The organism is Billgrantia desiderata (assembly GCF_900108215.1).
In the GTDB taxonomy this organism is placed as follows: Bacteria; Pseudomonadota; Gammaproteobacteria; order Pseudomonadales; family Halomonadaceae; genus Halomonas; species Halomonas desiderata.
The window spans coordinates 169,468-396,843 of record NZ_FNVC01000001.1 but is presented as its reverse complement, the minus strand read 5'-3'; the positions used below and the strand labels follow the sequence as shown (position 1 = coordinate 396,843).

At 65.7% G+C, this 227,376-nt stretch carries 214 protein-coding genes, 5 tRNA genes and 1 pseudogene (2 of these 220 cut by a window edge); 123 read left to right on the top strand and 97 right to left on the bottom strand.

The window, feature by feature from the left end:
- Positions 1–143 carry the final stretch of a 3-hydroxybutyrate dehydrogenase gene (locus C4S71_RS01865; RefSeq protein WP_086511368.1) on the top strand. 631 nt of this gene lie to the left of the window's left edge, so only the last 143 of its 774 coding nucleotides appear in the window; its start codon lies beyond the left edge, outside the window; its stop codon occupies positions 141–143.
- Positions 144–307: 164 nt separating this feature from the next.
- Here C4S71_RS01865 and C4S71_RS01860 read toward each other — a convergent pair whose 3' ends face one another.
- The gene (locus tag C4S71_RS01860; RefSeq protein ID WP_086511367.1) at positions 308–847 is read right to left on the bottom strand and encodes a response regulator transcription factor; all 540 of its coding nucleotides are present in this window, start codon (positions 845–847) and stop codon (positions 308–310) included.
- A gap of 14 nt (positions 848–861) precedes the next feature.
- The gene (locus C4S71_RS01855) at positions 862–2,127 is read right to left on the bottom strand and encodes an ATP-binding protein (protein WP_086511366.1); all 1,266 of its coding nucleotides are present in this window, start codon (positions 2,125–2,127) and stop codon (positions 862–864) included.
- Between the two features lie 181 nt (positions 2,128–2,308).
- Here C4S71_RS01855 and prfC point away from each other — a divergent pair, with 181 nt between their 5' ends.
- The 3 genes from prfC to C4S71_RS01840 are packed head-to-tail and all read left to right on the top strand — an operon-like array spanning position 2,309 to position 5,260.
- Positions 2,309–3,898 (top strand): peptide chain release factor 3, encoded by a 1,590-nt coding sequence (gene prfC, locus C4S71_RS01850; protein ID WP_103968004.1) that lies wholly within the window; start codon positions 2,309–2,311, stop codon positions 3,896–3,898.
- A gap of 47 nt (positions 3,899–3,945) precedes the next feature.
- A complete protein-coding gene (mscL, locus tag C4S71_RS01845; RefSeq protein WP_200825208.1) occupies positions 3,946–4,434 on the top strand; it encodes a large conductance mechanosensitive channel protein MscL in 489 nt (162 codons plus the stop codon).
- A 46-nt stretch (positions 4,435–4,480) separates the two neighbouring features.
- Positions 4,481–5,260, top strand: a complete 780-nt coding sequence (locus tag C4S71_RS01840; RefSeq protein WP_103968002.1) for a TatD family hydrolase — start codon at positions 4,481–4,483, stop codon at positions 5,258–5,260.
- On the opposite strand, the gene ygfZ is transcribed toward C4S71_RS01840, so the two are convergent.
- Entirely contained in the window at positions 5,257–6,297 is a 1,041-nt protein-coding gene (ygfZ, locus tag C4S71_RS01835; protein WP_103968001.1) for a CAF17-like 4Fe-4S cluster assembly/insertion protein YgfZ, read from the bottom strand. The genes C4S71_RS01840 and ygfZ overlap by 4 nt on opposite strands.
- Positions 6,298–6,434: 137 nt before the next feature.
- On the opposite strand from ygfZ, the gene C4S71_RS01830 reads away from it, so the two are divergent.
- From C4S71_RS01830 to nei, 4 genes are all read left to right on the top strand, one after another.
- Positions 6,435–6,632, top strand: coding sequence for a hypothetical protein (locus tag C4S71_RS01830; protein ID WP_103968000.1), 198 nt, complete (start codon positions 6,435–6,437; stop codon positions 6,630–6,632).
- A gap of 30 nt (positions 6,633–6,662) precedes the next feature.
- Positions 6,663–7,082, top strand: coding sequence for an OsmC family protein (locus C4S71_RS01825; protein ID WP_010628638.1), 420 nt, complete (start codon positions 6,663–6,665; stop codon positions 7,080–7,082).
- Between the two features lie 187 nt (positions 7,083–7,269).
- A complete protein-coding gene (uvrB, locus tag C4S71_RS01820) occupies positions 7,270–9,291 on the top strand; it encodes an excinuclease ABC subunit UvrB (protein ID WP_086511359.1) in 2,022 nt (673 codons plus the stop codon).
- A gap of 97 nt (positions 9,292–9,388) precedes the next feature.
- Positions 9,389–10,210: an endonuclease VIII gene (nei, locus tag C4S71_RS01815; RefSeq protein WP_103967999.1), complete on the top strand. Its 822-nt coding sequence runs from the start codon at positions 9,389–9,391 to the stop codon at positions 10,208–10,210.
- A gap of 139 nt (positions 10,211–10,349) precedes the next feature.
- Here nei and C4S71_RS01810 read toward each other — a convergent pair whose 3' ends face one another.
- Positions 10,350–12,137, bottom strand: coding sequence for a thiamine pyrophosphate-requiring protein (locus C4S71_RS01810; RefSeq protein ID WP_103967998.1), 1,788 nt, complete (start codon positions 12,135–12,137; stop codon positions 10,350–10,352).
- A 264-nt stretch (positions 12,138–12,401) separates the two neighbouring features.
- Between C4S71_RS01810 and C4S71_RS01805 the strand changes: the two genes are divergently transcribed.
- From C4S71_RS01805 to C4S71_RS01795, 3 genes are all read left to right on the top strand, one after another.
- Positions 12,402–13,907 (top strand): fumarate hydratase, encoded by a 1,506-nt coding sequence (locus tag C4S71_RS01805; protein WP_086511356.1) that lies wholly within the window; start codon positions 12,402–12,404, stop codon positions 13,905–13,907.
- A 105-nt stretch (positions 13,908–14,012) separates the two neighbouring features.
- On the top strand, positions 14,013–15,431 hold the full coding sequence (gene cls, locus C4S71_RS01800; RefSeq protein WP_103967997.1) for a cardiolipin synthase: 1,419 nt from the start codon (positions 14,013–14,015) through the stop codon (positions 15,429–15,431).
- A 146-nt stretch (positions 15,432–15,577) separates the two neighbouring features.
- On the top strand, positions 15,578–16,495 hold the full coding sequence (locus tag C4S71_RS01795; protein WP_103967996.1) for a LysR substrate-binding domain-containing protein: 918 nt from the start codon (positions 15,578–15,580) through the stop codon (positions 16,493–16,495).
- Here C4S71_RS01795 and C4S71_RS01790 read toward each other — a convergent pair.
- The gene (locus C4S71_RS01790) at positions 16,492–17,568 is read right to left on the bottom strand and encodes a bifunctional nicotinamide-nucleotide adenylyltransferase/Nudix hydroxylase (RefSeq protein WP_086511353.1); all 1,077 of its coding nucleotides are present in this window, start codon (positions 17,566–17,568) and stop codon (positions 16,492–16,494) included. The genes C4S71_RS01795 and C4S71_RS01790 overlap by 4 nt on opposite strands.
- A 106-nt stretch (positions 17,569–17,674) precedes the next feature.
- Between C4S71_RS01790 and C4S71_RS01785 the strand changes: the two genes are divergently transcribed.
- Positions 17,675–18,607 (top strand): YihY/virulence factor BrkB family protein, encoded by a 933-nt coding sequence (locus C4S71_RS01785; protein ID WP_086511352.1) that lies wholly within the window; start codon positions 17,675–17,677, stop codon positions 18,605–18,607.
- Between the two features lie 64 nt (positions 18,608–18,671).
- Here the strand turns inward: C4S71_RS01785 and C4S71_RS01780 are convergent, their stop codons facing one another.
- Complete coding sequence (locus C4S71_RS01780; protein ID WP_086511351.1) at positions 18,672–19,709, bottom strand: Glu/Leu/Phe/Val family dehydrogenase; 1,038 nt, start codon at positions 19,707–19,709, stop codon at positions 18,672–18,674.
- Positions 19,710–19,865: 156 nt separating this feature from the next.
- Here C4S71_RS01780 and yccX point away from each other — a divergent pair, with 156 nt between their 5' ends.
- Positions 19,866–20,138: an acylphosphatase gene (gene yccX / locus C4S71_RS01775; protein WP_010628628.1), complete on the top strand. Its 273-nt coding sequence runs from the start codon at positions 19,866–19,868 to the stop codon at positions 20,136–20,138.
- Between the two features lie 4 nt (positions 20,139–20,142).
- Here the strand turns inward: yccX and C4S71_RS01770 are convergent, their stop codons facing one another.
- Genes C4S71_RS01770 through C4S71_RS01760 form a run of 3 tightly spaced genes read right to left on the bottom strand, consistent with a single transcriptional unit; the run spans position 20,143 to position 23,006 of the window.
- The gene (locus C4S71_RS01770; protein WP_086511350.1) at positions 20,143–21,087 is read right to left on the bottom strand and encodes a nucleoside hydrolase; all 945 of its coding nucleotides are present in this window, start codon (positions 21,085–21,087) and stop codon (positions 20,143–20,145) included.
- An 18-nt stretch (positions 21,088–21,105) separates the two neighbouring features.
- Entirely contained in the window at positions 21,106–22,056 is a 951-nt protein-coding gene (locus tag C4S71_RS01765; RefSeq protein WP_235014126.1) for a ribokinase, read from the bottom strand.
- 2 nt (positions 22,057–22,058) lie between these two features.
- Positions 22,059–23,006, bottom strand: coding sequence for a D-2-hydroxyacid dehydrogenase (locus C4S71_RS01760; protein WP_103967995.1), 948 nt, complete (start codon positions 23,004–23,006; stop codon positions 22,059–22,061).
- Positions 23,007–23,161: 155 nt separating this feature from the next.
- On the opposite strand from C4S71_RS01760, the gene C4S71_RS01755 reads away from it, so the two are divergent.
- The 13 genes from C4S71_RS01755 (at position 23,162) to C4S71_RS01695 (ending at position 34,049) form a co-directional block, all read left to right on the top strand.
- Positions 23,162–23,434: an FmdB family zinc ribbon protein gene (locus C4S71_RS01755; protein WP_010628624.1), complete on the top strand. Its 273-nt coding sequence runs from the start codon at positions 23,162–23,164 to the stop codon at positions 23,432–23,434.
- 46 nt (positions 23,435–23,480) lie between these two features.
- Positions 23,481–25,259, top strand: coding sequence for an aspartate--tRNA ligase (aspS, locus tag C4S71_RS01750; RefSeq protein ID WP_103967994.1), 1,779 nt, complete (start codon positions 23,481–23,483; stop codon positions 25,257–25,259).
- A 118-nt stretch (positions 25,260–25,377) separates the two neighbouring features.
- A complete protein-coding gene (gene ruvC / locus C4S71_RS01745; protein ID WP_086511347.1) occupies positions 25,378–25,917 on the top strand; it encodes a crossover junction endodeoxyribonuclease RuvC in 540 nt (179 codons plus the stop codon).
- Positions 25,918–26,053: 136 nt separating this feature from the next.
- Complete coding sequence (gene ruvA / locus C4S71_RS01740; protein WP_086511346.1) at positions 26,054–26,668, top strand: Holliday junction branch migration protein RuvA; 615 nt, start codon at positions 26,054–26,056, stop codon at positions 26,666–26,668.
- Between the two features lie 101 nt (positions 26,669–26,769).
- Entirely contained in the window at positions 26,770–27,807 is a 1,038-nt protein-coding gene (gene ruvB, locus C4S71_RS01735) for a Holliday junction branch migration DNA helicase RuvB (protein ID WP_086511375.1), read from the top strand.
- Positions 27,804–28,199, top strand: a complete 396-nt coding sequence (gene ybgC, locus C4S71_RS01730) for a tol-pal system-associated acyl-CoA thioesterase (protein WP_191223125.1) — start codon at positions 27,804–27,806, stop codon at positions 28,197–28,199. Before ruvB ends, ybgC begins: the two co-directional genes overlap by 4 nt.
- A gap of 35 nt (positions 28,200–28,234) precedes the next feature.
- The gene (gene tolQ / locus C4S71_RS01725) at positions 28,235–28,912 is read left to right on the top strand and encodes a protein TolQ (protein ID WP_234238905.1); all 678 of its coding nucleotides are present in this window, start codon (positions 28,235–28,237) and stop codon (positions 28,910–28,912) included.
- Between the two features lie 12 nt (positions 28,913–28,924).
- The gene (gene tolR, locus C4S71_RS01720) at positions 28,925–29,362 is read left to right on the top strand and encodes a protein TolR (RefSeq protein ID WP_086511345.1); all 438 of its coding nucleotides are present in this window, start codon (positions 28,925–28,927) and stop codon (positions 29,360–29,362) included.
- Positions 29,363–29,393: 31 nt separating this feature from the next.
- Positions 29,394–30,596 (top strand): cell envelope integrity protein TolA, encoded by a 1,203-nt coding sequence (gene tolA / locus C4S71_RS01715; protein ID WP_103967993.1) that lies wholly within the window; start codon positions 29,394–29,396, stop codon positions 30,594–30,596.
- Positions 30,596–31,885, top strand: a complete 1,290-nt coding sequence (tolB, locus tag C4S71_RS01710) for a Tol-Pal system beta propeller repeat protein TolB (protein ID WP_103967992.1) — start codon at positions 30,596–30,598, stop codon at positions 31,883–31,885. The genes tolA and tolB overlap by 1 nt, the downstream gene beginning before the upstream one ends.
- 37 nt (positions 31,886–31,922) lie before the next feature.
- Entirely contained in the window at positions 31,923–32,456 is a 534-nt protein-coding gene (gene pal, locus C4S71_RS01705; protein ID WP_103967991.1) for a peptidoglycan-associated lipoprotein Pal, read from the top strand.
- Positions 32,457–32,492: 36 nt separating this feature from the next.
- Positions 32,493–33,263, top strand: a complete 771-nt coding sequence (gene ybgF / locus C4S71_RS01700; protein ID WP_103967990.1) for a tol-pal system protein YbgF — start codon at positions 32,493–32,495, stop codon at positions 33,261–33,263.
- Between the two features lie 27 nt (positions 33,264–33,290).
- Positions 33,291–34,049 carry a YciK family oxidoreductase gene (locus C4S71_RS01695; protein WP_103967989.1) on the top strand — a complete coding sequence of 253 codons (759 nt, stop codon included), beginning with the start codon at positions 33,291–33,293 and terminating at the stop codon, positions 34,047–34,049.
- A 27-nt stretch (positions 34,050–34,076) separates the two neighbouring features.
- Here C4S71_RS01695 and C4S71_RS01690 read toward each other — a convergent pair whose 3' ends face one another.
- Together C4S71_RS01690 and ubiG are read right to left on the bottom strand one after the other, a co-directional pair.
- Complete coding sequence (locus tag C4S71_RS01690) at positions 34,077–34,742, bottom strand: HAD-IA family hydrolase (RefSeq protein WP_103967988.1); 666 nt, start codon at positions 34,740–34,742, stop codon at positions 34,077–34,079.
- Complete coding sequence (ubiG, locus tag C4S71_RS01685; RefSeq protein ID WP_086511337.1) at positions 34,739–35,458, bottom strand: bifunctional 2-polyprenyl-6-hydroxyphenol methylase/3-demethylubiquinol 3-O-methyltransferase UbiG; 720 nt, start codon at positions 35,456–35,458, stop codon at positions 34,739–34,741. The genes C4S71_RS01690 and ubiG overlap by 4 nt, the downstream gene beginning before the upstream one ends.
- A 155-nt stretch (positions 35,459–35,613) precedes the next feature.
- Here ubiG and galU point away from each other — a divergent pair, with 155 nt between their 5' ends.
- The 6 genes from galU (at position 35,614) to msrA (ending at position 45,674) form a co-directional block, all read left to right on the top strand.
- A complete protein-coding gene (gene galU / locus C4S71_RS01680; protein ID WP_086511336.1) occupies positions 35,614–36,504 on the top strand; it encodes a UTP--glucose-1-phosphate uridylyltransferase GalU in 891 nt (296 codons plus the stop codon).
- Between the two features lie 5 nt (positions 36,505–36,509).
- Positions 36,510–37,802: a UDP binding domain-containing protein gene (locus C4S71_RS01675; RefSeq protein WP_103967987.1), complete on the top strand. Its 1,293-nt coding sequence runs from the start codon at positions 36,510–36,512 to the stop codon at positions 37,800–37,802.
- A 96-nt stretch (positions 37,803–37,898) separates the two neighbouring features.
- Positions 37,899–38,837, top strand: a complete 939-nt coding sequence (locus C4S71_RS01670; protein ID WP_103967986.1) for a coiled-coil domain-containing protein — start codon at positions 37,899–37,901, stop codon at positions 38,835–38,837.
- A 64-nt stretch (positions 38,838–38,901) separates the two neighbouring features.
- Complete coding sequence (tamA, locus tag C4S71_RS01665) at positions 38,902–40,773, top strand: autotransporter assembly complex protein TamA (RefSeq protein ID WP_304481820.1); 1,872 nt, start codon at positions 38,902–38,904, stop codon at positions 40,771–40,773.
- Positions 40,774–40,775: 2 nt separating this feature from the next.
- Entirely contained in the window at positions 40,776–45,026 is a 4,251-nt protein-coding gene (gene tamB / locus C4S71_RS01660) for an autotransporter assembly complex protein TamB (protein WP_103967984.1), read from the top strand.
- Positions 45,027–45,059: 33 nt separating this feature from the next.
- Positions 45,060–45,674, top strand: coding sequence for a peptide-methionine (S)-S-oxide reductase MsrA (gene msrA, locus C4S71_RS01655; RefSeq protein WP_086511331.1), 615 nt, complete (start codon positions 45,060–45,062; stop codon positions 45,672–45,674).
- Here msrA and C4S71_RS01650 read toward each other — a convergent pair.
- The 3 genes from C4S71_RS01650 to can form a co-directional block, all read right to left on the bottom strand.
- Positions 45,655–46,695, bottom strand: coding sequence for a hydrolase (locus tag C4S71_RS01650; RefSeq protein ID WP_103967983.1), 1,041 nt, complete (start codon positions 46,693–46,695; stop codon positions 45,655–45,657). The genes msrA and C4S71_RS01650 overlap by 20 nt on opposite strands.
- Before the next feature lie 5 nt (positions 46,696–46,700).
- On the bottom strand, positions 46,701–48,008 hold the full coding sequence (gene pepQ / locus C4S71_RS01645; protein ID WP_103967982.1) for a Xaa-Pro dipeptidase: 1,308 nt from the start codon (positions 48,006–48,008) through the stop codon (positions 46,701–46,703).
- 165 nt (positions 48,009–48,173) lie between these two features.
- Complete coding sequence (can, locus tag C4S71_RS01640) at positions 48,174–48,830, bottom strand: carbonate dehydratase (protein WP_103967981.1); 657 nt, start codon at positions 48,828–48,830, stop codon at positions 48,174–48,176.
- Between the two features lie 192 nt (positions 48,831–49,022).
- On the opposite strand from can, the gene gorA reads away from it, so the two are divergent.
- The 12 genes from gorA (at position 49,023) to C4S71_RS01580 (ending at position 59,376) form a co-directional block, all read left to right on the top strand.
- Entirely contained in the window at positions 49,023–50,384 is a 1,362-nt protein-coding gene (gorA, locus tag C4S71_RS01635; protein WP_103967980.1) for a glutathione-disulfide reductase, read from the top strand.
- A gap of 252 nt (positions 50,385–50,636) precedes the next feature.
- On the top strand, positions 50,637–51,215 hold the full coding sequence (gene ectA, locus C4S71_RS01630; RefSeq protein ID WP_086511326.1) for a diaminobutyrate acetyltransferase: 579 nt from the start codon (positions 50,637–50,639) through the stop codon (positions 51,213–51,215).
- Between the two features lie 79 nt (positions 51,216–51,294).
- On the top strand, positions 51,295–52,560 hold the full coding sequence (gene ectB, locus C4S71_RS01625) for a diaminobutyrate--2-oxoglutarate transaminase (protein WP_086511325.1): 1,266 nt from the start codon (positions 51,295–51,297) through the stop codon (positions 52,558–52,560).
- Positions 52,561–52,646: 86 nt separating this feature from the next.
- Entirely contained in the window at positions 52,647–53,042 is a 396-nt protein-coding gene (locus C4S71_RS01620) for an ectoine synthase (protein ID WP_086511324.1), read from the top strand.
- 341 nt (positions 53,043–53,383) lie between these two features.
- The gene (locus tag C4S71_RS01615) at positions 53,384–54,241 is read left to right on the top strand and encodes an ATP-dependent zinc protease family protein (protein WP_200825207.1); all 858 of its coding nucleotides are present in this window, start codon (positions 53,384–53,386) and stop codon (positions 54,239–54,241) included.
- A 35-nt stretch (positions 54,242–54,276) separates the two neighbouring features.
- The gene (locus C4S71_RS01610; RefSeq protein ID WP_103967979.1) at positions 54,277–55,782 is read left to right on the top strand and encodes an inactive transglutaminase family protein; all 1,506 of its coding nucleotides are present in this window, start codon (positions 54,277–54,279) and stop codon (positions 55,780–55,782) included.
- A gap of 5 nt (positions 55,783–55,787) precedes the next feature.
- Positions 55,788–56,783: an alpha-L-glutamate ligase-like protein gene (locus tag C4S71_RS01605; RefSeq protein ID WP_103967978.1), complete on the top strand. Its 996-nt coding sequence runs from the start codon at positions 55,788–55,790 to the stop codon at positions 56,781–56,783.
- Positions 56,784–56,816: 33 nt separating this feature from the next.
- Complete coding sequence (locus C4S71_RS01600) at positions 56,817–57,293, top strand: transcriptional repressor (RefSeq protein ID WP_086511321.1); 477 nt, start codon at positions 56,817–56,819, stop codon at positions 57,291–57,293.
- Positions 57,290–57,742, top strand: a complete 453-nt coding sequence (gene hisI, locus C4S71_RS01595; protein WP_086511320.1) for a phosphoribosyl-AMP cyclohydrolase — start codon at positions 57,290–57,292, stop codon at positions 57,740–57,742. Before C4S71_RS01600 ends, hisI begins: the two co-directional genes overlap by 4 nt.
- A gap of 2 nt (positions 57,743–57,744) precedes the next feature.
- Positions 57,745–58,092, top strand: a complete 348-nt coding sequence (gene yidD, locus C4S71_RS01590; RefSeq protein WP_086511319.1) for a membrane protein insertion efficiency factor YidD — start codon at positions 57,745–57,747, stop codon at positions 58,090–58,092.
- 185 nt (positions 58,093–58,277) lie between these two features.
- On the top strand, positions 58,278–58,859 hold the full coding sequence (locus C4S71_RS01585; RefSeq protein ID WP_103967977.1) for a DJ-1/PfpI family protein: 582 nt from the start codon (positions 58,278–58,280) through the stop codon (positions 58,857–58,859).
- A gap of 115 nt (positions 58,860–58,974) precedes the next feature.
- Positions 58,975–59,376 (top strand): ribbon-helix-helix domain-containing protein, encoded by a 402-nt coding sequence (locus tag C4S71_RS01580; RefSeq protein WP_086511317.1) that lies wholly within the window; start codon positions 58,975–58,977, stop codon positions 59,374–59,376.
- Here the strand turns inward: C4S71_RS01580 and C4S71_RS01575 are convergent.
- Positions 59,346–59,771 carry a SufE family protein gene (locus C4S71_RS01575; RefSeq protein WP_103967976.1) on the bottom strand — a complete coding sequence of 142 codons (426 nt, stop codon included), beginning with the start codon at positions 59,769–59,771 and terminating at the stop codon, positions 59,346–59,348. The two genes, C4S71_RS01580 and C4S71_RS01575, sit on opposite strands and share 31 nt — an antisense overlap.
- 28 nt (positions 59,772–59,799) lie before the next feature.
- On the bottom strand, positions 59,800–60,909 hold the full coding sequence (locus tag C4S71_RS01570; protein ID WP_103967975.1) for a tyrosine-type recombinase/integrase: 1,110 nt from the start codon (positions 60,907–60,909) through the stop codon (positions 59,800–59,802).
- A gap of 336 nt (positions 60,910–61,245) precedes the next feature.
- Here C4S71_RS01570 and C4S71_RS01565 point away from each other — a divergent pair, with 336 nt between their 5' ends.
- Entirely contained in the window at positions 61,246–62,289 is a 1,044-nt protein-coding gene (locus tag C4S71_RS01565; RefSeq protein ID WP_103967974.1) for a DNA-binding protein, read from the top strand.
- 78 nt (positions 62,290–62,367) lie between these two features.
- Here the strand turns inward: C4S71_RS01565 and nfuA are convergent, their stop codons facing one another.
- On the bottom strand, positions 62,368–62,958 hold the full coding sequence (gene nfuA / locus C4S71_RS01560) for a Fe-S biogenesis protein NfuA (RefSeq protein WP_086511313.1): 591 nt from the start codon (positions 62,956–62,958) through the stop codon (positions 62,368–62,370).
- A gap of 239 nt (positions 62,959–63,197) precedes the next feature.
- Between nfuA and metH the strand changes: the two genes are divergently transcribed.
- The 4 genes from metH to C4S71_RS01540 all read left to right on the top strand — a co-directional run bounded on the left by metH (position 63,198) and on the right by C4S71_RS01540 (position 70,621).
- The gene (gene metH / locus C4S71_RS01555) at positions 63,198–66,917 is read left to right on the top strand and encodes a methionine synthase (RefSeq protein ID WP_103967973.1); all 3,720 of its coding nucleotides are present in this window, start codon (positions 63,198–63,200) and stop codon (positions 66,915–66,917) included.
- Positions 66,918–66,978: 61 nt separating this feature from the next.
- The gene (locus tag C4S71_RS01550) at positions 66,979–68,307 is read left to right on the top strand and encodes an MATE family efflux transporter (RefSeq protein ID WP_103967972.1); all 1,329 of its coding nucleotides are present in this window, start codon (positions 66,979–66,981) and stop codon (positions 68,305–68,307) included.
- A gap of 132 nt (positions 68,308–68,439) precedes the next feature.
- On the top strand, positions 68,440–70,092 hold the full coding sequence (locus tag C4S71_RS01545; protein WP_103967971.1) for a nitrite/sulfite reductase: 1,653 nt from the start codon (positions 68,440–68,442) through the stop codon (positions 70,090–70,092).
- Positions 70,085–70,621, top strand: coding sequence for a DUF934 domain-containing protein (locus C4S71_RS01540; RefSeq protein WP_103967970.1), 537 nt, complete (start codon positions 70,085–70,087; stop codon positions 70,619–70,621). Before C4S71_RS01545 ends, C4S71_RS01540 begins: the two co-directional genes overlap by 8 nt.
- 90 nt (positions 70,622–70,711) lie before the next feature.
- Here C4S71_RS01540 and smrA read toward each other — a convergent pair whose 3' ends face one another.
- Positions 70,712–71,305 (bottom strand): DNA endonuclease SmrA, encoded by a 594-nt coding sequence (gene smrA, locus C4S71_RS01535; protein WP_103967969.1) that lies wholly within the window; start codon positions 71,303–71,305, stop codon positions 70,712–70,714.
- Positions 71,306–71,410: 105 nt separating this feature from the next.
- Here smrA and C4S71_RS01530 point away from each other — a divergent pair, with 105 nt between their 5' ends.
- The 5 genes from C4S71_RS01530 (at position 71,411) to pdxH (ending at position 74,104) form a co-directional block, all read left to right on the top strand.
- Positions 71,411–71,878, top strand: a complete 468-nt coding sequence (locus C4S71_RS01530; RefSeq protein ID WP_307718936.1) for a gamma-glutamylcyclotransferase family protein — start codon at positions 71,411–71,413, stop codon at positions 71,876–71,878.
- Positions 71,879–71,969: 91 nt separating this feature from the next.
- The gene (arsC, locus tag C4S71_RS01525; protein ID WP_086511306.1) at positions 71,970–72,326 is read left to right on the top strand and encodes an arsenate reductase (glutaredoxin); all 357 of its coding nucleotides are present in this window, start codon (positions 71,970–71,972) and stop codon (positions 72,324–72,326) included.
- A 27-nt stretch (positions 72,327–72,353) separates the two neighbouring features.
- Positions 72,354–72,974 carry an NAD(P)H:quinone oxidoreductase gene (gene wrbA / locus C4S71_RS01520; RefSeq protein ID WP_103967967.1) on the top strand — a complete coding sequence of 207 codons (621 nt, stop codon included), beginning with the start codon at positions 72,354–72,356 and terminating at the stop codon, positions 72,972–72,974.
- Positions 72,971–73,372, top strand: a complete 402-nt coding sequence (locus C4S71_RS01515; RefSeq protein WP_086511304.1) for a DUF2069 domain-containing protein — start codon at positions 72,971–72,973, stop codon at positions 73,370–73,372. The genes wrbA and C4S71_RS01515 overlap by 4 nt, the downstream gene beginning before the upstream one ends.
- 90 nt (positions 73,373–73,462) lie before the next feature.
- Positions 73,463–74,104 carry a pyridoxamine 5'-phosphate oxidase gene (pdxH, locus tag C4S71_RS01510; RefSeq protein ID WP_103967966.1) on the top strand — a complete coding sequence of 214 codons (642 nt, stop codon included), beginning with the start codon at positions 73,463–73,465 and terminating at the stop codon, positions 74,102–74,104.
- Positions 74,105–74,177: 73 nt separating this feature from the next.
- Here pdxH and C4S71_RS01505 read toward each other — a convergent pair whose 3' ends face one another.
- Positions 74,178–76,925, bottom strand: coding sequence for a bifunctional acetate--CoA ligase family protein/GNAT family N-acetyltransferase (locus C4S71_RS01505; RefSeq protein ID WP_103967965.1), 2,748 nt, complete (start codon positions 76,923–76,925; stop codon positions 74,178–74,180).
- Between the two features lie 109 nt (positions 76,926–77,034).
- Here C4S71_RS01505 and C4S71_RS01500 point away from each other — a divergent pair, with 109 nt between their 5' ends.
- From C4S71_RS01500 to C4S71_RS01480, 5 genes are all read left to right on the top strand, one after another.
- On the top strand, positions 77,035–77,970 hold the full coding sequence (locus C4S71_RS01500) for a histone deacetylase family protein (RefSeq protein ID WP_086511301.1): 936 nt from the start codon (positions 77,035–77,037) through the stop codon (positions 77,968–77,970).
- Positions 77,971–78,070: 100 nt separating this feature from the next.
- Complete coding sequence (locus C4S71_RS01495; RefSeq protein ID WP_086511300.1) at positions 78,071–78,703, top strand: helix-turn-helix domain-containing protein; 633 nt, start codon at positions 78,071–78,073, stop codon at positions 78,701–78,703.
- 55 nt (positions 78,704–78,758) lie between these two features.
- On the top strand, positions 78,759–79,079 hold the full coding sequence (locus C4S71_RS01490; protein WP_086511299.1) for a DUF1244 domain-containing protein: 321 nt from the start codon (positions 78,759–78,761) through the stop codon (positions 79,077–79,079).
- A complete protein-coding gene (gene moaB, locus C4S71_RS01485; protein WP_086511298.1) occupies positions 79,076–79,597 on the top strand; it encodes a molybdenum cofactor biosynthesis protein B in 522 nt (173 codons plus the stop codon). The genes C4S71_RS01490 and moaB overlap by 4 nt, the downstream gene beginning before the upstream one ends.
- The gene (locus tag C4S71_RS01480; protein WP_103967964.1) at positions 79,590–80,798 is read left to right on the top strand and encodes a molybdopterin molybdotransferase MoeA; all 1,209 of its coding nucleotides are present in this window, start codon (positions 79,590–79,592) and stop codon (positions 80,796–80,798) included. Before moaB ends, C4S71_RS01480 begins: the two co-directional genes overlap by 8 nt.
- Here C4S71_RS01480 and C4S71_RS01475 read toward each other — a convergent pair.
- From C4S71_RS01475 to C4S71_RS01445, 7 genes are all read right to left on the bottom strand, one after another.
- Positions 80,778–81,371 carry an acyl carrier protein phosphodiesterase gene (locus C4S71_RS01475; RefSeq protein WP_103967963.1) on the bottom strand — a complete coding sequence of 198 codons (594 nt, stop codon included), beginning with the start codon at positions 81,369–81,371 and terminating at the stop codon, positions 80,778–80,780. The genes C4S71_RS01480 and C4S71_RS01475 overlap by 21 nt on opposite strands.
- A gap of 9 nt (positions 81,372–81,380) precedes the next feature.
- Positions 81,381–81,734 carry a TusE/DsrC/DsvC family sulfur relay protein gene (locus C4S71_RS01470; RefSeq protein WP_103967962.1) on the bottom strand — a complete coding sequence of 118 codons (354 nt, stop codon included), beginning with the start codon at positions 81,732–81,734 and terminating at the stop codon, positions 81,381–81,383.
- Complete coding sequence (gene tusB, locus C4S71_RS01465) at positions 81,734–82,024, bottom strand: sulfurtransferase complex subunit TusB (protein WP_086511294.1); 291 nt, start codon at positions 82,022–82,024, stop codon at positions 81,734–81,736. Before tusB ends, C4S71_RS01470 begins: the two co-directional genes overlap by 1 nt.
- Positions 82,025–82,051: 27 nt before the next feature.
- Complete coding sequence (tusC, locus tag C4S71_RS01460) at positions 82,052–82,429, bottom strand: sulfurtransferase complex subunit TusC (protein ID WP_103967961.1); 378 nt, start codon at positions 82,427–82,429, stop codon at positions 82,052–82,054.
- Positions 82,430–82,442: 13 nt separating this feature from the next.
- On the bottom strand, positions 82,443–82,835 hold the full coding sequence (gene tusD, locus C4S71_RS01455; protein WP_086511292.1) for a sulfurtransferase complex subunit TusD: 393 nt from the start codon (positions 82,833–82,835) through the stop codon (positions 82,443–82,445).
- Positions 82,836–82,906: 71 nt separating this feature from the next.
- On the bottom strand, positions 82,907–83,575 hold the full coding sequence (locus C4S71_RS01450; RefSeq protein ID WP_086511291.1) for a Bax inhibitor-1/YccA family protein: 669 nt from the start codon (positions 83,573–83,575) through the stop codon (positions 82,907–82,909).
- A gap of 109 nt (positions 83,576–83,684) precedes the next feature.
- Complete coding sequence (locus C4S71_RS01445; RefSeq protein WP_103967960.1) at positions 83,685–84,128, bottom strand: NUDIX hydrolase; 444 nt, start codon at positions 84,126–84,128, stop codon at positions 83,685–83,687.
- A gap of 287 nt (positions 84,129–84,415) precedes the next feature.
- On the opposite strand from C4S71_RS01445, the gene C4S71_RS01440 reads away from it, so the two are divergent.
- Positions 84,416–84,505 (top strand) — tRNA-Ser (locus C4S71_RS01440).
- 119 nt (positions 84,506–84,624) lie between these two features.
- On the opposite strand, the gene C4S71_RS01435 is transcribed toward C4S71_RS01440, so the two are convergent.
- Together C4S71_RS01435 and C4S71_RS01430 are read right to left on the bottom strand one after the other, a co-directional pair.
- Complete coding sequence (locus C4S71_RS01435; protein WP_103967959.1) at positions 84,625–84,969, bottom strand: helix-turn-helix domain-containing protein; 345 nt, start codon at positions 84,967–84,969, stop codon at positions 84,625–84,627.
- Positions 84,953–85,195, bottom strand: coding sequence for a type II toxin-antitoxin system RelE family toxin (locus C4S71_RS01430; RefSeq protein ID WP_200825216.1), 243 nt, complete (start codon positions 85,193–85,195; stop codon positions 84,953–84,955). Before C4S71_RS01430 ends, C4S71_RS01435 begins: the two co-directional genes overlap by 17 nt.
- Before the next feature lie 280 nt (positions 85,196–85,475).
- Here C4S71_RS01430 and nhaD point away from each other — a divergent pair, with 280 nt between their 5' ends.
- On the top strand, positions 85,476–86,957 hold the full coding sequence (nhaD, locus tag C4S71_RS01425) for a sodium:proton antiporter NhaD (RefSeq protein ID WP_234244692.1): 1,482 nt from the start codon (positions 85,476–85,478) through the stop codon (positions 86,955–86,957).
- A 78-nt stretch (positions 86,958–87,035) separates the two neighbouring features.
- On the opposite strand, the gene C4S71_RS23065 is transcribed toward nhaD, so the two are convergent.
- Positions 87,036–87,122 (bottom strand): small membrane protein YohP, encoded by an 87-nt coding sequence (locus tag C4S71_RS23065; protein WP_442861953.1) that lies wholly within the window; start codon positions 87,120–87,122, stop codon positions 87,036–87,038.
- 89 nt (positions 87,123–87,211) lie between these two features.
- Positions 87,212–88,918, bottom strand: coding sequence for a potassium/proton antiporter (locus C4S71_RS01420; RefSeq protein ID WP_086509794.1), 1,707 nt, complete (start codon positions 88,916–88,918; stop codon positions 87,212–87,214).
- 134 nt (positions 88,919–89,052) lie between these two features.
- Here C4S71_RS01420 and C4S71_RS01415 point away from each other — a divergent pair, with 134 nt between their 5' ends.
- The gene (locus C4S71_RS01415; protein WP_160113342.1) at positions 89,053–90,330 is read left to right on the top strand and encodes an ABC transporter substrate-binding protein; all 1,278 of its coding nucleotides are present in this window, start codon (positions 89,053–89,055) and stop codon (positions 90,328–90,330) included.
- Between the two features lie 19 nt (positions 90,331–90,349).
- Here the strand turns inward: C4S71_RS01415 and C4S71_RS01410 are convergent, their stop codons facing one another.
- From C4S71_RS01410 to C4S71_RS01400, 3 genes are all read right to left on the bottom strand, one after another.
- The gene (locus tag C4S71_RS01410; RefSeq protein WP_103967955.1) at positions 90,350–91,132 is read right to left on the bottom strand and encodes an alpha/beta fold hydrolase; all 783 of its coding nucleotides are present in this window, start codon (positions 91,130–91,132) and stop codon (positions 90,350–90,352) included.
- A gap of 48 nt (positions 91,133–91,180) precedes the next feature.
- The gene (locus C4S71_RS01405; RefSeq protein ID WP_103967954.1) at positions 91,181–91,852 is read right to left on the bottom strand and encodes a 7-cyano-7-deazaguanine/7-aminomethyl-7-deazaguanine transporter; all 672 of its coding nucleotides are present in this window, start codon (positions 91,850–91,852) and stop codon (positions 91,181–91,183) included.
- Between the two features lie 210 nt (positions 91,853–92,062).
- Complete coding sequence (locus C4S71_RS01400; protein ID WP_103968085.1) at positions 92,063–93,973, bottom strand: propionyl-CoA synthetase; 1,911 nt, start codon at positions 93,971–93,973, stop codon at positions 92,063–92,065.
- 382 nt (positions 93,974–94,355) lie between these two features.
- On the opposite strand from C4S71_RS01400, the gene C4S71_RS01395 reads away from it, so the two are divergent.
- Positions 94,356–94,676, top strand: coding sequence for an ArsR/SmtB family transcription factor (locus C4S71_RS01395; protein ID WP_010628546.1), 321 nt, complete (start codon positions 94,356–94,358; stop codon positions 94,674–94,676).
- A gap of 18 nt (positions 94,677–94,694) precedes the next feature.
- Here C4S71_RS01395 and sohB read toward each other — a convergent pair whose 3' ends face one another.
- Positions 94,695–95,732: a protease SohB gene (sohB, locus tag C4S71_RS01390; protein ID WP_086509790.1), complete on the bottom strand. Its 1,038-nt coding sequence runs from the start codon at positions 95,730–95,732 to the stop codon at positions 94,695–94,697.
- Between the two features lie 144 nt (positions 95,733–95,876).
- Between sohB and C4S71_RS01385 the strand changes: the two genes are divergently transcribed.
- Positions 95,877–96,188: an SCP2 sterol-binding domain-containing protein gene (locus C4S71_RS01385; RefSeq protein ID WP_010628544.1), complete on the top strand. Its 312-nt coding sequence runs from the start codon at positions 95,877–95,879 to the stop codon at positions 96,186–96,188.
- A gap of 72 nt (positions 96,189–96,260) precedes the next feature.
- Here C4S71_RS01385 and nudC read toward each other — a convergent pair whose 3' ends face one another.
- From nudC to C4S71_RS01365, 4 genes are read right to left on the bottom strand one after another with little or no spacing between them, the layout of a single operon-like run.
- Positions 96,261–97,043: an NAD(+) diphosphatase gene (gene nudC / locus C4S71_RS01380; protein WP_086509789.1), complete on the bottom strand. Its 783-nt coding sequence runs from the start codon at positions 97,041–97,043 to the stop codon at positions 96,261–96,263.
- Positions 97,030–97,794, bottom strand: coding sequence for a DNA polymerase III subunit epsilon (gene dnaQ / locus C4S71_RS01375; protein WP_103967953.1), 765 nt, complete (start codon positions 97,792–97,794; stop codon positions 97,030–97,032). The genes nudC and dnaQ overlap by 14 nt, the downstream gene beginning before the upstream one ends.
- A 2-nt stretch (positions 97,795–97,796) precedes the next feature.
- Positions 97,797–98,294, bottom strand: a complete 498-nt coding sequence (gene rnhA / locus C4S71_RS01370; RefSeq protein WP_103967952.1) for a ribonuclease HI — start codon at positions 98,292–98,294, stop codon at positions 97,797–97,799.
- Complete coding sequence (locus C4S71_RS01365; RefSeq protein WP_086509786.1) at positions 98,287–99,072, bottom strand: class I SAM-dependent methyltransferase; 786 nt, start codon at positions 99,070–99,072, stop codon at positions 98,287–98,289. Before C4S71_RS01365 ends, rnhA begins: the two co-directional genes overlap by 8 nt.
- Positions 99,073–99,255: 183 nt before the next feature.
- On the opposite strand from C4S71_RS01365, the gene gloB reads away from it, so the two are divergent.
- The 7 genes from gloB to C4S71_RS01330 all read left to right on the top strand — a co-directional run bounded on the left by gloB (position 99,256) and on the right by C4S71_RS01330 (position 108,896).
- Positions 99,256–100,023 carry a hydroxyacylglutathione hydrolase gene (gene gloB, locus C4S71_RS01360; RefSeq protein ID WP_103967951.1) on the top strand — a complete coding sequence of 256 codons (768 nt, stop codon included), beginning with the start codon at positions 99,256–99,258 and terminating at the stop codon, positions 100,021–100,023.
- Between the two features lie 82 nt (positions 100,024–100,105).
- Entirely contained in the window at positions 100,106–101,263 is a 1,158-nt protein-coding gene (locus tag C4S71_RS01355) for a transglycosylase SLT domain-containing protein (protein WP_103967950.1), read from the top strand.
- 109 nt (positions 101,264–101,372) lie between these two features.
- Positions 101,373–103,211: an extracellular solute-binding protein gene (locus tag C4S71_RS01350; RefSeq protein WP_086509783.1), complete on the top strand. Its 1,839-nt coding sequence runs from the start codon at positions 101,373–101,375 to the stop codon at positions 103,209–103,211.
- Between the two features lie 44 nt (positions 103,212–103,255).
- Positions 103,256–104,329: a microcin C ABC transporter permease YejB gene (locus C4S71_RS01345; protein WP_086509782.1), complete on the top strand. Its 1,074-nt coding sequence runs from the start codon at positions 103,256–103,258 to the stop codon at positions 104,327–104,329.
- Between the two features lie 4 nt (positions 104,330–104,333).
- Complete coding sequence (locus C4S71_RS01340; protein WP_086509781.1) at positions 104,334–105,419, top strand: ABC transporter permease; 1,086 nt, start codon at positions 104,334–104,336, stop codon at positions 105,417–105,419.
- Positions 105,412–107,004: an ABC transporter ATP-binding protein gene (locus tag C4S71_RS01335; protein WP_103967949.1), complete on the top strand. Its 1,593-nt coding sequence runs from the start codon at positions 105,412–105,414 to the stop codon at positions 107,002–107,004. The genes C4S71_RS01340 and C4S71_RS01335 overlap by 8 nt, the downstream gene beginning before the upstream one ends.
- A 131-nt stretch (positions 107,005–107,135) precedes the next feature.
- Positions 107,136–108,896, top strand: coding sequence for a sensor domain-containing diguanylate cyclase (locus C4S71_RS01330; RefSeq protein WP_103967948.1), 1,761 nt, complete (start codon positions 107,136–107,138; stop codon positions 108,894–108,896).
- On the opposite strand, the gene C4S71_RS01325 is transcribed toward C4S71_RS01330, so the two are convergent.
- Both C4S71_RS01325 and C4S71_RS01320 read right to left on the bottom strand, forming a co-directional pair.
- Positions 108,897–109,598, bottom strand: a complete 702-nt coding sequence (locus C4S71_RS01325; protein ID WP_103967947.1) for a pseudouridine synthase — start codon at positions 109,596–109,598, stop codon at positions 108,897–108,899.
- On the bottom strand, positions 109,598–110,413 hold the full coding sequence (locus tag C4S71_RS01320; protein ID WP_103967946.1) for an amidohydrolase: 816 nt from the start codon (positions 110,411–110,413) through the stop codon (positions 109,598–109,600). Before C4S71_RS01320 ends, C4S71_RS01325 begins: the two co-directional genes overlap by 1 nt.
- A 164-nt stretch (positions 110,414–110,577) precedes the next feature.
- Here C4S71_RS01320 and rarD point away from each other — a divergent pair, with 164 nt between their 5' ends.
- Both rarD and C4S71_RS01310 read left to right on the top strand, forming a co-directional pair.
- The gene (rarD, locus tag C4S71_RS01315) at positions 110,578–111,516 is read left to right on the top strand and encodes an EamA family transporter RarD (RefSeq protein WP_086509776.1); all 939 of its coding nucleotides are present in this window, start codon (positions 110,578–110,580) and stop codon (positions 111,514–111,516) included.
- A 4-nt stretch (positions 111,517–111,520) separates the two neighbouring features.
- A complete protein-coding gene (locus C4S71_RS01310) occupies positions 111,521–112,669 on the top strand; it encodes an NAD(P)/FAD-dependent oxidoreductase (RefSeq protein WP_103967945.1) in 1,149 nt (382 codons plus the stop codon).
- 25 nt (positions 112,670–112,694) lie between these two features.
- On the opposite strand, the gene C4S71_RS01305 is transcribed toward C4S71_RS01310, so the two are convergent.
- The gene (locus tag C4S71_RS01305) at positions 112,695–114,281 is read right to left on the bottom strand and encodes a methyl-accepting chemotaxis protein (protein WP_234277128.1); all 1,587 of its coding nucleotides are present in this window, start codon (positions 114,279–114,281) and stop codon (positions 112,695–112,697) included.
- A gap of 189 nt (positions 114,282–114,470) precedes the next feature.
- The gene (locus tag C4S71_RS01300; RefSeq protein ID WP_103967944.1) at positions 114,471–115,745 is read right to left on the bottom strand and encodes an O-acetylhomoserine aminocarboxypropyltransferase/cysteine synthase family protein; all 1,275 of its coding nucleotides are present in this window, start codon (positions 115,743–115,745) and stop codon (positions 114,471–114,473) included.
- A 277-nt stretch (positions 115,746–116,022) separates the two neighbouring features.
- Between C4S71_RS01300 and C4S71_RS01295 the strand changes: the two genes are divergently transcribed.
- The 6 genes from C4S71_RS01295 (at position 116,023) to C4S71_RS01270 (ending at position 125,037) form a co-directional block, all read left to right on the top strand.
- Positions 116,023–117,735 carry a SulP family inorganic anion transporter gene (locus C4S71_RS01295; protein WP_086509773.1) on the top strand — a complete coding sequence of 571 codons (1,713 nt, stop codon included), beginning with the start codon at positions 116,023–116,025 and terminating at the stop codon, positions 117,733–117,735.
- Between the two features lie 266 nt (positions 117,736–118,001).
- Positions 118,002–119,162 (top strand): TAXI family TRAP transporter solute-binding subunit, encoded by a 1,161-nt coding sequence (locus C4S71_RS01290; protein ID WP_103967943.1) that lies wholly within the window; start codon positions 118,002–118,004, stop codon positions 119,160–119,162.
- A gap of 67 nt (positions 119,163–119,229) precedes the next feature.
- Entirely contained in the window at positions 119,230–121,254 is a 2,025-nt protein-coding gene (locus C4S71_RS01285; RefSeq protein WP_103967942.1) for a TRAP transporter permease, read from the top strand.
- A 55-nt stretch (positions 121,255–121,309) separates the two neighbouring features.
- Positions 121,310–122,731 carry an enoyl-CoA hydratase/isomerase family protein gene (locus tag C4S71_RS01280; RefSeq protein ID WP_103967941.1) on the top strand — a complete coding sequence of 474 codons (1,422 nt, stop codon included), beginning with the start codon at positions 121,310–121,312 and terminating at the stop codon, positions 122,729–122,731.
- Positions 122,728–123,921 carry an acyl-CoA dehydrogenase family protein gene (locus C4S71_RS01275; RefSeq protein ID WP_103967940.1) on the top strand — a complete coding sequence of 398 codons (1,194 nt, stop codon included), beginning with the start codon at positions 122,728–122,730 and terminating at the stop codon, positions 123,919–123,921. Before C4S71_RS01280 ends, C4S71_RS01275 begins: the two co-directional genes overlap by 4 nt.
- 24 nt (positions 123,922–123,945) lie before the next feature.
- Positions 123,946–125,037, top strand: coding sequence for an acyl-CoA dehydrogenase family protein (locus C4S71_RS01270; protein ID WP_103967939.1), 1,092 nt, complete (start codon positions 123,946–123,948; stop codon positions 125,035–125,037).
- Positions 125,038–125,145: 108 nt separating this feature from the next.
- Here C4S71_RS01270 and C4S71_RS01265 read toward each other — a convergent pair whose 3' ends face one another.
- Genes C4S71_RS01265 through C4S71_RS01250 form a run of 4 tightly spaced genes read right to left on the bottom strand, consistent with a single transcriptional unit; the run spans position 125,146 to position 129,705 of the window.
- Positions 125,146–126,528, bottom strand: a complete 1,383-nt coding sequence (locus C4S71_RS01265) for a hypothetical protein (protein WP_235014124.1) — start codon at positions 126,526–126,528, stop codon at positions 125,146–125,148.
- A 2-nt stretch (positions 126,529–126,530) separates the two neighbouring features.
- Positions 126,531–126,956, bottom strand: a complete 426-nt coding sequence (locus C4S71_RS01260; protein WP_103967937.1) for a PaaI family thioesterase — start codon at positions 126,954–126,956, stop codon at positions 126,531–126,533.
- Positions 126,953–128,554, bottom strand: coding sequence for a class I adenylate-forming enzyme family protein (locus C4S71_RS01255; protein ID WP_103967936.1), 1,602 nt, complete (start codon positions 128,552–128,554; stop codon positions 126,953–126,955). The genes C4S71_RS01260 and C4S71_RS01255 overlap by 4 nt, the downstream gene beginning before the upstream one ends.
- Positions 128,554–129,705 carry an acyl-CoA dehydrogenase family protein gene (locus tag C4S71_RS01250; protein ID WP_103967935.1) on the bottom strand — a complete coding sequence of 384 codons (1,152 nt, stop codon included), beginning with the start codon at positions 129,703–129,705 and terminating at the stop codon, positions 128,554–128,556. Before C4S71_RS01250 ends, C4S71_RS01255 begins: the two co-directional genes overlap by 1 nt.
- Positions 129,706–129,916: 211 nt before the next feature.
- Here C4S71_RS01250 and C4S71_RS01245 point away from each other — a divergent pair, with 211 nt between their 5' ends.
- The 9 genes from C4S71_RS01245 (at position 129,917) to C4S71_RS01205 (ending at position 138,362) form a co-directional block, all read left to right on the top strand.
- Positions 129,917–131,452, top strand: a complete 1,536-nt coding sequence (locus C4S71_RS01245; RefSeq protein ID WP_103967934.1) for a 3-hydroxyacyl-CoA dehydrogenase — start codon at positions 129,917–129,919, stop codon at positions 131,450–131,452.
- A 32-nt stretch (positions 131,453–131,484) separates the two neighbouring features.
- Entirely contained in the window at positions 131,485–132,693 is a 1,209-nt protein-coding gene (locus C4S71_RS01240; protein ID WP_103967933.1) for a 3-oxoadipyl-CoA thiolase, read from the top strand.
- Positions 132,694–132,784: 91 nt separating this feature from the next.
- Entirely contained in the window at positions 132,785–133,594 is an 810-nt protein-coding gene (locus C4S71_RS01235; protein WP_086509761.1) for an IclR family transcriptional regulator, read from the top strand.
- A 120-nt stretch (positions 133,595–133,714) separates the two neighbouring features.
- Positions 133,715–134,836, top strand: coding sequence for an MlaE family ABC transporter permease (locus tag C4S71_RS01230; RefSeq protein ID WP_086509759.1), 1,122 nt, complete (start codon positions 133,715–133,717; stop codon positions 134,834–134,836).
- The gene (locus C4S71_RS01225; protein WP_086509758.1) at positions 134,836–135,639 is read left to right on the top strand and encodes an ABC transporter ATP-binding protein; all 804 of its coding nucleotides are present in this window, start codon (positions 134,836–134,838) and stop codon (positions 135,637–135,639) included. Before C4S71_RS01230 ends, C4S71_RS01225 begins: the two co-directional genes overlap by 1 nt.
- Positions 135,639–136,577: an MlaD family protein gene (locus C4S71_RS01220; protein WP_086509757.1), complete on the top strand. Its 939-nt coding sequence runs from the start codon at positions 135,639–135,641 to the stop codon at positions 136,575–136,577. The genes C4S71_RS01225 and C4S71_RS01220 overlap by 1 nt, the downstream gene beginning before the upstream one ends.
- Positions 136,574–137,194: an ABC-type transport auxiliary lipoprotein family protein gene (locus C4S71_RS01215; RefSeq protein ID WP_103967932.1), complete on the top strand. Its 621-nt coding sequence runs from the start codon at positions 136,574–136,576 to the stop codon at positions 137,192–137,194. Before C4S71_RS01220 ends, C4S71_RS01215 begins: the two co-directional genes overlap by 4 nt.
- Positions 137,195–137,313: 119 nt before the next feature.
- Positions 137,314–138,000 carry a DNA-binding transcriptional regulator CsiR gene (csiR, locus tag C4S71_RS01210; RefSeq protein WP_422666832.1) on the top strand — a complete coding sequence of 229 codons (687 nt, stop codon included), beginning with the start codon at positions 137,314–137,316 and terminating at the stop codon, positions 137,998–138,000.
- Between the two features lie 140 nt (positions 138,001–138,140).
- Positions 138,141–138,362, top strand: a complete 222-nt coding sequence (locus C4S71_RS01205) for a hypothetical protein (RefSeq protein WP_086509760.1) — start codon at positions 138,141–138,143, stop codon at positions 138,360–138,362.
- Between the two features lie 21 nt (positions 138,363–138,383).
- On the opposite strand, the gene C4S71_RS01200 is transcribed toward C4S71_RS01205, so the two are convergent.
- Genes C4S71_RS01200 through C4S71_RS01190 form a run of 3 tightly spaced genes read right to left on the bottom strand, consistent with a single transcriptional unit; the run spans position 138,384 to position 140,778 of the window.
- Positions 138,384–139,322 carry a 5-oxoprolinase subunit C family protein gene (locus tag C4S71_RS01200; protein ID WP_103967930.1) on the bottom strand — a complete coding sequence of 313 codons (939 nt, stop codon included), beginning with the start codon at positions 139,320–139,322 and terminating at the stop codon, positions 138,384–138,386.
- Positions 139,319–140,023 carry a 5-oxoprolinase subunit PxpB gene (pxpB, locus tag C4S71_RS01195; RefSeq protein ID WP_103967929.1) on the bottom strand — a complete coding sequence of 235 codons (705 nt, stop codon included), beginning with the start codon at positions 140,021–140,023 and terminating at the stop codon, positions 139,319–139,321. Before pxpB ends, C4S71_RS01200 begins: the two co-directional genes overlap by 4 nt.
- A 2-nt stretch (positions 140,024–140,025) precedes the next feature.
- A complete protein-coding gene (locus tag C4S71_RS01190; RefSeq protein WP_103967928.1) occupies positions 140,026–140,778 on the bottom strand; it encodes a 5-oxoprolinase subunit PxpA in 753 nt (250 codons plus the stop codon).
- 215 nt (positions 140,779–140,993) lie between these two features.
- Here C4S71_RS01190 and C4S71_RS01185 point away from each other — a divergent pair, with 215 nt between their 5' ends.
- The 5 genes from C4S71_RS01185 to C4S71_RS01165 all read left to right on the top strand — a co-directional run bounded on the left by C4S71_RS01185 (position 140,994) and on the right by C4S71_RS01165 (position 145,403).
- A complete protein-coding gene (locus tag C4S71_RS01185; protein WP_103967927.1) occupies positions 140,994–141,431 on the top strand; it encodes a VOC family protein in 438 nt (145 codons plus the stop codon).
- 13 nt (positions 141,432–141,444) lie between these two features.
- Positions 141,445–142,413 carry a LysR family transcriptional regulator gene (locus C4S71_RS01180; RefSeq protein ID WP_103967926.1) on the top strand — a complete coding sequence of 323 codons (969 nt, stop codon included), beginning with the start codon at positions 141,445–141,447 and terminating at the stop codon, positions 142,411–142,413.
- Between the two features lie 43 nt (positions 142,414–142,456).
- On the top strand, positions 142,457–143,440 hold the full coding sequence (locus tag C4S71_RS01175; RefSeq protein WP_086509745.1) for a TRAP transporter substrate-binding protein: 984 nt from the start codon (positions 142,457–142,459) through the stop codon (positions 143,438–143,440).
- Positions 143,441–143,504: 64 nt separating this feature from the next.
- Complete coding sequence (locus C4S71_RS01170; protein WP_086509744.1) at positions 143,505–144,068, top strand: TRAP transporter small permease; 564 nt, start codon at positions 143,505–143,507, stop codon at positions 144,066–144,068.
- A 30-nt stretch (positions 144,069–144,098) separates the two neighbouring features.
- On the top strand, positions 144,099–145,403 hold the full coding sequence (locus tag C4S71_RS01165) for a TRAP transporter large permease (RefSeq protein WP_103967925.1): 1,305 nt from the start codon (positions 144,099–144,101) through the stop codon (positions 145,401–145,403).
- A 16-nt stretch (positions 145,404–145,419) separates the two neighbouring features.
- Here the strand turns inward: C4S71_RS01165 and C4S71_RS01160 are convergent, their stop codons facing one another.
- From C4S71_RS01160 to osmF, 8 genes are all read right to left on the bottom strand, one after another.
- Positions 145,420–147,252, bottom strand: coding sequence for a protein kinase domain-containing protein (locus tag C4S71_RS01160; protein ID WP_103967924.1), 1,833 nt, complete (start codon positions 147,250–147,252; stop codon positions 145,420–145,422).
- 63 nt (positions 147,253–147,315) lie between these two features.
- Positions 147,316–148,968 carry a dihydrolipoyllysine-residue acetyltransferase gene (locus tag C4S71_RS01155; protein WP_103967923.1) on the bottom strand — a complete coding sequence of 551 codons (1,653 nt, stop codon included), beginning with the start codon at positions 148,966–148,968 and terminating at the stop codon, positions 147,316–147,318.
- Between the two features lie 27 nt (positions 148,969–148,995).
- Positions 148,996–149,973, bottom strand: a complete 978-nt coding sequence (locus tag C4S71_RS01150) for an alpha-ketoacid dehydrogenase subunit beta (protein WP_086509736.1) — start codon at positions 149,971–149,973, stop codon at positions 148,996–148,998.
- Position 149,974: 1 nt separating this feature from the next.
- The gene (locus tag C4S71_RS01145; RefSeq protein ID WP_103967922.1) at positions 149,975–151,198 is read right to left on the bottom strand and encodes a thiamine pyrophosphate-dependent dehydrogenase E1 component subunit alpha; all 1,224 of its coding nucleotides are present in this window, start codon (positions 151,196–151,198) and stop codon (positions 149,975–149,977) included.
- Positions 151,199–151,487: 289 nt separating this feature from the next.
- Complete coding sequence (locus C4S71_RS01140; RefSeq protein WP_103967921.1) at positions 151,488–152,240, bottom strand: ABC transporter permease; 753 nt, start codon at positions 152,238–152,240, stop codon at positions 151,488–151,490.
- The gene (locus C4S71_RS01135) at positions 152,237–153,178 is read right to left on the bottom strand and encodes an ABC transporter ATP-binding protein (RefSeq protein WP_086509734.1); all 942 of its coding nucleotides are present in this window, start codon (positions 153,176–153,178) and stop codon (positions 152,237–152,239) included. The genes C4S71_RS01140 and C4S71_RS01135 overlap by 4 nt, the downstream gene beginning before the upstream one ends.
- Positions 153,175–154,341 (bottom strand): ABC transporter permease, encoded by a 1,167-nt coding sequence (locus tag C4S71_RS01130; protein ID WP_103967920.1) that lies wholly within the window; start codon positions 154,339–154,341, stop codon positions 153,175–153,177. The genes C4S71_RS01135 and C4S71_RS01130 overlap by 4 nt, the downstream gene beginning before the upstream one ends.
- A gap of 3 nt (positions 154,342–154,344) precedes the next feature.
- Complete coding sequence (gene osmF, locus C4S71_RS01125) at positions 154,345–155,259, bottom strand: glycine betaine ABC transporter substrate-binding protein OsmF (protein WP_103967919.1); 915 nt, start codon at positions 155,257–155,259, stop codon at positions 154,345–154,347.
- A gap of 80 nt (positions 155,260–155,339) precedes the next feature.
- Between osmF and C4S71_RS01120 the strand changes: the two genes are divergently transcribed.
- Positions 155,340–156,332: a DUF1853 family protein gene (locus tag C4S71_RS01120; protein WP_103967918.1), complete on the top strand. Its 993-nt coding sequence runs from the start codon at positions 155,340–155,342 to the stop codon at positions 156,330–156,332.
- A 52-nt stretch (positions 156,333–156,384) separates the two neighbouring features.
- Here the strand turns inward: C4S71_RS01120 and cysS are convergent, their stop codons facing one another.
- Complete coding sequence (gene cysS, locus C4S71_RS01115) at positions 156,385–157,791, bottom strand: cysteine--tRNA ligase (protein WP_103967917.1); 1,407 nt, start codon at positions 157,789–157,791, stop codon at positions 156,385–156,387.
- Between the two features lies 1 nt (position 157,792).
- Positions 157,793–159,472, bottom strand: coding sequence for a glutamine--tRNA ligase/YqeY domain fusion protein (locus tag C4S71_RS01110; protein ID WP_103967916.1), 1,680 nt, complete (start codon positions 159,470–159,472; stop codon positions 157,793–157,795).
- 155 nt (positions 159,473–159,627) lie between these two features.
- Here C4S71_RS01110 and C4S71_RS01105 point away from each other — a divergent pair, with 155 nt between their 5' ends.
- Positions 159,628–160,137: a peptidylprolyl isomerase gene (locus C4S71_RS01105; protein WP_103967915.1), complete on the top strand. Its 510-nt coding sequence runs from the start codon at positions 159,628–159,630 to the stop codon at positions 160,135–160,137.
- 25 nt (positions 160,138–160,162) lie between these two features.
- The gene (locus C4S71_RS01100; protein ID WP_103967914.1) at positions 160,163–160,924 is read left to right on the top strand and encodes a UDP-2,3-diacylglucosamine diphosphatase; all 762 of its coding nucleotides are present in this window, start codon (positions 160,163–160,165) and stop codon (positions 160,922–160,924) included.
- A 9-nt stretch (positions 160,925–160,933) separates the two neighbouring features.
- On the opposite strand, the gene C4S71_RS01095 is transcribed toward C4S71_RS01100, so the two are convergent.
- The 11 genes from C4S71_RS01095 to C4S71_RS01045 all read right to left on the bottom strand — a co-directional run bounded on the left by C4S71_RS01095 (position 160,934) and on the right by C4S71_RS01045 (position 171,527).
- Entirely contained in the window at positions 160,934–161,989 is a 1,056-nt protein-coding gene (locus C4S71_RS01095; protein ID WP_086509726.1) for a CobW family GTP-binding protein, read from the bottom strand.
- A 148-nt stretch (positions 161,990–162,137) separates the two neighbouring features.
- A complete protein-coding gene (locus tag C4S71_RS01090) occupies positions 162,138–163,955 on the bottom strand; it encodes a SurA N-terminal domain-containing protein (RefSeq protein WP_103967913.1) in 1,818 nt (605 codons plus the stop codon).
- A 229-nt stretch (positions 163,956–164,184) separates the two neighbouring features.
- Positions 164,185–164,457: an HU family DNA-binding protein gene (locus tag C4S71_RS01085; RefSeq protein WP_086509724.1), complete on the bottom strand. Its 273-nt coding sequence runs from the start codon at positions 164,455–164,457 to the stop codon at positions 164,185–164,187.
- Between the two features lie 176 nt (positions 164,458–164,633).
- On the bottom strand, positions 164,634–167,039 hold the full coding sequence (lon, locus tag C4S71_RS01080; RefSeq protein WP_086509723.1) for an endopeptidase La: 2,406 nt from the start codon (positions 167,037–167,039) through the stop codon (positions 164,634–164,636).
- A 150-nt stretch (positions 167,040–167,189) separates the two neighbouring features.
- Positions 167,190–168,467 (bottom strand): ATP-dependent Clp protease ATP-binding subunit ClpX, encoded by a 1,278-nt coding sequence (gene clpX, locus C4S71_RS01075; protein WP_010628479.1) that lies wholly within the window; start codon positions 168,465–168,467, stop codon positions 167,190–167,192.
- 77 nt (positions 168,468–168,544) lie between these two features.
- Complete coding sequence (clpP, locus tag C4S71_RS01070; RefSeq protein WP_086509722.1) at positions 168,545–169,165, bottom strand: ATP-dependent Clp endopeptidase proteolytic subunit ClpP; 621 nt, start codon at positions 169,163–169,165, stop codon at positions 168,545–168,547.
- Positions 169,166–169,256: 91 nt separating this feature from the next.
- Positions 169,257–170,615 carry a trigger factor gene (tig, locus tag C4S71_RS01065; protein WP_086509721.1) on the bottom strand — a complete coding sequence of 453 codons (1,359 nt, stop codon included), beginning with the start codon at positions 170,613–170,615 and terminating at the stop codon, positions 169,257–169,259.
- 399 nt (positions 170,616–171,014) lie between these two features.
- Positions 171,015–171,089 (bottom strand) — tRNA-His (locus C4S71_RS01060).
- Positions 171,090–171,120: 31 nt separating this feature from the next.
- Positions 171,121–171,195 (bottom strand) — tRNA-His (locus C4S71_RS01055).
- A 111-nt stretch (positions 171,196–171,306) separates the two neighbouring features.
- Positions 171,307–171,383 (bottom strand) — tRNA-Arg (locus C4S71_RS01050).
- 67 nt (positions 171,384–171,450) lie between these two features.
- Positions 171,451–171,527, bottom strand: a tRNA-Pro gene (locus tag C4S71_RS01045).
- A gap of 210 nt (positions 171,528–171,737) precedes the next feature.
- On the opposite strand from C4S71_RS01045, the gene folD reads away from it, so the two are divergent.
- Both folD and mtnN read left to right on the top strand, forming a co-directional pair.
- A complete protein-coding gene (gene folD / locus C4S71_RS01040) occupies positions 171,738–172,616 on the top strand; it encodes a bifunctional methylenetetrahydrofolate dehydrogenase/methenyltetrahydrofolate cyclohydrolase FolD (protein WP_160113341.1) in 879 nt (292 codons plus the stop codon).
- A 120-nt stretch (positions 172,617–172,736) separates the two neighbouring features.
- On the top strand, positions 172,737–173,477 hold the full coding sequence (gene mtnN / locus C4S71_RS01035; RefSeq protein ID WP_086509719.1) for a 5'-methylthioadenosine/S-adenosylhomocysteine nucleosidase: 741 nt from the start codon (positions 172,737–172,739) through the stop codon (positions 173,475–173,477).
- Between the two features lie 80 nt (positions 173,478–173,557).
- On the opposite strand, the gene C4S71_RS01030 is transcribed toward mtnN, so the two are convergent.
- From C4S71_RS01030 to pyrC, 3 genes are all read right to left on the bottom strand, one after another.
- The gene (locus tag C4S71_RS01030) at positions 173,558–174,535 is read right to left on the bottom strand and encodes a glycosyltransferase family 2 protein (protein ID WP_235014122.1); all 978 of its coding nucleotides are present in this window, start codon (positions 174,533–174,535) and stop codon (positions 173,558–173,560) included.
- 5 nt (positions 174,536–174,540) lie between these two features.
- Positions 174,541–175,407: a polysaccharide pyruvyl transferase family protein gene (locus tag C4S71_RS01025; protein WP_103967910.1), complete on the bottom strand. Its 867-nt coding sequence runs from the start codon at positions 175,405–175,407 to the stop codon at positions 174,541–174,543.
- 225 nt (positions 175,408–175,632) lie between these two features.
- Positions 175,633–176,670, bottom strand: a complete 1,038-nt coding sequence (gene pyrC / locus C4S71_RS01020; RefSeq protein ID WP_103967909.1) for a dihydroorotase — start codon at positions 176,668–176,670, stop codon at positions 175,633–175,635.
- Positions 176,671–176,842: 172 nt separating this feature from the next.
- Between pyrC and C4S71_RS01015 the strand changes: the two genes are divergently transcribed.
- Entirely contained in the window at positions 176,843–177,271 is a 429-nt protein-coding gene (locus C4S71_RS01015; RefSeq protein WP_086509717.1) for a hypothetical protein, read from the top strand.
- Positions 177,272–177,292: 21 nt separating this feature from the next.
- Here C4S71_RS01015 and C4S71_RS01010 read toward each other — a convergent pair whose 3' ends face one another.
- The 5 genes from C4S71_RS01010 to C4S71_RS00990 all read right to left on the bottom strand — a co-directional run bounded on the left by C4S71_RS01010 (position 177,293) and on the right by C4S71_RS00990 (position 182,114).
- Positions 177,293–178,537, bottom strand: a complete 1,245-nt coding sequence (locus tag C4S71_RS01010; protein ID WP_103967908.1) for an NAD(P)/FAD-dependent oxidoreductase — start codon at positions 178,535–178,537, stop codon at positions 177,293–177,295.
- 153 nt (positions 178,538–178,690) lie between these two features.
- Positions 178,691–179,146: a tellurite resistance TerB family protein gene (locus tag C4S71_RS01005; RefSeq protein WP_086509715.1), complete on the bottom strand. Its 456-nt coding sequence runs from the start codon at positions 179,144–179,146 to the stop codon at positions 178,691–178,693.
- A gap of 75 nt (positions 179,147–179,221) precedes the next feature.
- Positions 179,222–180,517 carry a TRAP transporter large permease gene (locus C4S71_RS01000; protein ID WP_086509714.1) on the bottom strand — a complete coding sequence of 432 codons (1,296 nt, stop codon included), beginning with the start codon at positions 180,515–180,517 and terminating at the stop codon, positions 179,222–179,224.
- The gene (locus tag C4S71_RS00995; protein WP_103967907.1) at positions 180,517–181,059 is read right to left on the bottom strand and encodes a TRAP transporter small permease; all 543 of its coding nucleotides are present in this window, start codon (positions 181,057–181,059) and stop codon (positions 180,517–180,519) included. The genes C4S71_RS01000 and C4S71_RS00995 overlap by 1 nt, the downstream gene beginning before the upstream one ends.
- 77 nt (positions 181,060–181,136) lie before the next feature.
- Complete coding sequence (locus C4S71_RS00990) at positions 181,137–182,114, bottom strand: TRAP transporter substrate-binding protein (RefSeq protein WP_086509712.1); 978 nt, start codon at positions 182,112–182,114, stop codon at positions 181,137–181,139.
- 244 nt (positions 182,115–182,358) lie between these two features.
- Between C4S71_RS00990 and C4S71_RS00985 the strand changes: the two genes are divergently transcribed.
- Positions 182,359–183,123: an SDR family NAD(P)-dependent oxidoreductase gene (locus C4S71_RS00985; protein WP_103967906.1), complete on the top strand. Its 765-nt coding sequence runs from the start codon at positions 182,359–182,361 to the stop codon at positions 183,121–183,123.
- Between the two features lies 1 nt (position 183,124).
- Here the strand turns inward: C4S71_RS00985 and C4S71_RS00980 are convergent, their stop codons facing one another.
- Entirely contained in the window at positions 183,125–183,808 is a 684-nt protein-coding gene (locus tag C4S71_RS00980) for a GntR family transcriptional regulator (protein ID WP_086509710.1), read from the bottom strand.
- A 173-nt stretch (positions 183,809–183,981) separates the two neighbouring features.
- On the opposite strand from C4S71_RS00980, the gene C4S71_RS00975 reads away from it, so the two are divergent.
- From C4S71_RS00975 to C4S71_RS00950, 6 genes are all read left to right on the top strand, one after another.
- Positions 183,982–185,538 (top strand): ABC transporter substrate-binding protein, encoded by a 1,557-nt coding sequence (locus tag C4S71_RS00975; RefSeq protein WP_103967905.1) that lies wholly within the window; start codon positions 183,982–183,984, stop codon positions 185,536–185,538.
- 214 nt (positions 185,539–185,752) lie between these two features.
- Positions 185,753–186,730 carry an ABC transporter permease gene (locus C4S71_RS00970; protein ID WP_010628462.1) on the top strand — a complete coding sequence of 326 codons (978 nt, stop codon included), beginning with the start codon at positions 185,753–185,755 and terminating at the stop codon, positions 186,728–186,730.
- Complete coding sequence (locus C4S71_RS00965) at positions 186,727–187,563, top strand: ABC transporter permease (protein ID WP_086509708.1); 837 nt, start codon at positions 186,727–186,729, stop codon at positions 187,561–187,563. The genes C4S71_RS00970 and C4S71_RS00965 overlap by 4 nt, the downstream gene beginning before the upstream one ends.
- A 9-nt stretch (positions 187,564–187,572) precedes the next feature.
- Entirely contained in the window at positions 187,573–189,195 is a 1,623-nt protein-coding gene (locus C4S71_RS00960; RefSeq protein WP_086509707.1) for an ABC transporter ATP-binding protein, read from the top strand.
- A 31-nt stretch (positions 189,196–189,226) separates the two neighbouring features.
- A complete protein-coding gene (locus C4S71_RS00955; RefSeq protein WP_103968083.1) occupies positions 189,227–190,618 on the top strand; it encodes an FAD-binding oxidoreductase in 1,392 nt (463 codons plus the stop codon).
- 74 nt (positions 190,619–190,692) lie between these two features.
- Positions 190,693–191,802, top strand: a complete 1,110-nt coding sequence (locus C4S71_RS00950) for a pyridoxal phosphate-dependent aminotransferase (RefSeq protein WP_103967904.1) — start codon at positions 190,693–190,695, stop codon at positions 191,800–191,802.
- Positions 191,803–191,820: 18 nt separating this feature from the next.
- Here C4S71_RS00950 and C4S71_RS00945 read toward each other — a convergent pair whose 3' ends face one another.
- From C4S71_RS00945 to C4S71_RS00930, 4 genes are all read right to left on the bottom strand, one after another.
- The gene (locus C4S71_RS00945; RefSeq protein WP_103967903.1) at positions 191,821–192,303 is read right to left on the bottom strand and encodes a tripartite tricarboxylate transporter TctB family protein; all 483 of its coding nucleotides are present in this window, start codon (positions 192,301–192,303) and stop codon (positions 191,821–191,823) included.
- Positions 192,300–193,817: a tripartite tricarboxylate transporter permease gene (locus tag C4S71_RS00940; protein ID WP_103967902.1), complete on the bottom strand. Its 1,518-nt coding sequence runs from the start codon at positions 193,815–193,817 to the stop codon at positions 192,300–192,302. The genes C4S71_RS00945 and C4S71_RS00940 overlap by 4 nt, the downstream gene beginning before the upstream one ends.
- 72 nt (positions 193,818–193,889) lie before the next feature.
- Positions 193,890–194,981 (bottom strand): Bug family tripartite tricarboxylate transporter substrate binding protein, encoded by a 1,092-nt coding sequence (locus tag C4S71_RS00935; RefSeq protein WP_103967901.1) that lies wholly within the window; start codon positions 194,979–194,981, stop codon positions 193,890–193,892.
- Between the two features lie 91 nt (positions 194,982–195,072).
- A complete protein-coding gene (locus tag C4S71_RS00930; RefSeq protein WP_103967900.1) occupies positions 195,073–196,494 on the bottom strand; it encodes a sigma-54 interaction domain-containing protein in 1,422 nt (473 codons plus the stop codon).
- Positions 196,495–196,676: 182 nt separating this feature from the next.
- On the opposite strand from C4S71_RS00930, the gene speB reads away from it, so the two are divergent.
- The 9 genes from speB to C4S71_RS00885 all read left to right on the top strand — a co-directional run bounded on the left by speB (position 196,677) and on the right by C4S71_RS00885 (position 206,131).
- The gene (gene speB, locus C4S71_RS00925; RefSeq protein ID WP_103967899.1) at positions 196,677–197,627 is read left to right on the top strand and encodes an agmatinase; all 951 of its coding nucleotides are present in this window, start codon (positions 196,677–196,679) and stop codon (positions 197,625–197,627) included.
- Between the two features lie 66 nt (positions 197,628–197,693).
- Positions 197,694–199,076, top strand: a complete 1,383-nt coding sequence (locus tag C4S71_RS00920) for a YjiH family protein (RefSeq protein ID WP_103967898.1) — start codon at positions 197,694–197,696, stop codon at positions 199,074–199,076.
- An 8-nt stretch (positions 199,077–199,084) separates the two neighbouring features.
- Positions 199,085–200,713, top strand: a complete 1,629-nt coding sequence (locus tag C4S71_RS00915) for a 5-guanidino-2-oxopentanoate decarboxylase (RefSeq protein WP_235014120.1) — start codon at positions 199,085–199,087, stop codon at positions 200,711–200,713.
- 40 nt (positions 200,714–200,753) lie between these two features.
- The gene (locus C4S71_RS00910; RefSeq protein ID WP_103967897.1) at positions 200,754–202,199 is read left to right on the top strand and encodes an aldehyde dehydrogenase family protein; all 1,446 of its coding nucleotides are present in this window, start codon (positions 200,754–200,756) and stop codon (positions 202,197–202,199) included.
- A 72-nt stretch (positions 202,200–202,271) separates the two neighbouring features.
- On the top strand, positions 202,272–202,760 hold the full coding sequence (locus C4S71_RS00905; protein ID WP_103967896.1) for a GNAT family N-acetyltransferase: 489 nt from the start codon (positions 202,272–202,274) through the stop codon (positions 202,758–202,760).
- Between the two features lie 289 nt (positions 202,761–203,049).
- Positions 203,050–204,045: a TRAP transporter substrate-binding protein gene (locus C4S71_RS00900; protein ID WP_086509696.1), complete on the top strand. Its 996-nt coding sequence runs from the start codon at positions 203,050–203,052 to the stop codon at positions 204,043–204,045.
- The gene (locus tag C4S71_RS00895; protein WP_234245865.1) at positions 204,046–204,588 is read left to right on the top strand and encodes a TRAP transporter small permease; all 543 of its coding nucleotides are present in this window, start codon (positions 204,046–204,048) and stop codon (positions 204,586–204,588) included. It begins immediately after the preceding gene.
- Positions 204,585–205,844 (top strand): TRAP transporter large permease, encoded by a 1,260-nt coding sequence (locus C4S71_RS00890; protein ID WP_103967895.1) that lies wholly within the window; start codon positions 204,585–204,587, stop codon positions 205,842–205,844. Before C4S71_RS00895 ends, C4S71_RS00890 begins: the two co-directional genes overlap by 4 nt.
- A gap of 80 nt (positions 205,845–205,924) precedes the next feature.
- A complete protein-coding gene (locus C4S71_RS00885) occupies positions 205,925–206,131 on the top strand; it encodes a hypothetical protein (RefSeq protein ID WP_103967894.1) in 207 nt (68 codons plus the stop codon).
- Between the two features lie 24 nt (positions 206,132–206,155).
- On the opposite strand, the gene C4S71_RS00880 is transcribed toward C4S71_RS00885, so the two are convergent.
- Both C4S71_RS00880 and C4S71_RS22445 read right to left on the bottom strand, forming a co-directional pair.
- Entirely contained in the window at positions 206,156–206,743 is a 588-nt protein-coding gene (locus C4S71_RS00880) for a DUF938 domain-containing protein (protein ID WP_235014118.1), read from the bottom strand.
- Positions 206,744–206,833: 90 nt separating this feature from the next.
- Positions 206,834–206,983 (bottom strand): hypothetical protein, encoded by a 150-nt coding sequence (locus tag C4S71_RS22445; protein ID WP_160113340.1) that lies wholly within the window; start codon positions 206,981–206,983, stop codon positions 206,834–206,836.
- 154 nt (positions 206,984–207,137) lie between these two features.
- On the opposite strand from C4S71_RS22445, the gene C4S71_RS00875 reads away from it, so the two are divergent.
- The gene (locus C4S71_RS00875) at positions 207,138–207,389 is read left to right on the top strand and encodes a hypothetical protein (RefSeq protein WP_176342829.1); all 252 of its coding nucleotides are present in this window, start codon (positions 207,138–207,140) and stop codon (positions 207,387–207,389) included.
- 4 nt (positions 207,390–207,393) lie between these two features.
- Here the strand turns inward: C4S71_RS00875 and C4S71_RS00870 are convergent, their stop codons facing one another.
- The 10 genes from C4S71_RS00870 to C4S71_RS00825 form a co-directional block, all read right to left on the bottom strand.
- Positions 207,394–208,626 (bottom strand): DUF418 domain-containing protein, encoded by a 1,233-nt coding sequence (locus C4S71_RS00870; protein ID WP_146064577.1) that lies wholly within the window; start codon positions 208,624–208,626, stop codon positions 207,394–207,396.
- Between the two features lie 102 nt (positions 208,627–208,728).
- Complete coding sequence (locus C4S71_RS00865) at positions 208,729–209,361, bottom strand: glutathione S-transferase family protein (protein ID WP_103967892.1); 633 nt, start codon at positions 209,359–209,361, stop codon at positions 208,729–208,731.
- A 46-nt stretch (positions 209,362–209,407) separates the two neighbouring features.
- Positions 209,408–209,578, bottom strand: coding sequence for an HTH domain-containing protein (locus C4S71_RS22555; RefSeq protein WP_200825206.1), 171 nt, complete (start codon positions 209,576–209,578; stop codon positions 209,408–209,410).
- Positions 209,579–209,600: 22 nt separating this feature from the next.
- On the bottom strand, positions 209,601–210,254 hold the full coding sequence (locus C4S71_RS00855) for a glutathione S-transferase family protein (protein ID WP_103967891.1): 654 nt from the start codon (positions 210,252–210,254) through the stop codon (positions 209,601–209,603).
- A 137-nt stretch (positions 210,255–210,391) separates the two neighbouring features.
- The gene (locus C4S71_RS00850) at positions 210,392–210,709 is read right to left on the bottom strand and encodes a cytochrome C oxidase subunit IV family protein (protein WP_103967890.1); all 318 of its coding nucleotides are present in this window, start codon (positions 210,707–210,709) and stop codon (positions 210,392–210,394) included.
- 11 nt (positions 210,710–210,720) lie between these two features.
- Positions 210,721–211,455, bottom strand: a complete 735-nt coding sequence (locus C4S71_RS00845) for a cytochrome c oxidase subunit 3 (protein ID WP_234238973.1) — start codon at positions 211,453–211,455, stop codon at positions 210,721–210,723.
- 10 nt (positions 211,456–211,465) lie between these two features.
- On the bottom strand, positions 211,466–212,131 hold the full coding sequence (locus tag C4S71_RS00840) for a cytochrome c oxidase subunit 3 (protein WP_103967889.1): 666 nt from the start codon (positions 212,129–212,131) through the stop codon (positions 211,466–211,468).
- The gene (locus C4S71_RS00835; protein ID WP_086509686.1) at positions 212,128–213,933 is read right to left on the bottom strand and encodes a cytochrome c oxidase subunit I; all 1,806 of its coding nucleotides are present in this window, start codon (positions 213,931–213,933) and stop codon (positions 212,128–212,130) included. Before C4S71_RS00835 ends, C4S71_RS00840 begins: the two co-directional genes overlap by 4 nt.
- A gap of 3 nt (positions 213,934–213,936) precedes the next feature.
- On the bottom strand, positions 213,937–215,340 hold the full coding sequence (locus C4S71_RS00830) for a c-type cytochrome (RefSeq protein WP_086509685.1): 1,404 nt from the start codon (positions 215,338–215,340) through the stop codon (positions 213,937–213,939).
- 75 nt (positions 215,341–215,415) lie between these two features.
- Entirely contained in the window at positions 215,416–215,952 is a 537-nt protein-coding gene (locus tag C4S71_RS00825; protein WP_103967888.1) for a DUF1269 domain-containing protein, read from the bottom strand.
- 341 nt (positions 215,953–216,293) lie between these two features.
- On the opposite strand from C4S71_RS00825, the gene hutC reads away from it, so the two are divergent.
- Positions 216,294–217,010, top strand: a complete 717-nt coding sequence (gene hutC / locus C4S71_RS00820) for a histidine utilization repressor (protein WP_086509683.1) — start codon at positions 216,294–216,296, stop codon at positions 217,008–217,010.
- A gap of 87 nt (positions 217,011–217,097) precedes the next feature.
- Here the strand turns inward: hutC and C4S71_RS00815 are convergent, their stop codons facing one another.
- The gene (locus C4S71_RS00815) at positions 217,098–218,429 is read right to left on the bottom strand and encodes a YjiH family protein (protein ID WP_103967887.1); all 1,332 of its coding nucleotides are present in this window, start codon (positions 218,427–218,429) and stop codon (positions 217,098–217,100) included.
- Positions 218,430–218,728: 299 nt separating this feature from the next.
- On the opposite strand from C4S71_RS00815, the gene hutI reads away from it, so the two are divergent.
- The 5 genes and pseudogenes from hutI to C4S71_RS00790 all read left to right on the top strand — a co-directional run bounded on the left by hutI (position 218,729) and on the right by C4S71_RS00790 (position 225,866).
- Positions 218,729–219,949, top strand: coding sequence for an imidazolonepropionase (gene hutI, locus C4S71_RS00810; RefSeq protein WP_103967886.1), 1,221 nt, complete (start codon positions 218,729–218,731; stop codon positions 219,947–219,949).
- Positions 219,950–220,161: 212 nt separating this feature from the next.
- The gene (gene hutG / locus C4S71_RS00805; protein ID WP_103967885.1) at positions 220,162–221,121 is read left to right on the top strand and encodes a formimidoylglutamase; all 960 of its coding nucleotides are present in this window, start codon (positions 220,162–220,164) and stop codon (positions 221,119–221,121) included.
- Positions 221,122–221,162: 41 nt separating this feature from the next.
- The gene (hutU, locus tag C4S71_RS00800; protein WP_103967884.1) at positions 221,163–222,854 is read left to right on the top strand and encodes a urocanate hydratase; all 1,692 of its coding nucleotides are present in this window, start codon (positions 221,163–221,165) and stop codon (positions 222,852–222,854) included.
- An 11-nt stretch (positions 222,855–222,865) separates the two neighbouring features.
- Positions 222,866–224,412: pseudogene (gene hutH / locus C4S71_RS00795) on the top strand (histidine ammonia-lyase).
- Between the two features lie 107 nt (positions 224,413–224,519).
- Positions 224,520–225,866, top strand: a complete 1,347-nt coding sequence (locus tag C4S71_RS00790; RefSeq protein WP_086509675.1) for a Na+/H+ antiporter family protein — start codon at positions 224,520–224,522, stop codon at positions 225,864–225,866.
- 18 nt (positions 225,867–225,884) lie between these two features.
- On the opposite strand, the gene C4S71_RS00785 is transcribed toward C4S71_RS00790, so the two are convergent.
- Positions 225,885–226,343, bottom strand: coding sequence for a YchJ family protein (locus tag C4S71_RS00785; protein WP_103967883.1), 459 nt, complete (start codon positions 226,341–226,343; stop codon positions 225,885–225,887).
- Between the two features lie 327 nt (positions 226,344–226,670).
- Between C4S71_RS00785 and C4S71_RS00780 the strand changes: the two genes are divergently transcribed.
- Positions 226,671–227,376, top strand: partial view of a cation-translocating P-type ATPase gene (locus C4S71_RS00780; protein ID WP_103967882.1) — the 5' portion only. The gene runs 2,066 nt beyond the window's last position; 706 of the gene's 2,772 nt are visible here — the first part of the coding sequence; the start codon lies at positions 226,671–226,673; its stop codon lies beyond the right edge, outside the window.

The following is a 227,376-nucleotide window of genomic DNA, read 5'->3' as shown; positions in this document are numbered from 1 at the left end:
AGATCATGCTCAAGAATGCCGCGGTGAAGCGCCTGATCGATCCCGAGGAAGTGTCGGCGCTGGTGGCCTACCTGGCCTCGGATGCGGCAGGCGCGGTAACGGGCTCGAGCTGGAATATTGATCTGGGTTGGACGGCCCAGTGACATACGCTCGCGGCCTTTCCGGCGACAGGTCTCGCGGAGGCGCTGTGAACCCATCCCTGGGCGCTATATTTGCCTTCCCTGGCAAATAACCTCCGCTACGACCTGTCCCCGGCGCCGCTTGCCTGGGTGGCGCTAAGCCGGGGCAGGGCCTTACTGGACTAGAACTACCGCCGCACCGGGCGTTTCTGCAGCTTGCGTTGCAGGGTGCGGCGGTGCATGCCCAGGGCGCGGGCGGTGGCGGAGATGTTGCCGTCGTGCTCCTGCAACACCTTCTGGATGTGCTCCCAGGCGATGCGGTTGATCGAGGGCGGCGATTCCGCCACCTCGGCATCCGGATCGCCCTGCTGCTGGTCGAGGGCAGCGAGGATCTCGTCGGCATCGGCCGGTTTGCACAGATAGTTGACGGCGCCGAGCTTGATCGCTTCCACGGCGGTGGCGATGCTCGAGTAGCCCGTCAGCACCACGATGCGGCAGTTGGGTACGGCATCGAGCAGCTCGGGCAGCAGCTTCAGGCCCGAGCTGTGCTCCAGCTTGAGGTCCAGGGTGGCCAGCTCGGGGCGGTGGCGGCGGGCCAGGCTCAGCGCCTGCTCCGCGTCGTGGGCCACCAGCACCTCGTATCCGCGCCTGCCCAGGGCGCGTGACAGCACGTGACAGAACATTTCGTCGTCATCGACGATCAGCAGGCGTGTTTCGGCGTCTTGCATGGCGTCCTCGTCGCTCAGGGCTCGCTGTGCGGCAGGATCACTTCGGTCAGCGTTCCCCCGTCAGGATGATTATACAGACTTACGCCGCCGCCGAAGCGGTTGATGGTGGCGTGGGTCAGGAACAGGCCGATGCCCAGCCCCTTGCTCTTGGTCGAAACGAAAGTCTCGCCCAACTGGTCGGCGATCTCCAGGCTGACGCCGGGCCCATGGTCGCGAATGTCGATGATCGCCTCGTCGTCGTTCCAGTCGAGGCGAATGCTGACGTCGTCGGGGTTGGCGTCGGCAGCGTTGTTGAGCAGATTGGTGATGGCCTGATCCAGCGTGGTGTCGACCTTGAGCCAGGGCGTGCCGCGCTGCTCGGCGATCTCCAGACGGTGGCTGACGTCAGGGCGCAGCACCAGCCAGCGCTGCACGACGCCCTTAAGCCACTCCCGAGCATCGCACACCTCGGGTTCGGCCATGCGCCTGCGGTCGGTGCTTTCCACCAGGTGGCGCAGGCGCGACTTGCACACGTCGACCTGGCGGCGCAGCAGCTCGATGTCCTCGGTCAGTTCGGGATCGTCCTTGGCACTTTCACGCATCTCGCTGAGCAGCACCGCCATGGTCGACAGCGGTGTGCCCAGCTCATGGGCGGTGCCGGCGGCCTGAGTGGCCACCGCCACGATCTGCTCGTTGCGCAACGCCGCTTCCCGGGTCTGGGAGAGGGCCTGCTCACGGCTGCGCAGGGCGTGGGCCATCTTGTAGATGAAGAAGGTCACCAGGCCCGCGGAGAGACCGAAGTTGATCCACATGCCGAGGATGTGGAGATTGACCCCGACGGCGTCGTAGTAGTGGGCGAACTGGGGCACCGGGTGATAGACCCACATCAGCAGCGTGTACGACCCCATGGCGGCGCTGGCGATGATCCAGGCGTAGCGCCAGGGCAGGGTGGCGGCGGCGATGGTGACCGGCACCAGGTAGTAGTTGATGAAGGGGTTGCTGGAGCCGCCGGTGAGGTAGAACAGCAGGGTCAGGCCGATGGTGTCGGCCAGCAGATGCAGCACGTACTCGGTGTGGCTGACCGCCCACTGGCGGCCCAGGCGCCACCAGGTGAAGAGGTTGACCAGCCCCATGCAGACGATCACCCCGATCACCGCCGCCACTTCGATCTCGAAATGCAGCAGCTCGACGCCGACGATGGCGGCGATCAGAAAGCCGGTCCAGGTGATGCCGCGCACCAGGGTCAGACGCACCAGGTTGCGGCTGGGGGTGGATAGCGGCAGGGGCGGGGCGGTTGGCATGGGGGCTCCAGCGATGAATCCGCCCACATGATACCTCGTCGTGCCGTGCGGCGGGCAGGGTGGGCGGCCTTCGCCTCAGCTTTCGGCGCCGCTGCCCTACAACTGGGCGGGGCAAAGCCGTAGAATGCGCTCCACTGCTCATTCACGCACCGCTGGGTGCCTCAAGACGAATTCGAGACTGATGTCAGACGCCGATCTGGCCCGCGAAGTCGGGCTGCGTAGAACCTTTGCGATCATCTCGCACCCCGACGCGGGCAAGACCACCATCACCGAGAAGATGCTGCTGTTCGGAAACGCCATCCAGCTCGCCGGCTCGGTGAAGAGCAAGCGCAACGACCGCCACGCCACCTCCGACTGGATGAAGATGGAGCAGGAGCGGGGCATCTCCGTGACCACCTCGGTGATGCAGTTCCCCTACGGCGGGCGCATGGTCAATCTGCTCGACACCCCGGGTCACGAGGACTTCTCCGAGGATACCTACCGCACGCTGACGGCAGTGGACTCGGCGCTGATGGTCATCGACGGCGCCAAGGGCGTCGAGGAGCGCACCATCAAGCTGATGGAGGTGTGCCGTCTGCGTACCACGCCGATCCTCACCTTCGTCAACAAGATGGACCGCGACATCCGCGATCCCATCGAGGTGATGGACGAGGTGGAGACGGTGCTCGACATCCAGTGTGCGCCGATGACCTGGCCGATCGGCATGGGGCGTCACTTCAAGGGGGTCTATCACCTCTACAACGACGTGATTCATCTCTACACCCAGGGGCAGGGCAGCCGCATTCCCGACGACAAGCGCATCGAGGGGCTCGACAACCCCGAGGTCGACGCGGTGCTCGGCGCGGAAGCGGCCGAGGAGCTGCGCATGGAGGTGGAGCTGGTGCGCGGCGCCTCTCATGAGTTCGATCTCGAGGCCTATCGCCGCGGCGAGCTCACGCCGGTCTATTTCGGTACCGCCATGGGCAACTTCGGCGTACGCGAGATGCTCGACGGCTTCGTCGAGTATGCGCCGCCGCCGCAGCCCCGCGAGACCGATACGCGCACCGTCGAGGCCAACGACAGCCGCTTCACCGGCTTCGTTTTCAAGATCCAGGCCAACATGGACCCCAAGCACCGTGACCGCATCGCCTTCCTGCGGGTCTGCTCGGGCAAGTACGAGAAGAACATGAAGATGCGCCACGTGCGCATCGGCAAGGACGTCAAGATCGCCGACGCCCTGACTTTCATGGCCTCCGACCGCGCCCACGTCGAGGAGGCCTGGCCCGGCGACATCATCGGCCTGCACAACCACGGCACCATCCAGATCGGCGATACCTTCACCATGGGCGAGGACATGCGCTTCACCGGCATTCCGCACTTCGCCCCGGAGCTGTTCAAGCGCGTGCAACTGAAGGATCCGCTCAAGCTCAAGGCGCTGCAGAAGGGCCTGCAGCAGCTCTCCGAGGAGGGCGCGACCCAGCTGTTCCAGCCGCTGGACAACAACGACTTGATCCTCGGCGCCGTCGGCACCCTGCAGTTCGACGTGGTCGCTCACCGGCTCAAGGAGGAGTACAAGGTCGACTGCGTCTACGAGCCGGTCAACGTGCAGACCGCGCGCTGGATCTACTGCGACGACGCCAAGAAGCTCGAGGAGTTCAAGCGCAAGGCGAGCGCCAACCTGGCGCTGGATGGCGGTGGCTACCTGACCTACATTGCACCAACGAGGGTCAACCTGCAGATGACCCAGGAACGCTGGCCGGAGATCCGTTTCGCGGCTACCCGGGAGCACTGAGTCAACGCTGTTCGGGCGGCGTTTCCCCGCCGCATAGGGGGGGTACCATGGCGTCGAAGATGTTGAAGGAGTTCCGCGAGTTCGCGGTCAAGGGCAATGTGGTCGACATGGCGGTGGGTATCATCATCGGCGCCGCCTTCACCTCCATCGTCAACAGTCTGGTGAGTGATGTCTTCACCCCGCTGATCGGCCTGGTGACCGGCGGGATGAATTTCGCCAACCAGTTCCTGGTGCTGCGTGACGGGCCGGATGGCGGGATCTACCATACTCTCGAGCAGGCTCAGGCGGCGGGGGCGGTAACCCTGAACTACGGCCTGTTCTTCAATGCGATGCTCTCTTTTCTGATCGTCGCCTTTGCCACCTTCCTGTTGATCCGCAACATCAACCGGCTCAAGAATCTGGCCTATCCGCAGGAGACGGCGGCGGCGCCGACGGTTAAGGAGTGTCCTTACTGCCTGAGCAAGATCCCGCTGCCGGCCACGCGCTGCCCGGCCTGTACATCGCAGCTGCCTGCCACCCAGCCCGCGCCGGAGTGACTCGGGCGCCGGCGTGGCCTCTGCCGCGCAAGGGAGTACGACACGGATGTTGATAGATGCCCACTGCCACCTCGACTTCGAGGCCTTCGACGACGACCGCGAGGCGATGTTCGAACGTGCCAGGGCGGCCGGTGTCGGCCATTTCCTGGTGCCGGGCACGACCCGTGAGAGGTGGCCCGCCGTGCTGGCGCTGGGCGAGCGTGACGACGTGCACGTCAGCCTGGGCTTGCACCCTTATTTCATGCACGAACACGGCGCAGACGACGTCGAGGCGCTGGCTCGCTTGCTGGATGAGCACCCCGAGGTGCGGGCGCTGGGCGAGTGCGGCATCGATGCGCGCTTCGAGGAGACCCTCGACGACCAGTGGCAGCTGTTCGATGCCCAGCTGCGTCTGGCCAAGGCGCGCCGGCTGCCGGTGGTGATCCACTGCGTGCATGCCAACGACAAGGTCTCCAAGCGCCTGCGCCAGCTCGATCTGCCGGCGGGTGGTTTGATTCACGCCTTCGCCGGCTCGCCGGACCAGGCCTGGAAGTTCCTCGATCTCGGCTTCGTGGTGGGGCTGGGCGGTGCAGTCACCTACGAGCGCGCCCAGCGCCTGTGGCGGGCGGTGAAGAGCCTGCCCGAGGACGGCTTCGTGCTGGAGACCGACAGCCCCGACATGCCGCTGTGCGGCTACCAGGGGCAGCGCAACGAGCCTGCCCGAATCGTTCAGGTGTGCGAGATGGTGGCCAAGCTCCGCGGCGAGACGTCCGAGTTGGTCGCCGCACAGAGCACGGCGACCGCCGGGCGAGTCTTCGGCTTGGACCTGGGCGAGGGTGTGGCTTAGGCGCCGGCCTGGGCCAGACTCTCCGGATCGAGCCTTTCAATCGGGTAGGGCAGAGGCAGCAGGGTCACGCTCCTGCCCTCTATGCTGAGCGGGCCCATCTCCTCTCGGGTGGTGAGCACGGCGAGCAGCTCGACGCCACCCTCGTTGTCTCGCTCCGCAGCGATCACCTCGCCAGCGTTCTTGCCATTCTCGTCGACGATGGTGCTGCCCAGTTCCGGCAACGGCTCACCCTCGAGCCGACAGTGGGCCAGACGCTTCTTCACCTGGCCGCGGAAGTGCGCACGAGCCACCACTTCCTGACCGGTATAGCAGCCCTTCTTGAAGCTGATGCCACCCAGCGCCTCCCAGTTGATCATCTGCGGTAGCAGGGCGTCCTGGTGGGCGGCGGTGAGCCAGGCGAGCCCGGCCCGTATGTCCTGCAGGCACCACTCGGCGTTGCCGACCAGGGGCGCTTCTTCGGCCAAGGCGCTGGCCGTTGCGGCGGCCTGCTCCCGGGGCAGGCAGATCAGCACGCGTGGCTGCGGTCCGGGATGAGCCAGCAGCTGGCGCTCCGCGTCGCCGGCCTGGTGCCAGAGGCTGGGGGCTGCAATGTCGAGATGCCTGGCCGCGACGGCCGCTGCGTCGGCGCCGATCAAGCCCAGCAGGGCCAGGTCGTCGCGAACGCTGAGCTCGCTCTTGTAGAACGGGGCGAATTTCTTCAGGTGATCGCGCAGCGGCTCCACCAGGTCACGGTGCAGGATCAGACGGTAGCGCTCGGGGCTGACGCGCAGCAGCTGGGCGTTGGCCAGCATGCGCCCCTTGGCGTTGCAGAAGCAGGTCAAGGGCGCGAAGCCGCCCTTGGCCAGCTCGACCTGAGCGCTGGTCTGTCCCTGCAGCAACTTGTCGGCACCCGTGCCGACCACGTCGAGTACGGCGAGGTGGACGAGCGGCGTCACCTTGGCCTTCGCCGCGGCCCGATGGTCCGGCTCGCCGACCTCGAACTCGACCCGTGAATCGCTCGTACGGCGCCCCTCCAGGGCAGTTGTCCAATCACTCATTATGCCTGTGGCTCCAGGTCGTCATGTCGGGGATATATCGTCGGTATGCGGGCGGCGAGGGCAGATTGCAAGCGGTGTCGCACCGCAACGCTCATGTTAGACTGCTTATTACCTTATTCCACGGTAGGGAGTCATGCATGCCGCATCAGTCGCTCGATTTCACCGGTGTGGAAAACGCCGAGCAGGTGAATCGCATCACCACCGCCCTGATGATGGTGGATGGGGTGGAGAGCGCCGAGGTGGGGCGCCACGGTGCCGAGGTGGAAGGTCGCGTCAGTCGCGAGGCGCTGATCCGTGCCGTCGAGGCGCTCAAGCTGCCCATCCAGGTCAAGTAGCCCCCATTCAGCTTCAGAGCGGAGCGTATAATGAAAGAGACCATCGAAATCGTCAGCGAGCGGAATCGTATCTTGCGCCAGCGGGTGCGGATAGCGGGCTTCGAGGATCTTTATGTCGACGTGCCCAAGGCCTTCGGCGGCGAGGAGAGCGCCCCTGACCCCCACGACTACTTCGATCTCTCGCTCGGGGCCTGCAAGGCGATCACGGCGCAGATGTACGCCCAGCGCAAGCAGTGGCCGCTGGAGGGCGTCAGCGTCAGGGTCAATCGCGACGTCAGCGAGGAACGCAAGGGCATTTACCGACTCGAAGTGGTGATGACCTTTCACGGCATCGAGGACGAGGCGCAGCGCCTGCGGCTGGAGGAGATCAGCCACAAGTGCCCCATCCACCGCCTCATGACCAGTGCCACCGTGGAAGTCACCACGCGCAGTACCGTCGACGCGGCATGATGGCCGCCGCGCTCCTATACTCACGGAGCTGCAGTACCGAGACGTGCTACTGATGCACGGTCTTGATGCACGGTCTTGATGCACGGTCTTGATGCACGGTCTTGATGCATGGACCTGATGCACGGACCAAGACGAACCACTGAGACAGCAGGCGCCCCAGGGCGCCTGCTGCATGCCTGGAGTCGCGATGAGCAAGCCGTTTCGCCTCAATTCGAAGTTCAAGCCCGCCGGCGATCAGCCAACCGCCATCGAGAGCCTGGTGAAGGGACTGGAAGCGGGCCTGGCCCATCAGACCCTGCTCGGCGTGACCGGCTCGGGCAAGACCTTCACCATGGCCAACGTGGTGGAGCGGCTGCAGCGCCCCACCATCGTCATGGCGCCCAACAAGACCCTGGCCGCCCAGCTCTATGGCGAGTTCAAGTCGTTCTTCCCCGACAACGCCATCGAGTATTTCGTCTCCTATTACGACTACTACCAGCCGGAGGCGTACGTCCCCTCGTCGGACACCTTCATCGAGAAGGACGCCTCGATCAACGAGCACATCGAGCAGATGCGGCTCTCGGCGACCAAGGCACTGCTCGAGCGGCGCGATGCGCTGATCGTGGTCTCGGTATCGGCGATCTACGGCCTGGGCGATCCTGACCAGTACCTGAAGATGCGCCTGCACTTCACCCGCGGCGAGCTGATCGATCAGCGCAGCTTCCTGCGGCGGCTGGCGGAGCTGCAGTACACCCGCAACGACATGGACTTCAAACGCGCTACCTACCGGGTGCGCGGCGACGTGATCGACATCTATCCGGCCGATTCCGACGAGGAGGCGGTACGGGTGGAGCTGTTCGGCGACGAGATCGATTCGATTCGCCTGTTCGATCCGCTCACCGGCGAAACCCGCGGCGAGGTGCCGCGCATGACGATCTATCCCAAGAGCCACTACGTGACGCCGCGGGAGACGATCATCTCGGCCGCCGAGGCGATCAAGGTCGAGCTGGTCGAGCGCCTCGAATGGCTGCGCAAGAACGACCGTCTGGTGGAGGCGCAGCGGCTCGAGCAGCGTACCCTCTACGACCTGGAGATGATGAACGAGCTGGGCTACTGCAACGGCATCGAGAACTACTCGCGCTACCTCTCCGGCCGCAATCCCGGCGAGCCGCCGCCCACCTTCTTCGACTACCTGCCCGACGACGCGCTGCTGTTCATCGACGAATCCCACGTCAGCGTTCCTCAGGTGGGCGGCATGTACAAGGGCGACCGCTCGCGCAAGGAGACGCTGGTGGAGTACGGCTTCCGCCTGCCCTCGGCGCTGGACAACCGTCCGATGACCTTCGAGGAGTGGGAGAGCATCTGCCCGCAGACGATCTTCGTCTCGGCCACGCCGGGCCCCTACGAGGCCGAACATGCCGGCCAGGTGGTGGAGCAGGTGGTGCGCCCCACCGGGCTGGTCGACCCGGAGATCGAGGTACGCCCGGCCTCGACCCAGGTCGACGATCTGCTCTCCGAGATCCGCCTGCGTACCGAAGTGGGCGAGCGGGTGCTGGTCACCACCCTGACCAAGCGCATGGCGGAGGATCTCACCGAGTATCTCGACGAGCACGACGTGAGGGTGCGCTACCTGCACTCCGACATCGACACCGTGGAGCGGGTCGAGATCATCCGCGACCTGCGCCTGGGCAACTTCGACGTGCTGGTGGGCATCAACCTGCTGCGCGAGGGGCTCGACATTCCCGAGGTCTCGCTGGTGGCGATCCTCGATGCGGACAAGGAGGGCTTCCTGCGCAACGAGCGCTCGCTGATCCAGACCATCGGCCGGGCAGCGCGCAACGCCCACGGCAAGGCGATCCTCTATGCCGACCGAACGACCGACTCCATGCGCCGCGCCATCGACGAGACCGAGCGGCGCCGGGCCAAGCAGATCGCCCACAACGAGAAGCACGGCATCACGCCCACCACCGTGACCCGCTCGGTAGCCGACATCATGGAGGCGGCGCAGGCGCCGGGACGCAAGGGCAAGGGGCGGCGCAGCGAGCGCAAGGTGGCCGAGGGTGCGGCGATCTACGACCTCAACGAGCTCTCGCCGACCGATCTGGCCAAGGAGGTCTCCCGGGTCGAGGACGCCATGTTCGAGGCGGCCCAGAACCTGGAGTTCGAGGAGGCGGCCAGGCTGCGTGACCGGCTGCATGAACTCAAGGAGCGGCAGCTGGCGCTTGGGTAGTCCGCCCGCTCGAGGCTTTCCGTCGACAGGGCTATGAGGGGGCGCTGTCCCCGGCGCCTCTCGCTGCGTTCCCGCATTATTCTGAATCGGAGCAACGATGCCCGAAGGCCCTGAGATTCGCCGTGCCGCCGACCGTCTGCACGAGCAGCTAGCCGGCAGGCGGCTGGAGTCCGTGTGGTTCGCCTTCCCCGAACTGGCCGCCGAGGCCGACTCGCTGGTGGGGCGAGAGGTCACGGCGGTGGACAGCTGGGGCAAGGCATTGCTGACCCGCTTCGACGACGGTCGCGTGCTCTACAGCCACAACCAGCTCTATGGCGTATGGAAGCTCCACGACGCTGAACGCGAGCCCGATACCGAGCGCTCGCTGCGCGTACGGCTGACGGCGGAAGGGCGCTCGGCCAGCCTCTACAGCGCCTCGGACGTCTCGCTGTGGCCGGCCGAGCGGCTCGCCGAGCATCCGTTTCTCTCCCGTCTCGGCCCCGACCTGCTGACCCACGGGGTCACGCCGGAGCAGGCCGTGGCGCGTTTGAGCGAGCCGCGCTTCGTGCGCCGTCGGCTAGGCGGGTTGCTGCTCGATCAGGCACCTTTCGCCGGCATCGGCAACTACCTGCGCTCCGAGATTCTTTTCTTCGCCGGGCTGCCACCCACGGCCCGGGTCGCCGACCTGAGCGCCGTGCGACTGCAAGAGCTGGCGCGTACCATCCTTGCCGTGACCCGACAGGCCTACGAACAGGCCGGCGTGACCAACCGCGCCGAGTGGGCGGTCGCCGCCAGGCGGCACGGCGAGAGCCGTCGGCTCAGTCGCTTTGCCGTGTTCGAGCGCGACGGCAGGCCGTGTCACGCCTGCGGCACGCCGATCGAGCGACGGATGGTCGCCTCGCGTCGGCTCTATCTCTGCCCGAGCTGCCAGCCCGATTGAACGATTTATAGCGCTAGTGTTTATACCGTTATCATCGTGTCCGACGTCGGCGCAAGCGGCGAGTGCCGTGGCCCGGCCATGCCGCCTTGTCAGACGGCCATGAGCGGGGGCCGGATCGGGTGTGTCCGCTGGCTGGGTGTCACTTCTTGCGTCTGAACAGCGAGCGGCCCATCTGCTTGGCCGAGAGCTTGGCACTGTGCAGCCCGCTGGAATCGCCCTTGAGCATCGAGGCCAGGTAGTTCTTGGCCTGCTCGAACTCGATGTGCGGGGGCAGGGGAGCGATGTCGCCGTCGGTATAGGCGTTGATCACCACCGGGCGGTCGGCGGCGAGGGCCTCGTCCCATACCCGGTCGACGTCGTCGGGCTCGCGCATGACCAGGCCCTTGAAGCCGAGCAGCTCGGCGTACTGGTCGTAGCGGAACTCGGGCAGCTCCTGAGAGGTATCGAACTTGGGGTCGCCCTCCATCACCCGTTGCTCCCAGGTCACCTGGCTAAGGTCGTGGTTGTTGAGCACCAGCACGATGCAGCGCGGGTCTTCCCACTCCTGCCAGTACTTGGCCAGGGTGATCAGGGCATTGTTGCCCAGCATCTGCATGGCGCCGTCGCCGACCAGCGCGATGGCAGGGCGGCTAGGGTGGCAGAACTTGGCGGCGACCAGGTAGGGCACGCCGTTGCCCATCGAGGCCAGTCCGCCGGAAACGGAGCCCAGCATGCCGCGACGGATCTTCAGGTTGCGCGCATACCAGTTGGTGGCGCTGCCCACGTCGCAGGTGAGCATGACGTCGTCCGGCAGGCGTGGCGAAAGGCGCTGGAACACGAGCTGCGGGTTGATCGGCGTGGCCTCGGTGGCGGCACGCGCCTCGGTCTTCTCCCACCAGTCGTCGATCCAGCCCTGCACCTGCTTGCGCCACTTGCTGTTGCGCTTGCGCTTGAGGCGTTCGGCCAGCGCTGCCAAGGTGGCGCCGGCGTCGCCATGCAGGTTGACCTCGGTGGGGTAGCGCACGCCCAGGGCTTCCGGTACCACGTCGATCTGAATGGCCCGGGCCTGACCCGGTTCGGGCAGGAATTCCACATAGGGGAAGCGCGTGCCCACCATCAGCAGGGTGTCGCACTCCCTCATCATGCGGTCGCTGGCTTCGGTACCGAGCAGGCCGATGGAACCGGTCACGCCGGGCAGGTCGTCGGGCACCATGGTCTTGGCCAGTATCGCCTTGGCGATGCCGGCACCGGTCAGGTCGGCCACGCGGATCAGCTCGTCCACCGCATGCTTGACCCCGGCGCCGGCCAGGATGGCGACCTTCTTGCCGGACTTCAGAATCTCCGCGGCGGCGTCCAGGTCGGCGGGCTCGGGCAACTGCTGGGGAAACTGGTAGCCGACGCCGGAGAATACCGCGCCATGTTCCCTGGGCGGATCTTCCATGGGCAGGTCCTGCACGTCGTTGGGCAGGATCACGCAGGTCACGGTGCGTCGGGCGATGGCGATACGCATGGCCTGGTCGATGACGTGACGGGCCTGAGCCGGCTCGGTGACCATCTGCACGTACTCGCTGGCGACGTCCTTGAACAGCGCCATCAGGTCGAGTTCCTGCTGATAGTCGGTGCCCAGGCTCTTGCGCGCCTGCTGACCGACGATGGCCACGGTGGGCATGTGGTCCTTGCGCGCATCGTAGAGGCCGTTGAGCAGGTGCACCGCGCCAGGGCCGGAGGTGGCCACGCAGACGCCGACCTCATCGCTGAACTTGGCATGCGCACAGGCCATGAAGGCCGCCACTTCCTCGTGGCGGGGCTGGATGAGGCGGGGATTGCCGTCGGCGCGGCGCAGGGCGGACATCACGCCGTTGATGCCGTCGCCTGAGTAGCCGTACAGCCGCTCCACACCCCATTCGCGCAGGCGGGAGACGAGGAAATCGGACACGGTGGGTTGCATGATCGGCTCCTTGATCGTGACGCTACGTTCCATGAGTCCATGACTGACTAACAGCTAGCGTAGAGGTGGTGGTTCAGGGCGACAAATCGATCTGGCATTTATACCGTTATCTTCTCGAGCCATTACCAACAGGGTTCGACCTTGGCGGCATGAACCTGTCTAGCAGGCCGCGATACGGTATAATTCGCCCCCGTTCGAACCCGCCGCTTCGCGCTTGCGAATCCAGAAGCGGGCATGCCGACACTGCCGAGGAGTTCCTTGCACATGACCGTGATCCGCCAGGACGATTTGATCCAGAGCGTCGCCGACGCCCTGCAGTACATCTCCTACTACCATCCCAAGGATTTCATCGACGCCATGGCGGCGGCGTACGAGCGGGAGGAGAACCCGGCGGCCAAGGACGCCATCGCCCAGATTCTGATCAATTCGCGCATGTGCGCCATGGGCCACCGTCCGATCTGTCAGGACACCGGCATCGTCACCGTGTTCGTGCATGTGGGCATGAACGTGCGCTGGGACGCCGAGATGAGCCTCGACGACATGATCAACGAGGGCGTGCGTCGTGCCTACCAGCTGCCCGACAACGTGCTGCGCGCCTCGGTGCTGGCCGATCCGGACGGCGCCCGCAAGAACACCGGCGACAACACGCCGGCGATCATCCATCACAAGATCGTGCCCGGCGACAAGGTCGAGGTCCACGTGGCGGCCAAGGGCGGCGGCAGCGAGGCGAAGTCCAAGTTCGCCATGCTCAACCCGTCGGACAGCGTGGTCGACTGGGTGCTCGAGCAGCTGCCCAAGATGGGCGCCGGCTGGTGTCCGCCCGGCATGCTCGGCATCGGCATCGGCGGTACCGCCGAGAAGGCCATGGAGATCGCCAAGGAGGCGCTGCTCGATCCCATCGACATCCAGGAGCTGCAGGCGCGCGGCGCGTCCAACCGTGCCGAGGAGCTGCGCCTGGAGCTGTTCGACAAGGTCAACAAGAGCGGTATCGGCGCCCAGGGCCTGGGCGGCCTGACCACGGTGCTCGACATCAAGGTCAAGGACTACCCGACCCACGCCGCCAACAAGCCGGTGGCGATCATCCCCAACTGCGCCGCCACCCGTCATGCGCACTTCACCCTGGACGGTTCCGGCCCGGCGGCACTGCCGGTGCCCAAGCTGGAAGACTGGCCGGAGATCACCCGCGAGGCGGGTGACAACGTCAAGCGCGTGAACCTGGACACGGTCACCCCGGAAGAGGTGCAGACCTGGCAGCCGGGCGATACCCTGCTGCTCAACGGCAAGCTGCTCACCGGCCGCGATGCCGCCCACAAGCGCATGGTCGACATGATCGCCAAGGGCGAGGCGCTGCCGGTCGACCTCAAGGGCCGCTTCATCTACTACGTCGGTCCGGTGGATCCGGTGCGCGACGAGGTGGTCGGCCCGGCCGGTCCGACCACTGCCACGCGGATGGACAAGTTCACCCGCACCATGCTGGAAGAGACCGGCCTGTTGGGCATGGTGGGCAAGGCCGAGCGCGGCCCGGCCGCCATCGAGGCGATCCGCGACAACAAGGCGGTCTATCTGATGGCCGTGGGCGGCTCCGCCTACCTGGTGGCCCAGGCGATCAAGAAGTCCCGCGTGGTGGGCTTCGCCGACCTGGGCATGGAAGCGATCTACGAGTTCGAGGTCGAGGACATGCCGGTCACCGTGGCGGTGGACAGCCAGGGCACCTCGGTGCATCAGACCGGCCCCGCCAAGTGGAAGGAGATCATCGCCGAGCGCGCGTGATATCGGTACGAAATATCTCGTTATGTAGGCAAACGGCCCCGCCAACTGGCGGGGCCGATGTCGTCTGAGGTATGCTTCAGATTGTTGTTTTTTCAGGGAGAGATCATGGCATCCTGGCTTTTCGGCCTGGCGATATTCATGGTACATCTGCTGGGCTTCGTGTCGGCGGTCCTGGCACTCCTTTCCAGTCGCACCTCGCAGGGGGCCGTGGCCTGGATCATCTCTCTCGTCACCTTTCCCTACCTGGCGGTACCTGCCTACTGGATCTTCGGACGCCCGCGCTTCTACGGCTACGTTTCCGCCCGCGGCGAGCGCGATACCGTGCTGCGGCGAATTCTCGCCCGCTATCGGGAGCGGCTGGAGCCGTTCCTGGCCTATACCCGCAACCCCGATATCCGAGCCGTGGAGCAGCTGGCCATGATGCCGTTGACCAGCGGCAATCAGGCCGAGCTGCTGATCGACGGCAAGGCGACGTTCGACAGCCTGTTCGCCGGAATCGACTCCGCTCGCGACTACGTGCTGATCCAGTTCTTCATCGTGCGCAACGACGCGTTGGGGCATCGACTCAAGGAGCACATGCTGCGCGCCGCGCAGCGCGGGGTCAGGGTCTATTTCCTGTTCGACGAAGTCGGCAGTCGCAAGCTTTCCGAAGGCTATCTGCATGAGCTGAAGGAGGGGGGCGTTGAGGTCAGCGCGTTCCGTTCCTCACGGGGCTTCAAGCATCGCTTCCAGCTCAATTTCCGCAACCACCGCAAGATCCTCGTCGTCGATGGCAACGAGGGTTGGCTGGGCGGTTTCAACGTCGGGGTGGAGTATCTGGGCCAGCATCCGCGGCACGGCCCCTGGCGCGATACCCATCTCAAGCTCACCGGCCCCAGCGTGCTGGGGCTGCAGGAGGCGTTCTGGGAGGATTGGCACTGGGCCACGGGGGCGGTGCTCAATCTGAGCTGGGAGCCGCACGTCACCTGCGAGGAGTGCCACAACGTGGTGATCGTGCCCTCGGGGCCTGCCGACCGCCAGGAGACGGCCAGCCTGCTGGTGCAGCATGCCATCCACAGTGCGCACGAGAGGCTGTGGGTCACGAGCCCCTATTTCGTACCCGATCAGGGCGTGCAGGATGCGCTGCGGCTCGCCGCCATGCGTGGCGTCGACGTGCGCATCATGATGCCCGAGCATCCCGATCATCTGCTCATTTACCTCTCGGCATTCTCGTTCTTGCCCGACATGGTGCGGGCCGGGGTCAAGGTCTACCGCTACCAGCCGGGTTTCCTGCACCAGAAGGTGATTCTCATCGATGACAGTGCGGCATCGGTGGGCACGGTCAATCTCGACAACCGCTCGTTTCGTCTGAACTTCGAGATCACCGCCTTCATTCCCGACCGGCGTTTTGCCGCCCAGGTGCGTCTGATGCTGGAGCGCGACTTCGCCGACTGCCGTCGTATCGGCTACGACGAGCTGCAGAACCGCCCCCTGTGGAGCAAGCTCATCTCCCGGGCGGCCTATCTCACGGCGCCCATTCAGTAGCGCTCCGTCGTCGCCCGAGTGTTGCCGAAGTCGCTTGGGTTCAGTGGGCAGCTGGGGTAAATTAGGCAACGCCTAACATTCTCTCTTTTCGGAGTCTTGTGCAGGGCACCCAACTTGATTCGCGATGGCTGTGAGCGGGAGTCCCGGTGAACCTCGAGACAAAATGGCTGGAAGATTTCGTGGCCTTGGCCAATACCCGCAGCTTCTCCGCCTCCGCCCGGCAGCGCCATGTCACTCAGCCCGCCTTCAGTCGCCGGATTCGCGCCCTGGAACAGGCCGTGGGCGTGACCCTCGTCGACCGCTCCACCACGCCCATCAACCTGACCCCGGAAGGCCAGCTGTTCCTGGTCACGGCGCGTAATCTGGTGGAACAGCTCAACGAGTGCCTGGGGCATCTGCGCGGCGTTTCCATGGCGCGCGAGGCGCTGGACATTGTCGCCGCCCACTCCCTGGCACTGAGCTTCTACCCCGAGTGGATCTCGCGGCTCCAGGAAGGTCTGGGCGAGCTGCCTACGCGGCTCGTGGCCATGAACGTGGGCGAGGCGATCCACGTGCTGCGCGAGGGCAACTGCGATCTGATGCTGGCCTACCATGACCCATACGCGACGATGCAGCTCGATGCGGAAGTGTTCCCTTCGTTCTCCATCGGTCAGGTCAAGATGCTGCCCATCAGTGTTCCCGATGCCAAGGGGCGGCCGCGCTTCAGCCTCGACAGCAAGGAGACGATCCCCTATCTGGCCTACACCCAGGGGGCCTTTCTGGGGCGCAGCGTGCGCATGCTGCTCAAGAACGATCCGCTGCGCCTGCGCCTGCGCACCGTCTACGAAACCGCCATGGCGGAAGGGCTCAAGGGCATGGTGCTGCAGGGCGTGGGGCTGGCCTGGATCCCCGACTTCTGCGTGCGCGAAGAGCTCAAGAGCGGCAAGCTGGTGCGCGCCGGTGGTGAGCAGTGGGACGTACCGCTGGAGATCCGTCTCTATCGCTGCTCGCTGGTGCACAAGCCGGGGGTCGAGAAGTTGTGGCGGCAGATGATGAAGTTGCCTCGCGACTTTCTCCAGGCTTAGATCCCGCCGAAATCGGCCGGCAGGCCGAGAAAATTCTGAATGATGAAGAAGTGGTCCTCGAACAGGCTGTCCGGCTCGAGTTCGGCCAGCGGTACCCAGCGTGCGTGGTCGCCGCCCTTGACCGGTTTGAGCTGGGGCAGCTGCTGATCGGGGCGCAGGGCGAAGTAGAAGGCCTCGGCCAGGGTGCGCCCGCGCCAGCTGCGGTGGGGCTCGTCGAACAGCCGCTGCCCGCGCAGTGAGCCCTTGAGCACCGGCTCCGGCACCTTGAGCCTGACCCGCTCGCGCAGCTCGCGCAGGCAGGCGTCGAGCAGGCGCTCATGGGGGTTGATGAAGCCGCCGGGCAGCGCCAGCAGGCCTTTCCCTGGGGCGGCGGTACGCCGCACCAGCAGCACGTGGCCCGACTGCACCACCACGGCGTTCACCGTGACGAAGATAGGGGGGTAAGGGGCGTTGGCCCAGGCCTGGCGGTACTGCTCCAGCAGTTTCTGCTCCTCCATCAACTGCAGGTGTGCCTCGCTGTCGGCGAAATCCCGCAGCGCCTCGCAGACGCCGGGCGGCAGGTCGTGCGTCGCTCCGGTGCTGAGGTAGTCCTCGGTGGAGGAGGGGGAGCGGAACAGCCGCTCGCGGATCTGGCTGGCGGAAATGCCGTCGACCAGCGGCACGCTGACCGATTCCCACTGGGGAAACAGCGAAAGATAGTAGCTCGACTGGCCGCGACTGGCGCCGATCAGACCGATGCGCGGCAGGCGGGCGTGATGGTGGCCTGCGATGTCGCGTACCTTGCGCTGTACGTCACGTACCCAGACGTCGTCGTTGTAGAGCGCATCCAGCAGCGGCACGATCTCGAGGCGCGCATTCTCCTCTTCGTCGAAGCAGCTGCGCAGCAGCGCCTGGCGTTCGTCGAAACGCCAGGGGTTGCGCAGCGAGCGCGCCTGCCAGGCCGATCCCACCAGCACGATGACCTGTCGCGCATGACGCAGGGCCTCGTTGATCACCGCCAGATGTCCCAGGTGCGGCGGCTGAAAACGTCCGATGAATACCAGGCAGTCGAATTCGTGATCGGTATCGCTCATCGCGCTTCCTTGGCTGGTGGCTGGGCGCACCATTATGGGCGCGGGGAGGCCGGGGCTGCAACGCGGGTCGCGTGCCGACAGGTGGCTTTCAGTAGCGTATGCTGAAATGGTGGCCAAAGGCGAAGGAGGCGTCGTGCACAGGTTCTCGATCCGGTTCTGGTGGAATACCCTTCAGCAAGCGATCTCTCTATGGCTGGAGCGCAATGCGTTCAGCTATGCCGGCTCGCTGGCTTTCTACACGCTCTTCTCGCTTGCGCCGACGGTAATCATTGCCGTCGCCGTGATCGGCATCGTCTTCGGTGAGGATGCCGCCCAAGGGCAGATCGTCGCTCAATTGCAGGGCACCCTGGGTGAGGAGGCGGCGCGGGCGGTGGAGCAGGCGGTGGCGGCGTCACGCATCGAGCAGGCGGGTATCCTGCCGACGTTGCTGGGTGTCGGTGGCCTACTGGTGGGGGCGACTACGGTGTTCGCACAGATGCAGTTCTCGCTCAACACCATCTGGGGCGTGACGGCCAAGCCCAGCCGCAACAGCGTGCTGATATTTCTCAAGCAGCGCCTGCTGTCGCTCGCCGTGGTACTGGCGATCGGCTTCATCCTGCTGGTGTCGCTGCTGGTGGGGATCATGATTCGTGCCATGCTGCAGGCGGTGGGCGATGCCATGCCGCTGCTCGGCGCTCTGACGGCCGGCGCCGAGTTCCTGGTTGCCATGGCCGTGATCACGGCGCTGTTCGCCACCATCTTCAAGGTTCTGCCCGACGTGGTGCTGAGCTGGCGGGACGTGCTGCTGGGGGCCGTGGTCACCGCGCTGCTGTTCGCCATCGGGCGTAGTGCGATCGCCTCCTATCTGGCCTATACCGCTACCGCCTCGACCTACGGGGCCGCCGGTTCGGTGGTCATGATCCTGCTGTGGGTTTACTACTCATCCCTCATTCTGCTGTTCGGGGCAGCGTTTACCCGCAGCTATCTGCTGGCCAGGGGGCGCGAGGTGGTGCCGCGTAACAGCGCCGTTCTCGTCAGGCGTGAGCTGGTAATGGATTGACGAACGGGCAGCGAGCGGCGGCAGGCCGGGCGGATGTGCCGCCCGGCCTTGGCCTTACATAGCCTCAGCCGGCGAGGCGCTCGCGTGCCAGTTGATCCGCCACGGCGGCGGGGCTCTTGTCCTCGCTCTGCGCTCGGCTGAGGATCTCGTCCACCGTCTCGGCGATGCGCTCCACGTGCCGCATGACCGAGTCGCGGTTGTAGCGCTGGTGACGCTGGGCCTCGACTTCGATGACGCCGCCGGCGTTGGCCACGTAATCGGGCGTGTAGAGAATGCCGCGGGCCTGCAATCGTCCGGCAACTGCCGCCGTCGCCAGCTGGTTGTTGGCGGCGCCGCAAATCACCTTGGCCTTGAGGCGCTCGGCTACCTCGTCGGTCAGTACTGCCCCGAGGGCGCAGGGGGCGAAGACGTCCACGTCGGCATCGAAAATGGCATCGGGCGCGACGCTCTCGGCACTCAGTTCGCTGACCAGCATGCCGAGGCTGTCGCGGTCGACATCGGTCAGCACCAGCTTGGCGCCGGCTTCGTGCAGCTCGCGGGCAAGGTGGGCGCCGACGTGACCGACCCCCTGGATGGCGACGCGCAGCCCTTGCAGGTCGCTACGGCCGAGGCGATGGCGTACGGCACTCTTGAGCGCGCAGAAAACGCCGTGGGCGGTGAAGGGCGAGGGGTCGCCCGAGTTGCCGTCGTGGCCCAGCCCGCTGACATGTGACGTCTCCTGACGAATCAGGCGCATGTCCTCCTCGCCGCTGCCGGAGTCCTCGGCGGTGATGTATCGGCCGCCCAGCGATTCCACGAGCCGGCCCATGGCGTACAGCATGGCGGGGGTCTTGTCGCGACGCGGGTCGGCGATGATCACGGCCTTGCCGCCGCCCAGGGGCAGGTCGGCCAGGGCCGACTTGTAGGTCATGCCACGGGACAGACGCAGCACGTCGGTCAGAGCGTCCGCTTCGCTGGCGTAGGGGTAGATGCGCAGGCCGCCCAGGGCAGGGCCGCGGCGCGTGTCGTGGATGGCGATGATGGCGCGCAGGCCGCTGGCCTCGTCGCTGCCGAAGACGATCTGCTGGTGATGGTCGAACTCGGGGTGGTCGAAGATCTGCATGGCGATATCTCCCTTGTGAGGATGCGTTGTTGTGATGTGGAGCGCAGTGGTTGGCACTGCTTCCGTTGGGCGGTCGTTGCTTGTGGCGTGACCGCATCCTTAGTATCAAGGTTAGAGCATCCGTGCGCACCCATTTCAGTCAATGAGGAGACGAAAATGAGCAAACGCTGTGTGAAGGCGCTGGTGGCCGGCAAGGTGCAGGGAGTGTGGTACCGCCGTGCGGTTCAGGAGCAGGCGTTGCAGCACGGCTTGACCGGCTACGCCAAGAATCTCCCTGATGGGCAGGTCGAGGTGCTGCTGTGCGGTAATGGCGAGGCGGTCAACCAGGTGTCAGCATGGCTGTGGCAGGGGCCGCCCAATGCCCGGGTCACGCACGTCGAGCTGGAAGCGCTGGAGTGCCATGACCCGGACAACTTCGTTTGCCTCTGATTGCTTAACTTAGCGTGGCAGTGATCCACTCCACTAAGGCTTCACCGTCCACTTCGAGGCACACTTCCGCCAGGGGCGTCTGCGACCAGCGCTCCTGGATGAAACCGCGCCCCTCGGGGGCGAACAGGGTCTGACCCTCGGCCAGCCCCTCGGTGACGACCGCCAGATGCCCCGGCGCGGTGGTGAACAGCTCCGGGCGTAGCAGCCAGGCCAGCGCACAGCTGTCGTGGGGGCAGCAGCCGTCGATGCCGAGGAATTCGCGATAGAAGTCGCGGTAGAAGGCGTAGCTGCCGGCCAGCACCTTGCCCAGCTCGCCCTGACCCGCCTCGATGCGTTGCATGTGGGCCGGCGTCAGCACGCAGCGATGGGTTACGTCGAGACCCACCAGGGTCAGCGGCCAGCCAGCGGTGAGCACGCGCTGGGCGGCGTGGGGGTCGTTGAACATGTTGGCCTCGGCCACCGGCGTGACGTTGCCGCCCTCGCGGACCGAGCCCCCCATGATCACCACCCGCTTGACCTTCTCGGTGAGCGCCGGGTCGAGCTGCAGAGCAGCGGCCAGGTTGCCCACCGGCCCGACCGCGACCAGGGTGACTTCACCGGGACGCTCGTTGACGGTGTCGACGATGAACTGCGCGGCGCTGCGCGGATCCTTCTTTCCCTTCACCTCGGGCAGCGCGATGTTGCCCAGGCCGTTGGCGCCGTGGATATGCGCCGGCGCGGGATGACGCGGCTTGACCATGGGGCCGGCGGCGCCCTGGGCGACGGGCACGTCGCCGCGCCCGGCCAGTTCGCACAGCAGCAGGCCATTATGGGTGGCGGTCTCGATGTCGACGTTGCCGTAGGTAGTGGTCAAGCCGAGCAGCTCGATGTCGGGATGACGCAGGGCGATGGCGATGGCCTGGGCGTCGTCGACGCCGGGGTCGGTATCGAAGATGATCGGGTGCGACACGTTGCCTCCTTGTGGGTGTCAGGCGCTCTGTGAGCCGGTGAGATATCGCTCGACCTCGTCGCGCGATGGAATGCTGTCGGCGGCACCGGACTGCTGCACGCCGAGTGCGGCGGCGTGGGCGGCCAGCGCCAGGCAGTCGGGGACGCTGCGCTGTTCCTGCAGGGCCGCCATGAAATAGCCGATGAAGGTGTCGCCGGCGCCGGTGGTGTCCACCGGCTCGACCGGCAGGGCGGGCTGGAAGTGGCGCTCGTCGCCCGCCTGGTACCAGGCTCCTTCGCTGCCCAGGGTCAACACCGTTGCCGTTTGCGGCAGCCGTGTCTGCAGACCCTGAAGCAGCGCCTGGGCATCGCTGGTCTCGGGCAGGCCGGCCAGCCAGGCCGCCTCGCCACGATTGACGAACAGTAGTTTGCAGGCATCGAGGGGCAGCTCCAGCACCGTGTCGGACATCGGTGCGGGATTGAAGGCGACGGCCAGGTCCTGCCTACGCGCGCACTCGAGCAGCTCGGCCAGGGCGTTGCACTCGTTCTGCACCAGCAGCCAATCGCCGGGCTGGGCCGCTTCGCACAAGGCGTCGCGATGCCGACGCGTGAAGCCGTGGTTGGCGCCGGGAAACAGGATGATGGCGTTCTCGCCGCGATCGTCGACCTGGATGATGGCGTGTCCGCTGGGCTCGTCGACCAGCTCCAGGTGGGTGACGTCGACCCCGGCGCGGGCCAGACGGTCGCGGGCCCAGGCGTCCTGGCGGCCCAGGCGGCCCCAGTGGCACACCTGGCCGCCGGCCAGTGCCATGGCCAGCGACTGGTTGGCCCCTTTGCCGCCGAGACCGAGATGGTAGCTGCGGCTGGCCAAGGTCTCGCCGGGGTGGACCAGGTGCGGCACGCGATAGAAGTGGTCGAGATTGATCGAGCCGAAGTTGTGAAGCTTGGAGTTGTGCAGCATAGAGTTGTGCGGCATGGGGTCGTGCAGCATGGTCAGACTCCGCTCTGTTGCGCCTTCCAGCTGCGCAGGTTCTCGCCGGTGAGTGTCACGATGCGCTGGCGAGCCTCCGGTGTGATCCAGGCATTGTGCGGCGTGACGATCAGGTTGAGCGGCTCGGCCAGGGCATCGAGCAGCGGATGGCCGTCACGCGGTGGCTCCGCCGGCAATACGTCGACGCCCAGGCCGCCCAGTCGGCCCTCACGCAGTGCGGCAAGCGCCGCCCGTTCGTCGATGATGCCGCCACGGGCGCAGTTGACCAGCAGGGCGTTGGGCTTCAGCGTGGCGAGCAGGGCGGCGTCGACCAGGTGGCGGGTGGCGTCGGTGAGCGGACAGTGCAGGCTGATGACGTCGGCCTCGGGGGCAAGCTGGGCTATCCCCGGGCGTGAGTCGTTGCTCTCGTTGCCGGGACGGGCGGCAAAGCTGACGCGCATGCCGAAAGCTTCGCCGAGCGCACCTACGCGACTGCCCAGTTCGCCCTGGCCGACGATGACCAGATGCTTGCCTTCGAGCTGCAGGGTGCCGTGGTCCATCAAGCAGAAGAAGGGGCTTTCGTTCCAGCGTCCGGCCGCCACGTCGCGCTGATAGAGCGGCAGCCGGTTGGCCAGCGCCAGGATCAGCATCAGGCTGTGCTGTGCCACGCTGGCCGTGCCGTAGGCCGTGACGTTGCGCACGGCGATGCCGAGCCGCTCGGCGCAGGCCATGTCGATGTTGTTAGTGCCGGTGGCCAGCACGCAGATCAGCTTGAGTTCAGGCAGGGCCTCGAGCGTGGCGGCATCGAGCACCACCTTGTTGACGATGGCCACCTGGGCTCCGGCCAGCCGCTGGCGGCTCTGTTCGGTGGTGCTTGCCTCATGGACCTCCAGCGTCTCCACCTGGTCGCGGATGGCGGAGAGGTCGATGTCGGGACCCAGGCTGGCGGCATCGAGTATCACGGCTTTCATGCTGAATTCCTTGTGTTGGTTCGCCGCGGCAGGGCTGGGACACGCCTTGCCAGGCACGTTATACTATCGGGCTTTCACGGCAGGCTTGGAATGTGCACCGCTCGACCCTATATCGCCGTTGGTTGCGCGCTGTCGAATCAGGAGTGAATTGAACCATGCCCATCTATGAATATCAGTGCAAGGCCTGCGGCCATCGTCTGGAGAAGCTCCAGAAGCTCAGCGCCGCCCCTCTGACCGACTGTCCTGCCTGTGAAGCACCGGCGCTTTCCCGCCTGGTTTCCGCGGCGGGCTTCCGGCTGGCCGGCGGCGGCTGGTACGAAACCGACTTCAAGTCCGGCAGCAAGAAGAATCTGGCCGGCGACTCCGCTGGCGGCGGCGGAGAGAGCAAGGAAAGCAAGGCGCCGGCAAAGGACGGCGCCGCGGCCTGACCGCCACCGACCCCTCAATCGATAACGTTACGAAACAGGATACGACATGCGCAGCCATTATTGCGGCCAGCTCAACGAGACCATGGTGGACCAGACGGTCACCCTGTGCGGCTGGGTTCACCGCCGCCGTGACCACGGGGGCGTGATCTTCCTCGATATGCGCGATCGCGACGGCATCGCCCAGGTCGTGGTCGACCCCGATACCGCCGAGGCCTTCGCCACTGCCGACCGTGCTCGCAGCGAGTACGTGCTGCGCATTTCCGGCCGCGTGCGTCTGCGCCCCGAGGGTACCCAGAACCCCAAGATGCCCACCGGCATGATCGAGGTACTGGCCAAGGAGGTCGAAGTGCTGAACACGGCGGCCACGCCGCCGTTCCAGCTTGACGAGCATGGCAAGGTCGGCGAGGAGGTGCGGCTCAAGCACCGCTACATCGACCTGCGCCGCCCGGAGATGATCGAGAAGCTGCGCCTTCGTTCGCGCATCTCGCACCACGTGCGCGCCTTCCTCGAGGGGCAGGGCTTCCTCGACATCGAGACGCCGATCCTGACCCGCGCCACGCCCGAGGGTGCCCGCGACTACCTGGTGCCGAGTCGTACCCATCCGGGCAGCTTCTTTGCCTTGCCGCAGTCGCCGCAGCTGTTCAAGCAGCTGCTGATGGTGGCCGGCTTCGACCGCTACTACCAGATCGCCAAGTGCTTCCGCGACGAGGACCTGCGCGCCGACCGTCAGCCGGAGTTCACCCAGATCGATATCGAGGCCTCCTTCGTCGAGGAGAACGATATCATGGGCGTGACCGAGGCCATGATCCGTGAGCTGTTCCAGGACGTGCTCGACGTGGAGCTGCCCGAGTTCCCGCGCATGAGCTGGGCCGAGGCCATGGACCGTTACGGCTCCGACAAGCCCGACCTGCGCATTCCGCTGACGCTGGTCGACGTCGACGACCTGATGAAGCAGGTCGACTTCCAGGTCTTCTCCGGCCCGGCCAACGCTGCCGACGGCCGCGTCGCGGCGCTCAAGGTGCCGGGTGGGGCCAGCATGTCGCGCAAGGTGATCGACGACTACACCAAGTTCGTCGGTATCTACGGCGCCAAGGGGCTGGCCTGGATCAAGGTCAACGAGCGTGCCAAGGGTCTCGAAGGGCTGCAGTCGCCGATCGTCAAGTTCATGGAGAACGTGATCGAGGAGCTGCTCGATCGAGTGGGCGCGGCAGACGGCGACATCGTCTTCTTCGGCGCCGACAAGGCCAGGATCGTCAACGAGGCGTTGGGTGCGCTGCGGGTCAAGCTGGGCGAGGACCTCAACCTCTACACCCGCCCCTGGGCACCGCTGTGGGTGGTCGACTTCCCGATGTTCGAAGCCGACGACAACGGCCGCCTGAGCCCGCTGCACCATCCGTTCACCTCGCCCTCGTGCAGCCCCGAGGCGCTCAAGGCCAATCCTGCCGCGGCGCTCTCGCGGGCCTACGACATGGTGCTCAACGGCACCGAGCTGGGCGGTGGCTCGATCCGTATCCACGACCAGCAGATGCAGAGCACCGTGTTCGAGATCCTCGGCATCGGCGAGGAGGAAGCCCGCGAGAAGTTCGGCTTCCTGCTCGACGCCCTGCACTATGGTGCGCCGCCCCACGGCGGCCTGGCGTTCGGCCTCGACCGCCTGGTGATGCTGATGGCCGGCTCGCGTACCATTCGTGAAGTGATCGCCTTCCCCAAGACCCAGAGTGCGGCCTGTCTGATGACCGACGCGCCGGGCGAGGTGAGCGGCGACCAGCTGCGCGAACTCAACATTCGTCTGCGCCAGAAGGCCAAGGCGGAAGGGCAGGAGTGAGTACGCCTGCCAGCTGTGCGATGAACGAGACCGGCGCCCCAGTGGCGCCGGTTTCGCGACGCCATCAGGGTGGCCGTGGCACACGTATGGCGACCACCTGCGCGAGGGAGAGGGTGTCGTGCTGATCCTCGGAATCGATCCCGGCTCACGCATCACCGGCTACGGCGTGCTCGACGTCACCACGCCCAAGCCGCGCTACGTCGCCAGTGGCTGTATTCGGTTGCAGGACGTCGAGCTGCCTCAGCGTCTGGCGCGCATCTATACCGGCATCGCCGAGCTGATCGGCGAGTATCGCCCGGGGGAGCTGGCCATCGAGCAGGTGTTCATGGCCAAGAATCCCGATTCCGCGCTGAAGCTGGGTCAGGCACGCGGCGCGGCCATCGTCTGCGCCGCCAATCACGGCCTGGCCGTGCATGAATACGGGCCGCGTCAGATCAAGCAGGCGGTCACCGGCAGCGGGGCGGCGACCAAGACTCAGATCCAGCATATGGTGGTGGCGGTGCTGGGACTCGACGGTACGCCCCAGGCCGATGCCGCCGACGCGCTGGCCATCGCGCTGACCCATGCTCATGCCCGGCTGGGCCTGGTCACGCAGGGCAGTTTCGGCGGCCATCGGGCGCGTCGGCGCGGCAGCTCCTGGCGCGACTTCCAGCCTTGAAAGCGCGTTGACGCTTTCGGCAAAATAATTTTCGAACACCGTTTGTAGCGGGCTGGTCAGCCGCTTGAGCGACCAGTATAGTGGCGCCAGGAAGGCCGTGCGCCTCAGACGTATTCGCATCGGGAAACAATGCCCAATGATAGGACGCTTGCGTGGCACCCTGCTCGAGAAACAACCGCCCTGGCTGGTCGTGGACGTGGCAGGGGTCGGCTATGAGCTGGAGGCTTCGATGACCACGCTGGTGGCGCTGCCCGGGGTGGGAGAAGCGGTGTCGCTCTATACGCACCTCACCGTGCGTGAAGACGCCCACCTGCTGTTCGGCTTCGCCCGTGAGCAGGAGCGCGCGCTGTTTCGCGCCCTGATCAAGGTCAACGGTATCGGCCCCAAGCTGGCCCTGGCGATCCTGTCCGGCATGGACGAGACGGCGTTCATCCGTTGCGTGATGGAGGATGACGTCAAGAGCCTGACGCGCTTGCCCGGTGTCGGCAAGAAGACCGCCGAGCGCCTGGTCATCGAGATGCGCGACCGCTTTCCTCACTGGGAGCAGAGCGCTGCCGTCGACCCGGCGGACATCGCCACGCTGCCCGGCGGTCTGCGGGAGCGTCAGGATCCGCTGGCCGATGCCGAGGCGGCACTGGTCAGCCTGGGCTACAAGCCGACCGAGGCCGCGAAGATGCTGTCCGGGCTGGAAGAGGGCCAGTCGACCGAAGCCCTGATCAAGGCCGCCTTGACCAAGCGGATGGCCGGGTAGGGCGCGCATGGCGGGCCACGACTCGACAGAACTCAACCGTCGTTTGATCGGAGACAGGGACTTTCGTCCTGAATTTTTCATGAGCGCCGCGAGTGTTCGACATGATGCAGAATGATCGCTTGATCGCCGCCGAGGAGCGCGAGGGTGAGAGTCGCGTCGATCACGCGATCCGCCCCAAGACGCTGGCTGAGTACATCGGCCAGCCGCGCGTGCGTGAGCAGCTGGAAATCTTCATCAGCGCCGCTCGCGGGCGTGACGAGAGCCTCGATCACACGCTGGTGTTCGGCCCGCCCGGTCTGGGCAAGACCACGCTCGCCAACATCATCGCCGCCGAGATGGGCGTGGGGTTGAAGTCCACCTCCGGCCCGGTACTGGAGCGTGCCGGCGATCTTGCCGCCATGCTCACCAACCTGCAGCCCGGCGACGTGCTGTTCATCGACGAGATTCACCGCCTATCGCCCGTGGTGGAGGAGATCCTCTATCCCGCGATGGAGGACTTCCAGCTCGATATCGTCATCGGCGAGGGTCCGGCGGCGCGCTCCATCAAGCTCGACCTGCCACCCTTCACCCTGGTGGGCGCCACCACCCGGGCAGGACTGCTCACCTCACCGCTGCGCGACCGCTTCGGCATCGTCCAGCGCCTGGAGTTCTACGACATCGAGGAGCTCACCGAGATCGTCGCTCGCTCGGCCAGGCTGCTTGGCGTCGAGGCGGACCGTGACGGTGCCCGCGAGGTGGCACGCCGCTCGCGAGGCACGCCGCGCATCGCCAATCGCCTGTTGCGCCGGGTGCGCGACTTCGCCCAGGTGCGGGGCAGCGGCCGGGTGGATGCGGCCATCGCCGATCAGGCGCTGAACATGCTGCACGTGGACCATCACGGCCTCGACCACATGGATCGCCGCCTGCTGCTGGCGATGATCGAGAAGTTCGACGGCGGGCCGGTGGGCATCGACTCGCTGGCGGCGGCGATCGGCGAAGAGCGCGACACCATCGAGGACGTGATCGAGCCCTATCTGATCCAGCAGGGGCTGATGATGCGCACCGCTCGGGGCCGGGTGGTGACACGCCAGGCCTGGCAGCACTTCGACCTGGTGCCCCACGAGCAGGCGCAGGATGCGAGCGGTGAGGTGCGTCCGTGAGTGAATTCCGTCTGCCGCTGCGCGTCTACATCGAGGATACCGATGCCGGCGGCATCGTCTACTACGTCAACTACTTCAAGTACATGGAGCGGGCCCGCAGCGAATGGCTGCGTCAGCACGGCTTCACTCAGCGCGAGTTGCTCGACGCCGGCGTGCAGCTGGTCGTGCATCGCCTGGAGTGCCGCTATGCCAAGCCTGCTCGGCTCGACGACGAGCTGTGCGTCACCGCGGCCGTCGCATCGAGCGGGCGCTGTCGGCTGAGTTTCGCTCAGTCGGTACAGCGTGGTGGGGAACCCTTATGCGAAGCGCGTGTCGACATCGCCTGTCTGGATGCCACACGCCTCAAACCCAGACCCTGGCCGCCGGCACTCGCCGCGGTTCTCAATGCCTGAATGCAAGATCAGCGAGGATGCCCGTGAACGACTCTATGTCAATACCCCACCTGATCATGAGCGCCAGCACCGTGGTGCAGCTGGTCATGCTGATCCTGGTGCTTGGCTCGATACTCTCCTGGGTGGTGATTTTCCAGCGTACGTTCGTCATGCGTCGGGCCCGTGCGGCGCATCAGACCTTCGAAGAGCGCTTCTGGTCGGGTGTCGATCTCAACGAGCTCTATCGTGAAACGCCGTCGGAGCAGGAGACCCAGGGCGCCGAGCATGTCTTTCGTGCCGGGTTCCGCGAATTCAACCGGCTGATGGCCAAGACCAAGAGCGCCGATGCCATCCTCGACGGCGTGCAGCGCAGCATGCGTGTGGCCTGGTCGCGGGAAGAGGAGCGTCTCACCCTGCATCTGGTATTTCTTGCCACCGTGGCGTCGGCCAGCCCCTACATCGGCCTGTTCGGCACGGTGTGGGGCATCATGGGCTCGTTCCAGGCGCTCTCCATGGCCCAGCAGGCCACGCTGGCCACCGTCGCGCCGTGGATTGCCGAGGCTCTGATCGCCACCGCCATGGGCCTGTTCGCCGCCATCCCCGCGGTTATCTTCTACAACCGCCTGTCGTCCGAGTCCGACCGGCTGCTGGGCAAGTACGAGGACTTCGCCGAGGAGTTCCACTCCATCCTGCACCGCAATCTGCAGGGCCGCAGCGAAGCCGGCACCGCCTGAGGGAGTCGCGACATGCATGGTCCTTTCAATCGTGGCGGCCGCCGCAAGCCGATGGGGGAGATCAACGTCGTTCCCTTCATCGACGTCATGCTGGTTCTGCTGGTCATCTTCATGATCACGGCACCGATGCTGACTCAGGGCGTTCAGATCGAGCTGCCCCAGGTCACCTCGGAGCCCATCGACTCCCAGGAAGACCGCGACCCCATCATCGTGTCGGTGGATCGCGAGGGGGATTATTACCTGTCGATCGGCGGCGAAGAGATGGCCGTGGATCTGGAGGAGCTCGGCGACCGGGTGCTGATTCTGCTCGAGCGTCAGCCCGGTACGCAGGTCATGGTGCGCGGCGACCGTTTCGTGCCCTACGGCGAGGTCGTGACCCTGATGAGTACGCTGCAGGTGTCGGGTGTGACCAACGTCGGGCTGATTTCCGAGCCGCCGCCGCGTGATTAAGCGCTTCTTGACCAGGACACTAGGAGACGTGATGGCCCGACGTCAGCGCGGCCCTTCGCGCAGCTATGACAAGCCGGTCGGCTATGGCGTGCCCACGCTGCTGGCTATCGGCCTGCACGTGCTGGTCGTGGTGCTGAGCCTGGTCACTCTGCCGCAGCGTCAGCCGGCCGATCCCGAGTCGACGTCGATCGTGCAGGCGACACTGGTCAGCACCGAAACCACCACCGACCAGGCTCAGCGTGCCGAGGAGGCACGAGCGCGTGCCGCGGCGCGGCAGGCGGAAGAAGAGGCTCGCCAGGAAGAAGAGGCGCGCCAGGCTGAGGCCGAGGAGCAGGCGCGCGCCGAAGCCGAGCGTCAGGCGGCCGAAGAGCGTGCCCGCGAAGCCGAGCAGCAGCAGGCGGCACGTGAAGAGGAGGCTCGCCGGCTGCAGGAGGCCCGGCAGGAAGCCGAGGCCGAGGCGCAGCGCCGGGCCGAGGAAGCCGAGCGCCAGGCGAGGCTGCGCGAGGAGCAGGAGGCCGAGCGTCAGCGCCAACAGGAAGCCGAACGCCAGCGCCAGCAGGAGGCACAGCAGCGCGCCGAAGAGGAGGCACGACGCCAGCGGGAAGCCGAGGAACAGCGCCAGCGCGAAGCCGAAGAGCAGCGTCGCCGCGAAGAGGAGGCCCAGCGCCAGCGCGAAGCCGAAGAGCAGCGTCGCCGCGAGGAGGAAGCCCAGCGTCAGCGCGAGGCCGAGGAGCAGCGTCGCCGCGAGGAGGAGGCCCAGCGTCAGCGCGAGGCCGAAGAGCAACGTCGCCGCGAGGAGGAAGCCCGGCGTCAGCGCGAGGCCGAAGAGCAGCGCCGTCGTGAGGAGGAAGCTCGGCGTGCGGCCGAAGCCGCCAGTCAGGGGCTCGATCGCGCCATCGAAGGAGAGTCGGATGCCGTGGCCAACGCCCGGCAGGCCCAGGAGGCCGCCAACAGCTTCATCAACCTGGTGCGCCGTGCCGTGGAGCAGGCGTGGGTGATTCCGCCCGGAGCCGGCGGCGGGCTTGCGGCCACGGTTCAGGTCCAGTTGGGTCCCTCTGGGGAGCTGTTTGGCGCTACCATTACTCAAAGTAGCGGAGATAGCAGTTTCGATCGCTCCGCCTTACAGGCTGTGGAAGCCGCCGCACCCTTTGGCGAACTGCGCCAATTGCCGCCGGCGGCACAACGTGACTTCCGCCAGTTCAATCTGCGTTTCACACCGGGAGATGTACGCTGATGAAAGCCCTGATGACCATCTGGTTGAGCGCCATGCTGTTGCTGTTCAGCTCGCTTGCCCAGGCCAATCTCACCATCGAGATCACACGCGGCAGTGACCGGGCCACTCCCATTGCCATAGTGCCGTTCTCCGCCGACGGCGAAAGCCTGCCCGAGGATGTGGCCCAGATCATCAGTGACAATCTGGAGCGCAGCGGCTATTTCGCGCCGCTGCCGCGCAATGCCATGTACGATCGTCCCACTTCCGGCGACGAAGTGCGCTACGGCCAGTGGCGAGCGCTGGACGTGCGCTATCTGGTGGTGGGCCAGGTCAGCCGTGCAGCCGACGGCTATCGTATCCGCTACGAGCTGATGGACGTCAGCGGTCAGCGCCGCATGCTCGGCGAGAGCGTCAGCGCCGGCAGCAACGAGCTGCGCAGCGGTGCCCACTACGTGAGCGACCAGATCTTCGAGGCCATCACCGGCATTCGCGGTGCGTTCTCGACCCGCATTGCCTACGTCACGGCACAGGGCACCGACCAGGACATGCAGTTCGGTCTCTACGTGGCCGATGCCGACGGGCACAACAGCCAGCAGGTGCTGAACTCGCGTGAGCCGATCCTGTCACCGGTCTGGTCGCCGGATGGCCGCAAGCTGGCCTATGTCTCCTTCGAGACCGAGCGCCCGGCGATCTACGTGCAGGATGTGGGCACCGGGCAGCGCGCCCAGGTGGCGTCGTTCGACGGTATCAACGGCGCACCGGCCTGGTCGCCGGACGGTCGTCGTCTGGCCATGACCCTGTCCAAGGACGGCCAGCCGGACATCTACATCATGGACGTGGGATCGCGCAATCTCGAGCGCATCACCAACAACTCGAGCATCGACACCGAGCCGGCCTGGGCGCCGGACGGTCGCAGCCTGATCTTCACCTCGGACCGCAGCGGCGGCCCGCAGATCTACCGCTACAGCTTCGGCAGCGGCCAGACCGAGCGCTTGACCTTCACCGGCAACTACAACGCCCGTGGGCGGCTGTCGCCGGATGGGGAGGCGCTGTTCCTGATCCACCGCAGCAACAACGGTTTCCAGGTTGCGCGCCAGGATCTCGGTTCCGGCCGTCTTGTCGTGATCAGTGAGACCCGTTCGGACGAGTCGCCTAGTGTTGCGCCCAACGGGACCATGGTAATCTTCGCCACCCAGCAAGGTAACAGCGGGGTGTTGGGGGCCGTTTCGGCCGATGGACGGGCGTCCTACCGGTTGCCTTCGGCGCGTGGTGACGTGCGTGAACCCGCATGGTCACCGTTCTTGAACTAGTGGTACGTGTCATTCGAGTCCTTTGAGGAGTTTGACGATGCAATTCAAGTCACATGCCAGAACTCTGGCAATTGCCCTGTCTCTTGCCCTGATTGCCGGCTGTTCCAGCACCGGTGGCAGCCGTGACGGGTCCATGGATGGCACACGCGCCGATGGCGTCGGTACGGGCACTGCCGGCGCTGGTCAGGTGAGCGGTACCGGTGTCAGCGGCGATCGTGCCGGCCAGCAGGCCGACGGCCGCATCCCCGACGTTCGCACCATCTATTTCGACTTCGACCGTGACACCATTCGTCCCGAGTTCGAATCTGTCCTGGTCGCTCATGCCCGCTACCTGCGCTCCAACGGCAATGCCCGCGTCGTACTGCAGGGCCACACCGACGAGCGCGGCACCCGCGAGTACAACATGGCGCTGGGTGAGCGTCGTGCCAACTCGGTGAAGCGCTTCCTCGAGGTGCAGGGCGTCTCTCCGTCCCAGCTCCAAGTGGTCAGCTACGGTGAAGAGCGTCTGGCGGTACGTGGCAACAGCGAAGATGCTCATGCCCAGAACCGTCGCGTGGTCTTTGCCTACTGAGCGAACTGGCGCCGATCAGCGCCGAGGGAGTGAAGCATGAAACACAGTCTGAAAAGGCTGTGCGGCGCGGGAGCCCTGGTGCTCCCGCTGTCCGTGATGAGCCTTGTCGAAGCGCAGCAGCGCCCGATCGTGGAAGACCGCACCGCGCAGCCCCGTGGGTTCATGGAGCAGGCCGAAGTGCGTGAAGAGCCCGGTGGTAGCCTGGTGCTCTACAACCAGCTGCAGGACCATCAGCGCGAGATCCAGCAGCTGCGCGGCCAGATCGAGGAACTGCGTCACCAGCTCGAACAGCTGCGCAACCAGACCCGACAGCAGTACATGGATCTCGACGAGCGGATCACCGCCGGTAGCGCCGGTATCCAGACCAGCCCCGAGGTCGATCAGGAAGCGGCTCGTCAGGTCGCGCAGACCCCGTCTCCCAGCGGCACCAGTCCCGACGCACAGGCCGCCTATCAGGCCGCCTTCGCCAAGGTGCAGGCGCGCCAGTTCGGCGAGGCCATCCAGGCGTTCGATGCCTTCGTCGTCGACTACCCCGACACCACGCTCACGGCCAACGGCTACTACTGGCTGGGCGAGCTGCACTCGGCGGAGGCCAACCTGGATCAGGCCGAGACGGCATTCCGCACGGTCATCGACGACTACCCGCAGAGCAGCAAGGTGCCGGATGCCCTGTACAAGTTGGGCCTGATCAAGGCGCGCCAGGGTGAACTGGAGGAGAGCCGCGGCCTGCTCGAACGGGTGCGTGACGACTATCCTGACAGTAGTGCCGCCGGCCTTGCCAACGATTTCCTGCGCCAGTCACTGTAACGGACTGGCCCTGCTCAAGGAGTGAAGATGACCTGCAAGTTCGACTACGAGGCGCCCGCCGATCTGCTTCGCGATCGCATCGTTCTGGTGACGGGGGCCGGTGACGGCATCGGTCGCGCCGCTGCGCTGGCCTATGCCCGTCACGGTGCCACGGTGATCCTGCTGGGACGCACCATCGCCAAGCTGGAAAAGGTCTACGACGAGATCGAGGCCGCCGGCGGGCCTCAGCCGGCCATCTTTCCGCTCAATCTCGAAGGCGCCACGCTGAAGGACTACCACGACATGGCCGAGACGCTGGACAAGGAGTTCGGCCGGCTCGATGGCATTCTGCACAACGCGGGCCTGCTCGGTCGCATCACCCCGTTCGAGCAGTACAACCCCGAGCTGTGGGACCAGGTCATGCAGATCAACATCAACGGTCCGGTGTGGATGACCCAGGCTCTGCTGCCGCTGCTGAAGTCCTCACCCGATGCTTCCGTGGTGTTCACGTCATCGAGCGTGGGGCGCAAGGGGCGTGCCTACTGGGGCGCCTATGCCGTCTCCAAGTTCGCCACCGAGGGTTTCATGGAAGTGCTGGCGGATGAGGTCGAGCACCTGGGCACGATTCGGGTCAACACCCTCAACCCGGGGGCGACCCGCACCAAGATGCGCGCCAACGCCTATCCGGGAGAAGACCCGCAGACGCTGCGTACGCCGGAAGAGATCATGCCGACCTATCTGTGGCTGATGGGGCCGGATAGCAAGGGTTATAACGGCCAGCGCTTCGACGCCCAGCCGCCCAGGTAAGCAAATGGCTGCAGCCTGCCTGGTGACTCAGGCAGGCTGAAGCAGTGCCTCCACCAGCGCTTCGCAGGTCTCGAACCAGAGATCGGCCGGCCACTGCCGGTAATCCTCACCCTCCTCGATGTAACCGTAACCCACGGCGACGGCGACCATGCCGGCGGCGCGGGCGGCCTGCATGTCGCGCAGGTGGTCGCCGATGTACCAGCAGCGGGCGGGAGCGACGTCCAGCCGTTCGGCCGCCACCCACAGCGGTTCCGGCGCCGGCTTGCGCTGCGGCAGGTCGTCGGCGCAGAGCAGGGCGCCGGGGGTCAGCCCCAGGCTCTCGATCAGCGGAGCGGCGTAGGCGCGCGGCTTGTTGGTAACGATGCCCCAAGGGCGTTGCTGCGCCTCCCACCTGGCCAGCAGCCGGTCGAGATGGGGGAACAAACAGCTCTCGTCGGCCACTGCCCGGCCGTAGGCATCGAGCAGGAACTGACGCGCTTCGTCATGGCCGTGATGCGTCTTGTCCAGACCCAGCGCCAGGGCGACCAGGGCGCTGCCGCCATTCGATACCTGCGCGCGAATCACCGGGTAGGGCAGCGGTTCCATGCCGTGATGGGCGCGCAAGGCATTCGTCGCCCGCGCCAGGTCGGGGGCGGTATCGACCAGGGTGCCGTCGAGGTCGAACAGCAACGCCTCGGGAGATGGCACCTTCATGCCTGCTCCCGGCGGCAGTGCACCAGATAGTTGACCGACACGTCGCTTGCCGACAGGCGATAGCGCCGCGTCAGGGGATTGTAGACCAGGCCGCTCTGTTCACGGACGCTGAGGCCATGCTCGCGGCACCATCCGGCAAGCTCGGAAGGGCGAATGAACTTGCGGTACTCGTGCGTGCCGCGGGGCAGCATCTGCAGCAGGTATTCGGCAGCGACGATGGCCAGGGCGTAGGCCTTGGGATTGCGGTTAATGGTCGAGAAGAAGAGGTGTCCGCCGGGCTTGACCAGGGTCGCGCAGGCCTGGATCACCGAGCCCGGGTCGGGCACGTGCTCGAGCATCTCCATGCAGGTCACCACGTCATATTCGCCGGGATGTTCGGCGGCCATGGCCTCGGCGCTGGCCTGGCGATATTCCACCTCGACGCCGCTCTCCAGCGCATGCAGGCGGGCCACGCCAAGCGGTGCCTCGCCCATGTCCACACCGGTGACACGAGCGCCGCGATGGGCCATGGCTTCGGCAAGGATGCCGCCACCGCAGCCGACGTCCAGCACCTTGCGCCCGGCCAGGCCGCAGCGGGCATCGATGAAATCCAGACGCAGCGGATTGATGTCATGCAGCGGCTTGAACTCGCTCTGAGGGTCCCACCAGCGGCTGGCCAGAGCCTCGAACTTGGCAATCTCGCCCTGGTCGACGTTGTGGTGGAAACTTGCACTCATGTGATCTCTCCGTGTCAATTGGGCTGGCACCCTGGCAACATTCTTTACCTTCGGTATCATGCGCTATTGTACCCGTAGCTGCCCGGGCTTTCCCATGACGGAATCTAGGACAGGCCCGGGGCAGCTTCTTTCCACCAACCGACAAGGAAGGCACCATGATCCGCAAGGCCGTTCTGCCCGTTGCTGGTTTCGGCACCCGCTGTCTGCCGGCTTCGAAGGCGATCCCCAAGGAGATGATCACCATCGTCGATCGTCCCGTGATCCAGTATGTGGTCGACGAGGCGGTCAAGGCCGGTATCCGCGACATCGTGCTGGTGACCCACGCCAGCAAGAGCGCCATCGAGAACCACTTCGACACCCATTTCGAACTGGAAGCCACCCTCGAGGCCAAGAACAAGCAGGAGCTGCTCGATGAGCTGCGCTCCATCGTCCCCGCCGACGTCAACATCATCAGCGTACGCCAGCACGAGCCGCTGGGCCTCGGCCATGCCGTGCTCTGCGCGCGTCCGGTGATCGGTGACGACGAACCGTTCGCGGTGCTGCTCCCCGACGTGCTGGTGGATGATGATGGTCTGTCTCGCAACGACCTCGCCGGCATGCTCGACGCCTACGAAGCCACCGGACGCTCGCAGTTGATGGTCGAGGATGTGCCATGGGAGAACGTGCACAAGTACGGCATCGTTAGCCCCGAAGGCGAGCCGCCCGCTGCCGGCAAGTCCTGCCCGCTGGCCGGCGTGGTCGAGAAGCCGGCTCGGGAGCAGGCCCCGTCCAACCTGGCCGTTATCGGCCGCTACGTGCTGCCGGGCAGCATCTTTGCGCTGCTGGCCGAGACGCCGCCCGGGGCCGGCGACGAGATCCAGCTCACAGACGCCATCGAGACGCTGCGCCAGCGCGAGGGGGTCGATGCCTGGCGCATGTGCGGCAAGACCTATGACTGCGGGCATCAGCTCGGCTATCTCGAGGCCACGCTGGTCTATGCCCGGCGCCACCCCCGTTTCGGCGAGGGATTCCGCGAACTGCTCGCTCGCTATAGCCAAGCGGGGTAAGTGTCATGCGCGTACAGATACATGGCAGCGAACTGGCGGCGGCTACGGCCGCCGCCGCGCTCTCCTGGGTCGGCCACCAGGTCCGTTGGGTACCGCATGCCTCGATGCGCTGGCCGGCACTGCAGGCCGCCGACTGGCTGCGAAGAGAGCCTGATCTGCTCGAGCGTCTGGAGGAGGGGCTGGAGCAGGGCACCCTGAGCCTGGCCAATGGCGAGGGTTCGAACCCAGGCGAAGCAATCGACATTCTCTGGCTCGCGCTGTCGCCGGAACAGCGTGAGGAGGCTGACGAGCTGGTGGCGGAGGTCGCCGGGAGCCAGCAAGGCGCGCTCATTCTCGTCAACAACTCCACCTTTCCAGTGGGCGAGACCGAACGCCTGGAGACACGCCTCGGTGGCAACGGCCGGCGCGCCGTCGCCCTGGTCGACATGATCGAGGAGGGGCGCGCCTGGGCCAGCTTCACCCGTCCCGGTCGCTGGCTGCTGGGCTGCGACGACGAGCATGCCGAGGCGCAGGTCCGCGAGCTGTTGAGAGCGTTCAATCGACGGCGTGACGTGATGCAGCTCATGCCGCGGCGTGCCGCGGAGCTGACCAAGCTGGCGACGATCGGCATGCTGGCGACCCGTATCAGCTACATGAACGAGATTGCCGGCCTGGCCGACAGCCTGGGGGTCGACGTGGAGTACGTGCGCCAGGGGATGGGCGCGGACTCCCGTATCGGGTACGAATACCTCTACCCAGGCTGCGGCTTCGGCGGGCCGCATTTCTCCCGCGATCTGATGCGTCTGGCCGATGTTCAGGAGGCCAGCGGGCGTCAATCCGCGCTGCTCGAACAGGTCCTGGACATCAACGAGCAGAAGAAGGAGACCCTGTTTCGCAAGCTGTGGACCCATTTCCACGGCCAGCTCGAAGGGCGCACCGTGGCGATCTGGGGCGCCGCTTTCAAGCCCGGCTCGGCGCGTATCGACCACGCACCAGTGCTGACCCTGCTGCGGGCGCTGTGGGCCCAGGGGGTGCGAGTGCAGCTGCACGATCCGGCAGCCGTGCCGGCGCTGCGCGCCGAGGTGGGAGATCATCCTCTGCTCAGCCTGTTCGACGGCGACCTTTACGCCGCCTGCGAGAATGCCGACGCGCTGATGCTGGTCACCGAGTGGAAGCACTACTGGAACCCCGACTGGTCGCGGCTGGCCGGTTTGCTCAACGAGAAGCTGCTGCTGGACGGACGCAACATCTACGACCCCGCCCATGTGGCCAGCTGGGGGCTGGTCTATCGCGGTATCGGTCGGCGTGCCGAACCCTGAGAGAGCTCGACGCGTTGAGGTGGCAGTGTGCGCGCAGGCGTGCAACCTGCTTACAATGGTGAGGCGCCTGCCGCACCTGCCCACAAGGAGTTCGACATGCCCGAAGCGCGTCCTTCCGAGCGACGTCCCATCGTGCCCGATCCCGATAACAGCCTGACGAGGCCGCGCCGCCCGATGGCGCCCCAGCCTCGCCTGTGGCCGCTGAAGTTTGCCGTGCTGCTGCTGCTGGTCATGCTGGTTGGGGTGAGCTGGCTGGGATGGCAGGAGCGGGAGCGCATGAATGCGCAGATGCAACAGATCAGCGCCGAGATGTCCAACGTCCATGCCCGGTTCGATGCCGAGGAGGGCCGCGGTGAACGGTTCGAGCGTCTCGAGTCGCGACTCTCCGCCGTCATGGATCATGCCGAATCCCTGGTGGCCCGCATGGCCAGCCTGGAAGTCGACGTACAGCAGGTCGGCGAGCGGGACGGCTCGCGATTCGCAGCCATCGACGAACGCATCGACGACCTTGCTCTACTGGTCGATGAACTTTCCGGCAACGTCGAGCGGATAGTCACCGAGGCCGAAGACCGCGAGGCGCTGCTCGGCGCCGTTCGCTCATCGCTGAACGCCCTCGAGCGGGCAGGTGAAGAGGGGCGCGAGGTCTTGGCGGCCAGAATCGATGCGCTGGCCGAAGATGATCAAAGTGTTGTACAACATATAGAAGAGCTGCAGAGCGCTCAGGAAGCGCTGGCAGAAGAGCAGGAGAGCGTGAGAGCATCGCTCGATGAGCGGCTCGAAGCCCTGGACGAACATGTCCAGCAGCTCGTCGAGCAGCAGCTTGCCGCCCTGGAGGAAACGTTCCTGGCTCGGGAAGCAGCGCTGGAGGAACGGCTCGAGACGTTGGCCGGCGACATCGAGGCGGCCGCCGACGCCGACGACGCCACCCAGGCCGTCGAAGAGCTGCGCGCCAGGCTGGCAGGCATCGATACGGAACTGCGCGAGCTGCGCCAGGAGCAGCTGTCGCTGAGCGCCGGGCTGGAGGCCCTACGGTAGGATCGCCGGGGCCAGGGCAGGCCGGCAGCAGTCAAGACGGGAAGCCGTGAATATGGGAAGAGGCGTGATTTCACGCATGGGGGCGGCGGCCCTGTGTCTTGGCATGGCGCATGGAGCGCTGGCACTCGAGGCACGAATCGATGGGGTGACGGATCCGGTTGCGGAGAATATCCGTCACTATCTCAGCGAACTGGAGGCCGCCCAGTACGACCGTCGTCGCCTCGAAGGCGTGGTGATGCGTCGTACCCGCGAGGCCATGCGCGTCTACGGCTACTACGAGCCGCGCATAAGTCCACGGCTCGATCAGCAGGAGCCGCCGCGTTACGTCGAACTGGCCATCGATCCCGGTCCGCAGGTGATCGTGCAGGTGCTCGAAGTCAGCATTGAGGGTGACGCCGCCCGCGACGAGCCCTTTCGTGACACCGTGGACGAATTGCCCCTCCAGGTGGGTGATCCGCTGGAGCATGCGCCCTGGGATCGCATGCGCAACCGCTTGGCCAACCTCGCCCTGGAACGGGGCTACTTCGACTGGTCCTTCACCGACCGCCGCATGGAAGTGCGGCCCTTCGACGAAAGCGCCAGGCTCTACCTCACGCTCGACAGCGGCCGACGCTACACCTTCGGCAACATCACCATTCGCGGCCACCATATCGTCGAAGATCGCTTGCGCAACATCGCGCCCTTCGAGCCCGGCCAGCCCTATCTTGCCGGTCAGGTGGCGCTGTATGCCCAGCGGCTCGGGCAGACCAACTGGTTCAGCTCCGTCAGCGTACGGCCAAGGCTCGATGCCCGCCGCGAGCTTGCCCTGGCCCCGCCAACCGTAGGTTGGTGGAATGCCGTGGCGACCGAGGGCGAGGCCGCACTGCCGCAGGTGCCTTCGACGCGCACCGCACTGGCGACCGGCCCCCGGCTCTCCGCCTCGGCGTTGGCTGCCGTTGCGCGGCTGCACGCACCGGAGCAGCCCAGCATGCCGATCGATGTATCCCTGGCCCCGGCCGATCGTCACCAATTCGAAACCGGCATCGGCTATGCCACCGATGTGGGGCCGCGCCTGAGCTTCGGTTGGAATCAGCCGTGGATCAACCGCTTTGGGCACAGCCTCGAGCACGACCTGTTCGTCTCGCAGCCGGAGCAGCAGTTCACCGGTACCTATCTGCTGCCGCTCGACGACCCGCTGCGCGATCAGTATCGCTTCCAGTACGGCCTGCGTCACCGCGACAACCAGGACACCCGTACCAACGAGGTCACCCTGGAAGCGGCACGACGCTGGGAGTTCGACAACCGCTGGGTGCAGACGCTGTTCGTGCGTGCCACCTACGAAGACTTCACCCAGGGGGGCGAGGCGGAAAGCGTCTTCATCTACTACCCGGGGGTGAGTTGGTCGCGCACCCGCACGCGCGATCCCCGCTTTCCCACCTGGGGTGATCGTCAGCGCATCACCTTCGAGTATTCGGACAGCGTGTGGGGCTCCGATGCGGACTTCCTGCGGATGACGGGCAATACCGAATGGATCCGCATGCTGGGCGAGAACCTGCGTTTCGTCACCCGACTCGGCGTGGGGGCCATCGAAACCGATGACTTCTCCCAGGTGCCGCCCTCGCTGCGCTTCTTTGCCGGAGGCGACCGTTCGGTAAGGGGTTACGGCTTCGAGACCCTGGCACCACGCAACGAAGAGGGTCTGATACGCGGCGGTCAGCAGATGCTGGTCGGCAGTGCCGAGCTGCAGCGGCGTGTCACCGGCAACTGGTGGGGAGCCGCCTTCGTCGACAGCGGCGATGCCTTCGACGACTGGTGGCCGGAAACGCTGAATACCGGTGCCGGCCTCGGCGTCAGGTGGATTTCCCCCGTCGGGCCGGTACGTTTCGATATCGCTCACCCCTTCGATGACGAGGAGAACTCGTGGCGTCTGCACTTCGCCATCGGCCCGGAATTCTGAGAATGCGTCTATTGCTGTGGTCGTTGCTCCGTCTGCTGATCGTGCTGCCGTTGATGGCCATCGGCATACTCTTCCTCGTGCTGGGTCTGGCTCTGTCGCCATGGGGGGCCGGCTTGCTGCTCGAAGAAGGGGCCAAACGCGGTTTCTACCAGTTGGAGCGTGTCGAAGGGGCGCCGCTGGATCGTCTCGTGCTGCATGGGTTTCAGATCGAGGCGGGGCCTGCCGACATCGCCGCCGAACGGCTCGAGCTCATCTGGGCGGACGACTGCCTGCTGCGGGGGCGCCTGTGTGTCGAGCGCCTGGTCATGCAGGGTGGGCGGGTCGCGTTGCGGCCAGGGCAGCCAGAGGAGCCGGCCGCGGCACCTGCGCCGGACGAGACCGGGGCGAGCGATCCGATCCGTTTGCCGTTCCCCATGGAGGTACGCGAACTGGTGCTGGTGGATACCAGGGTGAGTCTGGCCGACGGCACGCATGTCGCACTCGCTCAGTTGAACACCGCCGCCATGGCCGAGAACTCAGGACTGCAACTCGGTGCTTCACGAGCCGAAGGCCTGAACGTGACGCTGCCTGCCAATGCCGAAGCCAATGTCGAAGCCAATGCCAATGCCGAAGCCGTGGTGGAAAGGGCGGATGAGGTGGCCGCGGAGACGGCGCAGCCGCCGTTCCGCTTTCCGCTCGACATCTCGGCGCCTGAGCTGGTCATTGAAGACGTCGCGCTGCGGCTGGGCGACGGTACCCAAGTTGGCTGGAACAGACTGCATACCGGCATCGAGGCCGAGGGCGAACGGCTGACGCTGCTGCCCACACGCCTCGAGCGGCTGCAGGTCAGCCTGCCAGCGGGCGGGGCCGAGCAACTGGCGCTGGAGGCGCCGGCAGGCACGCCGGCGTTGAGCGCTCAGGCACTGGCCGCCGCCGAGACCGTTGGTTCGGCACCGGTGCCGACCGAGGCAGGTGAGCCCGAAGTGCCACTGGCGCAGCGCGAGCGCATTGTGCTGCCGGAAATCGTCCTGCCCTTGACGATAGCGGCACCGCGCATCCATCTCGATGGCGTCGAGCTGCGGGGGCCGCTCGATTATGACCTGCGCCATCTCACCCTGGCCTTCGAGGCCAGCGGCCAGGTGGTCGAGATCGTCGCTCTGGAAGCCGCCAGCCTGGACGCCGACGTCAGACTCGGTGCGCGCGTCGAATTGCGTGACGATTACCCGCTCCAGGCGCGGCTGGAGGCCGCGCTGTGGCTGCCGGAGCTGATGCCCGAATTGGCCGGGCAGCGGCTCGACCTCAGGCTCGACGGCACGCTGGCCGAGCTCGACGCCGAACTCGTGGCGCGCGGCCCGGTGAGCACGCGGCTGACCGCTCAGGCCGATGTGCTCGACCCGGAAGTGCCTTTCTCCGCCAGGATGAGCAGCGAATTCCTGCAGTGGCCGCTGCCGATGGCGGCCGCCTTCGCCGAAGAGGATGAAGCGCTCGACGATCCCTATGTGATCGAGGATCTCGACCTGCGTCTATCGGGCACTCTCGAGCAGTACAGCGCGGCACTCTCGGCGCGGGTCGAGGGGCCGGAGGTGCCGCTGACCCGGATTGCCCTGACCGGTAGCGGCGACCTGGAACACTTCGCCTGGACCCCGCTGTCCCTGAGCCTGGGCAATGCTTCGGTGGTCAGCCGCGGAAGCATCGAATGGCATGACGGCCTGGTGCTCGATGCCACCGTGCGCCTCGACAACCTCGACCCCGGGCAGTTCACCGATGCCATGCAGGGGCGCCTCAGCGGCAATATGGACCTCGCCTTCCGCCAGACCGAAGCGGGCTGGCAGCTGCGCGTGCCGCGGCTGGCCATCGACGGTCAGCTGCAGGAACTGCCGCTGTCGCTGCGGGCACGTCTGGCCGGGGACAGTGACATGCGCTGGCAGGTACAGGAGTTCGATTTCCGCCAGGGGCAGAACCGTATCACCGTTGCCGGCGCGATCACCGAGCAGCGCATGGACCTCAGCGGCGACATCTCGCTGACCGAGCTTGACAGCCTGCACGACGATCTCAGCGGCAGCCTGACCGGACGCTTCCGCACCGCCGGCACGCTGAGCAGCCCGCGCCTGGAGATCGACCTGCGGGGCCAGACGCTGGCGTTTGCCGAGAATCGCCTCGAGGCGCTGCAGCTCACTGCCAGCGTTCAGGGGCTGGACGACCCGAGCCTCGATGGCAATCTCGCCATCGAGCGGCTCAACGCGGGTGGCCAGCGTTTCAGTGAGTTGTCGCTGGCCTTGTCCGGGCGGCTGTCGTCCCATCGCGCCGAGTTGACGGCGCTTGCCGGGCGAGGCATGCCGCTGTCGCGGGCGTCGCTCGTGCTCGAGGGCGGGCTCTCCACTGAGCGCCAGCGCTATAGCGGTCGCATCGATCCGCTGGAGGTCGATACCGATTACGGCGAGATGCGCCTAGACGACCCCGTGGCCTTCTCAGTGGACCTGGCGACGGCCCGCGCCCAGGTGCAGCCGTTCTGCCTGCGTCGAGAGCAGGGCGGACGCCTGTGCCTGGAGGACACGCTGCAGGCCGGCGCCGATCAAGGCCAGGTAAGCCTGGCCGTGCGCGGGCTGCCCATGAGCATGTTCAACGAGTGGCTGCCGGAGGACTGGCGTGCCAGCGGCGAGACCGACCTGCAGCTGCGGGCGCGCTGGCGGCAGGGCGGTCGCCAGTGGAGCGCCGAGGCGGATCTGGACAGCCAGCTCGATCTGGAAGGGGTGGATATCTATGGCCAGCCCTGGTCGATGCCCGCCACCCGCCTCGCCGTGCGGCTGGATGCCACCCAGGCGCGTATGGCACTCGATCTCGAGCTCGGCCTTGGCGATGCCGGGAGGCTGGCACTCGATCTCGACCTGAATGACCCGCTGGGCAGCGGTGAGCTTGCCGGTAGCCTCGTCGTCGACGCTCTCGACCTGTCTCGCTACCGGACGCTGGCGGCCGGACTCGACATGCTGGAAGGTACCCTGGCCGGTCGGGTCGGGATCTCCGGCAGCCGCGACAACCCGAGCCTGGATGGTGCGCTGGAGTTGATGGGACTGCGGGCATCGGGGCTCGATGTGCCGCTGATCGTCGAGGACGGACGCATTCGCATCGAGTTCAACGGCGACAGTGCACGCCTGATGGGCTATGTGGCCAGCGACGACGGGCGCCTGGTGATCGACGGCAACGCCAGTTGGCCCTCGCTCGACGAGTGGCGCATCGCCGTGGAGCTGGACGGTACCCGCCGTCCGCTGCTGGTGAGCCTGCCGCAGTTCGGCCGTCTGCGCGTCGCCCCCGAGATTGCCGTCAGGGTGACCCCGCAGGCGCTGCGCGTGCGGGGTAACGTTGGGGTGCCCTGGGCGCGACTGGAGGTGGGCGAGGCGCCGCCGGCGGCCGTCAGCCCCAGTCCCGACGAGGTCATCATCACCCGGCGCGACGAGGCACGGGCCCAGCGGCGTGAGGAACTGGAGCCGGCCGCCGGTGGTGACGAAGCCGCCGCCGTGGCGCTGCGCGAGGCGGGCATGCAGCTGGACGTGCGTATCGAGTTGCACCTGGGGCCGGACATGACGCTCGCCGCGTCGGGGCTGGAAACCGGTTTGGCCGGCACCCTGCAGGTGCGCCAGCAGGATGGCCCGGTGCAGCTGTTCGGCGAGGTCAACCTCGTCGACGGTCGTTTCCGCGCCTTCGGCCAGGATCTGCTGATTCGCCAAGGGCAGTTGCTGTTCAGCGGACCGCCGGAACAGCCGCTGCTCGACTTCGAAGCCATACGTAACCCCGACATCACCGAGGATGGCGTCATTGCCGGGCTGCGTGTGACCGGCTTCGCCGCTGAGCCGAGTCTGGCCATCTTCTCCGAGCCGGCCATGGATGAGGCGCGGGCGCTTTCGTACCTGCTGCGCGGCCGGGCGCCGCGGGATGGTGACGCGGACGGTGCGCTGACCTCGGCGCTGGTGGGCCTGGCCTTGGGGCAGACGGGCGGGGTGGTCGGTGCCATCGGTCAGGCATTCGGCATCGACGATCTGGCCCTGGAGACGACCGGTGTCGGCGACGACAGCCAGGTGGTCGTGAGCGGCTACCTGACAGAAGATCTGCGCGTCAGCTATGGTGTCGGTATCTTCTCGCCGATCGCGGAGCTTACGCTGCGCTATACCCTGTGGCGCAATCTCTACGTGCAGGCCGTTTCCGGGGCTGCCCAGGCCGTCGATCTGGTTTACATCTTCTCCAGGCCCGGCCGGCCGCCACGACTCGAGCCCGCTCCGTGATCGCTCTCAACGTGTTGCTGCGAGGATAACGTCATGAACATCGATCCTACACATGCGCTTCCGGGGCGCGACACGCCGGTGCAGATATCCGGCGTGCATGCCGTCAGCGGCCGCTCCATGCTGCCGCCGTTTCCCGAGGGGCATGAGCAGATCGTGCTGGGGCTTGGCTGTTTCTGGGGCGCCGAGCGTCTGTTCTGGCAGCTACCGGGGGTGTATGTGACGGCGGTGGGGTATGCCGGAGGCGTGACTCCCAACCCCACCTACGAAGAGACCTGTACCGGGAGGACCGGTCACACCGAAGTGGTGCGGGTGGTGTTCGATCCCCGAGAGGTGGATCTCGAGACGCTGCTGAAGGTGTTCTGGGAGGCCCACGATCCGACCCAGGGCATGCGCCAGGGCAACGACATCGGCAGCCAGTACCGCTCGGCGATCTACACCACCAGCGATGCCCAACTGGCGGCCGCCAGGCGCAGTCGTGACGTCTATCAGTATTCGTTGGCTCAGGCGGGCCGCGGCCAGATTACCACCGAGATCGCCTCCCTCGAGGTCTTCTATCCGGCCGAGGAATACCATCAGCAGTATCTGCACAAGAACCCGGGCGGCTACTGCGGGCTGAAGGGAACCGGGGTCAGCTGTCCGATCGGCTGAGCCGGTGATCGGCGATGGAGCGCCAGGCGTCGCCGAGGCTGGCCCAGCCTTCCAGCTCGCGCGCCAGGCGACGGGCCAGCCAGGGCGAGAGACGCTTGTTGCGCCACTCCATGAAGCCGACGTGTCCGCCATGATGGGTGATTTCCAGATGCACCGCCGCGGAAGGCTGGGGCAGACGCTGGAACAGCCCGGCCGGCATGAAGGGGTCGTCATCGGCATGCAGGATCAAGGTCGGTAGCTCGATGTCGCCCAGCAGCCTTCCGGCCGAAGCGCGGCGATAATAATCATCGGCTCCCTTGAAGCCGTGCAGCGGGGCGGTCACGGCATCGTCGTATCCACGCAGGCTGTCGATGCGCTCGAGTGCCTCGCCGTTCAGCGTCAGCGGCAGTTCGCCGCGTACCAGCCTTGGCGCCACCTTGCGTTTCAGGGCCCTGAGCAGATGGCGCTCATATATCCGGGAGAATCCCTGATGCAGGGTGTCGGCGCTGGCGGCCAGGTCGAGCGGGGCGCTGATGATGATGGCACCGGCCAGATCGAGGCCGCTGCCGCCCTGTTCCGCCACCAGCTTGAGCAACATGTTGCCGCCCAGCGAGACCCCGGTGGCTACCTTCAAGGCGCCGGGATAACGTCGCGACAGCTCGGCGATCAGCCAATAGGCATCGGCGGTGTCGCCGCTGTGGTAGGCACGCGGCAGGCGGTTCGGCTGGCTGCCGCAGCCGCGAAAGTGCATCAGTACGGCGCGCCACCCCATGCGGCTGGCCGTGGCCAGCAACCAGCGCGCATAGGGGGAGTGAAACGAGCCCTCCAGGCCATGAAACAGCACCAGGATCGGTGCCGTGCTGCTGGTGGGGATCGGCCGGATCCAGTTGAGCTCGACGAAGTCGCCGTCGGGGAGTTCGAACTGCTCGACGTCGCGAGCGATTCGCGGGCGTGGCAGGCAGCGGGGCAACAGTGTCTGAACGTGCGGATTGCTCAATCCGCGCGGCGGAGCAAAGTCGGCCTCTTGCTGCCGTTCACACATATCGTTCACTCGTGTTCCATGGTCAGGTTGCGCACCGAATGCGTGGCGATGGCCACGTTGTCTTCGATGCGAATGCCGCCATGAGGCAGCAGACGTTCGACCAGCGACCAGTTCACGTCGCTTCCCGCAGGGCTTGCCTGCAACGGTCCGAGCAGCATGGGAATGAAGTAGAGCCCGGGTTCTATGGTGACCGTCATTCCTGGTTCCAGTTCCCGGGTCAGGCGCAGCGCCGGGTGCTCGGGCGGCGGTGGCAGGGGTATGCCCTCCCGGCTCGTGCGTCCGGCCACGTCATGTACCTGCACGCCCAGCAGGTGGCCCAGGCCGTGAGGGCAGAAGGCGCGGGTGATCCCGCCTTCGACCGCGGCCTCGGCCGAACCGGCGACCAGTTCGCTCTCGACCAGCAGTGCTGCGAGCAGGCGATGCATGCGCTCGTGCAGGGCGACGAAATCGACGCCGGGGGCCAGCGCCGCCACCAGTTGCTGCTTGATGTCGTGCATGCGCGTTACCAGCGCGGCGAAGGCGGGGTCGGCGTCCGGCCCCGGCCAGCTGCGGGTGATGTCCGCGCAGTAGCCGCGATAGCGGTATCCGGCATCGACCAGCAGGCTGTGACGCGACGCGGGCGCCTCGCTGTCGTAATGCTGATAGTGCAGTACCGCGCCATGAGCGCCGAGACCGACGATGTTGCCGTAGGGTACGTCGCTTTCCCGCTGCCGCGATGCCTTGAGGTAGGCCAGCTGAATGTCGAGTTCGCTCTCGCCGGCCAGAAACGCCGCTCTGGCAGCCTGGTGGCCGCGCAGCGCCATCCGGTTGGCCTCGCTCAGACAGGCGATTTCGTATTCACTCTTGCGCACCCGGCCTTCATCCAGGGCGGTCAGCAGAGCGGGAGGATTGCACTCGGCGCCAAGGGCACGGGCCGTTGCTTCGGCGACGTCGCCGATCACGGCAAGGCGGCTCGCGTTTACCGCCGGCGGTGTCTCGAAGCGACCGCTGATCACCTCGAGGTAGTCGGTCCAGCCCTCGTCGGGAAGGCTTGGCGGCAGGTGCCAGAAGTCGTCCGGTGCATGGACGAAGCAGGTCGTGTGCTGGCCCGGCTGCACCAGCAGCCAGCTGTGGGCCAGGCCGGCCTGACCGGTCCAGTGCTGGAAATGGCCGTAGCTGCAGAAGTTGGCGTGTTGGTCGTCGCCGAAGTGCAGGGCAGGGCGGCCGCTGAAGATCAGTACGCCGTCGTAACCAAGGGCGCTCATGGCGTCGGCATAGCGACGTTCCAGGGCCTCGAGATGTGCCATCTGAAGGTGAGCAAGAGCGTCGGGCATGTCAGATTCCGGCTGGTTGGGACGTCGGTGGCTGGGACTTCGATGAAAGTGTGTTGGAGCTTCGATGAAAGTGTAAGGCTTGGTATGGGCGGTTTCGAGCCGGTCGAATGAAATTGGCCGAAACCCCGGTTTCCCGTGTAGATCAGCGTTAAGTCCGACAGGCTGCTAGCAACTGTCAGATGCTGCCTGAAGGCGGTCGATGCGATAGAGCGTAGCCACCTGATCCAGCCCTTCGACGGTGCAACCGAGATCGGCGATGCGACCATCGCCCAGGCCGTAGATCCAGCCGTGAATCGAGAGCTCCTGGCCGCGCTGCCAGGCGAGCTGAACGATCTTGGTACGACACAGGTTGTTCACTTGCGCCTGCACGTTGAGCTCGCAGAGGCGATCGACCTGCTGATCCAGCGGCAAGTGGGCTAGTGAAGGGCGGTGTTGGCTATACAGCTCGCGCACCGAATGCAGCCAGTAATCCACCATGCCGCAATCGCCCCCCGTGACTGCCGCGCGCACGCCGCCGCAGCCGTAGTGGCCGACCACCATGATATGCCTGACCTGGAGGACGTCGACGGCATACTGCACCACGGAGAGGGCGTTCATGTCGTTGTGATGCAGCAGGTTGGCGACGTTGCGATGGACGAAGACCTCACCCGGTGGCAGCGAGACGATCTGATTGGCCGGTACCCGGCTGTCGGAGCAGCCGATCCAGAGGTAATTCGGATTTTGCTGACGGGAAAGGCGGGTGAAATACTCCGCATCTTCCTGACACATCCGCTCTGCCCAGCGCCGGTTGTTTTCCAGCAGGCAGTCGATTTCCTGGTTCATGGCAGAGTCCATCCGAAGGTCAGAGAGTAGGGGAGGGCACCTTTTACCGCCATGCCCCGAGTCGGTCAACCAAGAGCCACACCCTGGCAGAGCTCTACATGGGGCACCGCTCTACATGGTTACACCTGCACTGTTATCATCTGCCGAACGGACCGGGTATGCCACCTGACCCGGCTAGACGAGGAGAAATGAGTGTCAGACTTCGACTATGACCTGTTCGTGATTGGTGCCGGCTCCGGTGGGGTGCGCGCTGCCCGCACTGCAGCGGCAACCGGTGCCAGAGTGGCCGTTGCCGAAGACCGCTATCTGGGCGGCACCTGCGTGAACGTGGGTTGCGTGCCCAAGAAACTCTATTCCTATGCCGCCCATTTCCACGACGCCTTCGAAGACGCCCGAGGCTTCGGCTGGAGCCTGACCGAGGCGCCGCGCTTCGACTGGGCCACGCTGCGCGACAACAAGGTGCGCGAGATCAAGCGTCTCAACGAGATCTACGGCCGGCTGCTGGACAACGCCGGGGTCGAGTTGATCCACGGCCGGGCCCGGGTGGTCGATGCCCACCGCGTCGAGGTCGACGGCCGCGCCTTCAGCGCCGCCAAGATTCTGGTGGCCGTCGGCGGCTGGCCCTGGGTGCCCGACTTCCCCGGTCGCGAACTGACGGTGACGTCCAACGAGGTGTTCGATCTGGAGCTCATGCCGCGGCGTTTCCTGGTGCTGGGCGGCGGCTACATCGCGGTGGAGTTTGCCAGCATCTTCAACGGGCTGGGCAGCGAGTCGCACCTGGTCTATCGCGGCGAACTGTTTCTGCGCGGCTTCGACCGCGAGGTGCGTGAATTCACCCGTGAGCAGATGGCCCTCAAGGGCGTGAATCTGCATTTCGAAACCAATATCGAGAGTATCGAGAAGACCGAGGGCGGGCTGCTCGTGACGCTGACCAACGGCGAGTCGCTCGAGGTGGACACGGTGCTGGCCGCTACCGGACGCAAGCCCCATCTCGAGGGAGTCGGCCTCGACGCGCTAGGCATCGCTCTCAACCCCGATGGCACCGTCAAGGTCAACGATCGCTTCGAGACCTCCACGCCTTCCATCCTGGCACTGGGCGACGTGACAGGTGGGCCGGAGCTGACCCCCGTGGCGCTGGCGGAAGCCATGCATCTGGTCAGCCAGCATTTTGGCGAGGCACCGCCCAAGCCCATGGATTACCGCAATATCGCCACGGCAGTGTTCTGTCATCCCAACATCGGCACGGTGGGCCTGTCGGAGGAGCAGGCGCGCAAGGAGTATGACGCGATTCGCGTCTACCGCACCGATTTCCGGCCGATGAAGCACACGCTTTCCGGCAGTGAGGAGCGCTGTCTGATGAAGCTGATCGTCGACGACGCCAGCGACGTGGTGGTCGGCGCCCATATGGTGGGCGAGGAGGCGGGAGAGCTCATACAAGGCATCGCCATCGCGGTAAAGGCGGGGCTGACCAAGGCAGACTTCGATGCCACCGTGGGCATTCATCCCACCGCGGCGGAGGAGTTCGTCACCATGCGGACGTTATCGCGGCATTGACGCTTTGTCGCTTTCTCGTTCGATCGGGCCGCCTGAAGGGCGGCCCGATTCGTTTCCGACGCCCGGGGAATTCTGAACTAGACTTTGCCATGGGCGTGACCGAACGCGATGGCGGTTGTAGTCATCGGGCACGTATTGGAAAGCGTTGATAATTTTTTGTTATGTAATTGTGCCTCAGTCATAACGCCCGTTTTGATTTGTCGGTTGGCTTTGTTATCATTGGCAGTAACATCGCTACAGCGAAACCTGACCATGAACATGACACCGCAGCCTTTCACTCCCTCCGCCGACCTGGTCCGCCCCAGCGTGGCCGATGCCGTGGTCGGCAGCGATGCCTCACCGCTGTTCATCCGCAAACCCAACCCCGACGACGGCTGGGGCATCTACGAACTGGTCAAGTCCTGCCCGCCGCTCGATGTCAATTCCGCCTACGCCTATCTGCTGCTGGCGACACAGTTCCGCGATACCTGCGCCGTTGCCACCAACGAAGAGGGCGAAATCGTCGGCTTCGTTTCCGGTTACGTGAAGAGCAACGCCCCGGACACCTATTTCCTGTGGCAGGTGGCGGTGGGCGAGAAAGCGCGCGGCACCGGCTTGGCCCGGCGCCTGGTAGAGGCCGTCATGAGCCGCCCCGAGCTGCTCGACGTGCACCATCTGGAAACCACCATCACGCCGGACAATCAGGCGTCCTGGGGGCTTTTCCGCCGCCTTGCCGACCGTTGGCAGGCACCCCTCAACAGCCGTGAGTACTTCTCGACGGATCAACTCGGCGGTGAGCACGACCCCGAGAATCTCGTGCGCATCGGTCCGTTCGATACGCGGCGCATCTGATCCCCATCCCATTGCCGGACGGCCGAGCGGCTCGGTCGTCCACGCAGCCTTTCGCCTGATCATCTGACAGGAGGTCACCATGCAGACCCAGACACTCGAACGTCTCGAATCCAATGTCCGAACCTATTCCCGCTCGTTTCCGGTGGTTTTCACCAAGGCCAGGAACGCACGCCTGACCGACGAGAGCGGCCGCGAGTACATCGACTTTCTGGCCGGCGCCGGCACGCTCAATTACGGTCACAACAATCCGCACCTGAAGCAGGCGCTGCTGGACTACCTCGACAGCGACGGCATCGTGCATGGCCTCGACTTCTGGACCGCCGCCAAGCGCGACTACCTGGAAACCCTCGAAGAGGTGATCCTCAAGCCGCGTGGGCTGGACTACAAGGTGCACCTGCCGGGGCCGACCGGCACCAACGCCGTGGAGGCGGCGATTCGTCTGGCACGGGTGGCCCAGGGTCGCCACAACATCGTGAGCTTCACCAATGGTTTCCACGGTGTGACCATGGGCTCGCTGGCCACCACCGGCAATCGCAAGTTCCGCGAGGCCACCGGCGGCATCCCGCTGCAGGGCAGCGCCTTCATGCCCTATGACGGTTACCTGGGCGAGCATACCGACAGCCTCGACTACTTCGAGAAGCTGCTGGGCGACAACTCCAGCGGCCTGGACCTGCCGGCGGCGGTGATCGTCGAGACCGTGCAGGGCGAAGGCGGCATCAACGTGGCCGGGCTCGAGTGGCTCCAGCGCCTGGAGCGGATCTGCCGCGACAACGACATCCTGCTGATCGTCGACGACATCCAGGCCGGCTGTGGCCGCACCGGCAAGTTCTTCAGCTTCGAGCATGCCGGCATCACGCCCGACATCGTCACCAATTCGAAATCGCTGTCCGGCTTCGGTCTGCCGTTCGCCCACGTACTGATGCGCCCCGAGCTCGACAAGTGGAAGCCGGGCCAGTACAACGGCACCTTCCGCGGTTTCAACCTGGCCTTTGCCACGGCCGCGGCGGCCATGCGACAGTACTGGCAGGACGACACCTTCGAGCGCGACGTGCAGCGCAAGGGCAGGGTGGTCGAGGATCGCTTCCAGAAGATAGCCGCCTTGATCGGCGAGTACGGCGTGAAGGCCACCGAGCGCGGCCGTGGCCTGATGCGCGGCATCGACGTGGGCAGCGGCGAGCTGGCCGACAAGATCACCGCCAAGGCCTTCGAGAAGGGGCTGGTGATCGAAACCAGCGGCCAGGCCGGCGAAGTGGTGAAATGCCTGTGTCCGCTGACCATTCCCGACGAGGATCTGCTCGAGGGGCTGGATATCCTCGAGGCAAGCGTAAAGGAAGTGCTTGGCTAAGCGGCGATTTGCCGAGCAACTGCCAGAAAACGGCCGGCTGCGGCGTCAGCCGGCCAGTCCATGGATCGTATGGAGTGACATGAGCAATGATCGTTCGCAACCTCGAGGAAGCGCGTAAGACCGACCGCCTGGTCAAGTCGGAAAGCGGCACCTGGGACAGCACGCGTCTGGTGCTGGCCAACGACGGTGGCGGCTTCTCGTTCCACATCACGCGGATCTACGAAGGCACCGAGACTCACATCCACTACAAGCATCACTACGAGTCGGTGTACTGCATCGAAGGCGAAGGTGAAGTGGAGACTCTGGCCGACGGCAAGATCTGGCCGATCAAGCCCGGCGACATCTATATTCTCGATCAGCACGACGAACATCTGCTGCGCGCACACAAGACCATGCACCTGGCCTGCGTATTCACGCCGCCGATCACCGGCAAGGAAGTGCATCGTGAGGATGGCTCCTACGCACCGCCCGATGACGCCTGACAGGCCGAGCTTGCAAGTCCGTGCGACCCCGGCAGCAGCCGGGGTCGTGCGTTGCGGAAAGCCGGCCGGCGCCATGGCGAGGTCGTCGAACGGCAGGCCGGCATACCGCTCATCGTATCGCAGCGACTGACCGTCCAGGCCGATGGTTCGCATAATGTATATTATGTTAAATTGACTATCTGTTGCGGTGTTGGACAAGCCCACCTCGAAATCCTTATCATCCCCCGTCATGTCCCGGCGCGATCGTTCAAGCGCCCCAGACCCCGGTCGTTACCCGGGATTGTGCCAAGCCCACTGCCGCTGCGCCGATGCGCAGTCCAATTGGAGGCTGTCGATTTCCCATGCAACCGAGAACGCTATCCGCCACCGTCGTCTGGTTGCTGAGTTCGTTGCTGATCAGCGGATGCGCCCTCAATACCGGCCCTCAGGCCGAGCCTGAGCCCACTCTGAGTCCCGATCTTTTCGAAACCCGCATCGGTCAGCTCGAAGAGCACATGGCCTTGCGCTGCGCACGGGCCGAGGCTCACTTCGCCCAGCATGAGCGCCGCCAAGCCGAGCTGCTCAGCGAACTGCGCGATGCAGGCATCACCCTGCGCCACCTGCGTGGCGACATCGAGCGGCTTGAGCAGCGTGGCGGCGATGAGCCGATCCTGGTTCCGGCCGAATGCAACAACGAGCTGAGCGAAGTGCTCTCCTCGAAGGAAATGGTGGGTCGCGCCGAATGGATCGGCCTGCCGGAGGTTGGCACCTATCTGCGCGCCCGGGTCGACTCCGGTGCCAATACCTCCTCGCTGAGTGCGACGGACGTCACCCGCTTCGAGCGCGACGGTGAGGATTGGGTGCGTTTCAAGCTGGGTCTCAACGAGAGCGATATCGTCGTCGAGCATGTGCGCGACGAGTGGATCGAGCGCCCCGTCGAGCGCCGGGTACGCATCATGCAGGCCGCCGGCAGCGAGTCGCGCCCGGTCGTCAGTCTGATGATGACCTTGGGCCCGATCCGCGAAACCGTGGAGTTCACCCTGAGCGACCGCACTCACCTCAACTATCCGGTGCTGCTCGGTCGTCGTTTTCTCATGGATATCGCCCTGATCGACGTGGCGGAGAACTATCTCCACCCCCGTCCCGAATTCCCCGGCGGCCGCCCTGCCTCCGAGGCAGCCGAGGACCAGATCAACGACCGGGACGAAGAAGAAGGCTGATCGTGGCCTGACTGCCCTACCTGCAAGGATTCTACATGTCGCGACTGCCCTTCTACCTCATCGTGGGTCTGCTGATGGTGCTTGGCATCGGCACGAGCCTGCATCGGCACATTCAGATGGAGGTGCCCTGGACGCCCGGTGAGCAACGCCAGATCTGGGAGGTCGAGGCCATCGTCGACTTCACCGCACTGGGCGATCCCGTGCGGGTCGACCTGGCGCTGCCTTCGCACCAGCGTGGCTACCGCATTCTGACCGAGAACACGGCCTCGCCGGGATATGGCCTCTCCTTTCTGCAGGATGAGCGCAGCCGCCGCGCGCAGTGGTCGATTCGCAGTGCCACGGGCAGCCAGCAGCTCTATTACTCCGTGCGCTTGCAGGTGACCGAAGACAGACGCCAACAGCAGATGGTGCGTCCGCCGCTGCGTGAGATCAGCTGGGAGCGACCCTACGATACCGCGGCCGCCCAGGTCATTGAGCGGGCCTGGATGCGCAGCGCCGATCCCTACACCTTCACCCGCGAGTTGATTCGCGATTTCGGCGAAGACCGTCAGGGCGAGAATGCCCGTCTGCTGCTGACGCAGTTCGAGCGTACTCCGCTACTGGTGCGCCTGCTCAACCAGGCCGGCGTGCATGCCCGCGAGGTAAGCGGCCTCATGCTCGAGGATGGCCGCCGTCGGCAGGCGTTGACCTCCTGGATCATGGTGTTCGAGGACGAGCAGAACTGGACGCTGTTCAACCCCCGTACCGCCGACCAGGGGCAGCCGGACAACCTGCTGCTGTGGGAAACCGGCGGGCGCGCGGTGCTCGAAGTCCAGGGCGGCACCAATTCGCGGGTGACCTTCTCGATGCTGTCGCGCAATCAGCCGGCGGCGGCGGCGGTACGCAGTCAGCTGGCGGACGACACCCTGCTCAACTTCTCGATCCACAGTCTGCCGCTGGAGGAACAGGCGCTCTTCCAGACCATCCTGTTGATTCCCATCGGGGCGCTGGTGGTGGTCTTCCTGCGCATCATCGTCGGCATCAAGACCTCCGGCACCTTCATGCCCGTGCTGATCGCCCTCGCCTTCATTCAGACGACCCTGCCAACCGGCATGATAGGTTTTCTGTTGATCGTGGCGGTGGGGCTGGTGATACGCAACTACCTCTCCTACCTCAACTTGCTGCTGGTGGCGCGGGTGTCGGCGGTCATCATCACGGTGATCGCCATCATTTCGCTGTTTTCGGTGCTATCGTATCGAGTGGGGCTCAACGCAGGCCTGACGATCACCTTCTTCCCGATGATCATTCTGGCCTGGACCATCGAACGGATGTCGATCCTGTGGGAGGAAGAGGGTCCCAAGGAGGTCTTGATTCAAGGCGGCGGAAGCCTCATTACTGCCATACTGGCGTACCTGGCGATGAACAACCCCTGGATACGCCACCTCACCTTCAATTTTCTGGGTGTGCAGCTCATCATCATGTCGCTGATCCTGCTGTTGGGTAACTACACGGGGTATCGGCTGCTCGAGCTGCGACGCTTCAAACCGGTCACCGAGGATTGAGTCCCATGTGGGCACGACCGAAGCAGCTCAAGCTCCGAGGCATCATCGGCATGAATCGGCGCAACATCCGCTATATCGGGCGCTACAACAGCCGGCGCCTGTATCCACTGGTGGATGACAAACTGAAGACCAAGCTGCTGGCGGAAAAACACGGCATCACCACGCCGGCGCTGATCGGCACCGTGTCCACCCAGTTCGGCGTCAAGGCGCTGGGCCGCATGATTGCCGGTCATCCCGGTTTCGTCATCAAGCCGGCCAAGGGTAGCGGCGGCAAGGGCATCCTGGTCATCGAGCAGGTCGATGGGGAGAGTTTCATCAAGCCCAGCGGTGCCCGCCTGAGCATCGAGGATCTGCACCGGCACGTCTCGAACATCCTCTCCGGCCTCTATTCGTTGGGCGGTACGCCCGACGTGGCCATGATCGAGGGGCTGATCAACTTCGACGAGAAGCTCTCGGAGTACACCTACGAAGGCGTACCCGACATTCGCGTGATCATCTTCCGCGGCTATCCGGTGATGGCCATGATGCGCCTCTCCACGGCGGCTTCCGACGGCAAGGCCAACCTGCACCAGGGGGCGGTGGGCGTGGGGCTGGACATCGCCACGGGCACGGCGGTACGCGGCGTCCAGTTCGACCGTACCCGGCGCGACCATCCCGATACGGGCCACGAGCTCGCCAGCCTGCGGATTCCCGACTGGTCCAACCTGCTGGAACTGGCGGCCGGCTGTTACGAGATGACGGGACTTGGCTATCTGGGCACCGACATGGTCATCGATCGCAACCGCGGCCCCATGCTGTTGGAACTCAATGCCCGCCCCGGCCTGGCCATCCAAATGGCCAATGGCGAAGGGTTGCGCGCACGCCTGGACCTGGTGGAGAAACAGCCCGAGGGAGTGGGCGTCAGGGAGCGGGTTGCCTTCTCGCAGCGCCACTTCGCACGCCATGGCGAACTCAAGGAGCTTCCCGAGCCCGTGCTGGCCGAGGCAAGCCTCAGCACGTAGAATGGATGCCATTCCCTACACATCGGCTCTACCATGACCGACGCTACTGCCCTGCTTGCGCAGGCCGAAAGACAGTGCCAGCTTCGCGGGGTTCGCTTCACCCCGATCAGGCGCCGGGTGCTCGAGATGATCGCAGCAACCAGCGGTGGTCTGAAGGCCTATGAATTGCTCGACCGGCTTGCCGTCGAGCATGCCTCGGCCCGCCCACCTACCGTTTATCGCGCGCTCGACTTTCTCATCGAACAGGGGCTGGTGCACCGCATCGAGTCCCTCAATGCCTATGTGGCCTGCCCCTGTCCCGAGCATGCTCACGGCTTCCAGCTGCTGATCTGTCGTCACTGCGGACGCGTCGAAGAGCTGCATCTGGACGACGTCAATGCACAGCTGAGCGCTCGGGCGCGGGAACTCGGGTTCCGCGTCGAGCGTCAGACCATCGAGCTGCTGGGCAGCTGTGACCTTTGCCTTGCCGCGCCGGCAAGAGACAAGCCAGCCACTACGGAAACGTCATGAGCGATACCTTCAAACGGCTCGAGCGTGCCGAGCTCGACGCCCGCCTCCCCCTCGAGCGCATATTGGCGGCAGTGCGTTTCAATCAGGACGGCCTGATTCCCGCCATCGCTCAGCAGCACGATAGCGGCGAAGTGCTGATGATGGCATGGATGAACCGTGAGGCCCTCGAAGAGACGCTGGCCAGCGGGCGTGTCTGCTACTGGTCGCGCTCGCGGGGCAAGCTGTGGCGCAAGGGGGAGTCTTCCGGTCAGCAGCAGCACCTGCGCGCTGCCAGCCTCGATTGCGATGGCGACACTCTGCTGCTGCAGGTGGAACAGAACGGACCGGCCTGCCATACCGGCCGGCGCAGCTGCTTCTACGTGGCGCTGGAGGGGGAAGAAGCGAGAATCACCAGCGAGCCGCTGATCGATCCCGACACCCTCTACGGCAAGCCGTCGAAGGAAGGCTGAGCGTGACTCGCCCGACGGCCTGGCTACAGCGTCTCGGCAGGCTCGTGGCGCGCGCCCTGGGCCTGGCAATGATCGCTCTCGTCAGGCTCTATCAACTGGTCATCAGTCCCGTGCTCGGCCCGCGCTGCCGCTATTGGCCGAGCTGTTCCCACTACACCGTCGAGGCCGTTCAGGTGCATGGCCCGCTGCGCGGCGGTTGGCTGGCGGCGAAGCGCATCGTGCGCTGCCACCCCGGCAGCGATGGCGGCATCGATCCCGTGCCGGGCGGCCCCAGCGAGCGCCTGTGCCGCGAAGACCCGGAGCTCGACGAGCACTATCGCTGTCGTGCGGAGCACACCGCCAAGCACTGAAGACGGCGCGGACTGCGCCCGCCTCTCACCTCTCACCTCTCACCTCTCACCTCTGCCACCCGTCCCGTTTGTCATGGTCCCCTTGGTAGCCCGCTGTAGTAGCCCGCTACCACCCTCACCCGGTTCGCCCGTGCCAGACTGCTCGATGGCACACCCAACACAACGAGCCGATGAGGAGACACGCCATGTCTGCCAAGCGACTGCTCTTGCTGTGCGGCGATTTCGCCGAAGACTACGAAACCATGGTGCCGTTTCAGGCACTGCAGGCCGTGGGGCACCGCGTCGACGCCGTCTGTCCCGACAAGCGGGCCGGTGAAAGTATCGCCACTGCCATCCATGACTTCGAGGGCGATCAGACCTACAGCGAGAAGCCCGGGCACCGCTTTACCCTGAACGCCGAGTTCGCCGCCGTCGATCCTGCCGACTACGACGGTCTGGTCGTTGCCGGCGGGCGCGCGCCCGAGTACCTGCGTCTCAACGAGCGGGTCATCGAGGTGGTGCGTCACTTCTTCACCGAAGACAAGCCGGTGGCGGCGATCTGTCATGGCGCTCAGCTGCTGGCGGCGGCACGCGTGCTGGAGGGGCGCATCTGTTCGGCCTACCCTGCCTGTCGCCCCGAAGTGGAGCTGGCCGGCGGTCGTTATGCCGACATCGCCGTGGACGATGCCGTGACCGACGGCAAGCTGGTGACGGCGCCCGCCTGGCCCGCCCATCCGGCCTGGCTGGCCCAGTTCCTCGCCGTGCTGGGCACACGCATCGAACTGTGACATCGAAGCCGGACATCGAACCCTGACCGGTGTCGAGCGACGGCCTTGCCCTGGCCCGCGACCGACGCCATGCTGAAGGCATCGGTCGCGAGCCGGATCAGGGGGAGAATGACTCATGTGCAGGCTTTTCATCGGCGCCCAGCCGGATCTCTGGGAGCCGCAGACACGCTCCATGCGTATCGATGGCGTTTCCACCAGCGTGCGTCTGGAGCGCTTCTTCTGGACGGTGCTCGAAGAGGTGGGCAGGCGCGACGGACTGTCACTCAGCCAGCTGGTGGCCAGGCTGGCGCGGGAGTGCGCCGAGGCCGGTCACGATCCCGCCAACTTCGCTTCCTTCCTGAGGGTGTGCTGCGGCCGCTATCAGGCACTGCAGCTGGCGGGTGAGATCCCGGCGCAGCCGGATGTGGCCATCGCCAGCCTGGACGCCGACGGCATACTGGCCAGGGAGCGGCGCCGCCATGCCGCGGGGCGGCGCGCGGCGAGACCTCAGGCGGCCTCGCTCTCGGCGACTTCGTAGATCTTCGCCAGCATGGCGTGCAGGCCGTTGCTGCGCGTCGGCGACAGGTGCTTGTCGAGCCCAAGATCCTGCAGGAAGTGAGGGCTGGTGGCGCGAATCTCGGCCGGCGGACGGTCATTGTAGATGCGCATCAGCACGGCGATCAGTCCGGAAACGATGGCGGCATCGGATACCGCGTCGAAGTGCAGCGCCTCGCCTTCGCGGCGATGGTGAATCCAGACGTTGGATTGACAGCCCTGGATCTTGCGCTCCGGGGTCTTCCACTCCTCGGGAAACGGCGGCAGCTGTTTGCCCATGTCGATGATGTACTGGTAGCGGTCCATCCAGTTGTCGAACATCTCGAACTCTTCCAGCAACGCCTGCTGGGCCTGCTCGGCCGTGGCTTCGGTGGTCATGTGGCCTCCCGTGATGACTCGAAGGTCATTATACCGGTTCGGGCGCCCTGCCGGGCAAACCGTGAGCGGCTTGTTGACGATGCCACTCCTCGTCCTCGCCGTGCAGGTATTGCGCCGTGGTGTCGAGCCGCGCGTGGCGCGCGGTGCTGGCCAGGTAGCGCAGTTCGACCCCGGCCTGGGCCTGGTGGGTCAGCGAGGTGTGGCGCAGCCAGTGCGGCGTGGCGGCGCGCAGCCGTGCCACCTGGGCGGCAGCCGCCTCGCCGGCCTCGGCTTGCAGGGCATCGGCGGCGGCGTGAAAGGCGCTTCGAATCAGTCGATAGAGCTGGTTGTCACCCAGGCGACGCTCGCCGTCCAGGCCGCGCAGCAGCGCTCCCGCCTCTCCGGGCTGGGGGTGTGGCGAGAGCCCCAGCGTTTCCCGCCACTGTTCCAGCAGCGTCAGCATGTCGGGCGGTACGGGAATGCGCGCCAGCTTGTCGCCCTTCCCCACCACGCGCCACCACCAGCGCCCTTCGCGCAGGAAGAAATCGCTCATCTCGGCGGCAGCCATCTCGCCGATACGCGGGGCCAGCAGATAGGCAAAGCCGAAGATCAGTCGCCGACGCTGGTGAAGGTAGTGCTCCCTGAGGCTGGCATCCTGTGCCGGCGGCTCGTTCAGCCACTGCCATAGCCACTCCCACAGCGGCCGCTCCAGGTAGCGCTCGATACCGGTCTGGCGGTTGTCCAGCCGGCGCCGCTTGTCGCGCATCAGGCGAAACGGATTGTGCGTGAGCCATCCTGCTTCCACCAGCCAGGCGAACATGCCCTGCAGGATCACCAGGCTCTGCCGCCGGCTGCTGGGCGACAGCGGCCCGCGGAACGGGCGCCAGTCGGCGGCGTGGCGCGGCCGCGGCGGCCCCACCCAATGCTCGCGCGGCGTGGGCGAGGCCAGAAACGCCTCGTAGGCATCCAGGTCGTGACGGCGCAGCTCGGCCAGCCCGCGCCCTTCCCGCTCCAGCCACAGCAGCAGCCGCTCAGCCTCGCGACGATAGGCGCGCAGCGTTCGCGGGCTGTCGCGATATTCGGCGAGCCAGCGCGCCACGGCTTCGGCATCGCTTTGTGCGGCGATATGGACCTGGCCTGTGCGCGGGCGGCTGGGCATCAGTCCGCCAATCGGCGCCAACTGGCTCGATTTCGGCTCGGGCCGTGAGCCCGCCTCTGCCCTGCTTGTCTCGCTCGACATCCTCATGCCCTTGTCCCACTCCCTGAGCGTCCAGTGTCAGGCGTATCGAGCAGTTTTTCAAGATAAGACGAGTAATCTTGAATTTTGATTAATAGTGTAATGTAAATTACGTAATACATAAAATGTAATTTTCTTCCCCGCCGCTGGGAAAACGGCTATGCTTGAACGACTCAAGCGGGCGCATGGCAGAGCAAGAACAAGCGTCGCCCGCCGCGTGATGCATGGAGCAGCAGCTACACCATCAAGGAGATCGACATGGCACGCAGCGGTGTGCAATACGAGGATGTACTGGGCGCCATCGAATCCCTGCAGGCGCGGGGAGAAGCCCCCAGCGTGCAGAAGATTCGCGAAGTGTTGGGTACCGGCAGCTTCACCACGATCAGCGATCATCTGCGCGAATGGCGGCTGCGGCGGGAGAGCAGCCGCGAGCAGCCCGCGTCGCAGGCCATGCCCGAGGCGGTACAGCGGCTGGCGGAGAGTCTCTGGCACAAGGCTCAGGAAGCCGCCGGCGAGGCGCTGGCGCAATATCGCGAGCACGCCGACCGGCGTGTTGTCGAGGCGCAGGAAGCCATGCAGGAAGCGCAGCGGCAGGTCGAGGATGCCGAGCAGCGCGAGGCCGCCCTTTCCGCTCACGTGGCGGGCACCGAGCAGCGATTGGAGGCGCGTAGCGCCGCCCTGGCGCGGGTCGAGGCCGAGCGCGATCAGTGGCAGGAGCGTGCTCGCCAGTTCGAGGAGCGTCTCAGCCGTGCCCTGCAACAGCTCGACAAGCTTCAGCAGGAGAGCGAGCAGCAGGCTCAGGCGCATCAGCAGGCCCTGGCCGAGCGTGATGCGCAGCACCTGGCGCGTCTCAACCAGGAGGAGCAGCGTCATGAAGTCGCCGAGGCACGCCTCATGACGCTACTCGACGAGGCGCGCCAGGAGCGCGTGGCGGCCGAGAAGCGCTACGATGCCGCGGCCCAGCAGTTGGAGAAGCGTCAGGAAAACCTGCAGCGCCAGCTGCACGAGACCCAGGCCGCCTTGGGCCGCGAGGAGAAGCAGCACCGCGAGACCCAGTGGGCGAGAAGTCGCGCCGAAGAGCGTATCGACACGCTGCGCCACGAACAGTCGCTGCTGCAGGCACGCATCGAGGACCAGAAGCGCCACATCGAAGAGCAGGCGGCGCGGCTGCGCACCCTGGATGCCGAGCTCATGCGGCGCGCTTGGCAGCCTGACGAGGAAGGAAAGCCCTCACGCCGTGCGGAGCGGGGAGCCGAAACGCAGGAAGGCTCCAAAGTGGAGCCTTCCGAGAGCGTTCGCTGAATGCCCGGCGCCCTTGCGGGCGGTGCACCCTGTACGAACCACGGCGATGCCGCGAAATGCGGGTCGCCGTTTCGAATGTCAGCGATAGTAGGCGTTGGTGGTATCCGTGTGGTCGGTCACGTCGCGGATGCCGGCCAGCTCAGGGATACGCTCCATCAGGGTCTTCTCCACCCCTTCCTTGAGCGTCAGGTCGACCGCCGCGCAGCCCTGGCAGCCGCCGCCGAAGGCCAGTACCGCGACCTGGTCCTCGGTCAGCTCGATCAGCTTGATCTCGCCGCCGTGGGCAGCCAGGCCCGGGTTGATCTCGCTGTAGAGAATGTAGTTGACGCGATCCTCGAGCGGGCTGTCGGCATTGACCTTGGGCATCTTGGCGTTGGGCGCCTTGATGGTGAGCTGCCCACCCATGCGGTCGGCGTTGAAATCGACCACTGCCTCTTCGAGGAAGGGTATGCTGTTCTTGTCGATCAAGACGGCGATCTTGTCGAGCTCCAGACGCTCGTCAGTGGGCTCTTCCTCGCCGGGCCGGCAGTAGGCCAGGCAGGTCTCGGCGTAGGGCGTGCCCGGCTGGGTGATGAAGATGCGCACTGCAATGCCCTCGACGTTCTGCTTTGCCAGCAGCTCGGCAAGGTATTCCTGGGCGCTGTCGGTAATCTGGATGATCTCGCTCATGATGTTCTCGCTGGTCGGACGCGGCAACGGGGCCGGCCATAAGTGACATACCATCATGGTAAGCAAAAGCGGGCTTCGAGACAATCCCGACTGTTTTGCTCGGTTTTTGACCAGCCCTGCCCTCAAGCCGCTGGTTTTGCTACCATAGCCGGCCGACAAGGCCGCCCCTGCCAAAGAGCACCAGGATCCATGGGCGGCCACATACCTGGACGTGACTTCGCTGGAGACAGACCCGACCCATGGCCGCCCTTCCTTCTGCACTGACCGCCACCCTCACCGAACGGCTCGGCGAGCGCATCCTCATGCTGGATGGCGGCATGGGTACCATGATACAGAATGCCAAGCTCGAGGAAGCCGACTTCCGCGGCGAGCGCTTCGGCGACTGGCCCTCGGAACTCAAGGGCAACAACGACCTGCTGGCACTGACCTGCCCCGATCTCGTCACGCGTCTTCACCGCGCCTATCTCGAGGCGGGCGCCGACATCATCGAGACCAACACCTTCAACAGCACTCGCCTCTCCCAGGCCGATTACGGCATGGAGGCACTGGTGCCGGAGATCAATCGCGAGTCGGCGCGTCTGGCCCGTGCGGCGTGCGATGCGGTGGCGGCCGAGACCGGGGTGCCGCGCTACGTGGCCGGGGTGCTGGGGCCGACCTCGCGTACCGCCTCGCTCTCGCCCGACGTCAACGATCCGGCCAAGCGCAACGTTACCTTCGACCAACTGCGTGACAACTACTACGAGGCGGCCGAAGCGCTGATCGAGGGCGGCGCCGACCTGATCCTGATCGAGACGATCTTCGACACCCTCAATGCCAAGGCGGCCATCTTCGCCCTGGAGGCGCTGTTCGACGACCGCGGCGAGCGGCTGCCGGTGATGATATCCGGTACCATCACCGACGCTTCCGGGCGTACCCTCTCCGGCCAGACCACCGAGGCGTTCTGGAACTCGGTGCGCCATGCCCAGCCGCTCTCCATCGGCCTGAACTGTGCCCTGGGCGCCGAAGAGCTGCGCCCTTATCTGGAAGAGCTCTCGACCAAGGCCGACACCTTCGTCTCGGCGCACCCCAACGCCGGGCTGCCCAACGAATTCGGCGAGTACGATCAGACCCCCGAAGAGATGGCGGCCATCGTCGCCGAGTTCGCCTCGAGCGGTCTGGTCAACATCATCGGCGGTTGCTGCGGCTCGACGCCGGAGCACATCGCCGCGATTCATGCCGCCATCCAGGGCATGGCGCCGCGCAAGGTGCCCGAGCGTCCGCGCGCCTGTCGCCTGGCGGGGCTGGAGCCCTTCAACATCGAGAAGGGCTCGCTGTTCGTCAACGTCGGCGAGCGCACCAACGTCACCGGCTCGGCGCGCTTCAAGCGGCTGATCGTCGAGGAGGACTACACCACCGCCCTGGAAGTGGCGCTGGACCAGGTCGAGAACGGCGCCCAGATCATCGACATCAACATGGACGAGGGCATGCTGGAGTCGCAGGAGGCGATGGTACGCTTCCTCAACCTGATCGCCGGCGAGCCCGACATCGCCCGGGTGCCGATCATGATCGACTCCTCCAAGTGGGAGATCATCGAGGCCGGCCTCAAGTGCGTACAGGGCAAGGCGGTGGTCAACTCCATCTCGCTCAAGGAGGGCGAGGAAGTGTTCCTCGAGCAGGCCACCCTGTGTCGTCGCTACGGGGCCGCGGTGGTGGTCATGGCCTTCGACGAGACCGGCCAGGCCGACACCTTCGCGCGCAAGACCGAGATCTGTCAGCGCGCCTATGAGCTGCTGGTCGAACGGGTCGGCTTCCCGCCGGAAGACATCATCTTCGACCCCAACATCTTCGCCATCGCCACCGGCATCGAGGAGCACGACAATTACGCCGTCGACTTCATCGAGGCCACCCGCTGGATCCGCGAGCACCTGCCCCACGCCATGGTCTCGGGCGGGGTCTCCAACGTCTCGTTCTCCTTCCGCGGCAACGACCCGGTGCGCGAGGCGATTCACTCGGTGTTCCTCTATCACGCCATCCGTGCCGGGCTGACCATGGGTATCGTCAACGCCGGCCAACTGGCGGTCTACGACGATCTGCCGGAGGAACTGCGCGAGGCGGTCGAGGACGTGGTGCTCAATCGCCGCAGCGACGGCACCGAACGCCTGGTCGACCTGGCCGAGAAGTACAAGGGCGACGGCAGCGGCGCGGCGAAGAAAGAGGACCTGGAGTGGCGCTCCTGGGAGGTGGAGAAGCGCATCGAACATGCCCTGGTCAAGGGCATCACCGCCTTCATCGAAGAGGATACCGAGCTTGCCCGGCAGCGGGCCGCACGTCCCATCGAGGTGATCGAGGGGCCGCTGATGGACGGCATGAACGTGGTCGGCGACTTGTTCGGCGCCGGCAAGATGTTCCTGCCCCAGGTGGTCAAGTCGGCGCGGGTCATGAAGCAGGCGGTGGCCTACCTCATCCCCTTCATCGAAGCCGAAAAGAGCGAGGACACCCAAGCCAAGGGCAAGATCGTCATGGCCACGGTGAAGGGCGACGTGCACGACATCGGCAAGAACATCGTCGGCGTGGTCCTGCAGTGCAACAACTATGAGGTGATCGACCTGGGCGTGATGGTGCCGGCGGAGAAGATTCTGCAGACGGCCCGTGACGTCAATGCCGACATCATCGGCCTCTCGGGGCTGATCACGCCCTCGCTGGACGAGATGGTCCACGTGGCCAAGGAGATGAAGCGCCAGGGCTTCAAGCTGCCGCTGCTGATCGGCGGCGCCACCACCTCCAAGGCGCACACCGCGGTGAAGGTCGAGCCGCAGTACGACGAGCCGGTGATCTACGTGACCGACGCCTCGCGGGCGGTGGGCGTTGCCGGCAAGCTTCTCTCTCCCACGCTGAAGCCCGCCTATGTGGCAGAGATCAAGGCGGAGTACGAGCAGGTGCGCGAGCGCAACGCCAAGCGCCGTCCCAAGGCGGCGGACCTGAGCTACGCCGAGGCCCGCCAGCGCAAGCTGCCCATCGACTGGGACAGCTATACGCCGCCCCGGCCCGCCATCACCGGACTCAAGGTGTTCGAGGGCTACGATATCGAGGAGCTGGTCGAGCGCATCGACTGGACCCCCTTCTTCATGAGCTGGGAGCTGGCGGGCAAGTACCCGAAGATTTTCGACGACGCGGTGGTCGGCGAGGCCGCGCGCAACCTGTTCGCCGATGCCCAGCAGATGCTGCGCAAGCTGATCGACGGCAAGCACGTCGAGGCGCGCGGGGTGATCGGTCTGTGGCCGGCCAACAGCGTCGACGACGACGTCATCGAGGTGTATGCGGACGAGTCGCGCAGCGAGGTGATCGCCCGCCTGCACCACATTCGCCAGCAGACCACCAAGAACCGCGATGGCGTCTGTTACAGCCTGGCCGATTTCGTGGCCCCCCGCTACGATGCCGACGGCAACGAACGCGACCAGCTCGACTGGGTCGGCGGCTTCGCCGTGACCACCGGCCACGGTGTGGAGGCGCTGGCCGAGCGCTACAAGGCCGCCGGCGACGACTACAGCGCGATCATGGTCCAGGCCCTCACCGACCGTCTGGCCGAGGCCTTTGCCGAGCGCATGCACGAGCGGGTGCGCAAGGAGTTCTGGGGCTACGTGCCCGACGAGACCCTGGACAACGACGCCCTGATCGCCGAGAAGTACCAGGGCATCCGGCCGGCGCCGGGCTATCCCGCCTGCCCCGATCACACCGAGAAGCGCACCCTGTTCCAACTGCTCGATGCCACCGAGAACGCCGGCATCGAGCTGACCGAGAACTTCGCCATGTGGCCGGCGGCCGCGGTGTCGGGGTGGTACTTCTCGCACCCCCAGGCCAAGTACTTCTCCACCGGCAAGATCACTCGTGACCAGGTCGAGGCGTTGGCGCAGCGCAAGGGCATGAGCCTCGAGGAGCTGGAGCGCTGGCTCTCGCCGGTACTTTCCTACGATCCGGCCTGAGACGACGACCCCTGATGCCCCGCACCTCGGCGCGGGGCACTCTTGAACCCTACGATAGAGCATGCTGCCAGATTCGATCCGCCGTCGACGCATCCTGCGCCTAGCCACGCCGATCATCGCCGCGATGCTGACCCAGAGCCTGATCAACCTGATCGACGCGGCGCTGGTCGGCTCGCTCGGTGAGGTGCCGCTGGCCGGTGTGGGTATCGGCGGCTATGCCATGTTCCTGGTCACGGCCCTGGTCTTCGGGCTCTCCTCCGGCGTGCAGTCGCAGACGGCCAGGCGTCATGGCGAGGAGGCCTGGCAGGTACGCGCCAGGCCGCTCAATGCCGGGCTGGCCATTGCCCTGTGCGTCTCCCTGCCGTTGACGCTGCTGTGCCTGTGGCAGGCGCCGCGCCTGATGGCCCTGATCAATCCCGATGCCGCGGTCAATGCCGTCGCGGTCGAGTACTTCCGCTGGCGTGTGCTGTCGCTCGCCGCCGTGGCCATGATCTTCTGCTTCCGGGGTTACTGGAACGGCATCGAGCAGAGCGGCTTTTATCTGCGCATCATGCTGGCGATGCACGTAGTCAACGTGGCAGCCAGCGTGTGCCTGATCTTCGGCTACCTGGGGCTACCGGCCATGGGCGCCGCCGGCGCCGGTGCGGGCACCACCCTTTCGCTCTACGTCGGCCTCTTGCTCTGGGCGCTGCTGAGCCTGCGTCATGCCGTACCCAGCGGCTTTCTCGCGGGCGTGCCCCGGCGCCCTGCTCTGCTGACCACGCTGCGCCTGGCCACGCCTCACTCCTTCCAGCAGCTGTGGTTCGCCGCCGGCTATGCGGTGCTGTTCTGGATTCTGGGGCGCATCGATACGGCCAGCGTCGCCGTGGGCCACGTGCTGGTTAACCTCTCGCTGCTGTTGATTCTGCCCGGCGTAGGGCTGGGCATGGCCGCCATGAGCCTGGTCGGCCAGTCGCTGGGGCGTCAGGCCCATGGCGACGCCCATCGCTGGGGCTGGGACGTGGTACGCCTCGCCTGGCTGTGCCTGGCGGCCCTGGCGCTGCCCATGGCGCTGTTTCCGGAACAGATCCTCGGTGTATTCCTGCGCGACCCCGAGCTCATCGCCCTTGCTCGTCTGCCGCTGCAGCTCACCGCAGTGATGATCGTGCTGGACGGTGCCGCCCTGGTGCTGGCCCAGGCCCTGCTGGGTGCCGGTGCCAGTCGCACCGTGATGACCACCACGCTCTCCCTTCAGTGGCTGGTCTTCCTGCCGCTGGCGTGGTGGGTCGGTGTGGTCATGGAGCAGGGCCTGCTGGGCATCTGGTGGGTGCAGCTCGGCTACCGTTGTCTCAACTCGCTGTGGTTCGTGACGATCTGGCAGCGGCGGCAGTGGCTGCGGCTGGAGATCTGATAGAGTGGTGACTTGACCTTTATATGTCTTTACGTATAAAAAATATGAATATTTATTCTTTCAAAGAATATGCCTGGGGCGTTATGGTGCCCCCTGACGCTTCGCCATTTCCCCTGCAGCAGGACCGGCTGAATGTATCGCTACGACACCCATGATCAGACTCTGGTCAATGAACGCGTCGCTCAGTTTCGCGACCAGATGAATCGCTATCTGGCCGGACGGATCAGCGACGAAGAATTCTTGCCGCTGCGCGTGCAGAACGGCCTCTATGTCCAGCGCTATGCGCCCATGCTGCGTATCGCCATTCCCTACGGCATGCTGGCCTCCTATCAGCTGCGCAAGCTGGGCGATCTGGCCCGCGACTACGATCGCGGCTACGGTCACTTCACCACCCGTACCAATCTGCAGCTGAACTGGCCGAAGCTGGAGACCGTGCCCGACATGCTGGCCGAGCTGGCCAGCGTTCAGATGCACGCCATCCAGACCAGCGGCAACGACATTCGCAACACCTCCACCGACCAGTTCGCCGGCATCTCCGAGGACGAGGAGGTCGATCCGCGGCCCTGGTGCGAGCTGATTCGCCAGTGGTCGACGTTCCACCCCGAGTTCACCTACCTGCCGCGCAAGTTCAAGATCGCCGTGACCGGTGCCGCCGAGGATCGCGCCGCGATCCAGGTGCACGATGTCGGTCTGCGCCTGTGGCGCGACGACAAGGGCGAGGTGCGTGTCAAGGTGTTGGCCGGCGGCGGCCTCGGCCGCACGCCGATGATCGGCGAGGTGGTGCGCGACGACCTGCCCTGGCAGCATCTGCTGACCTATCTCGAGGCACTGGTGCGCGTCTACAACCAGTTCGGCCGCCGCGACAACAAGTTCAAGGCGCGCATCAAGATCCTGGTCAAGGCGCTGGGCGTCGAGGAGTTCCGTCGTCGCGTCGACGCCGAGTGGTCGCATCTCAAGGATGGCCCCCAGACGCTGACCCGTGAAGCCGTCGAGGCGATGCAGTCACACTTCATCGACCCGGAGCGTCGCGCCATCGGTGAAGAGGCGATTGCCCAGTTCGAGCGCCTGCGCGGCGAGAATCGCGCCTTTGCGCGTTTCGTCACCAACAACGTGCACGGCCACAAGGTGCCGGGCTACAAGGCCGTCACCCTGTCGCTCAAGCGCAAGGGTCACTCACCGGGCGACCTGACCTGGGAGCAGATGCACCAGGTGGCCGATCTGGCCGACGAGTTCAGCTACGGCGAGATCCGCGTTACCCACGAGCAGAACCTGGTGCTGGCCGACGTGGCGGTGGACCGCCTCGAGGAGCTCTGGCATCGCCTGGAAGAGCTGGGCCTGGCCAACCCCACCGTGGGCACCCTGGCCGACCTGATCTGCTGCCCCGGCGGCGACTACTGCGCCCTGGCCAATGCCAAGTCGATCCCGGTGGCTCAGGCGATTCAGGAGCGCTTCGAGGACATCGATTACCTCTATGATCTGGGGCCGCTGGATCTCAACATTTCCGGCTGCATGAATGCCTGCGGTCATCACCACGTGGGCCACATCGGCATTCTCGGCGTCGACAAGAAGGGTGAGGAGTGGTATCAGATCTCCCTCGGCGGCGCCCAGGGCAACGACTCCTCGCTGGGCAAGATTCTCGGCCCCTCGTTCGACCGCGAGAGCGTGCCCGACGTCATCGACAAGGTACTGCAGGTCTACGTCGGCGAGCGTGCCGAAGGCGAGACCTTCATCGAAACGTATCGCCGTATCGGCCTCAAGCCATTCAAGGAGCGGGTCTATGCCTGATCAGAACGCCACCCAGCGCCCTTTCATCCGTGACGGCAAGCCGGCCGAGGACCGCTGGCTGCTGATTCGCGATGCCGAAGCGGAGCTGCCGGCTTCCACCCCTGCCATCGTGCCGCTGGCACGCTGGCAGGCGCTGGAAGGCAGCGCCGAGCTGGCGCCGTGGCTTGCCAGTGACACCGAGCTGACGCCGGAGCTGGCCGAACAGCTGGCAGCAGCCCCACTGATCGCCATCGACTTCCCTAAGTTCACCGATGGCCGCGGCTACAGCCTGGCGCGCCTGCTGCGCGAGCGCTACGGCTTCGATGGCGAGATTCGCGCCATCGGTGACGTACTGGTCGATCAGGCCTTCTTCCTCACCCGCTGCGGCTTCAATGCGCTGTCGCTGCGTGAAGATCAGTGGCTGGAAGATGCACTGCACGCGCTGAATGCCTTCAGCCGCGCCTATCAGCCTGCCGTCGACGTGAGCGAGCCGCTGTTCCGCCAGCGCATGCGCGAAGCCGTCAAGCGGGCGGAGCCGGCGCTGGCCTAGTCTCGCGTACGGATCCCTTGGTGCGTCATCCAGAACGAAAGCCGGCCTCGTGCCGGCTTTTCGTTCTCGGGTAAACGAGCGGCCTTGCGCTCAGCCGCGACGCTTCTGCTGACGCTCGCGGTTGTCCGCCCTCGCCCGCTCGCTCTTGCGCAGCATCACCCAGGTCGCGCCCAAACCGCCGTCGGCCTGCTGAGCAGAAGCGAAAGCCTGCACCTCCTCGAACTGCACCAGCCATTTGGCCAGGTAGGAGCGCAGCACGTTGGCGGGGCTGTCGATCTCCTGCCCGCGGCCATGCACGATCAGCAGCGAGCGCAAGTCGTGGGCGTAGGCTTCGCGAATGAAGGGCGGCAGCATCCGACGACACTCCGCCAGCGGGCGGCGCAGCAGATGCAGGCGCGACTGGGCGGGATAGCCGCCGTGTCGCAGACGATCCACGACGCCCTGCTGGATGCCGTCGCGGCGAAAGGCCAGGGGATCGAACGGTGGCACCAGCTCGACGAAGTCGTCCGACAGGAAATTGTTCTCCCCGAGCTCTGCCTGGGCGCTCTCGCGGCGAGCCAGCTGTGCCTCGCTGGGCCGACTGCGGCGTGGGCCCGGATCGGCTCGATTGGCGCTCCTGCGCAGTGGCTTCACATCCCCCACCAATGCCCGGAAGTCCTGATCCTCGTGTGCTGAGTGCGTCATGGGCAACCTCCGCTGTGATCGAGCCTCGACTTGCATCCTAACAGAGCCCACTGGCGGCGGAGAACCGGACAACCGCCCTCTCACCGTGGCAGGATGTGTTTTCACATGTCACAGGGAGACGACATGCGCCTGCGCCATTACGTTCTCGTCACGCTGTTCGGCCTGCTCGCCCTGGCCGGCTGGCTGTGGCTCACCATGCTGAGTCCTTATACCTACGATCGCCCCGCTCATCTACCTGAGATCGAGGCCGGCGAGCATGCCGTGTTCGTCTACGGCACGCTGCGTTTTGCCCCGGTGCGCTGGGTGGTCATGGGGCGTGCGGGAGAGACCGAGACGGCCGTGCTCGAAGGTTTTCGCCGCGAGCGCCTCGATCTGGTCGAAGCGCCCGACGAGCGAGTGCTGGGCGAGCTGGTGGTGGTCGATGCCGACGAGCTGGAGCGGCTCGACCGCTATGAGCGGCTGGGAATCCGCTATCAGCGCGTTCCCATGCGCCTGGCGGATGGCCGCAAGGCGTGGGTCTACCGGCGCCTCGATGAGGCGCTGCAACCTGCCGGGGTAAATGCAAGCGACTGATCGACGCGGACATTCCCGCAGGCCACGGTTGTGGACGACACGGGGCCCCTTCTACAATACGGACCAGTTTTCACGGATCGAGGAGTCGCGCATGGCCATTACGCTCTACCACAACCCCCGTTGCTCGAAGTCGCGCCAGGCGCTGGCGCTGCTCGAGGAGCGCGGCGCCGAGGTCAGGGTGCGTCGCTATCTCGACGAACCGCTCAGCGAAGAGGAACTGCGTGACCTCATGTCGCGGCTCGACGCCGACGGCGAGGCCCTGGTGCGCACCAAGGAGACGGAGTGGAAGGAAGTCGCAGACACTAATCTGCAGGATCAGGAGCAGGTGATAGGCGTCCTGGTGCGCTATCCCAAGCTGATGGAGCGCCCCATTGCCGACGACGGCAAGCGCGCCGTCATCGGTCGGCCACCCGAAGACGTGCTGGCCCTGCTTCACGCCCGCGACTGACCTTTCCCCTCTGCTTCTGGAGCCACGATGCGCGATTCGCTGCCCTATGTGCTGATTCTCTACTACTCCCGCCACGGCGCCACGCGCAGCATGGCCGAACAGCTGGCCGCCGGCGTGGAGTCCTGCCCCGGCATCGAGGCGCGGCTGCGCACCGTGCCGCCGGTCTCGCCCACCTGCGAGGCCGTCGACCCGGAGATTCCCGCCGAGGGCGCCATCTATGCCGAGCTGGACGACCTGCGCCATTGCGCCGGCCTGGCGCTGGGCAGCCCGACCCGGTTCGGCAACATGGCCGCGCCGCTCAAGCATTTCATCGACTCGACCAGTGCGCTGTGGCTCAACGGTGCCCTGGTCGACAAGCCGGCCACCGCCTTCACCTCCACCTCCAGCCTGCACGGCGGCCAGGAAACCACGCTGATCTCCATGCTGCTGCCCTTGCTGCACCACGGCATGGTCTATGCCGGCCTGCCCTATAGCGAGACCGAGCTGATGACCACCACCGCCGGCGGCACACCCTATGGGGCCAGTCACGTGGCCGGGCAGCGCAACGATCAGCCCCTGGCGGATGCCGAGCGCCGGCTGGTGCGCGCCCAGGGCAAGCGCTTGGCGCGTTTGGCGCTGGCGCTCGACGGCCTGAGGCAAGACTCATGAGGCGCTGGGTCGAGGGGCTCGAGGCGCGCCATGGGCTGGATTTTCTCACTGAGCGCAGCCGTCAGGCGGTGCTCGTCAGCTACGTCGTTCTCCTGGCGCTGCTGGCCTGGAGCGGCTTGGCCATGGAGGCCGGCACCAACCCGCTGACTCCCATTCTGATCCGCGGCCTGCCGCTGATCCTGTTCCTGCCTTCGATCGTCGCCAAGCGCCCCCGTGGGCATGTCTGGCTCGCCTTCGTCAGCCTGCTCTATTTCGTGCAGGGAGTGATGGTGGCCACGCTGCCCGGTCAGGGGCTGCTGGGTATTGCCGAAGCGCTCGCGGCACTGGGGCTGTTCACCGGCTGCATGTTCTACGCCCGCTTTCGCAGCCGGCAGATCAAGACCGGTCGTGGAGAGTGATGCTCCATACTGAACGTGGCGGATGCGCCGAGGGTGTTGTGCTGCTCTCGCACAGCGGCGACCATAGATGACAAAGACGAGGAGTACGCCATGACACGCAACATTGCCGATATCCGGCGCGATTACGAGGGCGGCAGGCTCGAGGAAAGCATGGTGCCCGCCGAGCCCATGGTGCTGTTCGACGAGTGGCTGACGCTGGCGCTCGATGCCGAGGGCCAGGACGGCAACGTGATGACCCTCGCCACGGTGGACAGCCAGGGGCTGCCCCATGCGCGCATCGTACTGCTGAAGGGCTCCGATGAGCGCGGTCTGGTCTTCTACACCAACTACCACAGCCACAAGGGCAGCGAGCTGGCCAACGTGCCGCATGCCGCGCTGGTGTTCTGGTGGCCCTCCCTGGGACGTCAGGTACGGGTAGAGGGACGGGTGGAGCTGGTCGGCGAGGAGGAGTCGGATGCCTATTTCAACAGCCGGCCCCGCGCCAGTCAGCTGGGCGCCTGGGTTGCCACTCAGAGCGTGGTGATCCCCGACCGGCACTGGATCGAAGAGCGTCAGCACCGTTTCGAGCAGGCCTACGAGGGTCAGGACATTCCGCGTCCGGTGCATTGGGGCGGCTATCGCGTGGTGCCGGACATGATCGAATTCTGGCAGGGGCAGCCGAGCCGGCTGCACGACCGCATCCGCTACGAGCACCGCGAGGGGAGCTGGCGCTCCTTCCGCCTCGCCCCGTGAGCTGAGCGGCAGGAAGCCCTGATTTCATGTAACGAGCGAAGATATCGAGCGCAGTAATGAATCAGGGTTTCCGCTAGTCGGGCAGGCTTTCCAGACGTAACCTCTGCCATTCGCTCTCCGGCTCGTTGAGCCGCAGCACGGCGTCCACCACCTGCTCCTCCATGTTGTAGCGGCAGCGAAAGCCCAGATGCTTCATCAGGGCCCGCATGGGGTGGTTGTCGACCATCACCTTGCCGATCATCTCCAGCGTGCCGACGCTCTTGCAGTAAGCGATCATCTTGCGCATCAACAGGCTGCCGAGCCCCTGCCCGGCCATGTCGTCGCGCACGATGATCGAGAACTCGGTGCGGATGTTGTCCGGGTCGTTCCACACCCGGACCACCCCCAGCATCTCCTTGCCGCCGTCTTCCTTCTGGTGCTCGGCAATGAACGCCATCTGACGGTCGTAGTTGATGTGCGACAGGATCGACAGGTCGCGCTGGCTGAGATCGGACTTGTTGTGAAAGTAGCGAAAACGGATGCTCTCCTCGGAGAGCTGACTGTGGAAGCTGGTGATCAGGGGCGCGTCCTCGGCGCGAATGGGGCGCACCTCGACCTGCATGCCGTTGTTGAGCGTCACCCACTCTCGCAGCTCTTCCGGGTAAGGCATGATCGCGAAGCGAGCCGGGGTGCCGAGATCGAGGGCGAAATCCACCGCCACCACCCCGTCGCGGTTGAGCAGCAACGGGTTGAGCTCGAGCCCGCGCAGTTCGAGCAGATCCGAGGCCATCTGCGAGAGCTTGACCAGTAGCTGGCACAGCCGCTGCAGGTCGCGCTCCGGATCGCTGGAGTGCTCGCGAATCAGCCGCGCGGCATGGGTGCGCCCCACCACGTCCGCCGCCAGGGTCATGTTCAGCGGCGGCAGTGCCACCTGTCGGTCGGCCAGGATGTTGACCTTGTAGCCACCGATGCCGAACACGATGAGCGGGCCGAACACCGGGTCGCGGGTGATGCCGGCACAGATCTGCATCGACTGCTTGCCCCGCTGCATGGACTGCAGGCAGTACTCGCGGATCTTCACCGGGGGGAATTTCTCGTGCACCTTGTGCCCCAGCCGGGTGAGGCCTTCCGCCACCTGCTGGGGATCCTGCAGGTCCTGCAGCAACCCCGCTGAAATACGGTGAGGGTGCTTGCGGTAGCGAAACGGCCGGCAGTTGCCGTCATGCACCACCTTGAGCGCCCAGGGCCCTTCGAGATTCCGAGCCGCGGCAGCGGCTTCCTCGGGCGTGTGCACGTAGCGGCTCGACGCCACGGGGATGCCGTAGGCCTCCAGCACCTGGGCGGTCTCGGAGTGGGACAGCATCTCGCGCCCCTCTGCCCTGGCCTGCTCGATCAGGGTGCGGCAGCGGGCGCGAATGTCGGGCGTGGTACTGAACGGCAGGCTGGGCGGGGTTTCCTGCAGCAGCGCCTGCACGCGCTGGTAGTCGACCATGTGCATGAAGGCCTTGACCGCCTTCTCCGGCGAAACGTAGGTCGGTATGCCCGCCAGGCTGCACTCGTGACGCGCGTAGAGAGCGCCTTCGAGCCCCATCCAACTGGTCAGCAGGTTGCGCTTGAAGCGCTTGCGGTTGGCGATCAGCGCCTGGGCGGTGACCTTCGACGGGGCCAGACGCGTGGGGGCATGCACCACAAGCACCGCGTCGACCCCGGGGTCGGCGGCGACGATCTCCAGGGCGTCGACGAAGCGCTCCGGTGTGGCGTTGCCGCCCAGATCCACCGGATTCTCGCCGGGCTTGCTCATGTCGAAGTCGCCCTTGCGCAGCGCCGCGCGGGTCTCCTGGCTGAAGCTGGCCAGGGTGCCCCCCGCGCTGATCAGCTTGTCGATGGCGAGCATGGCGGGCCCCAGGCCGTTGGAGACGATGGCCAGGCGGTCGCCCTTGAGCGGCCGCATCTGCGACAGCGTCATCAGTGCATCGAACAGCTCGTCGGAGTCGTTGACCCGCACCACGCCGGCGCGGGACAAGGCGGCATCGAATACTACGTCGCGGTTGGCGATGCCCGGCGTGGGCGGCATGCCGGAAAGGTCGGACTGCGGTGTGCGCCCGCTCTTGATCGCAAGCACCAGGCGATTGCGCGAGGCATCGCGCAGGGCGGTCATGAAGTGCAGGGAGTCCTGGATACGCTCGAGATGCAGCAGGATGGCCTGGGTCGGGGCGTACTGGTTGATGTAGTCGATCAGGTCGGGAAGCATGACGTCGACGCTGTCGCCTACCGTGATCAGATGCGAAAAGCCGATGCCGCGACCCGCCGCCCAGTCGATCATGGCGTTACCGAGCATGCCCGACTGCCCGAGATAGGCGACCTTGCCGGCCTTGACCGGCTGGCTGGCATAGGAGGCGTTGATCCGGCGACCCGGCACGATCAGTCCCATGCATTCGGGGCCGAGCACACGGAGGCCCGATTCGCGTGCCGCCGTGAGCATGCGCTCACGGATCGATCCCTTGTCGTCTTCGGCTTCGTCCAGGTGAGCACCGCCGGACAGCACAACGGCCGCCTTGACACCGATTCTGCCGAGTCGCGATATCACCTTGGGCAGGGTGTCGGCCGGGGTACACACCACTGCCAGGTCCGGCGTCTCCGGCAGCTCGGCGATGCGCGACACGCAGGGCTGCTCGAAGACCGACTCGTAGCCCCTGCGGTTGACCGCCCACAGCCTGCCGGGAAACCCCGCTTCCTGGAGATTCCGGATCACGATACCGCCGATCGAATGGGGCTTTTCCGAGGCGCCGATCACCGCGATGGTGCGCGGTTCGAAGAAGTGGCGCAGGAACCGGGTGCTCAAGACGTTGCCTCCACCAGGACATGAAGATGCTTCCCTGTGTACGACTTATTGACACTGTTGTGCAAGGGCTTGCGCGCATTAAGGTGACTTCAGTCACTCTGGAGTTCATATGATCACGGCGTTCATCTCGCATCCCGACTGCGACCTTCACCATATGGGCCCGGAGCACCCCGAAAGCCCCCTGCGTCTCGAAGCCATTCGCGCCCGCCTCGCCCTCAGCGGACTGTTGCAGCAGACCATGCAGTCGGAAGCGCGTCCGGCTAGTGAAGAGGAGCTGGCCAGGGTCCATCCGCTGCGCCATCTACGTGCCCTGGACAAGTGCGTTCCCGCAACGGGCATCGTCACGCTGGACAGCGATACCCTGATGAACCCCGACAGCCTCAGCGCTGCCCGCGTAGCGGCGGGCGCGGTGATCCGCGGGGTCGATCAGGTCTATCGCGGCCAGGCCGACAACGTCTTCTGCGCCGTACGCCCGCCCGGCCACCACGCCGAGGCCACCGACGCCATGGGCTTCTGTTTCTACAACAACGTCGCGGTCGGCGCCGCCCATGCCCGCGCGCGCCACGGCGTACGCCGTATCGCGATCCTCGATTTCGACGTGCACCAGTGCAACGGCACCATCGACATCTTCAAGGACGACCCCGACATCCTGATCTGCACCAGTTTCCAGTACCCCTTCTACCCCTGGCGCTACCTGCGCAGCGAGTGGCAGAACGTGGTCAACACGCCGCTTGAGGCAGGCACCGACAGTGCCGCCTTCCGCAAGGCGATCGAGGACGACTGGCTGCCGGCGCTGCATGCCTTCAAGCCCGAGCTGGTACTCGTCTCGGCCGGTTTCGACGCGCATCGCGAAGACCCCCTGGCCGAGCTCTGCCTGGAAGACGAGGACTACTACTGGATCACCCGGCTGGCGCTGGACATCGCCGCGCTGTATGCCGACAACCGCCTGGTCTCGGTACTCGAGGGCGGCTACGACCTGGATTCGCTGGGGCGCAGCGTAGAGGCACACGTCAAGGCACTGCTGGGGTTGCCCTTCGAGCAGTGAGCCGTCGGCGCCAGGCAAGCCAGGGGCGTGTTGGTGCGAGGCACGCCGCCCCTTCTGTGGTACGCTTTGAGAAACTCTGTTTCCAATAGTGAACCGACCCATGCCCGCCAATACCGATCAGCAGGCTGCACTGCGCATCGCCTCGGGACGCAAGCCGTTCGTCGAGCCCCTGCGCCTGGGGGAGCGACTCAAGGAAATTCGCCTGTCCAACCAGTGGACGCTGGAGGATGTCAGCCAGCGCACGGGGCTGGCCCGCTCCACCCTGTCCAAGATCGAGAACAACCAGATCTCGCCGACGTTCACCGCCGTACAGAAACTCATCAACGGTCTGGGCATCGATCTTCCTCAGCTGCTCACCCCACCCAAGGTGCAGACACGCACCATGGGCCGCCGCGACCTGACCCGCCAGGGCGAAGGCGAACGCCACCCGACCCCTACCTACGAGCATGAACTGCTCAGCTGCGAGCTGGCCCAGAAGCGCATGATCCCCTTCAAGACCATCGTGCGGGCGCGCAGCTTCGAAGAGTTCAGCGAGTGGGTGCGTCACGACGGGGAGGAGTTCCTGATGGTGCTGGAGGGCGAGATTCGCCTCTATACCGAATTCTACGAGCCGCTGCAGCTCTCCCGCGGCGACAGCATCTATTTCGACAGCGACATGGGCCACGCGCTGGTCTCGGTGAGCGAAGACGATGCAGTGGTGCTGTCGGTCTGCACCCGTGGCGATGCCGTTTGAGCCCACCGGCGCAGCAGTTTTGCTATCCTGAGGCGATTTCAACAGGAGCCAACGTATGCAGCATCTCGACGACGCCACCCGCACTCAGCTCGAGGCCGCCGCCTTCCGCCGCCTGCTCCGGCATCTGGACGCCAACAAGGACGTGCAGAACATCGACCTGATGATTCTCGCCGACTTCTGCCGCAACTGCCTGTCGAAGTGGCTGGTGGCGGCCGCCGACGAACAGGGTGCCGAACTCGACTACGAAACGGCACGCGACTACGTCTATGGCATGCCCTACGAGGAGTGGAAGGCCAAGTATCAGCGCCAGGCCACGCCGGAGCAGCTGGCCGCCTTCGAGGAGCGTCAGGCGCGCAAGCGGGAGTCGAGCTCATGAGCGAGACGATGATTCCGCTCAACGTGGCAGTGCTCACCATTTCCGACACCCGCGACTTCAACAACGACCGCAGCGGTGCCCTGCTCGCCGAGCGGTTGACCGAAGCCGGACACCGGCTGGCCGAGCGCCGTATCGTCATCGACGACGTCTACCGTATCCGCGCGGTGGTATCGGAGTGGATCGCCAACCCCGAGGTCCAGGTGATCCTGACCACCGGGGGCACCGGCTTCACCGGTCGCGACTCCACCCCTGAGGCGATATCGGTGCTGCTGGACAAGCGCATCGAGGGGTTCGGCGAGCAGTTCCGCCAGCTCTCCTGGCAGGAGGTCGGCAGCTCGACCATCCAGAGTCGCTGCCTCGGCGGCCTGGCCAACGCCACGGTGATCTTCTGCCTGCCAGGTTCCAGCGGAGCCTGTCGCACCGCCTGGGACGGGCTGCTCGCCGAGCAGCTCGACAGCCGCCACAAGCCGTGCAATTTCGCCAATCTGGTCATTCCGGAGCGAGGCCAGCATGTCTGAACTGCAATCCGTCGAGGCGGCCCTGGCTGCCCTGCTCGAGGGTGTCGTCGCCGTCGATGCGGAAATCGTCGACTGCACCCAGGCCAGCCGTCGGGTGCTGGCCGACGAGGTCATTGCCCGGCTCGACGTGCCCCCGTTTCACAACAGCGCCATGGACGGCTATGCGTTGCATCATGCAGATGCCGGTCAGCGCCTGCCGATCGTCCAGCGGGTTGCCGCCGGTGTCTCGCCGCAGCCGCTCATGCGGGGCACCTGCGCGCGCATCTTCACCGGGGCCGAGCTTCCGCAAGGCGCCGACTGCGTGGTGATGCAGGAGCAGGTCGAGGTCGTCGGCGACGCCGCCGACATACCGGCCCAGGTACCGGCCGACAACAACGTGCGCCATCGCGGCAGCGACGTGGCGGCCGGTGCGGTGCTGCTCGAGGTCGGCCACCGCCTGGATGCCGCTGCACTCGGGCACCTGGCCAGCCAGGGCGTGGTCGAGGTAGCGGTACGGCGACGGCCACGGGTCGCTCTGCTCAACAGCGGCGACGAGATCGTCGAGCCCGGCCGGCCGCTGGCGGCCGGTCAGATCTACAACACCAATCGGCCCATGTTGAAGGAACTGCTGGAGCGCTTCGGCGCCGAGGTCACTTTCATCGCCACCATGCCCGACGATGCCGAAGGCACTCGCGCCATGCTGGCGCTGGCCGCCGACCAGGCCGAGGTGGTCGTCACGACCGGTGGCGTCAGCGTCGGTGAGGAAGACCACGTCAAGGCCGCCATCGAAGAGATCGGCCGGCTCGACCTCTGGCGCCTGGCTCTCAAGCCCGGCAAACCGCTGGCGCTGGGCCGGCTCGATGCCAGCGACGGGCGCGAGGTGCGCTTCGTCGGACTGCCCGGCAATCCGGTTTCCAGTTTCGTTGCCGCCTGGCTGTTCCTGCGGCCGTTGATGGGCGCCCTGCTCGCCTGCCCTGCCCTGGCCACGCTGCCTACCCTGAGTGCGCGGGCCGACTTCTCCACCCGTGCCGGACCGCGGCGGCACTACATGCGGGTGGCGCTGAACATGGCCCAGGGCGGGGTCACCGCTCACGCCTTTCCCGATCAGGGCTCCGGCGTGCTCTCCTCCTGCGTCAAGGCCGATGCGCTGGCGGTGGTGCCGGCCAACGCCCAGGTCAACCCGGGCGACAGGATCGACTGCCTATGGTTGCGGGTCGATTGAGCGCTTGCCCGGCGCGGCTTCCAGCGCTTCGATGACGGCCGGCCACAGCCGGTCGAAGTCGCGCTGCAGGTTGCCGTAGTCCGCCTCCAGCCAGGGTACCAGGGCGGCCAGTCGATTGGGGCCCGACAGGCGATTGCCGATGCCCCGTACGGCGTCGCAGGTGAAGGTGAAGTCGGCGTAGCGGTGCAGCCAGTCCTGGGCGACCAGGGCCGGAATCATCCGCTCCAGGCGAGCCGGTGCGGGCCGGTGGCTCAGCACGCGATAGCTGCGCAGCACCAGGCGAGACTCCTGGGTTTCCAGCTCGAGCTCACGGGCCACGAAATGATCCCACAGCAGGTCCAGCGCGATGCCGGCGTAGCGGCGATGCTCGGCAGGCGCACGTCTGCGTGCCGACAGCACGACCGGATGCCCGTCGACGAAGGCATCGACCCGGCGATGATGGCGAATGCCCAGCGCCACCTCGGCTGGCCAGGCGGAAAGGTCGCTGCCCTTGACCCCATCGGCGATAAGATTGCCGTAGAGAAAGTCGTCGCTGCCGCCGCGGGCAAGCCAGGCGTGGGCCAGGAAGTTCATGTGAGGCCGTCAGAGGCAGTTGGCAGGTTTCGGCAGCCCGGCAAGGCGGGCCGTCACCTTGGCAGGGCTGTCGGGGAACAGGCGCATCAGATGCAGCGAGCGCCCCTTCTCCGGCCCCAGAGCCAGCCCTACCGCCTTGACCAGCGGGCGCATGGCCGGTGAGGCCTGATAGCGGGCATAGAAATCGCGGATCACCTCGATCACCTCCCAGTGCTCCTCGCCGAGTTCACGTCCCTCCTCGGCGGCCAGGGCCTCGGCCACGGCCGGCGTCCAGTCGCTGAGCTCGACGAGATAGCCTTCGGGGTCCAGGGCGATGCGTCTGTCGCCGACGTTCAGATAGCGTGCAACCTCGGTGGAAGCCATCAGAACCAGCTCACTGTCTTGTCGGCTTCTTCGGTCAGAGTGACGAAGCCATCCACATCGACGACCTGAACGCTGGCATCGCACTGGCCCTCGAGCCCGCGTGCGTGCAGGTCTTCGCGCAAAGCGAACAGGCGCCCCTCAACCTGCTGGAAATGACGCACCTGGGACGTCAGTGCACCCAGTACGCCATCCTCGACCAGCAGCAGGCGGTCCGTGTCGCTCATGGCGGCGAGCGCTTCGCGATACACCAGGCTCGAACTGGGCGGTCGGTTGAGAATATGCAGGATCATGAAGCCTCACAGTGGCATCGAAGCCTATCAGAAAGTCAGGATCTGCTTGTGGCCGGCAAGTAGTTCGGGAATCGCGGTGACGGGGATTCCCGAGGCCGAGAGCTGCAGGTCCTGCTGAGTCAGGCCGAAGCTCGCCAGGGCATCCTCGACGAAGAACAGCGATTCGATGTCGTACATGGCCAGCATGTCCAGGGTGGGCGCGGTGCTCTTCTGGCCCAGCGGCCCGGCTTGCTGGCCACGGGCCAGAGCCAGTACGCCATCGCTCTGGAACAGCAGCGTCACCGACTGGCCGAAGGCCGCGGCCACCAGCGCCGCATCCAGGCCTTCGCGCAGCCAGCTGCTGCCATGCGGTGCATGGCGCAGGATGACCAGCAGATCTCCGGTGGCAAGGGCGTGTGACGACATCCGTTCGTTCTCCTCAGGGGGCAAAGGTCACCAGGCGATCGACGCTCTGCCCCAGGTCGATCAACTGACCGAGCCCCGTCAGTTCGAAGGGCGGCTCGACGCTATGGCCGTGCTTGCCGTGGCGGCTGGCCTCTCGCTCGTCGAGCATGCCGCGGCGCAGAGCGGCGGCAATACACACCTGCAACTGCGTACCATGTTCGGCATTGAGTGCGCACCAGGCATCGTGGAGATGCGGTTCGTCCTGGGGCGGTGCGGCCAGGCGGGCGGCGTTGTACACCCCTTCATGATAGAAGAAGACGCACTCCAGGCGGTGGCCGCGGGCCAGCAGCGCCGAGGCGAAGCGCAGCGCGGAATGAGACGCCTGGCTGCTGTAGGGCGCTCCCTGGACGAGTAGAGCGTAACGCATGGCGGTACCTGTCTTCTCAAACGCGCAGGCCCCGCATCAGCGGGGCCCGGCGATACCCTCGTGATCGGCGATCAGTCGTTGCTCATGATGCCGAGCAGCGCCAGCAGGCTGACGAAGAGGTTGTAGATCGAGACGTACAGCGTGATGGTGGCGAGGATGTAGTTGGTCTCGCCGGCGCGGTGCACGATCTCGCTGGTCTGATAGAGGATGGCGGCCGAGGCGAACAGCACGAAGCCGGCAGATACCATCAACATCAGGGTGGGGATCTGGAAGATCAGGCCTGCGACCATGGCCAGGATCAGCACGATGGCGCCTGCCAGCAGGAAGTTGGCCAGGAAGCTGAAGTCCTTCTTGGACACCAGTGCCACGGCGGAAAGCCCGATGAAGGTCAGGCCGGTCATGGCCAGCGCATTCATGATCAGCGCGGGGCCGTTGGGCAGGGCCAGATAGGCACTGAGAATCGGGCCGAGGGTGAAGCCCATGAAGCCGGTGAAGGCGAAGGTGGCCAGCAGTCCGGCAGCCGAATTGGCGGTCTTGTGGACGAGGAACATCAAGCCGTATGCGCCGATGAAGAACACGAAGATGTTCATCCGCTCGACGCCCATGGCCATGGCGGCACCCGCTGTGACGGCGGAGAACAGCAGTGTCATCGCCAGCAGCGCGTAGGTGTTGCGAAGAACCTTGTTGGCGCTGACGGCCTGGGACGAGTGCTGGGCCACATGTGTGTCGTGATAGGCCATTGATCGAGAGCTCCCTGTAGTTGATCTTGGTTGATCTCAGCAGTGGACCAAGGATGCCGTCGGTTGGTTCCCGACGCAAGTCCTTAGTTCTACAACGCTCAACGCATCTTCATCGCGAGTATAGTGGTTCGAACAGCGAAGCGCCCACCCGCCGGGTGTTCTCGCACAGCTCAGGCTCTTCCCCGATCTGCCTGCGGTCGAGCCAGCGGATTTCACTGGCATCGTCGCCGGCAACTGCAATTCCGCCGAGCGCTCGGCAACGAACCACGACGATGACGTAGTGGTGCAGCAAGCGCCCTTGGGTGTCATGCTGAATCTCCTCGACGGCCGTCACGACACGCTCCGCCTCGGCTTCGATCCCGGTCTCCTCGCGCAGTTCGCGCACGGCGGCCTCGAACAGCGCCTCGCCCGGTTCCACACGGCCACCCGGCAGTGCCAGCCTATTGGCGTTGGGCGGCTTGGTGCGTCGCACTACCAGCACCCTGCCCTGCTCGATTGCCGCCACCGCGACGGCGACGATGGGGCCATTTTGTGTGTCGTGCGGGGCTGACATGACGACTCCTCGGCGCTAAGGAAGCGCTGCACAAATGCCTACGCGAGCGAATCACTGCGTTGCGCGGTGCTCGGAATCCTCACATATACCCCATATGCTCCGGTTGACTCGAAGCCTGCGGCTTCTCGCCCCTTCGGGGCCAGCCTACGGCTGTTTGTCGCTTCGCTCGGTACTGCGCTCCGTGCGCCTTGTGCTTCATCTCGCTCGTCGATTTGTTCAGTGCTTCCCTAACGCAGCGATGCTCTTGACCTTATGAGCATAACTGGTAATATTCGCCCCCGTGAGCCGGAGGGATGGCAGAGCGGTTGAATGCACCGGTCTTGAAAACCGGCAAGGGTTAACGCCCTTCCAGGGTTCGAATCCCTGTCCCTCCGCCACCTAGTCTTTTAGAATTAAGCGCCTACGGGCGCTTTTTTCGTTTGCCCACCATCCAACCCAACATCATGCAGATAGGCGGCATGCTCACCGCATGCCGCCTATCTACTCAATGTTTCGATCAGTCGTTCAATGTGAGCTGACTGACGTGGATCCCCAAGGCTGCCGCCGCTTTCTTCAAGGTGGCATGCCGTGGCCTGGCGGTGGGTCGCTCCCACTGAGCCACTTGGGCTTGGGAGACTTTCATGCGCTCTGCCAGCTCGGCCTGGGTCATGCCCAGGTACTCACGCCAGCAGCGCAACAAAGGCAGATCATCGGTCAGATGACGGCTTACCACTTCATGTGGCAGTGTCAGGGCATCGACTTTACCTGCCCGCTCCACCAGCTCGGTGAATTGCTCCAGCGGCACCACGGCATAGCGACGACCGGCCTGCTCACTGATGTGATAGTCAATATGTGCGTTCATCGCGCTTTCTCACCTCCTCGATGGAGACGACCTTCAATCCGGACTCGACGTCGAACAAGACACGATAGCGTCCCACTCTCATCCGATATTGGTATCGGTGATTCTTCAGGCGTTTGATGTCATTGGCCTGCATGGCTTCGGGCCAGTCCTTGAGCGATCCGACGCTCTCGACGATACGACCCCGCTCCGGCAGTGGGATCTTCTTCGCCTGTTTGGCTGCCTTCAACGTCCACTGTACATGATGCGTCATAAGTTTTTATAAGTTTATGGGTGAGGGGCCGGCTCTGCAAGCCTGGCAGAGCGACAGCATGACGTAGCGAGGATACATCGCCTGGTCGGAGGGCGTAATCGAGGAGGTGAGCCGGCCACCAAGCCCCGTGCTCCAGCTCGATATGCTGGCAATCCTAATTCGGACGCTCGTCACCTCTATTGCGGTGCAATATGAGGTGTTAGAATAGCGTCGTTTTTTCATCCCTCCCCTACTACTCCACCCAGGAACTCAATCCATGCCTATCGGCTTTTGTTCCCTCGCCAGGCTCCGGGGCCTTTCCCGGTGGCCAGGCATCGTGCTGCTCGCACTTCTCGCCACGACCTTCAGCCCGGCCGCCTTTGCCGTCACCGGAAGTATTCCGATGACCGGCTCGATGGTCGGTTTCCTGGCAGTCCTGATCTTCGTATTGGCCTACTCCCTGGTCATGGCCGAAGAGAAGCTGCACATGCGCAAGTCGAAGCCGGTGCTGGTTGCCGCCGGCTTGATCTGGACGATGATCGGCTGGGTCTACGTGCAGGCCGGCATGCCCGACCAGGCCGAGCACGCCTTCCGCGAAACCCTGCTCGAGTTCACCGAGCTCATGCTCTTCCTGCTGGTGGCGATGACCTACATCAACGCCATGGACGAGCGCCGTGTCTTCGATGCCCTGCGCTCCTGGATGGTACGCAAGGGCTTCAGCTACCGACAGCTCTTCTGGCTGACGGGCGTGCTGGCCTTCGTGATCTCGCCCATCGCCGACAACCTGACCACGGCCATGCTGATGTGTGCGGTGGTGACCAAGGTGGCCGAGGGTGACAAGCGCTTCATCAACCTGTGCTGCATCAACATCGTCGTGGCCGCCAACGCCGGTGGCGCCTTCAGCCCGTTCGGTGACATCACCACGCTGATGGTGTGGCAGGCCGGCATCGTGCAGTTCTATGAGTTCTTCACGCTGCTGATTCCTTCCATCGTCAATTTCATCATTCCCGCCCTGGTGATGAGCCTGTTCATCAACAATCGCAAGCCGGAGGGCGTGTACGAGGACGTCTGGCTCAAGCGCGGTGCGCGCCGCATCATCGCCCTCTTCCTGCTCACCGTGGCCACGGCGGTCGCCAGCCACACCCTGCTCCACCTGCCGCCGGTACTGGGCATGATGACGGGCCTTGGCTACCTGCAGTTCTTCGGTTACTACCTGCGCCGCAGCCTGCCGCGCTCGCTGGAGCGCAAGCGTGCCCGCTACACCGCCCGTGGCGATGAGCGTAAATTGGCTCAGCTGGGCAGCGTGGTGCCCTTCGACGTATTCAATCGTGTGGCGCGCGCCGAGTGGGACACCCTGCTGTTCTTCTACGGCGTCGTGATGTGCGTGGGCGGCCTGGGCTTCATGGGCTATCTGGGGCTGCTCTCCGAGGCGCTCTACCTGGGCTGGAACCCGACCTGGGCCAACATCGTGCTGGGACTGGTCTCGGCGGTGGTCGACAACATCCCCGTGATGTTCGCCGTGCTGACCATGCAGCCCGACATGTCCCACGGGCAGTGGCTGCTGATCACCCTGACCGCCGGCGTGGGGGGCAGCGTGCTGTCGATCGGCTCCGCCGCCGGTGTCGCTCTCATGGGCCAGGCGCGTGGCAACTACACCTTCATGGGCCACCTGCGCTGGGCGCCGGTGATCCTGGTGGGCTATGCGGCCAGCATCGCAGTTCATCTGTGGCTCAATGCAGCCAGCTTCGCCATCGGTTGAGTGGCCGGTGGCACGACGCAAGACGGGGCAGCTTGGCTGCCCCGTCTCGTATGTGACGCCGTCGTATGGAAGCGAGTATCAAAAGATGAGCATCAGCAAACCGATGACCACCAGCAGGCCGATGAGAAAGATGATCCCGGCGGTGCTTGCCAGAAATTTGAGCATGTGACGTCTCCTTGTCGATGCCGATAGCGGTTACGAGAAGATAGAAGCCGCCGTTCAGTGCTGCAAGCGAAGCGGTCGGGACCCGGGCCTCAATAGAGACGCAAGCCGACGCGGGTCACCCGATTGCCGTCCATCTCGCTGACCACCCAGTGAATGCCGTGCCAGTCGACGTCGTCACCCACGACGGGATGACCGCCGACGCGCAGGGACACGAATTCGGCCAAAGTCATCTCACTCTCTCCGGGACTCAGGGTCAGGCCGTAGACGCTGGCGATATCCCGCATCAAGGCATCGCCATCGAAGGTGAAAGTGCCGAAGAAGGCGCGCTCCCGCTTCAACTTGGCGTCGCCGCTGAACAGCCGGTTGAGCGCCGGCAGGTCCTCGCTGCGGCCGATGACGCAAATCACGTCGCCAAGCTTCAGGCGCGTGCTGCCCTTTGGATGCAGCATGGCGTGTTGGCGAAACAGTGCCGAAATCACTGCGCCCGAAGGAAAGCGCAACAGGCGGATGGGGACGTCGTCGAGGTCCTGGTTGTCCACCTTGTAGACGAACATCTCGTAATCGTTTTCCGGCAGGATGCCTAGCGGGCCACGATTGTTGGGGGTCACGCCAACGGGTACCTCGACCTTGGTCCAGCGTGCCATCAAGGGTAGCGTGCCGCCTTGGATCAGCAGCGAGAGCAAGACCACGGCAAAGGCGACGTTGAAATAGAGCGCGGAATTCTCCACCCCACCGATCACCGGGAAGATGGCCAGTACGATGGGCACCGCCCCTCTCAGACCGACCCAGGAGATGAAGCCGATCTCCCGCCAGCGGAAACGAAAGAACGGCTTGACCGTCAGCAGCACCGCCAGCGGGCGGGCGATGAAGATCAGCACCAGTGCTACCAGCGCGGCCGGCAAGGCGAACTCGAGCAGCCCCGACGGGCTGACCAGCAGGCCCAGGATCAGGAACAGGCCGATCTGGCTCAACCAGGCCAGGCCATCATGCACGGGCAGAATGAAGTTGAGATGGCGCCCCGGCTGGTTGCCGATCATCAACCCGGTGAGATAGATCGCCAGGAAGCCGCTGCCGCCAAGGAAGCTGGTGGCGCCGAAAACGCAGAATCCCAGGCCCAGGGCCAACAGCGAGTAGAGCCCCGGGGCGAGGTCCAGCCAGCGCAGCAGTTTCGCACTCAACCAGCCGCCGCCCACCCCGATCACCAGCGCCAGACCGAACTGCAGGGCCATGAACATCGCCGTTGAACCCAGGCCGCGAATGTCGCCAACCAGCAGTTCGACGAGCAGCAGGGTCAGGAAGATGGCCATCGGGTCGTTGGTGCCGGACTCGATCTCGAGCGTCGCACTGACGCGCTCGTTGAGATGCACGCCGCGGCCGCTGAGCATCGAGAAAACCGCAGCGGCATCGGTGGAGCCGACGATCGCGCCGACCAGCAGGCCCTGAATCAGCGTGAGATCGAAGATCCACATGGCGAACAGGCCGACGATGGCGCTGGTGACGAACACGCCGAGTGTGGCGAGGGAGAGCGCCGGACGAAAACCGACCCGGAAGGTCTTGAGGCGGGTACGCAGCCCGCCATCGAGAAGGATCATGGCCAGCGCGAGATGGCCGATCAGGAAGGCCAGCGAGTAATCGTCGAACTGGATACCCAGAATACCGTCTTCGCCGGCCAGCATGCCCAGCCCGAGGAAGATCAGCAGCAGCGGCAAGCCCACCATCGAGGAGATGCGGCTTGCCACGACACTCAGAGCGATAAGGAAGCCGGATAACAGAAACAGTGTATTGATGGTGTCCATGCATGACCTCGAGCCGGAATGGCTCCATTATGCCATGCCACCCTTACTATCGCAGGACGGTCTCAGCTAGCCATGCCTGTCATGACAACGATAAACTGGTCGCTTACCGAAGATCACACTTGCTTTGGAGCTCCATGGCCAAGCTTGATCGCAGCACCATGATACGCCTCCTGGCGATAGCGTTGACGACTGCCCTGCTGTTGCTGCCGCTGTTGCTGCAGGCCGAGCAGGCTGCAGAAGAGGCTGAGCCCCTGCCCGCGCCGCCGCTGGAACTCGATACCGAGGTCACGGTGTTCACCCCCTTGGTGACCAGTGAGGCCCTGGCACCGGGTGGCACCGTGCCGCTGGTCGAGGCGCCCCCCGTCGTCGACGGCGTGGGGGTCATCGGGCACCTTCTGCCGGAGGCACCGGGCGCGCTCGACGAGCACGAGGTAAGCTCGAGCGAGCCCGCGCTGGACGTGCCAACGGTGGTTACTGCCCCGGCCGATCCGATTGTACCGCCACCCACCACCCAACTGAGCGTGACGCTGGACTGGTACCTCAATCCCCAGCATGCCACCCTGCTGATAGCACGTGAAAAAGGCATGTTCCAGCGTCGCGGCCTGGACGTGTCGCTGATAGTACCGGCCGATCCCAACGTGTCCGCCAAGCTGCTGGCGGCAGGACGCACCGATCTTGCATTGGGGCGCCAGACTCAGCTGCACTTGCTGGTCGATAGCGGCATGCCGCTGGTGCGTATCGCCACCCTGATAGCGGCCCCCGTATCGGGGCTGATGCTGCGTGCCAATGCCGATTCGGAGAAACAGGAATTGGCCGTGGAAGGCATGCGCATCGGCTATACCGATGTCGATGGTCGTGACGCCATGCTGCAGAGCGTGCTGAGCGAACTGCTGGGGACGGCCAACGGGCTGGATCTGGTGGAGTTGAAGGACACCAACTACGCGATGCTCGATGCCATGCGTGCTCAGGACGTCGACGGCATGATGATGCATCATCGCTACCTGCTGCCGCGCCAACTGGCCGACGAAGGCATATTGACCCACACCCTGCCCATCGAGGAGTTCGGCCTGCCCCTGCATGATGGCTTAATCCTGATGGCCAACCGGGATCAGCTCAACGGCAAGCGCGATGCGCTGCGTCGCTTCGTGTCGGCCCTGGAAGAAGCGGCACTGTGGATCGTCAACCACCCTCTGGAAGCGTGGGCGCTGCTGGAAAAGGCCGAGCCCGCCCTGGCCGATCCGATCAACCGGGAAGCCTGGGCCGGCATCTCTCCGCGCTTCTCGCTGCAGCCGGCGGCCGTGGACAAGGGGCGCTATCTGCGGCTCGAGCAGTACTTGCTGGATGCCGGCATCATCGAGGTGCCAACGCCCCTCGAGCGGCTGGCGATAGACCTGGGGGCAGCAGTTCCCTAGCCGAAGCCAAATGCCGCCGTCAGGCAGACAAGGCGGCGAGGAAGTCGTTGACCTTGGCCTGGAAGGCCTCGGGCTGCTCGGCGTGCAGCCAGTGACCGGCGTCCTGCAGCGTCACCACCTCGGCTGTCGGCAGTACCTCACGCAGCGCGGGCAGCGCCGAATCCGGGACATAGTGCGAACGGCCGCCTCGCAGCACCAGCACCGGGCCATCGAATGCTCCCTCTCCGGCAGGCGCCTGCATGATGTCCTCGTAGCCGGCCTCTATCTGGTCGAGCCCCACGCGCAAGGCCAAGCCGCCGCTGGCATCGCGCTCCAGATTGGTGGCGAGAAACAGCCGTGTGGCGCGCTCTTCGACATGTTCGGCCAGCAGGGCATCCGCCTCGCGCCGGTTTTCCGGCCTGCCGCGCTGAAGGTTGCGCAGGCCGGCAAAGACCGCGTCGTGGCCATGGCCGTATTTCTGCGGTGCGATGTCTGCCACGATCAGCGATGCCACTCGATGCGGCGCCAGGCGCGCCAGGCTGATGACCACCTTCCCCCCCATCGAATGGCCCAGCAGATGAGCCTTGTCGATGCCCAGGCGGTCCATCAGGGCCAGCAGGTCCTCGGCCATTTCGCCATAGCTCATGCCATCGGCGTGCGGCGAGCGTCCGTGATTGCGCAGGTCGACCGCGACCACCCGGCGGTGCTCCTGCCACTGCTTGACGTGGGAGCGCCAGTTGTCGGCGCTGCCCAGCAGGCCGTGGACGACGATGAGCGGAGTGCCTGACCCGCCGCTATCCTGGAAATTGAGTTCGACGCTCATCCTTCCTCCCTTATCTGAGCATGTTGGCTTGAGCATGTGGGGCGTCGTTCAGAGCCGCTGCGGTGCCAGGTCCTGCTGCCCGGTGAGTTGCACCAGCCTGCGGCTCAGCCAGCTCAACAGCACGCCGTAGAGCGGCAGGAAGAACAGCAGGCTGATGCCCAGCTTGATGACGTAGTCCACGATGGCGATCTCGACCCAGTTGGCTGCCATGAAGGGGTCGGGGCTGCGATGGAAGGCCAGGGCAAAGAACGCGGCGGTGTCGGCGAGATTGCCGAGCACGGTGGAAACGGCCGGGGCGACCCACCAGGCGCGCAGGCTGCGCAAACGATCGAAGACCTGGACGTCGAGCAGTTGGCCGAGCACGTAGGCGGCAAAGCTCGCCAGGGCGATGCGCGCCACGAAGAGGTTCCACTCGCCCAACGCTTCCAGGCCGGCAAAGCTTCCCCGGGGGAAGACGACCGAAACGACGTAGGAGATCAACAGCGCAGGCAACATGACCCGCATGATGATGGCGCGGGCCGGCTCCTTGCCGAACAGCCTCACGGTGAGGTCGGTGGCGAGAAAGATGAAGGGAAAGCTGAAGGCCCCCCAGGTCGTATGGAAACCGAACAGCGTGAACGGCAGCTGGACGAGATAATTGCTGGCGGCAATGATCAGAATGTGGAACGACACCAGCAGCAGTAAGCAGCGTCGCTGCTGCGCTTCGGACAAGACGAACATGGATGAATCCTTTTTGGACGACCGCCACGGCGGCCGAATCGATGACGAGGGGTGAGGGAACCCTCGCCGACGCCCGTTTGATCGGGTGCCGGAATGAGGCAGGGATTATACGTGGCCCGTCGGCACTGGCCAATGCCTGGTCTGAAGACAGGAGCAGACCAAGTGAAGATTGAGCGATGAGCCGCCGGGCGGCGGCTCATCGGTTGAGGATCAGACCTGGCGTGCCTCGTGCGCCGAGCCCACGTCACGCGCCTTCATGGCTTCGTGCACGTCCTGCAGGCTTGCCGGGTCGTCGATGGTCGAGGGCACGCCGTACTCCTTGCCATCGGCGATGTTGCGCAGCAGTTTGCGCAGGATCTTGCCCGAGCGGGTCTTGGGCAGGCGGTTGACCACCAGCACCTGCTTGAAGCAGGCGATCGGGCCGATCTTCTCCCGCACCAGAGCGATCAGCTCGTTTTCCAGGGCGACCTCATCGCCGTCGAAGCCGTCCTTGGGGATGACCAGGCCGACCGGTATCTGTCCCTTCAGGGCATCGTGTATACCGATCACGGCGCATTCGGCCACGGCGCGGTGAGCTCCAACCACCTCTTCCATCTCGCCGGTGGAGAGCCTGTGCCCGGCCACGTTGATGACGTCATCGGTGCGTCCCATGATGAAAAGGTAGCCCTCTTCGTCGAAGTAACCGCCGTCGCCGGTCAGGTAATAGCCGGGGAAGGCGGCCATGTAGGCGCTGTGGAACCGCTGGGGATCTCCCCATACACCGATCAGACAGCCCGGCGGCATGGGTTGCTTGATGACCACGCTGCCCTGCTCCATCGGTGCGGCCTGCTCCCCTTCCCGGTTGAGGATCTGCACGTTGAACCCGGGCACCGGCACGGTGGCGCTGCCGGCTTTGGTCGGCATCGGCTCGAGCCCCTGCAGGTTGGCCGCAATCGGCCAGCCGGTTTCGGTCTGCCACCAGTGATCGATGACAGGCACGTCGAGCAAATCGTCCAGCCAGTGGAACGTCGGCGGATCGAGGCGCTCACCCGCCAGATAGAGCGCCTTGAGGCAGGAGATGTCGTACTGCTGCAGCAGGATGCCGTCGGGATCCTCCTTCTTGATGGCGCGGAAGGCCGTGGGCGCGGTGAAGAAACTCTTGACCCGGTACTGGCTGATCAGCCGCCAGAAGGCACCGGCGTCCGGCGTCTTGACCGGCTTTCCCTCATAGACCACGGTGGTACAGCCGCGTAGCAGCGGGGCATAGACGATATAGGAGTGGCCCACTACCCAGCCCACGTCCGAGGCCGAGAAGAACACGTCGCCCGGGGCCACGTCGTAGATGGTTTCCATCGAGTAATGCAGCGCCACGGCGTAGCCCGCCGTGTCACGCACCACCCCCTTGGGCTTTCCGGTCGTGCCGGAGGTGTAGAGCACGTAAAGTGGGTCGCTCCCCTTCACCGGCACGCAGTCGGCCGGCTCGGCGCTCTCGAGCAGCTCGGACCAGTCCAGGTCGCGCGGGCCGAGTTCGGCCAACTGCTGCTGACGCTGCAGGTAGATGCAGGCATCGGGCTTGTGCTCGCTCAGCTCGATCGCTGCAGCGATGTTCGGCTGATAGGCAATGACCCGGTCGATTTCGACGCCGCAGGAAGCTGCCACCACGACCTTGGGCTTGGCGTCGTCGATGCGAACGGCGAGCTCGTGTGGGGCAAAACCGCCGAATACCACCGAGTGCACGGCGCCCAGGCGCGCGCAGGCGTACATCGCTACCAGCGCCTCCGGCACCATCGGCATGTAGATGACGACGCGATCGCCCTTCTCTACCCCGAGCCCCTCGAGTGCGCCGGCGAACAGCGCCACTTCGTCGCGCATCTCGCGATAGGTCAGCGTGCGCTTGCCGCCGGTGACGGGCGAGTCCCAGTAGATGGCCGGCTGGTCGCCTCGCCCCTGATCGACATGATGATCCAGAGCGGCGTGACACAGGTTCAGCTCGCCGTCGGTGTACCAGCGAGCGTGCCCCTGCTCGTCGTACTCGAGAATGGTCTTGGGTGGCGTGAACCAGGGGATCCGGCGTGCCTGGTCGGCCCAGAAGGATTGCGGCTGTTCGATCGAGCGTTGGAATTCGTTCTTGTAGGCTGGCATGGGCATCTGTCCGACATCGAAGAGAACTTGATTGTTGACACTTTAGAGATTTTCTTCGGTTTTTCCTTCATACCATCGGCTAATATCGAGAAAAAAGCCGCGTGTTCGCCATGAGCAGCCGTTGAGTTGTTGACAATGAGACGCAAAAGTCAGAGGTCATGACGAGAAAATAGCGACTTTGGTTGATTCTCCGTTTGACAGGGCGGAAGTCACTATCAATGATGACTAAATCAGCAATGCCATGACCAAGATTGGGCGCTGCCGAACAGCAACGGCCATGACATGTCGTTTGCGCTGTCTTGTCACGGACCGAGGTAGATGCCTGAAGCCGCCGAACCCTGAGTCAAGCCACCGTGGCTCGGGCAATATGGGGAGAACTTTCATGAGCACCTCGCACAGTGCTGCAAGCCGGCTTCTGCAAGCCGGCAACCCGGCCATCGACAACGCCACTGCCCTGCTGAAGGCATTGGCCAACGACAATCGCCTGCGTATTCTGTGTCTGTTGGACGGTGCCGAGCTTTCGGTGACCGAACTCAACCAGCGGCTTTCGCTAAGCCAATCCGCCCTCTCGCAGCACCTGGCGATCCTGCGTCGTGAAGGACTCGTGTCGACGCGCCGGGCATCGCAGACCATCTACTACTCGCTGCAGGGCGAACAGGCGCGCCGCATGATCGACGCCCTGGTGCGCTTGCAGGAGGCGTGAGCGGCTGCATACCTGCGCTCAGCGTTTCTCCCAGCGGCTGGCGTCGAGTCGCTCGAGCACACGCATGATGGCTCCCTCGACAGCCTTGCTGGTTGCCATCCCCAGCCGTTCGCTCATCGGGTGGCGGGTTTCGAGACGAACGCCGACGATGCGTGCCTCTTCCATACGCGATACCAGATAAGCCTCGCTGGTACCGAGCACATCGATCAACCCCTTGTCCAGGGCGTCCCGCCCGTACCACACCTCGCCCGTTGCCACCGCTTCGATATCGAGATCGGGGCGCCGTTCGGCCACGTGACGCTTGAACAGCGCGTGAATGTTGTCGAGATCGGCCTGGAACTTTTCGCGCCCCTCTTCGGTGTTCTCGCCGAAGACGGTAAGCGTCCGCTTGTATTCGCCGGCCGTGAGCAATTCGACATCGACGTCATGGCGCTTCAGCAGGCGATGAACGTTGGGCAGTTGGGCGACGACGCCGATCGAGCCCAGCACGGCAAACGGCGCGGCACGCAGCTGGTCGGCGGCACAGGCCATGAGATAGCCACCGCTGGCGGCAACCTTGTCCACGCAGACGGTGGTCTTCAGCCCGGCCTCGCGCAGGCGATCCATCTGGGCGGCGGCGAGCCCATAGGAGTGCACCAGGCCGCCGGCGGACTCGAGACGCACGACGACCTCGTCTCCCGTTTCGGCCGCGGCGATCACGCTGGAGATCTCCTCGGCGAAGCGCCCCACGCCCGAGGCCTTGATATCACCGCGGAAATCCAGCACCCATACCGTGTGGCGCGGCTCGGGCGGCGACTTGCGACTGCGGGAACGGCTCTTGTCGTCACGCCGAAAGGCCTTGACCAGGCGTTTGCGCGCATTGGGTTCGGTGGCAGCCAGGGTCAGGCGGCGCCGGCGATACTCCAGCCGGTCGTTCAACTCCTCGACTTTCAGCCGGGTGCGATCGCGGCCCTCGCCCTTGATCCGGGCGATGATCACCACCGCCACGACGACCAGCAGCGTGAGTACCGACATCTGTACGATGAAGCGTCCGACATCCATCAGCCATTCATTCACGTTGCCACTCCCTCCGTTGGTTGATTGTCCAATCGTGACCTCGCCCGAGGACATTGACAACGGACTTGATTGAAACAATCGTTTGAAATAACCTCTGACAAACAGGTTCTCAAGTCCCCTGCTCAACACCCATAGGAACTCCCCATGTCCATCTCGACCCTCGATAAACTGCAAGAGCGCTTCGACCCCCAGGCCGCCAAGGGCATGGACGATGTCTTCCAGTTTCACTTCAGCGACAACGGCAGCCACTATCTGGTCGTCAAGGACGGCACCCTGGCAATCGAGGAAGGCGAGCATGACGACCCTTCCGTCTCGCTCTCCATGAGCACCGATACCCTGAAAGGCATCATGACCGGCGACGTCAACGGCATGACGGCCTTCATGACGGGCAAGCTCAAGGCCACCGGCAACGTGATGCTGGCCACCAAGCTTACCAGCCTGTTCCCGAATCGCTGATCGACCCGCGTCGACACAGCGTCGAAGGGCCGCCAACAGGCGGCCCTTCTCGTTTTCGGATGCTGCCGTCTGTCATTTGCGAGCGAACCCGCCTGCGACTTCGGCCAGGTGAGTCTCGATCAGCGCCCTGGAAATGGAGTAGGTCGGCGGCAACTGAGGCAGCCGGCCGGGCGTGAACCAGGCGGCATCGGCGATTTCGATACCGTCGATGTGAATGCGGCGGCTGGCGGCCTCGGCGAAGAAGCCCAGCATCAGCGCATGGGGAAAGGGCCAGGCCTGGCTGCGATAGTAGCGTATGCGTCCTACGCTGACGCCCACCTCCTCGTAAACCTCGCGATGTACCGCCTCCTCGGCCGATTCACCCGGCTCGATGAAGCCGGCCAGCGTGGAGTAGCGCCCCGGTGGGAAGCGCGGACTGCGAGCCAGCAGCATGGCTTCGCCGTGAGTCACCAAGGTGATGATGCAGGGCGAGATGCGCGGATAGTTGCGATGCCCGCACTGGGCGCAGTGCATGGCGAATTCGGCATCGAGTCGCGCCGAGGGCGCCCCACAGCGCCCACAGAAGCGATGGTCGCGGATCCAGGCCGCCACCTGCAGCGCGGTGGAGATCAGCGGAAACCAGGATTCAGGGAGTCGTGCAAGCCACTGCCGGCCATCGGGCCAACTCTCGTCGGCATGCTCTTCCACCACCAGCGCAATCGGCTCGTCATGCCAGAAGGCCAACGGCTGCACGCTCTGCGTCCAGGGCTGCTCCGGCTGCAGCGGGCTGCCGTCCGGGCCGATGGCGATGCGTCCATCGGCCACACGGATCAGTCGTCCCTGCTCACAGCCGAGGGGTAGTTCACGGCGCAGCATCGCCGGCCTCGTGCGTCGAGCCCAGCAGCGCGTCCCAGTGACAGCTGCCCGCCGCCTGACGAATCTGCTCGAGCTTGGCGCGATGAGCGGCCAGTTCCTCGGCGCCGGGTTGCACCACGCGTAGCGTGCCGGCGGGCAGTGAGAGACGCCGAATGGACAGGCCGCTGGCCATGGCTTCGCTGCTGCTGCTCTCCTCTGCATCCAGCGACAGCGCCGTCTGCCCACCGGTCATGGCCAGATAGACTTCGGCCAGGATCTCGGCATCGAGCAAGGCGCCATGCAGCACACGATGGCCGTTGTCGATCTCGTAGCGCTTGCACAGGGCATCCAGGTTGTTGCGCTGACCGGGGTGGCGCTCGCGTGCCAGTTGCAGCGTATCCAGGATTCGACAGTGCTCGGCCACCGGCCCCAGGCGTGGCTCGCCGCGAGCCGCCAGCAGCAGATTGAATTCGTGATCGATGAAGCCGACGTCGAACGCGGCGTTGTGGATCACCAGCTCGGCACCGCGCACGAACTCCCAGAACTCATCGGCCACGGCGGAAAAGACCGGCTTGTCCTCGAGGAATTCGTTGGTGATGCCGTGCACCCCGATGGCCTCGGCCTCGACCTCGCGCTCGGGATTGATGTACTGATGGTAGGTGCGCCCGGTGAAACGACGGTTCACCAGCTCGAGGGCACCGATTTCGATCAGGCGGTGGCCTTCCCGGGGGTCGATGCCGGTGGTTTCGGTATCCAGCACGATCTGACGCATGACTAGTACTCAGGTTGAGTGAGAGTGGGCTTGGCGCTGGTGCGGTGGGCATCGATGGCGGCGTTGGCCAGCGCATCGGCGCGCTCGTTGCCGGGATGGCCGCTGTGCCCCTTGACCCAATGCCAATGGATACGATGGCGCCGGGTCTCCTCGAGCAGTTCGCGCCAAAGCTCCGCATTCTTGACCGGTTGACGATTGGCCGTCTTCCAGTTGCGCTTCATCCAGCCGTGGATCCATTCGGTGATGCCGAGCCGCAGGTATTCGGAGTCGGTCCAGAGTTCCACCTCGCAGGGGCGCTTGAGGGTGCGCAACGCCATGATGGCGGCCATCAGCTCCATGCGATTGTTGGTGGTGTTCGCCTCGAAGCCGTTGAGGGTCTTCTCGTGACTGCCACTTTCCAGTACGGCCCCCCACCCCCCGGGGCCCGGATTGCCACGGCAGGCACCGTCGGTGTGTATCGTCACGCTGGGGAGGGGCTGATCGCGGTCGCTGTCACTCAACTTCGGTGGTCCTTCTGCTTGGTTCCGGCGCGGCACTTCCGACACGCGTTGCATGACCCAGGGCGCCGCCGCCCAGGCTGCTCTGAATGCGCAGCTTGGGTCGCTGACTCTGAACGAGGCGCGCTCGGCGTCTGGCCCGAATGACGTAGCTGTCGCCCAGCGGCACGTTATGCCGCCGCCCGAAGGTTTCGAGGGTGGCATTGCTGGGCAGACTGCCGGGAAGATGAAAGCCGCAATAGTCTACCCGCTCGATGCGAAAGTCGACAAACGCCAGCCAGTCACGGAGCTTCGATGGCGTTCTCCAGTGGCCGCGCCAGGGCAAGCGGTTCCGCCGCCTGGGCGAGAGCCGTGCCAGGCCGGTCACGCCCAGCGGCATCCAGCCCAGCACGATCAGGCAGCCATCGTCCGCCGTGACCCGGGCCGCTTCCTGCAGCAGCCGGTGCGGTTCGTCCACGAGTTCGAGCAGATGGTGCACGATGACCAGATGCAGGCACTCATCAGGCAGGGCAAGCGCATCCAGCGGACAGACCAGGCTCGATGCAGACTCGGAGAGCTCGGTGGTGGGAGCCCAGCGAATGTTGTGGCGGATGGGTGACATGTCGGTCAGCGAAGGCCCCATTCCCAGCTCCAGACTGTGGCCGCCGTGCAGGCTTTCGCATACGGGACCCAGACAGGCCCGTTCGGCGCGCCAATGGGCCTGACCGTTCTCGCTGGACCAGTAGCGATGCCCCTCTCGGTACAGCTGCGCCAGGGTGGCCGCTGCGTGCGGATTTGACATTTCCGACCATTACCTCCATGATCACCGGTTTTGCAGGCAATTTTTGGCAAATTGGCCGCTATTCGTCGCCATGTAACGCATGCTGGCGACCCCCAAGTGACGCCGGACGCAACGGGAGACACCGGCGAACTGCATTCATTTCGGTTGACATTCGGTTGACGACGCAACAAGGACATACCGCCTATGCTGAGCGTGACACCGATTCCCGCTTTTAGCGACAACTATATCTGGCTATTGCGCCAGGATACGAGCCCGGAAGCCTGTGTCGTGGATCCAGGCGATGCGGCGCCGGTCATCCAGGCGCTGGAGCAGGAAGGCCTCTCCCTCGGCAGCATTCTCGTCACTCATCATCATCACGACCACACGGGTGGCCTGCCGGAACTGATCGAGCGCTATTCACCCGAGGTCATCGGCCCCGACAACCCGGCCATTGCAGGCCTGACGCAGCGCGTCGGTCAGGGCGACACCTGTCGCGTGCTGGGTCGTCGCTTCGACGTGCTAGAGGTACCCGGCCATACCCTCGACCATATCGCTTTCTTCACCGCCGGCATCCCGCCCCTGCTGTTCTGTGGCGACACGTTGTTTTCCGGTGGCTGCGGCCGACTGTTCGAAGGCAGCCCGGAGCAGATGCACCGCTCCCTTCAGACCCTGGCCGCTCTGCCGGACGATACCCTGGTCTTCGCCGCTCACGAGTACACCCTGGCCAATCTGAGGTTCGCTCAGGCGGCAGACCCGCACAATCGTGACGTTGCCGATGCCCTGGCGGAAGCTCGGCGTGCCCGTGAGCACGACCGGCCTACTCTGCCCAGCCAGCTTGCACGCGAGAAACGCATCAATCCTTTCCTGCGCTGTGCAGATCCGGACGTGCGTGCCACTGCTTCTCAGCATGGCAATACCGAAACCGTCCAGAGCACCTTTGCGACCCTGCGGGCCTGGAAAGACGGTTTCTGAGAACGTTTTTCAAGACACGGCTTTTCAAGAATCGACGCATCCCATGGGCAGCTTGACCGCTCAAAGCCCAGAAGGAGAACGTATGACCTATCGAACGACGAGGCAGTGGACGCTGGCACTCGCCGGCGGCATTGCCATGATCGGCGCGCTGTCGGCAACCAGCCCGGCGCTGTTGGCCTCCCCTCATCCGGGCGCCACGCCTGCCTTCCCCACTCACCACTTCTGGGACGACCTGAATCTCGAGGCCATGCCGGGAGATGCCTGGGAGCGGCTGCGCGAGAACCTGGCGTGGCAGGAGCGTCGCCATGACGCTCGGGTGCAGCATTGGATCGAGCATTACCGCGCCAACCCCGGCAACGTGGTCGAGATCATCGAACGCGCCCGCCCCTGGATGGCCTGGATCACCGAGCAGGTGGAACGGCGAGGACTACCCGGCGAAGTGAGCCTGATCCCCTTCATCGAAAGCTCCTACGACCCGCACGCCCGCAGTCACCGCGGAGCTGCCGGCCTCTGGCAGTTCATGCCCGGCACCGCCGACGCCCTGGGGCTGCGCCGCCAGGGGGGCTACGATGGCCGCCTCGACGTGATCGCCGCCACCAATGCGGCCCTGGACTACATCGAGCTGCAGGCTGAGCAGTGGTACGAAGGCGACATCGAACTTTCGCTCGCGGCGTACAATGCCGGGGCCGGCACGGTCAACCGCGCACGGCATGCTGCCCTGGCACGCGGCGAAGCCGGCGAGTACTGGCAACTGCAGCTGCCCAACGAGACGATGCAATACCTGCCCAAGCTGAACGCCATCGCGGCGATCATCGACGATCCCGACGCCTACGGTGTCGCTCTCCCCGAGATCGACGATGCGCCCGCCTTTGCCAAGGTGCCGGTCAACCGGCCCATCGAACTCTCCCAGCTGGCCCGGGTCACCGGCGTGGACGCCTCGGAGCTCTCTGCGCTCAATCCCGGCCTGACCAACGGTAGCGCCAACCCCTCCACCGTCGAGGTGGTGCTGGTGCCGGTCGAGCAGGAACAGGTGGTGCTGGCCGAGCTGAGCGCTCCAGCCCCCCAAGCGCCGGCTGGCGACAGCCAATATCTCGTGCAGCGCGGCGACAGTCTCTCCGCCATCGCGGCGCGCCACAGCATCAGCGTGGCCGAGCTGCGACAGCATAACGGCCTGCGCGGCGATACCATCCAGGTGGGGCAGACGCTCGAAATTCCGCGGCGCAGCCTGGCCGCGCGGTAAGATGGGCGGCAACGCAGCACAAACCGAGGTTTACAAGCGACGGGTGGCCTGACACCTTATGGCGGTAATGCTCGTTTTTCCGGGATTGCCCCTACCAAGGATGTCTTAGATGCGGTTCGTCTTGCGCTCCACTCTGTGCTGCTGCCTCTTGTTCGGTGGTTGGACCTTGCCGCTCGCGGCCGACACCGATCCCGATACCGTTCCCACCGTACACGGTCTGGCACTCTACGATGAGCCTGCCCTGCCCGAAGATTTCAGCCACTTTCCCTATGTGGAGCCCGAGGCTCCCAAGGGTGGCACCATGACACAGGCGGCGGTAGGCAGCAGTTTCGATTCGACCAACCCGTTCATCATCCGTGGCACGCCGGCCATCGGCATCGGCCAGATCTACGATACGCTGCTGACCGAGAACGCCGACGAGCCGTTCAGCGTCTATGGCCTGTTGGCCGAAGGTATGCGGCTCGACCCGGAACGCTACTGGATCGAATTCGACCTGCGTCCTGAAGCCCGCTTTCACGACGGCGAGCCGGTAACCGCCGAGGACGTGGTATTCAGCTTCAACCTGCTGATCGAAGAGGGCAATCCGTTCTATCGCGGCTATTACGCCGACGTCGAGCGCGTCGTGGCGCTGGACCCACATACCGTGCGCTTCGAGTTCTCCACCAACCACTCACGCGAACTGCCGCTGATCGTCGGCCAGCTGCCGATCCTGCCCAAGCACTACTGGGAAGAGCGCGACTTCAGTGTACCGACGCTGGCGCGGCATCCCGGCTCGGGGCCGTATCGCATCGCCAGCGTCGAGCCAGGTCGGCGCATCGTCTATCAGCGCGACGACGACTACTGGGGGCGCGACCTGCCGGTCAACGTCGGTCGCCACAACATCGACCGCCTGATCTACGACTACTACCGCGATCGCGACATCGCCTGGGAAGCCTTCAAGGCAGGCGTGATGGACTACCGAATCGATGCCCGCGCGGCCACCTGGGCCATCGGCTACGATTTTCCTGCCTATCGCGACGGTCTGGTCAAGCGGATCACCGTGCCGGACGGTCAGCCTTCGCGCATGCAGTCGTTCGTGTTCAACCTGCGCCGCGACAAGTTCCAGGATCCCCGCGTTCGCGAGGCGCTGAACCTGACCTTCGACTTCCCCTGGCTCAACGCCAATCTGTTCTACGACTCCTATCACCCCACCCAGAGCTACTTCCAGAACTCCGAGATGGCCGCTGAAGGCCTGCCGAGCGAGGCGGAGCTCGAACTGCTCGAGCCCCATCGTGACGAGCTTCCTTCGCGCGTATTCGACAGTCCGGTGCCCATCGACCACCCCGAAGATCTTCGCGAGCGCCTGCGGCTGGCCTACGACCTGTTGCTCGAAGCCGGCTACGAGGTACGCGACGGCCGGCTGGTCGATGAGCGCGGTCGCCCTCTCACCGTCGAGGTCATGCTGTTCGACAGCGGCATGGAGCGCGTGGTGCAGCCGATGCTGCGCAACATGTCGCGGCTGGGCGTGCAGGGGCGGCTGCGTATCGTCGACATCAACCAGTTCCTCAACCGCCTGCGCAGCTTCGACTTCGACATCGTGGTCGGCCAGTTCCCCCAGTCGAACAATCCCGGTAACGAACAGCGTGAGTACTGGACCAGCGAGTTTGCCCACTCGCCCCAGAGCCGCAACCTGATGGGGCTCGAGAGCCCGGCGGTGGACGCCCTGGTGGAACGCATCATCCGCGCCGACAGCCGCGAGGAGCTCAATACCGCCACGCGGGCGCTGGACCGGGTGCTGCTGTGGAGTTTCATCACCATTCCCCAGTACCATTCCGGCGAGACCCGCATAGCGGTATGGGACAAGTTCGGCTATCCGGAGCCGTTTCCCAAGTATGGCTTGGACCTCTCGGCCTGGTGGGTCGACACCGACCGCGAAGCCGAGCTGAACCGCCGTCTGCGACGCAGGTAGGCAGTCGCCGTTCGTCACCCAAGCTCCTACGAGGATGATCTATCGTGAGTCGCTACATCCTGCGCCGCCTGCTGCTGATGATCCCGACCCTGATCGGCATCATGCTGCTCAACTTCATCATCGTGCAGGCCGCTCCGGGCGGCCCCATCGACCAGATGCTGGCCCGCTTCGAGGGCATGGACGCCATGGCCAGCACCCGTCTGGATGCCGGCGGCGGCGATGTGGTGGTGCAGGATGAGTCGCGCGGCGCCCGCGGCGTCGACCCGCGCTTCATCGAGCAGCTCGAGCAGCAGTTCGGCTTCGACCAGCCGGCGCACATCCGCTTCCTGACCATGATGCGCGACTACGTGACCTTCGATTTCGGCAACAGCTTCTTCCGCGACCGACCGGTGGTGGAGTTGATGATCGAACGCCTGCCGGTGTCGATCTCGCTGGGCCTGTGGACCACGCTGCTGGTCTACCTGATCTCGATCCCGCTGGGGATACGCAAGGCGCTGCACCACGGCTCACGCTTCGATGTCTGGACCTCGGGGCTGGTGATCGTCGGCTACGCCATCCCCGGCTTCCTGTTCGCCATCCTCTTGATCGTGCTGTTCGCCGGCGGCAGCTACTGGGATCTGTTCCCGCTGCGAGGCCTGACCTCGCCGGACTTCGATGAGCTCTCCACCTGGGGCAAGATCAAGGACTACTTCTGGCACATCACCCTGCCGGTCACGGCCATGACCATCGGCAGTTTCGCCACCCTGACCATGCTGACCAAGAACAGCTTCCTCGACGAGATTCACAAGCAGTACGTGCTGACGGCGCGGGCCAAGGGCGCCAGCGACCGGCGCACCCTGTACGGGCACGTCTTCCGCAACGCCATGCTGATCATCATCGCCGGCCTGCCGGGGGCGCTGGTCACCATCTTCTTCACCGGGTCGCTGCTGATCGAGGTGATCTTCTCGCTGGAAGGACTCGGCCTGCTCGGTTTCGAAGCGGTGATGCAGCGCGATTACCCGGTCATTTTCGGCACCCTGTTCCTGTATACCCTGATCGGGCTGATCCTGAAGCTGATCTCCGATCTCACCTATGTCTGGGTGGACCCGCGCATAGATTTCGAGACCCGGGAGTCCTGAGACGATGCTGACTGCCTTCACCGCCAAGCTCTCGCCCATTGCGCGCCGTCGTATCGATGTGTTTCGCAGCAACCGGCGTGCCCGGGTCTCGCTGTGGATCTTCCTCGCCCTGTTCGTGGTCAGTCTGGCGGCAGAGCTGATCGCCAACGACAAGCCGATCGTCATGCAGTACGACGGGCAGTGGTACGTGCCCCTGCTGGTGGATTACCCCGAGACGGAGTTCGGCGGCTTCCTGCCCACCCGCACCGACTACCACGACCCCTTCATCCAGCAGCAGATCGAGGAGAACGGCTGGGCGCTCTGGCCGCTGATTCCCTTCTCCTATCAGACGCTGGACATGCAGATGATGCGGCCCTCGCCCTCTCCGCCCGACGCCCGCCACTGGCTGGGCACCGACGACCAGGGGCGCGACGTGCTGGCAAGGGTCATCTACGGCTTCCGCCTGTCGGTCTTCTTCGCCCTGGTGCTGACTGCCGGCTCGCTGGTGATGGGGGTGATCATCGGCGGCATACAGGGTTACTTCGGCGGCAAGACAGACCTCATCGGCCAGCGGCTCACCGAGATATGGTCGGGACTGCCGGTGCTGTTCCTGCTGATCATCCTGGCCAGTCTCGTACAGCCCGGCTTCTGGTGGCTGTTGGGCATCATGCTGCTGTTCTCCTGGCTCGGCCTGGTGGACGTGGTGCGCGCCGAGTTCCTGCGCGCGCGTAACCTGGAATACGTCCGCGCGGCCAAGGCGATGGGCCTGCCGTCGCGGCTGATCATGTGGCGTCACGTGCTGCCCAACGCCATGGTCGCCACGCTGACCTTCATCCCGTTCCTGTTCACCGGCGCCATCACCACCCTGACGGCCCTCGACTTCCTCGGCTTCGGCCTGCCCCCCGGCTCGCCCTCCCTGGGCGAACTGGTCGCTCAGGGCAAGAACAACCTGCATGCTCCGTGGCTGGGCATCACCGCCTTCGTCAGCCTGTCGTTGATGCTGTCGCTGCTGGTCTTCATCGGCGAAGGGCTACGCGATGCCTTCGATCCACGCCATATCCAGCACGCCCCAAGCGCCACCCCGTTGACCAGGACTCAGCCCAATGCCTGACTCACAGCCCTTGCTTCGCCTCGACAAACTGTCGATCGCCTTCGGCGACAAGCCGGTTCTCAAGGAGCTCTCGCTGGAGGTTCACCGGGGGGAAACCCTGGCACTGGTGGGCGAATCCGGCTCCGGCAAGTCCGTTTCGGCACTCGGTGCCATGAACCTGCTGCCGGACAACGCCGACGTCAGCGGCGGGCGCTGGCTGGGCGAGACCGATCTCGCCGCCCTGAAGAAGCGCCAGTGGCAGTCGCTGCTGGGCAGGCGTGTAGGCTTCGTGTTCCAGGAGCCGATGACTTCGCTGAATCCGCTGCACACCATCGCCAAGCAGATCGGCGAGACCCTGCGCCTGCATCAGGGGCTGTCAGGGCGCGCAGCGCGTGAGCGCAGCCGCAAACTGCTCGAGCAGGTCAAGCTGCCGCGGCCCGACGAGCTGCTCGACGCCTGGCCGCACCAGCTCTCCGGCGGCCAGCGCCAGCGCGTGATGATCGCCATGGCCATCGCCAACGATCCCGAACTGCTGATTGCCGACGAGCCCACCACGGCGCTCGACGTGACCGTGCAGCAGGACATTCTCGCTCTGCTCGCCGAGCTGCGTGAGCGCCATGGCATGGGCATGCTGTTCATCACCCACGACCTCAACCTGGTGCGGCGGCACGCCGATCGCGTCTGTGTGCTCTACAACGGCCAGGAACAGGAGACCGGTCCGGTCGGCGAGGTCTTCTCCTCGCCGCGCAGCGCCTATACCCGCACCCTGCTGGATGCCGAACCGACGGGGCGCCCCGCCCCCGTCACCTCGACGGCGCGGCTGCTCGAAGCACGCGGCGTCTCGGTCAGCTTCCAGCGCTCCAAGCGTCTGTTCGCCAAGCGCCCGCCCGCATTCGAGGCGGTGAAGCCGATCGACCTGCACCTGGCTCCCGGTGAAACCCTGGGCATCGTCGGCGAGTCCGGCTCCGGCAAGACCACCCTGGCCATGGCCCTGCTGCGTCTGGTGGAGTCGCGCGGGGAGATCGAACTCGACGGCGAACGGCTGGACCGTCTGACCGGCAATGCCCTGCGCAAGCGGCGTCGGCGTGTGCAGGTGGTGTTTCAGGATCCGTACGGTTCGCTGTCGCCGCGCATGCCCGTCTCGGACATCATCAGCGAGGGGCTGCGCTTCCACTATCCCGAGCTGTCCGAGCATGAAGTGGCCGAGCGTGTGAAGGCAGCCATTCAGGAGGTCGGGCTGCCGCCCGACTGTGCCGCCCGCTACCCGCATGAGTTCTCGGGTGGCCAGCGGCAGCGCATTGCCGTGGCACGGGCTCTGATTCTCGAGCCGGCGCTGGTGGTGCTCGACGAGCCGACCTCGGCACTCGATCGAACGGTACAGAAGCAGCTTGTCGAACTGCTGCGTGACCTGCAGGCTCGCCGCGGCCTGAGCTATCTGTTCATCAGCCACGATCTCGCAGTGGTTCGCGCCATGGCGCATCGGATTCTGGTGCTCAAGGACGGCGAACTGGTGGAACAGGGTGAATGTCTTCCGCTGCTGGCCGAACCGACCAGCGGCTATACGAGGGCTCTGGTCAAGGCGGCCGGTCTGTCTGCGCAAGAATGAATTTCCGCAAAGATGGCAATGCGTAAGGGAACTGAAGGAAGATAACGGTATAAAACGACCCTAGAGAACATCTTGCGCGATTTCAACACACACCATGACATAATGTGAATCCTACTGACCGGAACGTCACCATGCGCCGCCTTGTCCCGCTACTGTGGCCCTGCATAACGCTGTCTCTGGCGCTGCTTCTGTGGCCGGCCATGGGCGTTGCCTCGACACCGGCGCTGGATCTCGACGAGGGCTGGGAATATCGCTGGGGAGACTCGCCGCAGCTGGCCGACGGCACACCCGCCTGGCTACGCGAAACCGCCCCTGAGGGCACTTGGCAAAGCATCGACTTTCCCTCCAACCCGCCGGGGCGAGAAGGCAGACGTCATGCCTGGTTCAGGATCACCCTGCCGGCTGGCGAGTGGCGCGATCCGGTGCTGTACGTCTACAGCATCGACCTCATTGCCCAGGTCTTCCTGGACGACGTGCTGATCTATCAGCATGGCAGTTTCGACGAGCGCGGCGAGGGGCCGTTCGTAGGCTGGCCCTGGCACATGATCAGCCTGCCGGAGGATTTCGCCGGCCGCCAGCTCTCCTTCCGGGTGTATTCCGACTACACCGATATCGGCCTGTGGGGCGAAGTTCGACTGATGGATCGCCCCGATCTGTTCACCATGATACTCCAGCGCTCGGCGACCGACCTGGCCGTCAGTGCCTTCTGCCTATTGCTCGCCCTGCTCGCCGCCGGCTTTGCCCTGGTGCAGCAGCGACGCCGAAACTTCATCGGCATTGCGCTGTTCTCCTTCGCCACCGGTATCATGATCCTGGCCGAAACCCAGGCCAGCCAGTTCCTGCTGGCCAGGCCGCTGGCGTGGGACTATATGGCTGCGGGTGGCTACTTTGCCCTGCCAGTGGGAATCGGGCTGCTACTGGAAACCTGGTTCTCCGGCCGGCAGAAGCGCTGGATTCGGTACCTGTGGCAATTCCACCTGGGTTATTGGTTGCTGGCAATCGGCCTGGCTCTCGCCGGCGTCGTCAATCTGTCCAGCACCTTTCCCGTCTACGATGTCCTGCTGGCCATCAGCCTGCCGCTACTGTTCACCCTGCTCATCGCCAGCCTAAAACGGCTCGGCGGAGAGCAACGCCTGATCATCGCCGCCTATGGCGTGTTCGCCTTGCTGCTCCTGCTGGACATGTCGGTCGCTCATGGTCTGCTGGCCTGGCAGCGCATTCCGGTCAGCCTGGGCGCGCTCCTGTTCAGCCTCGTCATCGTGGCCATCTCGCTGCGCCACTACGCCCGTACCCAGCGTGAATTGGTCGTGCTCAACCAGCGCCTGGAAAAGGAGGTGGCGGAGCGGACCGGGGAGCTGCAGCAGATGGTCGAACGCTTTCGCATCTTCTCCTACCAGGATCCCCTGACAGGACTCAAGAACCGGCGCTACTTCAATGAGATGCTTGCCCGCGAGGCCGCCCTTGCCAAGCGCGGCACGCCTCTGACCTTGGCCATGCTCGATATCGACCATTTCAAACTCTTCAACGACCTGCACGGCCATGAAGCCGGGGATAGCGTCCTGGTCACCACGGCCAGGCTGATCGGTGAGCATTTCCGCGAGGCGGATGTGGTCTGCCGCCTTGGTGGCGAGGAGTTCGTCATTCTCATGCCCTCGACGGCGGAAGGACAGGCCAGAGAAGCCATCGAGCGCCTGCTCGAGGCGGTTCGCAGGCATCGTTTCGAGCATGGCGACAGCGCACTCGGACGTGTCGCCCTGTCCTGCGGGATCGCCAGCTATCCGACCCATACCGACGATCCCTGCGCCTTGGTGCAACTGGCAGATACGGCGCTCTACCATGCCAAACGCAGCGGACGCGATCGCTGCGAAACGTATGCATCTACCGTCACTTGATCAGTCGAAGGCAGCCACTTCATCGGGGCGCAGCTCGCGCCACTGCCCCGGGCCGAGCGAACCCAGCGTCAGCGGCCCCACACTCTCCCGGTGCAGTGCCGTGACGTGATTGCCGATAGCGGCGAACATGCGCTTGACCTGATGGTAGCGCCCTTCGTACAGCGTCAGTTCGGCGTCACGATCGCTGCGCATGACGAGTTCCGCCGGCAGTGTCGGCTTCTCCTCGCCATCGAGCAGAAGACCCTCCTCGAAGCGCGCGATGGCAGCTCTGAGTGCATCGCCCGTCAGCGGTTCGGCCAGAGTGGCACGATACACCTTGGCGCAGCGCCGGCGCGGCGACGTGACACGATGCGCCCACTGACCATCGTCCGTGAGCAGCACCAGGCCGGTCGTGTCGACATCGAGCCGCCCTACCGTCTGCAGTCGTTCGGCCTTGGGCAGCTCGATCAGATCCACGGCGCGTGGATAGAGTCCGCGCCGCGCGCTGCACTCCACCTCGGTGGGTTTGTGCAGCATCACATAGCGCAAACCGACCAGGGCAAGGGGCTTGCCGCCCCACTCCACCCTGTCGTCTTCGCCTACCTTCGTCGCGGCCTGCTTCGTCACTACCCCATTCAGCGTGACCTCACCGCGCTGCAGCGCCTTCTTGGCCAGGCTGCGCGTCAGCTCGGTGGTTTCCGCCAGAAAACGATCCAGGCGCATCAGAACCCGACCCCATCGGCCAGCGTGAAGTGGTCGGCGTCGCGCCAGGCGGGAAACTTCTCGCGGAAGGCCGCGAGATCGTCATGCGAGAGCGTGGCGGTCTTGATGAAGGTGGTTCCGTGGGGCTCATCGATGATCGCCTCGCCCTTGAAGTCCACCAGCATCGAGTCGCCGGCGTACTGCATGCCGTTGGCATCCTCGCCGACCCGGTTGACCCCGATGACCGGACACAGGTTCTCGATGGCACGGGCCTGCAGCAGAATTCGCCACGGGTGTCGCCGTGGTGCCGGCCAGTTGGCCACGCACAACAGCGCGTCGTATTCGAAGTGTTCGCCCGGCCCGGGGCTCTGGCGCAACCACACCGGAAAGCGCAGGTCGTAGCAGACGCTGAGCAAGATGCGAAATCCCTTGAGCGTGACGATGACCCTGTCGTGCCCCATGGAGTACCGCTCATGCTCACCGGCCATGCGGAACAGGTGTCGCTTGTCGTAGGTGGCAAGACTGCCGTCCGGTCGCGCCCACACCAGGCGATTGTAGTAGCGGCCGTCCTCGACGATCGCCACGCTGCCGGTGACGACGCAGTTGCGCTTGCGTGCCTGCTCGGTCAACCAGGCCACGGCGCGACTTTCGGCCATGGATTCGGCCATTTCACGGGAGTTCATGGTGAAGCCGGTAGAGAACATCTCCGGCAGCACGATGAGATCGGTCTCTTCGCCGTCGAGCTCACCCAGCAGTTCGTCGAGCAGGCGGCAGTTCGCATCGGGGTCCTCCCAGCGCAGGTCGCACTGCACCAGGGTGGTACGCAAATCGCTCATGTTGATTCCCTTGCTGTGTCTTGCCCGAGATTGAAGGTCCAGCCTACCCCAGGCGTCGCCGTGCGTCAGCCCGGATGCCGTTGCGCCGGTGGCTGCATCAGAGCATGGTGATCAATACCATAGCCTGCTAAGTTTAAGCCTTTCCACACTACAGAGAATCGCAAATGTCAGCGTTGCCCCTCACGGATCGTGAAGCCGCCAGAGGTGTCGGGTTCGGCCTGCTCGCCTATGTCATGTGGGGCTGCTTTCCTCTCTTCTTCGCCCTGTTCGAGGGCGTTCCCGCTTTTGAAGTGCTGATCCATCGCATCATCTGGTCTTGTCTGTTCCTGGTCGGGCTGGTGACACTGCTCAAGCGCTGGGGGCCGATTCGCAGGGCGCTGTCAGAGCCACGCCGCCTGGGCCGGGTGCTGGGCTGCGCCGTGCTGATAGCCACCAACTGGGGACTGTACATCTATGCCGTCGAGACCCGCCAAGTGTTTCAGGCCAGTCTCGGCTATTTTCTCACGCCACTGGTCAACGTGGCGCTGGGCCTGCTGGTACTGCGCGAGGCCATGGCGGGACTGCAGCGAATTGCGGTGCTGCTGGCAGGCACGGCCATCGTCATCCAGCTCGTGCTGCTGGGTGAGCTGCCATGGATCAGCCTGACGCTGGCGTTGACCTTCGGCACCTACGGCCTGCTACGCAAACAGGTACCGTTGGATGGGCTGTCCGGACTATTCGTCGAAACCCTGCTGCTGCTCCCGCTGGGGCTGATGGCCCTGGCCTGGCTCAGTGCTGCCGAACTCTCCCACTTCATGGACGGGCCACGGCTCACGCTGCTGTTGATCGCCAGCGGGGTGATCACTGCCCTCCCCCTGCTGGCCTTCGCCGGTGCGGCACGACGCCTGCGTCTGGCCACGCTGGGCTTCTTGATGTACCTGAACCCCACCATTCAGTTCTTCATCGCCCTGCTGGTGTTCCGCGAGCCCCTGTCGCTGGTGCAGTTGGGCACCTTCGGGCTGATCTGGGCCAGCCTGGCGCTCTACTCATGGTCGGCCTGGAACGACAGATCTCGCTCCACTCTCGCGCCGGCCGGCGCACCGCAACAGAGCGAGAGGCTCTGATCCCATGTCGGCGCTGCGAGGGGGTGGCCGGCCGCATATCGTCCTGATCGGTGCCGGCCATGCCCACCTCTACCTGATGCGCCATCGCCACCGGCTGGCCGATGCAGACATCACCATCGTCGATCCGGGCGCGTTCTGGTATTCCGGCATGGCCGCCGGCATGCTGGGCGGCGCGCATGACCCCGCGGAGATCCGCAGCGACCCGCGACGGCTCGCCCGGCAGTACGGTCTCGACAGCGTTCGAGGCCGCCTCGTGGGGCTGGACCGCGCCGGACGCCAGGCCCAGCTGGCGGATGGTCGCACGCTCGGCTATGACCTGATTTCCCTCAGTCTGGGCTCTTGTGCACCTACCCCCTCTGCCGCTTCCCACGGTCCCGGGGTATGGGCCGTCAAGCCCATTGCACAGCTCGTCGCTCTGCGACATTACCTGTCAAACGCCTTCGAACGAGGCGAGCGCCCCGCGCTGGTGGTGGTGGGCGGTGGCGCCAGCGGCGTGGAGCTGGCCTGCAACCTGCGCTCCCTGGCGACAAGGCATGCGGCGCAGATTGCCATCACCCTGGTCTCCCGTTCACGCAAGCTGATCCCGACCGCTCCATCCGGCGCACGTCGTTGGCTGGAAGGTTATCTGCGTCGCATCGGCGTGGAAGTGCGAGTTGGCATGCGCGCCGTCTCGCAGCATCGGGACGGCCTGCTGATCGCGGAGGAGGGCGCGACCATGGGCCAGGACGCCTTGCGGCTGCTGGAGTGCGGCCATGTCATCCACGCGAGTGGGCTGGCGCCGCCGGATACGCTGGGTGGCCTGGGGCTGACATTCATTGATGGAAGGGGGCTGGCTCTGCACGACACCCTGCAGAGCGTGGACGACCCTGACGTGTTCGCTGCCGGCGACTGTGCCGCCCTGGTGGCGCACGCCTTGCCCCGGCTGGGCGTCTACGGCGTACGACAGGCACCGGTACTGCTGGCCAATCTCGAAGCCCGGCTTCACGGGCGCCCGCTGCAGCGCTACCGCCCCCAGGCTCAGGCGCTGACGATTCTCGATCTGGGGCACGGCCAAGGCTTGGCCATCCGTGGCCGGCTGTGGTGGGCCGGCCGCAGCAGCCTGCTCTGGAAGCGCTGGCTGGACGATCGCTTCATGGCCGACTATCGCCAATGAGCCTCGCTGCGTCGTCGCGGCCGAATCAGGCGGCTTCCGGCTTGTAGCCTACGCGAAAACCACCCCAATGCTTGCCTTCGACGTAGATCGGCACGGAGAGGTCGTGCATGATTTCGCCGGTATCGCGCTTGTAGGTTTGCAGCAGCAACGTCTGCTCGTGGGTACCGCAGCGCTGCCCCGTCGCATCTTCGTAAATGCGCCGATTGCGGCAGAACTTGAGATCGTGCTCGTAGTCACCCGTCGGCGGCCGACTGACGCTATCGTTGTGCGTCGGAATGTAGCCGCGACGGTCGATGCCGATGGCGTAGGCAACGCCCAGACGCTCGAGCAGCGGCTCCTGAATGGGCGGGAAATGCTCGTCGGTGTAATCGACGAAGCCGGTCACGTACTGCTGGGGGTTGGTGCCGGGAATGGGGGTGTAGGTCGCGTGGAACAGGGTTTGCTCGTCGAGTTCGCCCTTCTTGATGGCGGATTCGAGCAGCTTGCCGAGCTTGACCGCCGTTTCCCGGGCCGCTTCGAACACCTGCTGATGACGCCCTTCCAGGCGCTGCTGTGCCAGCGCCGCATCGACCCCCTCGGCGCCTGCCATGAGCGCTCGGGCCTGGCTGGCCAGCCCGTGCATGTCGCGATTGCCCTGCTCGGCATCTTCCTGCAGCGTGCCCAGGGTACCGGCCACCCGCTGCGAATGCTTGTTGGTGTCTTCCATCGCCACGGCAATGGAGCGAATCTCGCCCTCGACCTGATCGAAGTGCCCGGTCATCTCGGTGAGCTGCTCGCCCACCTTGCTCATCTCCTTGGCCCGCTCTCCCACCCGCTGCATCAGGTGGCCAATGGTATCGACCACACGATGACTGCTGTCGCCGATGTCGCCCACCAGGGCCTCGACGTTGCGGGTCGCGTCCGCCGTACGGCCGGCAAGCTGACGCACCTCGCCGGCCACCACGGCGAATCCGCGGCCGTGCTCACCGGCGCGGGCGGCCTCGATGGAGGCGTTGAGAGACAGCAGATTGGTCTGCTCGGCGATCTCTTCGATCAGGGAGGTGACATGGCGCACGCTGTCGGCCTTCTGACTCAGCACGTTGAGCAGTTCCAGGGCTTCCTCGGAACGCTCCGCCAGAGCCTGCATCTCTTCGATGACCTGGCTCAGCGACTCGCGGCTGACGTGGCTGGCATCGCGTGAACGGCTGGCCAGAGTGGCCACGTTGGCGGCGCTGGCGGCTACCTGCTCGATGGCCGAGGTGATCGCGGCCATGCTCGATGATGCTTCCCGGACCGTCTGCTCCTGGCGCTCGAGGCGATGGTCCATGCGGTCGGCATGGTGGGACACCTCGGCCGAAGCGATGGCCGTGGCGCTGGCCTGGCGGATCAGGCCATGGGCCATACGACGCAGCGAGAGGTAATCACGGGTGGTTGGAAGCCAGCCACGGATAGCGGCCAGCGAATTCGCATCGGCACGGTAAACTGCAGCTGCCCCGCTCAGCGCCAGCAGCATACCTGCCAGCAGTCCCAGACCCAGAGCTGGCCAGGCCTGCCAACCCGCACCGCTGAGGGTGACGAGAAAGAATCCACCGGCAAGCGAAACGACAGCCAGTAGAAGCATCAGAATACGCATGACGTCTCGTCTCTTTGTTATTGGAGGTGATGAGAGATTAACGCCATGTAAGTGGCATGCACATCACCACTTTGGCCTGACATACCAAAGCACGACTCAAGCCGCGCATCTTGCGGCCGATAGGAAAGAGATTGGACTGCGCTCCGAGTCGGCAGATGCGGGCCGCCCACGCAAGGGCGGCCCTTGGCATCAGCGCTGGCTGGCGGCCAATGCCTGTTCCAGGTCGGCGATGATGTCGTCGACGTGCTCGATACCGATGGAGAGCCGCACCATGTCCGGTGTCACGCCGGCCGCGGCCAGCTCCTCGTCGCTCAACTGGCGATGGGTGGTCGACGCCGGAATCGAAGAGCAGGTCTTGGCATCGCCGATGTTGACCAGGCGCAGGATCATGCCCAGCGCATCGTAGAAGCGTGCCCCCGCCTCGCGGCCGCCCTGGATGCCGAAGCTCAAGATGCCCGAGGCCCTGCCACCCATGTAGCGCTGCGCGAGCTGATGGTCCTTGTGGCCGGGCAGGCCGGCATACTGCACCCAGGTCACCGCGTCGTGCGCTTCAAGGTACTCGGCCACTTTCAGTGCATTGTCGCAGATACGCTCGATACGCAGCGCGAGGGTCTCCAGCCCCTGCAGCAGATTCCAGGCCGCCTGAGCCGAGAGCGCAGCGCCCATGTTGCGTAGCGGCACGACCCGGGCCCGGGCGATGAAGGCAGCCTCCCCGACGTCGCGGGTATAACACACGCCGTGGTAGGAGACGTCCGGCTCGTTGAGCAGCGGGAATCGCTGCGGATGGTCGGCCCAGGGAAACCTGCCCGAATCGACGATGACGCCGCCGACCGTGGTGCCGTGCCCGCCGATGTACTTGGTGGCCGAGTGAATGACGATGTCGGCGCCATGCTCGATGGGCCGCCACAGGAAGGGTGTCGGTACGGTGTTGTCGACGATCACCGGCACGCCATGCCGGTGGGCGACCTCGGCCAGCCTGGCCATGTCGACCACGCTGCCGGACGGGTTGCCGACACTCTCGCAGAACACCGCCTTGGTGCGCGCATCGATCAGCGACTCGATTCCGTCGATGTCGTCCTTGTCGGCGAAGCGTACCTCGATTCCCTGACGCGGCAGAGTATGGGCGAACAGGTTGTAGGTGCCGCCGTAGAGTTCGCTGATGGAGACGATGTTGTCGCCGGCCTCGGCGATGGTCTGGATCGCATAGGTGATCGCCGCCATGCCGGATGCCACGGCCAGGCCGGCGATGCCGCCTTCCAGTGCGGCGACGCGCTGCTCCAGCACCGCGCAGGTGGGATTCATGATGCGCGAGTAGATGTTGCCCTCGACCTTGAGATCGAAGAGGTCGGCGGCGTGCTGGGCACTGTCGAAGGAGAATGAGGTGGTCTGGTGGATCGGCACCGCCACGGCGTGCTGGTCGTCGGGAGCGTAGCCGTGGTGCAGGGCAATGGTTTCGGGCTTCATGGCGTGTCCTGATTGTGGGAAACGCTGAACAGGTGCGCGAACGAATCACGGCGCTGCACGGTGCGCCTTGCGACCCACAGGGATGTGGGAAGTGCGTTGGTTCGTCGGGAACGAACCTAGCCGATTCATTTCGCTCATCGATTTGTTCAGCATTTCCTGAGTTAGTATGAGTGGTCTTGCTGAGTACGTTGTTTCACCTGATGCTAACCAAGACTCAACCCCACCACCAATATCGTTTAGTCTGGTTAGCCCATTCCCCTGACGACCAAGAGACGGGATGCTCAGACGCTACCTGCCGATCCTGACATGGCTCCCCCACTACAACCGCCGCCTGGGCGGTGCCGACCTGCTGGCGGGCGTGATCGTCACCGTCATGGTCATACCCCAGTCGCTGGCCTACGCCGTACTTGCTGGGCTACCGGCGGTGGTGGGCCTGTATGCCAGCCTGCTGCCGGCACTGGCCTACGTCGTGCTGGGGACCAGCCGCACCCTGGCCGTTGGTCCGGTGGCCATCGTCGCGCTGATGACCGGCGCGGCGCTGTCCGGCGTCGCCACGCCAGGCACGCCCGACTATCTGCAGGCCGCCCTGGTCCTCTCTCTGCTGTCTGGTCTCATGCTGTTGCTCATGGGGCTGCTGCGCATGGGGTTCGTGGCCAACTTCCTCAGCCACCCCGTCATCGCCGGCTTTCTGGCCGCCTCGGGCCTGCTCATCGCCGCCAGTCAGATCGGCCATCTGCTCGGCGTGGAACTCGTCGCCCGCGATCTGCTGCCACGACTGGTCGAGCTCGTTGGTGGCCTGGCCGACATCCATCTGCCGACCCTGGCCATCGGCGCCGGCAGCCTGCTGTTCCTGCTGCTGCTGCGCCAGTACGGGCGCTCCACGCTGCGTGGCCTCGGCCTTTCTCGCCCACTGGCCGACCTGCTCACCCGCTCGGGCCCCGTCTTCGCCGTGGTCGTGACCACCCTCGCCACCTGGCAGCTGGAACTCGACGCCATCGGCGTCGCCGTGATCGGCGACATTCCCCAGGGTTTGCCACCCTTGAGCATACCGGGCTTCGATGCCTCGCTGTGGCAGGCGCTACTGGTTCCCGCCTTGCTGATCAGCGTGGTGGGCTTCGTCGAATCGGTTTCCATGGGGCAGATGCTCGCCGCCCGACGCCGCGAGCGCATCTCGCCCAATCAGGAGCTGGTCGGCTTGGGCGGGGCCAACCTCGCCGCCGCCTTCACCTCGGGAATGCCGGTCAGCGGCGGCCTGACACGTACGGTGATCAACTACGACGCCGGCGCCCAGACGCCGCTGGCCGGCATGTTCGCGGCCATCGGCATCGGCGCCGTGACGCTGTTTCTCACCCCGGCCCTGGCCTACCTGCCCATCGCCACCCTGGCGGCGACGATCACGGTCTCGATCCTGACCTTGATCGACATTCCCCTGATCCGTCAGACCTGGCGCTACTCGCGCAGCGACTTCGCGGCCATGGCGGTCACCATTCTGCTGACCCTGGTGGAGGGCGTCGAGACCGGCATCATCAGCGGCGTCGCCATCTCGATCGGTCTGTTTCTCTACCGCACCAGTCGTCCTCACAGCGCCCTGGTAGGGCGTATCCCCGGCACCGAGCACTTCCGCAACGTCGAGCGCCACGAGACCGAGACCGTCAGTCACGTGGCCCTGCTGCGCATCGACGAAAGCCTCTATTTCGCCAATGCACGCTACCTCGAAGACACCGTCTACGACCTGGTGGCCACTCGCCCGGAACTCGAGCATGTGGTGCTGATCTGCTCGGCCGTCAACCTGATCGATGCCTCGGCACTGGAGAGCCTCGACGCCATCAACGCGCGGCTCAAGGACTCCCGCGTCACCCTGCACCTGGCCGAAGTGAAAGGCCCGGTCATGGATCGCCTCAAATGCAGCGACTTTCTCGACGACATGACGGGGCGCGTCTTTCTCAGCACCTTCGCCGCCTGGCGCGAACTCTCACGTCCCTCACAATGATCCAGACGCCCGGAAAGCACTTGTCCGGGCATTGAACCTTGGTCTAATCACCCCTTCTTCCGACGCCACTCACTCGCCGGCAACTCGTTAATTCGACGGCCTTTTGAAAGTCATCCACAGGCCGGTTCCGCGTGGCGGAAACTTGCCGGCATACGGCACTCGCGCATTCGTTGACACCGGCGTACCGGCTTCCTAGTATCGGTTTCAGTTTCGGAATTAAATACCGCACAGCAAAACAACAATCACTCACAGCACAGGAGCCTCCTATGCGCCAGCTGTCCCGTTCACTCGCCCTCGCGGCACTTCCGCTCTCGCTGCTCTCCGCCGGTGTGATCCAGGCCGGCGAGGTCGAACTCCCCCGCACCATGGCCTGGACCGCCTACGGCACCAACTCCAGCGGCTATGCCCAGGCGGTGGCCATCGGCAACATGCTGCAGAACCATTACGGCACCTCGGTGCGTATCCTGCCCGGCGACAACGACGTCTCGCGCATGACCCCGCTCAAGCAGGGTCGCGTCGATCTCTGTGCCTGCGGCATCGCCAGCTATTACGGCGCCGAGGGCGTGATGATGTTCGCCAACCGCGACTGGGGGCCGCAGCCGATCCGCGTGATCACCACCTCCACCGCTTCGTTCGGCCTTTCACTTGCCGTAGCCGGCGATCTCGGCGTCGAGACCCCGGCCGACCTGGCCGGCAAGCGCATCGCCTACATCCGCGGCGACGACGCCCTGAACAAGGGCACCGAGGCCTACCTGGCCTTCGGCGGCCTGACCTGGGACGACGTGGAACGCGTCGACTATCCCGGCTACTCGCGCTCCTTCGACGGCATCATCGCCGGCGACGTGGATGCCTCCTTCACCACCACCGTCACACCGCCGGCGCAGCAGCTCGCCAGCAGCCCGCGCGGCATCAGCTGGCCGGTGCTCGACCCCGACGACGCCGAGGGCTGGGAGCGCATGATGGCGGTGGCGCCATACTTCCGCCCCCACGAGGTGACCGCCGGGGCCGGCAACGTCAGCGCCGACAATCCGGTACCCAGCGCCAGCTACCCCTATCCGATCGTGGTGGCCAACCAGGATCTCGACGACAACGTCGCCTACGGTCTGATCAAGGCGCTGCAGGACAACTACGACGACTACAAGGATGCCGCTCCGGGCGCCGTGGGCTACGCCTTCGAGTATCAGGATCTGCAGTGGGTCGTACCGTTCCACGACGCAGTGGTGGCGTACTACGAGGAGATCGGCGTCTGGACCGACGAAATGCAGGCGCACCAGGAGGCGCTGGTGGAACGCCAGGAGCTGCTCCTCGCCACGTGGAACGACTTCCTCGCCGATGCTCCGGACGACGAGGACGCCTTCGAGGAGGCCTGGATGCAGGCTCGCGCCGCAGCGCTGCAAGAAGCCGGCCTCGACCCGGTATTCGAGTGAGCCAGGGCCCCAGGCTCTGTACCGGGGGCGGCCTGGCCGCCCCCTTCTCCGCTACACGGACGCCGCCATGACCCCTCCCACCGCCCCTAACGAATCGACGCGCCAGCTTAAGGAGAAGGTCACCCATATCCGCACGCTGCCGCTCGCGCTGCGCCCGATCCCCGGCACGGTGACCGTGGTATTGATGGCGATGACGCTGGACTATCTGTTCAACCTCGGCTGGCTGCACTTCGTCACCGGGCTCGAGACCCAGTTCTATTACGCCGTGGTGGCGCTGCTGCTGCCGCTGGTCTACCTGCTGTGGCCGATCACCCCGTCTCTGCAGCACCGCCCGGTCCCCTGGTACGACTACGCGCTGAGCCTGGCCACGCTGATCGTCGGTGGTTACTTCGTCTACCATGCCGAATCGATCCTCGAGCGCGGCTGGGCCTTCGCCGCCCCCGACACCGCCATCCTGGCCAGCTACGCCTGGTGGTTGCTGATCGTCGAAGCGGCCCGACGCGCCGGCGGCTGGCCCATCGCCGTGATCGTGGCCATGTTCTCGCTCTACCCGTTGGTGGCCGACGTCGTCCCCGGGCCGATCCAGGCGTTCCCCTCCACCCTGGAGGAGACCGCCATATACCACACCATGAGCACCGAGAGCATCATGGGCGTACCGCTGCAGGCCTTCGCCGGCCTGGTGATCGGCTTTCTGGTGTTCGGCGTGGTGCTGCAGAAGAGCGGCGGCGGCAAATTCTTCATCGACCTGGCCTTTGCCCTGCTGGGGCACGTGCGCGGCGGGCCGGCCAAGGTTTCGATCTTCTCCAGCGGTCTGATGGGCTCGATGAGCGGCAGCGTGATCAGCAACGTACTGACCACCGGCGTGCTGTCGATTCCCGCCATGCGTCGTATCGGCATGGGCCGCTCGTTCTCCGGCGGGGTGGAAGCCTGCGCCTCCACCGGCGGGGTGCTGATGCCGCCGGTGATGGGCGCCACCGCCTTCGTCATGGCGATGTTCCTCGACGTGCCCTATGCCGCCGTGGCGCTGGCCGCCATCATCCCCTCGATCCTCTACTTCCTCGGTCTGTTCATCCAGATCGACGCCTATGCTGCGCGCCACGACATCAAGGGCCTGCCGGCGGCCGAGCTGCCTTCGCTGTGGCAGACCCTCAAGCAGGGCTGGTACTTCATCTTCGTCTTCGCTCTGCTGGTATGGATGCTGCTGGTGATGCAGCGCGAAGCCGTGGCGCCCTTCTACGCCACCGCGTTGCTGCTGGTGCTCAACCAGTTCTCGCGCCGCAACCGCTGGGGCTGGCACGAGATCGGCGAGGCGCTCTCCTCGGCGGCCAAGCTGTTCGCCGAGCTGATCGCCATCCTGGCCGGCGTCGGCATGCTGGTCGGGGCACTGTCGATGACCGGCCTCTCCGGCACCATCGCCAACGACTTCATTCACATCGCCGGCGGCAGCGTACCGCTGCTGCTGATCATGGGGGCGCTCACCAGTTTCGTGCTGGGTATCGGCATGACCGTCACCGCCGCTTACATCTTCCTCGCCGTGGCCCTGGCCCCGGCGCTGATCCAGGGTGGCGGCCTCGACCCCATGGCGGTGCACATGTTCATCCTCTACTGGGGCATGCTCAGCTTCATCACCCCGCCCGTGGCGCTCGGCGCCTTCGCCGCCGCCACCGTCGCCGGTGCGCGGCCCATGGCCACCGGGCTGCAGGCCATGCGCCTGGGCAGCGTGATCTACTTCATCCCCTTCCTGTTCGTGCTCAATCCGGCGCTGATCATGCAGGCCGAGCCGCTGCAGATCGGGCTGGTCTTCGTCCAGGCGCTGATCGGTATCGTGCTGTTCGCCTCCGCCATGCAGGGCTATCTCATCGGTGTGGGCCGTCTCGGCATTGGCGCCGTCAGCGAAACCGTCACCCGCGGCCTGGTGCTGGTGGCAGGACTGCTGTTCGCCCTGCCCGGCGGCGGCATGGTCCCGCTCAGCCAGCTCGAGCTGTTCGCCTTCGCCCTCGCTGCGCTGGTGCCCGCCGTACTGCTGGCGCGCTGGAGTCAGCGCCTGGCGCGGCCACGTTCGGCGACCCTGACGCCCCCCATCGATTCATGAGCCTGACGATGCGCGATACGCTTACTCTTCAACCAGCCACTGAGAGCCATGCCCCATGACGACTCCGGTCAGCTACCAGCGCCATGACGACATCGGCGTGATCACCATCGACAACCCGCCGGTCAACGCCCTGGGCCAGGCCGTCCGCCAGGGCCTGATGGAGACCATCACCCGGGGCAACGAGGATAGCGAGGCGCGGATGCTGGTACTCCTCGCTCGCGGCCGCACCTTCATTGCCGGCGCCGACATTCGCGAGTTCGGCAAACCGCCCCAGGCGCCGATCCTGCCGGAGGTGATCGCCACCCTGGAAGCCGGTGACAAGCCCATCATTGCCGTGCTGCACGGTACCGCGCTGGGCGGCGGGCTCGAGGTGGCGCTGGGCTGCCAGTTGAGGGTGGCCCTGCCCGGCACCAAGCTGGGCCTTCCCGAGGTCAAGCTCGGCCTGCTGCCGGGCGCTGGCGGCACTCAGCGTCTGCCACGACTGAGCGGCATCGAGGCGGCCCTCGACCTGATCACCAGTGGCCGCTTTGCCGATGCCGACGAGGCACTCGCCCTGGGTATCGTCGACGCCGTGGCGGACGCTGACGACCCGCTCGAGGCGGGACTGGCGGCGGCGCGTGACGTCCTTGCCGGCAAACGTACGCCGCGGGTCACCGGGGAGCTGCCGCCCCCTGCCGCCGACCCGGCGGCCATCGAGCGCTACCGGGCCCAACTGGAAAGCGAGGTGCCGGAACTCTACTCCCCCTTCCGCTGTGTCGAAGCGATTGCCTTCAGCAGTGAAGGCAGCCTGGCCGATGGCCTGCGTCGTGAGCGCGAACTGTTCTTCGCCTGTATGGATTCACCCCAGCGCGCCGGGCTGATCCACGCCTTCTTCGCCGCTCGCGCACCGCACCGGGTGCCCGACGCCGGTGAGCCGCCGACATTCGATCACCTCGCTCTGCTGGGCGAGCACCCGCTGTTCGAGCGCCTGCATGGAAAAGCCGAGCGAGCCGGCATCGTTCTCGCCGACCGTCCCGCCGAGGCCACTCAGGCGTGTCTGATCGCCGGTTCCGACACGACCTGTCCGAGTCATTGTCTGAGCATCGTTGTGCTGTCGCCCGGGGCGGCAGAAGACCTCACCGCCGTCGATGCCGACCTGGCGCTGGTCGTGGCCGCCGGCATGACCGAACTGGTCGCGCTGCGCGCCGACGCCGAACGGCAGCAGGCCGCGGCCAATGCGCTGAAGGCGCTGCGTCTGCCCGTGACGGTGAGCCGTCAGGGCAGCCTGCTGGCCACGCTGGCCAAGGCAGCACGCGACGACGACGCCAATGCTCGGGCGGCCATGGAGGCAGCGAGCCTGATGCTGGCCGAGCGCGGCTGGGCCTACCGCGAGAGCGATATCGACCTGCTCGCCATCGAGGCGCTCGGCTACCCTCGCCACCTGGGCGGCCCCCACCGCCAGGCCAGCCTGGCCGTAGGTGAGGAGCGTGCCTCATGAACCTCGACTTCACCCCAGAGGAGCAGGCTTTTCGCCACGAAGTCCGTGAGTTCCTCGTCGCCGAGCTGCCCGACGACATCCGTGAGCGCGTGCGCCTGGGCCGGCGGCTCTCCGCCGACGATCACCTGCGCTGGCAGAACGTGCTCAGCCGGCGTGGCTGGCTTGCCGCCGGCTGGCCACGCGAGCATGGCGGCCCGGGCTGGGGGCCGGTGGAGCGACATATCTTCGACGAGGAGTGCGCCGCCGCCCACGCGCCGACCATCGTGCCCTTCGGCGTGAGCATGGTCGCTCCGGTGATCATGAAGTTCGGCAGCGAGGCGCAGCAGCGCCATTATCTGCCGCGCATCCTTGCCAACCGGGACTGGTGGTGCCAGGGCTACTCCGAACCCGGCGCCGGCTCCGACCTGGCCAGCCTGCGCACCCGCGCGGTGCGCGACGGCGACGACTACGTCGTCAGCGGCCAGAAGACCTGGACCACCCTGGGCCAGCACGCCAACATGATGTTCTGCCTGGTGCGCACCGACCCCGAGGCCAGGAAGCAGGCCGGCATCAGCTTCCTGCTGATCGACATGGCAAGCCCCGGCATCAGCGTGCGCCCCATCGTCACCCTCGATGGCGCCCATGAGGTCAACGAGGTATTCCTCGACGAGGTGCGCGTGCCGGTGGCCAACCGCATCGGCGAGGAGGGCCAGGGCTGGACCTGCGCCAAGTTCCTGCTCACCCATGAGCGTACCGGCATCGCCGGCCTCGGCCACGCCAAGCAGGCGCTGCGCTATCTCAAGACGCTGGCGGGGCGGATCCGGCACCGCGGTCGCCCGCTGCTCGAACTGCCGAGCTTCCGCCAGCGGGTGGTCAGGGCCGAACTCGAGCTGATGGCACTCGAGATCACCCACCTGCGCGTGCTCGCCAGCGCCCGTGGCGGCGACGCGCCCGGCGCCGAGAGCTCGCTGCTCAAGGTGCGCGGCTCGGAACTACGCCAGGAACTCAGCGAGCTGACCCGTCGTGCCCTGGGCCCGGCGGCGCTACCCTTCTTCCCCGATTTTCTCTACGGCGACGCCGAGCTGGAGCAGGATCGCGCCGAACAGGCCGCCATCGGCGCTCAGTACCTCAACCGGCGCAAGCTCTCGATCTACGGCGGCAGCAACGAGATTCAGAAGAGCATCGTCGCCAAGACGCTGCTCGGTATGTAACCGGTCGGCAGGCAAGGAGCCCTCATGGATTTTTCCTACAGCGACGAGCAGCGCATGCTCGCCGATACCCTGGAGCGTCTGGTTGCCGATGCCAGCGCCGGCAGCCCAACCGCACCCGCTTCCCTGTGGCGCACCTTCGCCGAGCTGGGCCTGCTGCAGCTTCCGTTCGCCGAGGAGCTCGGCGGCCTGGACGGCGACGGCATCGACGTGATGATCGTGATGCAGGCGCTCGGCCGCGGCCTGATCCGCGCGCCCTACCTGGGCGGCCTGCTGTTGCCCGGCACCCTGCTGGCCCGGCTGGCGAACTCGGCGCAACGTGAGCGCTGGCTGAGTCCACTGCTGGCCGGTGAGTCTCGGCTGGCGCTGGCGTGGCAGGAAACCGCCTCGCGCTACGACGCGCAGGCCATCGCCACCCGCGCGCGGCGTCAGGCAGACGGTTGGGTGCTCGACGGCACCAAGCAGGTGGTGCTGGCCGCTGCCTCGGCCGATGCGCTGGTGGTCACGGCCCGGCTCGACGACGGCAGCCTCGCCGCCTTCCTGGTGCCGAGCGACAGCACCGGTCTCGTGCGTCGCGACTACGCCACGCTCGATGACCAGACAGCCAGCGACGTGCAGTTGGACGGCGTCGCACTACCCCACGACGCCCGCCTCGGCGGCGATGCCAGCGACGCGCTCGAGGCGACCCTGGCGCAGGGGCGTGCCGCGCTCTGTGCCGAGGCGGTGGGCGCCATGCAGGTGGCGTGCGAGCAGACGCTGGCCTATCTCAAGGAGCGTCAGCAGTTCGGTGCACCTCTGGCCAGCTTCCAGGTGCTGCAGCACCGCATGGTCGACATGCACCTGAGCCTGGAGCAGGCGCGCTCGATGGCGATCCTCGCCGCTGCCAGCCTCGAGCGCCCCGCCGAACAGCGCGATTACCGCGTCTCCGCCGCCAAGGCCTACTGCGGCGAAGCCGCTCGCTTCGTCGCCGAGCAGGCAATCCAGCTGCATGGCGCCATGGGCATGACCGAGGAGTGCCAAGTGTCCCACTATGCCCGACGGCTGATCATGTTCGACCATCATCTGGGCGATGTGGACCATCACCTGGAGATCGTCAGCGAGCGGCTTACGGCGGCCTGAACATCGGCTGACCATCAATGCCAATGGCTCAAGAATGTAGGCCATTGGCGTTGCCTGGAGTGGGACGCCACAGGACCATTTCCTGCTCTTCAGTTCTGCTGCAACCCATCACCAGGCGGCATACAGAAACCATCCTGCCAACAGCGGAATGCACGCCAGCAGGAAGCGGGCATTCCAGCGATAGCCGATATGGATCGAGGCCACACCAGTGAAGCGCGACAGGATCAGCATCGAGGCCGTTATGGGCGACGACATCAGCGCCAGCGCCCAGCCAACCATTAGTGCGGCACCGGTCAGCGCCGGCGTCAGGCCTTCGATGGCAAGCGTCGGCAGCAGGCCAACGAGCAGCGTCACGGTGACGATGGGGTTGACGCCGACCTGGGCCAGCCCCACCACCAGCAGCATCGCCAGCACCGCATTGGCCGCCCCGAGCGGCTCGATGATGCCGAGCAGCGGCCCCAGACTCTCCACCGGTATCAGCCCTACGCAAAGATGGCCAAGGTAGCCCGCCCCTCCAAGTATCACGACCTCGTTACCGATGGGAGCTACCAGCCACGGCAACTGGCGATGCAGGCTTGCCACCGCCGCCGGCACGCCCAGCAGGCCGAGTCGATGCCGCTGCCAGGCGAGCCAGGCCATTGCGCTGAGCGGCGCGCCGACCAGGGCGGCAATCGGCAGGCGCAGATCGAGTGCCCAGGAGAGCACGAACACCAGCGTGACGATGCCCAGCAGCAGCAGACAGAACTGTCCCAAGGGAGCCAGCGAAGGCGCCGGCTGGCTGACACTGCGCGCTGCCGTGTTCGGGCCGGTCAGAAAATCGACACTCCAACCCACCAGGAAGATGAGCAGCGCCGCACCGATCACATAGGGTGCGAGGTCGATCCAGCGCAGCTCGGGTAGGCTCGAAAGCACCACCGCCACACCGATCCCCATCGGCGAGATCAGCGGGGCCAGGGAGAACCCCCGCAGCAGAGCCAGCATCATACGGCGCTGGCGCGCTCGACGTACCCACTCTCGCCCCTGGGCCGCCGCCAGCGTGTTGCTCTTCTCGATCATGCCGGCGAACAGATTGAGCACGCCGATATTGAGAATGATGCCGAACAGCGCCGAGCCGGCGGAAAGAATGGGGTATCGGCGAGCGGGCGGCTGCAGCAGCATGGCTGTACCGCAGCGACGCACCAGCCGCGAGCGATAGGCCGGCAGGCGCAGCAGGCTCAATGCCACGACGAAGGTGGCGAAGAAGGCGAAGCGCCCGGCAGCCTCGAACAGCAACCATCCCGCTGCCTCGGCCCGCCATAGCACCACCAGGGTCGCCAGGCAGGCGCTCAGCAGCAGTACTCGGGCCATGTGGGAGAGCACTGCGCCCAAGGTGACCAGATAAGCCGCCAGGGCAAGGATGCCTACTGCCTGCAGCACGATGCTGTAAAAAACCAGATGGCTCAGAGTGGCCAGCGTGACGATAACCAGCAGGCCGGCGCGAAGTCGCGCCATGCTCACTCGGGCAGACCCACCGGCGACTCGCTGCCGCTGCGCCTGCGAAACGCCCCTTCGGCGATGGCCAGCAGTTCGCCATCGGCGCCGACGACTTCGCCGCTGGACATGTACACCTTGCGCCCACCGCCGCGCACCCGGCCGGTGGCGCGCAGCACGCCGGCCCCAGCAGGCCCCACGAAAGTGGTGGTCAGCGACAGCGTCATGCCGCGGCGTACCCGTCCAGGAGTGGCACAATAGAGCCCGGCGAGACTCAGAGCACTGTCGAGCATGGAGGTGAGTACACCGCCGTGCACGATGCCGCTGCGATTGAGATGCCGTTCATCGGCTACCAGCTCCACTATCGCGAGCTCTTCCGCCCACTCGACCACTCGCATGCCGAGCAGCTCGTGGTAGCCCATCAACGCCGTCCGTTCGGATTCACTCATGTCGCGCCCTCCCGATCGGCCATGTTGCGCAGGCACCCTTTGAGGATCTTGCCGCTGGCCGTGGCCGGCAGCGACTCCATGAGAATCAGACGTGCAGGACGCTTGTAGGGAGCCAGCCGGGCAGCAAGAAATTCGCGCAGCGCTTCCTCGCTGAGCATGGCGCCGGGCTCGCACTGGACGAAGGCGACCACCTCCTCGTTGCCCTCCACCTGGCGCCCGACCACCGCCGAGAGTGTCACGTCCGGGTGTTCGTTGATCACCGCCTCCACGTCGGGCGGATAGATATTGAAGCCCGAGCGAATGATCAGCTCCTTGCTGCGTCCGACGATGTAGAGCTGATCGTCCTCGTCGAAGCGCGCGATGTCACCGGTATTGAGCCAGCCATCCTCGCTGAGGCAGGCGCGAGTGGCCGAAGGCTGACGAAAGTAGCCTTTCATCACGTTGGGGCCGCGCACCCATAGCTCACCGGCCCCGGCGTGCTCGGGCTCGTCCTCGCCCCCTTCCCCCAACGGCTCCAGACGATACTCCAGTAACGGCAGCACCCGGCCCACGGTATTGCTGTCGAAGCGATCCTCGATACGGGTCTGGCTGATGGTCGGGCTCGCCTCGGTGAGGCCGTAGCCGTTGTGCAGCGTCAGGCCGAACAGCGCCTGGACACGACGCTTGAGGTCGGCATCCAGGGGCGAACCGCCGGCGGAGATATAGCGCAGCGCGGGAGCCGCCAGCGCTCGTCCTTCGCGACGCAGAAACTCCAGCGTGCGCGCGAACATCGCCGGCACGCCCTGCAGCACGGTGATGCGCTCCTGCTCCAGCGCCGCCAGCATGGCGGCGGCGTCGAAGCGCGGCACGCTGTAGAGGCAGGCGCCGTTGTAGAGCGAGCCCATGCACACCGACGACAGGCCGAACACGTGCGACATCGGCAGCACGCCGTAGACCCGCTCGCCCTCACGCAGATGACGCATCCCCCCCGAGAGCGAGGCGATGTAGAGGATACCGCGATGGGTCAGCATCACTCCCTTGGGTGTGCCGGTGGTACCCGAGGTGTAGATCATCGCCGCCACCTGCTCGGCGCCACTGGCCTCGACCGGCTCCGGCTCCACCTCTATCAGCGGCGATATTCTCAGACGTCCCAGAGTCGAATGTGCGTGGACGGCGGCGCCGTGACGTTCTCCGTGGGCCTCGGCGTCCGGCGAGGCTTCGCTGGTGTAGAACACCCGTCGCGGCTGGCAGTGGTCGCGGATCGCATCGACCTCCTGCGCCGGGAGGCGCGAGTTGACGATAGCCACCCAGACGTCGCGTTCGCTGGCCGCCAGCAGCAGCGTGACCAGCGCCCGGCCATTCTCGCTCACGGTCATGATGCGGTCGCCCGGGCGTACGTCGAGCGAGTCGAGCCAAGCGGCGGCGGCGCGAATCTCGCGCCCCAGCTCGGCATAGCTCCAGCGGATCTCGCCATCGACCAGCGCCGGCTCGGCGGCCAGGCGCTCGGCGTTCTCCAACACCCGGGTACTCAAGCGTTCGGGCAGTTCGGCCACCAGCTCGCTCGCCAGGCGGCCGAAGATCGCCTCGTCAGGCGCCCGGCGGCACACCGAGAGCGCCATCAGCTCACCTCCCGCACCATGTTGCGCGCGATCACTACCTGCTGGATCTGGGTCGTACCCTCGTAGATGCGGAACAAGCGAACGTCGCGATAGAAACGCTCCACCGCGTATTCCGCCATGTAGCCGGCACCGCCGTGCACCTGCACTGCCCGGTCGGCCACGCGGCCCACCATCTCGGCGCAGAACAGCTTGCAGCAGGAGGCCAGCGTCGAGACGTTCTCGCCGGCATCCTTTCGCCGCGCAGCGTCGAGTACCATGGTGCGGCCGGCGTAGGCTTCGGTCTTGCTGTCGGCAAGCATCGCCTGCACCAGTTGGTGCTCGGCCAGCGGCACGCCGAACTGCTTGCGCTCGATGGCGTAGTTGAGCGACTCCTCGACCAGCCGCTCGGCCACGCCCACGCATACCGCCGAGATGTGCAGGCGGCCGCGGTCGAGTACCTTCATCGCGGTCTTGAAGCCCTTTCCTTCCACACCGCCGATGATGTTTTCGGCCGGTACCCGGCAGTCCTCGAAGATGATGTCGCAGGTGTGAGCGCCCTTCTGGCCCATCTTGCTGTCGGCCGGGCCGCGCTTGAGCCCCGGGGTATCGCCTTCGACGATGAAGGCAGTGATGCCACCGGCGCCCTTGTTGCCGGGGTCGGTGCGCACCATGACGGTGAAGACGTCGGCCTCGGGGCCGTTGGTGATGAAACGCTTGGTGCCGTTGAGCACGTAGTGATCGCCGTCGCGGACCGCGGTGGTGCGCAGGCTGGCGGCATCCGAACCGGCGTCGGGCTCGGTGAGGCAGAAGGAGCTGAGCAGTTCGCCGGTGGCCAGTCGCGGCACGTATTTGGCCTTCTGCTCCGGGGTGCCGTCGATCAGGATGCCCTGAGCGCCGATACCGTTGTTGGTGCCGAAGATCGAACGGAAAGCCGGTGAGGTCTTGCCGATCTCCATCGCCACCAGCGCCTCCTCCTCCATGGTCAGCCCCAGGCCGCCGTACTCCTCCGGAATCGACAGGCCGAACAGCCCCATCTCCTTCATCTCCTCGAGCAGCTCCGCTGGCACCGCGTCCTCCTCGGCCAGCCGCGCCTCGTTGGGGATCAGGCGCTCGCGCACGAAGCGGGAAATGGTATCGATGAGCTGAGCGAGCAGTTCGGGATCGCGAATCATGACGTGTCCTCACGCAGGGAAGGCGGCTGATCGGGACGAGACACTCTTGAATCCGGTGAGCGTATCTGTCCTTATTTGGCTAAGCAGAATTTCGCTAGGCAGAATCAAAGACCGCATTTGATTGTCAGGAAATGTGGCATAGCCTAGGATGGCAGTCAATAAACGAAATCACGTTCCGCAATGCAGAACAAAGGTGCCAGAGGAGCTTTCCATGCCGAACGCAACAGCGACCCCGCCCTTCAAGACGCTGGGTATTGTCGGGACCGGCGCCATGGGCCGCGGTATCGCCCAGATCGCCGCCCAGGCCGGATTGACCGTGCTGCTCCACGACCTGCGCGAAGGCGCCGTCACTGAGGCGCGGGAGTTCGTTGGCGGCATGTGGCAGCGCGCCGTGGACAAGCAGCGCCTGAGCGAGGCCGAAGCCGAGCGCTATCGCGCCAACCTGAAGGAAGCCGCCACCCTCGGCGAGCTTGCCGGATGCGACATCGTCGTCGAAGCCATCGTCGAGAAGCTCGAAGCCAAGCAGGCGCTGTTCCAGCAGCTCGAAGAGATTCTCGACGACCAGGCGGTACTGGCCACCAACACCTCGTCGCTGTCGGTGACGGCGATCGCCTCGAGCTGCCGCCTTCCCCAGCGCGTGATCGGCTTTCACTTCTTCAACCCGGTTCCGCTGATGAAGATCGTCGAGGTGATCCCGGGGCTGCGCACCGCCAGCGACGTCGCCGACCGGGTGGAAGCGCTGGGCCAGGCCATGGGGCACTTCACCGCGCGTACTACCGATACCCCGGGCTTCCTGGTCAACCACGCCGGTCGTGCCTTCGGTACCGAAGCGCTGCGCATCCTCGGCGAGCGCGTCACCGATCACGTCACCATCGATCGCATCCTGGTCGATCAGGGCGGCTTTCGCATGGGGCCCTTCGCCCTGCTCGATCTCACCGGGCTCGACGTCTCCCATGCGGTGATGGAGTCGATCTACCACCAGTACTACGAGGAGCCGCGTTTTCGCCCCTCGCCGCTGACCCGTCAGCGCCTCACCGCCGGCCTGCTCGGGCGCAAGACGGGCGAAGGCTTCTACCGCTATGTGGAAGGCAAACCCCAGGTGCCCGACGAGACCCCGCCGCCCCCGGTCGAACCGCGACCAGTGTGGATCGGCGCCGAGGATGACGAAGCCCGCCGCCAGCTCATCGGGCTGGTAACCGCAGCGGGCTGGCCGCTGGAGAATGCTGAAGAGAGCCACGAGACGCCCACCCCAGACGCGCTTTGCCTGCTGGCCCCGCTGGGCGAGGACGCTACTTCCTGCGCCCTGCGGCTGGGCCTGCCCGCCGAGCGCTGCGTGGCCGTGGATCTGCTGGCCGGCCTCGAACGGCGTCGCAGCCTGATGCTCACACCGGCCACTCGCGCGGCCTACCGTGATGCCGCCGCCGCCCTGTTCGCCCACGACGGCACGCCGGTCAGCTTGCTCGACGACAGCACCGGCTTCGTGCTGCAGCGGGTGGTGGCCTGCATCGTCAACGTCGGCTGCGAGATCGCGCAACAGGGCGTGGCCGCACCGCAAACCGTCGACCGCGCCGTAGAGCTGGGTCTGGGCTATCCCCACGGGCCGTTGGCCATGGGCGACCACTACGGCAGCCGTCGGATCCTGACCATTCTCGACAACATGCTGGCCGCCACCGGCGATCCCCGCTATCGCGCCAGCCCCTGGCTGCGCCGCCGTGCCACCCTCGATATGCCGCTGACAGACGTCTGATGCCTCAAAGGAGCCACCATAAAGGAGCCACCATGCAAGACGCCTACATCTTTGACGGACTGCGCACTCCCTTCGGCCGCCACGGTGGCAGCCTGGCCGCAGTGCGTCCCGACGACCTGCTGGGTCATGTGCTGAAGGCGCTGGTCGCACGCAACGGCTTTGCCGCCGAGGCCTACGAAGAAGTGCTGGCCGGTTGCACCAACCAGGCCGGCGAGGACTCGCGCAACGTGGCCCGTCACGCGGGGCTGCTGGCCGGGCTGCCGGTCGAAGTGGCGGCCCAGACGGTCAACCGCCTGTGCGGCAGCGGCCTGGCCGCGGTGATCGATGCCGCGCGGGCCACTCGCCTCGGCGAGGGCGAACTGTTCCTTGCCGGCGGCGTGGAGTCGATGTCGCGCGCCCCCTACGTGCTGGGCAAGGCGGAGTCGCCCTTCGCCCGCAACCAGCCGCTGTACGACACCGTGATCGGCTCGCGCTTCCCCAACCCCTGGCTCGCCCGCGAGTACGGCAGCCACAGCATGCCCGAGACCGCCGACAACGTGGCCCATGACCTCGGCATCGGCCGTGACGCCAGCGACGCCTTCGCCGCCCGCTCACAGGCGCGCTACGCCGAAGCCCTGGCACGGGGCTTCTATGACGACGAGCTGCTCGCCGTCGAGGTACCCCAGGGGCGCAAGCAGCCGCCGCTGACAGTGGACCGAGACGAGCATCCGCGTCCGGGTACCGATGCCGGCAAGCTGGCCCGGCTCGGCCCGCTGTTCGAAGGCGGCGTGGTCACCGCCGGCAACGCCTCCGGCCTCAACGACGGTGCCGCGGCGTTGATCGTCGGCAGCCTGGCCGCCGGCGAGCGTGCAGGCATGGCCCCGCGGGCGCGTATCGTGGCCAGCGCCGTGGCCGGGGTACCCCCTCGGGTGATGGGGTTGGGGCCGGTACCGGCCAGCCGCAAGGCGCTGGAACGCGCCGGCCTGAACCTCGCGCAGATGGACGCGATCGAGATCAACGAGGCCTTCGCCGTTCAGGTATTGGGATGCACCCAGCAGCTCGGACTCGACCCCGACGACAGCCGGCTCAATGCCAACGGCGGGGCCATTGCCATCGGCCATCCATTGGGCGCTTCGGGCGCCCGCCTTGCGTTGACCGCCCTGCGTCAGCTCGAAGCCGGCGGTGGCCGCTATGCGCTGGTCACCATGTGCATCGGCGTCGGGCAAGGCATCGCCTGCATCATCGAAAGAATGAACGGCTGATCGCCACGCCGCCCCGGAGCGGCGCCGCCAACGCACCCGCCCGGGGCAATATGCGATACTCCGCCCAACGATTTCGCGACAGGGAACCGCCATGAACAAGCCCGCCCAGTTGGAAGACGACACCCCGCCGACCAAGGACCGCAACTTCGTCACTGCCCTGGCTCGCGGCCTCGAGCTGCTGCGCGCTTTCGCCCCCGGTGAGGAATATCTCGGCAATGCCGAGCTTTCCAGCCGTACCGGCATTCCCCGGCCCACGGTGTCGCGACTGACCTATACGCTGACCCAGCTCGGTTATCTGCGCCACAACACGCGGCTGGAGAAATACCGCCTGGGCCCAGGCATCCTGGCACTGGGCTACCGCTTCCTGGCCAGTCAGGGCATCCGCGAGATCGCCCGCCCCTTCATGCAGCAGTTCGCCGAGGCCACCGACTGCAACGTCAGTCTGGGAGCGGCCGACAAGACCGAAATGGTCTACATCGAAAGCTGCCACGGCAGCGGCCCGCTGATCGTGCGGCTCGACGTCGGTTCGCGGCTGCCGATGGCGACCACGGCCATCGGGCGTGCCTGGCTTTGCGGTCTTTCCGAGTCCCGTCGCGAAGCGGTATTGGCGGAGCTGGCCAGGGCCCACGGCGCCGACTGGCCGGCGTTGGAGAAGGGTATCCGGCGCAGCCAGGAGGATTACGCCCGCTACGGCTTCTGCCTTTCCGAGGGCGACTGGCAGTCGCAGATCAGTGCCGTGGCCACGCCGCTGGTGCTCGAAGACGGCGCCGAAGTGATGGCGATCAACTGCGGCGGTGCCGCCCATCGACTGAGTCATTCGATCATGGTCGACAACCTAGGGCCGCGACTGAAGGAAGTGGCACGCCGCATTCTCGGCGAACTCGAGCACGGCACCGGCTGAGGCTGCGTCGAACCCGAGCTTGGCAAGTCCTGCGCCGCTGTCGCCCAACGGCGTATGACGATATAGTGATGGTGAGATTGCCTTCGGGCACCATTTTCAGGGAGAGAAGCACCACTCGCCATGCCCGACACCGCTTCACGTCCCGGCATGCTGGAACAGCAGGCCCACCGTCTGAGCGCCGTGGGCGACTGGACCCTGCCGCACTATGCCAGGCTCAGGGACGCCGTGGCGCGGGTTCATGAAGCCGACTCGGTCGATCTGGCCCAGCTCGGCGAGCTGGATACGTCAGGTGCTTCGCTGTTGGTCGACCTGCTGGGTCCCGATGCCGTCAGCGACATCGCCGAGTGGGCGCCCGGTCTGCCCCCGGAGCGCCAGGCCCTGCTAAAGGCCGTTGCCGACGCCACTCGCCGCCGTCCGCTGCCGCCGCCAGCGCCCCGGCCGGCTCCGCTGGCGGCCTTGGCCAGCCTGGGACAGGTCGTCGAGCAGCTCGCCCGTCAGCAGTTGCAGCTGATCGCCTTCGTTGGCCTGACCCTGAGCACGCTACTGACCACGCTCTTCACGCCATGGCGCTGGCGCCTCACCTCACTGGTGGCGCACGTTCAGCAGACCGGGCTCAACGCCATCCCCATTGTCGCCCTGCTCACCTTCCTGGTCGGCGCCGTGGTCGCCTTCCTGGGCGCCACGGTGTTGCGCGACTTCGGCGCCACCATCTACACCGTCAACCTGGTCGCCTACGCCTTCCTGCGCGAATTCGGCGTGCTGCTCGCCGCCATCCTGCTGGCCGGCCGCACCGCCAGCGCCTTCACCGCCCAGATCGGCTCGATGAAGGCCAACGAGGAGCTCGATGCGCTGCGGGCGCAAGGCCTCGACCCCATGGAGCTGCTGGTGCTGCCGCGCGTACTGGCCATGACCGTCAGCCTGCCGATCCTGACCCTGATCGGCATGCTCTGCGGCATGTTCGGTGGCGCGCTGGTGTGCGCCCTGGCACTGGACATCTCCTTTGCCCAATTCATCGCCATCGTGCAACGCGACATCCCCTTGGGGCACTTTCTGGTGGGCATCGGCAAGGCACCGCTGTTCGCCTTCGTCATTGCCGTGATCGGCTGTCTGGAAGGGTTCAAGGCCGAGGCCAGCGCCCAGTCGGTGGGCGAGCACACCACCTCGAGCGTGGTGCAGTCGATCTTCATGGTGATCCTGCTCGATGCCCTGGCCGCACTGTTCTTCATGGAGATGGGCTGGTGATGAATGCCTCGGAGCCCATCGTCGAGATTCGCGGCCTGGTCAACCGCTTCGGCCGGCATGTGGTTCACGAGGGGCTGGATCTGGACATTCGCCGCGGCGAGATACTCGGCGTGGTGGGCGGCTCGGGCACCGGCAAGTCGGTACTGCTGCGCAGCATCGTCGGCCTCAAGCGACCCGACGGCGGCTCCATTCGCGTTTTCGGCGAGGAGCTGCAGCGCCTGCCTGCCGCCCGCCGCGCCAGCATCGAACGCCGCTTCGGCGTGCTGTTCCAGCGCGGCGCCCTGTTCTCCTCGTTGAACCTGCAGGAGAACGTCGCCCTGCCGCTGATCGAACATGCCGGCCTGTCGCGCGCCGATGCCGAACGCCTGGCGCGGGTCAAGCTGGCCCTGGCGGGGCTGCCCCCCGATGCCGCCCGGCTCGATCCGGCCGCGCTTTCCGGCGGCATGATCAAGCGCGCCGCCCTGGCCCGCGCCCTGGCCCTGGACCCCGAGGTGCTGTTCCTCGACGAGCCCACCGCGGGCCTCGATCCCATCGGCGCCGCCGCTTTCGACCGCCTGCTGGTGACCCTGCGCGATGCCCTGGGCTTCAGTGTCTTTCTGGTCACCCACGATCTCGATACGCTGTACTCGAGCTGCGACCGGGTCGCCGTCATCGCCGACAAGCGCGTGCTGGTGGCCGACTCCCTGTCGGTGGTGGAAGCCACCGACGACCCCTGGATACGCGACTATTTCCATGGTCCCAGAGGTCGCGCAGCCAGCCAGGCGGCGCAGCAACTCACATCTCCGCCGGGAGGGCAAAGCTGATGGAAACCCGCGCACACCATGTCGTGATCGGCCTGTTCGTCGTGCTGACACTCGTCGGCGGCGTGCTGTTCGCCCTGTGGCTCAACCAGAGCACCCGCGCCCAGGCCTATACCCATTACGAAGTGCTGTTCAACCACGGCGTCAGCGGGCTGTCGGAGGGCAATGCCGTGGAGTACAGCGGCGTCAGGGTCGGTGACGTCGTGGAGCTGCGCCTCGACCCGGCCGATCCGCGCAACGTCATGGCCCTCATTCGCGTCGAGAGCCAGGTGCCGATTCGTCAGGACACCCGTGCGCGCCTGGCGCTGGCCAACATCACCGGCAGCATGTCGATCCAGCTGCACGGCGGCACGCCCGAGAGCCCGCTGCTGATCGCCCGCGGCGAACGACCGGCACGCATCGTCGCCGATCAATCGCCGCTGGGCGCCCTGCTCAGCGACAGCGAGGAGCTGCTGGGCAACGTCAATCGCGTGCTGTCGCGGCTGGAGGCGGTGCTGTCGGAGGAGAACGTGGAGAGCGTGGAGCGGATCCTGGCCAATCTCGAGCGCACCACCGCTCAGCTTGCCGCCATCGGCGATGCCCCGGCCCGGCTCGCCGAGAGCATGGAAGAGGTTTCACGGGAAGCCGCCCGCGCCCTGGCCGAATTCCGCGCTCTGGCCAACCGCACCGGCGGCCTGATGCAGGGCCATGCCGAGGGCATCATGATCGACACCCGCCAGCTCACCGCCAGCCTGTCCCGCACGGCCCAGAGCCTCGAGGAGCTGCTGGCGGACAACCAGGGGGCACTGGAAAGCGGCATGCGCGGCGTGCAGGGCCTGGGGCCGGCCACCATCGAGCTGCGCAACACGCTCTCCTCGCTCAATCGCATCGTGCGCCGCCTGGAGGAGAATCCCCGCAACTTCCTGCTGGGACGCGACCGCGTCGAGGAGTTCAGCCCATGAGGTATCGCCCGCGCTTGTCCTGGCTCGTCGCGTTGGCAGTGGCCCTGGCGCTCGGTGGCTGCCAATTCGTGCCGGAACGCACGCCGGTCGCCTTCTACGATCTGCCGGCGCGGACACTGACGCCCACGCCTTCGTCGGCCACCCAGGTGGACGCCACCCTGCGCCTGGCCACGCCGCGCGCCAGCGGGCTGCTCGACGGCACGCGGATCCTCGTCGTGCCGCAGCCCAACCGCCCTCAGGTGTACGCCGGCGCACGCTGGGCCGATGCCATGCCGCTATTGCTGCGCGATCGGCTGCTCGACGCCTTCCATGACGATGGCCGCCTGCCCGGTGTGGTGCACGAGGACAGCGGCGTCACCGCCGACGTGGAGCTGCACAGCGACCTGCGGACCTTCCACAGCGAGTACCGCAGCGGTCGGCCGGAGGCCGTGATCCGCCTCGAAGCCAGACTGGTCGATGCCCGCACGCAGCGTCTGCTGGCCAGCCAGCGCTTTCTCCACTACCAGCGGGCCGACAGCGAGTCCATCGAAGACGTGGTCGATGCCTTCGGCACGGCCGCCGACCGCTTGGCACAGGAACTGGTGGACTGGAGCCTGATGCAGATGCATGAGCGCTGACCGGTATGACGACAGCCGTCAAGTGAATGTAGACACTTGTTATGAATGTCGTGTGGTTACCGCCAACGGTGGCCTTTGGTTATCATGGGCGAAAAAGCAAGGAAACAGCGACAATGACGATGGACAGCTCGCCACGCCAGAATCTCGGTATCAGCGCTTACAGCTGGCTCAAACGCGACATCACACGAGGCGTCTTCCAGCCCGGCGAAAAGCTGCTGATGAGCCGGCTCAAGGAGCGCTATCAGTTGGGCATCGGCCCCCTGCGCGAAGCGCTGTCACAGCTCGTCGCCGAGCGCCTGGTGGTAGCGATCAGCCAGCGCGGCTATCGGGTAGCGCCCATGTCGCTGGCCGAGCTCGCCGATCTCTACGACGCCCGCGCGCAGTTGGAGGGGCTGATTCTCACGCTGGCCATCGAACGCGGCGACGATAGCTGGGAAGCGGATATCCTGGCCAAGGCGCACACCCTCGCCAAGGTCATGGAAGTGAACAGCCCCGATGAGATGCTGGACGTGTGGGACGCCCGGCACAAGGCATTCCACACGGCCATCGCCAGCGGCTGCCGCTCGCCGCATCTGCTGCAGGTACGCGAGAGCCTGTTCGACCAGGTGGAACGTTACCGCCATCTGTGGCTGCGTGAAACGGTCTTCTCGGAGGAAGCGCTGGAGCGCAAGCGCCAGGAGCACGCCGCCCTGGTCGAGGTGATCCTGGCCCGTGAGGCCACACGCGCCGCCGAGATGATGCGCGAACACCTGATGACCCCGGTGCCCATCATCACGCAGGTCATGACCCGACGGGGCCTGGCCTGAGCGCTGCCCGGTCATTGCCCTGTCATGTCGCTGCGTGAGAATCGCAAGTGACAGGCCGCTGCCGGCGGCTTATGTTGAAGACATACCATCCAAGCACGGCCAGGCACAGTCTCGGCCGCCAAGGCCTGATGGGGGGCGCCATGCCACACCTGCTGCGGTTCTCACGCGACATCGAACTTCGTCTGGAACGACTCTCCCAGCGCACCGGCCAGAGCAAGAGCGCCTTGATCGAACGCTGCCTTGCCGTGGGCATGCACGACCTGGAGTCTCAGCTGCTGCTGGAAGAAGCCGTCAGCGCTCCTACCGTTGCCGACAAGCCCGCTCTCGATCAGCTGCTGCGCGAAAGCGGCCTGGGAGCCTGATGTACGGACTCCCCTCCCGGCTCAGCGGAAGGCCGCCAGGCAACGGCGATGTGTACGCAAGGCATGCTCGCGGGCGGTGGCCACCAGCCTGACCTCCTGCCCCGGCAGGCACTGCGCCAGCCGCGCCGCGGCCAGCGGCGTCAGCGCCCCCAGACGCGGATACCCACCGATGGTCTGACGGTCGTTCAGCAGCACGATCGGCTGGCCATCGGGCGGCACCTGTACCGCGCCCAGCGGTATGCCCTCGGAAATCATGCTTCCCAGTCGGCAGTGCAGTTTCGGCCCCACCAACCTGACCCCCATTCGATCGGCACGATCGTCGACCCGCCAAGGCAGGTTGAAGGCACGAGAAAGGCTGGCGCCGCTGAAATGACCGATCTGGGCGCCGGGTACCAGCGCCAGCCAGTTTCCCGAAAGCGCCATGTTGATCGCCGGGTCGAACGGCAGTCGGCGGCCGGTGACGGCACGGCCGTTCCATGCCAGCTTGTCGTCGACCTGCAGCGTACGCCCATCGCCGTGCAGCCCGCCCAGTTGCTCCCGGGGCGTGGCGCTGCGACTTCCCAGCACCTGGGGCGCTTCGAGTCCGCCGGGCACGGCCAGGTAGGCGCGCAAGCCATTGCGCGGCTGACGGAAGACCAGGCGCTGGCCGGCGCGAATGGTGAAGCTGACACCGGGCGCCAGCGGTCGCTCGTCGAGACGGGCATCGAGATCGGCGCCCATCAGCGCCAGCGTGGAGTCCGCCTCCGCTTCCAGCTCAAGACCGCCACCGATGACGATTTCCAGCGCTGCGGCATCCAGCGCGTTGCCCAATAGCCAGTTGGCCCAGCGAAACGAGAACCAATCGGCAGCCCCGCCCTGGGTGACCCCCAGGTGGCGCACTCCGAAGCGACCGTCGTCCACCAGCAGCGCCAGGGGCCCGGCCCGCACGACTCGCAGCGCGCCCTTGTCGGAAACGCTCATGGCGCACTCTCCAGCACCGTCGTATCGCCCCCCTGGCGGACGAACTCCTCGCGACTGATGGACTTGAAGCGGACCCGATCGCCCGGCCGCAGCAGGGGCTCGCCGCGGCGGGCGTGTTCGAACAGCGGGAAGGCGGTACGCCCGAGGATGTTCCAGCCGCCCGGTGAGGTCAGCGGGTAGATCGCGGTCTGGCGGTCGGCGATGCCTACACTGCCCGCGGCCACGCGGCGCCGGGGCGTTTTCAGCCGCGGGGTGGCCAGCGCCTCTTCCACCAGCCCCATGAAGCTGTAGCCGGGTGCGAAACCCAGGGCAAAGACGTAATAGTCACGGCCACAGTGGCGACGTACCACCTCGTCCACCGCGATGCCGGCTCGTTCGGCCACCCGGGTGAGATCCGGTCCGACACTGAGGTCGTACCAGACCGGCACTTCATGACATTGGCCCAGCCCGGTGTCGGCCGGCTCCAGGCGTTCGAGTACGCGGTGGATACGCCCGATGGCCTCGTCGTGGTCGAGCCGCAGCGCATCGTAGTGCAGCATGAGGGTGGTGTAGGAGGGCACCAGGTCGATGAGCTCCTCGCCGAAGGCCTCGCGCAGGGCGCGATCGGCGGCCACGATCCAGCCCATGTTGGCCTCGTCGATGGCGTCGAACAGGCGCACCATGAGCACGTCCATGGCAGTCAGCTCGATCTGCGCGAACATCGTCACGCCCGGTCCAGCTTGTCGAAGGCCTCGCGTATCGCCCGAACGGCCGCTACCGACTCGGGATTGTCGCCATGCACGCAGAGCGTATCGCAAGGCAGCTGCAGAGGCGTACCGTCGATGGCCGCCAGCGGCTCGCCGCGAGCCAGGCTCACGGCCTGGGCGACGATGGTCGCCTGGTCATGGTGCACCGCCCCCGGCAAACGGCGCGAGACGAGATGGCCGCCGGCATCGTAGGCACGATCGGCAAAGGTCTCGAACCAGATGGCGATGCCCATCTCCGCCGCCAGCTGGCGGCTCGGCTCCGGGTCGGCGGTTGCCATCAGCATCAGCGGCAGGCTCGGATCGTAGCTGGTCACGGCGCGCATCACGGCCCTCAGCAGCTCGGGGTCCCGTGCCATGTCGTTGTACAGCGCACCGTGCGGCTTGACGTAGCGAACGGCCGTTCCCTCCGCCTGACAGATGCCGGCCAGCGCGCCGATCTGATACAGCACCAGATCCTCGACTTCGGCGGGGGAACAAGCCATGGAGCGACGACCGAAACCCATCAGATCGGGATAGGCGGGATGGGCGCCGACCTTGACGCCATGCTCCACCGCCAGGCGCACCGTATGGCGCATCACATGAGGGTCGGAGGCATGGAAACCGCAGGCGATATTGGCACAGTCGACGTAAGGCATGACCTCGCCATCCAGCCCCAGCGTGTAGTTGCCGAAGCTTTCCCCCATATCGCAATTGAGCAGTGGCACGGCCATTGGCGACTCCTTTTTGCGCTGTCTTGAACTGTTCTTGTGATGATCGACACTATATGAAGCGCCCTTTTTCAATGCCAATCGTTTTTCACGATACTCAATATCGGCATCCCCTATCATATTGTTATTCTGTGGAAAAATGGTTGACGCCATGTCGCTTCGCGATTATCAATGAAATGAAGCCAGGCAATACAATGCCAATAAAAGGAGTATTACTCATGGCCGTAAAAGATCCCTTCCATCTGGCCGTACAGGTACGTGATATCGACGAGGCACGTCGCTTCTACGGCGACTTCCTCGGCTGCCCCGAAGGCCGCTCATCCGCGAGCTGGGTCGACTTCGATCTCTACGGGCATCAGTTCGTTTGCCACCTCAACCCCGCCTTGAAAGACGCCGGAGTTTCCAGCCACAAGAACCCGGTGGACGGACATGGCGTGCCGGTTCCACATTTCGGCGTGGTGCTGGAGATGGATGCCTGGGAAGCCCTGGCGCAGAAATTGCGCGAGCACGGCGTGGCATTCGAGATCGAACCCTACATCCGCTTCAAGGGCGAGCCGGGGGAACAGGCCACCATGTTCTTCTACGATCCCTCCGGCAATGCCCTGGAGTTCAAGGCGTTCAAGAATCGCGAAGAACAGCTGTTCAAGAAGTCCTGAGCCGGATTCGCAGATGCTCGATTTCAAGGAGCTGGAAGCGTTCGTCTGGGCGGTGAGGCTGGGCTCCTTCCGCAAGGCGGCCATGCGCCTGCACCTGACCCAACCCTCGATCTCGGAGCGCATCTCGCGCCTCGAGAGCAGCGTGGGAGAGGTGCTGCTGGAGCGCTCGGCCAGGCCGATCCAGCCCACCATGCGCGGACGCGAGTTCTTCGTCCACGCCGAGCGTCTTCTGCAGCAGCGTGACGCGGCGATGAAGCTGTTCGAGGATGAGGAGAACTATTCCGCCCCACTGCGCCTCGGCGCCATCGAGACCATTGCCCACAGCTGGCTGCCCGACTTCATGCGTTGCCTGACCCAGCGCTATCCGCAGCTGACCATCGAGCTGAGCGTCGATTACTCGCCGGCGCTCAACCGCCGCCTGGCGAAGAACGATCTGGACATTCTGCTGGCGATGAATGGCTACCTGGAGCCGGAGCGCATCGATCAGCTGCCGCTGAGCCCTTACGAGATGGGTATGTTCGTCTCACCCGACCATGTCGAGACGATCGCGGTACAGGGTAGCGAGTGGCTTGGCTGCCTGCCCTTCATCTCCTTCGGCAAGCGGGCCAGACCCTACGAGGAGCTGGTGGAGTACCTGGATCGCCAGGGCGTGGCGGAGCCCCGCATTCACAGTGTCAGCACGCTGATGACCATCGTGCGCATGACCATGGAAGGACTCGGCATCGGCGCGCTCCCCGTCGCCACCGTACTCGACGAATGGCGCCAGGGTCAGCTCTATCGGATCGAGCTGCCGCAGCCCCTGCCGGACATGCATTACGACGTGATCTGGCGCATCGGCAGCCATCCCCGGTTCTGCCGCAGCGTGGGGCTGCTGGCACAGCAATGCGCCAAGCGCTATGCAGAGTCACGCATGACCGACATGACGACAAGCGATTTCTCCGGCCGCTGGGTGAGGCCGAAGCGTCCCGAAACTCACCCATAGGCGCTCTGACGCCACCCACACAACTCCAACTAGAGAGACCAAAATGAACAAGATCCTGTCCCGCTCCGTGCTGATCGCCGCTGCCTGCGGCCTCTCCACGACCGCCAGTGCCGCCCAGTGGACCATGGCCACCCCCTACGGCGATGCCAGCTTCCATACCAAGAACGTGAAGCAGTTCGCCGAGGACGTGGCGGAAGCCACCGGTGGCGAACTGACCATCAACGTCCACAGCGGCGGCTCGCTGGTGGCCCACGGTGAGATCAAGCCTTCGGTACGCCGCGGCACAATCGAGGCCGGCGAGATCTTTCTCTCCACCCTCTCCAACGAGGACCCCATCTTCGAGGTCGATACCCTGCCGGGCGTGGCCGGAAGCTACGAGGAAGCCTTCGAACTGTGGCAGGCCACCAAGCCGCTGATCACCGAACTGTTCGCCAATCAGGGCATGATGCCGCTCTACGCCGTGGCCTGGCCGGCCCAGGGCATCTATACCGACTTCGAGCTCGACGATGCCGAGCAGTTCGAGGGCCTGCGGGTGCGCGCCCCCAACATCAACACCCAGCGCTTCGTCGACTACCTGGGCGGCAGCCCCACCGAAACCGAGGAGTCGGACATTCCCACGGCGTTCAGCACCGGTCGGGTCGACGCCATGATCACCTCGAGTTCCACCGGTAACTCGATGACCGCCTGGGATTACGTCTCCCACTACACCGACGCCAACCTGTGGCTGCCGAAGAACATCGTGTTCATCAATCAGCGCGCCTTCGATCGCCTGGACGAAGCCACCCAGGAAGCGCTGCTGGAGGCCGCCGCACGGGCCGAGGAGCGCGGCTGGCAGATGAGCCGTGACGACAATCAGGCCAGCCTCGAGGCGCTGCAGGCGAACGGCATCACCGTCTCCGAGCCGAACGATGAGGTTGCGGCCGCCCTGCAGGCAGCTGGCGACCAGCTCTTCTCGGCCTGGGAGAGTCGTGCCGGTGAGCAGGCGAAGCAGGTACTCGAGGAGTATCAGCAGCAGCGCCAGGATTGAGCCCAACCCCAGGCGTGGCGGCTTGCCGCCACGCCTCCCTCAAGCTCGCCTCGAGGTTAGCGTCATGACCTTCAAGTTCAATGCCCTCTACCGCCTGGGTGCCCTGGGCGCGGCCGCCTGCATGGTGACCATCTGTGCCCTGATCGCGCTGCAGGTCTCGTTTCGCCTGATCGATGCCCTGCTGGTACTGATCGGCATGCGGCGCCTTGGCCTCGGCATCACCGGCGTCTCGGAGATCGCCTCCTACCTGTTGGTGGGTGCGACCTTCCTGGGCCTTGCCTACACCTTCGTGCATCACGCTCACATCCGCGTCACGCTGTTGATTTCACGGCTGCCATCGGCCATCAGGGCCTGGTTCGAGGTCTTCTGTCTGCTGGTCGCACTGGCCATCAGCCTGCTGCTCGGCTACGGCCTGGTGGAGCTCGCGCGGGAGAGCCGAATGTTCAATGACGTCTCCTCCGGCTTCCTGTCGATTCCGCTGTGGATTCCCCAGACGGTACTGGCCACCGGCGTGGGACTGCTCTGCCTGGCCCTGGCCGAGGCGCTGGTGACGACCCTGCGTATCGCCATTCGCGAGCCTAGCCGCTTCCGCGAGGCGACGGCCACCGACGACAGTGAGATTCACTGAGCCGCACTCAACCACACGGAGATACGTCACGTGCTGATACTCAGCCTGGCTACGATAATGACGCTGGCCGTCCTGCTCGGCAGCGGGGTGTGGATCGCCTTCGCCCTGATCGGCACCGCCTGGGTCGCGCTGGCCTTCTTCAGTCCCTTCGCACCGGGCCCGATCCTGGCTTCCGATTTCTGGGGCGCCAGCTACGGCTGGGATCTGACTGCCCTGCCGATGTTCATCTGGATGGGCGAGATCCTGTTTCGCTCCGGCCTCGCCGACAACATGTTCCGCGGCCTCTCCCCCTGGCTCAACCGCATGCCCGGCCGCCTGCTGCATACCAACATCATCGGCAGCGGCATGTTTGCCGCCGTGTGCGGCTCCTCGGCGGCCACCTGCGCCACCGTGGGCAAGATGACGCTGCCGGAGCTGGAGCGCCGCGGCTACGACAGCAACATGGCCATCGGCACCCTGGCCAGCGCCTCCACGCTGGGGCTGTTGATCCCGCCCTCCATCGTGCTGATCGTCTACGGCGTGGTAACCGAACAGTCGATCTCGCGGCTGTTCATGGCCGGCATCGGCCCGGGCCTGATGATCCTCGCCCTGTTCATGACCTACCTCATCGTCTGGTCACTGGTGAGCGGCAATCGCAAGGGCCTCACCGGCGCCGACGAATCGTCCATGCCGCTGGGCCAGAAGCTGCGCCAGACCCTCGAGCTGCTGCCCATCCTGCTGCTGATCGGCGGCATCATCGTGTCGATCTACGGCGGGCTTGCCTCGCCCACCGAGGCCGCGGCCGTCGGCGTGGTGCTGTCGATGCTGATTGCCCGCTGGAACGGCAACTTCAACGTCAGGATCTTCAGCGACTCGCTGTTCGCCGCCATTCGTACCGCCTGCATGATCGCCTTCATCATCGCCGGCGCCTCGTTTTTGACCTCGGCCATGGGCTTCACCCAGGTGCCCATGCAACTGGCCCGTACCATCGGCGAGATGGGCCTTTCGCCGACCATGCTGCTGGTGGCGCTGACGCTGCTGCTGCTGGTGATGGGCTGCTTCCTCGACGGCATCTCGCTGATCCTGCTGGTCACCGCCATCATCATGCCGCTGGTCAGTGCCGCCGGCTTCGATCTGATCTGGTTCGGCATCTACCTGGTGATCGTGGTGGAGATGTCACAGATCACACCGCCGGTGGGCTTCAACCTGTTCGTGATCCAGGGCCTCACGGGCAAGGACATCCTCACCATCACCAAGGCCACGCTGCCGTTCTTCCTGCTGATGATGCTGTCGATCGCGCTGATGCACCTGTTCCCCGAGATCGCGCTCTACCTGCCCCAGAGCATGAGCCGCTAGGAGAAGTGCCCGGTCCCTATGGGTGCCGGGCGCCCTCCTCCCTCGGATTGCGCGGATAGTAGCGCTCCGGCTGCCGCTCCACGTGAGCGAAGAAGCGCGTGTCCTTGTAGGGCATCTTCATGAACCCGGAAACCCCCAGTCCCTCGATCAGCCCCACCGCATCGAGAATGTCTTCGAGACGCTCGCGAAACTCCTCCTCGCGGGAGGGGTCGAGCAGGCGGTAGTAGCTGTGGATCTTGAGATGCTGGGGCAGCGCTTCGAAGATGATCATGCCGGTGTGGTGAATGTCGTTGAGCGCCTCCAGCGAGGTGATGATCGGCTCCGGCAGCACCAGAAACTCCTCGGGGTCGGGGCCGTCCTCGAAGTAGCTGTGCAGCCGGCTGCGGTCTTCCAGTTCAGGCACCGCGCTGACCTCGTAGCGCAGCCGCATGCCGGGCTCGATGACGAAGGGATGCGCCGGGCTCGACCGATCGAGGTGCAGGGTGTCGCGGGCGTTGAACAGGCAGCTCTTGAAGATGCCCTGGCGGTAGATGGCACGCGCCAGGTTGACCATGTTGTTGACCGCCGCCACGAAGGCCGGCTTGAGCGAGGAGTCGTGCAGATTGAGCGAGGTGTCGATGTAGACGCCGTCGGCTTCCCAGCGCACGGCCAGCCCGCCCACCACCGGGTACTTGCCCAGCCGGCTCACCGCGGCGAGAAAGGCCTTCTCGGTCTCGCCCATGCCCTGCATGAAGTTCTTGTAGTAGCGATCCAGCTGCACGTCGTTGACGTCGTTGAGCGTTTCCGCTCCGCCCTCCTCGCGCAGGAACGCCTTGCGCGAGCTGTAGACCACGGTGTCGATCTCCCGCGTCATGGGCCGCACCCAGGTGGGCACCAGCGGCGCTTCGGCTGCACCTGGCAGATCGATCATCACCACCCGCGCCAGGCGCGGCATCTCGCGAATGAAGTGGTCGCCGGCGCGCTGGCGCACCCGCGGGTCGGGGTCGAGCATGCCGTCGAGCATGCGGGCGAACTCCATGGGCAGCCCCAGCGAGGTGGCGGGAATGGCACGATGACCGAAGCGACACGACTGTGCCGAGGCCAGCGCATAGAGGGTGCCGGCCGTGCCCTGCTCGTCGAAGCGCGGCGACGACAGCGCGCCGTTGAGCTGCTCTTCGCCGATGAAGTAGACGTCGCCCAGCCGCGCGTTGGTCTGCTGAAGGTTGTCCGACATTAGTTCCATGACGTTGGCCGCCACGAACTGCTGGTTGGCGTCGAGCTGGGCGAACACCGACGAGCCCCAGTCGATCAGCGCGACCTCCTCGCGACGGGCATCGAAGACCAGATTGGAGGGCTTGATGTCGCCGTGCACGATGGGCCGCCCAGCGGGTCCCGCCTCGCGTCGCAGGCTGCGCAGGATGTCGGCGAGCTGATCGGCGATGCGCACCACCAGACGCGGCGAAAGTCGCCCCTGACGCAGCGACACCTCCTCCAGGTTGAGCCCGGGGGCGCGCTGCATCACCAGGATCGACTGGTTGCGCACGCGCTGAAAGGCGATCAGCCGCGGCACCCGCGGGTGATCGACCTGCTCCAGCATGAACGCCTCCTCCTCGAGGCGGTCCTGCACCTGCTGGGGCAGGTTGACCCGGGTGAACTTGAACACGTACTCCTCGCCGTGGGCCGTGATGCCGGCGAAGACGAAGCCGTAGGCGCCCTTGCCGATCAGCGCGATGTCACGGTAGCCCAGCTGCTCGAGCTGGGCCTGACACAGCGCCACCCACGCCTTGAGCTTGCGCGCGTCGTCGTGGCTAAGCAGATAGATGGACTGCTCTTCCGGAATGTAGAACTGCTGCAGCGGTGCCTGAGACATGGGTGTCCGCCTGTTGCTGGGAGCCGTCATCGGATGATCCTTTCCGAGACGGCTCGCGTCCGGCTAGCCGAGATGCAGCAGCATGGTTTCCGGGCTTTCGAGATAGCCTCTCCAGGCATTGCAGAAGCGCGCGATGGTGCCGCCATCGATCACCCGGTGATCCCCCGCCCAGGTGACGGTCATGATCGCCCGTCTCACCACCTCGCCACGCTCGTCGAAACGCGGCAGCCACTGGCTCTTGCCGATGGCGACGATGGCCAGCTCCGGCACGTTGATGATCGGCGCCGCATAGGTGCCGCCGAAGGCGCCGATGTTGGAGATGCTGATGGTGCCACCCTTGAGATCCTCCTGGGCCACCCGCCCTTCCCGGGCCGCGGCGGTCAGCCGCTGGATCTCGCGGGCCACCTCGAGCACGCTGCGCTGCTCCACCCGCTTGACGTTGGGTACGATCAGCCCCGCCTTGCTGTCCACCGCCATGCCAACGTTCACTTCGGGCAGATAGTGGATCTCGCTGACCTCGGGGTTGAGCCGCGCGTTGAGGATCGGCTCCTCACGCACCGCCAGTGCCAGCGCCTTCATGAAGAACGGCATCAGTGTCAGGCGCACCTGCTGCGCCTCGGCCGCGGGCTTGAGTCGCTCGCGCAGCGCCAGCAGTTCGGTGACGTCGATCTCCTCGCCGTATTGAAAATGCGGAACGGTGCTGGCCGACTCGACCATGCGCCGCGCCATCACCGCGCGCACGCCACGAATCGGCTCGACGCGAACCTCGCCGGCTTCATGCCGTGACGGTGCTGCGCCAGACGGCGTTTCGCTCTGCGGGGCTGGGCTGGCCGGTCGAGCGGCAGGCGGCTCGCCCTGCTGCTGCGGGCCCTGCTCGAGAAAGCGCAGCACGTCTTCCTTCAACACGCGGCCGTCCTTGCCCGAACCGGCCACGGCTTCGAGATCCAGGCCGTGCTCGCGTACCAGACGCCGCACCGCAGGGCTCGCCGGAATGCGCCCGTAGGGGCCGCGTCCGCCGCTAGCCACCGGCGCGACCCTGTGCTGCTGCGCCGCCTGGGGCGCGGAGGGCGACGGCTGGCCGAGGTCGGCCTGGGCCTCGCCCGGCTCGACATGCGCCGGCACGTAGGCGTAAAGCGGCGCATGTACCTTGGCGATCTCGCCCTTGGCCACGTGAAGCTTGCTCACCGTGCCGGCTTCGGGGGCGGTGATCTCCACCAGCGCCTTGTCGGTCATCACGTCGACCAGCGGCTGGTCCTCGGCGATCTCGTCGCCCTCGCCGACCCGCCACTCGACCACTTCGCACTCGACGATGCCCTCGCCGATGTCGGGCAGAATGAAATCCTTGGCCTTGGCACTGGTCGCGGCCCTGCCGTCGGCCGGCGACGATGACGCAGCGGGCGGCGGCGCTTCCGCCGCGGGGCTTACCACTTCGTCCTCTTCCCGTGCGGCGGGTCGCGGCGGGGTCTCGAACTCGACCTCTCCGGTGGCCTCATAAGCGAACAGCGGGGCGTGCACCTTGGCGATGTCGCCCTTGGCCACGTACAACCGGGTCACGCGGCCGGCTTCGGGGGCGGTGATCTCCACCAGCGCCTTGTCGGTCATCACCTCGACCACCGGCTGGTCCTCGGCGATCTCGTCGCCCTCGTTCACCCGCCATTCGACCACTTCGCACTCCACGATACCTTCGCCGATATCGGGCAGCATGAAATCGCTCATCGTTCTCTCCTGTCCTGATATCGGGCGTCAGAACGCCGCGGATGCCTTGATCGCTTCGAAGATCTTGAGGTGGTCGGGCAGATACTCCTTCTCCAGCGTCAGCGGGAAAGGCGTATCCAGGCCCGTCACCCGTTCGATGGGCGACTCCAGGTACAGGAAGCAGCGCTCCTGGATGGTGGCGGCGATCTCGCTGGCAAAGCCGCCGGTGCGCGGCGCCTCGTGGGTGATCACCAGGCGGCCGGTCTTGAGTACCGACTCCACCACGGTGTCCTCGTCCCACGGCAGGATGCTGCGCAGATCGATCACCTCACAGGAGATGCCCTCCTTCTCGGCCAGCTCCACGGCACGGTCGATCACCTCCATCTGGGCGCCCCAGCCGAGCACGGTGATGTCGCTGCCTTCCTTGGTGACCTCGGCCTCGCCGATGGGCAGCTGGTAGTCCTCCTCGGGCACCTCGCCCACCGCGGCGCGGTAGAGGCGCTTGGGCTCGAAGAAGATCACCGGGTCGGGGTCGCGAATGGCCGAGAGCAGCAGCCCTTTGGCTTGGTAGGGATTGCGCGGCACCACGATCTTGAGACCCGGCGTATGGGCGAAATAGGCTTCCGGCGACTGGGAGTGATAAAGACCGCCGGAGATCCCGCCGCCATAGGGCGTGCGGATGGTGAGGCCGCCGACGTTGAACAGATCGCCCGAGCGGAAGCGGAACTTGGCGGTCTCGTTGACGATCTGGTCGAAGGCCGGAAAGATGTAGTCGGCGAACTGGATCTCGGCCACCGGTACCGAGCCCTGGGCCGCCAGGCCGTTAGCAAAGCCGATGATCCCCTGCTCCACCAGCGGCGTGTTGAAGCAGCGCGCGCGACCGTACTTCTCCTGCAAGTGGCTGGTGGCGCGGAAGACCCCACCGAAGACGCCGACGTCCTCGCCGAAGCAGAGCACCTTTTCATCCTCGGCCATGGCGATGTCCAGGGCGTTGTTGATCGCCTGCAGCATGTTCATTCTGGGCATCTCAGGCTCCTCCCTGCTCGTCGCTGGACTTGTGGTCGCCACCCGGCCTGACGTCGGGGTCGAGCGAACGGGCGCCCTTCGGGTAGGCATCGGGATACTTGCGAATGTGGGTCTTCAGCGCATCGAGCTGACGCTGCAGCGCCGGCGTGACATCGGCGTAGACATCGGTCACCAGGCTCTCCAGCGGCGGCGGCGGACGCTTCTCGGCACGCTTCATGGTCTCGAGCACCTCGCGGCGCAGGCTCTCCTGAAGCTCCTTCTCCTCCTCCTCGCTCCACCAGCCGCCGTCGATCAGCCAGCGCTGCATGCGCAGGATGGGATCCTTCTCGCGCCAGGCCTCCTCCTCCTTGCGCGAGCGATAGCCCGAGGGGTCGTCGGACGAGGAGTGAGCCGCCAGGCGATAGGTCATGGCCTCGATCAGCACCGGCTGGTTCTGCTCCACCGCGATCTTGCGCGCCTCCTGGGTGGCACGATAGACGGCCAGTACGTCGTTGCCGTCGACACGAATCACGTGCATGCGATAGCCGAACGCCCGCGGCGCGATCCCGTCGGCGGCAAACTGCTCGCTGGCCGGCGTCGAGATGGCGTAGCCGTTGTTACGACAGAAGAAGATCACCGGCACCTTGTGCACCGACGCCATGTTCAGCGCGGCGTGGAAGTCGCCCTCCGAGGCCGCACCCTCGCCGAAGAAGGTGATGGTGCAGTGGCCTTCGCCGGCCAGCTTCTGGCCGTAGGCGTAGCCGGTGGCCTGGGGGATCTGGGTGGCCAGCGGTGACGAGATCGTCATGTAGTGCAATTTGCGCGAGCCGTAGTGGATCGGCATCTGCCGGCCCTTGCCGTAGTCGAGTTCGTTGCCGAACAGCTGGTTCATGAACTCGTCGTAGCTGAAGCCGCGATAGACCAGCGCGCCCTGCTCACGATACTGGGCCATGATCATGTCGGCATCGTCGAGCGCTGCGGTGGCGCCGATCACCGCGGCCTCCTCGCCGGTGCACTGCATGTAGAAGGAGAGCCGGCCCTGACGCTGCGCCGCCATCATGCGCTCGTCGAGCACTCGGGTGACGAGCATGGCCCGGTAGATTCTCAGCGCCTTCTCCTTGTCGAGCTCGGGCGCCTCGGCCCCCTCGAACAGGGAGCCGTCCTGCTGCAGCAGGCGAAAGGTGGGGATGTGGAACTCGTCGCCGGTCATGAAGCTAGGCGTGTGGACATCGTGTGTTGTTGTCATCTTCCTGGTCCTTGGGTAATGGCAGGAGGAGTGCCGCCCCTCGTGAGGGCAGTGTTGACTCTAATGTAGCCGTCTGCCAGAGGGTCTCTCCAGCAGATCGCCAACGCTGGAAAAGTTGACGTTAACGTAAGATGAATCTAAACGCACCTATTTTGCTATACAAGCCCCCTCTCTACGACGAATGCACTATCACTGCCGCCAGCCATAGCCGAACGCTCCGTGAGCTCAGCATCACCCGTGATATCGACCTGGCAAGCGCAGCCTGGAGCGAGCGGGCGTCGGCCCGCGCCTAGCCGCGCCGCTGCAGGCGCTCGAAGAGGCTGTCCACGGCCAGCGCCAACAGGCCGATCAGCACGGCCCCCTGGACGATGTAGGCGGTATTGCCGTTGACGATGCCGGAAATGATCGGGTCGCCCAGGTTGCTCGCCCCCACGGTGGTGCCCAGAGCGGCGGTGGCGATATTGATGGTGACCGAGGTGCGGATACCGGCAAGGATGAAGGGCGCGGCCAGCGGCAGCTCCACCTGGCGCAGTACCTGCCACGGGGTCATGCCCATGGCGCGGGCCGCCTCGTGCACCTGCGGGTCGATGCTGTCGATCCCGGCCAGGGTGTTGCGCACGATGGGCAGCAGCCCATACAGCAGCAGCGCGACGATGATGGGCAGCGTACCGAACCCCAGAGCGGGCACCGCCAGGGCCAGCACGGCGACCGGAGGAAAGGTCTGACCGATGGAGGCCAGCTGCGACACCAGCGGCAGGAAGTCCCTGCCGAACTTCCGGGTGACGGCCACCGCGGCGGAGACCCCCAGGGCCACCGCCAGCAGCGAGGCGATGCCCACTACCAGCACGTGCTGGCCCAGCAGGGTCAGAAAATCGGCGCGGCGATAGATCACCTGCCGCAGGTCGGGTTCGAGCAGGCGGAACAGCCACTCGAGATGCCCCATGCCCAGGGTCAGCAGCAACAGCAGGCTCAGCCAGACGATCGGCGCCAGCCACCGCTGTACGGCCGAGCCGTGTGTCGTCGACGACGCAGCCGAACTCATGGCACCTTGGCCCCGAGCAGGCGGCGCAGCGACAGCTCGCCGATGGGAATGTCCTCTTCGTCGACCACCGTCAGCCGGTCGACCCTGTGCCAGAGCATGACCGACAGCGCCTGGCTCAACGAGGCGCCGTAGGGAATCCGCTCGCTGGCCAGCAGCCGCGGCCCCAACGGCAGCATGTGCTCGCTGACCTGGATCAGCGCCGCCTCCTTCAGGCCGCGGTCCATGCCGCCCAGCAGCGACTCGACGAAGGGATTGGCCGGCTCGCGCAGCAGCTCGACGGGTGAGCCCTGCTGCACGATCCGCCCCTGGTGCATCACCACCAGCCTGTCGGCGAGCGCCAGCGCCTCGTCCATGTCGTGAGTGACGAAAACGACGGTCTTGTGCAGGCGCGCCTGCAGCACCCGCAGCTCATCCTGCAGGGTGGCCCGGGTGATGGGGTCGAGGGCGCCGAAGGGCTCGTCCATCAGCAGGATGTCGGGGTCGGCGGCCAAGGCCCGGGCCACGCCGACACGCTGCGCCTGGCCGCCGGAGAGCTGGCGCGGGTACTTGTCGGCGAACTCCGCCACGGGCAGGCCCAGCAGCTGCATCAGCTCCTCCACCCTGTCGCGCACCTTGCCCTTGGGCCATTTCAGCAGGCGCGGCACCAGACCGATGTTGCGCGCCACCGTCCAGTGGGGAAACAGCCCGGTACTCTGGATGACGTAGCCGATCCGCCGTCGCAGGGCGACTTCGTCGAAGCTGCGCACCGGCTGGCCGTCGAGATGAATCTCGCCGCCGTCGTGCTCGATCAGTCGATTGATCATGCGCAGGGTGGTCGACTTGCCGCAGCCCGAGGTGCCGACCAGCGCGCACAGCTCGCCCTTCTCGACACGCAGCGAGATACCGTCCACGGCGGTCTCGTCGCCGAAACGCTTGGTCACGTCGAACAGTTCGATCATGCGGCCCCTCCCGGGCGAAGACGTTCACTCAAGGCGCCGATCAAGGCATCGGCGACCAGGGCCAGGCCGATGATCGGCAGGGCGCCCAGCAGCACCATGTCCATGGCCGCCTGCCCCAATCCCTGGAAAATGAAGGTGCCGAGCCCGCCGGCACCGATCAGGGCCGCCACCGCCGTCAGGCCGATGGCCTGGACGGTGGTGATGCGCACGCCCTCCAGCACCACCGGCAGTGCCAGCGGCAGGCGCACCTGCAAAAAGACCTGGCGTCGGGCCATGCCCATGCCGCGGGCGGATTCGATCACCGCCGGGTCCACCTCTTCCAGGGCGACGAAGATGTTGCGAACCATCGGCAGCAGGCTGTAGCCGAGCAGGGCCAGGAAGGCCGGCGCCCAGCCGATGCCGCTGACTCCCAGCGCCGCCAGCCAATCGACCCGCGCGCCGAGCCAGGCAAGCGGGGCCAGCAGCAGGCCGAACAGCGCCAGGCTGGGAATGGTCTGGAGAAAGTTGAGCACGCCGAAGCCGACACGCCGCACCCCGGTGTGCCTGCGCATGGCCAGCACCAGTAGAGAGGCCACCACCAGGCTGGCCCCCACCGCCGCCCCGACCAGCGCGAGATGTTGCTGGACGGCACTGGCGAACTGGTCGCTGCGGGCGTGATATTCGCGCAGCAGCGCCAGCGGCTCCAGCCACAGTGACAGCGCCAGCCACCAGCCGAGCAGCATCGGCACCAGCAGCAGCCAGCCCAGCGCACGCGACATGCCGAGCCGGGTACGTAGCTCGATCAACACCAGCAGCAGCAGGAAGAGCAGCAGCCACAGCGCACTGCCGATACCCACTCGCGCCTGGGGCATATCCGGCGTCACCAGCACCGCCGTGGCCGCCGCCAGCCACAGCGGCAAGAGCGCGAGCAGCGCCATCACCACGCCAAGGGAAAGCGTCAGCCCCTTGCGGTTCGGCCGCCAGGCCAGCACCACCACGGCGAGCATGGGTACGGCTATCAGCAGCGCCGGCCAGCCGCCCACGACCTCGAGCGCGGCGTAGGGCGTGCCGGGCACGATTCGGTTGGGCGCGACGCTGACGGCATCCAGCGTCAGCCAGGCCGCCGTCGCGGCCAGCATCAGGCTCGACAGGACCCAGTTGGGAGATTGCCTGGTCTCGCCCACGCCTCAGTCCTGCAGCTCGGCCAGATACTCCTCGGCGACTTGGCGCGGATCGAGCCCTTCCACCGCCACCTTGGCATTGAGCTCCTGCAGAATTTCCAGATCGAGGGACTGGAACAGCGGCTCGAGCAGTTCGGCAATCTCCGGGTAGGCCTCGAGCACTTCCTCGCGCACCACCGGCGCCGGCTGATAGACCGGCTGCACCCCGAGCGTATCCTCCAGCACCACCAGGTCGAGCGCGCTGAGCCCGCCGTCGGTGCCGTAGGTCATGGCGGCATTCACCCCGCTGGTCTGCTGGGCGGCGGCACGCATGGTAGCGGCGGTATTGCCGCCGGAGAGCACCAGCAGCTGATCGCTGCTCAGCTCGAAGCCATAGGCCTGCTGAAACGCCGGCAGTGCCTGTTCGGACTCGACGAATTCGGCGCTGGCGGCGAACTTGAACTCCCCGCCGCCGTCGAGATACTCGGCCAGGTCCTCGAGGGTCTCGAGGCCATGCTCCCGGGCCAGGTCGCCGCGCACGCTCATGGCCCAGGTATTGTTGGCCTGGGCCGGCGCAAGCCACACCAGACCGTTCTCGGCGTCTCGTTCACGCACCGTTTCGAAAGCGCTCTCGGCATCGTGCCAGACATCGCTGTCGGTCATGTCGAAGAAGAAGGCCCCGTTGCCGGTGTACTCGGGATAGAGGTCGATCTCGCCGTTCAGCAAGGCCTGCCGGACGATGCTGGTGGCGCCGAGCTGCAGCCTGTCCTCCGTCGGGATGCCGCCCTGCTCCAGGCGCTGAATGATCAGCTGCCCCAGCACCGAGCCCTCGGTATCGATCTTGGAAGATACCGTGACCGGGTCACCGGCATGCACGCCGACGGCGAAAAGCAGGGAGCCGGCCGTCACGGCCGCCACAGACAAGTAGCGTTTCATGATCATCACCATCCTATGGGTATGTCGGTAGAGTATAAGGCGTGTACAGTTTGACTGTCAGACCCGTTCTCAACGCGGAGCTCCCCATGGATGCGGACGGTACCGCCCTGCTCGCCCGTTGCCATCACCCCCTGGTGCGCGATCTGGCCTGGATCGTCATGGCGCCGGACCTGATCGCCATGCCCTGGCCCGGACGCCCGAGCCGGGCGGACTTCGGCCTCGAACGGGACGAGCGCCTGCTGGCCTACCTCGACGAACTGGAAGCCAACCCCGAGGGCCTCGAGCGCCGGGCGGGCAGCACCGTCGATGGCCGCATGGGCCACTATCACGAGCGCCTCTGGCAATTTCTGCTCGACACTGCGCCGGGCACCCGTCTGCTCGCCAGCAATCTTCGCATTCACCAGGGCAAACGCACCCTGGGGGAGCTCGACCTGCTCTACCGCCGTCGCCACGATCCCACGCCCATTCATCTCGAAGTGGCCATCAAGTTCTACCTGGGCCTGCCGCAAGGCCCCGGCCCGAACGACGACCAGGCACGCTGGATCGGTCCCGGCGGCGCCGACAGCCTCGCCACCAAGCGCGAGCATCTGGACCGCCATCAACTGCGTCTGACCGAGCATGCCGAGACCCGGCTGACCATCCACCAGCACACCCAGCCCCGCGACATCGGCCCCGCGCGGACGGAGACGATCAGGCAACAGTTGGCGATGCCCGGCGTGCTGTTCTATCCCTGGCACCGGCCGCTGCCGGCACCGCACGAGGCAACGACCGATCATCTGCGCGGAGAGTGGCTACACTGGCGCGACTGGCGGCGGCTGCGCGACGGACTGAGGCGGGACACCCGCGCCGCCTGGCTGGTCAAGCCGCACTGGCTGGCGCTGCCGCGGGACGAGGCCTTCCTGCCGTTGGACGACGTCGAGGCGCGTCTGGCGCAGCATTTCTCACGGCCCGCCTCGCCGGTGCAGATTGCACTGCTCGGCTCCGCCGGCCCGGGCAGCGCTCGTCGACGGCTGTTCGTCGTCGACGACAGCTGGCCATTGCAGATACCGCTGCCGCCCTACCCGCGCACGCCCAGGTGAAACGACAACGCCCGGCCAGAGGCCGGGCGTATGCGAACTGCAGGCACGAGGCTCACTGCTCGGGTGGCTCGTAGACCCAGCTCGTTCCCTCGCGGGAATCCTTGAGCACGATACCGAGTGCGGCGAGCTCGTCGCGGATGCCGTCGGCGGCGGCGAAGTCTCTGGCCTGCTTGGCCTCGGCACGCTGGGCGATGCGCGCTTCGATCTGCTCTTCGCTCAGCGGCAGCGCCGCCTGGTTGCCCTTGAGGAAGGCCTGCGGATCCTGGCCGAACAGCCCCAGTACGCCGCCCAGACGACGCAGCTCGGCGGCCAATGTCGGCGCCTCACCGGGGGCTTCCTTCCTGGCACGGTTGAGCTCGCGCACCAGCTCGAACAGCACCGACAGCGCTTCGGGCGTGTTGAAGTCGTCGTCCATGGCGGCGGTGAAACGCTCGGCGAAGCGGCCATCGCTCACGCCAGACGCAGCGTCCGCGCCGAGAGCCTCCATGCCTTCGAGCGCGGTGTAGAAGCGCTCCAGCGACTTGCGCGCCTCACCCAGCGACTCCGGGGCGTAGTTGATCGGGCTGCGGTAGTGGCTCGCCACCAGCAGGTAGCGCACCACTTCCGGGTCGTGGACTTCGAGCACCTCGCGGATGGTGAAGAAGTTGCCCAGCGACTTGGACATCTTCTCCTGGTTCACCCGCACCGCCCCGGCGTGCATCCAGGTATTGACGTAAGGCTTGCCGGTGGCCGCCTCGCTCTGGGCGATCTCGTTCTCGTGGTGCGGAAAGGTCAGGTCCGGGCCGCCGCCGTGGATGTCGAAGGTATCCCCCAGGCAGCAGGTCGACATCGCCGAGCACTCGATGTGCCAACCGGGCCGCCCCTCGCCCCAGGGCGAAGGCCAGCTCGCCTCGCCGGGCTTGGCCGCCTTCCACAGCACGAAGTCGAGGGGGTCCTCCTTGTGCTCGTCGACCTCGACCCGGGCGCCGGCGCGCATCTCGTCGGGATTGCGGTTGTTGAGCTTGCCGTAGCCCTCGAACTTGCGCACCCGGTAGTAGACGTCGCCGTTGGCGGCCGGATAGGCATAGCCCTTGTCGATCAGGGTCTCGACCATGGCGATGATCTCGCTCACGTGGCCGGTGGCCCGCGGCTCGCGGTCCGGGCGCAGCACGCCGAGGCGCGCCTCGTCCTCGTGCATCGCGGCGATCATGCGCTCGGTGAGCGAGGCGATGGTCTCGCCATTCTCGTCGGCCCGCTTGAGGATCTTGTCGTCGATGTCGGTGATGTTGCGCACGTAGGTGACGTCGAAGCCGCGCCAGCGGAGGTAGCGGGTGATCACGTCGAACGCCACCATCACCCGGGCGTGGCCCAGGTGGCAGTAGTCGTACACGGTCATGCCGCAGACGTACATGCGCACCTTGCCCGGTTCGATCGGAGCAAACGGCTCCTTGCGTCGCGTCAGCGTGTTGTAGATCTGCATGTCAGCCCTTCTTCTGTATCTTTGCCCAACTGTCCTTCAGCCCAACGGTGCGGTTGAACACCAGCTTGCCGTCACGACAGGCATGGCGGTCGGCACAGAAGTAGCCCATGCGCTCGAACTGATAACGCGACTCGGGGGCGGCATCGGCCAGGCTCGGTTCGCCCATGGCCTGACAGATCTGCAGCGACTCGGGATTGAGATGCTCGAGGAAGTCGGCGTCCTTGTCCTTGTCCGGCTGCTCGACCAGGAACAGGTTGTCGTAGAGACGCACCTCCATCGGCACCGCATGATTGGCGCTGACCCAGTGGATCACGCCCTTGACCTTGCGCCCTTCGGGGTTCTTACCCAGGGTATCGAAATCCACCGAGCAGCGCAGTTCCACGATCTCGTCGCTGGCGTCCTTCACCACCTCGTCGCAGCGGATCACGTAGGAGTTGCGCAGACGCACCTCCTGACCCGGCGCCAGGCGGAAGAACTTCTTCGGCGGCTCCTCCATGAAGTCGTCGCGGTCGATGTAGAGCTCGCGGGTGAAGGGCACGCGGCGCACTCCCATGTCCTCACGGGCCGGATGGCCCGGCACCTCGTAGACCTCCTCGTGGGACTCCGGCACGTTGGTCAACACCACCTTGAGCGGATTGAGCACGCACATGGCGCGCGGGGCGTTGTCCTCCAGATCCGAGCGGATGGCATGGTAGAGCATGGCGATGTCGACCAGGCCGCCGTCGGCGCGGGTCACGCCGATCATCTCGCAGAACTTGCGGATCGACGCCGGGGTGTAGCCGCGCCGACGCATGCCGGAGATGGTCGGCATGCGCGGGTCGTCCCAGCCGTCGACGATGCCCTCGTCCACCAGCAGCTTGAGCTTGCGCTTGGAGGTGAGGGTGTAGTTCATGTTGAGCCGCGCGAATTCGATCTGGCGCGGCTTGCACGGCACCGGCAGGTTGTCGAGGAACCACTCGTAGAGCGGGCGGTGGTCTTCGAACTCCAGGGTGCAGATGGAGTGCGTCACCCCTTCGATGGCATCCGTCTGACCATGGGCGAAATCGTAGGAGGGATAGATCTTCCAGGTGTCGCCGGTCTGGTGATGATGGGCATGACGAATGCGGTAGAGGATCGGGTCGCGCAGATTGATGTTAGGCGAGGCCATGTCGATCTTGGCTCGCAGCACCCTCTCGCCCTCGTTGAACTCGCCGGCACGCATGCGCTCGAGCAGGTCGAGGTTCTCCTCGACGCTGCGCTCGCGCCAGGGGCTCGGACGGCCCGGCTCGGTCAGCGTGCCGCGATATTCGCGGATCTCGTCGGGCGAGAGATCGTCCACGTAGGCCTTGCCCTCGCGAATCAGATGCTGCGCCCAGGCGTAGAGCTGATCGAAGCAGTCGGAGGCGTAGCGCACCGGCCCCGCCCACTCGAAGCCGAGCCAGCTGACGTCCTCCTTGATGGCGTCGATGTAGGCTTGCTCTTCCTTGGCCGGGTTGGTGTCGTCGAAGCGCAGGTGACAGTTCCCACCGAACTGCTCGGCCAGGCCGAAGTTGAGACAGATGGACTTGGCGTGCCCCACGTGCAGGAAACCGTTGGGCTCCGGCGGGAAGCGGGTGACGACCTTGTCGGCACGACCGGCCTCGATCTCGTCGCGGATCTGGTTGCGGATGAAATTCGGCGCACTGGCGTTTTCGGTGGTCATGTTGTTGCGGCAAACCTCTGGTTGGATCGCGAGTCTGGGTGGGGCCCCGAATGTCGATGAACCCGACACGCTTCGCGCATCGATGCAAAACGGCTATTATAACGCCACGCCCATGCACGGCGCCAAGGCGCGCTCCCATCGTACAGGAAACTTCGATGATCATTCTCGAGACCAGCTTCGGCGACATCGCCATCACCCTGAATCACGAACAGGCGCCCAAGTCCGCAGCCAATTTCGAGCAGTACGTGCGCGACGGCCACTACGACGGCACCCTGTTCCATCGCGTCATTCCCGGCTTCATGATCCAGGGCGGCGGCTTCGACCGGGACTTCAACCAGAAGCCGACCCGCGACCCGATCGAGAACGAGGCCGACAACGGGTTGAAGAACCTGACCGGCACTCTGGCCATGGCCCGCACCCAGGACCCCCACTCCGCCACCGCCCAGTTCTTCATCAACGTGGCCGACAACGACTTCCTCAACCACAGCGGTAAATCGCTGCAGGGCTGGGGTTACTGCGTGTTCGGCGAAGTGGTGGAGGGCATGGACGTGGTCGAGCGCATCACCGCCGTGGACACCACCCGCCGCGGCATGCATGCCGACGTGCCCGCCGAAGACGTGATCATCGAGCGCGCCTACGTCAAGGACGCAGCAGACGACAGCTGAGCCGCAGCCAACCACGGGATTGCTCATGAGTTCCACCCTGCTGATCTCCGACCTGCATCTGCACCCGGCTGCGCCCGAGGTCACCGAGGGCTTCCTCGGCTGGCTCGAGCGCAGAGCCCGCGGCGTCGATGCACTCTACATCCTGGGTGACTTCTTCGAGGCCTGGATCGGCGACGATCTGCTCGATCACGCCGACCAGGATCCCAGCGGCACCGGCAAGCTGGCCCTGCGAGTGGCCGCCGCCCTGCGCCGCCTGAGCGACGAAGGCACCCAGATCTACCTGATGCACGGTAACCGCGACTTCCTGCTCGGCCACCGCTTCGCTGCCGCCTGCGGGGCCAAGCTGGTCACCGATCCGGCCGTGCTGCGCTTCGCCGACGAGCCGGTGCTGCTGATGCACGGCGACAGCCTGTGCACCCGCGACGAGGCCTACATGACCTTTCGCGAACAGGCCCGCAACCAGGCCTGGCAGGAGCAGGTGCTGGCCATGCCGCTGGCCGACCGCCTGCAGCTGGCCGCCGCGCTGCGGCAACAGTCCGGCGAAGCGACCTCCAACAAGGCCGAGGACATCATGGACGTCACCCCGGAAGAAGTCGTGCGCACCATGCGCGACTACGGCGTGACGACCCTGATCCACGGCCACACCCATCGTCCCGCCGTGCACGAGCTCGAGGTCGGCGACCTCCCAGCTCGCCGTATCGTGTTGGGCGATTGGCAGCCCGGCAAAGGCTGGGAAATCGAGATCGGCCCCGATGGCGACCCCAACCTGCGGGAAATCGCCCTCTGAGGAGCTGACTCAAGGCAGCGCATCGACCTCTTCGCCGCTCACACGACAGGCGTGAATGGCGGCGAGAAGGTCGTCTGCCGGCGGCATGTGCGCCGCCTCGCCGATCAGCTCCAGGCGCGAGTCCTGACGCCAGACGCTTGGCGTCAGGCTCGCCGCCCCCTCGCCGCGGTTGTAGAGCTTCCATCCGGCATCGGTGTGCAATACGCCCTTGACGCGCAGCGCGGACGGCAAGCGATCCAACAGCAGGGTCAGGCGGTCGAGATCGAACACCTCGACGGGACTCCAGCGCCACCCCAGCGTGTGGTAGCCCAAGGCCCGACCGCTCGCCGCCACCGGCTGCCCCGGTCGAGGTGCCGGCACCACGAACTCATCCAGTACCGGCATCCGAGCGCCAGAGTCGCGCAGCGCCGCATGCCCATCGCGCACGCTTCCGGCCGCCGTCGAGCGGTGACGGCCACCTGCCAGCAGTACGTTCACATCCAGTTCGCCATGGGCAGCGTGCACCACCCACTTCTTCGGCGGCCAGAGCTGCTGCACGAAGGCCTCGGCAGCGGCGACCGCCTGCGCCCCGCTGCGGTCGGTCATGGTCAAGGCGACGGCGTCGGCCATGGCCAGCTGGTCGTTGAAGGTGTCGTGCTCCCGCACGCGGGGATCCTCGAGTCGGGACGGATCGAGCAACGCCACGATGTCCTGCACCACCAGCACGTCGGCAAAGGCCTCTCCACGCAGCGTGTCGAGCAGGCCGGCGGGATGACCGAGCCCCGAAGGCTCGATGAGCAGCCGGTCGGGCCGATGGCGATGCAGCAGGTTGACCAGCGTGGCCTGCAGCACGAACGCCAGCTGACAGCAGAGACACCCACCGGGCAGTCCCTTGACGATCACGTCGTCCCGCGACTCGAACATGGTCTGATCGATACCGACCTGGCCGAACTCGTTGATCAATACCGCCCAGCGCTCGTTTGCCGGCTTCTGCTCGATCAGGCGCTGGATCAGCGTGCTCTTGCCGCTGCCCAGAAAGCCGGTGAAGAGATGTACGGGTATCGATCTTAGCGGCGTGGCAGCCATGAGCGCTCCTGCAACACTATTGTTATAGAGTAACACATCAGCTAGCCAGGGCAGCAAGCTTCTTCAGCACAAGATAACGGTATAAAGCCGGGACAGAAGATAAGGGGGCATCGCCCCCTTATCGGTACCGCATGGCAGGCTATTGCCCTCAGCGGCGGGTGACCTCGGAGGTCTCCCGCAGATGGCTGCGCAGTCCCTGCACGGCCGCCTGAGCCCGCAGCTGCTCGGCCATGCGCGCCACGAAGGCATCGATCTGCTCGTCGGGTTCGCCGGCAGTGACGTCGTCGAGTGCGATGAGAATGACCCTCTCACCATCGCTGGTGTGGCCGAACACGGCCTCGCCCGTCTCGGGATGCGGCAAACGGAAGGCGGCCTGGAGCACCGAGCGCGGCACGTTGTCCCGCTGGCGCGTGGCCCCTTCGACCTGCTGCCAGTCGAGATCCAGCTCCTCTCCGGCGCGCAGGCGCTCGACCTGCTGACGCGCCACGTCGAGCAGCATCTCACGCTGCTTGATCCGGGTCACGGATGCCGCCACACGCTCGCGCACTTCCTCGAGCGGCAGCACGGTGGCCTCACGATGCTCGGCAACCCGCAATACCATGCGGCGATCGTCGTCGAGCTCAATGACTTCACTGTTGAAGCCCTCGACCAGCACATCCTCGCTGAACGCCTCGCTCATCACGCCCGGCTCGGAGAGTATGCCCTCGCCGCCTTCACGCGACACCCAGTCGCTCTCGTGGAGCTCGAGCCCCAACCCATCGGCCACGCTGTCCAGGTCGTCGGCGGCAAAGCTCTCATCGATCAGGGACTGCACGCGACGGTTGAAATCGCCGGTGACCTGGTCGAGCGCCAGCTCACGGGCCAGATCGTCACGCATCTCCTCGAAGGATGGCTGATCCAGACCCGTGACCTTGATCAGATGCAGACCGCTGCTGGTTTCCACGATGCCGGAGACCTGCCCGGGCGCGAGCGCGAAGGCGGCATCGTCGAAGGCGTCGCCGAAGAAACCGCGACTGATCACACCGAGATCGCCACCCTGCTCGGCGGACGCAGGATCGTCGGAGTACTCGAGCGCCAGGGCTTCGAAGTCATCGCCCTCGGCCAGACGCTGGCGAACGGCTTCCAGCCGCTCCACGGCTTCTTCTCGCGTGCGTTCGCCGTTGTGGGTGGCCATGATGTGGGAAACGCGCCGATCGGCGTCACGACCGCGGTTCTGCCACTCCTGCCGCAGCGCCTCCTCGTCCACCTCGACCTGGCCGGCCATCTCCTGACGATCGACGATCACGTACTCCAGACGCACCTGTTCCGGTCGCTGGTAATTGTCGCGATGCTCCTCGTAGTAGGCGAGCAGCTCCTCCTCGCTGACCTCCACCGGCTCGTCGAGCGCATCGGCGTCCAGCGCATGGTAGCGGAAGCTGCGCACCTGCGACTGCAGTGCCGACAGGGTTTCTCGCTCGCTGTCGAGCACGAAGTCACTGACGGCCAGACCCTGCTGCAGCTGCTGCCGCTTGAGATCGACGCGCAGCGCAGCACGGAATGAGGTTGGCGTGAAACCGGCACTGGCAAGGCGGTTGCGGAACAGGTCGGCATCGAAGCGGCCGCTCTGATCCTGGAACTCGGGCAGGGTCACGATGACCTGATCGAGCTGCTCGTCGGAGAGATGCAGCCTGCCCTCCTCGGCAAAGGCCAGCAGCAGGCGCTCGCCAATCATCTCGTCGAGTACCTGCCCGCGCAGAGCCCGCTCCTGCTCGGGCGGCACCTGGCCGGAGCGGATCGCGCGCTGCACCTCCATCTCCAACTCCTGACGGGTGATGGACTGGCCGTTGACCTTGGCGACTTCATCGCCGCCGCCGCCGAATAGCCCCACCAGGGACTCGACACCGAACAGCGCCATGGTGACGACCACGGCACCGACGATGATCTTGGCACCCCAACTCCTGGAGCGGTCACGAATACTTTGCAGCATGCAGGCCTCGGTAACTGATTGTTGGCTGGCAGTGGGGCCATATTATACGGTGGCCCGGCCTCGCGGACCATGGCTGAGCGCCCGGCTGGACATCGGTGCGGGGCGCCGACGCCAAATCAAGCCGCATCCGCCAAAAAATAAGGCGCATCGCCGAAGCGATGCGCCTGATGGTTTGCTTCCGACGCTGGACCGCCCGCTACCGGGCTGGCGGAGCAAACAATCCGTTGACTCAGTTGACGGAGTCTTTCAGTGCCTTGCCGGCCTTGAAGGTCGGCACCTTGGCTGCACTGATCTGGATCGGCTGGCCGGTCTGCGGGTTGCGGCCGGTACGGGCGGCACGCTCCTTCACCGAGAAAGTACCAAACCCGACGAGTGAAACGCTATCCCCTTTCTTGAGGCTCTCGGTAACGGTATCGACCATGGCATCCAGTGCACGAGACGCAGCGGCCTTGGGAATATCGGCAGACGCGGCGATGGCTTCGATCAGCTCGGATTTGTTCACACTTCACCCCTTGACGGTTTCAGTAAATGGCTCTAATCGGCGTGCCTTTCGCCCGGCAACACGATCACAGCACGGCTGGCAGTTTATAGCAATGCTGTAAAAGAGGTGTCAAGCAACTGCGGCGCCAAACCGCGCCATATCGAGGTTTTCTCCCCGAAATGGCACGGCAATTATCGTTAATGTGTACTGATCATCGTTGAAGAAGAAGCCGAATCATCAGTTCGGGATTCTTCCCCGCTGGTATCGGAACTTGCCACCAACGCCGACGCCAGTACCTCATCGATCCAACGGACTGGCCGGATATCCAGCGCGTCCTTGATGTTATCCGGAACCTCCTTGAGGTCACGGCGGTTCTCTTCCGGAATTAGCACGATCTTTATACCACCGCGCCGTGCCGCCAGCAATTTCTCCTTCAACCCTCCGATCGGCATGACCTCGCCACGCAGATTCACTTCCCCCGTCATGGCCAGGTCGCAGCGGATGGGTCGTCCGGTATAGGCGGACACCATGGCGGTCACCATGGCGATGCCGGCGCTGGGGCCATCCTTGGGCGTGGCGCCCTCCGGCACGTGAATGTGCAGGTCTTCCTTCTCGAAGCGCTCGGGCTCGATGCCCAGCGACTCGGCGCGAGCACGCACCACGGTATGCGCCGCACTGACCGACTCCTTCATTACATCGCCCAGCGAGCCGGTCTTGTTGATACGCCCCTTGCCCGGCGTGACCACCGACTCGATGTTCAGCAGCTCGCCGCCCACCGAGGTCCAGGCCAGCCCGGTCACGCGGCCCACCTGATCCTCCTTGTCGGCCAGACCGTAGCTGTAACGGCGTACCCCGGCATACTTCTCTATATCGTCGGCGGCGAGGAATACCGGCGCCTGAGCCCCCTTGCCTTCGTATTCGAGCCGTTCGCGAAGCACCTTGCGGCATACCTTGGCGATCTGCCGCTCGAGCTCGCGCACGCCCGCCTCACGAGTGTAGTAGCGAATCAGCTCCAGCAACGACTCATCGGAGAAGCCGAGTTCGTCCTCCTTGAAGCCGGTGGCCCGCAGCTGCTTCGGCACCAGGTAGCGCCGGGCAATGGCGAGCTTCTCGTCCTCGGTGTAGCCCGGCAGGCGAATCACCTCCATGCGGTCCAGCAGCGGGCCGGGAATGTTCATCGAGTTGGCGGTACAGATGAACATCACCTCGGAGAGATCGTAGTCGAGCTCGAGGTAATGATCGTTGAACTTGTCGTTCTGCTCAGGATCGAGCACCTCGAGCAGCGCCGAGGCCGGGTCGCCGCGGTGGTCCATGCCGAGCTTGTCGACCTCGTCGAGCAGGAACAGCGGGTTCTTGACCCCGGCCTTGCTCATGCGCTGGATCAGCTTGCCGGGCAGCGAACCGATGTAGGTGCGGCGATGTCCGCGAATTTCGGATTCATCGCGCACGCCGCCCAGCGCCAGGCGCACGTACTTGCGGTTGGTGGCTCGCGCGATCGACTGGCCCAGCGAGGTCTTGCCCACCCCGGGCGGGCCCACCAGGCACAGCACGGGTCCCTTGAGCTTCTTGACGCGCTTCTGCACGGCCAGATACTCGAGGATACGCTCCTTGACCTCCTCGAGGCCGTAGTGGTCCTCGTCGAGCACCTTGTGCGCATGCGGCAGGTCGTGCTTGACCCGGGTACGCTTCTTCCAGGGCACGCCCACCATCCAGTCGAGGTAGGAACGCACCACGGTGGCTTCCGCCGAACTCGGCGACATCATCTTGAGCTTGCTCAGCTCCTGCAGGGCCTTCTCCCGCGCCTCCTTGGGCATGCCCGACTCTTCGATGGCAGCCTCGTACTTCTCGGCCTCGTTGGGCACGTTCTCGAGCTCGCCCATCTCCTTCTGGATGGCCTTCATCTGCTCGTTGAGATAGTACTCGCGCTGGGACTTCTCCATCTGGTCCTTGACCCGCGAGCGGATGCGCTTCTCCACCTGGAGCAGGTCGATCTCCGATTCGATCAGCGCCATTAGGTGCTCGATACGGTCGCGCACACGATCCATTTCCAGCAGCTGCTGCTTGTCGTGGATCTTGAGCGAGAGATGGGCACAGATGGTGTCGACCAGCCGGCTCGGGTCCTCGATGCCGGAGAGCGAGTTGAGGACCTCGTTGGGTACCTTCTTGGACAGCTTGACGTACTGTTCGAACTGGTTGAGCAGCACGCGCACCAGCGCCTCCTGCTCACGCTCCGTCAGGGGCTCGCTATCGCGCAGCACCGCCTCCGCCATGCTGTGTCCGCCGTCGGCATGGTGGACTTCGCGCAGGTCGGCCCGCGAGACACCCTCGATCAGCACCTTGACGGTGCCGTCCGGCAGCTTGAGCAGCTGCATGATCTCGGCGATGGTGCCGATGGTGAAGAGATCGTCGGTGCCAGGGTCGTCCTGACCGGCTTCGCGCTGGGCGACCAGCAGCACACGCTTGTCGGCCGCCATGGCGGCGTCCAGCGCCTGGATCGACTTCTCCCGGCCGACGAACAGAGGGATGACCATCTGCGGATAGACGACGACGTCGCGCAGTGGCAGGAGGGGCAGACTGAGAGTCTGAACGGCGTTCTGCTGCATCGCAGACGTTCCTCAAAACAGAAATCGGTGGATACAGGGGGTGTGGGGGCGGCACACCCCCTTTGCAAGGGGTGCGGCGAACCACATGAAAAAGGGGCCGCCCGAGCGACCCCTTTTCGTCACGGGCGTGACGGCAACTGCCGGACGGCTTCAGCCGTCGGTGCCGTCCACCCGCTGATCCTGCTGGGAGTAGATCAGCAGCGGCTCGCTGTCCCCGGCGATGACCGACGCATCGATGACCACCTTGGTCACCCCCTCCATGGAGGGAATCTCGTACATGGTGTCGAGCAGAACCGACTCGAGGATGGAGCGCAAGCCGCGCGCCCCGGTCTTGCGCGCCATGGCCTTGGCCGCCACCGCACGCAGCGCGTCCTCGCGGAACTCCAGCTCCACGCCTTCCATGTCGAACAGGCGGGCGTACTGCTTGACCAGAGAGTTCTTGGGCTCGGTAAGAATCTGAATCAGCGCGTCTTCGTTGAGCTCGGTGAGCGTGGCGATCACCGGCAGACGACCGACGAACTCGGGAATCAGGCCGAACTTGACCAGATCCTCCGGCTCGACGTCGGCAAGCAGATCGCCCACGCCCTTGGTCTCGTCCTTGCTCTTCACCACGGCGCTGAAGCCGATACCACCCTTCTCGGCGCGGTCGCGAATGACCTTGTCGAGGCCGGCAAAGGCGCCCCCCACGATGAACAGGATGTTGCCGGTGTCCACCTGCAGGAACTCCTGCTGGGGATGCTTGCGACCGCCCTGCGGCGGCACGGAAGCGGTGGTGCCCTCGATCAGCTTCAGCAGCGCCTGCTGCACGCCCTCGCCCGAGACGTCGCGGGTGATCGAGGGGTTGTCCGACTTGCGCGAGATCTTGTCGATCTCGTCGATGTAGACGATGCCGCGCTGGGCCTTCTCCACATCGTAGTCGCACTTCTGCAGCAGCTTCTGGATGATGTTCTCGACGTCCTCGCCGACGTAGCCCGCCTCGGTGAGGGTGGTGGCATCGGCGATGGTGAAGGGCACGTTGAGCAGGCGCGCCATGGTCTCGGCCAGCAGCGTCTTGCCGCTGCCGGTAGGACCGATCAGCAGGATGTTGGACTTGCCGAGCTCGACGTCGTCGCCCTTGATGCCGGCGCGCAGACGCTTGTAGTGGTTGTACACGGCCACGGACAGCACCGTCTTGGCGCGATCCTGACCGATGACGTATTCGTCCAGGGTGCGACGAATCTCGCGGGGAACGGGCAGGCGCTCCTCATCGCTCTCGGCATCGGCATCGAGAACTTCCTCGCGAATGATGTCGTTGCACAGGTCGACACACTCGTCGCAGATATAGACGGACGGGCCTGCAATCAGCTTGCGCACCTCGTTCTGGTTCTTGCCACAGAACGAGCAGTAGAGCAGCTTGCCGCCTTCGTCCTTGCCTTTGCCGTCGGCCATTCGCGTACCTCTGTCACTTCGGCGGCCCGACCGGCCGCCGCTAATCACGTATATGAAGCGTGTCTGAATTCACGCTATCAGGATGTGGGCCGCTTATCCAGTACGGCATCTATGAGACCGTACTCCGTTGCCTGAGTGCCGCTCATGAAGTTATCACGATCGGTGTCGCGGGCAATCGTCTCGATATCCTGACCGGTGTGATGCGCCAGGATACGGTTGAGCTTGTCGCGGATGCCCAGGATCTCGCGGGTATGGATCTCGATGTCGGCCGCCTGCCCCTGATAACCGCCCAGCGGCTGGTGGATCATCATGCGCGAGTGGGGAAGCGCATAACGCTTGCCCGCGGCGCCGCCGGCCAACAGCAGCGCGCCCATGCTGGCCGCTTGGCCGATGCAGACCGTGGAGACATCGGGCTTGATGAACTGCATGGTGTCGTAGATCGCCATCCCGGCCGTCACGGCGCCGCCCGGCGAGTTGATGTAGAGATGGATGTCCTTGTCCGGATTCTCGGACTCGAGGAACAGCAGCTGCGCCACGATCAGGTTGGCCATGTGGTCTTCCACCGGCCCCACCAGAAAGATCACCCGCTCCTTCAACAGCCTGGAGTAGATGTCGTAGGCCCGCTCGCCGCGTGCGCTCTGCTCAACCACCATCGGCACCAGGCCGCCGGCGTTCCGGGTCTCGAACTCGTTGCTCATCAGTGTGATGTCCTTGCATCCGATGAATGGAAGCGACTGCACCTGCCGGCCGCGCTCTCGCGGCCGGCAGGTCGAGGGGCGTGACGCCGAATCAGCTCTTGGCCTCTTCCTCGCCTTCCTCATCTGCGCCCTCTGCGGCCTGCTCGCCCTGCTGAGCGGCTGCGAGAGCCTGCTGGTAGCTCATCTCAACGTCCTTGACGGTGGCTTGCTCCAGCAGCTTGTCAACGGCTTTCTCTTCAAGGATAGCCGACTTGACCTGGGTCTTGAGCTGATCGTTGCCCATGTAGTAGTCAACGACCTGCTGCGGCTCCTGGTACTGCTCGGCGAGCTCCTCGACCTTGGCGCGGATCTCGTCGTCGCTGGCGTCGAGCTCGTTGGCCTTGATCACCTCGGCCAGCAGCAGGCCGATCTGAACGCGGCTCTTGGCCTGCTCGGAGAACAGCTCGTTGGGCAGCTGGGAAACGTCGAAGTCCTCGCCCAGGCCGAACTGCTGGGCCGCCTGGCGCTTGAGCGCGTCGGTCTCCTGCTGGACCAGGGACTGCGGCACCGGAATGTCGTTGGCATTCTTCAGCGCGCCGAGCACCTGCTGCTTGACGCGATTGTCGACGGCCTGCTTGGCCTCGCGCGCCATGTTCTTCTTGACCTCTTCACGGAACTTCTCGACGTCGCCATCCTCGACGCCGAAGCGCTTGATGAAGGCTTCGTCGACTTCCGGCAGGGCCTGGCCCTTCACCGCATGCACCTTGACCTTGAAGGTGGCTTCCTGACCGGCCAGATGCTCGGCCTGGTAGTCTTCGGGGAAGGTGACCTTGATCTCCTTCTCCTCACCCGCCTTGGCGCCGACGAGCTGGTCCTCGAAGCCGGGGATGAAGTTGCCGGAGCCCAGCACCAGATCGTGACCTTCGGCGCTGCCGCCTTCGAACGGCTCGTCACCCAGGAAGCCCTTGAAGTCGATCTTGACCTGGTCGCCCTGCTCGGCGGCACGCTCGACCTCTTCCCAGGATGCATTCTGCTTGCGCAGTGTCTCGACCATCTCCTCGAGATCGGCATCGCTGACTTCGACCTGCGGACGCTCGACCTCGGTACCTTCGATCGAGGCCAGCTCGATTTCGGGGTAGACCTCGAGGGAGGCCACGAACTCCAGGTCCTTGCCGGTCTCGTCGACCTTGGGCTCGATGCTCGGGAAGCCCGCCGGGTTGAGGTTCTGCTCGGTGATTGCGCGCACATAGCGCTCACGCATCAGCTCACCCACGACCTCGTCGCGCACGCCACGACCGTAACGCTGGCGCACCACGGACATGGGCACCCGGCCCTTGCGGAAGCCATTGAGGCGAATGTTCTTCGCCGTGTCCTTGAGGCGGGCCTCGACGGCCTCGTCGACCTCGGCGGCCGGCACCTGGAATGTGACACGGCGCTCGATCTGGGAGGTCGTTTCGACGGAAACTTGCATGAATGGTCCTCTACCACTAGGGGCGTTCTTGGGAAGCATGAATGTAAAAGAGAGATTCTAAGAATCCCGCCCTACGCTGGCAAGCATTACACCCATTGGTTGGGGCGCGACGGGCTTTTTACAAGGGCGTTTTACAAGGCGTTTCGTCAGGACACTTCATTACGCGAGGCATTGTAACCCGGCCCCGGCTCGCCATGCCCGTTATGTCTTCGAGAATCAGGTCTTCGGCAATCAGGTCTTCAACGGCCAGACCACCTACGGACAGCGCCCGATCGGCGCCTACTCGCGAACCGGCGAACACACCGAGAGTGCCAACGAGCGGCAATGAAAGGCACGCAACAACGAAAAAAGATGGATAGCGGAAAAGGGAAGGTACAGAAAAGTATAACCGAGGTGCAATGGGGTGGATGATGGGGATCGAACCCACGACCACCGGAGCCACAATCCGGGGCTCTACCACTGAGCTACATCCACCATTGCATAGATGGGGCGCCACAGAGTCGAATGGGGTGGATGATGGGGATCGAACCCACGACCACCGGAGCCACAATCCGGGGCTCTACCACTGAGCTACATCCACCATATCGACACTACCGGCATCGACACCAAGTACTTGATGCCGTACAACCTTGACACCACTCGAACCGGCCTGACACCACTCGAACCGGAGACCTGCCGCGGGCAACAGCATTGGCACGCCCAGCAGGACTCGAACCTGCAACCTACGGCTTAGAAGGCCGTTGCTCTATCCGGTTGAGCTATGGGCGCATTCTACGATCCATGGCGTCTGACCGCAACCCCGATTCGCCATTTCCTCAGCGTAAACAAAAGGTTGTGGTCGGGGTGGAGGGATTCGAACCCCCGACATCCTGCTCCCAAAGCAGGCGCGCTACCAGACTGCGCTACACCCCGCCGGCCTTCGCACGGCCCTCGACAGCCGATAATCAGGCCTCGTCGAGCGCTGCGTATTCTACGCGAGAATCCTTCGCGGTCAATAGCCGTCTGACGCAGCGAGGCTTTTGCGCTTTGCCTGGGCGGCGCAGCATGCGAAAATCGGCCCCCTTCGAGAACCACGGTCGGCATTGGCAGCGCCGCTCACTCATTCACCACAGGGGAGAAACGATGACCGCCCAACTCATCGACGGCAAGGCCATAGCCGCGCAGGTCCGCGAGCAAGTTGCACGCCAGGTCGAGACGCGCCGCACCGAGGGCAAGCGCATACCGGGTCTCGCCGTGGTTCTGGTGGGCGAAGACCCGGCATCCCACGTCTACGTCAGCAACAAGCACCGCGCCTGCGAACAGGCCGGCATCCTCTCCTTTCGGCACGCCCTGCCCAGCGATACCAGCCAGCAGAGCCTCGAGCGGCTGATCGACGAGCTCAACGCCGACCCACGTATCGACGGCATCCTGTTGCAGTTGCCGCTGCCGGCTCACCTCGACGCGCGCCCGATCCTCGAGCGCATTCTGCCGCACAAGGATGTCGATGGGTTCCACCCCTACAACCTGGGGCGTCTGGCGCAGCGTCTGCCGGTACTGCGCCCCTGCACCCCCAAGGGCATCATGACCCTGCTGCAGGCCAGCGGCCTCAAGGTGCGCGGCATGGACGCCACCGTGGTCGGCGCCTCCAACATCGTCGGCCGCCCCATGGCTCTGGAGCTCATGCTGGCCGGCTGCACCACTACCGTGTGTCACCGCTTCACACGCAACCTCGAAGAGCATGTGCGTCGCGCAGAGCTGCTGGTGGTGGCGGTTGGCAAGCCGGGCCTGGTCAAGGGGGAATGGGTACGCGATGGCGCCATCGTCATCGACGTGGGCATCAATCGCGAGGAGGACGGCAGACTGGTCGGCGACGTGGAATTCACCCCGGCAGCCGAGCGTGCCGCCTGGATCACGCCGGTGCCGGGTGGAGTAGGCCCGATGACCGTCGCTTCGCTGCTGGAGAACACCCTCTACGCCGCGGAGCGACACGATGCCATGGAGCAGGAATCCGCCACGCTCTGACAGAGCCTGACAGCCCGAACCTGACAACCTGGCACCGCTTCGCTAGAATACGCCCCTCCTCAGAACATACCTACTCACGACACGGCGGCCCGGCCGCCTTAGCGGAGCAAGCAACTCGAGATGAAACGCATCGGTATCATCGGCGCCATGGCCCAGGAGGTCGACTACCTGGCCTCGCAGTTGGAAGACCGCCGCACCCGCACCCATGTGGGCTGCACCTTCCATCACGGCAAGCTGCACGGCGTCGACGTGGTGATCCTGCAGTCGGGCATCGGCAAGGTCAATGCCGCCATCGGCACCACCCTGCTGCTCGACGTCTACCAGCCAGAAGCGATCATCAACACCGGTTCGGCCGGCGGTTTCGGCGAGGGGCTGGAGATCGGCGACATCGTGGTGTCCAGCGAGGTGCGTCATCACGATGTGGATGCCGTGGCGTTCGGCTACGAGCACGGCCAGGTACCGCAGATGCCCGCCGCCTACCTACCCGATGCCCGCCTGGTCACGCTCGCCCGGGAGTGCGTCGAGGAGCTGGGCGAGGTCAAGGTGGTGGAAGGTCTGATTGCCACCGGCGACGTCTTCATGGCCTGTCCGGAGCTGGTCACCAGAACCCGCTCGCGCTTCCCCACCATGCTGGCGGCCGAGATGGAAGCCGCCGCCATCGCCCAGACCTGCCACCTCTACGGCTGTCCGTTCGTGGTCGTTCGCGCGCTGTCCGACATCCCCGGCGGCGGCGACAACCACCTCTCGTTCGACCAGTTCCTGGAGAAAGCCGCCGCCCACTCGGCACGCATGGTGGAGCTCATGGTCCTGCGCCTGGGCAAGACCGAGCCGCAACCCGACATCGAGCTGGCCGCCGGCTAGGCATCCGGCCTCGGCGAGCCCCCGGGAGCGCGATGGCCGAAGCCATGCCGCTCCATGCGTACGCCCCCCCCGCCGAGGCCTCAGGGGTTACATGCCCTGCCCCGGCCCATCAGCCGCTTGATCGCGCTACGCAGCGTGTCGCTCAGCGCATGAAAGGCGATTTTCACGCACATGCTACGGTTCCTGAATCCCACTACCAACGCCAGCAGCAGCGAGAGGTCATAGGGCACGCGCACCTTGCGACAAGCGCTCATGTACTGGCCGATGTACTGAAGGGCACGCTTGCGAATGTGGCGCCGGCAGCTGTAATGCGCGGGGTCGCGGTACAGGGCCAACAGCGATTCGAGCAGCCGATGCAGGCCTCTCACATGCTTCATGCACTTGGGCATCGTCATGGTGGAGTTGAGGCGGATCCGGCGCCGGAACAGCACGCGGTCGGTCACCACATAACGCTTGGCTGAAAAGATCAGGGGCAAGAAGATCTCTTCATCCTCGTGATAGTCATCCTTGAACTTCAACCTCTCTCCCCACAGCGTGCGCCTGCTAAGGTAGAGACAGGGGCTGCACGAGCCGCCGCCATGCCGTTCGAACGCCGCGAGGAGGTCGGCTGCCCGCGTATACTCGCCGTCGAAGCCGCGGCGGTAGCTGCGGGGCAAATCGAGTCCTTCCACCCCTGCGTCATGAAAGGCAACCCCCGAAAAGAATACGATGTCCGGATAGTCGGTGGATTTGACCAGGGCATGCATACTCTCGATGAAATCGGGCTCCAGCAGGTCGTCGGCATCGAAGAAGTAGACGTAATCGCCCGAGGCCCTGGTGATCGCCAGGTTGCGGGCCCCGCCCTGCCCCAGGTTGACAGTGGCCATCAGCTCCACAGGATAGGGGTGAGGAAAGGCGCGCACTCGCTCCCGGGTGTCATCCTTACTGCCATCGTCAACGATGATGACCTGGTGGGGCGGGAACGTCTGGCTGGCCAGACTCTCCAGCGCGGCCTCGATATAGGGCGCCACGTTGTAGGCTGGGACGATGATGCTGATGGTCGGCTCACGCATGTCCATGATCGTCACTTGAATTCGTCAAAGGGAAAAGTGGCAATCAGCCGCTCAGGTTCACTCAGATACTTCGCCACCCCGCCCTGTGCAGGCAAAACCGCCATACAATCGTCGGCCTCGGTCCGGCTCCTCAGCGACACGACGCCGGTATCTGGAGCGTCCGTCGTACTGTAATAGTCGCGAAACTTGAACTCGCCACCGATCAGGCCATCGGAGAATCGCACCCAGCGATTGGGAATGCGGTAGCTATCGGCGAGGATCAGCCCATGCAAGGACGACGAGATGACTGCATCGCAGTCGGCAAGGGCATCGATGAACGGCTCGGGCTGCTGTCTCACGTCGATCAGCTTGACATCGGGCAGACTCGCCATATAGCGGACCACGGGGTGATCCAGATCGACATAGTGAGGCACCAGCCCGATACGATAGTGTCGATGGCTACGAGCAGGCTGGTAGAACAGCGGCATGAGGAGCGCGGGATCGCCCAGCATCGACCCTGTGACATCCGCACCATTGGCAGCCAGCAGTTGCTGGGTGAGACGGCCCCTCACCGCCAGGAAACGGGCATGCTCGAGAGCCTCTCGACCCGGCAGCCTCCGCGGGTCGATGACTCCGCTACCCCACACCAGACTTCGACTTCCCGCCAGGTGAAGGATGCTTCCCACACCCAGCAGATGCATGACCGCGTTGGAGCGAACGCGATAGGTCTCTTTGCCGGTGAGCCGACGTACCAGATAAGGAGTGATCGCATCCCCGACGTTCAGCTGTCTGTCGAAATAGACGACAGGGACCCTCTCCCTGGCGAAGGTCAGCAGTAACGCAAACTCGAGCAGACTCCGAATTCCCTTGCGAAGCTGCTTGGGGGTGGATGGTGTCATCCTGCATCGTTTCTCGGCGCATATCTACCCACGGGCACCCTGCGGCTAAGCCTCAGGTACTCAGACGGAACGTAAGAAGCAATGAGAGAGCACCCCTTGTGCTCAATTCACACCATAGACTAGCCGTCACACCTTCGCCGCAGGAATCTCATCGAACGTTCGATACCCCTCATCGAATGCAAGACGGCCGCCCCGAAGGCGGCCGTAGCGTTTCCGTTAGAGCGGTCAGTCGCGCATCTTCCACGCCAGCGTTTCGCCGGCCTTGAGGGGCACGATGCGCTGGCCGTTGGCATAGGGCAGCGAATCGGGCAGCGCCCACTCCTCCCGTACCAGGGTGATGGTATCGGCGTTGCGCGGCAGGCCGTAGAAGGCCGGCCCGAAGTGGCTGGCGAAGCCCTCCAGCCGGTCCAGCGCACCGGCCTGCTCGAAGGCCGTGGCGTAGAGCTCGATGGCCGCCGGTGCGGTATAGGCACCGGCACAGCCGCAGGCCGACTCCTTGTCGCCCTGAGCGTGGGGCGCGCTGTCGGTGCCGAGGAAGAACTTGCCGCTGCCCGAGGTGGCCGCCGCCAGCAGCGCCTCGCGATGGCGCTCGCGCTTGAGGATCGGCAGGCAGTAGTAGTGCGGTCGTATGCCGCCCACGAGCATGTGGTTGCGGTTGAACAGCAGGTGGTGAGCGGTGATGGTCGCGCCCACGTTGGCCGTTGCCTGGGCGACGAACTCGGCGGCATCGGCAGTCGTGATGTGTTCGAACACCACCTTGAGATCGGGATGGCGCTCGAGCAGCGGCTTCATCACCCGCTCGATGAACACCGCCTCACGGTCGAAGATGTCGATTTCAGCATCGGTGACTTCGCCATGCACCAGCAGCGGCAGTCCCAGGCGCGCCATGGCGCCGATGGCGGCGTCGCAGTGCGCCAGATCGGTGACGCCCGAGTCGGAGTTGGTGGTGGCGCCCGCCGGATAGAGCTTCACTGCATGCACCAGCCCGCTTGCCACGGCCCGCTCGATCTCCTCCGCCGGGGTATTGTCGGTGAGGTAGAGCGTCATCAGCGGCTCGAAGGTGGAACCGGCGGGACGGGCCGCCAGGATTCGCTCGCGATAGCCTTGCGCCTGCTCGGTGGTGGTGACCGGCGGCTTGAGATTGGGCATGATGATCGCCCGTCCCATCTGGCGCGCAGTGGCGGGCACCACGGCCGCAAGCGCCTCGCCGTCGCGCAGGTGGAGATGCCAGTCATCGGGTCGGGTCAGGGTAATAGCGGTCACGGGGCGTCCTGTCGTTCAACATGAGTGTCGACGCCAGAGTATACCGGAAGGCCGGGGCGAAATGCCTGGCTTCCGGCCATGTGGCGGGCATCGAAAGATTGTCGCGGCGGCAGCAACGAACGCCGTTTTGCCGTATCATCGACGCCGTTTTTCGCCGTGAGAGTCGCTGCCAATGCCTCGGGTTCGCCACTACGCCGATATCGTCGCCATTCTGGCCGGTCTGATGTGGATCGTGTTCTTCTGGTCGATCAGCATCTCGGCGCGGATCGGGAGTGTCGAACCGACGCTTGCCGCCCTGCTCGCCCTCGGCGCCATGATTCTGGTCAGCTCCGTGCATCGGCCGTTTCGCATCCACCTGAGCCGCTACCACGTGCGCAAGCGCCGCACCGAGATGTGGATGCACATCCTAGCCTTGCCCATGGCCCTGGCGCTGTTCTTCGGCGTCTTCATCGAGAACATGCTCGCGCCCATGAGCGGCGAACAGAAGATGCTGCTGTTCAACGTGCTCGCCACCGCCGGCTGGGTGGTCTATGTCATGACCCTGGTGATCAAGTTCGTGCACCATCTGTTCCGTCGTCGCCGCAATCGGGCCAAGCCGTAGGCGCTCGGCCCAAGACCAAGCTCAAAACCGGTCGGCGCGAAAGGGCTCCATATCCACCGCCGTCGGCTCCCCTTCCATCATCTCGCTCAGCACGCGCCCCGTGGCCGGCCCCATGGTGAAGCCCTGGTGCCCGTGGCCGAAGGCGAACCACAGCCCCGCATGCTGCGGCGCCGGCCCTATCACCGGCTTCATGTCCGGCAGGCAGGGGCGCGCACCCTTCCAAGGCTGCTCCTCCAGGCGCTGCCCCAGGCCAGGAAAGAGCTCGCGCGCTCGACGCTCGGCTGCCGCCAACTGATCGTGGGCGGGCGGCGCATCCAGCGGAGCCAGCTCCGCCCCGGTGGTCAGACGAATGCCGGCCCGCATGGGCGCCAGGATGTAGCCGATGTCGGCATCGGCCAGCCAATGGTTGATGCGCTGCTCCTCCGCCGCACCGTAGTGCATGTGGTAGCCGCGCTTGACGAAGGTCGGCAGGTGATAGCCAAGATCCCTCAGCCAGGCGCCCGCCCAGGGCCCCAGGGCCACCACCAGATCGCCGGCCTCGAGACCGCCCCGATCGGTGTCGACGTGCCAGCCGGCGCCCGCCTGGCTCACGCTGCCGACTTCCGCCTGCAGGATCTCTCCCCCCAGCTGCTGGAAGCTGCGGGCGTAGGCAGCCACCAGTCCGCCCGGGTCGGCCACGCTCCAGGAGTTGGTCCAGTGAACCGCCCCGGCCAGCCCATCGCCGAGAGCAGGCTCCTTGTGCGCCAGGCCCCGGCCGTCGAGCACGTCGTAGGTCACGCCGAAACGCCGGGCGGAATCCTCCGCCTCGAGGGCCCGACGGTCGAGTTCCGCCTGGCTGCGATGCACCTCGAGCCAACCCTCCTTGCCGATCAGCTCTCCTGCCCCGGCGGCTTCGATCATCGGCGCATGCTCCTGGGTCGACAGCGCGATCAGCGAGGCATACTCGGGAACGATGCGAGCGTAGCGGCGGGGAGCCGAATGGCGCCAGTAGCCCAGCAGCGGCCCGGCGAACTGCAGCACCCCGCGCCACTGATAGCGAATGTCGACCCGCCGGTTGGGCAGCGAATCGAGCAGCTTGCCCAGCTCGCGGGGGAAGGTGTAGGGGCGTACCGCTTCGCGCTGGATCAGGCCGCCGTTGCCATAGGAGGTCTCGCGACCGGGCGGAAGGCGATCCACCAGCAGCACCGAACGCCCGCGACGGGCCAGGTGCCAGGCGATGGAAACGCCGACCATGCCGGCTCCCAGGACGACGGTTTGACGAGACATGCCACTCCTCCACGATGCGCTGACGCCACCGGCCCCCTGCCGGAACGAGCGCACCAGTCTACCAGCACGGTTCGACGCACGGCGGGCCGATTCCTCCCTTGCCGGCCTGGATCAAACCCACTTGCCGGCCTGGATCAAGAAAATCGTGCGTCGCTATTGCGCTTTGCCTTGCACCTGCAGCTTGGTGCGGATGAAATCGGAGTGGCTGACGTGAAGCAGTTCGGCCAGACGCCGGATCCGATGCTCCTCCAGCGCGTTGTGATTGGCATCGGCGTTGGCCAGCACCCACATCATGCGCACCAGCTCGCGACGCTGGGCATAGTCGTAGTGCTGCTTGATCAGGCTGACGAACTGGTAGTGGTCCACGGAGTTCTCCACTTCGTCGCGGGCCATCTCCATCAGCTCCTCGACCGCCGCACCGGGAAGCTGGAAATGCGAAATGAGCAGCTCGCGCAATGCCGCCAGCTGGGTCTCGTCGGTATGGTAGTCGGCGCGCATCACCTCGCACAGCAGCGCGGCGGTGGCACGCTCCAGGGTCGGTGCGGGGTCGTCCGAGCGCTCGGGCTCGGCCAGGGTCTGCTGGAAGAATCGCTGAATGGTGTCGAGCATGGCGGATCCCCTGCGATGGTATCGCTTCAGACCGGCGGCAGCCCCGGGCGTTCCGTCCGGGACTGCCGCCCCCACTCAATAGCCCATCGCGCGGGGCAGCCAGGTGGTCAGGATAGGCATCGCGATCAGAATGAGTATCGTCAGCAGGATCGGGATCAAGAACGGCAGGATCGAGATGACGATCTGCGCATAGCGCAGCCGGGTGATGCCCACCATCAGGAACAGCACCGTGCCGAATGGCGGCGTGATGACCCCCACCGACAGAGTAATGACCATGACGATGCCGAAGTGAATCGGATCGAGCCCTGCGGCCAGGGCCGCCGGGACCACGATCGGCGTGAAGATCAGGATGCTCTCGATCACCGACATGAAGCAGCCGATCAGCAGGAAGAACAGCGCGAAGGCCAGCAGCAGCAGGATCGTCGGCATGTCGATGGCGGCGACCTGACCGGCCAGCGCCTGCGGAATGCCGATGCGCACCAGGATCCAGCCGTAGAAGCTGGACACGGCGATGATCAGCAGGATCGCGGCGCTGAACATCAGCGTGCGGCGGAAGGCGTGGAACAGATCGCGCAAGGTGAGATCGCGGTAGACCAGCCCGCCGAGGATAAGCGCATAGATCGAGGCCACCGCTCCCGCCTCGGTGGGAGTGAACAGCCCGGTCCAGATCCCGCCCACGATGATGGCCGGCATGAACAACGGCAGCACGGCCCGCCGACCGGTGCGCACTACCTCCTTGGCGTCGAACGGCACCGGCGGCGGCATGGCCACACGCTTGCCCGCCCCCAGCACCACGGTCATGCCCATGAACAGAATCGCCATGAGGATGCCGGGCACCAGCCCCGCCATGAACAGGGCACCGATACTGACGTTGGCCAGCCAGCCGTAGACCACCAGTGCAATGCTCGGCGGCAGGATCGGTCCGATGACGCTCGAAGCCGCAGTGATGCCCGCCGAGTAGCCGAGGTCGTAGCCGCGCTCCTTCATGGCCTTGATCTCGATGCTGCCGAGACCGGCGGCGTCGGCCACCGCGGTGCCTGACATGGTGGCGAAGATCGAGCTGGCCACCACGTTGGCGTGCCCCAGGCCGCCCTTGGTGAAGCCCACCAGCGCCGTGGCGAAATCGAAGATTCGCGTGGTGGTCGAACCCGTGTTCATGATGTTGGCGGCCAGGATGAAGAGCGGAATGGCCAGCAGGGTGAAATTGTTGAGTGTCTGCACCATACGCAGCGACATCAGCTCCACCGGCAGGCCACCGGTGCCGGTCACCGCCAGGGCGATGAAGGACGTGATGCCGATGGCCACCACCACCGGCAGCCCGACGGCCATGAGCAGCAGCAGACCGCCGACGAAAACCAGTAACTCCTGCATCAGTGGGCCTCCTGCTCGGCCTGCAACTCGTTCTGCCAGGCCACCGGGCCTCGCAGCGTCTGCCACAGCGCCAGCACGGCCATGCCGGCGAAGGCGATGAATATGCCGTAATAGAGGTAGCTGAAGCTGATTCCCAGCGACACGGTGCGATTGTTGGCACTGGCTACCGACATCGTCAGCGCCCCGTACGCTGCCAGCGCGAAGAACCCGCACGAGAGCAGCGCCACCAGGCGATACTGCAGCGCGCGCGCCAGATTGCCGAGGCGATGGCTGAACAGATCCACCACCAGATGCTCGAAGCGCACCCAGGCCGACAGCGAGCCGAAGGCCACCGCATAGATGGCCAGTATCGAGGCCACTTCCTCGGTCCAGGGCATGCCCAGACCGATGAGATCCCGGGCGATGACGGCCGATACGATCAGCAGCAGTACGCCGGCCAGCAGCAGCACGCCGACGAAATCGCAGATCAGCGTGATGCCTCTGAGCAGGTGAAAGGCAACCCTATCCAGGGCTCCCCGTGGCGGCGTCGATGAAAACGTCAAAGCAGCAATCCTCCAGACGGAAAGCATCAGCGGCGCCCCGCAGGCCGCCGCTGACGGTCACTTGGCGTGCTTGGCAATCAGTCGTTGCCGTTCCCCATGGCATCCTCCAGCACGCCATCGGCCATGTCGGACATGACACGCTCGATGGACGGCATGGCCGCTTCGCGGAAGGCCTCGATATCCGGTTCGATGATGGTCATGCCGGCCTTTTCCAGCTCTTCGAGGTAATACTCGTCCAGCTCCCGCTCCACCTCGGTGCCGTGCTGGCGGGCGACATGGATGGCCTCGGTGATGAGCGCCTGGTCCTCCTCATCGAGACCGTTCCACCAGCGCGAGCTGGCCACCCAGTTCCACGGGAACTGCACGTGGCTGGTGAGGATGATGTGGTCCTGCACTTCCCACAGACGACGGGTATAGGGTGACGAGAGCGAATTCTCGTGACCGTCCACCTGGCGGGTCTGCAGGGCCAGGTAGATCTCCGGCGCCGGCACGTTGACCACCTGCGCGCCGATTCCTTCCCACACCTCCAGCCACACCGGCAGCGACGGCAGGCGCAGACGGAACCCCTGCAGGTCTTCGGGGGTGTGAATCGCCTTGTTGGCGGTCATGTGACGCGGGCCGCGGTGCTGGGTGCCGAAGTACTTGAGGCCGCCCTTCTCTTCGGCGATCTCCACCAGGCGCTGGCCGGAGGGGCTCTCCATGTAGGCGTCGACTTCGTCCCAGGTGGAGAAGAGGAACGGCACGGTGATGGCGTCGTACTCGGGCGCATACTGCTGGCGCCAGTTGCCACCGGTGATGGAGATCTGGGTCTGCCCCAGGTTGAGCAGCTCGAGGACCCCGTCCTCACTGCCCAGCGAGCCGGCAAGGAAAGGCCGCACGTTGAAGCGACCCGGCGCCTGCTCTTCGAGGTATTCGGCGAAGCGCTCCACGGCGGCGCTCTCGGAGCCGCCCTCGCTCATGGTGTTGTTGACCTGGATTTCGATGGTGCTGGCGAGTGCGAACGGGGCGCTCAGCATGCCGAGCGTGGCCAGCGTGGCAAGCAAGGACTTGCGCATGAGGGTGCTCTCCTGATCGTTATCGTTATGTTGGTTATCGCGTGACGATGTCCTGATCTTGAAACATGCTTTCGCTGCGCTCAAATCGGCTTTGATGAAGGGAGGCTTCGCGTATCGCGATGCCTCTGGAACGCCCGCCCAGCGGCATTTTCTGGCTGCATCACGGATAAAGTGCTACCAATGGCTAATATCATGCAGCGCCAGGCAACATCTCAATGGAAGTATCGCCATCGGAGCATTCACCATGCACGAAACCACGCCCATCGCTTTCATCACCGGTGCCACCTCGGGCATCGGCCGGGCCTGCGCCGAGGCCTTCGCCAATGCCGGCTGGGGGCTCGTCCTCACCGGCCGCCGGCAGGAGCGCCTCGACGCCCTGCAGCAGCGTCTCGGCCAGGTACCGGTCCATACCGCCGCGCTGGACGTCACCGACCGCGATGCCGTTCGGCATGTCGTCGACTCGCTTCCACCGCCCTTCGACCGCCCCAGGGTACTGCTCAACAACGCCGGTGTGGCACTGGGCAAGGGGCCGTCCCAGGAGGCCGACCTCGACGACTGGCACGCCATGATCGAGACCAACATCAAGGGCCTGGTCACGGTCACCCGGCTGCTGTTGCCGCGGCTGGTGGCCCACGGCGAGGGAGCGACCGTCATCAACATCGGCTCCATCGCCGCTCACACCCCCTACCCCGGCGGCCACGTCTATGGCGCCTCCAAGGCCTTCGTCGAGCAGTTCAGCTACAACCTGCGCTGCGACGTCAGTGCCGCCGGCGTGCGCGTCACCGACCTGGCGCCCGGCATGACCATGAGCGAGTTCACCGAGGTGCGCATGAAGGGAGACCGCGACGCCGCCCAGCGCTACTACGCCGGCACCCAAGCGCTGCTACCGGCAGACGTGGCCGCCCAGGCGCTGCACATCGCGGAACTGCCGCCCCACGTGAACATCACCCGGCTCGAGGTCACGCCGCTGTGCCAGCAGTGGTCGCCGTTCACCATTCTGCGCGAGTGACTCAGGACGACTCGCCGATGCCCTGCACCACGTAATCCCGCGCCACGCCGATGTGGTAGTCGATGGCCTCGCGGCAGCGCTGCGGGTCGCCGCTGGCCAGCGCATCGAGCAATTGCCAGTGACAGGTGGCGATGGTGTCGGGTTCGGCATGGGTCTTGCCGATCAAGGCGATGCAGAGACGCAGCTCGTGGGTGATGTCGTCGAACACCTTGAGCAGCCGTCGATTGCCCGAGAAGTCGATCAGCATGCGATGGAAGACCAGGTCCTCCTCGATCTTACGGCTATCGCTGTCATGTAGCGCCACCTCGCACATCAGCTCGACCTGACGCCGCAGCGCCTGCTCCTTCTGCGCATCGTAGTTATCGACCAGACGCGCCATCGCATGCCGCTCGAGGCACAGGCGCAGATCGAAGACATCGATGAGTTCGCTGGCGTCCAGCGCTCGCACGAAGAACCCACGGCGAGGCTGGGAGACCAGCAAACCGCGGCTCTCCAGCAGCCGCGCCGCTTCACGTACGGGGGCTCGGCTCACCCCCAGGTCACGCGCCAATTGAACTTCCGAAAGTCGCTCACCGGGCGCATAACGCTGACTGATGATGGCCTGGGTCAGGTAGTCGGCGACCTGCTCCACCAGATTGCGCTGCTGGATGATCGCACCGCTACCGAAAGCACTCGAAGGGGTCATGCACCTGGCTCTTGTTACTGTAATGGCTACAGTATGACCAATTGGCGATTCTTGTCGACCGTCGATTGACGACTGTCGACAGTTCTGGGAGCCACTGCTAAGGTCACTAAGGCATGAATACGGCACGATGAACCAAGACAACAAACGCCGAGACAACAAGAAGGAATCCGATGATGAAAATGACGCCTTTGGCAGCAGCCATTGCCGCCCTGGCCTTTACCTCTTCTTTTGCCGTTGCCGATGAGCCCCGCTCCGGGGACACCATCAACACCATCATCCAGCCCGAGCCGCCCGGCCTGGTGCTGGGCATGATCCAGAACGACCCTACCCGCAAGGTCGCCGGCAACATCTACGAGGGGCTGCTGCGCTACACCACCGACCTGGAGCCGATACCGCAGCTGGCCGAATCCTGGGAAGTGAGCGACGACGGCCTGGTCTATACCTTCCACCTGCGCGAGGGTGTGCTGTGGCATGACGGCGAACCCTTCACCGCCGCCGACGTGGTGTTCTCCGCCGATGAATTCCACCGCGAGCTGAACCCCAGCGCCCGCGCCGTGCTGCAGCACGTGGAAAGCATCGAGGCAGAGGACGATCACACCGTGGTCTTCACTCTCTCCGAGCCCTTCGGCCCCTTCCTGCTCTCCTTCGAGGCCGGCACCTTCACCATGGTGCCCAAGCACCTTTACGAGGGTACCGACTTCCGCGACAACGAGCACAACAGCCATCCCATCGGTACCGGCCCGTTCAAGTTCCACAACTGGGACCGCGGCACCGTCATCGAGCTGGTGCGCTTCGACGACTACTACGAGGAAGACCTGCCCTACCTGGACGGCATCAACTGGCACGTCATCCCGGATGGCGCCTCCCGCGCCGTGGCCTACGAGAACGGCACCGTCGACGTGCTGCCCAACGGCACCGTGGAGAACTTCGACATCCCGCGCCTGACCGCCATGGACAACACCTGCGTGACGGAGGAGGGCCACGAGTACTTCAGCCCCTTCGCCATGCTGTGGATGAACAACCGCGAAGGCCCGACGGCGGACAAGCGCTTCCGCCAGGCGGTGATGTACGCCATGGACCGCGAGTTCGCCCGCGACGTGCTGTGGAACGGCCTCGGCGAGGTGCCGCTCTCCTCCTTCGGCTCCAACGCGCGCTTCCGCCACGACGGGCTCGACCCCTACGACCACAACCCGGATCGCGCCCGCGAGCTGCTCGAGGAGATGGGCTACGACAACGAGGAGGTGCGCCTGCTGCCGCTGCCCTACGGCGAGACCTGGACCCGCTGGGCCGAGGCCGTGCAGCAGAACCTGCGCGAGGTGGGCATCAACGTGCGCACCCAGTCCACCGACGTGGGCGGCTGGAACCAGCGCCTCTCCGAGTGGGACTACGACCTCGCCTTCACATTCCTCTTCCAGTACGGCGACCCGGCCCTGGGCATCACCCGCTCCTACCTCTCCGACAACATCGAGCGCGGCTCCCCGTGGAACAACGTCGGTGGCTACGAGAACGAGCGGGTCGACGAGCTGTTCAACGAGGCCGCCACGGCATTCCCCGACGAGGAGCGTGAAGCTCTCTATCACGAGGCCCAGGAGATCATTCACGAGGACGTGCCGGTGGGCTGGCTGCTGGAGCTCGGCTTCCCGACCATCTACCGCTGCGACGTCCAGGATCTGGTGACCTCCGGCGTGGGGGTCAACGACGGCTTCAGGGACGCCTGGCTCGACCGCTGAGTCGAATCTCGTCTTGAGGGGGCGGCACGGCCGCCCCCGTTTAAGAGGAGCAAATTGCCGAGCGAGATGAAGCGCAAGGCGCACGGAGCGCAACAACCGGAGCCTATGCGGTACTAGGTGAGGATTGTGACGGTCCGACGCTTCGGTACCGCGCATCGCAGCGATTCGCTCGCGCAGGCATTTGCATACCTTCAAGCACCCAGAGGCTTGCTGCATGCTCTACGCCCGACTGATCGTGATGCGGCTGCTCAAGGCCGTCGTCGTCCTGTTCCTGATCGTCATCTTCAATTTCTTCCTGATCCAGATGGCGCCGGGCGACCCCGCCGCCATCCTGGCCGGCGAGGCCGGCGCCACCGACGAGGAGTTCCTGCGTCAGCTGCGCGAACGCTTCGGTCTCGACCAGCCGATCTACGTCCAGCTGTGGCGCTACGTCTCGGGAATCGCCATGCTCGATTTCGGCTGGTCGTATCGCCAGGGCATGCCGGTGCTCGACCTGATCCTCGCCCGCCTGCCGGCCACCCTGCTGCTCACCGGTACCGCCTTCGTGCTGTCGCTGGCGCTGGGCATCGTCGCCGGCTCCATGGCCGCCGCCCGGGTCAAGAAGCCCTCCGGCTCCATCATCATGGCCCTGGCCCTGCTGTTCTATGCCACGCCGCTGTTCTGGGTGGCGCTGATGGCAGTGGTGCTGTTCTCGGTCTTCCTCGGCTGGCTGCCGGCCTACGGCATGTACACGGTGGGCGCGGGGCACACCGGCTTCGCCCTGGTGCTCGACGTGGCCAAGCACCTGATCCTGCCCGCCACCACCCTGGCGCTGTTCTTCATGGCCATCTACACCCGCATGACCCGCGCCTCGATGCTCGAGGCGAGCCAGCAGGACTACGTCAAGACCGCCCGCGCCAAGGGCCTCGCGCCGGGCGTGATCCAGCGGCGCCACATCCTGCGCAACGCCCTGCTGCCGATCATCACCCTGGCCGGCCTGCAGGCGGGACAGATGGTGGGCGGTGCCATCCTCACCGAGACGGTGTTCGCCTGGCCCGGCATCGGCCGGCTGATGTTCGAAGCGCTGCAGCAGCGCGACTACAACCTGCTGCTGGGCATCTTCTTCTTCTCCGCCGCGCTGGTCATCGTCTTCAACATCATCACCGATCTGGTCTATCGCCTGGCGGACCCGCGCATCAAGGAGGCCTCATGAGCTTCTTCGCCCGCTTTGCCCAGAACCGCGGCGCTCTGGTCGGCCTGTTCATCCTGCTGGCCATCATTGCGATGGCGATGCTGGCCCCCTTCCTCTATCCCGAGTCGCCCTGGCGCATGGTGCAGCGCCCCTTCCTCGCGCCCATGGAGGTGGATGGCTTCTGGCTCGGCACCGACACCATGGGCCGCGACGTGGCCGCCGGGCTGATGCACGGCGCCTGGGTCTCGCTGCTGATCGGCCTGGTCTCGACCTCGGTGGCGCTGCTCATCGGCGTGCCGCTGGGCGCCGTTGCCGGCTACTACGGCGGCTTGATCGACGACGCCCTGATGCGCTTCACCGAGTTCTTCCAGACCATCCCCAACTTCGCCCTGGCCATCGTGCTGGTGGCGATCATGCAGCCCAGCGTGACATCGATCGTGCTGGCCATCGCCATCGTCAGTTGGCCGCCGGTGGCACGCCTGGTGCGGGCCGAGTTCATGTCGCTGCGTCACCGCGAATACGTGGAGGCCGCGCGTCTCGTGGGCCAGACCAACCGCACCATCATCCTGCGTCAGATCCTGCCCAATACCCTGTCGCCGATCATCGTGCTGGCCTCGCTGATGGTGGCCACCGCCATCCTGCTGGAGTCGGCGCTCTCGTTCCTGGGGCTGGGCGATCCCAACGTGATGTCCTGGGGCTACATGATCGGCGCCGCGCGTACGGTGATCCGCCAGGCCTGGTGGCTCAGCTTCTTTCCCGGAGTGGCTATCCTGCTCACGGTGCTGGCGCTCAACCTGGTCGGCGAAGGGCTGGATGACGCCTTGAACCCCAAGCTCGCCCGCGAACGCTCCTAGGAGAACGACATGAACGACAACGCTCCGGTACTGAGCATTCGCGGCCTGACCCTGGCACTGCCCAAGGGCGCCGACCGCGACTACGCGGTGGAGGAGGTCAGCTACGACGTGGCCCGCGGCGAGATCATGTGCGTGGTCGGCGAGTCCGGCTCCGGCAAGTCGATGGCGGCCAATGCGGTGATGGGTTTGCTGCCCAAGGGCGTGCGCCCCACTGCCGGTGAGGTGCTGTTCGACGGCCAGAACCTGCTCGCCCTCAACGAGAAGCAGCACCGCAAGCTGCGTGGGCTGCGCATCGGCATGATCTTTCAGGAACCGATGACCGCGCTCAACCCGCTGATGCGGGTCGGCGCCCAGATCGCCGAAGTGTTCGAGGCGCACGGTAAATACAGCAGCCGCGAGCGGCAGGAGAAGGCCCTGGCGCTGCTGGAGGAGGTCGGCATCCCCGAGCCGGACAAGGCGATCCGCGCCTACCCGTTCCAGCTCTCCGGCGGGCAGCGCCAGCGGGTGATGATCGCCATGGCACTGGCGCTGGAGCCGGAGCTGCTGATCGCCGACGAGCCCACGACGGCGCTCGACGTGACTACCCAGGCGCAGATCCTGGAGCTGATTCGCGACCTGCAGCAGCGCCGCGGCATGGCGGTGATGTTCATCACCCACGACTTCGGCGTGGTGGCCGAGGTGGCCACCCGGGTCTGCGTGATGCGCTACGGCCGGGTCGTCGAGCTCGGCACGGCCCGGGAGGTGCTCGAAAACCCCCGCCACGAGTATACTCGCGCCCTGCTCGAGGCGATTCCCAGCAACATCATTCCGGAAGCCGTCGCCCAGCAGCGGCCCGCGCCGCTGCTGGAGGTGCGCAACCTCAACAAGGTGTTCCGCTCGCGCGGCGGCCTGTTCAAGCCGGCCCGCGAGGTGCGCGCCCTGGACGACGTCTCCTTCACCCTGGCACCGGGCGAGACAGTGGGCATCGTCGGCGAGTCCGGTTCAGGCAAGTCGACGCTCGGGCGCTGCGTGGTGCGGCTGGAACGGCCCGATAGCGGCTCGCTGAGCCTCAGCGGAACCGATTTCTCGGCCCTCAAGGGAGACGAACTGCGCCGCGAGCGGCGGCGGGTACAGATGATCTTCCAGGATCCCTACGCCTCGCTCAATCCGCGCCACCGGGTCGGCTACGCCATCGCCCAGGGCCCCATGGCCAACGGCGTGCCGCGTCGGCAGGCGATGCAGCAGGCCGAGGAGCTGCTGGAGCTGGTCGGTCTCGGCGCCGTGGCGGTGGACCGCTACCCCCATGAGTTCTCCGGTGGCCAGCGCCAGCGCATCGGCATCGCCCGCGCCCTGGCACTGAACCCGGAGCTGATCGTGGCCGACGAGGCGGTCTCGGCCCTCGACGTGTCGATCCAGGCCCAGGTGCTCGAACTGCTGGAGGAGTTGAAGCAGAAGCTGTCGCTCTCGTTGCTGTTCATCACCCATGACCTGCGGGTGGCCGCACAGATCTGCGACTCCATCATCGTCATGCAGCACGGTCGCATCGTCGAGCAGGGTACCGCCCAGGAGGTGTTCCTCAGGCCACGGGAGGCCTATACCAAGCAACTGCTGGACGCCATACCCGGGCGTGCCCACGAAGCTGCCATGGCCTGACGCCCCGCAACGATAAAGAAGGATGAAGCAGATGCAATCGCTGTTGGAGAGAATCGTCGCCATCGTTGGCGAGGGCAACGTGCTGACCGGCGATGACGTCGCCCAGCGCCGGGTCGACTGGATGAGCGGGGCGAGCTGTCGCGCCGGCGCCATCGTCAGGCCGGCCGACACCGACGAGCTGGCCCGGGTGATGCGCCTGTGCCACGCCGTCGCTCAACCGGTGGTGACCCACGGCGGCCTCACCGGCCTGGTGCATGGCGGCGAGGCGAGCCCGGACGAGCTGGCCATCTCGCTGGAGCGCATGACCGCCATCGAGGCGATCGACCCCATCGGCGGCAGCATGACGGTTCAGGCCGGTATCGCACTTCAAACCGTGCAGGAAGCCGCCGCCGAGCACGACCTGCAGTTCGCCCTCGACCTTGGCGCGCGGGGCTCCTGCACCATCGGCGGCAACATCGCCACCAATGCCGGCGGCGTACGGGTCATTCGCTACGGCATGATGCGTCAGCAGGTGCTGGGGCTCGAAGCGGTGCTGGCCGACGGCAGCGTGGTCAGCTCGATGAACCGCATGCTGAAGAACAACGCCGGCTACGACCTCAAGCAGCTGTTCATCGGCAGCGAGGGCACCTTGGGCATCGTCACCCGCGCCGTGCTCCGGCTGCAGCCGAGAATGACCAGCGAGCGTACCGCGCTGGTGGCCTGCCCCGACTTCGACGGCGTGACCGGCCTGCTCAGGCACCTGGGGCGCACGCTGGGTGGCAGCCTGGGCACCTTCGAGGTGATGTGGCGCAACCACTACGCGCTGCTCACCGAGGAGAGCGGCCGCAACACGCCACCCCTGCCGGCACGCTGGCCTTTCTATGCCATCGTCGAGTCGCTGGGCAGCGACGACGCAGCCAACGTCGCGCAGTTCAGCGCGGCACTGGAGTCGGCCCTCGAGGCCGGCCTGATCGAGGACGCCGTGCTCGCCCAATCCGACGCCCAGCGCCAGGGCATCTGGGATATCCGCGAGGACATCGAAGGACTGATCGACAACCTCTCCCCGCTCTTCACCTTCGACGTCAGCCTGCCCATTCCCGACATGGCCGACTACGCCGATGCGCTCGAGCGCAGGATACGCGAACGCTGGCCCGAAGGGCGCATGGTGATATTCGGCCATCTCGGCGACGGCAACCTGCACGTGTCGGTCGGGGTCGGCAGCGGCGATCCCCAGACCCGCCGCGACGTGGAACAGATCGTCTATGGCCCGCTGGCCGAACTGGGCGGCTCGATCTCCGCCGAGCACGGCATCGGTCTGGAGAAGCGCGACTACCTGCCGCTCTCCCGCACCCCCGGGGAGATTGCCCTGATGCGCACGCTGAAGCAGGCGCTGGACCCGAAAGGATTGCTCAATCGCCACAAGATCCTGGCAGCGGAAGAATGAGACGAACGGGCCGTCGGCTTGAGCCGGCGGCACGCTTCTGCAACGATCTTCATCTCTTGTTCCTGGAGTGCAGCATGCCCCGCTTCCCCGATCACCTCAAAGGCTCCGGCCCCAGCAACCCCTTTCCCGGCATCAAGGTGCTGGAACGGCGCATCGGCCGCGAGATCCCCCACCGCCTGGGCTCCAACGAGGGCCTCGACATGCCCCATCGGGCGCTGCGCGAACGCTTCGGCGATGCCATGACGGAGCATGTCTACTGCTACGGCGACGCGGAAGCGCTGGGCGTGCGCCAGCGGCTCGCCTCGCTCTACGGGCTGCCGCTGGAACACACCCTGGTGGATGCCGGCGCCGACAGTCTGATCGCCCTGGCCCTGCGCACCGTGGCGGAACCCGGTTGCACGGTGGTCAGCGCCAGCGGCACCTACCCCACCTTCGGCTATTTCGCCCGCGGACAGAACTGTCATCTGGTGGAGCGGCCCTATCGCGAGGCGCCCGGCCTGCTCACCCCCGACCTCGAGGCGCTGCTGGCTGCGGCCCATGAGCACCGGGCCCGACTGGTCTACGTCGCCAACCCGGACAACCCCAGCGGGCATCTGCACGGCGACGACGAGATCCGCCGCCTGCGTGCCGAACTGCCCGAGGATTGCTGGCTGCTGCTCGACGAGGCCTACCACGACTTCCGCGACGATGCCGACTCGCCGTTCAGCCGCGAAGCACTGCCCGGCGTGATCCGTCTGCGCACGCTGTCCAAGGCCCACGGGCTGGCCGGGATGCGCATCGGCTACGCCATCGCCGAGCCGGAAACCCTGGCGATGATGATGAAGGTGCGGATCCACTACGCGGTATCCAGCCTCACCCAGGTCATCGCCGAGACCGTGCTCGATCACCATACCGAAGTGGAGGCGCACATCCGCGCGGTGAAGGCGCGCCGCGAACGTCTCGCCCGCCATTTTCGCGAACTGGGCGCCGAGGTGCTGCCGAGCGCCACCAACTTCATCGCCCTGCGCTTCTCGAGTGCGGAACTGGCCGGAAGGCTGAACCAGGAGCTGCTCGAGACCGGCCGCCTGATCGCCCGCCCCGCGCACCCGGACCTCGGCCACGTGCTGCGTATCACCGCCGTGGAGGACGCCCTGGTACCGGGTCGCTTCGACATTCTGGAGCGGGCGCTGACATCGGGTGCATGAGCGCCCTTCCCGTGGCCTTCAAAAGCCCAGCAAAGGGGTGGGCCAGCGCAGCTGCAGCACCTGCCCCAGGCCCCACAGCAGGATGACGATACCGGTGGCAAGCCCCAGGCTCGGCAGCCAGGGGCTGCGGAACTGCAGTGTCAGGAAGGCCAGCACGAACAGCCCAGCGGCCGGCAGCGCACCGACGAGGAAGAACAACCCGACGAAGCCGAGCATCCAAGCGAAGAACAGCAGCCCCTTGGCGAAGAAGAGCGGGCTGTCGTCCTCGTCGCCCAGGTCGGTGTAATCGCTGGCCTCCCGCGCCCCCCGCCGCAACCACTGTCGCCCCAGCTCCAGCAGCGCCAGCAGGATGCCCAGCGCGGCCACCACGGTGGGAAACAACCTCGCTCCCAGCGAGAACGACTGACTGATCGTCAGCACGGCCACCAGTCCCGCCAGTACCAGAAGCACGAATGGCGTCTGTAGATGGCGGGTAAAGATACCGATCAAGCGTGCTCTCATGGGCGGCTCTCCTTGTCGCTCTCGGCCATCTGCATCGCCTCGGCCCGCTGGCTGGTGTTGCGCTTGAGCCTGACGCTGGCCACTATCAGCGCCACCGCCAGCGCGCCGATCGTCAGCACGCCGGGGCGCATCAGCCATTCCCAGTCGTAGAGGTTGTAGGACATCCACAGATAGCGCTCGGCCAGGCCGCTGAGAATGAAGCCGATCAGCAGCGGCGGACGTGGCATGCCGCTGCGCTTCATCAGCCAGCCCAGCAGCCCGAAACCGAGCAGGAAGGCCAGGTCGGCCCAGTGTCGGGTCTCCTGCCAGGCGCCGACGATCACGATGACGATGATCACCGGGGCGATGTAATGGAACGGCACGAAGGTGAGCCGTGCGATGGGCCGCGACAGCAACAGGCAGATGAAGGTACCGAAGACGTTGGCCAGCGCCAGCGACCAGATGATGACGAACACCAGGTCGAGATCGCGGGTCAGCATCTGCGGGCCGGGCTGGACGCCGAAGATCATCAGCGCCCCCAGCAGCATGGCCATGGCCGAGGAGCCGGGCACGCCGAACAGCAGGGTCGGCATCAGCACGCCGCCTTCCTTGGCGTTGTTGGCACTCTCGGGAGCGATCACGCCGCGCACGTCGCCCATGCCGAAACGGCTGCGATCCTTGCTGGTCTGAGCCACGATGCCGTAGTTGACCCAATCGATGATCGACGAACCCATGCCGGGAATGGCACCGATCACCACGCCGATCACGCTATGACGAATCACCAGCCACTTGTGCCTGAGCGTGTCGCGCACCCCATCCATCCAGCCGTGGCCGAGGCCGCGAGCCCGCTCGGCGATGGCGCCGCCACGCGCCAGCAGATCGACGATCTCCGGCAGCGCGAACAGCCCCAGCGCCACGATGACCAGCGACAGCCCGTCGTAGAGGTAGAGAAAGTCCCCCGCGAAGCGATACTCGGCCGCCACCGGCGCGCCGCCGACGGTGCCGATGGCCAGCCCCGCGACCGCCGCCAGCATGCCCTTGAGCGGGCGATTGCCCGACAGCACCCCGATGATGGAGAGCCCCAGCAGGGTCAGCATGAACAGCTCGGGTGAGCCGAAGGCGAGAATCAGCGGGCGCGCGAAGGGCACCACCGCGGAGAGCGCCAGGGCCCCGATCAGGCCGCCGATCAGCGACGCCGTGAAGGCTGCCCCCAGCGCCCTGGCCGCCTCGCCTCGGCGGGCCATCGGATAGCCATCCATGATGGTGGCCTGAGAGCCGGAAGAGCCGGGAATGCCCATCAGCACCGAGGGAAAGGTGTCGGCACTGGGCACGGCCGCCGCAATACCGATCAGCAGGGCCACCCCGGCGTAGGCATCCATGCCGAACAGGAACGGCAGCACCAGCGCCATCCCCATCAAACCACCCAGGCCGGGCAGAATTCCCACGGCGATACCGATCGCCACCCCGGAAAAGAGCATCAACAGACGAAAGGGATCTAGCAGAATCCAGAACGCATTGACGAACGCATCCAGCATGAGCACCTCATGTCAAAGCCGTGCACGCGACGGCCGCCCGCAGCTCCGGGCGGCTCGTCGCGTGCAGGCGTCTCAGTTGAACTCGGTGCCGAAGCGCTCGTTCAGCATGTCGCGCAGGTAGTCGAGAACCTCCGGTGAGGCGGCGTCCATCGAAGCCTTGATCTGCCCCAGGTCGTCACCCCACATGATCTCGTAGCCCTCGAGGATGCTGGCACTGGCCTCCTGGAACTCCGGGTCGTTGACCATGGCCTCGACCCCCTCCCGCAGGGCCGCCATCGCCTCGTCGGGGATATCGCCATGCACCCAGACGGTACCGCGGGTGTTCTGTACCAGCGGCACGGTGACCTTGAAGGCCTCCCAGATGGTGCCGGAAGGCATCTCGCCGTGGATCTGCTCGTAGAGCTCGGGCGCGGTAATCATGTCCGGCACGGCAGGGTCGCGCTGCGGATTGCCCTCACCATCGATGAAGCCGATGGCGTAGAGCGGCATGGCCACCCCCTCATCCACCAGCGGCTGTACGCTGTTGAGATAGGCCGGCGTGCTCTGGGTATTGATCATCAACTCGCCGCGTTCGAAGGCGATGCGCGTATCGCCGCGGCCGCCGTAGCCGGGTACCGCGCGGTAGTTCAGCTCGAACATCTCCAGCGCCACCAGCGACTCGAGCAGGCCCACGGGATCGGTGATGCCCTTGGTCAACCGGCCTTGCGCCTCGAGCAGGTCGGCCGGGTCGTCGATGCCCGCCTGGGTGGAGATCGCCGTCACGTGCCCCATGGGCGCGGCCACCACCGGCTCCAGCGCGTCGAGATCGAGCCTGAGCCCCTGCAGGCCGAGGAAGGCGCGCAGGTTCAGGTGGCCCGAAGCGGTCATCAGCGTGAGGCCGTCATGGTCGACCCGCTCGGCGAATTCGTTGCTGCCCAGCAGGCCACCGGCACCGGTGACGTTCTCGGCCACGATGGTGGGGCTGCCGGGGATGTGGCGGCCCAGGTGCTGGCTGATCAGCCGGCCGAAGGTATCCGTGCCGCCGCCCGGCGAGAAGGGAATGATCATGCGAATGGTCTGACCGGCGTAGTAGTCGTCGGCGTGGGCGGCAGGAAGCATGACGCTGGCGCCAAGGACCAGGCCGGTCGCGATGGCGGCGATCTTGTTATAGGTTGTGCGGGGCATGGCTAGCTCCAAGGTCGAAACGAAACGGAAGGCGTTGCTCACCCAAACCACTATAGTCAGTGTTCCCCGTGACGACCTCGTGACATCGGGCTCAATCGGCCCGGTGCTCGATCCTGAGCCCGTGCCGCTTGAGCTTGCGCACCACGCTGGGCTGGCTGATCCTCAAGCGTTCGGCGATGGCATAGGTGCTGGGGAGCGACCGGCACAGCGCCTGTAGCACCTCGCGTTCGGCCCGGGCCAGGTAGGCGGGAAGCCCCTCATTCTCACCGAGCTCGGCCGGCGGCGTCGTCTCGGCGGGTGTGGCCATCGCCGTCAGGGATGCGGCCGGCCCCCGTGTCGGTGACGGTATGAGATCGTCCGGGCTCGACAGCCAGGCTCGCTCCAGCCAGTTCTCCAGCTCCCGGACGTTGCCCGGCCAGTCGCCGCCCATCAGCTCCGGCCACACGCTGCCGTGCAGCAGCTTGCGCTGGCCGTAACGCTGGTTGAGTCGTTCGAGACACGCCTCGGCCAGCGCCGGAATGTCTTCGCGGCGCTCGCGCAGCGGCGGGATGGTGACCGGGATGACGTTGACGCGATAGTAGAGATCGAGGCGAAAGCTCCCCGTCTCCACGCGCTGGGCCAGGTCCTGGTTGGTTGCCACCACCAGACGAAAATCGACCCGCCGCGGCTGGGTATCGCCAAGGCGCAGCACGCTGCCGTCCTGGATCACCTTGAGCAGCTTGGTCTGCATGGGCAGCGGCAGCTCGCCGATCTCGTCGAGAAACAGCGTGCCGCCCTCGGCCTGCTCCAGCAGCCCCGCCTTGCCCTGGCGCGCCGCCCCGCTGAAGGCGCCGGGCTGATAGCCGAACATCTCCGACTCGAACAGGTTCTCGGGAATGGCGCCGCAATTGACCTCGATGAACGGCCCCTGACGGCGCCGGCTCCAGCGATGCAGCTGCTTGGCGAAGGCGCTCTTGCCGACCCCGGACTCGCCCAGCAGCAACACCGTGGCATCCGAAGGCGCAACGCGCTTGAGCAGCAGGGCCAGCTCACGCATCACGTCGCTGCGCACCTCCAGGCTGCCCATTGCCTCGTCGAGCTGACCGTCCTCCTGACCGGCGCCGGCCCCGCTGCGCTTGAGATGTTCGCTGAAACGCTTCTGCAGCAGCGCGTACTCGTCCTGCAGCAGCTGCAGGTCGGTCAGGTCGCGGGAGCGGCTGACGATGCGCTCGAGCCTGCCGTCGACATGTACCGGATGCGCCTCGGCGATCACCCGCCGCCCCGTTCCCGTCACCTGCATCAGCTGTACCGGCCTGCCGGTGCGGATCACCTCCAGGCTTATGGAGGGCCTGAGCACGCCCTGCGCCTCCAGCTGCTGCACCGTGCTGCCGACCAGTTGCTCCCGTGGCAGGCCGTAAACCGCCGCGGCGCCCGGGCTGACGTCCAGCACCCGCCCCTCGCCGTCGACGATGAAAAAGTGGTCGTTGGCCGTCTCGACGATGGTACTCACCACCGCGCTGTCGATATCGCTCATCAGGACACCACCCGATGCATGAATGAATCAAGGATGCATTATTGCATCACCGAAACCCCGCTGGCGATTCGAAATTGCATCATGTCACCTGGCAGGCCCCGTGGCTGCGAGGCCGCCGGCTGGCACGAAACCTGCTAGACCTGAGGAGTGAGCGACGATACCCCAACGATCAGGAGCCCCGCATGGCCGACTTCAACCAGCCGCTAGGCGGCAACGAGATGCCCCGCTTCGGCGGGCCCGCCACCATGATGCGCCTGCCCACCCAGCCCACGGCGGCAGGGCTGGACGTAGCCTTCATCGGCGTACCGCTGGACATCGCCACCTCGAATCGCCCCGGCACGCGTCTGGGCCCGCGCCAGATCCGTGACGAGTCGCGCATGCTGCGCCCCTACAACATGGCCACCCGGGCGGCCCCCTTCGACAGTCTGCAAGTGGCCGACATCGGCGACGTGCCGATCAACACCTTCCACCTGCCCAAGAGCGTGGACATCATCACCGCCTTCTACGACGAAGTGCTCTCCCACGGCTGCGTCCCGCTGACCCTGGGCGGCGACCATGTGATCACCCTGCCGATCCTGCGCGCCATCGCCAAGAAGCACGGCCCGGTGGGGCTGATCCACATCGACGCCCACGCCGACGTCAACGAGCACATGTTCGGCGAAGCCATCGCCCACGGCACCCCGTTTCGCCGCGCCCAGGAAGAGGGCCTGCTGGCCCACGGCAAGGTGGTGCAGATCGGCCTGCGCGGGACCGGCTATGCCGCCGAGGACTTCGACTGGTGCCGCCAGCAGGGTTTCCGCGTGGTCACCGCCGAGGAGTGCTGGTACCGCTCGCTGGCGCCGCTGATGGCAGAAGTCCGCGAGCAGATGGGCGACACCCCGGTCTACGTCACCTTCGACATCGACGGCCTCGACCCCTCCGTCGCCCCCGGCACCGGCACCGTCGAAATGGGCGGCCTGACCTCGGCCCAGGGCCTCGAGATCGTGCGCGGTGCGGCCGGTCTCAACATCGTCGGCGGCGACCTGGTCGAGGTCTCGCCACCCTACGACCCCAGCGGCAACACGGCGCTGATGGGCGCCACCCTGCTCTACGAAATGCTGTGCGCACTGCCCGGCGTCAAGCGTCGCGACTGACACCAGAGCGCCGCGACCGACGCAAGAACTGCCTGACCCAACAACGACAAGCCAAGGGATACTCGTATGTCCTCCACTGACACGACTCATCGAACCCGCGACGGGGAAACCCCCTTCGAGCGCAACAACCTGCTCAAATTCCTGATTCCCTCCGCGCTCGGGGTGGGCCTGTTCCTGGTTCCCTTCCGCATCGGCGACACCATCAACATCGGCATGGGCTTCCTCGCCGACGGCCTCAAGGCGCTGCTCGACGGCGCCCTGCCGGCCATCGCCGTGATCGTGCTGGTGCTCTCCGTGCTGGCCACGAGCTGGATCAAGCTCGCCCGCCCAAGCTGGGCCGAGAAAGGCGTGATGCACGACATGTTTCACGTCGGCCCGGTGTGGTTCGGCATGCGCATCCTGGGGGCGGCCTTCGCCCTGATGACGTTCTTCCAGTTCGGGCCGGAGTTCGTCACCGCCTCGTTCACCGGCGGCGTGATGCTCAACGACCTGGCGCCGGTATTGCTGACCTTCTTCTTCTTCGCCGCCCTGCTGCTGCCGTTCCTGGTCGAGTTCGGCTTCATGGAATTCATCGGCAGTCTGGTGCGCAAGCCGTTCCGGGTGATCTTCAACCTGCCCGGCCGCAGCGCCATCGACGCCACCGCCTCGTGGATGGGCTCCGGCACCGTCGGCGTGCTGATCACCACCCAGCAGTACGAGAAGGGCTTCTACAATCGCCGCGAGGCCTCGGTGATCGCCACCAACTTCTCCATCGTCTCGATCGCCTTCAGCCTACTGATCACCAGCTTCGTCGACCTCAACCACATGTTCATCCAGTTCTACTTCACCGTGGTGGTGGCAGGCCTGATCGCGGCAGTGATCGTGCCGCGCCTGCCGCCGCTGTCGCGCAAGCCGGACACCTACTACGAGCCGGTCGGCTGTCAGCTGGCCGAGAAACGCACCGAGGAGATGGGCCTGCTGCGCTACAGCCTGACCCAGGCGGTGCGCCGCGCCGAGCGCTCCCCCGGCCCGCGCGAACTCGCCCGCAACGCCCTGTTCAACGTCGCCGACATCTTCCTCGCCCTGCTGCCGCTGGTGTTCGCCATCGGCACCGTGGCGCTGATACTGGCCGAGTTCACGCCGCTGTTCACCTGGCTCTCCTACCCCATGGTGCCGGTGCTCGAGCTGCTGCGCATTCCCGAGGCCCAGGCGGCGGCTCCCGCCACCCTGGTGGGTTTCGCCGACATGTTCCTGCCGGCGGTGCTGGCGACCAACATCGAAAGCGAGCTGACCCGCTTCGTGATCGCCTGTCTGTCGCTGACCCAGCTCATCTACATGTCCGAGATCGGCGCGCTGCTGCTGAAGTCGAAGATTCCGCTCAAGCTGTGGGAGCTGGTCGCCATCTTCCTGCTGCGCACGGCCATCACGCTGCCGATCATTGCCTTCATGGCCCACACCTTCTTTTTCTGAGGTTCGCGATGACCCGCCAATCGATGACCTGTGGCCAATGGTTGCTGACGCTGCTGCATGAGCGGTATGGCGTCGATACCGTGTTCGGCATCCCCGGGGTGCACACCGTGGCGCTCTATCGCGGCCTGGAAGAAAGCGGCGTGCGGCATGTCACCCCGCGCCACGAACAGGGCGCCGGCTTCATGGCCGACGGCTATGCTCGCGCCACCGGCAAGCCCGGCGTGTGCCTGATCATCACCGGCCCGGGGATGACCAACATCGCCACCGCCATGGGCCAGGCGCTGGCCGACTCCGTCCCGATGCTGGTGATCTCCAGCGTCAACCGCCGCGACACCCTCGGTCGCGGCCAGGGCCGGCTGCACGAGCTACCGAGCCAGCAGCAGCTGATGGCGGGCGTGTCGCGCTTCAGCCATACCCTGCTCGACCCGAGCGCCCTGCCGGAAGTGCTGGCGCGAGCCTTCGCCGTGTTCCAGGGCCAGCGGCCGGGGCCGGTGCACATCGAGATCCCCATCGACCTGTTCGACGCCCCGGTGGCGTCAACCGAACTGCCGCCACCGGCGCGCCTGTTTCGTCCGGCACCGGACCCGGCTGGACTGGCCCTGGCCGCCGACTGGCTGCGCGCAGCGAAGCGTCCGCTGGTGCTGCTGGGCGGCGGCTGCGTCGAGGCCCCCGCCGCTGCCAGGGCCTTGGTCGAGCGCCTCGATGCGCCCACGGTAACCACCATCAACGCCAAGGGCGTGCTGGGTCGCGCCCACCCTCTCGACCTGGGCGCCAACGCGGCGCTGCCCGCCGTCCGCGAGCTGGCCCGCGAGGCCGACGTGGTTCTCGCGGTGGGCACCGAGCTGGGCGAGACCGACTACGACGTGGTGTTCGACGACGGCTTCGAACTGCGCGGTCGGCTGATCCGCATCGATCTCGACGCCCAGCAGCTGGTGCGCAATCAGCAGGTCGCGCTGGGCCTGGTGGCCGATGCGGGACGCACGCTGGCGCTGCTGGCGGAGCATTTCCCCGCGCCGCTGTCCCGCGGCGGCGCCCAGCGCACCGCGGACACCTTGGCCGCGCTGAATCTGAAGGGCGATCCGGCCTTCGCTCCCTTCGTGCCGTTCTACGCCACGCTGGGCGAAACCCTGCCCGACGCGATCCTGGTCGGCGACTCCACCGCACCGGTCTATGCCGGCAATCACCTGGTCTCGCAGCCCGAGCCGCGGCGCTACTTCAACGCCTCCACCGGCTACGGCACCCTGGGCTACGGCTTGCCCGCCGCACTGGGCGCCCAGCTTGGCCAGCCTGCGCTGCCCGTGGTGGCGCTGGTCGGCGACGGCGGCGTGATGTTCACCCTCAGCGAGCTCGCCACCGCCGTGGAAGCGCGCCTGCCGGTGGTGGTCGTGCTATGGCACAACCAAGGCTACGAGGAGATCCGCCGCTACATGGATGCCCACGGGGTCACGCGCTGCGGCGTCGACATCCAGGCGCCGGACTTTCAGGTGGTCGCCGCCGGCTTCGGCTGCCAGGCAGTGCGGGTGAGCGATCCGGCCGGCCTGACCCAGGCCCTCGCTTCGCGACCGCTGGACGCGCCCCTGCTTGTCGAAGTGAATGCCGAAGCCTGGCAACAGGCCGTCACCTGCGACCTCGACTGACGATCTCCACTGACGATCTCCACTGACAGAGAGAACCGCCATGCAACAGCTGGATCATCAGTTCATCGACAACCGCTGGACGCCCTCCCGAGGCGAGCGCTGCCTGCCGGTGATGAACCCCTATCGCGAGGAAGCCATCGCTGAGGTCTGCGCCGGCCATCCGGACGACGTCGACGATGCCGTGGCCGCGGCGCAGCGTGCCCTGCCGGCCTGGCGCGCCCTCGGCGGTGCCGAGCGAGCCCACTACCTGGAGCGCTTCGCCGATGCCCTGGCCCGCCGTCGCGACGAGCTGATTCGGCTCTCCTCGACCAACAACGGCAAGGTGCTGGCCGAGGCCGGCATCGACCTCGACGACGCCATCGCCTGCTATCGCTACTACGCCGCTCAGGCACGCGACCTCGACCGACGCCAGGGGCAGCTGGTCGAGGTCGGGATGGAAGGCGTCGAGGCGCGCTGTTACCACGACCCGGTTGGCGTGGTGGGGCTGATCACCCCCTGGAACTTCCCTCTGGTGACCAGCGCCTGGAAGCTCGCTCCCGCGCTTGCCGCCGGCTGTACCGTGGTGCTCAAGCCATCCGAGGTGACTCCGCTGCCCGAGCGTGCGCTGGCGGAGACCGCCCTGGAGATCGGGCTGCCGCCCGGCGTGCTCAATCTGCTGTTCGGCGATGGCGCCGGGATCGGCGCACCGCTGGCCGCCCACCCAGGCATCGACAAGGTCTCCTTCACCGGCAGCAATCGGGTCGGCGAAGCGGTGATGCACGCCGCCGCCGAACGCACCGCCGACGTCTCACTGGAGCTGGGTGGCAAGTCACCGATTCTGGTGATGGAGGACGCCGACGCGGAGCAGGCCGCCGACTGGGTCATGGCCGGCATCTACTTCAATGCCGGCCAGATCTGCTCGGCCACCTCGCGCCTGCTGGTTCACGAAGCCATCGCCGAGCCGCTCTATGCCGCGCTAGCCGCGCGCATCGACGCCCTGGTACTGGGCGATCCCCTGGCCGAGGGCAGCGACATGGGGCCGCTGACCAGCGCCCGCCAGCGCGAGAACGTGCTGGCCTATCTCGCCGTCGCCGAGCAGGAGGGGCTCCTGGCAGTACGCGACGCCCGCCACCGGCAGCTGCCCGCCCAGGGTTACTTCGTCGCCCCGACGCTGTTCCGTGACGTGCCGACCACGAGCCGCCTGTGGCGCGAGGAGATCTTCGGTCCGGTGCTGTGCGCCCGCAGCGTGGCCAGCGAAGCGGAGGCAGTCGAGCTGGCCAACGCCAGCGAGTTCGGCCTGGCGGCGACCGTGGTATGCGCCGACCGACAGCGCGCCGTACGCATCGGCAGGCAGCTGCAGGCCGGCAGCGTGTGGATCAACGGCGAACAGCTGGTATTGCCCGAAACCGGCTGGGGCGGCTTCAAGCGCAGCGGCATCGGTCGCGAGCTCGGTCCCTGGGGGCTTTCCGCCTATCTGGCGGTGAAGCATCTCGTTGGTCCGGTGTGAAGCGCGGGGGCGATCTTTCCACGCTGTCATGACGTAAAATCGGGGCCGATGCCAGGTATCAAGGAGGAGACCATGATCCGCATTCGCCCCTATCAGTCCGGCGACTGGGCCGCCATGTGGGACTTCATCGCCCCGGTGCTGCACGCCGGCGACACCTATGCCGTGCCGAGTCGGATCAGCGAGCCCGACGCCTATCGCATGTGGGTGGAGCTGCCGCGTGCGGTTCGAGTAGCCGAGGACAGTGCCGGCAACCTGCTCGGCACCTACTATCTCAAGCCCAACCAACCCGGCCCCGGCGACCACGTGTGCAACTGCGGCTATCTGGTCGCCGAGCACGCCCGCGGCCAGGGTATCGCCAACAAGCTGTGCGAGGATTCCCTGCGGGTGGCGCGCGAGCTGGGCTTCACCGCCATGCAGTTCAACCTGGTGGTCTCGACCAACGAGATCGCCATCCGCCAATGGCAGAAGCACGGCTTCGAGATCATCGGTACCCTGCCCTGCGCCTTTCGCCACCCCACCCAGGGGCTGGTCGACGCCCACATCATGTACCGCCTGCTGTGAAAAAGGCCGGCGCGAGCGAATCGCCACGCCATGGCTACCAACTCGTTAGTTAGCCTATTACTTGATTTCGGTCTAAGGAAGCGCTGGACAAATCGACGAGCGAGATGAAGCGCAAGGCGCACGGAGCACAGGAACCGGAGCATATGGGGTATATGTGAGGATTCCGAGCACCGCGCAACGCAGCGATTCGCTCGCGCAGGCATTTGTGCAGTGTTTCCTATGATTGACCCTGTCGGGACGGCTGGGGCATGCTCCTGAACGGATCGATCCGACAAAGGAAAATTAAAAAATGAAGATCTTTGCACGCAGCACGCTGGCACTCGGCATCTCTCTTGCGCTGGTTTCCACCGCTCAGGCCTCCGATTTCGCCGACATGGATCCCGTCACTCTGCGTCTGGCCCACGTGGTCAACGAGCAGGACGGCTTCCACATTGCCGCGGTGAAGTTCCAGGAGCTGGTCGCCGAGCGCACCGAAGGCGCCGTTTCCGTCGACATCTATCCCAACGCCTCGCTGGGCGACGAGCGCACCCTGCTCGAGGGCATGCAGATCGGCACCGTCGACATGGGCGTGATCACCAACGGCCCGGTGGCCAACTTCGTCGAGGAGATGGCGGTCTTCGAACTGCCCTTCCTGTTCCCCTCGCCGCAAGCCGCCTACGAAGTGCTCGACGGCCCCATCGGCCAGGAGCTGCTCGACAAGCTCGCCGAGGTCAACCTCAAGGGGCTGGCCTATGCCGAACGCGGCTTCCGCAACCTGACCAACAGCGAACGCCCGGTCAGATCGCCCGAAGACCTCAACGGGCTGCGCATCCGCGTGATGGAGAACCCGGTCTACACCGACACCTTCCGCGAGCTCGGCGCCAATGCCATTCCCATGGCCTGGACCGAGGCCCTGACGGCCATGCAGCAGGGCACCATCGACGGCCAGGAGAACCCGGTCAACGTCATCCACTCGTTCAAGCTGCACGAGACCCAGGACCACATGACGCTGTCGCGCCACACCTATGCGCCGGCGCTCTTCGTCATGGGCATGCCGGCCTGGAATCAGCTGCCCGAAGCCGCCCAGGAAGTGCTGGTGCAGGCCGCCCAGGAAGCGGCGGAGCATGAGCGCCGCGTGAACGCCGAAATGGAAGCCGGTCAGCTCGAAGAGCTGCGTGCCGCCGGCATGCAGATCGTCGACGATGCCGATCTCGAGGCGTTCCAGGCCGCCGTGAGGCCGGTCTACGAGAAGTACGGCGATCAGTTCGGCGACTACCTGCCGCGCATCCTGGAGGCACTGGAATAAGTGAGTTCACCGCTGCACGCCCTCACGGGCCTGCTGCAGCGTAGCGAACGCGCCATCGACGCCGTCATCCAGCCCATCGTGTTTCTGGGCATGGCGGCGTTGATCGGCGTGATCACGCTGCAGATCGTCTCGCGAACGCTCTTCACCGCCGTGGGCTGGACCGAAGAGGTCGCCCGCTTCCTGCTGGTGTGGATCACCTTTCTGGCCTCCACGCTGGCCTTCCAGCGCGGTCGCCACATTGCCGTGACCTTCATCGTCGACGCCCTGCCCGCCCGCCTGGCGCAGCTGGCGCGTATTGCCGCGGTGCTGGTGGCGCTGGGCTTCATGATCGCGTTGATCGTCATCGGCTATCGCTACATGCAGGTGCAGAGCTTTCAGCGCTCCGCCTCGCTGCGGCTGTCGATGACCTATGTCTACGCCGTGATCCCCATTTCGGCCGCCATTATGGCCTGGTACGCGCTGGTCGACGCGATCGAGCTCGTGGTGAAGGGCCCGCAGGCTGCCGACACCGGCAGCAGCACGGCCGAGGAGCCACCGCCATGACCGGCCTGCTGTTCCTGTTGTTCTTCGCCTTCATGCTGCTGGGCGTGCCGATTGCCCTGGCCATCGGTGCCAGCACCCTGCTGGCACTCAACGCCCAGGGCGTACCGCTGATGGTGGTGACCCAGCAGATGTTCCAGGGCATCAACTCCTTCGCCCTGGTGGCGGTGCCGATGTTCATCCTCGCCGGCGACCTGATGGCCCAGGGCAAGGTCAGCGAGAAGCTGGTGGACTTCGCCGATTCGCTGTTCGGTTTTCTCAAGGGCGGGCTTTCGCTGGTGTCGGTGGGAGCCGGCATGTTCTTCGCCGCCATTTCCGGCTCCGGTGCCGCCACCACCGCCGCGGTAGGCTCGAGCCTGGTGCCGGAACTCAAGCGCAAGGGCTACGATCCCGCCTCGGCGGCCAGCCTGATCGCCGCCAGCGGCACCATCGGTGTGGTGATACCGCCTTCGGTGCCGATGATCATCTACGCCGTGGTCGCACAGCAGTCGGTGTCGAAGCTGTTCCTCAACGGCATCGTGCCGGGCATCCTGATGGGCATCGGCCTGGCCGCCATCGCCATCACCCAGGCCTACCGGCGCAACTACCCACGCGGCACCGCGCTGTCGCTGGCGACGATCTGGCGTACCTTCAAGAGTGCGAGCTGGGGCCTGATGACCCCGGTGATCATCCTGGGCGGTATCTTCTCGGGCATCTTCACGCCCAGCGAAGCGGCGGTGGTGGCAGTCAACTACGCCCTGCTGGTCTCGCTGTTCGTCTATCGTAACCTCTCGCTCGGCGACGTGTACCGCATCCTGATCCGTTCGGCGATCACCACCGCAGTGATCATGCTGGTCATCGCCACCTCGGCGGTCCTGAGCTGGACGCTCTCCAGCTGGCAGGTGCCGGGCACCATCGCCCAGACCGTGCTGTCGCTCTCCACCAACCCCTACGTGATCATGCTGCTGATCGTGGCGGTGATCCTGCTCACCGGGGTGTTCATCGAAACCGCCAGCGCGCTGATCATCCTCACCCCGGTACTGCTGCCACTGGTGCTGCAGCTCGGCATCGACCCGATCCATTTCGGCATCATCATCGTGATGGGGCTGGCCATCGGCATGATCACACCGCCGGTGGCGATCAATCTCTACGTCGCCTCGTCCGTGACTCAACTGCCGCTGGAGCGCATCACGCGGGCCATCCTACCCTATCTGCTGGGGCTCATCGGCGTGCTTCTGCTGGTGGTCTACGTGCCGATCATGCTGGGCTGGTCGGGATGAAGCCGTTGCCTCTTGACGACCGTGCGGCCTGGCCTCAGGCTGGCCGCATGCCTATTTACCACCCATCGAAGGGACACCACGTGTCATCCATTCTGCGCATCGCCACGCTTTCTGGCCTCGTCCTGCTTGCAGGTTGCACCACCTACACCTACGACGACGGCAGTCGCCAGACCCTCTGGGGCATTCCCGCCGAAGAGGAAACCCGGCGCTATGAAGACGACCGCCAGGCCGAAGGCGTGCGTTACCGCGTACCGGGCCAGATCGAAGAGAACAGAAGAGAGGATTGAGGCCGCAGCTCTCGGCGATACCGATCAGGCATGCAGGCGCAGCACCACGCTGAGATTGTTTGCCGGCATCTCGACGATCTGTTCGAGTACGAAGCCGTGTTGCTGCGCCTCGTCGACCACCTGCTCCAGATCGCGCACGCCCCAGCGCGGATCGCGCGCCTTGAGGTCGGCATCGAAGGCCTCGTTGCTCGGCGCCGTATGGCGCCCATCGCGGCGATAGGGCCCGTAGAGATACAGCACGCCCCCCTGGCGCAGCCGCTCCGCCGAGCGCGCCATCAATGCCTCGCACACCGCCCAAGGCGAGATGTGAATGAGGTTGATCGCCACCACCGCATCGAAAGGGCCCGCGGGCCAGATCCCGGTGACGTCCAGCGGCAACGGTTCACGCAGATTGTCGAGCCCGGCGCTCTCGCGCCAGGCACTGATGGAGCCCCGCGCCTCGGCGTTGGGGTCGCTGGGCTGCCAGGTCCAGCCCGGCTTGGCCTCGGCGCAGTGCAGGCCGTGCTCGCCGCTGCCGCTGGCGACCTCCAGAATCGTCGCCCGCTCGGGCAGGATCCTGCTCAGCACGTCGAGAATCGGCTGGCGATTGCGAGCCGCGGCGGGGCTCTTCATGCGGCGGCTCATGTATCGACCTCATGTACCTACGGCGGAAACGGTAACGTGCCCCGACTTCGGGGGAAGCCGGGGCAGCAATGAACGACCTCAAGGGTGACGGCGATGCTCGCGCCGGGCGGACGAATCGCTACGGCGGCGAAAGCCAGTGAGCATTTCCTTGCCCTTGCGCTTCAGCCTCGCGCGATTTTCCGGTTTGCGCAACCACCAGGCCACCGCGAGTCCTAACAGTTTTCTCATCCCGACCTCCTCTGTCTCGGATTACTGCCCTCTTGGTATGGACCCCGCCAAGGTGCCGGTCAAGCGTAAGCGGCGGCGTACGGCGCCCGTTAGCCAATCGCCGCTTCCTCTGCCATGGTGGGTAGTGAATGGACTCACCAGCATGGAGGATGCCATGACGCGTACCGCAAAAGTCGAGCCGATACAGCGGGAGACCCAGGAGGCGATCCTGGTCAGCGGCTGGCGGGTGGTCGACGTGACCGACCCCGACCAGCCGCAGGAGATATCACGTCACGACAGCGAGCCCGAAGCCATCCGTGCCGCCCGCGACTACGAGCACGAGACCTCGCTCGAGCCCGGCTCGCCGCCCGACGACACCCAGGACTACGACGCCTCAGACCCCCAGGGCGGCAAGGAGCTGCCCTGATAGCTCAGTGCCGCCAGGGTTGCCGCTGGCCCCGGGTCAGCGAGCGCCACAGCCACTCGAGCGGCCCATAGCGAAAATGGCGCAGCCACAGCGGCGCCAGCCATAGCTGCAGCAGCCAGATGCCCAGTACCACCAGCATCTGGCCGCTGCGCTCGATGTGGCCGAACATGCCCAGACCGTGGCCGTAGAAGATCAGGCTGCAGATCACGCTCTGCAGGATGTACTGGCTGAGGGCGGTCCGCCCCACTGCTGCCAGGCGTAGCCGCAGGCGCCCCATGACATTGGCCCGCAGCAACAGCATCACCACGCTCACCCAGCCGAAGGCGACCAGTACGCTGCCCCAGTAGTTGAACTGGGTGCCCACGAACATCGAACGCGGGCCCCAGTCGTTGGCAAAGTTCCAATGCACACCGTAGAGGATCATGGGCACGCCCAGCAGCAGGGCAACGGCCAGCAGCGAGAGGTAGGTCCGCCGGCTGGCCTGGCCGGTCAGGATGCCCCAGCGGAACAGCGCCATGCCGATCAGCATCAAGCCCGCGCTTCGCCACAGGCCCCAGATCAGCAGGGTGAAGGTCTGCATCTCGAAGGCCATTTCGGCTCGCTGGGGAAGCTGCTGCCACCAGCCGCTGCGGTAACGCTCGACTTCGCTTGCCAGCTGCGCCGCGGATGGCTGCCATTCGGCCATGAACGTCTGGCGGTCCTCTTCGGACCATGCCGGCACCGTTGCATCGAAGGCCAGGAACAGCAGCGAGGTCACCGCCACTAGCAGGACGCCCAGCGCCAGCTGCCGCGACGGAGCAAGGTGGCGCAGAGGAAAGAGCGCCAGCGCACAGACGGCAAAGGTGAAGAGGATGTCGCCGTACCAAAGGAGATAGGCATGGGCGATACCGAACAGCATCAGCCAGACATGGCGCCGACTGTGCAGCGGCCAGGCCCGCTTGCCAGCCGCCTCGGTCCGCTCGGCGGAGAGCACGATGCCGGCGCCGAACAGCATGGCGAACAGCGCCATCATCTTCTGATCGGCCAGCACGTGCCCAGTGAGCCAGACCGCCAGATCGATGCCTTCGAGCCGTCCCCAGGCGGTCGGGTTCAGATAGGCCGCCTGAGGCATGGCGAACGCCTGAACGTTCATCACCAGAATGCCGAGCAGCGCCACGCCGCGCAGCACGTCTAGTGCCTCGATGCGTGCCGTCGCGCCCCGATCGGCACGACGGCACGCTTGCTGGGTCCGGCTCACCCGCCGCCCTCCCGGCTCAGTCGGGCGGTGGGATCACCGTCATGCATGAGTACGCCTGGCAAACTCAACTGCACTCCTGTATTGCCGAATCATGAATGGCGACTAGCCGCTCGGAGTCGGTTCGGCAGGCATGGCCTTGGCAATGGCCTCTTCCGTGCGACGATGGGCGGGCCGATCCTTCAGGCCATTCCAATAGGCCTCGAACTCCGGGCGCCTGTCCAGCGTGCCGAACTGCATGCCCCAGCCGATATGGGAGCCGACATAGATGTCGGCGGCGGTGAAGCTGTCGCCGGCAATGTAACGCCGCCCCGCTACCGCCTGGGCCAGGGTGTCGACCGCCGTCTCGCAGCTGCCGCAGCCGAACTGCATCTGCTGCTCCGCGCTCAAGGTGAAATTGGCGGACTTCAGGGATAGGGCCATCTCCAGCGGTCCGGCCGTGAAGAACAGCCAGCGATAGTAGTCGCCGCGCCCTTCGGGGTTCGGCAACAGGCCGGCCTCAGGGAACGTTTCGGCCAGATAGGCGCAGATGGCGGCCGCCTCGGTGACGACGGTGTTGCCATGGCGTATCGCCGGCACCTTGCCCATCGGGTTGATGGCGAGATATTCGGGCGATTTCATCGGCGGGCCGTACTCGATTACCACCATGCGATAGGGTTGCCCCAGCTCCTCCAGCATCCAGTGCACGATGCCACCCCGCGACCAGGGGTTGGTGTAAAAGACGATCTCTTCCTGCATGTTCCGCTCCCTCTTGTGGTGTGTGTCACAAGCAGGATAGGCCCCATCACTGACAGTTTCTGGCAGCAGGGTGCTCAGCCACTCGCGTTCGAGCACCGCCCGCGGCCGGGGTACGCAGCGAGACACCCAGCTCCTGCGCCAGCGCGGTACCGCTCACCGGGCAGCGATGACGTCGCAGGATCTGCAGCAGCTCGAGAAGGCGCGTCGTGCGCGACATGAAGGACTGCCCTCCTCTTCGCTCAGTTGATCCCCACCTCGGCGCTCTCGATCACTTCGGGCTCCGCCTTGGCCTGCTCGGCCCACTGCTGCATCGGCGCCGAGCGCAGCAGCGTCTGGCGGTAGGTTTCGGCAGGCGCCGAGAGCTTCACACCGTAGCTGGCAAAACGAAACGCCACCGGTGCGAACATGCAGTCGGCGATGGAGAACTCGCCGAACAGCCAGGGTCCGCGGTGCCCGTAGCGCTCGCAGCCCTGCGTCCAGATCTGCTCGATGCGCTTGATCTCGGCCTCGAGGGTCTCGCTGATCGGCACCCGTCGCCCACTGGCACGGCAGTTCATCGGCATGCACGTTCGCAGCTCGACGAAGCCGGCATGCATCTCGGCGCTGAGTGCGCGTGCTTCGGCTCGCTCATGCCGCGACGCTGGCCAGCCGGCCCCCGACAGGTAGCACTCGGAAAGGTACTCGCAGATCGCCAGCGAGTCCCATACGGTCAGGTCGCCATCGTGCAATACCGGCACCTTGCCCGCCTGGGTGTGAGCGGCCAGCGCCTCCCGGGTCGTGTCCTGCGACAGGGGGATGCGGACTTCCTCGAACGGCAGGCCGTGCATGCGCAGCAGCAACCAGGGCCTGAGCGACCATGAAGAGTAGTTCTTGTTACCGATGACGAGCTTCACGCGGCCTCCCGATGCGTCATGTCAGGCCCCTACTGTGCAATGGCTGCCGCATGGCGTCCAGCCGGACAGCAAGGCACAGGCAAGCGGCGCCCACCGAGCGCGGCTCGTCACGCTCGGTGGGCGCCGCCCTTGCATCATCAGTTGGCGAAGATACCCAGACGCGAAGTCAGCGTGTAGTCGGCTTCCAGCGCCATCAGGGCGGCCAGGAACAGCAGCACCGCCGGCGGCACCAGCACCGTGTAGACGATGGACAGACGCTCCCAGGCCATATGCATGAAGAAGGCCACGATCAGCCCGGCCTTGAGCAGCATGAACAGCGTGATCAGCCCCCATTTGGGCAGGCCTTCGAGCCCCGAGAGATCCACCAGATACGACAATACGCTGAGCACGAACAGCCAGATCCATACGCGCAGGTAGACGCGCAGTGCGGGCTGTTGATGGCTGCCTTGGTCCATGGTGCCCCCCCCTACCACAGATAGAAGAACGCGAAGATGAAGACCCACACCAGGTCGACGAAATGCCAGTAGAGCCCCAGGCTCTCGATCATCCCGTAGTTGCCCTTGCGGCCGGTGAGAAAGCCGGGACGGCTGCCCTCCAGGGAGCCGCGCATGACCTTGACCGCCATGATCACGATGAAGATGACCCCGATGGTGACATGGGTACCGTGAAAACCGGTGATCAGGAAGAACACCGCACCGAACTGCGCCGCTCCCCAGGGATTCTCCCAGGGGCGGACGCCCTCGCCGATGAGAATGGTCCACTCGAAGGCCTGCATACCGACGAAGACCGCCCCGAGCAGCGCCGTGATCAGCAGCAGCGCAGCCGTTCGGCGGCGGTCTTTGGCATAGCCGTACTTCACCGCCAGGGCCATGGTGCCGCTGCTCGAGATCAGGATGAAGGTCATGATGGCGATCAGCAGCAGCGGGATCGACTGGCCAGCCACGGTGAGAGCGAACACTTCGCTGGCATCCGGCCAGGGCTCCACGGTCGATATGCGCAACACCATGTAGCCGACCAGGAAACAGGCGAAGATGAAGACGTCGCTGAGGATGAACAGCCACATCATCGTCTTGCCCCAGGGCATGTCGAACACACGGCGCTCCGCCGCCCAGTCGTTGACCAGGCCGGACATGCCCGCCTGAGGCGTCGGACGGCTTATCTCTTCTGGCGACAGCGGACTGCCGGGATGCGGATTGGCCATGATCCAGTCCTCATGTGGTCAGCAGCAGCGCGAAGAGAACTCCCCACACCAGCAGCAGGAAATGCCAGTACAGCGCACACAGTTCGACGCTGGGCAGCATCTCCCGCGGTGTGGCCCCCCGCTGCAGGCGGAACAGGCTGCGCGACCAGGCGAACAGCCCACCCAGCAGGTGCAGCACGTGCAGCGCCGTGAGCAGGAAGAAGAAGGCATTGGCCGGGTTGGCGGCCAGGTAGATGCCCCGGGCCTGCAACTGCCACCAGGCCAGCGCCTGGCCCAGAATGAACACGATGGTGAAACCGCCGCCCAGCAGCAGGTCCCGCCGCAGCCGCGCTGCATTGTCACGACGTGCGGCCTGCCAGGCGGACTGCAGCGCCACGCTGCCGAGCACCAGACAGACGCTGTTCCACCACAGCAGGCCGGGCACCGCCAGCGAGCGCCAGTCGTGGCCCATCTCCTGCCGCATCAGGTAGGCGCTGATGGTCAAGGCGAACAGCGAGGTGGCCACCGCCAGGAACACCGCCAGGCCGACGCGCGGAGCGGTCAACGCTGGCGGCAGTTGGCTGCGCGGCGCACCGGCCCCCTGCGCCTCCCAAGGGCGCACGTTGATCGAATGACTGAACAGCCAGCCGCCGAACAGCGCCATCATCACGGCCAGAAACACCAGCGTCACCGTCATGTCGGCAGCCTCCCTTGCGCCGCCTCCTGGCTCATCGGATCGACCTTCTCGACCTCGTCGGGCGGCATGTTCTGAGGAATGAAGTCATGCTTGGCGCCAGGCACGCCGTAGTCGTAGGCCCAGCGATAGACCACCGGCAGCTCGGCGCCGAAATTGCCGTGACGTGGCGGGGTGTGCTCCGTCTGCCACTCGAGGGTGGTCGCCTGCCAGGGATTGGGCCCCGCTTCGCGGCCGCGGAAATAGCTGCGCACCAGGTTGTAGAAGAACACCAGTTGCACCAGCGCGACGATGATTGCCGCCACGCTCATGAAGGCATTGAGGGTCTGGATCGAATCGGGAATGTAGGCGGTCTCGCCGTAGCCGTAGTAACGGCGCGGCACGCCGGCAAAGCCCATGAAATGCATCGGATAGAAGATGGCGTAGGTGCCCAGGAAGGTGACCCAGAAGTGGATCTTGCCCAGGGTGTCGTCGAGCATGCGCCCGGTGATCTTGGGGTACCAGTGATACATCGCGCCGAACACCACCAGCACCGGTGCCACCGCCATCACCATGTGGAAATGGCCGACCACGAAGTAGGTGTCCGCCAGCGGCACGTCGACGGTGACGTTGCCCAGGAACAGCCCGCTGAGCCCACCGTTGACGAAGGTGAAGATGAAACCGATGGCGAACAGCATCGGCACCGTCATGCGAATGTTGCCGCGCCACAGCGTGAGTACCCAGTTGTAGACCTTGATCGCCGTAGGCACCGCGATGATCAGCGTGGTGGTGGCGAACAGGAAGCCGAAGTAGGGATTCATGCCGCTGATGAACATGTGGTGAGCCCAGACCACGAAGCTGAGCACGCCGATGATGATGATCGCCCACACCATCATGCGGTAGCCGAAGATGTTCTTGCGCGCGTGGGTGGCGAGGATGTCGGAGACGATGCCGAAGGCCGGCAGCGCGACGATGTAGACCTCAGGATGGCCGAAGAACCAGAACAGATGCTGATAGAGCAAGGGGCTGCCACCGGCGTGGGTGGACTGCTCGCCGAGGTTGAGCATCTCGGGCATGAAGAAGCTGGTGCCCAGCAGCATGTCGCAGAGCATCATCAGGATCGCCACCAGCAGCGCCGGAAAGGCCAGCAGCGCCATCACCGTGGCCATGAAGATGCCCCAGATGGTCAACGGCAGGCGCATCAGCGTCATGCCGCGGGTGCGCGCCTGCAGCACCGTGACCACGTAATTGAGCCCGCCCATGGTGAAACCGGCGATGAACACTCCCAGCGATGCCAGCATCAGCAGAATGCCGCCGTCGATCCCCGGGGTGCCGGGACTGATCGCCTGGGGCGGATACAGCGTCCAGCCCGCGCCCGTGGCTCCGCCGGGCACGAAGAAGCTGGCCACCAGAATCAGCACCGCCGCCAGGTAGAACCAGTAGCTCAGCATGTTGAGATAGGGAAAGGCCATGTCCCGCGCACCGCACATCAAGGGGATCAGGTAGTTGCCGAAGGCGCCCAGGAAGAGTGCGGTGAGGAGATAGACCACCATGATCATGCCGTGCATGGTGACGTACTGCAGATAACTCGATGGATCGATCAGCGCAAAGGTGTTGGGAAAGCCCAGTTGCAAGCGCATCAGGATCGACAGCACCAATGCCACCAGCCCGATGGCAATGGCAGTCAGGCCGTACTGGATGGCGATCACCTTGGCATCCTGGCTCCACACGTACTTGCCAATGAAGGACTTGGGGTGAACCAGCTCCACATTGTCGAACTCGCCCGCTTGGGCATGAGGCACTCCGTGATGTCCGGGTTCCGCCATGACTCACTCCTCCACACCGCCTGGGTTGACCGCCGCCATGTCCACCCTGGGCTGCGGCAGGGTCGTGATATACGCCACCACGTCGCGGACCGCCCGGTCGTCGACCAGCACCTGGGCCATCTCGATCATCTGGTTGCCATAAGGGTCCTCGCGGTGCCGCCCACGCACCCCGTGGCGGAAATTCTGCAGCTGCCGCTCCAGATACCAGTCCGGCAAGCCCGCCAGGCGCGGCCCATTGGTGGCCCGGATACCCTCGCCCTGCTGCCCATGGCAGTTGGCGCAGGTACGATAGCGCCGCGCGCCGCGCTCGGGATCGCCGCCGGCCAGGCTGGTCTCTACGGCTTGGTCGGGAAGGGTCTCGATGAAGGCCGACACGTCGACGATGGCCTGACGGTCGGGCAGCATGGTGGCGAACGGCCGCATCTGCTGGCCATAGGTATCGTCCTCATGGCTGCCGCGGGCACCGGAACGGAACAGTGCGAGCTGGCGCTCGAGGTACCAGGCATCCATCCCGGCAAGCTTCGGCGCATTGAGCGCCGCATTGCCCTGGCCCTCGGCGCCATGACAGGCGGCGCAGGTGGCATAGCGCTCTGCCCCCGCCTCCGGGTCGCCCGGTGCCAGTTGGGCAAGTTCGGCATAGGTGGGCTGCTCGCTGAGCCAGGCGTCGAAGACCTCCTGCTCGACCACTTCGATACGCCCGCGCATGGCGAAATGGGCGATACCGCACAGTTGGGCGCAGACGATCTCGTACTCACCCACCACGGTGGGAGTGAACCAGAAGTAGGAGGTCTGGCCCGGCACCATGTCCATCTTGGCCCGGAAGTTGGCCACCTTGACGTTGTGCAGCACGTCCTTGGAGCGCAGCACCATCTTGACCGGACGGTCCACCGGCAGCACCAGGTGCGGCGACGTGATCAGGATGTCGTCCTGGCCGGCGGGGTCGTCGACCATGCCGAAAGGGTTGCGCTCGTCGATGAAGCGATTGTGAGCGGCACCGAAGCGGCCATCCTCACCGGGAAAGCGAAAGCTCCAGTGCCATTGCTGCCCCACCACCTCGACCTGGTGGGCTTCTTGCGGCGGCGAAACGAAGGAACCCCAGACCAGCAGCCCTGGCGCCAGCAGGCCGGCGATCCCCAGCGTGGTCAACCCGGTCAGCCATAGCTCGAGCGACTTGTTCTCCGGGTCGTACTGGGAACGCCGGCGCTTGTTGAACCGGTAGCGGACGACCACATAGGCCAGGAACAGATTGACGGCCAGAAAGACCGCCCCGGTCACCCAGAGGGTGATCGTGATGGTGTCGTCGATCGTTCCCCAGTTGGAGGCCAACGGGGTGAGATACCAGGGGCTGAGGAAGAAGAACAGTACTGACCCCACTGCCAGTACGATGACCGCAACCGCAATTGCCATGGCTCTCTCCTTCCTCCAGGTAAAGAGCAGGATCCTGGCAAACAGCAGGATCGACGACGACGGCGACGCGCAGGCCTAGATACCGGTCCCGCAATGATGCCGACGCTCTTCCGGTGTGACCTTGTCGATGATGACTTCGGGATGATGACGATGAATCGCCGTGTAGACCATCGATTCGCGCTCGTTGGGGACGTCGACCATCATCAGATATGCCCCGTGTTCGATCTCATCCTCGTACTTGTCGACCTTCACGTCGTGCACCGACACGCCGACCATGGTGCTGGTCCAGATACCGAACAAGCCGCCAAAGATGCCCATGCCGATGATCGTGGTGGCAATACCGGCATTGGTGAAGCCATCACCCAGGAAGTAGTAGACCACCACCCCGAGTACGCACCCCAGCGGAATGCCGAACAACAGGCCGCGCACGGCGGCGTGTGCCACGTCCGAAGTCTGCAGCAGCGTGGCGCAGTTGATGCCGTGCTCCTTGAGTTTCAGCCAGTCACGGCCGGTGACATGAACTTCCTTGTCGGTCAGGCCCAGATCGGTGAGCTCATGAGCGACGTTGACGGTAGTAGGCAGATCAGGGGTTAGGAAGTAGAGGCGCTGCATGGCATGCCCTCCTCTATTATTAATGTCAGGGGAGACGCAGCGCGATTGGGGGCCACATTCAATTGTGCGGCACACTTCCAGTGTGTAACGTATTTTCCTTAATTAATTATTCCCTAACACATCACGGCGTCTTTAGTTGACCCGATCCGTTGGGTATTTCCTTTATTAAAGTTGTCCAAATTGTCTCTCTGGGCAAGTTCCTTTTGACGACGCATGTTCTCCGGCGCAAGCGGCCCGCCTGGCAGCGCTACTGACGCCCTGACGGCAGGGTGCCTTGCGCCCGACATCCGGGTAGACTGCGTGTATAGACAATTACCTCGCCAGAAAGGACTCAGCTCAGCATGGGCAGCACGATTCCACTCTATCTGCAGATTCAGCAGCATCTGCTGGAAAAGATACGGAGCGGCACCTGGCCGGCACATCATCAGATCCCCCCCGAAGAACAGCTGGCGCGTGACTTCGGCGTCAGCCGCATGACCGCCAACAAGGCGATCCGCGACCTCGTGCAACAGGGCTACCTGACCCGCCAACCCGGGCTCGGCACCTTCGTCACCGACCGCAAGGCGGAGTCGTCACTGGTCGACGTGCACAACATTGCCGAGGAGGTTCGTGGCCGCGGCCACCGTTACGAGTGCGACGTGCTGCTGGCCGAGGCCATCGCCGCCGACGACGAAGTGGCACTGCGACTGGGCGTGCGCCTGGGCACGCGGGTGTTCCACACGCGTATCGTCCACCGTGAGAACGGCGTGCCCATTCAGCTCGAGGACCGCTTCGTCAATCCGCGCTGGGTGCCGGACTATCTGGAAACCGACTTCCATCGCCATACCCCCAACGAAGTGCTGGTGGCGGCCTGCCCGATCACCGACGTGGAGCACGTGGTCGAGGCGGTGCGGGTCGACGCCACCACCGCCGAACGGCTCGAAATGGATGCCACGCAGCCCTGCCTGAGCATGATCCGGCGCACCTGGTCGGGCGAGCATCTGATCAGCTATGCCCGCCTGATCCATCCCGGCGACCGCTACAAGCTGCGCTCGGCGCTCTCTCGCCGCGCCAGCTGAGCCCGGTATCGTGAGACGACACTGAGCGAGACCGGTGTTTGCCGGCCTCGCTCAGCGGTGGTGAGCGCTATTGCGCGATGGGAAACCTCAGGCCCCGCTCAGCGCCTGGGCCAGATAGCCGGCCGGCACGGCCAGCATCAGGCTGAGTGCCACGCGAATGAACCACACCACCACGATGCGCCCTACCGAGAGCGGAATGCTGGTGGCCAGGATGCAGGGAATCGAAGCGGAGAAGAACAGCACCGCGGAGACCGACACCACACCCGCCGCGAAGCGGGCGACGAACTCGGCCTCGGCCATCAGCAGCGCCGGCAGGAACATTTCGGCCAGCCCGGCGGCGGATGCCTGGGCCAGCGCCATGCCGTCCTCCAGTCCCCAGATCGCCACGAAGGGATAGAACAGCAGACCCAGCCACTCGAACAGCGGCGTGTACTTGGCGGCCAGCAGGCCGAGCAGCCCCACCGACATGATCGACGGCAGGATACTGATCGCCATCAACAGCCCTTCGCGTACGTTCAGCGCCACGCTGCGGTGCAGCCCCGGCGCCTGAGCCGCCACCTCCAGCCCGGCCCGCCATGCCGTGTTCAGCCGCTTGCCGGGTATCGCCTCGGGCTCGCCATCGCTGCGCTCATTGTTCATCTGCGACAGCGGCGGCAGGCGAACGGTCACGGCGGTGACGGCAAAGGTGATCACTAGCGTCAGCCAGAAATAGAGGTTCCACACGCTCATCAGATCCAGCGTGCGTGCCACGATGATCATGAAGGTAGCCGACACCGTGGAGAAGCCGGTGGCGATGATCGCCGCCTCCCGCGCCGAGTACTGCCCCGCCTGATAGACCCGGTTGGTGATCAGCAGGCCGATGGAGTAGCTGCCAACGAACGAGGCCACGGCATCGATGGCGCTGCGCCCCGGTGTGCGCCAGATGGGTCGCATGACCGGCTGCAGCAGCACGCCGATCAGCTCCAGCAGGCCGTAGCTGATCAGCAGGGCCAGGAACACCGCGCCGATGGGCACGATCAGCCCTACCGGTATCACCAGCCGGTTGAACAGGAACGGCAGCATGTCCGGCTCGTGCAGCAGCCCCGGCCCCCAGCCGGTCATCGCCATCACGGCCACGGCGACGCCGGCCAGCTTCAGTACGGTGAAGATACGGTCGGTGAGACTGCGCCGCCAGGTGCCCTTCCACAACGGGTAAGCCGCCCCGGCCACGATCAATGCCAGCGCGTAGAACGCCGCCGCCTCGCCCAGCAGCTCCCGTGCCCCGGTCACCATGTGGTCCAGCAGGATGGTGTTCCTGCCACCCAGGGTGACGGGAATGAAGAAGATCAGAATCCCCAGCGCGCTGGGAACGAACAGCTTGGCCACGGTGAGCCAGTTGAAACCGCTCACGCCCCGGGTGGCCGGGTCCGGAATCGCCATGGGTGTCGTCCTCGTCTTGTGATTGATGCGTGACACCTTATTGTATATACAATACGTTCGACAAAGGCGCCATGCCGAAGCGACGCAAGCACCTACGTCTTTAGTCTAACGCGAAACAAGCGACGACACCGAACGCCGCCACCCCTGGTGAAGCCATCCTTAGGAGAAATAGGCAGTTAGCCTGTAAACGAGGCGTGCAGTCAGGAATCCGGGGCAAACTATTCACCGCTTGCCCTTGACCTCCGGCCGATGACGATTTAAATGTATATACAATAAATCGTCAGCCCTCAGGAGCCCCTATGTCTGCCACCTCCCAGCCGCGCCTCGTCTGGCATGACGTCACGCTCTTCGACGGTCACGACACCCTGCCCGAACCGATGGCGGTGATCGTGGCGGGCGACACCATCGAGCGTGTCGTGCCCATGCGTGAGCTCGACCCGAACGAGACCGCCGACTGCCAGCCCCTCGGCCAAGGCGGCGTAATGACCCCCGGTCTGGTCGACTGTCACACCCATCTGGTATTCGGCGGCTCACGGGCCGACGAATTCGAACGCCGTCTCGAGGGCGCCAGCTACGAGGAGATCGCCCGCCGCGGCGGCGGCATCCTCAGTACCGTGCGTGCCACCCGGGAAGCCAGCGAAGCGCAGCTGTTCAGCCTGGCCAGGCCGCGCCTGGAAGCGCTGATGCGCGAAGGCGTGACCACGGTGGAGATCAAGTCCGGCTACGGTCTGAGCGTGGCCGACGAGCTGAAGATGCTGCGCGTGGCGCGCCGCCTCGGCGAGACGCTGCCGGTGCGAGTGGTGACCACCCTGCTGGGGGCCCACGCCCTGCCACCGGAGTACAAGGACGACAGCGACGGCTACATCGAGCTGGTGTGCCGCGAGATGATCCCCGCCGCCGCCGCCGAAGGACTGGCCGATGCGGTGGACGTGTTCTGCGAGAAGATCGCCTTCTCGGTGGCCCAGTGCGAACGCGTCTTCGAGGCCGCCGAAGCCCACGGCCTGCCGATCAAGGCCCATGCCGAGCAACTCTCGAACCTGGGTGGCAGCGCCATGGCGGCCCGGCATGGCGCACTTTCCGCCGATCACATCGAATATCTCGACGAGCAAGGCGTCAATGCCCTGCGCGAGGCCGGCAGCGTCGCGGTGCTGCTGCCCGGCGCCTTCCACACCCTGCGTGAGACACAGCTGCCGCCCATCGCCGCGCTGCGCGAGGCCGGCGTGCCCATGGCCATCGCCACCGATGCCAACCCCGGCAGCTCGCCGCTGTTCATGCCGACATTGATGCTGAACTTCGCCTGCACCCTGTTCCGCCTGACGCCGCGCGAGGCCCTGGCCGGCATGACCGCCCACGGCGCCCGGGCGCTGGGCCTGCACACCCGGCAACTGGGGCGCATCGTCCCGGGCGCACCGGCGGACCTGTGCCTGTGGGACGTCGGCTCGCCCGCCGAGCTGGCCTACGCCGTACAGCCCGGCCGCTTGCGCCAGCGGATGTTCAGCGGAGAGATAACCCATGGCTAATCGAGGAGCGCCGGGTGCAGCCAAAAGCGAAGCGTCTTTTGCAGGGGTGAGGAGCATGTCTCCGAACGGGAAGGCCATGGATGGCCTTCACCGGTCCTGCAAGCGAAGCAGGATAGCGCAGCGCCTCAGGAAAAAGTCGAGCGCCCAGGGATGGGTTCACAGCGTCTTCGCGTTGGCTGCTCCCGGGGTAGCCCCGGCCTAAGGAGGAAGATATGAACTCCATTTATTTTGACGCCATCGATATGTCTCCCTGGGCCGGCCGCGAAGACCCGGAACCCGACAGCCTGCGCTGGCACCAGGTGATCACCCCGGTGAGACCGGACAGCGCCCCTGGCGCCGCCCTGGTCGGCTTCGCCTCCGATGCCGGCGTGGCGCGCAACCAGGGCCGCGTGGGTGCCGCCGAAGGCCCACGGGCCATTCGCCGCGCACTGGCACCGCTGGCCTGGCATCGCAGCGCCCCGGTGTTCGATGCCGGCGACGTCAGCTGCCACGGCAACGACGACCTGGAAGCGGCACAGCAGCGCCTGGCAGAGCGCATCGCCAGCCTGCTCGCTCGCGGCCACCTACCGCTGGTGCTGGGCGGCGGCCACGAAGTGGCCTTCGGCAGCTGGTCGGGCCTGGCGAGTCACTTCGAGGCTCAAGGCGAGACCCACCCGCGGATCGGCATTATCAACCTCGATGCCCACTTCGATCTGCGCGACCCGACCCACGTGCGCTCCTCCGGCACGCCCTTCGCCCAGATCGCCGCCGAGTGCCGCGCCCGCGACTGGCCGTTCCGCTACGCCTGCCTGGGCGTGAGCCGGGCCAGCAATACCCGCGCCCTGTTCACCCGGGCCAGCGAGCTGAACGTGCTGGTGCGCGAGGACCACGAGATCGATGCCCTGCGCCTCGACGCCATCGTGCGCGACCTGCAGCGCTTCATGGCGCGCTGCGACCACCTCTACCTCAGCATCGATCTCGACGTGCTGCCCGCCGCCGAGGCGCCGGGAGTGAGCGCCCCCGCCGCCCGCGGCGTGCCCCTGGCGCTGATCGAACCGCTGCTCGAGGCCGTCCGCGACAGCGGCAAGCTGCGCCTGGCCGACGTCGCCGAACTCAACCCGAGCTTCGACATCGACGGCCGCACCGCCAAGGCCGCGGCACGCCTGATCCACCGGCTGACGCTGGATACCTGAACCGACCCACAACGATTTGCAACACCAGAGAGAACACGACGATGAATAGCCATACCACGCCTGCCGATCCCCGCCACGACGCCAGCCGCCGTATCGCCGCGCCCACCGGCAGCGAGCTCAGCTGCAAGAGCTGGCTCACCGAAGCGCCTATGCGCATGCTGATGAACAACCTCCACCCCGACGTGGCCGAGCGCCCCGAGGACCTGGTGGTCTACGGCGGCATCGGCCGCGCCGCCCGCGACTGGCAGTGCTACGACACCATCGTCGCGACCCTCAAGCGCCTGGAGGACAACCAGACCCTGCTGATCCAGTCGGGCAAGCCGGTGGGCGTGTTCGAGACCCACAAGGACGCCCCGCGGGTGCTGCTGGCCAACTCCAACCTGGTGCCGGCCTGGGCCAACTGGGAGCACTTCAACGAGCTCGACCGCAAGGGCCTGATGATGTACGGCCAGATGACCGCCGGCTCGTGGATCTACATCGGCTCACAGGGCATCGTTCAGGGCACCTATGAAACCTTCGTCGAGGCCGGGCGCCAGCACTACGGCGGCGACCTCACCGGCCGCTGGATCCTCACCGCCGGGCTCGGCGGCATGGGTGGCGCCCAGCCGCTGGCGGCAAGCCTGGCCGGCGCCAGCTCGCTGAACATCGAATGCCAGCAGTCGCGCATCGACTTTCGCCTGCGCACCCGCTACCTGGACGAGCAGGCCGATGACCTCGACGACGCCCTGGCGCGCCTCGAGCGCTACACCGCCGAGGGCAAGGCGGTCTCCATCGGCCTGTGCGCCAACGCCGCCGACGTGCTGCCGGAACTGGTCAAGCGCGGCGTACGGCCGGACATGGTCACCGACCAGACCAGCGCCCACGACCCGCTGCACGGCTACCTGCCGTCGGGCTGGAGTTGGGACGAGTACGTGGCCCGCGGCAAGCGCGAGCCCGAAGCGGTGGTCAAGGCCGCCAAGCAGTCCATGGCGGTGCACGTGCAGGCCATGCTCGACTTCCAGCAGATGGGCGTGCCCACCTTCGACTACGGCAACAACATCCGCCAGATGGCCAAGGAAGAGGGCGTGGCCAACGCCTTCGACTTTCCCGGCTTCGTCCCGGCCTACATTCGTCCGCTGTTCTGCCAGGGCATCGGCCCGTTCCGCTGGGCCGCGCTCTCCGGCGATCCGGAAGACATCTACAAGACCGACCAGAAGGTCAAGGAACTGATCCCCGACGACCCGCACCTGCACCGCTGGCTCGACATGGCCCGCGAGCGCATCAGCTTCCAGGGGCTGCCGGCGCGCATCTGCTGGGTCGGCCTCAAGGATCGCGCCCGCCTCGGCCAGGCCTTCAACGAGATGGTCAAGAACGGCGAGCTCAAGGCCCCCGTGGTCATCGGCCGCGACCACCTCGACTCCGGCTCGGTGGCCAGCCCCAACCGTGAGACCGAGGCCATGATGGACGGCTCCGACGCCGTTTCCGACTGGCCGCTGCTCAACGCCCTGCTCAATACCGCCGGCGGCGCCACCTGGGTCTCGCTGCATCACGGCGGCGGCGTGGGCATGGGCTTCTCCCAGCACGCCGGGGTGGTGATCGTCGCCGACGGCACGGACGACGCCCACGCCCGCCTGGGCCGGGTGCTGCGCAACGACCCGGGCACCGGGGTGATGCGCCACGCCGATGCCGGGTACGATATCGCCAAGCAGTGCGCCCGGGAAAATGGGTTGGATCTGCCGATGCTCGATAAATAAAGGAGCCATTCATGACCCATCTCGACATTCGACCCGGCAAGATGACCCTGGCGCAGGCGCGCCAGGTCTTCGAGGCGCCGCTGCGCGTGACGCTGCCCGACAGCGCCGACGCCGCCATCCAGCGCGGCGTCGACTGCGTCAATCGTGTCGTCGCCGAGGACCGCACCGTCTACGGCATCAATACCGGCTTCGGCCTTCTGGCCCAGACCCGCATCGACCATGAAAACCTGGAAGAGCTGCAGCGCTCGCTGGTGCTGTCCCACGCCACCGGCGTGGGCGAGCCCATGGAAGACGCCCTGGTGCGCCTGATCATGGTGCTCAAGGTCAACAGCCTGGCGCGCGGCTTCTCCGGCATCCGCCGCGAAGTGCTCGACGCCCTGCTCGCCCTGGTCAACGCCGAGGTCTACCCGCACATCCCGCTCAAGGGCTCCGTGGGCGCCTCCGGCGACCTGGCGCCGCTCGCCCACATGAGCGTGGTGCTGCTCGGCGAAGGCAAGGCACGCCATCGCGGCGAATGGATTCCTGCCCGTCAGGCCCTCGAGATCGCCGGGCTCCAGCCGCTGCGGCTCGCGCCCAAGGAGGGCCTGGCGCTGCTCAACGGCACTCAGGTCTCCACCGCCTACGCCCTGAAAGGCTTGTTCGAGGCCGAAGACCTGTTTGCCGCCGCCACGGTGTGCGGCGCCCTGACGGTGGAAGCCACGCTCAGCTCACGCTCGCCCTTCGATGCCCGCATCCACGACGCCCGCGGCCAGCGCGGCCAGATCGATGCCGCCGCCGCCTACCGCCATCTGCTCGGTGAACGCAGCGAGATCAGCGATTCCCACGCCCACTGCGACAAGGTGCAGGACCCCTACTCGCTGCGCTGCCAGCCCCAGGTAATGGGCGCCGTACTGACCCAGATCCGCCAGGCCGCCGAGGTGCTGGCCGTGGAGGTCAACGCGGTATCGGACAACCCGCTGGTGTTCAGCGACGAGGGCGACATCCTCTCCGGCGGCAACTTCCACGCCGAACCCGTGGCCATGGCCGCCGACAACCTGGCCCTGGCCCTGGCCGAGATCGGCTCGCTCACCGAGCGCCGCGTCTCGCTGATGATGGACACCCACATGTCGCAGCTGCCGCCGTTCCTGGTGGAGAACGGCGGGGTCAACTCCGGCTTCATGATCGCCCAGGTCACGGCCGCGGCGCTGGCCAGCGAGAACAAGGCCCTGGCCCATCCGCACAGCGTCGACAGCCTGCCCACCTCGGCCAACCAGGAAGATCACGTCTCCATGGCGCCGGCCGCCGGCAAGCGGCTGTGGGAGATGGCCGACAACGTGCGCGGCATCCTGGCCATCGAGTGGCTGGCGGCCTGCAGGGGCTCGATTTCCGCGTCGACGGCAGCGGCCATCGCCTGACCAGCACGCCACGCCTCGAGCAGGCCAGGAAGGCACTGCGCGGCCAGGTCGACTACTACGACCGCGACCGCTTCTTCGCTCCCGACATCGAGAGCGCCACCCGCCTGCTCACTTCGCGGGTGCTCAATGCGTTGGTGCCGGTGGAGCTGCTGCCCAGCCACTGACCCGGCCGCCCCATTGAGGTAAGATATGCCACCCCGGCCTGCCAAGCCGGGGTTTTCTTTCGCCCATCCGTTTCGCTTCGGTCCGATCCTCCAGCTCGAGAGCCGTCATGAATGCCATCGTTCTGGCCATCCTGGTCATGGTCACCCTCAGTCTCGCCCGCGTCTCCGTCGTCTTCGCCCTGATCGTCGCCAGCCTGGTGGGTGGCCTGGTCGCCGGCATGCCCATCGGCGACATCATGGACGCCTTCAACCAGGGGCTCGGCAACGGTGCCACCATCGCGCTCTCCTACGCCGTGCTGGGCGCCTTCGCCGTGGCCCTTTCGCGTTCGGGCGTTACCGAGCTGCTGGCAGACCGCGCCATTCGCGGCCTGCACCTGGACGACCAACCGTCGAGCCGCCGCTGGGTCGCCTTCACCCTGATCGGCGCCCTGCTCGCCGCGGCGGTGAGCTCGCAGAACCTGATCCCGGTGCACATCGCCTTCATCCCGGTGCTGGTGCCGCCGCTGCTCAAGCTGATGAACCACCTGCGCCTGGATCGTCGCGTGGCGGCCTGCGTCATCACCTTCGGCATCACCGCGCCCTACATGCTGCTGCCGGTGGGCTTCGGCGCGATCTTCCTCAACGACATCCTGCTGGCCAATCTCAACGAGAGCGGCGCCGAACTGGGCCTGGAGGTCACCCGCGGCATGGTGCCGATGGCCATGCTGATGCCCATCGGCGGCATGGCGCTGGGGCTCGCCGTCGCCGTGCTGTTCAGCTACCGCCGGCCGCGCCACTACGAGGACCGCGACCTGGCTCACGGCGACGAGACACCCGCCGAGGCGGCCAAGCACCTGGCGCCGTGGCAGATGGCGGTGCTCGGCGCCGCACTGGTGGGCACCGTGGCGATCCAGCTGCTCTCGGGTTCGATGGTGCTGGGCGGGCTGTTCGGTTTCGCCCTGCTCTCGGTCAGCGGCGTGTTCCGCTGGCACGAACAGGACGACATCTTCACCGAAGGCATGCGCATGATGGCGCTGGTGGGCTTCATCATGATCAGCGCGGCGGGCTTCGCCGGGGTGATGCAGGCCACCGGCGAGGTGCCCGCGCTGGTGGCGGGCTCGGCGGAGCTGATCGGCGACAACAAGGGCCTGGCGGCGCTGATCATGCTGCTGGTCGGCCTGTTCATCACCATGGGTATCGGCTCGTCTTTCTCCACCGTGCCGATCATCGCCTCGCTCTACGTGCCGCTGGCACTCAGCTTCGGCTTCTCGCCCATGGCCACCGTGGCTCTGGTGGGTACCGCCGCGGCGCTGGGCGATGCCGGCTCACCGGCCTCCGACTCGACCCTGGGCCCCACCGCCGGGCTCAACGCCGACGGTCAGCACGACCATATCTGGGATACCGTGGTGCCGACCTTCCTGCACTACAACGTGCCGCTGATCGCCTTCGGCTGGCTGGCCGCCATGGTGCTGTGACAGGGCTTTCGTTGAAGCTCAGCCCAGCCCGCAGCAGCTCTTGAACTTGCGCCCGCTGCCGCAGGGACAAGGGTCGTTGCGGCCGGGCTTGAGGCGCTCCAGGCTGGGCTCGCCGTCGACATAGAACCAGCGGCCCGCCTCGTGCACGAAGCGCGAGTTCTCCTCCAGCACGCCCCAGCGCCTGCCTTCGCGGAAGGTGGCGCGAAAATGCACATGCCCACGCTCGCCCGCCGCGCCGTGATCGAGCACCTCGAGCCGTATCCAGTGGGTGGCCTCGTCCCGGTTCAGGTCCGCCGGGCGAGTGCTGGCGTGCCAGGTCGCCAGCAGGTAATCGTCGAGCCCCAGGGCGAAGGCACTGAAGCGGGAGCGCATCAGCGCCTCGGGGGTCGGCGCCGCCTCGCCGGCATGAAAGCGGCCGCAGCAGGCATCGAGCGGCAGTCCGCTGCCGCAGGGGCAGCGCGAGATCGTCGAAGTCATCGGTTCTCCGTTCCGTTGAGCCGCCATTCTAGCCCAGGCAGCGCTGGCGTTGCCGAGCACCATTCGGATACCCGCCGAAACAGAGCGACGGTTTCGCTCACCGGCTGCTGTCCTACACTGGAGGCAGCCTGTGCTCTCTGTCGTCGCTGCATCGCAGCGAGCCGAGCGGCGACTTTGGCCGATTTAGCAGATTTGGCAGAGTGGCCACGCCCCCACGAGCAAATCCCTGACAAGGAGTTGGGGTGAGTAACTTGCGCTGGGTCACGGCACAGCAACAGCGCATATGTTACATCTGAGCTTATTCACACCGCTTTCGGAGATATGGAAATGCCCGATCGCCAAGACGACTCCCGCACCGCCTGGCATGCCCTGCCCCCCGATGAAGCCCTGGAGAAGGTCGACGGTAACCGCGACGGCCTGAGCGATGACGAAGCCAAGTCACGCCTCGAGCGCTATGGCCCCAATCAGCTCAAGCAGGAGGAGGGGCGGCCCTGGTGGCGGCGCCTGCTCGAACAGTTCAACAACATCCTGATGATCATCCTGCTGGTGGCGGCGGTGGCGAGCCTGGCGCTGGGCCACATGCTGGACGCCCTGGCCATCGTCGGGGTGGTGATCATCATCGCGCTGATCGGCTTCATCCAGGAGGGCAAGGCCGAACAGGCCCTGGAGAGCATACGCAACATGCTCTCGCCACAGGCCTCGGTGCTGCGCGGCGGCAAACGCCAGACCATCGACGCCGAGGAGCTGGTACCGGGTGACATCGTCATGCTGGAGAGCGGCGATCGCGTGCCCGCCGACCTGCGCCTGCTCGAGGCCAAGCGCCTGCGCACCGAGGAGGCCGCCCTCACCGGCGAATCCACCCCGGTGGACAAGCAGACCGCTGCCGTCGAGGAGGATGCCGAGCTGGGCGACCGCAGCGCCATGGTCTATGCCAGCACCATCGTGGTCCAGGGCACCGCCCAGGGCGTGGTGGTGGAGACCGGTACCCGAACCGAGATCGGGCGCATCTCGGAGATGCTGCGCGGCGTGGAGC

Coding starts and splice junctions, on each gene's coding strand:
- C4S71_RS01860 (WP_086511367.1), bottom strand. CDS start 847: ATGCAAGACGCCGAAACACGCCTGCTGATCGTCGATGACGACGAAATG.
- C4S71_RS01855 (WP_086511366.1), bottom strand. CDS start 2,127: ATGCCAACCGCCCCGCCCCTGCCGCTATCCACCCCCAGCCGCAACCTG.
- prfC (WP_103968004.1), top strand. CDS start 2,309: ATGTCAGACGCCGATCTGGCCCGCGAAGTCGGGCTGCGTAGAACCTTT.
- mscL (WP_200825208.1), top strand. CDS start 3,946: ATGGCGTCGAAGATGTTGAAGGAGTTCCGCGAGTTCGCGGTCAAGGGC.
- C4S71_RS01840 (WP_103968002.1), top strand. CDS start 4,481: ATGTTGATAGATGCCCACTGCCACCTCGACTTCGAGGCCTTCGACGAC.
- ygfZ (WP_103968001.1), bottom strand. CDS start 6,297: ATGAGTGATTGGACAACTGCCCTGGAGGGGCGCCGTACGAGCGATTCA.
- C4S71_RS01830 (WP_103968000.1), top strand. CDS start 6,435: ATGCCGCATCAGTCGCTCGATTTCACCGGTGTGGAAAACGCCGAGCAG.
- C4S71_RS01825 (WP_010628638.1), top strand. CDS start 6,663: ATGAAAGAGACCATCGAAATCGTCAGCGAGCGGAATCGTATCTTGCGC.
- uvrB (WP_086511359.1), top strand. CDS start 7,270: ATGAGCAAGCCGTTTCGCCTCAATTCGAAGTTCAAGCCCGCCGGCGAT.
- nei (WP_103967999.1), top strand. CDS start 9,389: ATGCCCGAAGGCCCTGAGATTCGCCGTGCCGCCGACCGTCTGCACGAG.
- C4S71_RS01810 (WP_103967998.1), bottom strand. CDS start 12,137: ATGCAACCCACCGTGTCCGATTTCCTCGTCTCCCGCCTGCGCGAATGG.
- C4S71_RS01805 (WP_086511356.1), top strand. CDS start 12,402: ATGACCGTGATCCGCCAGGACGATTTGATCCAGAGCGTCGCCGACGCC.
- cls (WP_103967997.1), top strand. CDS start 14,013: ATGGCATCCTGGCTTTTCGGCCTGGCGATATTCATGGTACATCTGCTG.
- C4S71_RS01790 (WP_086511353.1), bottom strand. CDS start 17,568: ATGAGCGATACCGATCACGAATTCGACTGCCTGGTATTCATCGGACGT.
- C4S71_RS01785 (WP_086511352.1), top strand. CDS start 17,675: ATGGTGGCCAAAGGCGAAGGAGGCGTCGTGCACAGGTTCTCGATCCGG.
- C4S71_RS01780 (WP_086511351.1), bottom strand. CDS start 19,709: ATGCAGATCTTCGACCACCCCGAGTTCGACCATCACCAGCAGATCGTC.
- yccX (WP_010628628.1), top strand. CDS start 19,866: ATGAGCAAACGCTGTGTGAAGGCGCTGGTGGCCGGCAAGGTGCAGGGA.
- C4S71_RS01765 (WP_235014126.1), bottom strand. CDS start 22,056: ATGCTGCACGACCCCATGCCGCACAACTCTATGCTGCACAACTCCAAG.
- C4S71_RS01760 (WP_103967995.1), bottom strand. CDS start 23,006: ATGAAAGCCGTGATACTCGATGCCGCCAGCCTGGGTCCCGACATCGAC.
- C4S71_RS01755 (WP_010628624.1), top strand. CDS start 23,162: ATGCCCATCTATGAATATCAGTGCAAGGCCTGCGGCCATCGTCTGGAG.
- aspS (WP_103967994.1), top strand. CDS start 23,481: ATGCGCAGCCATTATTGCGGCCAGCTCAACGAGACCATGGTGGACCAG.
- ruvA (WP_086511346.1), top strand. CDS start 26,054: ATGATAGGACGCTTGCGTGGCACCCTGCTCGAGAAACAACCGCCCTGG.
- ruvB (WP_086511375.1), top strand. CDS start 26,770: ATGATGCAGAATGATCGCTTGATCGCCGCCGAGGAGCGCGAGGGTGAG.
- tolQ (WP_234238905.1), top strand. CDS start 28,235: ATGTCAATACCCCACCTGATCATGAGCGCCAGCACCGTGGTGCAGCTG.
- tolR (WP_086511345.1), top strand. CDS start 28,925: ATGCATGGTCCTTTCAATCGTGGCGGCCGCCGCAAGCCGATGGGGGAG.
- tolA (WP_103967993.1), top strand. CDS start 29,394: ATGGCCCGACGTCAGCGCGGCCCTTCGCGCAGCTATGACAAGCCGGTC.
- tolB (WP_103967992.1), top strand. CDS start 30,596: ATGAAAGCCCTGATGACCATCTGGTTGAGCGCCATGCTGTTGCTGTTC.
- pal (WP_103967991.1), top strand. CDS start 31,923: ATGCAATTCAAGTCACATGCCAGAACTCTGGCAATTGCCCTGTCTCTT.
- ybgF (WP_103967990.1), top strand. CDS start 32,493: ATGAAACACAGTCTGAAAAGGCTGTGCGGCGCGGGAGCCCTGGTGCTC.
- C4S71_RS01695 (WP_103967989.1), top strand. CDS start 33,291: ATGACCTGCAAGTTCGACTACGAGGCGCCCGCCGATCTGCTTCGCGAT.
- C4S71_RS01690 (WP_103967988.1), bottom strand. CDS start 34,742: ATGAAGGTGCCATCTCCCGAGGCGTTGCTGTTCGACCTCGACGGCACC.
- ubiG (WP_086511337.1), bottom strand. CDS start 35,458: ATGAGTGCAAGTTTCCACCACAACGTCGACCAGGGCGAGATTGCCAAG.
- galU (WP_086511336.1), top strand. CDS start 35,614: ATGATCCGCAAGGCCGTTCTGCCCGTTGCTGGTTTCGGCACCCGCTGT.
- C4S71_RS01675 (WP_103967987.1), top strand. CDS start 36,510: ATGCGCGTACAGATACATGGCAGCGAACTGGCGGCGGCTACGGCCGCC.
- C4S71_RS01670 (WP_103967986.1), top strand. CDS start 37,899: ATGCCCGAAGCGCGTCCTTCCGAGCGACGTCCCATCGTGCCCGATCCC.
- tamB (WP_103967984.1), top strand. CDS start 40,776: ATGCGTCTATTGCTGTGGTCGTTGCTCCGTCTGCTGATCGTGCTGCCG.
- msrA (WP_086511331.1), top strand. CDS start 45,060: ATGAACATCGATCCTACACATGCGCTTCCGGGGCGCGACACGCCGGTG.
- C4S71_RS01650 (WP_103967983.1), bottom strand. CDS start 46,695: ATGTGTGAACGGCAGCAAGAGGCCGACTTTGCTCCGCCGCGCGGATTG.
- pepQ (WP_103967982.1), bottom strand. CDS start 48,008: ATGCCCGACGCTCTTGCTCACCTTCAGATGGCACATCTCGAGGCCCTG.
- can (WP_103967981.1), bottom strand. CDS start 48,830: ATGAACCAGGAAATCGACTGCCTGCTGGAAAACAACCGGCGCTGGGCA.
- ectA (WP_086511326.1), top strand. CDS start 50,637: ATGAACATGACACCGCAGCCTTTCACTCCCTCCGCCGACCTGGTCCGC.
- ectB (WP_086511325.1), top strand. CDS start 51,295: ATGCAGACCCAGACACTCGAACGTCTCGAATCCAATGTCCGAACCTAT.
- C4S71_RS01620 (WP_086511324.1), top strand. CDS start 52,647: ATGATCGTTCGCAACCTCGAGGAAGCGCGTAAGACCGACCGCCTGGTC.
- C4S71_RS01615 (WP_200825207.1), top strand. CDS start 53,384: ATGCAACCGAGAACGCTATCCGCCACCGTCGTCTGGTTGCTGAGTTCG.
- C4S71_RS01610 (WP_103967979.1), top strand. CDS start 54,277: ATGTCGCGACTGCCCTTCTACCTCATCGTGGGTCTGCTGATGGTGCTT.
- C4S71_RS01605 (WP_103967978.1), top strand. CDS start 55,788: ATGTGGGCACGACCGAAGCAGCTCAAGCTCCGAGGCATCATCGGCATG.
- C4S71_RS01600 (WP_086511321.1), top strand. CDS start 56,817: ATGACCGACGCTACTGCCCTGCTTGCGCAGGCCGAAAGACAGTGCCAG.
- hisI (WP_086511320.1), top strand. CDS start 57,290: ATGAGCGATACCTTCAAACGGCTCGAGCGTGCCGAGCTCGACGCCCGC.
- C4S71_RS01585 (WP_103967977.1), top strand. CDS start 58,278: ATGTCTGCCAAGCGACTGCTCTTGCTGTGCGGCGATTTCGCCGAAGAC.
- C4S71_RS01580 (WP_086511317.1), top strand. CDS start 58,975: ATGTGCAGGCTTTTCATCGGCGCCCAGCCGGATCTCTGGGAGCCGCAG.
- C4S71_RS01575 (WP_103967976.1), bottom strand. CDS start 59,771: ATGACCACCGAAGCCACGGCCGAGCAGGCCCAGCAGGCGTTGCTGGAA.
- C4S71_RS01570 (WP_103967975.1), bottom strand. CDS start 60,909: ATGCCCAGCCGCCCGCGCACAGGCCAGGTCCATATCGCCGCACAAAGC.
- C4S71_RS01565 (WP_103967974.1), top strand. CDS start 61,246: ATGGCACGCAGCGGTGTGCAATACGAGGATGTACTGGGCGCCATCGAA.
- nfuA (WP_086511313.1), bottom strand. CDS start 62,958: ATGAGCGAGATCATCCAGATTACCGACAGCGCCCAGGAATACCTTGCC.
- metH (WP_103967973.1), top strand. CDS start 63,198: ATGGCCGCCCTTCCTTCTGCACTGACCGCCACCCTCACCGAACGGCTC.
- C4S71_RS01550 (WP_103967972.1), top strand. CDS start 66,979: ATGCTGCCAGATTCGATCCGCCGTCGACGCATCCTGCGCCTAGCCACG.
- C4S71_RS01545 (WP_103967971.1), top strand. CDS start 68,440: ATGTATCGCTACGACACCCATGATCAGACTCTGGTCAATGAACGCGTC.
- C4S71_RS01540 (WP_103967970.1), top strand. CDS start 70,085: ATGCCTGATCAGAACGCCACCCAGCGCCCTTTCATCCGTGACGGCAAG.
- smrA (WP_103967969.1), bottom strand. CDS start 71,305: ATGACGCACTCAGCACACGAGGATCAGGACTTCCGGGCATTGGTGGGG.
- C4S71_RS01530 (WP_307718936.1), top strand. CDS start 71,411: ATGTCACAGGGAGACGACATGCGCCTGCGCCATTACGTTCTCGTCACG.
- arsC (WP_086511306.1), top strand. CDS start 71,970: ATGGCCATTACGCTCTACCACAACCCCCGTTGCTCGAAGTCGCGCCAG.
- wrbA (WP_103967967.1), top strand. CDS start 72,354: ATGCGCGATTCGCTGCCCTATGTGCTGATTCTCTACTACTCCCGCCAC.
- C4S71_RS01515 (WP_086511304.1), top strand. CDS start 72,971: ATGAGGCGCTGGGTCGAGGGGCTCGAGGCGCGCCATGGGCTGGATTTT.
- pdxH (WP_103967966.1), top strand. CDS start 73,463: ATGACACGCAACATTGCCGATATCCGGCGCGATTACGAGGGCGGCAGG.
- C4S71_RS01500 (WP_086511301.1), top strand. CDS start 77,035: ATGATCACGGCGTTCATCTCGCATCCCGACTGCGACCTTCACCATATG.
- C4S71_RS01495 (WP_086511300.1), top strand. CDS start 78,071: ATGCCCGCCAATACCGATCAGCAGGCTGCACTGCGCATCGCCTCGGGA.
- C4S71_RS01490 (WP_086511299.1), top strand. CDS start 78,759: ATGCAGCATCTCGACGACGCCACCCGCACTCAGCTCGAGGCCGCCGCC.
- moaB (WP_086511298.1), top strand. CDS start 79,076: ATGAGCGAGACGATGATTCCGCTCAACGTGGCAGTGCTCACCATTTCC.
- C4S71_RS01480 (WP_103967964.1), top strand. CDS start 79,590: ATGTCTGAACTGCAATCCGTCGAGGCGGCCCTGGCTGCCCTGCTCGAG.
- C4S71_RS01475 (WP_103967963.1), bottom strand. CDS start 81,371: ATGAACTTCCTGGCCCACGCCTGGCTTGCCCGCGGCGGCAGCGACGAC.
- C4S71_RS01470 (WP_103967962.1), bottom strand. CDS start 81,734: ATGGCTTCCACCGAGGTTGCACGCTATCTGAACGTCGGCGACAGACGC.
- tusB (WP_086511294.1), bottom strand. CDS start 82,024: ATGATCCTGCATATTCTCAACCGACCGCCCAGTTCGAGCCTGGTGTAT.
- tusC (WP_103967961.1), bottom strand. CDS start 82,429: ATGTCGTCACACGCCCTTGCCACCGGAGATCTGCTGGTCATCCTGCGC.
- tusD (WP_086511292.1), bottom strand. CDS start 82,835: ATGCGTTACGCTCTACTCGTCCAGGGAGCGCCCTACAGCAGCCAGGCG.
- C4S71_RS01450 (WP_086511291.1), bottom strand. CDS start 83,575: ATGGCCTATCACGACACACATGTGGCCCAGCACTCGTCCCAGGCCGTC.
- C4S71_RS01445 (WP_103967960.1), bottom strand. CDS start 84,128: ATGTCAGCCCCGCACGACACACAAAATGGCCCCATCGTCGCCGTCGCG.
- C4S71_RS01435 (WP_103967959.1), bottom strand. CDS start 84,969: ATGAACGCACATATTGACTATCACATCAGTGAGCAGGCCGGTCGTCGC.
- nhaD (WP_234244692.1), top strand. CDS start 85,476: ATGCCTATCGGCTTTTGTTCCCTCGCCAGGCTCCGGGGCCTTTCCCGG.
- C4S71_RS23065 (WP_442861953.1), bottom strand. CDS start 87,122: ATGCTCAAATTTCTGGCAAGCACCGCCGGGATCATCTTTCTCATCGGC.
- C4S71_RS01420 (WP_086509794.1), bottom strand. CDS start 88,918: ATGGACACCATCAATACACTGTTTCTGTTATCCGGCTTCCTTATCGCT.
- C4S71_RS01415 (WP_160113342.1), top strand. CDS start 89,053: ATGGCCAAGCTTGATCGCAGCACCATGATACGCCTCCTGGCGATAGCG.
- C4S71_RS01410 (WP_103967955.1), bottom strand. CDS start 91,132: ATGAGCGTCGAACTCAATTTCCAGGATAGCGGCGGGTCAGGCACTCCG.
- C4S71_RS01405 (WP_103967954.1), bottom strand. CDS start 91,852: ATGTTCGTCTTGTCCGAAGCGCAGCAGCGACGCTGCTTACTGCTGCTG.
- C4S71_RS01400 (WP_103968085.1), bottom strand. CDS start 93,973: ATGCCAGCCTACAAGAACGAATTCCAACGCTCGATCGAACAGCCGCAA.
- C4S71_RS01395 (WP_010628546.1), top strand. CDS start 94,356: ATGAGCACCTCGCACAGTGCTGCAAGCCGGCTTCTGCAAGCCGGCAAC.
- C4S71_RS01385 (WP_010628544.1), top strand. CDS start 95,877: ATGTCCATCTCGACCCTCGATAAACTGCAAGAGCGCTTCGACCCCCAG.
- nudC (WP_086509789.1), bottom strand. CDS start 97,043: ATGCTGCGCCGTGAACTACCCCTCGGCTGTGAGCAGGGACGACTGATC.
- dnaQ (WP_103967953.1), bottom strand. CDS start 97,794: ATGCGTCAGATCGTGCTGGATACCGAAACCACCGGCATCGACCCCCGG.
- C4S71_RS01365 (WP_086509786.1), bottom strand. CDS start 99,072: ATGTCAAATCCGCACGCAGCGGCCACCCTGGCGCAGCTGTACCGAGAG.
- gloB (WP_103967951.1), top strand. CDS start 99,256: ATGCTGAGCGTGACACCGATTCCCGCTTTTAGCGACAACTATATCTGG.
- C4S71_RS01355 (WP_103967950.1), top strand. CDS start 100,106: ATGACCTATCGAACGACGAGGCAGTGGACGCTGGCACTCGCCGGCGGC.
- C4S71_RS01350 (WP_086509783.1), top strand. CDS start 101,373: ATGCGGTTCGTCTTGCGCTCCACTCTGTGCTGCTGCCTCTTGTTCGGT.
- C4S71_RS01340 (WP_086509781.1), top strand. CDS start 104,334: ATGCTGACTGCCTTCACCGCCAAGCTCTCGCCCATTGCGCGCCGTCGT.
- C4S71_RS01335 (WP_103967949.1), top strand. CDS start 105,412: ATGCCTGACTCACAGCCCTTGCTTCGCCTCGACAAACTGTCGATCGCC.
- C4S71_RS01330 (WP_103967948.1), top strand. CDS start 107,136: ATGCGCCGCCTTGTCCCGCTACTGTGGCCCTGCATAACGCTGTCTCTG.
- C4S71_RS01325 (WP_103967947.1), bottom strand. CDS start 109,598: ATGCGCCTGGATCGTTTTCTGGCGGAAACCACCGAGCTGACGCGCAGC.
- C4S71_RS01320 (WP_103967946.1), bottom strand. CDS start 110,413: ATGAGCGATTTGCGTACCACCCTGGTGCAGTGCGACCTGCGCTGGGAG.
- rarD (WP_086509776.1), top strand. CDS start 110,578: ATGTCAGCGTTGCCCCTCACGGATCGTGAAGCCGCCAGAGGTGTCGGG.
- C4S71_RS01310 (WP_103967945.1), top strand. CDS start 111,521: ATGTCGGCGCTGCGAGGGGGTGGCCGGCCGCATATCGTCCTGATCGGT.
- C4S71_RS01305 (WP_234277128.1), bottom strand. CDS start 114,281: ATGCGTATTCTGATGCTTCTACTGGCTGTCGTTTCGCTTGCCGGTGGA.
- C4S71_RS01300 (WP_103967944.1), bottom strand. CDS start 115,745: ATGAAGCCCGAAACCATTGCCCTGCACCACGGCTACGCTCCCGACGAC.
- C4S71_RS01295 (WP_086509773.1), top strand. CDS start 116,023: ATGCTCAGACGCTACCTGCCGATCCTGACATGGCTCCCCCACTACAAC.
- C4S71_RS01290 (WP_103967943.1), top strand. CDS start 118,002: ATGCGCCAGCTGTCCCGTTCACTCGCCCTCGCGGCACTTCCGCTCTCG.
- C4S71_RS01285 (WP_103967942.1), top strand. CDS start 119,230: ATGACCCCTCCCACCGCCCCTAACGAATCGACGCGCCAGCTTAAGGAG.
- C4S71_RS01280 (WP_103967941.1), top strand. CDS start 121,310: ATGACGACTCCGGTCAGCTACCAGCGCCATGACGACATCGGCGTGATC.
- C4S71_RS01275 (WP_103967940.1), top strand. CDS start 122,728: ATGAACCTCGACTTCACCCCAGAGGAGCAGGCTTTTCGCCACGAAGTC.
- C4S71_RS01270 (WP_103967939.1), top strand. CDS start 123,946: ATGGATTTTTCCTACAGCGACGAGCAGCGCATGCTCGCCGATACCCTG.
- C4S71_RS01265 (WP_235014124.1), bottom strand. CDS start 126,528: ATGGCGCGACTTCGCGCCGGCCTGCTGGTTATCGTCACGCTGGCCACT.
- C4S71_RS01260 (WP_103967937.1), bottom strand. CDS start 126,956: ATGAGTGAATCCGAACGGACGGCGTTGATGGGCTACCACGAGCTGCTC.
- C4S71_RS01255 (WP_103967936.1), bottom strand. CDS start 128,554: ATGGCGCTCTCGGTGTGCCGCCGGGCGCCTGACGAGGCGATCTTCGGC.
- C4S71_RS01250 (WP_103967935.1), bottom strand. CDS start 129,705: ATGATTCGCGATCCCGAACTGCTCGCTCAGCTCATCGATACCATTTCC.
- C4S71_RS01245 (WP_103967934.1), top strand. CDS start 129,917: ATGCCGAACGCAACAGCGACCCCGCCCTTCAAGACGCTGGGTATTGTC.
- C4S71_RS01240 (WP_103967933.1), top strand. CDS start 131,485: ATGCAAGACGCCTACATCTTTGACGGACTGCGCACTCCCTTCGGCCGC.
- C4S71_RS01235 (WP_086509761.1), top strand. CDS start 132,785: ATGAACAAGCCCGCCCAGTTGGAAGACGACACCCCGCCGACCAAGGAC.
- C4S71_RS01230 (WP_086509759.1), top strand. CDS start 133,715: ATGCCCGACACCGCTTCACGTCCCGGCATGCTGGAACAGCAGGCCCAC.
- C4S71_RS01225 (WP_086509758.1), top strand. CDS start 134,836: ATGAATGCCTCGGAGCCCATCGTCGAGATTCGCGGCCTGGTCAACCGC.
- C4S71_RS01220 (WP_086509757.1), top strand. CDS start 135,639: ATGGAAACCCGCGCACACCATGTCGTGATCGGCCTGTTCGTCGTGCTG.
- C4S71_RS01215 (WP_103967932.1), top strand. CDS start 136,574: ATGAGGTATCGCCCGCGCTTGTCCTGGCTCGTCGCGTTGGCAGTGGCC.
- csiR (WP_422666832.1), top strand. CDS start 137,314: ATGGACAGCTCGCCACGCCAGAATCTCGGTATCAGCGCTTACAGCTGG.
- C4S71_RS01205 (WP_086509760.1), top strand. CDS start 138,141: ATGCCACACCTGCTGCGGTTCTCACGCGACATCGAACTTCGTCTGGAA.
- C4S71_RS01200 (WP_103967930.1), bottom strand. CDS start 139,322: ATGAGCGTTTCCGACAAGGGCGCGCTGCGAGTCGTGCGGGCCGGGCCC.
- pxpB (WP_103967929.1), bottom strand. CDS start 140,023: ATGTTCGCGCAGATCGAGCTGACTGCCATGGACGTGCTCATGGTGCGC.
- C4S71_RS01190 (WP_103967928.1), bottom strand. CDS start 140,778: ATGGCCGTGCCACTGCTCAATTGCGATATGGGGGAAAGCTTCGGCAAC.
- C4S71_RS01185 (WP_103967927.1), top strand. CDS start 140,994: ATGGCCGTAAAAGATCCCTTCCATCTGGCCGTACAGGTACGTGATATC.
- C4S71_RS01180 (WP_103967926.1), top strand. CDS start 141,445: ATGCTCGATTTCAAGGAGCTGGAAGCGTTCGTCTGGGCGGTGAGGCTG.
- C4S71_RS01175 (WP_086509745.1), top strand. CDS start 142,457: ATGAACAAGATCCTGTCCCGCTCCGTGCTGATCGCCGCTGCCTGCGGC.
- C4S71_RS01170 (WP_086509744.1), top strand. CDS start 143,505: ATGACCTTCAAGTTCAATGCCCTCTACCGCCTGGGTGCCCTGGGCGCG.
- C4S71_RS01160 (WP_103967924.1), bottom strand. CDS start 147,252: ATGTCTCAGGCACCGCTGCAGCAGTTCTACATTCCGGAAGAGCAGTCC.
- C4S71_RS01155 (WP_103967923.1), bottom strand. CDS start 148,968: ATGAGCGATTTCATGCTGCCCGATATCGGCGAAGGTATCGTGGAGTGC.
- C4S71_RS01150 (WP_086509736.1), bottom strand. CDS start 149,973: ATGCCCAGAATGAACATGCTGCAGGCGATCAACAACGCCCTGGACATC.
- C4S71_RS01145 (WP_103967922.1), bottom strand. CDS start 151,198: ATGACAACAACACACGATGTCCACACGCCTAGCTTCATGACCGGCGAC.
- C4S71_RS01140 (WP_103967921.1), bottom strand. CDS start 152,240: ATGAGTTCGGCTGCGTCGTCGACGACACACGGCTCGGCCGTACAGCGG.
- C4S71_RS01135 (WP_086509734.1), bottom strand. CDS start 153,178: ATGATCGAACTGTTCGACGTGACCAAGCGTTTCGGCGACGAGACCGCC.
- osmF (WP_103967919.1), bottom strand. CDS start 155,259: ATGATCATGAAACGCTACTTGTCTGTGGCGGCCGTGACGGCCGGCTCC.
- C4S71_RS01120 (WP_103967918.1), top strand. CDS start 155,340: ATGGATGCGGACGGTACCGCCCTGCTCGCCCGTTGCCATCACCCCCTG.
- cysS (WP_103967917.1), bottom strand. CDS start 157,791: ATGCAGATCTACAACACGCTGACGCGACGCAAGGAGCCGTTTGCTCCG.
- C4S71_RS01110 (WP_103967916.1), bottom strand. CDS start 159,472: ATGACCACCGAAAACGCCAGTGCGCCGAATTTCATCCGCAACCAGATC.
- C4S71_RS01105 (WP_103967915.1), top strand. CDS start 159,628: ATGATCATTCTCGAGACCAGCTTCGGCGACATCGCCATCACCCTGAAT.
- C4S71_RS01100 (WP_103967914.1), top strand. CDS start 160,163: ATGAGTTCCACCCTGCTGATCTCCGACCTGCATCTGCACCCGGCTGCG.
- C4S71_RS01095 (WP_086509726.1), bottom strand. CDS start 161,989: ATGGCTGCCACGCCGCTAAGATCGATACCCGTACATCTCTTCACCGGC.
- C4S71_RS01090 (WP_103967913.1), bottom strand. CDS start 163,955: ATGCTGCAAAGTATTCGTGACCGCTCCAGGAGTTGGGGTGCCAAGATC.
- lon (WP_086509723.1), bottom strand. CDS start 167,039: ATGCAGCAGAACGCCGTTCAGACTCTCAGTCTGCCCCTCCTGCCACTG.
- clpX (WP_010628479.1), bottom strand. CDS start 168,467: ATGGCCGACGGCAAAGGCAAGGACGAAGGCGGCAAGCTGCTCTACTGC.
- clpP (WP_086509722.1), bottom strand. CDS start 169,165: ATGAGCAACGAGTTCGAGACCCGGAACGCCGGCGGCCTGGTGCCGATG.
- tig (WP_086509721.1), bottom strand. CDS start 170,615: ATGCAAGTTTCCGTCGAAACGACCTCCCAGATCGAGCGCCGTGTCACA.
- folD (WP_160113341.1), top strand. CDS start 171,738: ATGACCGCCCAACTCATCGACGGCAAGGCCATAGCCGCGCAGGTCCGC.
- mtnN (WP_086509719.1), top strand. CDS start 172,737: ATGAAACGCATCGGTATCATCGGCGCCATGGCCCAGGAGGTCGACTAC.
- C4S71_RS01030 (WP_235014122.1), bottom strand. CDS start 174,535: ATGGACATGCGTGAGCCGACCATCAGCATCATCGTCCCAGCCTACAAC.
- C4S71_RS01025 (WP_103967910.1), bottom strand. CDS start 175,407: ATGACACCATCCACCCCCAAGCAGCTTCGCAAGGGAATTCGGAGTCTG.
- C4S71_RS01015 (WP_086509717.1), top strand. CDS start 176,843: ATGCCTCGGGTTCGCCACTACGCCGATATCGTCGCCATTCTGGCCGGT.
- C4S71_RS01010 (WP_103967908.1), bottom strand. CDS start 178,537: ATGTCTCGTCAAACCGTCGTCCTGGGAGCCGGCATGGTCGGCGTTTCC.
- C4S71_RS01005 (WP_086509715.1), bottom strand. CDS start 179,146: ATGCTCGACACCATTCAGCGATTCTTCCAGCAGACCCTGGCCGAGCCC.
- C4S71_RS01000 (WP_086509714.1), bottom strand. CDS start 180,517: ATGCAGGAGTTACTGGTTTTCGTCGGCGGTCTGCTGCTGCTCATGGCC.
- C4S71_RS00990 (WP_086509712.1), bottom strand. CDS start 182,114: ATGCGCAAGTCCTTGCTTGCCACGCTGGCCACGCTCGGCATGCTGAGC.
- C4S71_RS00985 (WP_103967906.1), top strand. CDS start 182,359: ATGCACGAAACCACGCCCATCGCTTTCATCACCGGTGCCACCTCGGGC.
- C4S71_RS00980 (WP_086509710.1), bottom strand. CDS start 183,808: ATGACCCCTTCGAGTGCTTTCGGTAGCGGTGCGATCATCCAGCAGCGC.
- C4S71_RS00975 (WP_103967905.1), top strand. CDS start 183,982: ATGAAAATGACGCCTTTGGCAGCAGCCATTGCCGCCCTGGCCTTTACC.
- C4S71_RS00970 (WP_010628462.1), top strand. CDS start 185,753: ATGCTCTACGCCCGACTGATCGTGATGCGGCTGCTCAAGGCCGTCGTC.
- C4S71_RS00965 (WP_086509708.1), top strand. CDS start 186,727: ATGAGCTTCTTCGCCCGCTTTGCCCAGAACCGCGGCGCTCTGGTCGGC.
- C4S71_RS00960 (WP_086509707.1), top strand. CDS start 187,573: ATGAACGACAACGCTCCGGTACTGAGCATTCGCGGCCTGACCCTGGCA.
- C4S71_RS00955 (WP_103968083.1), top strand. CDS start 189,227: ATGCAATCGCTGTTGGAGAGAATCGTCGCCATCGTTGGCGAGGGCAAC.
- C4S71_RS00950 (WP_103967904.1), top strand. CDS start 190,693: ATGCCCCGCTTCCCCGATCACCTCAAAGGCTCCGGCCCCAGCAACCCC.
- C4S71_RS00945 (WP_103967903.1), bottom strand. CDS start 192,303: ATGAGAGCACGCTTGATCGGTATCTTTACCCGCCATCTACAGACGCCA.
- C4S71_RS00940 (WP_103967902.1), bottom strand. CDS start 193,817: ATGCTGGATGCGTTCGTCAATGCGTTCTGGATTCTGCTAGATCCCTTT.
- C4S71_RS00935 (WP_103967901.1), bottom strand. CDS start 194,981: ATGCCCCGCACAACCTATAACAAGATCGCCGCCATCGCGACCGGCCTG.
- C4S71_RS00930 (WP_103967900.1), bottom strand. CDS start 196,494: ATGAGCGATATCGACAGCGCGGTGGTGAGTACCATCGTCGAGACGGCC.
- speB (WP_103967899.1), top strand. CDS start 196,677: ATGGCCGACTTCAACCAGCCGCTAGGCGGCAACGAGATGCCCCGCTTC.
- C4S71_RS00920 (WP_103967898.1), top strand. CDS start 197,694: ATGTCCTCCACTGACACGACTCATCGAACCCGCGACGGGGAAACCCCC.
- C4S71_RS00915 (WP_235014120.1), top strand. CDS start 199,085: ATGACCCGCCAATCGATGACCTGTGGCCAATGGTTGCTGACGCTGCTG.
- C4S71_RS00910 (WP_103967897.1), top strand. CDS start 200,754: ATGCAACAGCTGGATCATCAGTTCATCGACAACCGCTGGACGCCCTCC.
- C4S71_RS00905 (WP_103967896.1), top strand. CDS start 202,272: ATGATCCGCATTCGCCCCTATCAGTCCGGCGACTGGGCCGCCATGTGG.
- C4S71_RS00900 (WP_086509696.1), top strand. CDS start 203,050: ATGAAGATCTTTGCACGCAGCACGCTGGCACTCGGCATCTCTCTTGCG.
- C4S71_RS00890 (WP_103967895.1), top strand. CDS start 204,585: ATGACCGGCCTGCTGTTCCTGTTGTTCTTCGCCTTCATGCTGCTGGGC.
- C4S71_RS00880 (WP_235014118.1), bottom strand. CDS start 206,743: ATGAAGAGCCCCGCCGCGGCTCGCAATCGCCAGCCGATTCTCGACGTG.
- C4S71_RS22445 (WP_160113340.1), bottom strand. CDS start 206,983: ATGAGAAAACTGTTAGGACTCGCGGTGGCCTGGTGGTTGCGCAAACCG.
- C4S71_RS00875 (WP_176342829.1), top strand. CDS start 207,138: ATGACGCGTACCGCAAAAGTCGAGCCGATACAGCGGGAGACCCAGGAG.
- C4S71_RS00865 (WP_103967892.1), bottom strand. CDS start 209,361: ATGCAGGAAGAGATCGTCTTTTACACCAACCCCTGGTCGCGGGGTGGC.
- C4S71_RS22555 (WP_200825206.1), bottom strand. CDS start 209,578: ATGTCGCGCACGACGCGCCTTCTCGAGCTGCTGCAGATCCTGCGACGT.
- C4S71_RS00850 (WP_103967890.1), bottom strand. CDS start 210,709: ATGGACCAAGGCAGCCATCAACAGCCCGCACTGCGCGTCTACCTGCGC.
- C4S71_RS00845 (WP_234238973.1), bottom strand. CDS start 211,455: ATGGCCAATCCGCATCCCGGCAGTCCGCTGTCGCCAGAAGAGATAAGC.
- C4S71_RS00840 (WP_103967889.1), bottom strand. CDS start 212,131: ATGACGGTGACGCTGGTGTTTCTGGCCGTGATGATGGCGCTGTTCGGC.
- C4S71_RS00835 (WP_086509686.1), bottom strand. CDS start 213,933: ATGGCGGAACCCGGACATCACGGAGTGCCTCATGCCCAAGCGGGCGAG.
- C4S71_RS00830 (WP_086509685.1), bottom strand. CDS start 215,340: ATGGCAATTGCGGTTGCGGTCATCGTACTGGCAGTGGGGTCAGTACTG.
- C4S71_RS00825 (WP_103967888.1), bottom strand. CDS start 215,952: ATGCAGCGCCTCTACTTCCTAACCCCTGATCTGCCTACTACCGTCAAC.
- hutC (WP_086509683.1), top strand. CDS start 216,294: ATGGGCAGCACGATTCCACTCTATCTGCAGATTCAGCAGCATCTGCTG.
- C4S71_RS00815 (WP_103967887.1), bottom strand. CDS start 218,429: ATGGCGATTCCGGACCCGGCCACCCGGGGCGTGAGCGGTTTCAACTGG.
- hutI (WP_103967886.1), top strand. CDS start 218,729: ATGTCTGCCACCTCCCAGCCGCGCCTCGTCTGGCATGACGTCACGCTC.
- hutG (WP_103967885.1), top strand. CDS start 220,162: ATGAACTCCATTTATTTTGACGCCATCGATATGTCTCCCTGGGCCGGC.
- hutU (WP_103967884.1), top strand. CDS start 221,163: ATGAATAGCCATACCACGCCTGCCGATCCCCGCCACGACGCCAGCCGC.
- C4S71_RS00790 (WP_086509675.1), top strand. CDS start 224,520: ATGAATGCCATCGTTCTGGCCATCCTGGTCATGGTCACCCTCAGTCTC.
- C4S71_RS00785 (WP_103967883.1), bottom strand. CDS start 226,343: ATGACTTCGACGATCTCGCGCTGCCCCTGCGGCAGCGGACTGCCGCTC.